Annotated in this window: 191 protein-coding genes, 3 tRNA genes, 1 other RNA gene and 1 riboswitch (2 of these 196 cut by a window edge); of the genes, 85 read left to right on the forward strand and 110 right to left on the reverse strand. The window is 64.5% G+C overall.

Annotated features, from left to right (window positions below):
- The 7 genes in view from ACYVNQ_RS33465 to ACYVNQ_RS33495 are tightly spaced (at most 26 nt apart) and all read right to left on the reverse strand, a layout consistent with a single transcriptional unit that may run on beyond the window.
- Positions 1–219 carry the 5' portion of a ribokinase gene (locus ACYVNQ_RS33465; RefSeq protein WP_460909190.1) on the reverse strand. It extends 747 nt beyond the left edge of the window, so only the first 219 of its 966 coding nucleotides appear in the window; the start codon lies at positions 217–219; its stop codon lies beyond the left edge, outside the window.
- On the reverse strand, positions 216–1,061 hold the full coding sequence (locus ACYVNQ_RS33470) for a BtpA/SgcQ family protein (protein WP_460909193.1): 846 nt from the start codon (positions 1,059–1,061) through the stop codon (positions 216–218). The genes ACYVNQ_RS33465 and ACYVNQ_RS33470 overlap by 4 nt, the downstream gene beginning before the upstream one ends.
- A gap of 22 nt (positions 1,062–1,083) precedes the next feature.
- Positions 1,084–1,740 carry a TenA family protein gene (locus ACYVNQ_RS33475; protein WP_460909195.1) on the reverse strand — a complete coding sequence of 219 codons (657 nt, stop codon included), beginning with the start codon at positions 1,738–1,740 and terminating at the stop codon, positions 1,084–1,086.
- Positions 1,741–1,755: 15 nt separating this feature from the next.
- Entirely contained in the window at positions 1,756–2,754 is a 999-nt protein-coding gene (locus ACYVNQ_RS33480; protein WP_460909197.1) for an ABC transporter permease, read from the reverse strand.
- Entirely contained in the window at positions 2,751–3,536 is a 786-nt protein-coding gene (locus ACYVNQ_RS33485; RefSeq protein ID WP_460909199.1) for an ATP-binding cassette domain-containing protein, read from the reverse strand. Before ACYVNQ_RS33485 ends, ACYVNQ_RS33480 begins: the two co-directional genes overlap by 4 nt.
- A 14-nt stretch (positions 3,537–3,550) precedes the next feature.
- Positions 3,551–4,504, reverse strand: coding sequence for a substrate-binding domain-containing protein (locus ACYVNQ_RS33490; RefSeq protein WP_460909201.1), 954 nt, complete (start codon positions 4,502–4,504; stop codon positions 3,551–3,553).
- A 26-nt stretch (positions 4,505–4,530) separates the two neighbouring features.
- Positions 4,531–5,487 (reverse strand): LacI family DNA-binding transcriptional regulator, encoded by a 957-nt coding sequence (locus tag ACYVNQ_RS33495; RefSeq protein ID WP_460909203.1) that lies wholly within the window; start codon positions 5,485–5,487, stop codon positions 4,531–4,533.
- A gap of 382 nt (positions 5,488–5,869) precedes the next feature.
- On the opposite strand from ACYVNQ_RS33495, the gene ACYVNQ_RS33500 reads away from it, so the two are divergent.
- From ACYVNQ_RS33500 to ACYVNQ_RS33510, 3 genes are all read left to right on the forward strand, one after another.
- Entirely contained in the window at positions 5,870–6,970 is a 1,101-nt protein-coding gene (locus ACYVNQ_RS33500; RefSeq protein WP_460909205.1) for a phosphotriesterase family protein, read from the forward strand.
- A gap of 28 nt (positions 6,971–6,998) precedes the next feature.
- Entirely contained in the window at positions 6,999–7,757 is a 759-nt protein-coding gene (locus ACYVNQ_RS33505; protein WP_460909207.1) for a glutamine amidotransferase, read from the forward strand.
- A 199-nt stretch (positions 7,758–7,956) separates the two neighbouring features.
- Positions 7,957–9,675, forward strand: coding sequence for a tetratricopeptide repeat protein (locus ACYVNQ_RS33510; protein ID WP_460909210.1), 1,719 nt, complete (start codon positions 7,957–7,959; stop codon positions 9,673–9,675).
- 45 nt (positions 9,676–9,720) lie between these two features.
- Here the strand turns inward: ACYVNQ_RS33510 and ACYVNQ_RS33515 are convergent, their stop codons facing one another.
- The 3 genes from ACYVNQ_RS33515 to ACYVNQ_RS33525 form a co-directional block, all read right to left on the reverse strand.
- On the reverse strand, positions 9,721–10,887 hold the full coding sequence (locus ACYVNQ_RS33515; RefSeq protein WP_460909212.1) for a mandelate racemase/muconate lactonizing enzyme family protein: 1,167 nt from the start codon (positions 10,885–10,887) through the stop codon (positions 9,721–9,723).
- 77 nt (positions 10,888–10,964) lie between these two features.
- A complete protein-coding gene (locus ACYVNQ_RS33520; protein WP_460909214.1) occupies positions 10,965–12,257 on the reverse strand; it encodes an MFS transporter in 1,293 nt (430 codons plus the stop codon).
- 101 nt (positions 12,258–12,358) lie between these two features.
- A complete protein-coding gene (locus ACYVNQ_RS33525; RefSeq protein ID WP_460911199.1) occupies positions 12,359–13,654 on the reverse strand; it encodes an MFS transporter in 1,296 nt (431 codons plus the stop codon).
- Between the two features lie 292 nt (positions 13,655–13,946).
- Between ACYVNQ_RS33525 and ACYVNQ_RS33530 the strand changes: the two genes are divergently transcribed.
- Positions 13,947–14,885: an SMP-30/gluconolactonase/LRE family protein gene (locus tag ACYVNQ_RS33530; protein ID WP_460909216.1), complete on the forward strand. Its 939-nt coding sequence runs from the start codon at positions 13,947–13,949 to the stop codon at positions 14,883–14,885.
- Positions 14,886–14,912: 27 nt separating this feature from the next.
- Here ACYVNQ_RS33530 and ACYVNQ_RS33535 read toward each other — a convergent pair whose 3' ends face one another.
- A complete protein-coding gene (locus ACYVNQ_RS33535; protein ID WP_460909218.1) occupies positions 14,913–15,971 on the reverse strand; it encodes a substrate-binding domain-containing protein in 1,059 nt (352 codons plus the stop codon).
- Positions 15,972–16,077: 106 nt separating this feature from the next.
- Between ACYVNQ_RS33535 and ACYVNQ_RS33540 the strand changes: the two genes are divergently transcribed.
- The 3 genes from ACYVNQ_RS33540 (at position 16,078) to ACYVNQ_RS33550 (ending at position 21,046) form a co-directional block, all read left to right on the forward strand.
- The gene (locus tag ACYVNQ_RS33540) at positions 16,078–18,243 is read left to right on the forward strand and encodes a sensor histidine kinase (RefSeq protein ID WP_460909220.1); all 2,166 of its coding nucleotides are present in this window, start codon (positions 16,078–16,080) and stop codon (positions 18,241–18,243) included.
- 183 nt (positions 18,244–18,426) lie between these two features.
- Entirely contained in the window at positions 18,427–20,160 is a 1,734-nt protein-coding gene (poxB, locus tag ACYVNQ_RS33545; protein WP_460909222.1) for a ubiquinone-dependent pyruvate dehydrogenase, read from the forward strand.
- Between the two features lie 316 nt (positions 20,161–20,476).
- Positions 20,477–21,046, forward strand: coding sequence for a cytochrome b (locus tag ACYVNQ_RS33550; protein ID WP_460909224.1), 570 nt, complete (start codon positions 20,477–20,479; stop codon positions 21,044–21,046).
- 89 nt (positions 21,047–21,135) lie between these two features.
- Here the strand turns inward: ACYVNQ_RS33550 and ACYVNQ_RS33555 are convergent, their stop codons facing one another.
- Complete coding sequence (locus ACYVNQ_RS33555; protein ID WP_460909226.1) at positions 21,136–21,615, reverse strand: nuclear transport factor 2 family protein; 480 nt, start codon at positions 21,613–21,615, stop codon at positions 21,136–21,138.
- A 336-nt stretch (positions 21,616–21,951) separates the two neighbouring features.
- Between ACYVNQ_RS33555 and ACYVNQ_RS33560 the strand changes: the two genes are divergently transcribed.
- The 4 genes from ACYVNQ_RS33560 to ACYVNQ_RS33575 all read left to right on the forward strand — a co-directional run bounded on the left by ACYVNQ_RS33560 (position 21,952) and on the right by ACYVNQ_RS33575 (position 26,546).
- Positions 21,952–23,721 (forward strand): cholesterol oxidase substrate-binding domain-containing protein, encoded by a 1,770-nt coding sequence (locus ACYVNQ_RS33560; RefSeq protein WP_460909228.1) that lies wholly within the window; start codon positions 21,952–21,954, stop codon positions 23,719–23,721.
- Between the two features lie 224 nt (positions 23,722–23,945).
- On the forward strand, positions 23,946–24,755 hold the full coding sequence (locus ACYVNQ_RS33565) for a hypothetical protein (protein ID WP_460909230.1): 810 nt from the start codon (positions 23,946–23,948) through the stop codon (positions 24,753–24,755).
- 118 nt (positions 24,756–24,873) lie between these two features.
- Positions 24,874–25,479, forward strand: a complete 606-nt coding sequence (locus ACYVNQ_RS33570; RefSeq protein ID WP_460909232.1) for a hypothetical protein — start codon at positions 24,874–24,876, stop codon at positions 25,477–25,479.
- Between the two features lie 299 nt (positions 25,480–25,778).
- A complete protein-coding gene (locus tag ACYVNQ_RS33575) occupies positions 25,779–26,546 on the forward strand; it encodes a J domain-containing protein (protein WP_460909234.1) in 768 nt (255 codons plus the stop codon).
- 70 nt (positions 26,547–26,616) lie between these two features.
- Here the strand turns inward: ACYVNQ_RS33575 and mdeB are convergent, their stop codons facing one another.
- Complete coding sequence (gene mdeB / locus ACYVNQ_RS33580) at positions 26,617–29,364, reverse strand: alpha-ketoglutarate dehydrogenase (RefSeq protein ID WP_460909236.1); 2,748 nt, start codon at positions 29,362–29,364, stop codon at positions 26,617–26,619.
- A 151-nt stretch (positions 29,365–29,515) separates the two neighbouring features.
- Between mdeB and ACYVNQ_RS33585 the strand changes: the two genes are divergently transcribed.
- Positions 29,516–30,046 carry an Lrp/AsnC family transcriptional regulator gene (locus ACYVNQ_RS33585; protein WP_460909238.1) on the forward strand — a complete coding sequence of 177 codons (531 nt, stop codon included), beginning with the start codon at positions 29,516–29,518 and terminating at the stop codon, positions 30,044–30,046.
- Between the two features lie 124 nt (positions 30,047–30,170).
- Here the strand turns inward: ACYVNQ_RS33585 and ACYVNQ_RS33590 are convergent, their stop codons facing one another.
- Together ACYVNQ_RS33590 and ACYVNQ_RS33595 are read right to left on the reverse strand one after the other, a co-directional pair.
- Positions 30,171–30,629 (reverse strand): MEKHLA domain-containing protein, encoded by a 459-nt coding sequence (locus ACYVNQ_RS33590; RefSeq protein ID WP_460909240.1) that lies wholly within the window; start codon positions 30,627–30,629, stop codon positions 30,171–30,173.
- Between the two features lie 180 nt (positions 30,630–30,809).
- Positions 30,810–32,846 (reverse strand): hybrid sensor histidine kinase/response regulator, encoded by a 2,037-nt coding sequence (locus ACYVNQ_RS33595; RefSeq protein WP_460909242.1) that lies wholly within the window; start codon positions 32,844–32,846, stop codon positions 30,810–30,812.
- A 305-nt stretch (positions 32,847–33,151) separates the two neighbouring features.
- Between ACYVNQ_RS33595 and ACYVNQ_RS33600 the strand changes: the two genes are divergently transcribed.
- A complete protein-coding gene (locus ACYVNQ_RS33600) occupies positions 33,152–34,516 on the forward strand; it encodes a cation:proton antiporter domain-containing protein (RefSeq protein ID WP_460909244.1) in 1,365 nt (454 codons plus the stop codon).
- A gap of 68 nt (positions 34,517–34,584) precedes the next feature.
- On the opposite strand, the gene ACYVNQ_RS33605 is transcribed toward ACYVNQ_RS33600, so the two are convergent.
- Both ACYVNQ_RS33605 and ACYVNQ_RS33610 read right to left on the reverse strand, forming a co-directional pair.
- Positions 34,585–34,866, reverse strand: coding sequence for a DUF6723 family protein (locus ACYVNQ_RS33605; protein ID WP_460909246.1), 282 nt, complete (start codon positions 34,864–34,866; stop codon positions 34,585–34,587).
- 321 nt (positions 34,867–35,187) lie between these two features.
- Positions 35,188–36,141, reverse strand: a complete 954-nt coding sequence (locus tag ACYVNQ_RS33610) for a glycosyltransferase family 2 protein (protein WP_460909248.1) — start codon at positions 36,139–36,141, stop codon at positions 35,188–35,190.
- Positions 36,142–36,341: 200 nt separating this feature from the next.
- On the opposite strand from ACYVNQ_RS33610, the gene ACYVNQ_RS33615 reads away from it, so the two are divergent.
- Positions 36,342–37,058 carry a phosphoribosyltransferase gene (locus ACYVNQ_RS33615; RefSeq protein ID WP_460909250.1) on the forward strand — a complete coding sequence of 239 codons (717 nt, stop codon included), beginning with the start codon at positions 36,342–36,344 and terminating at the stop codon, positions 37,056–37,058.
- 53 nt (positions 37,059–37,111) lie between these two features.
- Here the strand turns inward: ACYVNQ_RS33615 and galU are convergent, their stop codons facing one another.
- A complete protein-coding gene (gene galU, locus ACYVNQ_RS33620; RefSeq protein ID WP_460909251.1) occupies positions 37,112–38,005 on the reverse strand; it encodes a UTP--glucose-1-phosphate uridylyltransferase GalU in 894 nt (297 codons plus the stop codon).
- Between the two features lie 268 nt (positions 38,006–38,273).
- A complete protein-coding gene (locus ACYVNQ_RS33625) occupies positions 38,274–38,432 on the reverse strand; it encodes a hypothetical protein (RefSeq protein WP_460909253.1) in 159 nt (52 codons plus the stop codon).
- 290 nt (positions 38,433–38,722) lie between these two features.
- Between ACYVNQ_RS33625 and ACYVNQ_RS33630 the strand changes: the two genes are divergently transcribed.
- Positions 38,723–39,946: an acyltransferase family protein gene (locus tag ACYVNQ_RS33630; protein ID WP_460909255.1), complete on the forward strand. Its 1,224-nt coding sequence runs from the start codon at positions 38,723–38,725 to the stop codon at positions 39,944–39,946.
- A 121-nt stretch (positions 39,947–40,067) separates the two neighbouring features.
- Here the strand turns inward: ACYVNQ_RS33630 and ACYVNQ_RS33635 are convergent, their stop codons facing one another.
- The 3 genes from ACYVNQ_RS33635 to ACYVNQ_RS33645 all read right to left on the reverse strand — a co-directional run bounded on the left by ACYVNQ_RS33635 (position 40,068) and on the right by ACYVNQ_RS33645 (position 46,373).
- Positions 40,068–42,551 carry a glycosyltransferase family 4 protein gene (locus ACYVNQ_RS33635; protein WP_460909257.1) on the reverse strand — a complete coding sequence of 828 codons (2,484 nt, stop codon included), beginning with the start codon at positions 42,549–42,551 and terminating at the stop codon, positions 40,068–40,070.
- On the reverse strand, positions 42,548–44,017 hold the full coding sequence (locus ACYVNQ_RS33640; RefSeq protein ID WP_460909259.1) for an oligosaccharide flippase family protein: 1,470 nt from the start codon (positions 44,015–44,017) through the stop codon (positions 42,548–42,550). The genes ACYVNQ_RS33635 and ACYVNQ_RS33640 overlap by 4 nt, the downstream gene beginning before the upstream one ends.
- A 202-nt stretch (positions 44,018–44,219) precedes the next feature.
- A complete protein-coding gene (locus ACYVNQ_RS33645; protein ID WP_460911200.1) occupies positions 44,220–46,373 on the reverse strand; it encodes an NHL repeat-containing protein in 2,154 nt (717 codons plus the stop codon).
- A 740-nt stretch (positions 46,374–47,113) separates the two neighbouring features.
- On the opposite strand from ACYVNQ_RS33645, the gene ACYVNQ_RS33650 reads away from it, so the two are divergent.
- From ACYVNQ_RS33650 to gmd, 3 genes are read left to right on the forward strand one after another with little or no spacing between them, the layout of a single operon-like run.
- Positions 47,114–48,238 carry an acyltransferase family protein gene (locus ACYVNQ_RS33650; protein ID WP_460909261.1) on the forward strand — a complete coding sequence of 375 codons (1,125 nt, stop codon included), beginning with the start codon at positions 47,114–47,116 and terminating at the stop codon, positions 48,236–48,238.
- A gap of 22 nt (positions 48,239–48,260) precedes the next feature.
- Entirely contained in the window at positions 48,261–49,073 is an 813-nt protein-coding gene (locus ACYVNQ_RS33655; RefSeq protein ID WP_460909263.1) for an SGNH/GDSL hydrolase family protein, read from the forward strand.
- A 52-nt stretch (positions 49,074–49,125) separates the two neighbouring features.
- On the forward strand, positions 49,126–50,169 hold the full coding sequence (gene gmd, locus ACYVNQ_RS33660) for a GDP-mannose 4,6-dehydratase (protein WP_460909265.1): 1,044 nt from the start codon (positions 49,126–49,128) through the stop codon (positions 50,167–50,169).
- 252 nt (positions 50,170–50,421) lie between these two features.
- Here the strand turns inward: gmd and ACYVNQ_RS33665 are convergent, their stop codons facing one another.
- The 10 genes from ACYVNQ_RS33665 to ACYVNQ_RS33710 all read right to left on the reverse strand — a co-directional run bounded on the left by ACYVNQ_RS33665 (position 50,422) and on the right by ACYVNQ_RS33710 (position 63,833).
- Positions 50,422–51,588, reverse strand: a complete 1,167-nt coding sequence (locus ACYVNQ_RS33665) for a glycosyltransferase family 4 protein (protein WP_460909267.1) — start codon at positions 51,586–51,588, stop codon at positions 50,422–50,424.
- A gap of 119 nt (positions 51,589–51,707) precedes the next feature.
- Positions 51,708–52,922: a glycosyltransferase family 4 protein gene (locus ACYVNQ_RS33670; RefSeq protein WP_460909269.1), complete on the reverse strand. Its 1,215-nt coding sequence runs from the start codon at positions 52,920–52,922 to the stop codon at positions 51,708–51,710.
- Positions 52,919–54,394 (reverse strand): glucose-6-phosphate isomerase, encoded by a 1,476-nt coding sequence (locus ACYVNQ_RS33675; protein ID WP_460909271.1) that lies wholly within the window; start codon positions 54,392–54,394, stop codon positions 52,919–52,921. The genes ACYVNQ_RS33670 and ACYVNQ_RS33675 overlap by 4 nt, the downstream gene beginning before the upstream one ends.
- Positions 54,395–54,396: 2 nt before the next feature.
- A complete protein-coding gene (locus ACYVNQ_RS33680) occupies positions 54,397–55,578 on the reverse strand; it encodes a glycosyltransferase (protein ID WP_460909273.1) in 1,182 nt (393 codons plus the stop codon).
- 147 nt (positions 55,579–55,725) lie between these two features.
- Entirely contained in the window at positions 55,726–56,649 is a 924-nt protein-coding gene (locus ACYVNQ_RS33685; RefSeq protein ID WP_460909275.1) for a glycosyltransferase family 2 protein, read from the reverse strand.
- A 132-nt stretch (positions 56,650–56,781) separates the two neighbouring features.
- Positions 56,782–59,004, reverse strand: a complete 2,223-nt coding sequence (locus ACYVNQ_RS33690; RefSeq protein ID WP_460909277.1) for a polysaccharide biosynthesis tyrosine autokinase — start codon at positions 59,002–59,004, stop codon at positions 56,782–56,784.
- A 159-nt stretch (positions 59,005–59,163) separates the two neighbouring features.
- Positions 59,164–60,348, reverse strand: coding sequence for a polysaccharide biosynthesis/export family protein (locus tag ACYVNQ_RS33695; protein WP_460909279.1), 1,185 nt, complete (start codon positions 60,346–60,348; stop codon positions 59,164–59,166).
- Positions 60,342–60,785 carry a low molecular weight protein-tyrosine-phosphatase gene (locus ACYVNQ_RS33700; RefSeq protein WP_460909281.1) on the reverse strand — a complete coding sequence of 148 codons (444 nt, stop codon included), beginning with the start codon at positions 60,783–60,785 and terminating at the stop codon, positions 60,342–60,344. Before ACYVNQ_RS33700 ends, ACYVNQ_RS33695 begins: the two co-directional genes overlap by 7 nt.
- Positions 60,786–60,844: 59 nt before the next feature.
- Positions 60,845–62,272 carry a UDP-glucose dehydrogenase family protein gene (locus ACYVNQ_RS33705; RefSeq protein WP_460909284.1) on the reverse strand — a complete coding sequence of 476 codons (1,428 nt, stop codon included), beginning with the start codon at positions 62,270–62,272 and terminating at the stop codon, positions 60,845–60,847.
- A 136-nt stretch (positions 62,273–62,408) separates the two neighbouring features.
- Positions 62,409–63,833 carry an undecaprenyl-phosphate glucose phosphotransferase gene (locus tag ACYVNQ_RS33710; RefSeq protein WP_460909286.1) on the reverse strand — a complete coding sequence of 475 codons (1,425 nt, stop codon included), beginning with the start codon at positions 63,831–63,833 and terminating at the stop codon, positions 62,409–62,411.
- 543 nt (positions 63,834–64,376) lie between these two features.
- On the opposite strand from ACYVNQ_RS33710, the gene ACYVNQ_RS33715 reads away from it, so the two are divergent.
- Positions 64,377–65,918 carry a mannose-1-phosphate guanylyltransferase/mannose-6-phosphate isomerase gene (locus tag ACYVNQ_RS33715; protein ID WP_460909288.1) on the forward strand — a complete coding sequence of 514 codons (1,542 nt, stop codon included), beginning with the start codon at positions 64,377–64,379 and terminating at the stop codon, positions 65,916–65,918.
- 512 nt (positions 65,919–66,430) lie between these two features.
- Here the strand turns inward: ACYVNQ_RS33715 and ACYVNQ_RS33720 are convergent.
- A complete protein-coding gene (locus ACYVNQ_RS33720; RefSeq protein WP_460909290.1) occupies positions 66,431–67,831 on the reverse strand; it encodes a transposase in 1,401 nt (466 codons plus the stop codon).
- A 760-nt stretch (positions 67,832–68,591) separates the two neighbouring features.
- On the opposite strand from ACYVNQ_RS33720, the gene ACYVNQ_RS33725 reads away from it, so the two are divergent.
- The 3 genes from ACYVNQ_RS33725 to ACYVNQ_RS33735 all read left to right on the forward strand — a co-directional run bounded on the left by ACYVNQ_RS33725 (position 68,592) and on the right by ACYVNQ_RS33735 (position 70,868).
- Positions 68,592–68,891 carry a PsiF family protein gene (locus tag ACYVNQ_RS33725; protein ID WP_460909292.1) on the forward strand — a complete coding sequence of 100 codons (300 nt, stop codon included), beginning with the start codon at positions 68,592–68,594 and terminating at the stop codon, positions 68,889–68,891.
- 428 nt (positions 68,892–69,319) lie between these two features.
- The gene (locus ACYVNQ_RS33730) at positions 69,320–69,796 is read left to right on the forward strand and encodes a hypothetical protein (protein ID WP_460909294.1); all 477 of its coding nucleotides are present in this window, start codon (positions 69,320–69,322) and stop codon (positions 69,794–69,796) included.
- A gap of 484 nt (positions 69,797–70,280) precedes the next feature.
- Positions 70,281–70,868 carry a BPSL1445 family SYLF domain-containing lipoprotein gene (locus ACYVNQ_RS33735; RefSeq protein ID WP_460909296.1) on the forward strand — a complete coding sequence of 196 codons (588 nt, stop codon included), beginning with the start codon at positions 70,281–70,283 and terminating at the stop codon, positions 70,866–70,868.
- Positions 70,869–71,026: 158 nt separating this feature from the next.
- Here ACYVNQ_RS33735 and ACYVNQ_RS33740 read toward each other — a convergent pair whose 3' ends face one another.
- Positions 71,027–72,097 (reverse strand): glycosyltransferase family 4 protein, encoded by a 1,071-nt coding sequence (locus ACYVNQ_RS33740; RefSeq protein ID WP_460909298.1) that lies wholly within the window; start codon positions 72,095–72,097, stop codon positions 71,027–71,029.
- Between the two features lie 114 nt (positions 72,098–72,211).
- On the opposite strand from ACYVNQ_RS33740, the gene ACYVNQ_RS33745 reads away from it, so the two are divergent.
- Entirely contained in the window at positions 72,212–72,505 is a 294-nt protein-coding gene (locus ACYVNQ_RS33745; protein ID WP_460909300.1) for a hypothetical protein, read from the forward strand.
- Between the two features lie 34 nt (positions 72,506–72,539).
- Here ACYVNQ_RS33745 and ACYVNQ_RS33750 read toward each other — a convergent pair whose 3' ends face one another.
- The 9 genes from ACYVNQ_RS33750 to mltG form a co-directional block, all read right to left on the reverse strand.
- On the reverse strand, positions 72,540–73,703 hold the full coding sequence (locus ACYVNQ_RS33750) for an AAA family ATPase (protein ID WP_460909302.1): 1,164 nt from the start codon (positions 73,701–73,703) through the stop codon (positions 72,540–72,542).
- A gap of 42 nt (positions 73,704–73,745) precedes the next feature.
- Positions 73,746–75,146: an alpha,alpha-trehalose-phosphate synthase (UDP-forming) gene (gene otsA, locus ACYVNQ_RS33755; protein ID WP_460909304.1), complete on the reverse strand. Its 1,401-nt coding sequence runs from the start codon at positions 75,144–75,146 to the stop codon at positions 73,746–73,748.
- Positions 75,147–75,264: 118 nt separating this feature from the next.
- Positions 75,265–75,621 (reverse strand): Rap1a/Tai family immunity protein, encoded by a 357-nt coding sequence (locus ACYVNQ_RS33760; protein ID WP_460909306.1) that lies wholly within the window; start codon positions 75,619–75,621, stop codon positions 75,265–75,267.
- Positions 75,622–75,679: 58 nt separating this feature from the next.
- A complete protein-coding gene (locus ACYVNQ_RS33765) occupies positions 75,680–76,423 on the reverse strand; it encodes an ankyrin repeat domain-containing protein (protein ID WP_460909308.1) in 744 nt (247 codons plus the stop codon).
- A 93-nt stretch (positions 76,424–76,516) separates the two neighbouring features.
- Positions 76,517–77,308, reverse strand: a complete 792-nt coding sequence (locus ACYVNQ_RS33770; protein WP_460909310.1) for a TatD family hydrolase — start codon at positions 77,306–77,308, stop codon at positions 76,517–76,519.
- 121 nt (positions 77,309–77,429) lie between these two features.
- Entirely contained in the window at positions 77,430–78,023 is a 594-nt protein-coding gene (locus ACYVNQ_RS33775) for a GNAT family N-acetyltransferase (RefSeq protein ID WP_460909311.1), read from the reverse strand.
- 72 nt (positions 78,024–78,095) lie between these two features.
- Positions 78,096–79,142, reverse strand: a complete 1,047-nt coding sequence (locus tag ACYVNQ_RS33780; RefSeq protein ID WP_460909313.1) for a DNA polymerase III subunit delta' — start codon at positions 79,140–79,142, stop codon at positions 78,096–78,098.
- 30 nt (positions 79,143–79,172) lie between these two features.
- A complete protein-coding gene (tmk, locus tag ACYVNQ_RS33785; protein ID WP_460909315.1) occupies positions 79,173–79,793 on the reverse strand; it encodes a dTMP kinase in 621 nt (206 codons plus the stop codon).
- Positions 79,793–80,803, reverse strand: coding sequence for an endolytic transglycosylase MltG (mltG, locus tag ACYVNQ_RS33790; protein ID WP_460909318.1), 1,011 nt, complete (start codon positions 80,801–80,803; stop codon positions 79,793–79,795). The genes tmk and mltG overlap by 1 nt, the downstream gene beginning before the upstream one ends.
- Before the next feature lie 80 nt (positions 80,804–80,883).
- Here mltG and ygfZ point away from each other — a divergent pair, with 80 nt between their 5' ends.
- Entirely contained in the window at positions 80,884–81,999 is a 1,116-nt protein-coding gene (gene ygfZ, locus ACYVNQ_RS33795) for a CAF17-like 4Fe-4S cluster assembly/insertion protein YgfZ (protein WP_460909320.1), read from the forward strand.
- Positions 82,000–82,153: 154 nt separating this feature from the next.
- The gene (locus ACYVNQ_RS33800) at positions 82,154–82,969 is read left to right on the forward strand and encodes an NRDE family protein (RefSeq protein ID WP_460909322.1); all 816 of its coding nucleotides are present in this window, start codon (positions 82,154–82,156) and stop codon (positions 82,967–82,969) included.
- A gap of 107 nt (positions 82,970–83,076) precedes the next feature.
- On the opposite strand, the gene ACYVNQ_RS33805 is transcribed toward ACYVNQ_RS33800, so the two are convergent.
- The 9 genes from ACYVNQ_RS33805 to ACYVNQ_RS33845 all read right to left on the reverse strand — a co-directional run bounded on the left by ACYVNQ_RS33805 (position 83,077) and on the right by ACYVNQ_RS33845 (position 91,587).
- Positions 83,077–84,036, reverse strand: a complete 960-nt coding sequence (locus ACYVNQ_RS33805; RefSeq protein ID WP_460911201.1) for an alpha/beta hydrolase — start codon at positions 84,034–84,036, stop codon at positions 83,077–83,079.
- Positions 84,037–84,134: 98 nt separating this feature from the next.
- Positions 84,135–84,998 carry an SDR family oxidoreductase gene (locus tag ACYVNQ_RS33810; RefSeq protein WP_460909324.1) on the reverse strand — a complete coding sequence of 288 codons (864 nt, stop codon included), beginning with the start codon at positions 84,996–84,998 and terminating at the stop codon, positions 84,135–84,137.
- Positions 84,999–85,050: 52 nt separating this feature from the next.
- Complete coding sequence (locus tag ACYVNQ_RS33815; RefSeq protein ID WP_460909326.1) at positions 85,051–86,049, reverse strand: NADP-dependent oxidoreductase; 999 nt, start codon at positions 86,047–86,049, stop codon at positions 85,051–85,053.
- Between the two features lie 92 nt (positions 86,050–86,141).
- Positions 86,142–86,639, reverse strand: coding sequence for a PaaI family thioesterase (locus ACYVNQ_RS33820; RefSeq protein WP_460909328.1), 498 nt, complete (start codon positions 86,637–86,639; stop codon positions 86,142–86,144).
- A gap of 9 nt (positions 86,640–86,648) precedes the next feature.
- Positions 86,649–86,951 carry a Dabb family protein gene (locus tag ACYVNQ_RS33825; RefSeq protein ID WP_460909330.1) on the reverse strand — a complete coding sequence of 101 codons (303 nt, stop codon included), beginning with the start codon at positions 86,949–86,951 and terminating at the stop codon, positions 86,649–86,651.
- A gap of 266 nt (positions 86,952–87,217) precedes the next feature.
- Positions 87,218–87,763, reverse strand: a complete 546-nt coding sequence (locus ACYVNQ_RS33830; protein ID WP_460909332.1) for a 5' nucleotidase, NT5C type — start codon at positions 87,761–87,763, stop codon at positions 87,218–87,220.
- Positions 87,764–87,848: 85 nt separating this feature from the next.
- Entirely contained in the window at positions 87,849–89,423 is a 1,575-nt protein-coding gene (gene fliD, locus ACYVNQ_RS33835; RefSeq protein ID WP_460909334.1) for a flagellar filament capping protein FliD, read from the reverse strand.
- Positions 89,424–89,585: 162 nt separating this feature from the next.
- The gene (locus ACYVNQ_RS33840; RefSeq protein ID WP_460909336.1) at positions 89,586–90,572 is read right to left on the reverse strand and encodes an alpha/beta hydrolase; all 987 of its coding nucleotides are present in this window, start codon (positions 90,570–90,572) and stop codon (positions 89,586–89,588) included.
- Positions 90,573–90,753: 181 nt separating this feature from the next.
- The gene (locus ACYVNQ_RS33845; protein ID WP_460909338.1) at positions 90,754–91,587 is read right to left on the reverse strand and encodes an MBL fold metallo-hydrolase; all 834 of its coding nucleotides are present in this window, start codon (positions 91,585–91,587) and stop codon (positions 90,754–90,756) included.
- Between the two features lie 522 nt (positions 91,588–92,109).
- On the opposite strand from ACYVNQ_RS33845, the gene ACYVNQ_RS33850 reads away from it, so the two are divergent.
- The 6 genes from ACYVNQ_RS33850 (at position 92,110) to ACYVNQ_RS33875 (ending at position 98,064) form a co-directional block, all read left to right on the forward strand.
- Entirely contained in the window at positions 92,110–93,246 is a 1,137-nt protein-coding gene (locus ACYVNQ_RS33850; RefSeq protein ID WP_460909340.1) for an FUSC family protein, read from the forward strand.
- 64 nt (positions 93,247–93,310) lie between these two features.
- A complete protein-coding gene (locus tag ACYVNQ_RS33855) occupies positions 93,311–94,621 on the forward strand; it encodes an MFS transporter (RefSeq protein ID WP_460909342.1) in 1,311 nt (436 codons plus the stop codon).
- Between the two features lie 190 nt (positions 94,622–94,811).
- The gene (locus tag ACYVNQ_RS33860; RefSeq protein ID WP_460909344.1) at positions 94,812–95,711 is read left to right on the forward strand and encodes a LysR family transcriptional regulator; all 900 of its coding nucleotides are present in this window, start codon (positions 94,812–94,814) and stop codon (positions 95,709–95,711) included.
- A 148-nt stretch (positions 95,712–95,859) separates the two neighbouring features.
- A complete protein-coding gene (locus ACYVNQ_RS33865) occupies positions 95,860–96,873 on the forward strand; it encodes a succinylglutamate desuccinylase/aspartoacylase family protein (protein ID WP_460909346.1) in 1,014 nt (337 codons plus the stop codon).
- Between the two features lie 197 nt (positions 96,874–97,070).
- Positions 97,071–97,313 (forward strand): helix-turn-helix domain-containing protein, encoded by a 243-nt coding sequence (locus ACYVNQ_RS33870; RefSeq protein ID WP_460911203.1) that lies wholly within the window; start codon positions 97,071–97,073, stop codon positions 97,311–97,313.
- Between the two features lie 235 nt (positions 97,314–97,548).
- Positions 97,549–98,064 carry an LEA/WHy family protein gene (locus ACYVNQ_RS33875; protein WP_460909349.1) on the forward strand — a complete coding sequence of 172 codons (516 nt, stop codon included), beginning with the start codon at positions 97,549–97,551 and terminating at the stop codon, positions 98,062–98,064.
- Between the two features lie 102 nt (positions 98,065–98,166).
- Here ACYVNQ_RS33875 and ACYVNQ_RS33880 read toward each other — a convergent pair whose 3' ends face one another.
- From ACYVNQ_RS33880 to ACYVNQ_RS33895, 4 genes are all read right to left on the reverse strand, one after another.
- On the reverse strand, positions 98,167–99,063 hold the full coding sequence (locus ACYVNQ_RS33880) for a DMT family transporter (RefSeq protein WP_460909351.1): 897 nt from the start codon (positions 99,061–99,063) through the stop codon (positions 98,167–98,169).
- A 265-nt stretch (positions 99,064–99,328) separates the two neighbouring features.
- Positions 99,329–100,507: an acetyl-CoA C-acyltransferase gene (locus ACYVNQ_RS33885; RefSeq protein WP_460909353.1), complete on the reverse strand. Its 1,179-nt coding sequence runs from the start codon at positions 100,505–100,507 to the stop codon at positions 99,329–99,331.
- 129 nt (positions 100,508–100,636) lie between these two features.
- Positions 100,637–101,263 carry a bifunctional nicotinamidase/pyrazinamidase gene (gene pncA, locus ACYVNQ_RS33890; RefSeq protein WP_460909355.1) on the reverse strand — a complete coding sequence of 209 codons (627 nt, stop codon included), beginning with the start codon at positions 101,261–101,263 and terminating at the stop codon, positions 100,637–100,639.
- A gap of 36 nt (positions 101,264–101,299) precedes the next feature.
- A complete protein-coding gene (locus ACYVNQ_RS33895; protein ID WP_460909357.1) occupies positions 101,300–103,384 on the reverse strand; it encodes a 3-hydroxyacyl-CoA dehydrogenase NAD-binding domain-containing protein in 2,085 nt (694 codons plus the stop codon).
- Positions 103,385–103,806: 422 nt separating this feature from the next.
- Between ACYVNQ_RS33895 and ACYVNQ_RS33900 the strand changes: the two genes are divergently transcribed.
- Positions 103,807–104,736 (forward strand): acyl-CoA desaturase, encoded by a 930-nt coding sequence (locus ACYVNQ_RS33900; protein WP_460909359.1) that lies wholly within the window; start codon positions 103,807–103,809, stop codon positions 104,734–104,736.
- Between the two features lie 58 nt (positions 104,737–104,794).
- Here ACYVNQ_RS33900 and bamA read toward each other — a convergent pair whose 3' ends face one another.
- The 4 genes from bamA to ACYVNQ_RS33920 form a co-directional block, all read right to left on the reverse strand.
- Complete coding sequence (bamA, locus tag ACYVNQ_RS33905; RefSeq protein WP_460909361.1) at positions 104,795–107,113, reverse strand: outer membrane protein assembly factor BamA; 2,319 nt, start codon at positions 107,111–107,113, stop codon at positions 104,795–104,797.
- A 154-nt stretch (positions 107,114–107,267) separates the two neighbouring features.
- Positions 107,268–107,666: a hypothetical protein gene (locus ACYVNQ_RS33910; protein WP_460909363.1), complete on the reverse strand. Its 399-nt coding sequence runs from the start codon at positions 107,664–107,666 to the stop codon at positions 107,268–107,270.
- A gap of 221 nt (positions 107,667–107,887) precedes the next feature.
- Positions 107,888–109,342, reverse strand: a complete 1,455-nt coding sequence (locus ACYVNQ_RS33915; RefSeq protein ID WP_460909365.1) for an FAD-dependent monooxygenase — start codon at positions 109,340–109,342, stop codon at positions 107,888–107,890.
- 187 nt (positions 109,343–109,529) lie between these two features.
- Complete coding sequence (locus ACYVNQ_RS33920; RefSeq protein ID WP_460909367.1) at positions 109,530–110,405, reverse strand: LysR substrate-binding domain-containing protein; 876 nt, start codon at positions 110,403–110,405, stop codon at positions 109,530–109,532.
- Between the two features lie 163 nt (positions 110,406–110,568).
- Between ACYVNQ_RS33920 and ACYVNQ_RS33925 the strand changes: the two genes are divergently transcribed.
- Complete coding sequence (locus ACYVNQ_RS33925) at positions 110,569–111,087, forward strand: lipocalin-like domain-containing protein (protein WP_460909369.1); 519 nt, start codon at positions 110,569–110,571, stop codon at positions 111,085–111,087.
- 146 nt (positions 111,088–111,233) lie between these two features.
- On the opposite strand, the gene ACYVNQ_RS33930 is transcribed toward ACYVNQ_RS33925, so the two are convergent.
- The 3 genes from ACYVNQ_RS33930 to ACYVNQ_RS33940 form a co-directional block, all read right to left on the reverse strand.
- A complete protein-coding gene (locus ACYVNQ_RS33930; RefSeq protein WP_460909371.1) occupies positions 111,234–111,542 on the reverse strand; it encodes a hypothetical protein in 309 nt (102 codons plus the stop codon).
- A gap of 23 nt (positions 111,543–111,565) precedes the next feature.
- Complete coding sequence (locus tag ACYVNQ_RS33935; protein WP_460909374.1) at positions 111,566–111,868, reverse strand: hypothetical protein; 303 nt, start codon at positions 111,866–111,868, stop codon at positions 111,566–111,568.
- A 329-nt stretch (positions 111,869–112,197) separates the two neighbouring features.
- Positions 112,198–113,883, reverse strand: a complete 1,686-nt coding sequence (locus tag ACYVNQ_RS33940) for a 3-(methylthio)propionyl-CoA ligase (protein WP_460909376.1) — start codon at positions 113,881–113,883, stop codon at positions 112,198–112,200.
- A 156-nt stretch (positions 113,884–114,039) separates the two neighbouring features.
- Between ACYVNQ_RS33940 and ACYVNQ_RS33945 the strand changes: the two genes are divergently transcribed.
- From ACYVNQ_RS33945 to ACYVNQ_RS33970, 6 genes are all read left to right on the forward strand, one after another.
- Entirely contained in the window at positions 114,040–115,620 is a 1,581-nt protein-coding gene (locus tag ACYVNQ_RS33945; protein ID WP_460909378.1) for a protein adenylyltransferase SelO, read from the forward strand.
- Positions 115,621–115,691: 71 nt separating this feature from the next.
- Positions 115,692–116,108 (forward strand): peptide-methionine (R)-S-oxide reductase MsrB, encoded by a 417-nt coding sequence (msrB, locus tag ACYVNQ_RS33950; protein WP_460909380.1) that lies wholly within the window; start codon positions 115,692–115,694, stop codon positions 116,106–116,108.
- A gap of 263 nt (positions 116,109–116,371) precedes the next feature.
- A complete protein-coding gene (locus ACYVNQ_RS33955; RefSeq protein ID WP_460909382.1) occupies positions 116,372–116,902 on the forward strand; it encodes a septation protein A in 531 nt (176 codons plus the stop codon).
- 1 nt (position 116,903) lies between these two features.
- Positions 116,904–117,218, forward strand: coding sequence for a BolA family protein (locus ACYVNQ_RS33960; protein WP_460909384.1), 315 nt, complete (start codon positions 116,904–116,906; stop codon positions 117,216–117,218).
- Between the two features lie 10 nt (positions 117,219–117,228).
- A complete protein-coding gene (locus tag ACYVNQ_RS33965) occupies positions 117,229–118,011 on the forward strand; it encodes a peptidylprolyl isomerase (RefSeq protein WP_460909386.1) in 783 nt (260 codons plus the stop codon).
- A 202-nt stretch (positions 118,012–118,213) separates the two neighbouring features.
- Positions 118,214–119,725 carry a Fic family protein gene (locus tag ACYVNQ_RS33970; protein WP_460909388.1) on the forward strand — a complete coding sequence of 504 codons (1,512 nt, stop codon included), beginning with the start codon at positions 118,214–118,216 and terminating at the stop codon, positions 119,723–119,725.
- Positions 119,726–119,934: 209 nt separating this feature from the next.
- Here ACYVNQ_RS33970 and purL read toward each other — a convergent pair whose 3' ends face one another.
- A complete protein-coding gene (purL, locus tag ACYVNQ_RS33975; RefSeq protein WP_460909390.1) occupies positions 119,935–124,047 on the reverse strand; it encodes a phosphoribosylformylglycinamidine synthase in 4,113 nt (1,370 codons plus the stop codon).
- Between the two features lie 384 nt (positions 124,048–124,431).
- On the opposite strand from purL, the gene ACYVNQ_RS33980 reads away from it, so the two are divergent.
- Positions 124,432–125,733, forward strand: coding sequence for an FAD-dependent oxidoreductase (locus ACYVNQ_RS33980; RefSeq protein WP_460909392.1), 1,302 nt, complete (start codon positions 124,432–124,434; stop codon positions 125,731–125,733).
- A gap of 117 nt (positions 125,734–125,850) precedes the next feature.
- Complete coding sequence (locus ACYVNQ_RS33985) at positions 125,851–127,515, forward strand: NAD(P)H-hydrate dehydratase (protein WP_460909394.1); 1,665 nt, start codon at positions 125,851–125,853, stop codon at positions 127,513–127,515.
- A gap of 15 nt (positions 127,516–127,530) precedes the next feature.
- Here ACYVNQ_RS33985 and ACYVNQ_RS33990 read toward each other — a convergent pair whose 3' ends face one another.
- Positions 127,531–128,385: a lysostaphin resistance A-like protein gene (locus ACYVNQ_RS33990; RefSeq protein ID WP_460909396.1), complete on the reverse strand. Its 855-nt coding sequence runs from the start codon at positions 128,383–128,385 to the stop codon at positions 127,531–127,533.
- A 306-nt stretch (positions 128,386–128,691) separates the two neighbouring features.
- Between ACYVNQ_RS33990 and pgi the strand changes: the two genes are divergently transcribed.
- On the forward strand, positions 128,692–130,314 hold the full coding sequence (pgi, locus tag ACYVNQ_RS33995; RefSeq protein ID WP_460909398.1) for a glucose-6-phosphate isomerase: 1,623 nt from the start codon (positions 128,692–128,694) through the stop codon (positions 130,312–130,314).
- A 131-nt stretch (positions 130,315–130,445) separates the two neighbouring features.
- Here the strand turns inward: pgi and ACYVNQ_RS34000 are convergent, their stop codons facing one another.
- Complete coding sequence (locus tag ACYVNQ_RS34000) at positions 130,446–131,132, reverse strand: ABC transporter ATP-binding protein (RefSeq protein WP_460909400.1); 687 nt, start codon at positions 131,130–131,132, stop codon at positions 130,446–130,448.
- Between ACYVNQ_RS34000 and ACYVNQ_RS34005 the strand changes: the two genes are divergently transcribed.
- Together ACYVNQ_RS34005 and ACYVNQ_RS34010 are read left to right on the forward strand one after the other, a co-directional pair.
- Positions 131,131–131,874, forward strand: coding sequence for an arylesterase (locus ACYVNQ_RS34005; RefSeq protein WP_460909402.1), 744 nt, complete (start codon positions 131,131–131,133; stop codon positions 131,872–131,874). The two genes, ACYVNQ_RS34000 and ACYVNQ_RS34005, sit on opposite strands and share 2 nt — an antisense overlap.
- A gap of 121 nt (positions 131,875–131,995) precedes the next feature.
- Positions 131,996–132,340, forward strand: coding sequence for a hypothetical protein (locus tag ACYVNQ_RS34010; RefSeq protein ID WP_460909404.1), 345 nt, complete (start codon positions 131,996–131,998; stop codon positions 132,338–132,340).
- 138 nt (positions 132,341–132,478) lie between these two features.
- Here ACYVNQ_RS34010 and ACYVNQ_RS34015 read toward each other — a convergent pair whose 3' ends face one another.
- The 8 genes from ACYVNQ_RS34015 to tig all read right to left on the reverse strand — a co-directional run bounded on the left by ACYVNQ_RS34015 (position 132,479) and on the right by tig (position 141,773).
- Entirely contained in the window at positions 132,479–134,422 is a 1,944-nt protein-coding gene (locus ACYVNQ_RS34015; protein WP_460909406.1) for a SurA N-terminal domain-containing protein, read from the reverse strand.
- A gap of 120 nt (positions 134,423–134,542) precedes the next feature.
- Positions 134,543–134,619 (reverse strand) — tRNA-Asp (locus tag ACYVNQ_RS34020).
- Positions 134,620–134,648: 29 nt separating this feature from the next.
- A tRNA-Val gene (locus ACYVNQ_RS34025) sits at positions 134,649–134,724 on the reverse strand.
- Positions 134,725–134,838: 114 nt separating this feature from the next.
- Complete coding sequence (locus tag ACYVNQ_RS34030; RefSeq protein ID WP_134191059.1) at positions 134,839–135,111, reverse strand: HU family DNA-binding protein; 273 nt, start codon at positions 135,109–135,111, stop codon at positions 134,839–134,841.
- A 390-nt stretch (positions 135,112–135,501) separates the two neighbouring features.
- Positions 135,502–137,922, reverse strand: coding sequence for an endopeptidase La (gene lon, locus ACYVNQ_RS34035; protein WP_460909410.1), 2,421 nt, complete (start codon positions 137,920–137,922; stop codon positions 135,502–135,504).
- Between the two features lie 185 nt (positions 137,923–138,107).
- Positions 138,108–139,379 (reverse strand): ATP-dependent Clp protease ATP-binding subunit ClpX, encoded by a 1,272-nt coding sequence (clpX, locus tag ACYVNQ_RS34040; protein WP_460909412.1) that lies wholly within the window; start codon positions 139,377–139,379, stop codon positions 138,108–138,110.
- Between the two features lie 214 nt (positions 139,380–139,593).
- Positions 139,594–140,265 (reverse strand): ATP-dependent Clp endopeptidase proteolytic subunit ClpP, encoded by a 672-nt coding sequence (gene clpP, locus ACYVNQ_RS34045; RefSeq protein WP_460909413.1) that lies wholly within the window; start codon positions 140,263–140,265, stop codon positions 139,594–139,596.
- 161 nt (positions 140,266–140,426) lie between these two features.
- Positions 140,427–141,773, reverse strand: a complete 1,347-nt coding sequence (gene tig / locus ACYVNQ_RS34050; RefSeq protein WP_460909415.1) for a trigger factor — start codon at positions 141,771–141,773, stop codon at positions 140,427–140,429.
- A 527-nt stretch (positions 141,774–142,300) separates the two neighbouring features.
- On the opposite strand from tig, the gene ACYVNQ_RS34055 reads away from it, so the two are divergent.
- Both ACYVNQ_RS34055 and ACYVNQ_RS34060 read left to right on the forward strand, forming a co-directional pair.
- Positions 142,301–143,446, forward strand: a complete 1,146-nt coding sequence (locus ACYVNQ_RS34055) for a glycerate kinase (protein ID WP_460909418.1) — start codon at positions 142,301–142,303, stop codon at positions 143,444–143,446.
- A 66-nt stretch (positions 143,447–143,512) separates the two neighbouring features.
- Positions 143,513–143,968: a MarR family winged helix-turn-helix transcriptional regulator gene (locus ACYVNQ_RS34060; RefSeq protein WP_460909420.1), complete on the forward strand. Its 456-nt coding sequence runs from the start codon at positions 143,513–143,515 to the stop codon at positions 143,966–143,968.
- Positions 143,969–144,195: 227 nt separating this feature from the next.
- Here the strand turns inward: ACYVNQ_RS34060 and ACYVNQ_RS34065 are convergent, their stop codons facing one another.
- Positions 144,196–145,182, reverse strand: coding sequence for a 2-dehydropantoate 2-reductase (locus ACYVNQ_RS34065; RefSeq protein WP_460909422.1), 987 nt, complete (start codon positions 145,180–145,182; stop codon positions 144,196–144,198).
- A gap of 7 nt (positions 145,183–145,189) precedes the next feature.
- A complete protein-coding gene (locus ACYVNQ_RS34070; protein WP_460909425.1) occupies positions 145,190–145,963 on the reverse strand; it encodes a class II aldolase/adducin family protein in 774 nt (257 codons plus the stop codon).
- Between the two features lie 271 nt (positions 145,964–146,234).
- On the opposite strand from ACYVNQ_RS34070, the gene ACYVNQ_RS34075 reads away from it, so the two are divergent.
- Positions 146,235–146,372 (forward strand): hypothetical protein, encoded by a 138-nt coding sequence (locus ACYVNQ_RS34075; RefSeq protein WP_460909427.1) that lies wholly within the window; start codon positions 146,235–146,237, stop codon positions 146,370–146,372.
- Between the two features lie 161 nt (positions 146,373–146,533).
- Here ACYVNQ_RS34075 and ACYVNQ_RS34080 read toward each other — a convergent pair.
- Positions 146,534–146,620 (reverse strand) — tRNA-Leu (locus tag ACYVNQ_RS34080).
- Positions 146,621–146,833: 213 nt separating this feature from the next.
- Between ACYVNQ_RS34080 and hpnD the strand changes: the two genes are divergently transcribed.
- Positions 146,834–147,667: a presqualene diphosphate synthase HpnD gene (gene hpnD / locus ACYVNQ_RS34085; RefSeq protein ID WP_460909429.1), complete on the forward strand. Its 834-nt coding sequence runs from the start codon at positions 146,834–146,836 to the stop codon at positions 147,665–147,667.
- Between the two features lie 189 nt (positions 147,668–147,856).
- On the opposite strand, the gene ACYVNQ_RS34090 is transcribed toward hpnD, so the two are convergent.
- Positions 147,857–149,032: a DUF1501 domain-containing protein gene (locus ACYVNQ_RS34090; RefSeq protein WP_460909431.1), complete on the reverse strand. Its 1,176-nt coding sequence runs from the start codon at positions 149,030–149,032 to the stop codon at positions 147,857–147,859.
- 160 nt (positions 149,033–149,192) lie between these two features.
- Positions 149,193–149,528: a hypothetical protein gene (locus tag ACYVNQ_RS34095; protein WP_460909433.1), complete on the reverse strand. Its 336-nt coding sequence runs from the start codon at positions 149,526–149,528 to the stop codon at positions 149,193–149,195.
- 227 nt (positions 149,529–149,755) lie between these two features.
- Here ACYVNQ_RS34095 and ompR point away from each other — a divergent pair, with 227 nt between their 5' ends.
- From ompR to ACYVNQ_RS34115, 4 genes are all read left to right on the forward strand, one after another.
- Positions 149,756–150,490: an osmolarity response regulator transcription factor OmpR gene (ompR, locus tag ACYVNQ_RS34100; RefSeq protein ID WP_409518858.1), complete on the forward strand. Its 735-nt coding sequence runs from the start codon at positions 149,756–149,758 to the stop codon at positions 150,488–150,490.
- A 43-nt stretch (positions 150,491–150,533) separates the two neighbouring features.
- The gene (locus ACYVNQ_RS34105) at positions 150,534–151,883 is read left to right on the forward strand and encodes an ATP-binding protein (RefSeq protein WP_460909435.1); all 1,350 of its coding nucleotides are present in this window, start codon (positions 150,534–150,536) and stop codon (positions 151,881–151,883) included.
- A 286-nt stretch (positions 151,884–152,169) separates the two neighbouring features.
- Positions 152,170–152,718 (forward strand): peroxiredoxin, encoded by a 549-nt coding sequence (locus ACYVNQ_RS34110; RefSeq protein ID WP_460909437.1) that lies wholly within the window; start codon positions 152,170–152,172, stop codon positions 152,716–152,718.
- Positions 152,719–152,793: 75 nt separating this feature from the next.
- Positions 152,794–153,318, forward strand: coding sequence for a carboxymuconolactone decarboxylase family protein (locus ACYVNQ_RS34115; RefSeq protein ID WP_460909439.1), 525 nt, complete (start codon positions 152,794–152,796; stop codon positions 153,316–153,318).
- A 188-nt stretch (positions 153,319–153,506) separates the two neighbouring features.
- On the opposite strand, the gene ispF is transcribed toward ACYVNQ_RS34115, so the two are convergent.
- Both ispF and ispD read right to left on the reverse strand, forming a co-directional pair.
- A complete protein-coding gene (ispF, locus tag ACYVNQ_RS34120; RefSeq protein ID WP_460909441.1) occupies positions 153,507–153,986 on the reverse strand; it encodes a 2-C-methyl-D-erythritol 2,4-cyclodiphosphate synthase in 480 nt (159 codons plus the stop codon).
- 51 nt (positions 153,987–154,037) lie between these two features.
- Positions 154,038–154,769, reverse strand: coding sequence for a 2-C-methyl-D-erythritol 4-phosphate cytidylyltransferase (gene ispD, locus ACYVNQ_RS34125; protein WP_460909443.1), 732 nt, complete (start codon positions 154,767–154,769; stop codon positions 154,038–154,040).
- Between the two features lie 116 nt (positions 154,770–154,885).
- Between ispD and mfd the strand changes: the two genes are divergently transcribed.
- The 5 genes from mfd to mscL all read left to right on the forward strand — a co-directional run bounded on the left by mfd (position 154,886) and on the right by mscL (position 162,798).
- Positions 154,886–158,371 carry a transcription-repair coupling factor gene (gene mfd / locus ACYVNQ_RS34130; protein ID WP_460909445.1) on the forward strand — a complete coding sequence of 1,162 codons (3,486 nt, stop codon included), beginning with the start codon at positions 154,886–154,888 and terminating at the stop codon, positions 158,369–158,371.
- A gap of 40 nt (positions 158,372–158,411) precedes the next feature.
- Complete coding sequence (locus ACYVNQ_RS34135) at positions 158,412–159,677, forward strand: M20 family metallopeptidase (protein WP_460909447.1); 1,266 nt, start codon at positions 158,412–158,414, stop codon at positions 159,675–159,677.
- Between the two features lie 129 nt (positions 159,678–159,806).
- The gene (gene argE / locus ACYVNQ_RS34140) at positions 159,807–161,069 is read left to right on the forward strand and encodes an acetylornithine deacetylase (protein ID WP_460909450.1); all 1,263 of its coding nucleotides are present in this window, start codon (positions 159,807–159,809) and stop codon (positions 161,067–161,069) included.
- 81 nt (positions 161,070–161,150) lie between these two features.
- Complete coding sequence (locus ACYVNQ_RS34145) at positions 161,151–162,173, forward strand: threonine/serine dehydratase (RefSeq protein ID WP_460909452.1); 1,023 nt, start codon at positions 161,151–161,153, stop codon at positions 162,171–162,173.
- Between the two features lie 178 nt (positions 162,174–162,351).
- The gene (gene mscL / locus ACYVNQ_RS34150; protein ID WP_460909454.1) at positions 162,352–162,798 is read left to right on the forward strand and encodes a large conductance mechanosensitive channel protein MscL; all 447 of its coding nucleotides are present in this window, start codon (positions 162,352–162,354) and stop codon (positions 162,796–162,798) included.
- Between the two features lie 171 nt (positions 162,799–162,969).
- Here the strand turns inward: mscL and ACYVNQ_RS34155 are convergent, their stop codons facing one another.
- The 3 genes from ACYVNQ_RS34155 to ACYVNQ_RS34165 all read right to left on the reverse strand — a co-directional run bounded on the left by ACYVNQ_RS34155 (position 162,970) and on the right by ACYVNQ_RS34165 (position 167,365).
- Entirely contained in the window at positions 162,970–164,988 is a 2,019-nt protein-coding gene (locus ACYVNQ_RS34155; RefSeq protein WP_460909456.1) for a hybrid sensor histidine kinase/response regulator, read from the reverse strand.
- A 234-nt stretch (positions 164,989–165,222) separates the two neighbouring features.
- Positions 165,223–165,717 carry a response regulator gene (locus ACYVNQ_RS34160; RefSeq protein WP_460909459.1) on the reverse strand — a complete coding sequence of 165 codons (495 nt, stop codon included), beginning with the start codon at positions 165,715–165,717 and terminating at the stop codon, positions 165,223–165,225.
- Positions 165,718–165,751: 34 nt separating this feature from the next.
- The gene (locus tag ACYVNQ_RS34165; protein ID WP_460909461.1) at positions 165,752–167,365 is read right to left on the reverse strand and encodes a sensor histidine kinase; all 1,614 of its coding nucleotides are present in this window, start codon (positions 167,363–167,365) and stop codon (positions 165,752–165,754) included.
- A gap of 510 nt (positions 167,366–167,875) precedes the next feature.
- On the opposite strand from ACYVNQ_RS34165, the gene ACYVNQ_RS34170 reads away from it, so the two are divergent.
- Entirely contained in the window at positions 167,876–168,373 is a 498-nt protein-coding gene (locus ACYVNQ_RS34170; RefSeq protein ID WP_460909465.1) for a hypothetical protein, read from the forward strand.
- Positions 168,374–168,638: 265 nt separating this feature from the next.
- Here the strand turns inward: ACYVNQ_RS34170 and ACYVNQ_RS34175 are convergent, their stop codons facing one another.
- Positions 168,639–171,176 carry an AsmA family protein gene (locus ACYVNQ_RS34175; protein ID WP_460909467.1) on the reverse strand — a complete coding sequence of 846 codons (2,538 nt, stop codon included), beginning with the start codon at positions 171,174–171,176 and terminating at the stop codon, positions 168,639–168,641.
- Positions 171,177–171,400: 224 nt separating this feature from the next.
- Between ACYVNQ_RS34175 and ACYVNQ_RS34180 the strand changes: the two genes are divergently transcribed.
- A complete protein-coding gene (locus ACYVNQ_RS34180; protein WP_460909469.1) occupies positions 171,401–172,138 on the forward strand; it encodes an ABC transporter ATP-binding protein in 738 nt (245 codons plus the stop codon).
- Positions 172,135–172,947, forward strand: a complete 813-nt coding sequence (locus ACYVNQ_RS34185) for an ABC transporter permease (protein WP_460909471.1) — start codon at positions 172,135–172,137, stop codon at positions 172,945–172,947. The genes ACYVNQ_RS34180 and ACYVNQ_RS34185 overlap by 4 nt, the downstream gene beginning before the upstream one ends.
- On the opposite strand, the gene ACYVNQ_RS34190 is transcribed toward ACYVNQ_RS34185, so the two are convergent.
- Complete coding sequence (locus ACYVNQ_RS34190) at positions 172,944–173,501, reverse strand: DUF6013 family protein (protein ID WP_460909473.1); 558 nt, start codon at positions 173,499–173,501, stop codon at positions 172,944–172,946. The genes ACYVNQ_RS34185 and ACYVNQ_RS34190 overlap by 4 nt on opposite strands.
- 168 nt (positions 173,502–173,669) lie before the next feature.
- Between ACYVNQ_RS34190 and ACYVNQ_RS34195 the strand changes: the two genes are divergently transcribed.
- Complete coding sequence (locus tag ACYVNQ_RS34195) at positions 173,670–173,951, forward strand: hypothetical protein (RefSeq protein WP_460909475.1); 282 nt, start codon at positions 173,670–173,672, stop codon at positions 173,949–173,951.
- Positions 173,951–174,898, forward strand: a complete 948-nt coding sequence (locus ACYVNQ_RS34200; RefSeq protein WP_460909477.1) for a LysR family transcriptional regulator — start codon at positions 173,951–173,953, stop codon at positions 174,896–174,898. Before ACYVNQ_RS34195 ends, ACYVNQ_RS34200 begins: the two co-directional genes overlap by 1 nt.
- Before the next feature lie 54 nt (positions 174,899–174,952).
- On the opposite strand, the gene ACYVNQ_RS34205 is transcribed toward ACYVNQ_RS34200, so the two are convergent.
- From ACYVNQ_RS34205 to ku, 3 genes are all read right to left on the reverse strand, one after another.
- A complete protein-coding gene (locus ACYVNQ_RS34205; protein ID WP_460909479.1) occupies positions 174,953–175,294 on the reverse strand; it encodes a hypothetical protein in 342 nt (113 codons plus the stop codon).
- 102 nt (positions 175,295–175,396) lie between these two features.
- Complete coding sequence (ligD, locus tag ACYVNQ_RS34210) at positions 175,397–178,390, reverse strand: DNA ligase D (RefSeq protein WP_460909481.1); 2,994 nt, start codon at positions 178,388–178,390, stop codon at positions 175,397–175,399.
- 361 nt (positions 178,391–178,751) lie between these two features.
- Positions 178,752–179,777: a non-homologous end joining protein Ku gene (gene ku, locus ACYVNQ_RS34215; RefSeq protein WP_460909483.1), complete on the reverse strand. Its 1,026-nt coding sequence runs from the start codon at positions 179,775–179,777 to the stop codon at positions 178,752–178,754.
- A 663-nt stretch (positions 179,778–180,440) separates the two neighbouring features.
- Between ku and ACYVNQ_RS34220 the strand changes: the two genes are divergently transcribed.
- Both ACYVNQ_RS34220 and ACYVNQ_RS34225 read left to right on the forward strand, forming a co-directional pair.
- Entirely contained in the window at positions 180,441–181,775 is a 1,335-nt protein-coding gene (locus ACYVNQ_RS34220; protein WP_460909485.1) for an MFS transporter, read from the forward strand.
- Between the two features lie 81 nt (positions 181,776–181,856).
- A complete protein-coding gene (locus ACYVNQ_RS34225) occupies positions 181,857–182,645 on the forward strand; it encodes a class II aldolase/adducin family protein (protein WP_460909487.1) in 789 nt (262 codons plus the stop codon).
- A gap of 123 nt (positions 182,646–182,768) precedes the next feature.
- Here the strand turns inward: ACYVNQ_RS34225 and ACYVNQ_RS34230 are convergent, their stop codons facing one another.
- A complete protein-coding gene (locus ACYVNQ_RS34230; protein ID WP_460909489.1) occupies positions 182,769–183,221 on the reverse strand; it encodes a MarR family winged helix-turn-helix transcriptional regulator in 453 nt (150 codons plus the stop codon).
- Positions 183,222–183,460: 239 nt separating this feature from the next.
- Here ACYVNQ_RS34230 and ACYVNQ_RS34235 point away from each other — a divergent pair, with 239 nt between their 5' ends.
- The 3 genes from ACYVNQ_RS34235 to ACYVNQ_RS34245 all read left to right on the forward strand — a co-directional run bounded on the left by ACYVNQ_RS34235 (position 183,461) and on the right by ACYVNQ_RS34245 (position 186,686).
- A complete protein-coding gene (locus ACYVNQ_RS34235) occupies positions 183,461–184,801 on the forward strand; it encodes an MATE family efflux transporter (protein ID WP_460911205.1) in 1,341 nt (446 codons plus the stop codon).
- A gap of 76 nt (positions 184,802–184,877) precedes the next feature.
- Positions 184,878–185,273, forward strand: a complete 396-nt coding sequence (locus ACYVNQ_RS34240; protein ID WP_460909492.1) for a tautomerase family protein — start codon at positions 184,878–184,880, stop codon at positions 185,271–185,273.
- 183 nt (positions 185,274–185,456) lie between these two features.
- The gene (locus ACYVNQ_RS34245; RefSeq protein WP_460909494.1) at positions 185,457–186,686 is read left to right on the forward strand and encodes a multidrug effflux MFS transporter; all 1,230 of its coding nucleotides are present in this window, start codon (positions 185,457–185,459) and stop codon (positions 186,684–186,686) included.
- A gap of 156 nt (positions 186,687–186,842) precedes the next feature.
- On the opposite strand, the gene ACYVNQ_RS34250 is transcribed toward ACYVNQ_RS34245, so the two are convergent.
- From ACYVNQ_RS34250 to apbC, 5 genes are all read right to left on the reverse strand, one after another.
- Complete coding sequence (locus ACYVNQ_RS34250; RefSeq protein ID WP_460909497.1) at positions 186,843–187,568, reverse strand: lysozyme inhibitor LprI family protein; 726 nt, start codon at positions 187,566–187,568, stop codon at positions 186,843–186,845.
- Between the two features lie 2 nt (positions 187,569–187,570).
- The gene (locus ACYVNQ_RS34255) at positions 187,571–189,853 is read right to left on the reverse strand and encodes an Orn/Lys/Arg family decarboxylase (protein ID WP_460909499.1); all 2,283 of its coding nucleotides are present in this window, start codon (positions 189,851–189,853) and stop codon (positions 187,571–187,573) included.
- Between the two features lie 86 nt (positions 189,854–189,939).
- Complete coding sequence (gene dcd, locus ACYVNQ_RS34260) at positions 189,940–190,509, reverse strand: dCTP deaminase (RefSeq protein WP_460909501.1); 570 nt, start codon at positions 190,507–190,509, stop codon at positions 189,940–189,942.
- 315 nt (positions 190,510–190,824) lie between these two features.
- Positions 190,825–191,370 carry a superoxide dismutase family protein gene (locus ACYVNQ_RS34265; protein WP_460909504.1) on the reverse strand — a complete coding sequence of 182 codons (546 nt, stop codon included), beginning with the start codon at positions 191,368–191,370 and terminating at the stop codon, positions 190,825–190,827.
- A gap of 194 nt (positions 191,371–191,564) precedes the next feature.
- Positions 191,565–192,653, reverse strand: a complete 1,089-nt coding sequence (apbC, locus tag ACYVNQ_RS34270; protein WP_460909506.1) for an iron-sulfur cluster carrier protein ApbC — start codon at positions 192,651–192,653, stop codon at positions 191,565–191,567.
- Positions 192,654–192,969: 316 nt separating this feature from the next.
- On the opposite strand from apbC, the gene ACYVNQ_RS34275 reads away from it, so the two are divergent.
- Positions 192,970–193,635, forward strand: a complete 666-nt coding sequence (locus ACYVNQ_RS34275) for an OmpA family protein (RefSeq protein WP_460909508.1) — start codon at positions 192,970–192,972, stop codon at positions 193,633–193,635.
- 596 nt (positions 193,636–194,231) lie between these two features.
- On the opposite strand, the gene ACYVNQ_RS34280 is transcribed toward ACYVNQ_RS34275, so the two are convergent.
- Positions 194,232–195,011, reverse strand: coding sequence for a hypothetical protein (locus tag ACYVNQ_RS34280; protein WP_460909510.1), 780 nt, complete (start codon positions 195,009–195,011; stop codon positions 194,232–194,234).
- Positions 195,012–195,439: 428 nt separating this feature from the next.
- Between ACYVNQ_RS34280 and metG the strand changes: the two genes are divergently transcribed.
- Entirely contained in the window at positions 195,440–197,638 is a 2,199-nt protein-coding gene (metG, locus tag ACYVNQ_RS34285; RefSeq protein WP_460909512.1) for a methionine--tRNA ligase, read from the forward strand.
- Between the two features lie 97 nt (positions 197,639–197,735).
- Here the strand turns inward: metG and ACYVNQ_RS34290 are convergent, their stop codons facing one another.
- Positions 197,736–202,382: a translocation/assembly module TamB domain-containing protein gene (locus tag ACYVNQ_RS34290; protein WP_460909514.1), complete on the reverse strand. Its 4,647-nt coding sequence runs from the start codon at positions 202,380–202,382 to the stop codon at positions 197,736–197,738.
- Between the two features lie 53 nt (positions 202,383–202,435).
- Positions 202,436–204,175, reverse strand: coding sequence for an autotransporter assembly complex protein TamA (locus ACYVNQ_RS34295; protein WP_460911207.1), 1,740 nt, complete (start codon positions 204,173–204,175; stop codon positions 202,436–202,438).
- Positions 204,176–204,821: 646 nt separating this feature from the next.
- On the opposite strand from ACYVNQ_RS34295, the gene ACYVNQ_RS34300 reads away from it, so the two are divergent.
- From ACYVNQ_RS34300 to panD, 4 genes are all read left to right on the forward strand, one after another.
- Entirely contained in the window at positions 204,822–205,007 is a 186-nt protein-coding gene (locus tag ACYVNQ_RS34300; RefSeq protein ID WP_460909516.1) for a DUF3460 family protein, read from the forward strand.
- Between the two features lies 1 nt (position 205,008).
- Positions 205,009–205,881, forward strand: coding sequence for a segregation and condensation protein A (locus tag ACYVNQ_RS34305; protein ID WP_460909519.1), 873 nt, complete (start codon positions 205,009–205,011; stop codon positions 205,879–205,881).
- 262 nt (positions 205,882–206,143) lie between these two features.
- Complete coding sequence (gene panC / locus ACYVNQ_RS34310) at positions 206,144–206,977, forward strand: pantoate--beta-alanine ligase (RefSeq protein WP_460909521.1); 834 nt, start codon at positions 206,144–206,146, stop codon at positions 206,975–206,977.
- 59 nt (positions 206,978–207,036) lie between these two features.
- Entirely contained in the window at positions 207,037–207,423 is a 387-nt protein-coding gene (panD, locus tag ACYVNQ_RS34315) for an aspartate 1-decarboxylase (protein ID WP_460909523.1), read from the forward strand.
- 90 nt (positions 207,424–207,513) lie between these two features.
- On the opposite strand, the gene ACYVNQ_RS34320 is transcribed toward panD, so the two are convergent.
- Positions 207,514–208,143, reverse strand: coding sequence for a ParA family protein (locus ACYVNQ_RS34320; RefSeq protein ID WP_460909525.1), 630 nt, complete (start codon positions 208,141–208,143; stop codon positions 207,514–207,516).
- A gap of 194 nt (positions 208,144–208,337) precedes the next feature.
- Here ACYVNQ_RS34320 and ACYVNQ_RS34325 point away from each other — a divergent pair, with 194 nt between their 5' ends.
- The gene (locus tag ACYVNQ_RS34325; protein WP_460909527.1) at positions 208,338–208,757 is read left to right on the forward strand and encodes a PaaI family thioesterase; all 420 of its coding nucleotides are present in this window, start codon (positions 208,338–208,340) and stop codon (positions 208,755–208,757) included.
- Positions 208,758–208,867: 110 nt separating this feature from the next.
- On the opposite strand, the gene ACYVNQ_RS34330 is transcribed toward ACYVNQ_RS34325, so the two are convergent.
- Together ACYVNQ_RS34330 and ACYVNQ_RS34335 are read right to left on the reverse strand one after the other, a co-directional pair.
- Positions 208,868–209,296, reverse strand: a complete 429-nt coding sequence (locus ACYVNQ_RS34330; protein WP_460909529.1) for a DoxX family protein — start codon at positions 209,294–209,296, stop codon at positions 208,868–208,870.
- 177 nt (positions 209,297–209,473) lie between these two features.
- Positions 209,474–210,940: a cobyric acid synthase gene (locus ACYVNQ_RS34335; RefSeq protein ID WP_460911209.1), complete on the reverse strand. Its 1,467-nt coding sequence runs from the start codon at positions 210,938–210,940 to the stop codon at positions 209,474–209,476.
- Positions 210,941–211,257: 317 nt separating this feature from the next.
- Between ACYVNQ_RS34335 and cobU the strand changes: the two genes are divergently transcribed.
- The 4 genes from cobU (at position 211,258) to ACYVNQ_RS34355 (ending at position 214,836) form a co-directional block, all read left to right on the forward strand.
- Positions 211,258–211,803 (forward strand): bifunctional adenosylcobinamide kinase/adenosylcobinamide-phosphate guanylyltransferase, encoded by a 546-nt coding sequence (cobU, locus tag ACYVNQ_RS34340; protein WP_460909531.1) that lies wholly within the window; start codon positions 211,258–211,260, stop codon positions 211,801–211,803.
- Between the two features lie 2 nt (positions 211,804–211,805).
- The gene (cbiB, locus tag ACYVNQ_RS34345) at positions 211,806–212,741 is read left to right on the forward strand and encodes an adenosylcobinamide-phosphate synthase CbiB (RefSeq protein WP_460909533.1); all 936 of its coding nucleotides are present in this window, start codon (positions 211,806–211,808) and stop codon (positions 212,739–212,741) included.
- A gap of 27 nt (positions 212,742–212,768) precedes the next feature.
- Positions 212,769–213,863 carry a threonine-phosphate decarboxylase CobD gene (gene cobD, locus ACYVNQ_RS34350; RefSeq protein WP_460909535.1) on the forward strand — a complete coding sequence of 365 codons (1,095 nt, stop codon included), beginning with the start codon at positions 212,769–212,771 and terminating at the stop codon, positions 213,861–213,863.
- A 76-nt stretch (positions 213,864–213,939) separates the two neighbouring features.
- Positions 213,940–214,836, forward strand: coding sequence for a cobalamin-binding protein (locus tag ACYVNQ_RS34355; RefSeq protein ID WP_460909538.1), 897 nt, complete (start codon positions 213,940–213,942; stop codon positions 214,834–214,836).
- A 43-nt stretch (positions 214,837–214,879) separates the two neighbouring features.
- On the opposite strand, the gene cobC is transcribed toward ACYVNQ_RS34355, so the two are convergent.
- The 6 genes from cobC to ACYVNQ_RS34385 all read right to left on the reverse strand — a co-directional run bounded on the left by cobC (position 214,880) and on the right by ACYVNQ_RS34385 (position 221,404).
- Positions 214,880–215,470 carry an alpha-ribazole phosphatase gene (gene cobC / locus ACYVNQ_RS34360; protein ID WP_460909541.1) on the reverse strand — a complete coding sequence of 197 codons (591 nt, stop codon included), beginning with the start codon at positions 215,468–215,470 and terminating at the stop codon, positions 214,880–214,882.
- Complete coding sequence (locus ACYVNQ_RS34365) at positions 215,455–216,213, reverse strand: adenosylcobinamide-GDP ribazoletransferase (RefSeq protein ID WP_460909543.1); 759 nt, start codon at positions 216,211–216,213, stop codon at positions 215,455–215,457. The genes cobC and ACYVNQ_RS34365 overlap by 16 nt, the downstream gene beginning before the upstream one ends.
- A 192-nt stretch (positions 216,214–216,405) precedes the next feature.
- A complete protein-coding gene (gene cobT / locus ACYVNQ_RS34370; protein WP_460909546.1) occupies positions 216,406–217,461 on the reverse strand; it encodes a nicotinate-nucleotide--dimethylbenzimidazole phosphoribosyltransferase in 1,056 nt (351 codons plus the stop codon).
- A gap of 11 nt (positions 217,462–217,472) precedes the next feature.
- On the reverse strand, positions 217,473–218,366 hold the full coding sequence (locus tag ACYVNQ_RS34375) for an ABC transporter ATP-binding protein (protein ID WP_460909549.1): 894 nt from the start codon (positions 218,364–218,366) through the stop codon (positions 217,473–217,475).
- Positions 218,366–219,376 (reverse strand): FecCD family ABC transporter permease, encoded by a 1,011-nt coding sequence (locus ACYVNQ_RS34380; RefSeq protein WP_460909551.1) that lies wholly within the window; start codon positions 219,374–219,376, stop codon positions 218,366–218,368. Before ACYVNQ_RS34380 ends, ACYVNQ_RS34375 begins: the two co-directional genes overlap by 1 nt.
- A gap of 66 nt (positions 219,377–219,442) precedes the next feature.
- Positions 219,443–221,404: a TonB-dependent receptor plug domain-containing protein gene (locus ACYVNQ_RS34385; RefSeq protein ID WP_460909554.1), complete on the reverse strand. Its 1,962-nt coding sequence runs from the start codon at positions 221,402–221,404 to the stop codon at positions 219,443–219,445.
- 70 nt (positions 221,405–221,474) lie between these two features.
- Positions 221,475–221,721, reverse strand: a riboswitch (cobalamin riboswitch).
- Between the two features lie 222 nt (positions 221,722–221,943).
- Between ACYVNQ_RS34385 and ACYVNQ_RS34390 the strand changes: the two genes are divergently transcribed.
- The 5 genes from ACYVNQ_RS34390 (at position 221,944) to ACYVNQ_RS34410 (ending at position 224,342) form a co-directional block, all read left to right on the forward strand.
- On the forward strand, positions 221,944–222,306 hold the full coding sequence (locus ACYVNQ_RS34390) for an ATPase (protein WP_460909558.1): 363 nt from the start codon (positions 221,944–221,946) through the stop codon (positions 222,304–222,306).
- Positions 222,303–222,617: a cell division protein ZapA gene (locus ACYVNQ_RS34395; RefSeq protein WP_460909561.1), complete on the forward strand. Its 315-nt coding sequence runs from the start codon at positions 222,303–222,305 to the stop codon at positions 222,615–222,617. The genes ACYVNQ_RS34390 and ACYVNQ_RS34395 overlap by 4 nt, the downstream gene beginning before the upstream one ends.
- A gap of 66 nt (positions 222,618–222,683) precedes the next feature.
- Positions 222,684–222,865: non-coding RNA, 6S RNA (gene ssrS / locus ACYVNQ_RS34400), on the forward strand.
- A 54-nt stretch (positions 222,866–222,919) separates the two neighbouring features.
- The gene (locus tag ACYVNQ_RS34405) at positions 222,920–223,387 is read left to right on the forward strand and encodes an EVE domain-containing protein (protein ID WP_460909563.1); all 468 of its coding nucleotides are present in this window, start codon (positions 222,920–222,922) and stop codon (positions 223,385–223,387) included.
- A gap of 226 nt (positions 223,388–223,613) precedes the next feature.
- On the forward strand, positions 223,614–224,342 hold the full coding sequence (locus ACYVNQ_RS34410) for an SIMPL domain-containing protein (protein WP_460909565.1): 729 nt from the start codon (positions 223,614–223,616) through the stop codon (positions 224,340–224,342).
- Positions 224,343–224,534: 192 nt separating this feature from the next.
- On the opposite strand, the gene lgt is transcribed toward ACYVNQ_RS34410, so the two are convergent.
- Both lgt and ACYVNQ_RS34420 read right to left on the reverse strand, forming a co-directional pair.
- Positions 224,535–225,440 carry a prolipoprotein diacylglyceryl transferase gene (gene lgt, locus ACYVNQ_RS34415; protein WP_460909567.1) on the reverse strand — a complete coding sequence of 302 codons (906 nt, stop codon included), beginning with the start codon at positions 225,438–225,440 and terminating at the stop codon, positions 224,535–224,537.
- Between the two features lie 114 nt (positions 225,441–225,554).
- Positions 225,555–226,679, reverse strand: coding sequence for a LysR substrate-binding domain-containing protein (locus ACYVNQ_RS34420; RefSeq protein ID WP_460909569.1), 1,125 nt, complete (start codon positions 226,677–226,679; stop codon positions 225,555–225,557).
- A gap of 355 nt (positions 226,680–227,034) precedes the next feature.
- Between ACYVNQ_RS34420 and ilvD the strand changes: the two genes are divergently transcribed.
- The gene (gene ilvD, locus ACYVNQ_RS34425) at positions 227,035–228,708 is read left to right on the forward strand and encodes a dihydroxy-acid dehydratase (protein WP_460909571.1); all 1,674 of its coding nucleotides are present in this window, start codon (positions 227,035–227,037) and stop codon (positions 228,706–228,708) included.
- Between the two features lie 112 nt (positions 228,709–228,820).
- Positions 228,821–229,147 (forward strand): c-type cytochrome, encoded by a 327-nt coding sequence (locus ACYVNQ_RS34430; protein ID WP_460911211.1) that lies wholly within the window; start codon positions 228,821–228,823, stop codon positions 229,145–229,147.
- A gap of 72 nt (positions 229,148–229,219) precedes the next feature.
- Here ACYVNQ_RS34430 and ACYVNQ_RS34435 read toward each other — a convergent pair whose 3' ends face one another.
- On the reverse strand, positions 229,220–229,613 hold the 3' portion of the coding sequence (locus ACYVNQ_RS34435) for a DUF2486 family protein (protein ID WP_460909574.1). The gene runs 350 nt beyond the window's last position; 394 of the gene's 744 nt are visible here — the last part of the coding sequence; the start codon falls outside the window, past its right edge; its stop codon occupies positions 229,220–229,222.

Consider the following 229,613-nt stretch of genomic DNA (forward strand, 5'->3'; position numbering starts at 1 on the left):
CCGCTGGCGGATTCCAGCGCCCTCGCTGTCGTTGCCGACGCTCGCGTGGAACACCACCGCCGCACCGGCGCGATGCGCGGCCACCGCCTGGTTCAGCCCCTTGCCGCCGGGCGCGCGCTGCACCGCCACCGCCAGCACGGACTCGCCCGCGCGCGGCGCATGCTCGACGAGGAAGGTCATATCGGCAACCGCGTTGCCGACCACGAACAGCCGCTTCATAAGCGCGCCTTCAAGGCTTCCTTCATGAACACGTCGACCCGTTCGCGGTCGACCGGATTCCACCACACGCCATCGCGCTTCAGAAAACTGGCGATGATCACCGCATCCGCGACAGTGAACAGCTCGCCGATATTCGACGGGTTCACCCCTGAGCCGATCATCACCGGCAGCGAGGTGCCTTTGGCGATCGCCTGCAGTTCATCCATCGTGGCCGAATCGCCGGTGCGCTGGCCGGTGACGATCGCGGCGTCCGCGTCGAAAAACTCGACGTCGCGCGCAAGCTCCGCCAGCGACCGGTCTGCAGTGATCGCGTGCGCGCCATGTTTGACATGCACGTCAGCGATGATCTTGATGTCCGGCGCGCGCAAACGGGCACGATAACGCGTGGCCAGCGCCGCCGGCCCTTCGATAAAGCCCTCGTTGGCCACGTATGCATTGGCCCACTGGTTCACGCGCACGAACGACGCACCCGCCGCCTTCGCCACCGCCAGCGCCTGGATCGCGCCGTTGGCCAGCACGTTGATACCGACCGGCAGCCCGACCTCGCGCCGCACCGCGTCGGCAATCACGGCCATCGCCGCCGCTGTTTCAGGGCCGAGGTCCTCGGGCTTCGAGAACGGAATGTCGCCGTGATTCTCGACGATGATGCCGTCCAGCCCGCCCTGCGCATAGGCTTTCGCTTCGCGCACCGCGTAGTCGACCAGTTCGCCGACCGGCTGGCCTTCGTAGTGCGGCGCGCCCGGCAGCGGCAGACAGTGGATCACGCCGATCACCGCTTTGCGTCTGCCGAACAGGCTCTCGATCGCGTTGGGTTTTTGCTTGAAGACGGGTTGTGTGCTCATCTGATCGTATCCGCAGTAGACGTCAAACTTCGTAGCACGCACGGTGGAAATCGATTTCCAGTGCGAGAACCTTGGAGAAAATCGCGCTGCAGCGCCCGAAATCGAACTGCTGCTCGCTCCAGCCATCCACTTGTGCTCTCAACCATTGCACCTGCGCGCTGAAGGTCGGGTCCGCGTGCAGCGCGACCCATTCGCGTATGTAGCGGTTGTCGTTCGGTGTGCGGTTGGCGCGCGTGCACCAGGTGCCGTACATCCATTCCGCGGTCAGCATCGCGACGATCACGTCTTCATAGCTGCCTTGCTGCGCGATCTCCAGCATGCCGCTATCGAAGGCCGCGACCGCGGCGGGCAACGGCTGGTCGGCGTATGACGCCGGCAAATCCAGCGCCGCGACGGTACGGTCGAAGTACGGCACCTGCTCGGTGGACAATGCGTTCAGCACGCCGATCAGCCAGTGCTTCTGTTCGATCGACGGCGCCTTGATCAGCGCATGGCCGAAAATGCCGATCGCGGTTTCGACAAAGCGCCCCTCATACGACAGGTAGCGGCCAAACGCGTCAGCCGGTAGCCGGTTGCGCTCGATGTCGACCACGAAGCGGTGTTCCTGCATCGTCTGCCAGAGCTCGGTGTTGGCTGCGAGCAGGCGTTCCGAGTGAGTCGGTGAAGTGTGAGTGGTCATCTGCCGGAAGTCCCGTTATTTCTTTGACGATTTGTAGCGACCGAACACGCGCGTGTTCAACCAGATAGCGCCGAGGATGATCACGCCGGTGATGATCTGCGTGAAGAACGGCGAGATATGCATCAGGATCAGCCCGTTGCCGATCACCGCGATGGTCAGCGAGCCGAGGATCGTGCCGGTGATGGTGGCGCGCCCGCCCATCAGCGACGTGCCACCCAGCACCACCGCTGCGATCACATCCAGTTCGAAACCCACCGCCGCATTCGACGAACCGGAGCCGAGGCGCGACGCGAGAATCAGCCCGGCCGCAGCAGCAGCGAGACCCGTGAGCAGAAACACCGACGTCTTGATGCGCAGCGTCGGCATGCCGGCGCGCCGCGCGGCTTCCGCGTTCGCGCCGACCGCAACCACGCGGCGGCCATAGCGGCCCCGGTTCAGGTACACGTAACCGAGCACGCAGACGATCACCGCGATCAGCGCCGGCACAGGCACGCCGAACAGCGAACCCGTACCGATGAAATCGAAGCCCGTGCCCGGTTCGACCGGCACCGAAAAGCCCTTGGTCGAATACAGCGCGATGCCGCGCAGCGTCGACATCGTGGCCAGCGTGACGATGAACGACGGAATCGCCTGGCTGGCCGAGATCCAGCCTTGCAGCCAGCCGATCCCACCGCCGAGCGCGAGCGTCGCGAGCACCGCGGCGGGCCAGGGCACGCCGTGCTGGATCAGGATCGCAACCAGCGCATTGGTCAGCGCGGCCATCGAACCGACCGACAGGTCGATGCCGCCGGTCGTAATCACGAAGGTCATCGCGATCGCCACCACCAGGATCGGCGCGAGCTGACGCAGCACGTTCAGCGCATTGCCGGCGCTGAGAAAAGTATTGCTGCCAAGCGCAAACACCGCACAGCAGCCGACGAAAAAGCCGGCAATCGACAGCACCTGCGCATGATTGCTGAAGTAGTCGCGCGAACGCGAGCCGAGCTCGCGCTCGGTATAGGGCGTGGTGCTCATCCGTGTCTCCTTCCGACGATCAGCTGAACCAGTTCTTCGAGGCTCGTCTCGCCGAGCTGGCGCTCGGCGACCTTGGTGCCTTCGTACATCACCGCGATCCGGTCGCAGACCCGGAACAGGTCCTGCAGCCGGTGCGTGATCAGCACGACCGCCACGCCCTGCGCCTTGACGCGATTGATCAGGTCGAGCACCGCATCGACTTCGGCAACCGCGAGCGCCGACGTAGGCTCGTCCATGATCAGCACGCGCGGCGAAAACGACGCGGCGCGCGCGATCGCAATCGACTGCCGCTGACCGCCTGACAACTGTTCGACGGTACTGGTCAGGCTCGGAATGCGGATCTTCAGCCGGTCCAGCAGCGTGCGCGCTTCGGCCTGCATGCGCTTGCGCTGCAGCATGCCGCCCTTGCATAGTTCGCGGCCGAGAAACAGGTTGCCGACCACATCGACGGTGTCGCACAGGCTCAGGTCCTGATAGACCATTTCGATGTGGCGGGCGCGGGCGTCGGCGGGTCCGCTGAAGTGCACTTCCTCGCCGCCGACGTAGATCGAGCCGGCATCGGGCAAATACGTGCCAGCCATTACCTTGGTCAGCGTCGATTTGCCTGCGGCGTTGTCGCCGATCAGGCCGACACATTCGCCCGGGTAAAGATCGAGATCGATGCCGCGCAACGCGGGAAACGAGCCGAACGATTTGCGAATGCCCTTCATCGCCAGCACGGGAACGCGCGGCTGCGGCGCGGCAGCGGTGGCAAACGCCGACGGGGATGGCTGCATGGTCATGAGCGCCTGCATGGTCATTTCGCCGCAAACAGGCTGCGATAGGCGCCGACGTTGGCCTTCGTCACCCACGTCACCGGCGACACCACCACCTGCTGCACCGGCTTGCCGCGATGCGCGTTGTCGATCTGCGTGATCGCGTCGCGGCCCATCGAGGCCGGATCCTGCTGCAACACGCCGAGCACCGAGCCGCGCTCGATGCCGCGGATCACTTCAGGAGCCAGGTCCCAGCCGATCAGTTTCACCTTGCCGGCCCGCCCTTGCGCCTGCACCGCCGCAATCGCGCCGAGCATCGCCGGCTCGCCGGTTGCATAGATCGCGTCGAGATCGGGATTGGCGGTCAGCAGATTTTCGGCGGCCGACAGCGCGACGTCCTGGGTGTTCTGTCCATCGACCACGCCCGCTACCGTGACCTTGCCGCTCGCCGTCACGGCATCCTGAAAGATCTTCTGGCGCGTGTTCTGGATCACCGAACTCAGCGCGCCGACAATGCCGATATGCGCGGTACCTTGCGGATTCTTCGCGACGTAGTCCAGATAGCGCGTGGCCAGTTCCTTCGAGCCGACCGTGTTGTCCACCGCCACCTGCGACTTCTGCGGTCCGGGCGGCAATACCGCGTCGAGCCCGACCACCGGAATGCCGGCTGCCGTCGCGTTGCGGATTGCGCCGCGCACCGCATTGGCGTCGATCGCGTCGACCACGATGCCGTCGACCTTTTGCTGCACGTAATCGTCGATCGCGTTGACCTGCGCCGACGACGCGTCGTTGGCGTTGAACACCACCAGCTTGACGCCGCGTTTCTTCGCTTCCTCCTCGGCGCCCGCCCGCATCTGGTTGAAGAACGCCGCCTGTTGATTGATCACGATCAACGCGTAAGTCGGCGTGTCTGCCGCAGGCGCAGATGCGCTGAAGCCGGCAAGGCCCAATAGCGCGACTGAACAGCTAAACGCAACACGTAGTGCCTTATTCATAAACCCTCCAGAGTTCGGGCAAGCTGTCAGACGGAGATCGGCGGAGCCACGGAAGCCCGTTTCACGAGCTCCACCGGAAGACGGACTTCGGTTTCTGCGGGGTCGCCTTGCGACGCCGCGAGCATCAGCTCGACGGCACGCGCGCCCAGTTCGGCGATCGGCTGGCGGATCGCGGTCAACGGCGGATCGAACAGATGCAGCGGACCGGCATCGTCGAACACGATCAGCGACAGACGCTCGGGAACCGCCACGCCGGCGCGATGCAGCGCATCGAGCAGGCCGATCATGATTTCGCCGCTCGATACGAATACGGCGCTCGGCGGGCGCGCGAGGCTCAACAGCGCGCGCGCCGCGTCCTCGCCATGCGCGGGCGTGTACGGCCCGTACATTTCGAACGTGACTTCGGCGCCGGCCTGCGCCGCTGCATCGCGCAAGCCGGCAAAGCGGTCGCGCGTGCTGGCGAGTTCCGACGGCCCGCCGATGAAGGCAAGGCGGCGATGTCCCTGTTCGGCCAGATGTTCCCCGGCCAGCCAGCCGCCGCGATAGTTGTCGTACAGCACCTTGGCGCTGCGCACGCCGGGAATGTCTTCGTCGATCAGCACCAGACCGCGCGTGTCGTTCAGCGCCTCGACCAGTTCGGGCGTGTGGTAATGCGCGCTGACGAACAGCAGGCCGCTCACCTGGTTGCGGCGCATCCGCGTTACGTATTGCAGTTCGCGGCTCGCGTTGTTCGACGTCGAACTCAGCAGCACGCCGAGCCCCTGTGCTTCGGCGGCCTCCTCGACGGCCGCCGCGAGCAGCGCGAAGAACGGGTTGGCGATCGTCGGTATCACCAGGCCGATGGTGTCCGAACGCCCGCGGCCAAGGCTGCGCGCATGCAGGTTCGGCACGTAGCCGAGCTGACGGATCGCGGCATCGACGCGCTGCGCGGTGTCGGCGGGCAACACCAGGTTGGCGTTCAGATAGCGCGACACGGTGGTCATCGAGACGCCCGCCGTGCGTGCGACATCTTTCAAACCTGGTATCAAACGGCGTTGCGTCACGCGTGCCTCGCTGGAAGTTCGTCGAACAGGCGGTTGCTGCGCCCTGCTTTTGTAAAACGCTTTACCGGATTGAATGCAGCCATATCTTCGTTGTCAAGCAGATCGTAAAAAGATTTTTAAGGCGACGTGCGGCGTGAGATGCCCAGAGTTTTATCTAAAAGTGCCTTAAAAAAGGCACCAAAATGGTGTGCTCGCGTTTAGTGCATCCGCTGCATTAGCTTGCCTAAGCGTTTTTGACGGGTTGACGGTATTCGACAACTCGGCGTAAGTTCTCGTAAAGCGCTTTACTTGAGAATGCGCATTTACCCCGACGAGGCAAGCGATGACATCGTTTCATGCCGCGCTGCAACCACCCGGTCAAGCGACCATCGGCGTCGACAGCGGATACGTGATGACCGTGCTGGGGCCCGTGCCGGTCGGCGAGATGGGCATCACGTTGATGCACGAACACATCCTGATCGACGCGTCGAACAAGTGGGTGCCGCCCGCGTGTTGTGCAGGGCGTCATATCGGCGACGAGAAAGTTCACATCGGCATCCTCGGCGCGCTGCGGATGAATCCGCTGATGAACCGCGATAACTGCCGGCTCGTCGACGTCGATCTGGCCGTTCAAGAGCTGACGAAATTTCGCGAACTGGGCGGTGCGACGGTGGTGGATCCGACCAATATCGGTATCGGCCGCAATCCGGTCGCATTGCAGGAGGTCTCGCGCCGCACCGGCCTGCGTGTCGTGATGTCGACGGGCTTTTACCTCGAGCCTTCGCATCCGGCCTATGTGCGCGAACGTTCAGTCGACGAACTCGCCGAACAGTTGATGTTCGAAGTCGGTGCACTCGAACGCAAGCCCGAGGTTGCTGCGGGACTGATCGGCGAGATCGGCGTATCGGCCGCGTTTACCGCCGAAGAACAGAAGTCGCTGCGCGCGGCCGCGCGCGCGAGCGCCGCGACGCGCGTGCCGCTATCAGTGCATTTGCCGGGCTGGGTACGGCATGGCCACCGGGTACTCGACATCGTTGAAGCGGAAGGCGCGAATCTGCATCACACGGTGCTGTGCCATATGAATCCGAGCCTGTCCGATGTCGCCTATCAGCACTCGCTCGCGCAGCGCGGCGCGTGGCTCGAATACGACATGATCGGCATGGACTACTACTACGCGGACGAACAGGCCCAGTCGCCATCGGATGAGGAAAACGCGCGTGCGATCCGCGCGCTGATCGATGCGGGCTATGTAGACCGTGTGCTGCTTTCGCAGGACGTGTTTCTGAAGATGATGCTCACCTGCTACGGCGGTTTCGGTTACGGCTACATTCTCGAGCACTTCGTGCCACGCCTCAAACGGCATGGCGTGACCGACGCGCAAATCGAAACGATGCTGATCGCGAACCCGGCACGGGTGTTTTCTAGCCGCGCGAACGCCCGCTAATGACCCACCTCTCCACGAAGGAAATCGCATGAAAAAGAAAGTGCTGCTCGCAGGCGAATCGTGGACGTCCACTGCAACGCATGCCAAAGGCTTCGACCAGTTTGCGTCGATCACGCATCATAGCGGCGCGGATGCGTTTCTGAAGGTGTTCGAGCACGGCGACTACGCGATCACGCATATGCCCAGCCATGAAGCGCAAACGCACTTCCCGGCGACGCTGGAAGCGTTAAAGGCGTGGGACGCGATCATCCTGTCCGACATCGGCGCAAATACCTTGCTGCTGCACCCTGATACATGGATCAACAGCGTGCGCACGCCGAACCGGCTCAAGCTGCTGCGCGATTATGTCAGCGGCGGCGGCGCGCTGATGATGATTGGCGGGTATCTGAGCTTTCAGGGTATCAATGGCAGCGCGCGCTTTCGCAACACGCCGGTGGAGGACGTGTTGCCCGTGCGATGCCTGCCGTACGACGATCGTGTCGAAGTGCCGGAGGGCTTCACGCCGCAGATCGTCGCGGCGCATCCGGTGGTCGAAGGTCTCGGTGCGGATTGGCCACATCTGCTCGGTTATAACGAAGTCGAATTGAAGCCGCACGCGCAACTGATCGCCACAGTGCCCGACACCGGCCATCCGCTGCTCGCCGCGGGACGCTTCGGTGCGGGACGCACGCTGGCGTGGACTAGCGATATGTCGGTGCATTGGCTGCCGCCGGAGTTTTCGGCCTGGGACGGCTATGGACAGCTGTGGCGCAATTGCCTTGCGTGGCTGACTCAGGCGGAAGGCTGACAGGGCTTTTACAATCGGCCTCGGCATTGGACGATTCCAGTCCTATTTCGCGTTGGCAACGATTCGCGACGGCGTGGTGGTCTGGCCGAACGGCGTCGACATCGCGCCTGATGCCATGTATGACGAAGTGAATGGGCAAAATCCCGAGATTGCAAAATGGCACTCCGCGCACTTAAATCGAGCCCTTTAGACCATCACCGTGCCTGATCAATCGATACACGAACCAACCGGCGCGCACTCGCCGCAAAGCCTGCTTGCACTGTGCGCTGCCGGCCGCTTTGCCGAAGCGCTAAGTCTCATCGAAGCGCAGTCGGCTAGCGGCGCGCCACTCGACTCGCAAACTTTCGATCTCGCCGCGCTGTGCGCGCTTAGCCTTGGTCAAACGGCCGCGGCTGAAGCATGGTGGCGGCGCGCCATCGACGCGTGGCCCGAGGCTTCCGACGCTTACAACCACCTGGGAAAACTGCTCAAGGGGCAAGGACGTCTACAGGAGGCAGAAGCGGTCTACCGGCGTCTGCTTGCTATGCGCCCAGCGAGCGCGGAGGCGCTCAGCAACCTCGGCGCGGTATTGTTCGACTTGCAGCGCATCGCCGAGGCGGAAGCGCTCTGGCGCGAGGCGCTGCGCGTTCGGCCCGATTTCCCCGAAGCGCTTCACAATCTTGGCCGCGCGCTGCATGCACAAGGGCGCCTTGGCGAGGCCGAGCAAGCTTATCGCAACGCGTTGCTGCGGCTTCCCGACAGCATCGAAATCCACGTCAATCTCGGCAACGTGCTGCAACAGCAGGGCCGTCTTGCCGATGCAGAAACAGCCTATAGAGCCGCGCTTGCGCTACGCCCGGACATAGCGGCAGTTCACTACAACCTCGGCCATCTGCTAAAGATGCAAGGCCGCCTGACACAGGCAGAAGCCGCCTATCGCGACACGCTCGCGCTGCAACCCGACTATCCGATGGCTGCGTTCTCGCTCGCAGTCGTGCTGCTGCAGACGGGACGCTATGCGCAAGCGTGGCCGCTTTACGAAAGCCGCTTCGAGCAGCCGGGTACGATCTATCATCAAAGCGCGTCGCTGCTTGGCTGCCCGCGTTGGCGCGGCGAGCCGCTAGCCGGCAAAAGGCTGCTGGTATGGCAAGAGGATGGATTGGGCGACATGATCCAGTTCGGCCGTTATCTGCCCTTGCTCAAGGCCCGCGGTGTCGCGCATCTCGCGTTCGCTTGCCAGACGCCATTGCAACGTCTGTTTGACGCAGTGGACGGTGTCGACGAAGTGCTAAGCCACGAGGCGGCGTTCCCGCATGCGTCCGGCTACGATTACTGGCTAAGCCCGATGAGCGCGCCGGCCTTGATGGACACCACGCTCGACACCATTGCGCCACCGCTGCGCCTGCGTCCCGATTCTGCGCTGCTTGAACGATGGGGCGCGCAGCTCGCCGCGCTGCCCCAAGGACGCAAGGTGGGACTGGTCTGGCGCGGCAACTCCCGGCATCACAACGACGCGCATCGCTCGCTACCGTCGCTCGCTTGCCTCGCGCCGCTGTGGCAGGTGCCGGGTCTGAGCTTCGTCAGCCTGCAGAAAGGCGACGGCGAAAGCGAGGCACACCCTCCTCCCGCTGAACAACCGCTTCTGCACCTGGGTTCGGCGGTGACGGATCTGGCGGACACCGCCGCGATCGTCGCGCAACTCGATCTTGTGATCAGCGTGGATACGTCGACCGTGCATCTGGCTGCATCGCTCGGCGTCCCGTGCTGGGTGCTGTTGCCCGCACACGATCCCGACTGGCGCTGGATGAGCGAGCGCACCGACTCGCCGTGGTATCCGGGCGCGCTAAGACTGTTCCGCCGCGCTTCGCACGATGGCGACTGGCACGCCACCATCGCGCGGGTGTGCGACGCCTGTCGCGAAACCGTCAGCGCTTCCTAGCACGGCGCTCATGCACGCCGCGCACGCGCGGCGTGCCGACTCACTTCAGCTCCACGCGTCCACCGCATACTTCTCGAGTGCCGCATCGTCGAAGCCGAATCCCAGCCCCGGCCCGGTCGGCACTTTCAGCATGCCATCCGCGAATTCGAGTTGCCGGTCCACCAGCCTGCGGAAGTTCAGCACCTGGTCGTCCGGGAAAAACTCCACATAACGCGCGTTGGCCGTCGATGCGACCAGGTGCACGTGCAGATCGTGGAACCAGTGCGGACACATGGTCGCGCCCACCGCCGCGGCAGAGGCCGCGATGCGCCGCCATTCGCTGATGCCGCCGCACACTGCCGCGTCCGATTGCAGGATCATCGCCGCGCGCTTGTCGAGCAGTTCCTGATGCCGCCAGCGCCCCGCCTCGATCTCGCCGGTCGCAACCGTCACCGGCGTGCGCCGCGCCAGTTGCGCGTGGCTTTCGATATCGTCCGGGCTGAACGGCTCTTCGATCCAGTACGGATCGTATTTCTCATAGCGCCGCATATATTCGAGCGCGGTCGGCACGTCGGACCATGCATTGTTCGCATCGAGCATCAGCAGCACGTCCGGGCCGATCGCCGCGCGCGCCGCTGCAATGCGCTCTTCTTCGCCACGCGGGTCGAGCCGGCCGACCTTCATTTTCACCGCGCGAAAGCCCATCTCGACGTAGCTCGCCATTTCGTCGCCCAGATGTTGCGCGCTCTTGCCTTCGACGTAATAGCCGCCGCTCGCATAGGCCGGCACCTGCTCGACCGACATGCCGCCCAGATAGCGGCTCAGCGGCAGCCCGGCGGCACGCGCATTGCGATCCCACAGCGCCACGTCGAGAATCGACAGCGCGCGCATCACGCTGCCCGCACGGCCTTGCAGCAGCGATTCGCGATACAGGTCGAGCCATAGCCCTTCGACGTCGATCGCACTGCGCTCCATCAGCACCGGCGCGAACAGTTCGCGTACCGCGTGTGTGACCAGCGAACCGGCGCGGTGGCCGCCATAACAGAAGCCGACGCCCTGATGTCCGTCGGCGGTACGCACGCGCACCAGCGTGTAATCGCGCGCGCTCACCGCGCGCGTCGCAAACGAAGTGACGCGGTCGAGCGGCACGCGCACCGTGCGCGCCTCGACGGCGACGATGCGCGCGGCCGCTTGCCACGATGCCTGCAGATGTTCAGCTTTAGCCTGATTCATGACGTCTCATTTCACGAGTGAGGAAGATACGTATAGCGTCTGCGGTGCGCAGCTCGATGTCACGCTTAGCACGAGGCCTAGTTGGACGAAGCCGCCGCCACGCGCGACGTAACCGGACGACGGCTGTGCACGAACAACACCATCGCCGCCACGCCGGCGAAATCGATCAGCGCGCCGAACAGAAACGCGCTGTGATAGCCGCCGAAGTACTGGATCAGAAAGCCGGTCAAGGCCGGCCCGATAATGCCCGACAGGTTGCTCAGAAAATGAATGAAGCCGCCCACGCCGCCTTGCCGGTGCAGCGGCAGGATCTCGTGCTGCACGGCCCAGATCGACTGGCACGAACCGGTGAGAAACAGCAGCGCCGCGGCGATCAGCGCGACCGCCGACACCAATGAAGTTGCCGACGTGATGCTCAGCACCGCGACGCCCGACAACGCGAGTGGAATCGTCGCGACCAGCTTGCGCGCCTTCACCGGATCGTCCATCCGTTTGTAGATGAAGTCGCCCACGAGGCCACCGCCGAAATAACCGATTGCGCCGCAGATCCACGGAATCGACGTGATGATGCTCATCTGCTTCAGGTCCAGATGCATCACGTTGGTCAGATAACTCGGCAGCCAGGAGATAAACACGTACTGCGTGTAGTTGACCGCGAACAGCCCCGCGCCGAGCGCGAGCGTGCTCGGCCGGCGCAGATACGCGCCGAGCGTCATGCCGTCGTCTTCGACGTTCGCCACTTCGGCCGCGGCACGGCTTTCGTCGATCATCTGCGTTTCGCTCCGGTCGACGCGGCGATTCTGCGCCGGCTTGTCGGTCACGAAGAGGCGCCACACCACGAGCCACAGGAAACCGAGCGCCGCAATCACGATGAACGACGCACGCCAGCCGAAGCCCAGCGCGATCAACCCGACCACCGGCCCGGCAATCGCATTGCCGAGCGTTTGCCCGGAGAACGTGAAGCCGATCATCGTCGCGGTTTCGTGGCGCGGAAACCAGTTCGAGATGGTGCGGTTGGTGTTCGAACTCATCGGCCCTTCGCCGATGCCGAAAAAGACCCGGCACAGCAGCAGCGAAACGAAACCCGTGGCCGCCGCGGTCAGCCCGCAAAACAGCGACCAGATGCCCATCGCCCACGTGAACACGCGCAGCGTGCCCCACTTGTCGGCAAAATAGCCGCCGAGAAACGAGAAGATCGAATAGCCGATAAAGAACACGCTAAAGATGATGCCGAGCTGCGACGGCGACAGATCGAGGGTCTTGCCGACGATCGGCGCGACGATGCCGAGCGCCGCGCGGTCCATATAGTTGATCGCGCCGGCGGCAAACAGCAGGCATGCGACCACATAGCGATATTTACCGGTTTTCATATGTCTCCTGATTCGGGCTGACGGGCCGACGGGCTGACGTGCCTGTGTGCTGACGCGCGTGTCGAACGCGGTGCGCGGCGCGCGTTTGCGTTACCCGATTGCTATTGGTTGACCAGCTTCGCCGGCATTTGCGTAAGGATCAGCAACGCCGAAATACACAGCGAAGCCGCGATCAGATACAGGCTCGAATCCAGCGAATGGGTCAGCGTCTTGAGCCAGCCGACCACCGCCGGGCTGACGAAGCCGGCCAGATTGCCGGTCGAATTGATCAGCGCGATACCGGCCGCCGCGCCCGTGCCGCCGAGAAACGACGTGGGCAGCGCCCAGAACATCGGCAGCGCGGTCACCACGCCGCTCGCGGCAAGCGTCAGGCCGGTCAGCGCAATCCACGGGTTGCTGCCGGCAAACGCGCACAGCACGAAGCCACAGGCGGCGATCAGCTGCGGAATCACCACGTGCCAGCGCCGCTCGCGCGTTTTATCGGCGTGCCGTCCGACCAGGATCATCGAGATCAGCGCGCACAGATACGGCACGATGGTCAACAGGCCGATCGTCAGCGGGTCCGAGATGCCGGAGCTCTTGATGATGGTCGGCTGCCAGAAGCCCACCGCATACGAGCCCATCACGGTGCCGAACAGGATCAGGCAGCACAGCCACACCTTCAGCGAAGAAAACGTCTGGCCAAGCGACGAATGGCTCTTGCCGCGCGCTTCCGCGTCGATTTCGCTCTGGATGTGGGCGCGCTCGTGTTCCGGCAGCCAGCGTGCATCCTTGACACGATCGTCCAGAAAGAAATAAATGACCACGCCGAGCACCAGCGCGGGCAGCGCCTCGATAACGAACAGCCACTGCCAGCCGGCGATGCCGTGATAGCCCGCCATGCGCTGCAGGATCAGCCCCGACACCGGGCCGCCGACAATGCCCGACACCGGATTGCCCGCCATCAGGAACGCGACCATCTTGCCGCGCCGGCGTGCCGGGAACCAGTAGGTCAGGTACAGCACGAGCCCCGGGAAGAAGCCCGCTTCGGCAATGCCGAGCACGAAGCGCAAGACGTAAAACATGGTGGGCGACGTGACCCATGCGGTCAGCGCCGAGATCACCGCCCACGTCACCATGATGCGTGCGATCCAGCGGCGCGCGCCCAGCCGATGCAACAGCAGGTTGCTCGGCACCTCGAAGAAGAAATAGCCGACGAAGAAGATCCCCGCGCCGAAGCCATACATCGCCTCGCTGAAGTGCAGATCGTTGAGCATCTGCAGCTTCGCGAAACCGACGTTTACGCGGTCCAGATAGGCAACCACGTAACAGATGAACAGTAACGGCATGAAGCGCCATGTCACCCGCGCGTAAATCGAATCACTCGACGCGTCGCTGCCGTGCGCCGCTACCGCCATGCCGTTGCTCAAGGTCGTCTCCGTTTTTACGGTGGTCCTGCAATGGGACTGCCTGCTGCCCCGATGGCGAGCCTCTTTGACGGGCCACTCAACGGGCTGCGGGTACGGCAAGTAATCGCTTGCTCAACGTCCGATACGACGCCGCTTCGAGCAGCAGTCGATCTGAATATTTCGGCCACTGTAGAAGAAATCGGTGACGATTTCAAGAGAAAGCGCTTACTCAAATAACGATGCGCTGACTATACTGGCGCACTTGCCGCACCGTCGCGGCGCCCTTTCAGGAGACGAACCCATGTGGCAACAGGCTGAGCGCTACCCCGACCCGCGCGTGATCTCGCTCGATCCGTCGTTCGACCGGTACCGCGTCGCGTTTTCCGCGGTCGAGCGGCTTGCGACCGGTTATCGCTGGACGGAGGGGCCGGTCTGGTTCGGCGACGGCCGCTATCTGCTGTGGAGCGACATTCCGAACAACCAGATGCTGCGCTGGGATGAAGAGACCGGTGCGGTCAGCGTGTTTCGCAAGCCGTCGAACTTCGCGAACGGCAACACGCGCGACCGCCAGGGGCGGCTCGTGACCTGCGAGCACGGCCGGCGCGTGACGCGCACCGAATATGACGGCAGCGTGACCGTGCTGCTCGACCGGTTCGAAGGCAAACGGCTCAATTCGCCGAACGACCTGGTGGTCAAATCGGATGGCTCGATCTGGTTCACCGATCCGCCGATGGGGATCGCGGGCTTCTATGAAGGCAACAAGGCCGAGCAGGAGTTGCCGCATTCGGTGTACCGCATCGACGGCGCGAGCGGTGAAGCCGAGGTCGTCACGCGCGATCTGAAAGGACCGAATGGTTTGTGTTTTTCGCCGGACGAGAAACTGCTGTACATCATCGAATCGCGCGGCGTGCCGAACCGGCTGATCCACGTGTACGAGATGTCGGCCGATGGCCGCCGTATCGGCGCGGGCCGGGTGTTCTTCGATGCCGGCGCCGGCACCATCGACGGCATGCGCGCCGATGTCGACGGCAACCTGTGGTGCGGCTGGGGCATGGGCAGCGACGAGATGGATGGCGTGATGGTGATCTCGCCGGCCGGCAAGATCATCGGCCGCATTGCGCTGCCGGAGCGCTGCGCCAACCTGTGCTTCGGCGGGCGCGCGCGCAACCGGCTCTTTATGGCCTCGTCGCAGTCGATCTATTCGGTGTTCGTCAACACGCAAGGCGCAGTGGGCGGCTGACGGCACACGCGTGCCTGCAATGCAGGCTCAACGTTGATACTGCCGCAACTTCTTTTCAATCGAAGGATCGCCGACATTGGCCGCCGTCAGCACCAGCACCTCGATGCTGATCGACGGCGGCACCCGCTCGCCCGCCTCGGCCTTCAGCAGCGTCTGCATCGCGGTATAGCCCATCTGATACGCGTCCTGCGCGACCACCGCGTGCAGAAAGCCGCTTTGCAGATACTGCTTGAATGCCGGCCGGTAATCGAAGCCGACCAGCTTCGGGCGCGGCGTCATACCGAGTGTGTCGACCGCGCGCAACGCGGCGAGCGTGGTGAAGTCGGTCGGCGTGAAGATCGCGTCGAGCGGATTGGCCGGCGCACGCTCGTGGTATGCCTTGATCGCATCGACGGCGGCGAGTTCGGGCTCGTGAATGCCGTGGCCGATATACGCGTCGACCACCACCTCGAAGCCGAGCTGCTTCGCCGCGTCGACAAAGCCCTTCTCGCGTGCGCTGGTCGACACCACGTCCGGTGCGAGCCTGAGCACGGCGATCTTCGCACCGCGCGACAACACGCCTTGCAGCGTGCGCGCCGCGCTGCGCCCTGCTTCGTAATTGTCGGTGGAAATGGTGGATAGGCCGCGGTAGTCCTTGCTCGGCCGATCGACGAACACGACCGGCACGGGCAATTCGACCGGCGTCGCGATACCGGTAACCGGAATCGGCGCGAGGATGATCGACTTCACGCCCGCGTCGATCATGCGCTGCACCAGCTTGAGTTGCAGATTATCCGACGTGGTGCGCGGGTCGTCGTCCATCGGGCTGCGTACGGTGACCTGCACGCGGCGATCGCCGGCGGCCTGCTCGATGCCCGCTTCCATCGCGCGCCAGAATTCGCTTTGCGCGCCCGCGAGCACCGCGCCGTAGTCGGCTGCATGCGCGATCGACACCACCGGCACCGCGGGCACCATGCCGCCCGCGCCCAGCAGCCCCGCCGCGCACACCGCGCATAGCAGCGTGCCGCGCCGACTTCGCGGTCGGGCCTGCAGCCACCGCCGCAGCCCATCTCGCCACCAAGCTTGCACGGCATGCATGCTGCCCATCGCGTCACCTGTTGCGTATGGCTGTGGCCGGCACCGCATGCCGGCCTTGCATACCGTCACGCACATGCAGCCCAACGCCAATTCCGACCGAAGCTCGAACACTGTTATGCTCAGCCTTGCTTACTATACTAGGAAGCTGGGTTCGAGCGGAGGGTCCGACTTGCTGCGGCGAGGCAAAACCATCCGGCCTGACGCGCCAGAGCCTGATGCCGCGTACGGCCATCCCGAGGTCTCCGGCGCGACCGATGCGGATCGCGCAAGCAGCGCGCTGCGCGCACGGATACCGGCCGCCGGCAACGCCGAAGCCTGGCAGGCGGTCGAGGGCATCCGCCGCAGTATCGGCATACGTCTGCTGATTGGCGTCCTGCTGTTCAGCTCCGCGATCACGCTGATCCTCACCGCCGTGCAGCTTTACCTCGACTTCCGCTACAGCGTCGAGCTGATCGAACGGCGTCTGAACGATATCGGCGAAGGCTACCCCGGCATCATCGGCGAAAGCCTGTGGCATCTGGACCGCGAGCATCTGCGCATCGAACTCGAGGGCATTCTGAAATTGCCGGACGTGCGCGCGGTCACCGTGCGCGAAGTGGGCACCACGCACCCGCTGGTGATTTCGGTCGGCGAGCGGCACGGCGGCCCGGTGCTCACGCGCGAACTGCCGATCAACCGCGAGGTCGAGGGCAAGCAACGCCAGATCGGCACGCTGTATGTCGAAGCGACCTTGAGCGATGCGTATCGGCGGCTGTTCGGCGAGGCGCTCGTCATTCTGATCAGCCAGGGTGCGAAGACCTTTCTGGTTTCGCTGTTCATCATTTTCTTTTTTCACTGGCTGGTCACACGGCATCTGAAAACGGTTGCGCAGTTCATGCGCAGCTACGACTTTCATCGGCCTGTCACGCCGCTGCTGCTCACCCGCCGGGCGCCCGCCGAACCCGATGAACTCGACCAGGTCGTCACGTCGTTCAACGATCTGTGCGGCAGCTTGCAAACCGCCTATCGCAAGCTGAAAACCGCTAACGAAGCGCTTGCGCAGGACGTCGCGGTGCGCATCAGGAAAGAGGAAGCGCTGCGCGAGGCCGAGCAGCGTTACCGGCTGCTGTTTCATCACATGCCGATCGCGCTGATCCAGATGCGCGGCAAGTTCGATGCGTTTGCCGCGCTGCATGCCGCGGGCGTCTGCGATCTGGCCGCGCACCTGAAGGAACACCCCGACGTATTGCGCGATCTGATGTCGACCGTGGTGATCGACGAGGTCAATGCGCGCGCAGTCGAACTGTTTCGTGCCGGCGACGCCGCACAACTGGTCGGACCCGCCGGGCGGCTGTGGAGCGAAAGCCCCGATACGCTGCGCAATGCATTCGTCAGCCGCTTTCGCGGCGACGCGCGCTTTTCCGAAGAGATGCGGGTGGTCGCGCTCGATGGCCGCGTGATCGACGTGCTATGCACGCTGTCGCGGATGCAGCCGATCAGCCCGACCAGCTCGACGCTGATGGCGCTGGTCGACATCACCGAACGCGTACGCGCACGCGACAAGCAACAGCAGCTTGAAAGCGATCTGGCGCATGCCGGACGCATTTCATTGCTCGGCGAGCTGATGGCGTCGATCGCGCATGAGATCAACCAGCCGCTCGGCGCGGTATCGGCGAGCGCGCAGGCGATGCAGAACTGGCTCGACCGGCCGCAGCCCGATATCCATGAGGTGCGCGAACTGGCCGCGCTGACGCTGGCCTCCGCGCGGCGCGCCAGCGACATCATCGTGCGCACGCGCGCGATGGCCGTGAAAGGCCTGCCGCGCCACGAGCGCATGCACCTCGACGACGTGGTCGACGAAGCGCTGCTGCTGCTGCGCCATGAAGCCCAGGTGAAAGGCGTTGAAATCGTGCACCGGCCCGATCGCGCCGCGCCGGCCATTCTCGCGGACCGCACGCAGCTGCAGCAGGTGATCGTCAATCTTGCGATGAATGCGATTCAGGCGCTCACCGCGGCCGGCGCCGGCAAGGGACGAATCCTGATCACGGTGCATGCGGTGGCCGACGTGCCTGAGCCCGGCGCGGTCACGTGCCGGGTCGAAGATAATGGCCGCGGTATCAGACAGGATCATCTGAAACGGCTCTTCAACCGTTTCTTTACGACCAGCGAATCGGGCATGGGCATGGGCCTCGCGATTTGCCGCACCATCATCGACGCGCATGGCGGCCACATCGCAGTCGATAACGAATCGCTGCTAGGCGGCGCGCGTTTTTGCTTCACGCTGCCCGCCGCGCCGGCGTAAAGAATCGCGCAGGTGGCCTGCAGACAGCAGCGATCGCGTACATCGCGACATCACTGCAAACGCGCGGCACGTCAGGCACACTCCCGCATCGGGAATATAAGTGCGACCCGACGTCTCGCCGGTGCTTTCTTTCTTGCCCTTGCATTTTTCCGCGTGCGAATGCCACTCATCAGGAGAACAGCAATGACCCTCGTAGCCGATCAATTCGTCGATGTCCTGCTCGCAGCCGGTGTAAAGCGCGTGTATGGCATCGTCGGCGACAGCCTGAACGGACTGACCGATGTGATCCGCAAGCGCGATGAAATCGAATGGATCCACGTGCGCCACGAAGAGGTGGCCGCGTTCGCGGCCGGCGCCGAAGCGCATCTGACCGGCAGCCTCGCCGTGTGTGCGGGCAGTTGCGGGCCGGGCAACCTGCATCTGATCAACGGGCTGTTCGACTGTCATCGCAACCGCGTGCCGGTGCTGGCGATCGCCGCGCATATTCCATCGCGCGAAATCGGTAGCGGCTACTTTCAGGAGACCCATCCGCAGTCGCTGTTCGCCGAATGCAGCCACTACTGCGAGCTGGTGTCGAGTGCGAACCAGATGCCGCGCACGCTCGAGATCGCCGTGCGCGAAGCGGTGGGCAAGCGCGGCGTATCGGTGATCGTGCTGCCCGGCGACGTCGCGCTGCACGAGGCCGTGCCCGCACCGGCACCGGTGCGCGCGGGCCTGCTGCCGCCGCGCGCCACCGTGACGCCGGCCGCCGCCGATATCGACGCACTCGCGGATCTGATCAATCGCCACGCGCGCGTGACGCTGCTGTGCGGCTCGGGTTGCGCGGGCGCGCAACCTGAACTGCTGGCGCTGGCCGAGGCCGCCAAGGCGCCGATCGTGCATGCGCTGCGCGGCAAGGAGCACGTCGAAGCGAATAACCCGTACGACGTCGGCATGACCGGCCTGATCGGTTTTTCGTCGGGCTACTATGCAATGCTCGATTGCGACATGCTGCTGATGCTCGGCACCGACTTCCCGTATATGCAGTTCTATCCGTCGAAGAAAGGCACGCAGATCGCGCAGGTCGACCTCGAGCCAGGCAATCTCGGGCGGCGCACGCCGATCGATCTGGGCATCGTCGGCGATGTGAAAGCGACGCTCGCGGCGCTGCTGCCGAAGCTCACGCCGAAAGCCGATGCCAGCCATCTGACCAAGGCGCAGGACCATTACCGCGCGGCGCGCAAGGAACTCGATGCGCTTGCATTGGAAAGCTCACGCGGTTCGCTGATTCACCCGCAGCAGATCGCCAAGGCACTCAGCGACCAGGCCGACGACGATGCGATCTTCACCTGCGACGTCGGGCTGCCGACCGTGTGGGGCGCGCGCTACATCGAGATGACCGGCAAGCGCAATCTGCTCGGCTCGTTCTGGCACGGCTCGATGGCCAATGCGATGGCACAGGCGATCGGCGCGCAAGCGGCATTTCCGCAGCGCCAGGTGATCTCGATGTCGGGCGACGGCGGCTTCACGATGCTGATGGGCGACTTCATCAGCCTCGTGCAGCTCGGGCTGCCGGTGAAGGTCTGCGTGTTCAACAACGGTGCACTGGGCTTTATCGAGCTCGAACAGAAATCCACTTCGTTCATTCCGATGGGCACCGAGCTGAAGAACCCGAACTTCGCGGCGATGGCCGAAGCGATCGGTATCAAGGGCATTCGCCTCGAAAAGCCGTCCGAAGTCGAAGCGGGGATCGCGGCCGCGCTGAAACACGACGGGCCGGTGCTGATCGATGCGGTGGTCAACCGGATGGAACTGGCGATTCCGCCCGCGATCAATCTGGAAATGGCTAAGGGCTTTTCGCTTTATATGCTGAAGGCTATCCTCAATGGCAAGACCGACGAGGTGATCAACCTCGCGCAGACCAACCTGTGGCGTTAAAGCGCGTTTAAATGTCGAAGCGGCGTTGCCTGCATCGCGGGCGACGCCGTTTTTCTTACCATCGACACAGCTCGCTTTTCTCTCAAGCGCTTTTCCCTCAAGTTTGTCATGTTCGTCCAACATGCGATGGAAGCCGTCATCCGCGGCCATTCACGCGTGACGTCAAGCCTGCAACACACCAACACATTTCATTACAAAACAGTGCGATAAAACGCGGCCTATGCGGGAATAATCGGCGCGGCAAGTGCGTTCAACCATCGGCATCGCTTAAGAATGCCGACAGACCTCAACGCTTCATACGTACCGATATCAACTCATGCACAACGCTAAAACCACCGCACACGATAAGTCGCACGCAACCAGCTGGTCGCCGCTGTCGATCTTCTTTCATTGGGCTACGGCGCTGTTAGTGCTGCTCGCGCTCTTTGCCATCGAAATACGCGGCCCGAAAGGTTCGGACAGCCGCGCGATGTGGAACGCCGTGCATATCTGGGCCGGCAGCACCGTGTTGTGTCTGTCGGTGCTGCGCGTGCTGTGGACGCTGTGGCGCGGCACACCGCCTGATCTCGAGCACAGCCGCATCCAGCTGTTTCTCGCGCGGCTCGTGCATCTCGCGCTGTATCTGCTGATTTTCGTGCAGCCGCTGCTCGGTATCGCGATGGTGAATACCGGCGGCAATCCGGTGAACCTGGCGGGCACCGGTTATATGCTCCGGCTGCTGCCCACCGATCCGGTGGTGCACACGTTCCTGCACGATGCGCACTTCCTGATCGGCAACGCAGCGTTCTGGCTGATCGGCCTGCATGCGCTCGCCGCGCTCGCGCATCACTTCGTGTTCAAGGATGCGACGCTGATGCGCATGGTGCGGGTCTCGCGCAAAGGCTGAACCGGGAGCGCGAGCCGGACGGCGAGCCGTGCGTCATGCAAGCCGTATAGCGAGCCGGGCGGCGAGCCGTGCAGCATGCGGACCCGAGGTCACGCGTGCTCGCTTTCCCAGATCTCGTGGCAGGTCTCGCGGCAGATCAGTCCGTCGGCGATCTGGAAGGTGCGCAACAGACGCATCCGCACACGTGTGCCGACCGGCATCGGGCAGCGGTCGAACGCGGGGCCGGCGATCCTGAAGCGCAGCATCGAATCGACGAACACGCGCTCGGGGGTAGCGAACTGTTCGAGCGGCGTCACGCTGTAATCGTCGACGTTGCTAAACACGCGCACGAAGTTCGCCTTGATTGCTTCGAGACCGCGACACATCACGTCGCGGGTCGGCGCTTCCCACACCGCGTCGAACGCGAACAGGCGCAGGCTTTCATCGAGGCGCGGCAAACCCTCCTCCGCGAGACGCATGCGCACCAGATCGAGTGCGTACTGGCAGCGCTCTTCATAGCTTTCGACTTCCCTTCGGCGCGACAGGATCGCGTCGATGCGGTTGTCGGTCCACAGCTGTACATCGTCCATCTTCGTTCGGCCTTTGCAACGCCGGGACAGGAACGGGACGCGCCCGATCGCCGGATCGCCGGATCGGGGTTCCTGCCGGCCGTTCATTGGAATGAAGCGTCTCCGTTCGGAGAACACCTCGGTGGTGCCGTCTATTCCACGGCCTGTGGTTGTTGCATTGCCGTCTCGTTAAGCATATCGGGCCGCGTCGCGATGGATAGTCATCACCCCGCACGCGCCGCGCAAACCTAGCATGTGTTCGCGAAACCTGTTGCGCGGTTCGAGCACATTGCGCGAGCCATTGCACGGGTCGGTTACCCATAAACCGATTTGAGACGAGGCAATTTGAACGACACCATGGCCCAACATCAGCACGCCGCATGCGCCGCACCGCGCCGCACCTTCATCGCCGATCTGGCAAAGCTCGCCGCGGCCGGCGTGGCCGGCGGCTGGACGCCGCTCTGCGAACTCGCCGCGCATGCGCAAGGCACAGGGCCGGCCCCCGCAAATTTTCCGGGCGACATCCCACTGTATAAGCAGGCATTTCAGAACTGGAGTGGCGAAATCGCCGTGTCGAACCTGTGGACCGCGGCGCCCGCTACGCCCGCGGCGGTGGTCGCGATCGTCAACTGGGCACGGGCGAATGGCTATCGCGTGCGGCCGCGCGGCTACATGCACAACTGGTCGCCGCTGATTATCGACGCCAATGCGGTGGGGCACGCCAATGCGGCGGGCCCGCAGGTCGTGCTGCTCGATATGACGAAATCGCTGACCGGCGTATGGGTCGACGCGTCGGCGCGCCCGGCGCGCGTGACCGCGCAAGCCGGCGTAGCGATGGAGACGCTGCTTGCCACGCTGGAAACCCACGGTCTGGGCGTCACCGCGTGCCCCGCTCCCGGCGACATCACGCTGGGCGGCGCGCTCGCGATCGGCGCGCATGGCACCGCGATTCCCGCCGCGCGCGAAACCCCGCTGGCGGGTCACACGTATGGTTCGCTGAGCAATCTGGTGCTGTCGCTGACCGCCGTGGTGTTCGATGCTGCCCAGCAGCAGTACGTGCTGCGCAGCTTCACGCGCAACCACCCCGACATCGGTGCGCTGCTCGTGCATCTGGGGCGCGCGCTGGTGGTCGAGGTCACGCTGATGGCGGGCCCGAACCAGCGGCTGCGCTGTCAGAGCTACGTCGATATTCCGGCTAGCGAGCTGTTCGCGCCGGATGCGTCGCGCGGCCGCACGGTCGCATCGTTTCTGCAGCAGGCGGGCCGCATGGAGGCGATCTGGTTTCCGTTTACGAGCTGCCCGTGGCTCAAGGTGTGGACCGTGCAGCCGGTCAAGCCGCTGTTTTCACGCGGCGTGTCGAAGCCCTACAACTATCCGTTCTCAGATTCGATTCCGCAGCCGGTTTCCGAGCTGATCCGGCGCATCGTGGTGAGCGGCGAGCGGCACCTGACCCCGCTGTTCGGCCAGACGCAGATGTCGATCACCGCAGCCGGCCTCGCGCTTACGCTGTCCACCGACCTGTGGGGCTGGTCGCGCAACCTGCTGCAGTACATCCGGCCGTCGACGCTGCGCGTCACCGCCAACGGCTATGCCGTGCTCGCGCGGCGCGCCGACCTGCAGCGCGTGATCGCCGAATTCGTGCAGTTCTACCAGAACCGCGTCGACGTGTACCGGCAGCGCGGCGAGTATCCGATGAACGGGCCGGTCGAAATTCGCGTGACCGGGCTCGATCAGCCCACCGACATCGGCAGCGGTGCGGTCGTGCCGATGCTTTCGCCGTTAAAGCCGCGGCCCGATCGTCCCGACTGGAACATCGCGGTCTACTTCGACATCCTGACAATGCCCGGCACGCCCGGCGCACATCGCTTCTACCGCGAAATCGAGCAATGGATGCTGTCGAACTACGCGGGCTCGTACGCGACAGTGCGCCCCGAATGGTCGAAGGGCTGGGCGTATACGGACGCCGCCGCGTGGCAGGACCCGACCATGATCGGCACGACGATCGCGCAGCTGCATAGCGACGGGCAGCCGGCGGCATGCAACTGGCAGGCGGCACGCGCGACGCTCGATCGCTACGACCCGCAACGGGTGTTTTCGTCGCCGCTGCTCGACCGGCTGTTTGCGTGACGGTCCGCGAGGAGGTTTGCCTGATGGCTGACCGCCGGTTCGACTGTGGGTTTGTCGACTGTGGGTTTATCGCCGTGCGGGTTTGTCGACTGCGGATTTATCGCCGTGCGCTACGCGGTGGCCCGCGCTAGCGCCAGCGGCGCGCCCGCCGGCACTGCGCTGACCCTGCCTGTTTCACCCGGCCAGACGGGCTCTCTGGTATTTGCAACGACGAGGACATCAACATGCTTTCAGCTTCATCGTATTCGAACGACCCTCCGGGCGGCCACAGCGGTGGTTTTTTGAGCGGGCTCGGCAGCAGCATCATCAACGCGGACAACGCGCTCAACAAGGCGCTCAATTCCAGGGCGTTGTCGTCGGTCGGGCAGACCTTCAACAAGATCGGCTTCGGTTTGCCGCTGGTTCATCTGGTGGCGGACTCGCTCGGCTATGGAGCCATGAAATGTATGGAGGGGGTCGGCCGGGCGTTCGGCGGCAAAGGCTCCGTCGATTACCACTTCGACAAGGAATGGCGCGGCGGGCAATCGGCGTCGGCCTGCAAGCCGTCAGGCGCATCAGGCGCCTGTGCCGACCCGCGCGCGGGCGGCTGGAATCATACGCGAAGCGCGTTCGACGGCAGCGCGTCATGGCGTGAGCTCGGCTTTGCCGGCGCCGGCTTCCGCGACGGATGCCACGACGCGCGGTTCGACGTCGGCACGACTGCCATGCGCTGCAACGATGGCGCCCGAGGCGGGTATTACGGCAACAGCACGACGCAAACCCGTTTCGGCGCGGACGGCAGCGTCACGCGCACGGAGACCACCACTCGCATCGCACCGGGCAACCCGGCTGCGCGCAATGGCTGGAACAGCGCCGATTTCTGCGCACCGGCGCTGCGCACGGGCGCATTCGGCACGGCGCACTGCGCCGCCACGCAATTGGCCCGCGACATCGCGGCGCTGCACGCCGCCCAGGCGTGGTCTCGCCACGACCTGATCGCGCCGAGCCTCGCCGCGAATGGCGGCATGTGGCACGTCGAGCTCCGCTACGCGTGAGCGACACAAGGCTGTGCACCGCGCGGCATCGCAGGAATCGACCGGCGGCTGACAGCGCCGCCGGCCCGTACCCGGCCAGACGGGTCATCTGGCAATCACACCGATAAGGAAGACAGCTATGTGTATCAAGGCAATTGCGAGCCTGCTGAGCGGAGACATCGCAGGCGCATGTGCGAAGGAAATGCAGGCGTGGGGGTTCGGCGGCGCTGCCAGCGGCGCGGCAAGCGGTGCCGCAAGCGGCGTTTGCGGCAGCAGCAGCGCACGCGCGTGCGGTTCGAAGTTCGATGCGCATTGTGCGTCGGGCGTATCGGGCGCCTCGCGTGCGTCCGGCGCGTACGACCTGCGTGGTCACCACGGCCAGCAAGGCGGCTTCGAGCGCACCACCACGCAAACGCATTACGGGCCGGACGGCAGCATCACGCAGTCGACCACCCATGAAAGCTCCGGGCGCGCCGGTGGCCACGGCAGCTATGGCGGCTACGGCGGTTACAACAGCTACGGCGGCCATGGCGCGCTACGCGAAGGCGCCTATGGGCTCGGTTCGGCGTCTGGCTTCGGGCATGGCTGCAACCACGGTCTCGATTTCGCAAGCAGCAGCGGCGCGTGGTCCGCGGGCGCGGCGGGCCACTTCAGCGCAGGGATGGTGTCGATCCAGCCGGTCGGCGCGCTCGCATCGATTGGCGCGGTGTTCAAAAATCTGCTGGGTGGCGCACAGGCGGCCTGAACACTAGCCGGCTTGCACTAGCCGCATGATGCCAGGGGTGGTACTGGCTGGCGCGTCCGCGGGCGAGCACGCGCGACGCGCCAGCGTGTAACGCTGGCCACGCCGCGCAACGTTCGCTAACGGTTGCATGGCGGTTGCATGGCGGTTGCACTGCACCCGCACCGTGCGCGAGCGCACCGTGCCGCGCATACTGCGTTGCGCGCGCGCTGCGTTTGCGCGCGACATGTATGCTTACCCACGCGAGCGCGGAATGGTCCATGCTACGATGCCCGAAAACCGTAGCAAGTCCTCCACGCGACATGGCAACCCTCTACAGCAAACTAGGCGTATCCGAAGGCGCGACCCAGGCTGAAATCAAACGGGCGTACCGGAAAGCCGCAATGAAGTGGCATCCGGACCGTAACGCGGGCAACGAAGAAGCCGTGCGCGTGACCTTCCTCGAGATCAAGGATGCGTACGAAATCCTGTCCGACGCAGACAAGCGCCGTGTGTACGACGACGTCTACGCCGCCGAGATGAACCGCTGGCAGAACCAGAGCCAGCGGCACTCGTCCCACCAGCAGCAACATCAACATCAGCAGCACCAACACCAGCAGCACCAACACCAGCAATATCAGCGCCAGCAGCAACAGCAGCGCGACCAGGAGCGCGCGCGCCGCGAAGACGATCGCATGCGCCGCGAACGCGCCGCCCAGGCCGCCGCCGAGGCGAAATACGCGGAGCGTGTGACCCTCGCGATGCGCTTTGCCGAACAGGGACACAACCGCGACGTGATCTTCGGCGTGCTGCTCGGCCGCGATTGTGCGCCGGCCATCGCCGGGCAGATCGCGGATAGCGTGTGGGCGCTCAATCAGGCGCGCCAGTCGGGTGCGGGCACGCAGCAGACGCGCGGAAAAACGCGCCGCCCCGCCAGCGCGCCGCGCGCCGCAACCCCTGCGGCAGCGGCAAGCGCCGCGTCGCCGCGCAAGACTGCGGCCGCGGCTGGCAGTGAAACCCACGGCCGCGGCAAGAAAACCGGCGGCATCTTCGATACGCTGTGGCACAGCTTCTTCGGCGTGCGTTCGTAAGCGTGCTACAGGCACCAGGCGCACCGGGCGCACCAAAAGCACCAACCGCACGCGCCAGCACGCCAGGCCCTCAACGCTGCCACGGCGCAGGCTGGACCTCATCCGCGTCGTGCTCCGGCCGATAGCGGGCCAGCGCTTCGCGCACCAGCGCCCGATCGATTGCGCCATCGTCGGCGAGCGCCTGCAGCGCCGCAATCGCGATCGACGCGCGATCCACCTCGAAGAATTCGCGCAGCGCGCTGCGCGTATCGCTGCGTCCGAAGCCGTCGGTGCCGAGCGTCACGTAACGCCCCGGCACATACGCGCGGATCAGTTCCGGCACTGCACGTACGTAGTCGGTCGCGGCGATCACCGGCCCGGGCGCCGCACCGAGCGCGGCCGTCACATACGCCGCCGCCTCGCCGTGCGCATCGAGCGCCGCGCCGGCAAGGCGCGCCCGCCGTTCCGCCGCAATGCCGTCGCGCTGCAACTCGGTGAAGCTCGTCACACTCCACACGGCCGCGGCGATACCCCAATCGTCGGCCAGCATGCGCTGTGCGGCCAGCGCTTCGCCGAGAATCGCGCCCGAGCCGAGCAACTGCACACGTGACGGTGTGCCCGCGAAGGCCGGCAGCAGATACATGCCCTTCAGGATCGGCTCGCGCAACGCCGCGAAGGTATCCGCCGCAATCGCCGGCTGCGCGTAGTTCTCGTTGGTCACCGTCAGGTAATAGAACACGTCGCGCTGCGCGTCGACCATCTCGCGCATGCCTGCATCGACGATCGCCGCCACTTCATACGCGAATGCGGGATCGAACGCGCGGCAGTTCGGTATCGTCGATGCCGCCAGATGGCTCGAACCGTCCTGATGCTGCAGCCCTTCGCCACCGAGCGTGGTCTTGCCGGCCGTCGCGCCGATCAGAAAACCGCGCGCGCGCTGATCGGCTGCGGCCCAGATCAGGTCGCCGATGCGCTGGAAGCCGAACATCGAGTAGTAGATGTAGAACGGCAGCATCGGCAGATCGTGCACGCTGTACGCAGTGGCCGCCGCAATCCACGACGACACCGCGCCCGCCTCCGAAATGCCCTCTTCGAGAATCTGCCCTTTGGTGTCCTCGCGGTAGTAGAGCATCGAGCCGAGATCCTCCGGCTCGTACAACTGCCCGAGCGGCGAGTAGATGCCGACCTGGCGGAACATGTTTGCCATGCCGAAGGTACGCGCTTCATCGGCGACGATCGGCACCACGCGCGAGCCGAGTTCGCGGTCTTTCAGCAGCGCGGTCAGCATCCGCACCAGCGCCATCGTGGTCGAGATCTCGCGCTCGTTGGTGTCGAGCGCGAACTGCGCCCAGGTGCCGAGCGGCGGCACCGTCAGGCCGCGCGACGCGGTGCCGCGCCGGCGCGGCAGATAACCGCCCAACGCGGTGCGCTGCGCGTGCAGATACTGCATTTCCGGGCTATCCGCGGCGGGTTTGTAGAACTTCAGCTGCTCGACGTCGTCGTCGGAAAGCGGCAGGCGGAAGCGGTCGCGGAACGCCTTCAGGTCGTCGAAGCCGAGCTTCTTCTGCTGGTGCGTCGTCATCCGGCCTTGGCCCCCTACGCCCATGCCGAAGCCCTTCATCGTCTTGGCCAGGATCACGGTCGGCTGGCCACGGTGGGCACGCGCCTTCGCGTATGCCGCGTGCAGCTTGCGCACGTCGTGGCCGCCGCGGCGCAGGCGGTCGATCTCGTCGTCGCTCATCTGCTCGACCAGCGCGGCGAGTTCCGGGTTCTGACCGAAGAAGTGTCGGCGGTTGTATGCGCCGTCGTTGGCGGAGAAGGTCTGGAACTGGCCGTCGACCGTATGCGCGAACGCGCGCAGCAATGCGCCGGTGCGGTCGCGTTCGAACAGCGCGTCCCAGTCCGAGCCCCACAGCACCTTGATCACGTTCCAGCCGGCACCGTTGAACTGCGCTTCGAGTTCGTCGACGATGCGGCCGTTGCTGCGCACCGGCCCGTCGAGGCGCTGCAGGTTGCAATTGATCACGAACACCAGGTTGTCGAGCCCTTCGCGCGCAGCGAGCGACAGTGCGCCGATCGATTCGGGCTCGTCCATCTCGCCGTCGCCGAAAAAGCCCCACACGGTACGCCCTTCCGTGGCTGCGAGGCCGCGGTTTTGCAGATAGCGCATGAAGCGCGCCTGGTAAATCGAGTTGATCGGACCGATGCCCATCGAGCCGGTCGGGAACTGCCAGAAGTCGGGCATCAGCCACGGGTGCGGATACGAACACAGACCAGGACCGGTGATTTCACGCCGATAGTGCTGCAGATGCGCTTCGCTGAGAAAGCCCTCCAGAAATGCGCGCGCGTACACGCCCGGCGACGAGTGCGGCTGGAAGTACACGAGGTCGCCGCCGTCGCCCGGCTCGGCACCCGGCGCCGACGCGCGAAAGAAATGGTTGAAGCCCACTTCGAACAGATCGGCGGCGGACGCATAGCTCGCGATATGTCCGCCGAGTTCGCCGTAGGCCTTGTTCGCGCGCACCACCATCGCGAGCGCATTCCAGCGCAGCGCGGCGGCGAGCTTTTCTTCGAGTTCGGCATTGCCCGGGTAGCGGCCCTGCTGCGCGAGCGGGATGGTGTTCGCATACGGCGTCACGCGGGTGCGCGCCGACTCCATGCCGAGCGCCAGCGCATGCTCGGCCAGCCGGTCGAACAGGAATTGCGCGCGCTCGCGGCCGACGTGTTCAATCACCCCTTCCAGCGCCGTCAGCCACTCGGCGGTTTCCTGCGGGTCCTGGTCGTCGCGGCCTGCTTCGAGCCGTTTGATCTGTTCGTTACCGTTCGACAAGTCTGTCATCGCGCGCTCCACATCCGGTTCCGGAGAAACGTTGAATATGCAGAACATGGTAGTGGCGACGCCGCAAAATGTGCGTCTCATTTGCCTGGCGATCCGGTTGCGCGTAGAGTAATTATTCTTAAAATCGACCTGTTTCCGGAATATTTACACTATGAGCTCCGCTGCCCGTCCGTCTCTCCGGCTCGACCGCATCGACATCGGCATCCTCAACCATCTGCAGCAGGACGCGCGCATCACCAATGCGGAACTGGCGCGCGCGGTGAATCTGTCGCCCACGCCGTGCTTTAACCGCGTGCGCGCGCTCGACAAGATGGGGCTATTCAAGCAGCAGGTCACGCTGCTGAACCCCGAGGTGCTGGGATTGCAGATCAACGTGTTCATTCAGGTGAGTCTGGAAAAGCAGGTCGAAGACGGGCTGCGGCGCTTCGAGGCCGCCATCGACGAGCGGCCCGAGGTGATGGAGTGCTATCTGATGACAGGCGACGCGGATTATCTGCTGCGCGTCGTGATGCCGGATATCCACGCGCTGGAGCGCTTTATCGTCGACCATCTGACGAAAATTCCGGGCGTGTCGAACATCCGTTCGAGCTTTGCGTTGAAGCAGGTGCGCTATAAGACTGCGCTGCCGCTGCCGGCCAAGGGGCTGACGCTGCATGCGCGGGATGAGGAAGAGGACGTGTGACGTGGGTGGCTGCGCGCGGCGAAATTTTCACTGAAATCGCTGCTTTCAGCAAATGCTGAAACCGCAGCAAACAGTGAAAACGACGAACACGCGCGGCTCTGCGCGGCCAAACTTGACGCGCATGTCAAGCGTCAGTCCACTGCGCAAACGTCGCTGCCTGCCCGCGATACACGCCGTCGCGATCGACCAGATTCCATACGATCGCTTTCTCGATCCAGAAACGGCGCCCCGACTTCGCGATACGCTGGCCGCGATAATCCGCCGAAAAGCCTTTGGTCCGCACGTCGTCGAGCAACCGCGCACGCTCTTCGCGGTTGGGCTGCTCGGCCGACAGCCGCGATTGCAGTGTCGTGAATTCGTCCCAGTCGTATTCGAAGCAACGCTGCGCGGCACGGTTCGCGTAGACGAAACGCGGGTCCGCATCGGTATTGTGTGAGAGCACAACAAATGGTGCGTCTTCGTAAAGCCAACGTGCGGCGTCGGCGGCGGGCACCTCGGGCGGCAGCAGCGGCGTGCCGACGAGACGCTCATAAGTATCGGTGAGCAAGGCGGCGAAAGCGGGATCGGTAGCGAGAGAAGTCATGAGCAACACGGCAGATGTGAAGATTCGGGCAGCACGCAGCGTACAGACAGACGCCGCATGCCTGCGGCAATACTAGCCCAGCCTTGCGCGCGTTGCAGCGACGCGAGCGAAATGCCTTCGCACCATGTTTGCCGGCCACGACAAACATGCGGAACTTGCCACCTACCCGCCACCCGCACGCTAAACCTCGCGCGTCGTGCCGATCGTGCACATCAGTTCGATCAGCACGTCCGGGCTCACCGGCTTGACCAGATGATGCGCAAAGCCCGATTCGCGCGAGCGCGCGAAGTCTTCCGGCTGGCTAAAACCGGTCAGCGCGATCAGCACCGGGCACACGCGTTGCGGCCGGGCCGCGAGGCGCCGTGCAATCTGGTGCCCGCTCATACCCGGCAACGCAATATCGAGCAACACCACATCGGGATCGAACTGGTCGGCCAGCACCAGCGCCGCCGGCCCGTCAGCAGCCGTACGCGTGTCGTGCATATCCAGCACCAGCGCCAGCGATTCGGCGGCGTCGCGATTGTCGTCGACGATCATGATGCGCAGGCGCCGCCCGCCCGTGGTCTTGCGCGCGTTCAGCGACGCGTCGCCCGCCAGCGCCGGGAACGGTGTGCTTGCAAGCGGCAGCGTAATCGAAAATTCGCAGCCCCGACCGACCCCATCGCTTGCCACCGAGATCGTGCCGTCGTGCATATCCATCAGCTTGCGCGCGACGAACAGGCCGATGCCGAGCCCGTCGCGCGAGCGGCCCTGCGGCGGTGTCGCCTGCACGAACAGGTCGAACAGCGCCGGCAGATCCGCGGCGGCTACGCCAATGCCGCTGTCCTTCACCGCGACGCGCGCGCGGCCCTGCGTCACCGCCGCGCTGACGTGAATCTCGCCGCCGTCGTCGGTATATTTGATCGCGTTGTCCACCAGATTCGACAACACCTGCGTCAGACGCGTGCGGTCGCCATCCACCGGAATCGGCGTGGCCTGCGTATTCAGGAAGATGCGATGCCGGCGCTGCTCGGCGGCCGGCCCGTTGATCTCCATCGCGCGCCCGATCGCATCGCGCAGGTCGAGCACCTCGCGCTTTAACTTGATGCGGCCGGTGGTGATGCGCGACACGTCGAGCAGATCGTCGATCAGATTCGACAGGTGATGGCTTTGCCGCTCGAGCACCGCCTGCACCCAGCGGATCGTCGGCGGCAGGTTGCTGCTGCTTTGCTTCAACACATGCGCGGCGTTGCGGATCGGCGCGAGCGGATTGCGCAGTTCGTGCGCAAGCGTGGCGAGAAATACGTCCTTGCGGCGGTCCGCTTCCTGCAGCGCTTCCTGCGCGTTGGCGCGCGTGGTGATGTCGGCCAGCGTGCCGACAAACGAATGCGGCGCGCCGTGCGCATCGAAGCGGAAGCGCCCGTGCATTTCGAGCACGCGCAACGCGCGGTCGCCAATCCGGAACACGCGGAACACGCAATGAAACGGCCGGTGTGCGCGCTCGTCGGCGCGATAGCGCTCGATAAAGGCCGGCCCGTCGTCCGGATGCATGAAGTCGCGCATAAACGCTTCGTCGGTGAGCGGTCCGGCGTCGAGCGGCTGGCCGGTGATTTCGTACATGCGCGCGTTTTCCCACACGCCGTCGCGCGTCAACGCATTCCACTCGAAGATGCCGAGGCCCGCGGCGCCGGCCGCGATACGCAGCCGCTCGTCGCTTTCCTGACGCGCCGCGAGCGCGCGGTCGCGTTCGCGCAGCGACGCGCCGATGCGCTGGTTCTGTTCATCGAGCAGTTGACGGATCGCGCCATGGATCGTCGCGCTGAAAAACCGCTCGATGATCTGATGCGCGCCCGCTTGCGCGCTGCGCGGCAGCCACGTGTTGGCGAAGTATTCGCGCACCACCTGCTGCACGCTGACCTGCAGCAGATCGAGCTCGCGGTACAGTTCGTCGAGCTGATAGCCGTGCATCCAGCGGCGCCGCGCATACTGGCGCGCGTCGAAGTCGATCTGGGCGTTCGGCACCGCATCGGGTGCCGCGCACAGCGCGGCGTCGATCTCGCCGTACAGTTGCGGAAGCAGATCGATCAGTTGCCGGTTGGTCAGGCGGTCGGCCTGTTCGATCGATGGATCGGAGCGGACTGCGCGTAGCCAGCGGCGCGTGATGCGCCAGCGCTTGTCGCGCAGATGTGCGGCGAGTTCTGCGTATCGCCCGGCTTCGGGCGCTGTTGTCGTGTTCAAGCGTGTGGAAACGGTAGTGCGTCGGGTGCCCGAACATACCATGCGGCGCGGGTTCCGGCAGGGCGGGATACGAACGCTGTTTCGGTGAAACGACGCAACCGCAGGTGCAACCGGGATGGTGGCCGTGCGGATGCAGCGTACGGCGCGGGCACTGCGTGCGCGGGCGGGCGCGTGCGGCGGTGCGAGTGCGCCGCGGATGCTGCGTGCTGGCGCGGCACACACTTGCCGCATGCAGCCACGCGGCATGCCAATTGCTTGCCCGGCACCATGGAAAGCTCTCTTTTATCCCGCCACGCGGGGCGCGCATGACGGCCGAAGCGACGTGGTATCTGATCATCGGTGGTCTGCTGATTGCGATGGCGCTGGCGCGCCGGCTGATCGCGCATCTGCCGATGACCGGCGCGATGGTCTATCTGGTGGTCGGCTTCGTGCTCGGGCCCACCGTCACCGGCCTCGTGACACCCGATCTGCTGAAGGGCGTGCATGCGCTACGGCTCGTCACCGAAGCCGGCCTCGTGATCTCGCTGTTCGCCATCGGTATGCATCTGCGCGTGCCGCTGCGCAACCGGCTATGGCTGCTGCCACTGCGCCTGGGCCTTGGCGCGATGCTGCTGACGATCGCCGCGATGACCGCCCTCGCCTACTACGGCCTGGGCCTCGCAGCCGGCCTCGCGCTGATCGTCGCGGCTGCGCTGGCGCCGACCGATCCGGTGCTCGCCAACGAATTGCGTCCGCTGCAGGCCGGCGACGACGAGCCGCTACGCTTCGCATTATCCGGCGAAGGCGGCTGTAACGACGGCGCGGCGTGGCCATTCATGCTGCTGGGGCTGGCGCTATGCGGGGTCGATCTGCGCAGCGGCTTGCCGTTCGGTTTGCCATTCGGCTTGCAGGTTCCGGGCGGTGCGGCTGCGACTTTTGTCGCGTCGCTTGCATGGGGCCTGGGCAGCGCGGTCGCGATCGGCTGGCTGTTTGGCGCCGGTGTCGTCGCGCTGGTGACCCGCTTGCGTATGCACACCGAGGTCACGGTCGGCATCGAAGGCTTTCTCGCGCTCGGGCTGATGTCTGCCTGTTACGGCGCGGCGCAGCTGCTGCACGGCTATGCGTTCGTCGCGGTGTTCATCGCGGGGGTCGCGCTGCGCCACGAAGAATTGCGCGCAACCGGCGGCCATGCGGCGCCTACCGAAGTGCTCGACAGGATCGAACACGGCGAGCGCGCCGAAGCGGCGCATACGCCGGAGCTCGCGCATGCGTTCATCGCCGAATCGATGATGGCGTTCGCCGTCGAGATCGAACACACGGTCGAGCTTGTGCTGATGCTGATTATCGGCACTGTGGTGTCGGCGTACTGGCGCGAGATTCTGACGTGGCACGCGCTGTGGCCCGCGCTTGCGTTGCTGTTCGTCGTGCGGCCGGCCTGCACGCTGGTCGCGCTGGCCGGTTCGCAGGCGACGTGGCCGCAGCGGCTGCTGGCGGGCTGGCTGGGCATACGCGGCGTCGGTGCGTTCTACTATCTGCTGTTTGCGATCGAGCAGTTACAGCGCACGGCGCTCGATGCGGCGCTGGCAGTCGTGATGGCCGCTATCGTGGGTTCGGTGTTTCTACATGGCGTCACGGCTACGCTGCTGCTTGAACGTTATTTGCGAGTGCCTGCGCAGCGCGCGCAGAAGTGAATGGCTGCGATGCCCGGTTGAATATCAGCGGTGTCTGCTATTTGCTGCGCTACGAAATGGGGACCCGCTCACGTCTCAGGATTGCTAAGGTCCGATTCGACCACGCGCTCGCCATAGGTTTGCGCCGCGGTACGCGCAACCTCACCGGTATCGAAGGGCCCGATATCAGGCGCACCGGCGAACGGAAACAGCAGGCGCCCATCGGTCTTGCGCACCACCTTCAGCAAACCGATGAAGGCGCCTTCGGTGGTCCGGCGATAGGTCGCATATATCTCGTAGTCCTGCCGCGATTGTGCGCACGACGACGCAGCATCACGCGGTTTCGGGAAGATCATTCGGGGCCTCGTCATGTTGCTGCTCCGCTTGGCATGGCAAAGCCGGCGCTGCGGCCGGAGAAAGGACATGGCAAGGAAAGCGCAAGCGCTGTGCCCGTGGCGGGCGGCGACGAAGCTGGTTTCAGGAATGCGCAGCACGGTAGCTGCAATATGGCGCGGTCCGAGCGTCGCGCATCGCTCGTTTCATTGAAACATCATGAGCGACGATGCGCGATTACATCACGTAGCGAACGATTTTCCGGCGACTATCTGGTCGATGCGCGAGCCGGCCGGACGGGTAGCGACGGAGGTGCTGTAGAAGTCCACGCAACAAGACGGGTGCTATCTGCCGGACCATTAGCCCGCCGCTCGCGCCGGCGTCACCATCGCTCTGAAAATCATCATCAGATGATAGTAAAAGCGCATGCTGAACCCGTAGTTGTACGCAAACAGATGCCCGAGCGCGATACGCAGGCTGCGCCCCGGCGCATTGTTGCGCGAGTACACCGACACCACGATCGGCACCATGCGTCTTAGCGCGACGCGACGCGCCGCTTCGAGCGAGCGCGGCAAATCGAGCCGGTTGACGAAGTCATAGGCGACCACCGTCGATGCGTTCAGCGACGCGCGCGTGGTACTCGTCACCGACACGCCCGTCTTGCGGCTGTACGACACGTACTCCTTCAGGTAGTACACGCCTTTGGCCGCCAGGCACAACTCGCTGCCGAACACGTAGTCGCAGCACACGCCGTACTGCTCCTTGTAGTTCACGCGTTTGACCAGCGCCGCATTCGCCATCCAGCCGTTGTTCGGAAACATCTGGATCAGCCCGGTCTGCCCCGGCAACCGCTGCAGTCCGGCCGCTTCACGCGTGCGGTAATAGACGCTGTTCAGGTGCTCGCTCGCGGCCATGTCGACCTTGCCGTGCGCGTCGGTTTCATACTGGTCGCCGAACACCGCTTCGATTTCCGGATGCGCATCCCATGCGGACAGCAACCGCTCGACGCCGTTTTCCACGAGGAAATCGTCATCGTGAATCAGCAGGATCTTGTCGCCGCTGGCGCGCGCGAACAGACTCGCGACATTGCCCGCCTGGCCCAACGACGGCTCGTTCTTCACATAGCGCACGCGCGGATCGGCGGCGTATTTCGCGGCGATCAGCTCACGCGTGCGATCGTCCTTCGAATCGTCGCCGATCAGCACCTCGAGGTTCGCATGCGTCTGCGCGAGACAGGAATCGAGGCATTGCCCGATCAGTTCCGGACGCTGGTAGGTCGGCAGGCAAATCGAGACCTTCGTTTGTGCCGTCATCGTGGTGCCCCTTTCGATATGCCCCGGGCACGCGCCCTCGGCAGTCCATGTTCCGGATAGCAGAATTGCAGAGATCCGCGCTGCTGTGTCGATTAAAAAATCGTCGAAAATACGCGGCGCAATGCCTGCGCCACGCGTCACGGCGCGTGGCACACTGTGAAGATTCCCGCCTCAAGCCCCAAGGCAGCCGTAGCCGCATCATGCAGCCCGTATTCATCGACCGCGCCGACGCGGGCCGCGCGCTCGCGAAACGCCTCAGCGCCTATGCGAACCGCGATGACGTCGTCGTGCTTGCGTTACCGCGCGGCGGCGTGCCGGTTGCCTACGAAGTCGCTCGCGCACTCGCGGCCACACTCGACATACTGGTGGTGCGCAAGCTCGGCGTGCCATGGCAGCCGGAACTGGCGATGGGCGCGCTCGCATCGGGCGGCGCCCTGTATGTGGACGATGCGCTGGTACGCGAACTTGCGCTGTCGCAACACGACTTCGACAGCGTGCTCGCGCGGGAACGAACCGAACTTGCGCGCCGGCAACAGCTGTACCGCGTAGCATCGGCGGCGACCTCAACAGCAATGCCGGCCGCAGCGATGGCTGCCGCAGCACCCGCCGACCTGACCGGCCGCATCGCCATCGTGGTCGACGACGGCCTCGCCACCGGCGCGTCGCTAAAAGCAGCCGTGCGCGCGCTGCGCACCCGCACTCCGGCAAAAATCGTAGCGGCGCTGCCGGTCGCGCCACCCGGCGCCGCCGCGAAATTCAGCGGCGACGTCGATCAGTTCGTCTGCGTGCTGAGCCCGCCGCATTTCGCCGCGGTGGGCCAGTTCTACGCAGATTTCAGCGAAACGAGCGACGCCGACGTGCGAGCGCTGCTCGCACGCGCGTTTTCCGATGACGGCCGCGCACCACCCGATAACTGACCCGGCCGCTCGCGGCCAGATGAGCACGCAGCAGCGAGACGGTCATCGGCCGCTCACGCGGCCGCGGCCGTGAGGTACTCCGGCAGAAAGCTCTGCAGATACGCTTCGAAATCGGCGCGCACTTCCGGATGGCGCAGCGCGAATTCGACAGTGGCCTTCAGGTAGCCGAGCTTGCTGCCGCAATCGAAACGCGTGCCGAAGTAGCGATACGCCAGCACCTGCTCTTCGGTCAGCAACGACTGCAGCGCGTCGGTCAGCTGCAGTTCGCCGCCCGCACCCGGACGCAGCGCGCGAATGTGCTTGAAGATGGTCGGCATCAACACGTAACGGCCAACCACGCCGAGGTTCGACGGCGCGACGTCCGGCGCCGGCTTCTCGACGATGCCCGACAGCTTGATCACGTCTTCTTCCCACTCGCGGCCGTCGACCACGCCGTACGACCGGCTGTCTTCGCGCTTGATGGTTTCGACGCCCACCACCGAGCTGTGATAGTGGTTGAACACGTTGACGAGCTGCTTCATCACCGGCTTTTCGCTGTGCAGCAGGTCGTCCGCGAGAATCACGGCGAACGGGCTGTCGCCGACCAGCTTCTCGGCGCACAGCACCGCGTGGCCGAGACCGAGCGCTTCAGCCTGGCGCACGTAAAAACAGTCGACATTGGCGGGCTTGATGCTGCGCACCAGTTCGAGCAACTTGTCTTTACCGCGTGCTTCCAGTTCGGATTCGATCTCGTAGGATTTGTCGAAGTGATCTTCGATCGCCCGCTTGCTGCGGCCCGTGACGAAGATCATTTCGGTGATGCCTGCTTCGATCGCTTCTTCGACCGCGTATTGAATCAGCGGCTTGTCGACGATCGGCAGCATTTCCTTCGGGCTCGCCTTCGTCGCGGGCAGGAAACGTGTGCCTAGACCCGCCACGGGAAATACGGCTTTGGTGACTTTCAGCATGTATGCATTCCCACTCGGTTGTTGAATGTCGGCAACCGCCGCCGCGAGCGCAGCGGCAAATCTGTACGTGGGAAAGAGCCTAGCGCAAAATTAATCGATTTTTTTCGATAAGGATGCGCTAAATTCCTTGCCGCGATTTCACGGATTTGCCGAATGAATAAATGAAACGGGAAAATGCCGGATGACTTACCGGTAATGCGGCGCGGAGCGGAGGGATTGACGTAACTCTTGCCGCTCACCCCGGCCCGACCGGAAATTTATAGACCTGTTACAAAACAGCGGATTCTTCGCTTTCTTCCATTTGCGGCAGCTTGCCCGGATTGATCCGGAAACGGCTGATCGGCTCGTTACGCAACGCTTCGCGATAAGCCGAAACGCCCACCAGCACCAGTAGCACCACCACACCCGCTAGCAGATGCACGCTCATGACCACCCCCTCGTCAAGAATTTGCCTGAAACTTCAAGTTAGCACGAAAAAAATAATGGAAAACGCGAATAGTATTAACCCGTGATTTTTAATGTTTCGCTCCTGGCAGTTGGGAGCGCCCGGTGTCATCACAATGACTTTCCAACGCATTTTTTATCGCTTTTATTTCAATCGTGCTGCATTAGGATACAAACGCGCGGGCATGCCTGCGCGGCTGCCGCATGCGTGCGGCATGCCCCTTTCAGCTATCCGTCACTCCATCGCGGGTGCATTGCATTCATGAGGACCGCATGAGCGACTCCGCCCTCGGCGCCAGCGCGCCGCCTCTGTCCTTCTCCACTGCGCCGGCCGGCGCGCACGCTGTCAGTGCCGGCAAGGAACATGTGATCGACGCGATGCGCGGCTTTGCCGCGTTGCTGGTCGCGTATTTCCATTGCCGCCAGGTTGTATGGGTCGGCATTCAGAGCTTTCACCATACAGTCGGCACGTCGTTCAGCCTGGGTTCGCTGGTTGCCTATGCGACTTTCCCGATTGCCTGGGGTTCCGCAGGGGTGCCGATCTTCTTCGTGATCAGCGGTTATTGCATTCACCGCAATGCTGCATTTCGCCTCGCGCAAAACAGCAACTATCGGCTCGACGCGCGCAACTTCTGGATGCGCCGTTTCGCGCGTATCTACCCGGTGCTGCTCGCGGCGCTGCTGCTGACACTCGCGCTGGATTCGGCGAGCCTGCAATTTGCGCCGGTCAGTCACAAGATTCGCGAGATCGGGCTGGTGCCGTTTCTCGTCAATCTGTTCTCGCTGCAAGGCGTCGCGGGCTATACGTACGGCTCGAACGGCGCGCTGTGGACGCTGTCGCTCGAAGTGCAGTTTTATGCGGTCTATCCGCTGCTGTTTGCGCTGCGGCGCAGATTCGGCGTGACGCCGATCCTGCTTGCGGTAGCGGCGATCAATGTGGTGTCGGCGCTGCTGCTCGAGCGGCACGACATCCAGTTCTTCCCGTCGTACTGGTTCTCGTGGACGCTCGGCGTGTGGATCGCCGAAGCGCAGGCGCGCCAGTCTCAACAACAGGCGCACGACACCGGCCCGCGGCGCTCGGCACCGGTCTGGTACGGGCTCGCGGCGCTGTTCACCGCGCTCGGCTGTGTGGTGTTCCACTTCGGCCAGTACGGCGCGTTCCAGATGTGGGCGATCGGCTTTGCGTGCTACCTGTACAAGGCGCTCGATAGCCGGCGCGCCGCGCCCGGCCCTGCGATGCGCGTGCTGTCGCAGTTCGGCGACTTCAGCTTTTCGCTGTATCTGATCCATCTGCCGATCTTCGTGCTGCTGTCTTCCGTGCTGTTCCGCTCGTCGCTGCAGATGTCGATCTGGCCGACGTTCGGCTACATGTGCGTGGCGATTCCGGTGGCTTACGTGTTCTACCGGCTGGTCGAACTGCCGGCGATGAAGTGGTCCGCAAGCCTGAAGCCGAAGACACGCGCCGGTGGCGACGCGCGTCAGGCGGCGCGCGTCTGAGCCGAAAAGCGCTAAAAGCACAACGCGCGGCTGCAAGCAAAACGGCGCGCGGGCTTCATGCCCGCGCGCCGTTAGTCCAGTCAGTCCATCCTGTTCAGCAGCACATCGCTCGCGAGCCGGCTTACTTCCCCGCCGCGACGCTCTTCAAAATCCGCTCGACCCCATCCACATACGCGACCGTGCCGAACGTCTTGATCGCCGTGTGATACCCGTGCATCACCAGTTGATCGCGCAGCACGCGATTGGCGCGCAACTCTGCGAGCGTATCGGCCAGCGCCCGTGCATCGCCCGGTGCGCACAGCATGCCGTTCTCGCCGTCGTGGATGATCTCGGTCACGCCACCCGCACGTGCGGCCACTACCGGCCGGCGCGCCAGCATCCCTTCGACCACCACGCGTCCGAACGGCTCCGGCGTGATCGACGTATGCGCCACCACGTCGACCGCGCACATGCACGCGGCGATGTCATGCTGGAAGCCGAGAAAATGCACGCGCTCAGCCAGCCCATGCTGCTCGACGAACTTGCGCAATTCCGCTTCGTACGCGTCTTCGCCGAACAACGCTGCACCCACCAGCACCGCATGCATCTGCGGATTGAGCACCATCGCCTCGAGCAGCACGTGCTGCCCTTTCCAGCGCGCGAGGCGGCTAAACGAGCCCACCAGGAAGGCGTCTTTCGGCAAGCCGAGCGGCAGGCGCAGCGTGCTTTGCGGCACTTCGCGCAGCGCATCGAACGGCCCGCTCGCAATGCCGTTGAACACCACCTCGACGCGCTTGCGGTCGAACCCGGTCAGCTCGATAAACGCGCGCGCCGACGCCGCCGAATTCGCAATCACGTGCGCAAGACCCGCACGTGCGCACCATTTGATGATCGACAGTTGCCGCTTGCCGAAATGCTCGGCACTGACGATGTCGCGCAGATGCCAGACCACCGGCTTGCCGGACAGCTTGCCGGCCAGCACGCCGATCACCATCGCGCGCTGCGTATTCGCATAGATCACGTCGTTGTTGCGCGCCCGGGCTGCGGTCGCGCGCACCAGCGACCAGACGCTCGCGATCGCCTTGCGCAGCGGCGGCGCGCTGCCCTGCTTGCGCATCTCGCGCGTGGCGCCCGGGTCGAGCACCGTGACCGGTACACCAGCGCGCGCCAGCGCGGCGCGGAACGGGCCATCGTCGAACAGCACGACGTCCATACGCGCGCGCAGCGCCTTCACGACTTCGAGCAGCGACAGTTCGGCGCCGCCGAGCACACCGCTCTGATCGAGCGCGAGCACCCGCAGCGACGAGCTAGGATTGGCGGCCGTGCCCTTCAGCGGCGGCTCGTACGCCGGCAGCGTCGCGCCCTGCATGGCCGGCACGGCGGCCCGCACGTGTTCGAAGAACCGTTCGCGAAACAGCGCGGCGCCAAAGCGTTCGGCATTCGCGCGACAATCGGCGGCGACAAAGCGCTCTGGCTGCGCAGCGAAATTTTCCACTGCGGCGATGATCGATTCCGCCGTCTGCTCCGTGAAAAACAGGCCCGTCGGGCACGGGTCGGACAGGTCGCGCACGGTCTCGAGCGCCCCGCCCTTGCCGAATGCAATCACCGGCGTGCCGCACGCCTGCGCCTCGACCACCGAGATGCCGAAATCTTCTTCGGCGGCAAACACGAAGGCCTTCGCGCGCCGCATCCGGTCGCGCAGCACCGCGAACGGCTGATAACCCATCACCTCGACATTCGGAGTCGCCTTCGCGCGCACCTTGTGCATATCCGGGCCATCGCCGATCACCACCAGCTTGCGCTCAGGCATGCGCGCGAACGCTTCGACGATCAGGTCGATCTTCTTGTACGGCACCAGCCGCGATGCGGTCAGATAGAAATCTTCTTTCTGCTCCTGCAGCGCGAACGCCTCGACGTCGACCGGCGGGAAGATCACTTGCGCATCGCGCTGATAAACCTTCTTGATGCGCCGCGCGATAAAGGCCGAGTTCGACACGAACGAATCGACCGAATTGGATGTACGCACATCCCAGTTGCGGATGTAATGCAGAATCAGCCGCGCCAGCATCGATTTCGGGCCGCGCGTCAGTTTCGATTCGTGCAGATACTGGTGCTGCAGGTCCCACGCATAGCGGATCGGCGAATGCACATAGCTGATATGCACCTGGTCCGGGCCGGTCAGCACGCCTTTGGCCACCGCGTGGCTGCTCGAAATCACCACGTCGTAGGCGGACAGATCGAGCTGCTCGATCGCGAGCGGCATTAGCGGCAGATACGCGCGGTACTTGCTGCGCGCTTTCGGCAGCTTCTGGATAAACGACGTCGTGACCGGCTTGCCGCGAATGAAGCTGCGGTCCTCGAGAAAATCGACGAGGCTGAACAGGTCAGCATCCGGAAAGCACGCGATGATCTGCTCGAGCACGCGCTCGGCGCCTGCGTAGGTGACGAGCCAGTCGTGCACGATCGCCACCCGCACCGCGCTTGCCGCGGCACGCGGCGGACGGCGCGGCGGCGCCTGCGTAACGGGCACCCGAGGCACCCCAGGCGCGGCCGCGGCGGGCGTCGCGCCCGGCAGATCGCGCGTGATGGGTTCCAGCAGCGTGTCTTCAGCGATGTCGTGGTTCATGATGCGCTCTTCCTCGAATTCAGTCTGATCAACACGGAACGCGCCAGATCGCGCAGCGCAGGCGTCATCGTCAGCGACCACGCGAGGTTCGCGCCGACCACCGCAACCAGCGCGGCAGCCGTCATCGGCAGCGTCGTGATGAAACTCGACAGCCATAGCGCGCCGATCAGAAACACCAGGTGCGCGGCCATGTCGAGCAGAATCGGCTTCAGGTGGATGCGCGACAGGCGCAGCAGCGCGAGGTAATCGAACAGGCCGCGCGCGGTCACCACTACGGCCGCGCCGGTCAGCCCGTAGTAATGCACGCCGCACCACATCAGGCCCGCGAAGAACGGCAGCTCGAACAGCCCGAGACGCGCGGCGGTACCCGGATGGACTTGCGCCTGGATCAGGATGCGCGCCAGATTCGCCTGGCCCACCAGCCACACCGAGATGATCAGGATCCGGCCTACCGGGCCGCCCGCGCTGGCCACTTCGTTGCCCACCCACAGATGCAGGAACGGCTCGAGCACGATGATCGCGACCAGCGCGACCGGCGTGAATACGCCGTTCAGGAATTCGAGCGACTGCCGCACGATCACGTCCGCATCCTGGCGGCCGGTCGCGGACAGCCGCGGAAACAACGTGCGCGACAGCGCGGTCGGCACGATGTTCAGGCGCGTGACGAGGTTCTGCGGCACCGAGTAATACGTGACGAAACGCGCGCCAAGGTTCGCGCCGAGCAGCACACGGTCGAGCGACTCGGCGACCATGTTCGACACGCTCGCGATCAGCATCCAGCCGCCGAAGCTGAACAACCCCTTGGCGACGCCGAGCTGCGGCGGCAGCACGCGGCGAATCTCCAGCACGGAGAGCGCCGAGCGCCCCAGCAGCGCAGCGGCCAGCACGCGCGCCACCACCGCGGCGGCCAGCACATTCGGCAGGGTCGGGCCGATCCACCACGCGGCGAACAGCGGCAGCAGCTGGAACAGGAACGTGCCGATGGTCTGGTTCGTGTTGTACGCACCGAAGCGTTCGGCACCGTTGATCGCGCCGGCGAACACCCACGACACGTTGGCGACCGGAATCGCCACCGCCAGCCACGGCAGCGCGTTATACACCTCGTGCTGCAGTTCCGGCGACACGCGCGAGAAATACGCGGTGTACAGAAACGCGCCGAAGTAGATCACCAGACCGCCGATGAGGCCGGTTCCGAGATTGAGCCACGTCGCGCTCCAGAACACACGGGTGCACTCGTCGGCATTCTGCGATGCACGCGCCTTCGAGATGTGGTTCTGCGCGGCCATGCTCATGCCGAGATCGAGAATGCCGAAATAGCCGATCAGCACCCACACGAGGCTCACCACACCAAAACGCTCGACGCCGAGCGCCTTGATGTAGGCCGGCACGGTCGCAAGCGAGACGAAGGTGGGCAGCACCAGCCCGATCAGGTTGATGCCGACGTTCTTCAGAAGGCCTTTGTCCATCCTCTACCTTCGCTCCTATCGTTGCGCGTATGGGCTGCGCGTGTTCGCCTGCGTACGGGTTGCGCCTGCGCTGCCGCACGCGTTGTGCGGCACAGCACAGCCGATCGAGTAAAGCATGTAAAAATTCGCCGCAACGCATTTGTGCGGTGCGAAAAAAATGTCGCCGATGCCGCCGATGGGCTGCGCAGACGCCGCATCGGCATCACGGTTTCCAGCGGTACATCGTCACCTTGCCGCGCGCGTCTTCCTCGACGAACACCAGGTATTCGCCGTTACTGCGCCGCGCCGCGCTCACGCCGTTCGGCACGTCGACCCAGCCCGACGCGCGACCCACTTCCGCGCCCGGCCGCATCACGCCGACTTCGGCGCCGCTGTCCTTGTCGAGCACATGCACCGCGCCGACCGGCTCGACCGCAAAGATGTATTTGCCTTCCACCGTGAGCCCGATCGTGGTCAGCACCGGCTTGGCCTTCGGGTCCCACGGCAGCTTCACTGTGTAGCGCGCCACCGGCTTGCCGCTCGACCACTTGTCGTAACGCACCAGCACGCGGCCCGCTTCTTTCCAGAACGCGCGGTCGTACGGCGCATCCGCGGTGTAACCCGTCAGATACATCGAATCGGTGCTCGCGTCGTAGATCGCGCGCGCCACGTCGTCGAAGGGCTGCGGCACCGGATACGCCGTCATGTCGTCGTACGCGTACTTCGGGTTACCGTGCGCATCGAGACCACCGAAGCGGAAACGGAACACGCCCTTCGAATTCACCGCATGCCAGATGTCACCGTTCGTATCGACCCACCAGCCCCAGCCGCCGACCTGCGGCTGGCCGCTCGAATTCGGCTGGAATTCGTCGTCGTCGAACTTGCCGTTGCCGTTCGCGTCGCGCCAGATCCAGTCGCCGCCTTGCGGCGCGTTCGGAATGTTGGCGACGCCGCGCCCGCGGCCTGCGATATAGCCCGATGGGATCGCCGTCTCGCTGTCGTGCTGCGCGTCGAAGCGGTAGATCTTCAGGTGATCCGCGTACATGTCGGTCAGGAACAGGAACGTATGCCCCTTCATCTGACGCGCGATCGGCAGGCCGGGCCACTTGTCGACCGAGAACACCGGGTCTTGCGGATACTTGAAGCGGTTCGACAGGAAGCCCGCATAGGTCCACTGCTGGCCGGCCGGCTTCGACAGATCGAGTTCGAAGCGCTTGTTACCGGTGTAGACGCTGTCGGGCCGCGCCGGATCGATCCACGCACCGTCGACGAACAGCAGCCCTTCGACCTTCCATTGCCGTTTGCCGTCCGGCGAATAGCTTTCGAGCGTGGCGCCGAGACCCGAGTCGATCGGCTCGTACACCGGGCCGGTGCCGTTGGTCGCGACGTACACGTTGCCGCGTGCATCGACACCCACACCAGTCAGCCCGTTAAAGCGCTGCGGGCCCGGCTTGCCGGCCACGCCCGCGAATATGCCGCCGCGCTCGCCGAGCGTACCGGATGCCGCATACTTGCCGCCCTGCTTGCTGAAAAACAGCACCTGCTGACGCGGCCCGTTGTCGGCGATCAGCACCCGGCCGTCCTTGTCCACCGCGACGTCGGTCGGCACGCTGTCGTCGGCCAGCGGCAGCCGGTCGTCGAGCAGCTTGCCGCTCGCTGCGTAATGCGCGGCTTTCGGCTGCTTGCCGAGCGTATCGGTCAGCACCCACACCGAGCCGTCCGGCGCCAGCGCGAGCTTGCCGGGCTGGTGCGCGCTGAACTGGCCTTTTTTCAGCATCGATTCGGCGTCGTAGATCTCGACGCGGTCTTGCGTTGCGTTCGCGACATACAGCAACGCGTCGCTTGCCGCGAGGCCGCTGACGTCCGCATGCGTACTGGCCGGCACTTCGTTGATCATCAGGAAGCTCGCCGCCAGCCGCGCGCGCGGATCGGTGGCGTTCGCCACCGGCTGGAACGGCACGCTCTGCTTGAGGTCCGCAATCTGGCGGCGCGACACGCCGTACCACTGGCGGCCTTTTTCCGGCCATACGCCACGGCCGATCAGATGGTCGCGCTCGGTGCCCACCGCGACGGCCACATACACATAGCGATGATTGACCGCCACCGCGTTGCCGCCACCGCCGCCCCAGCCATGCGTGCCGCCGGCAAAGCCGAGCATCTTGCCGTTCTGGTAGACGCTCGCCTCCGCGCCGCTCTCATCCCATGGCGCATCGGTATAGACCTTGCCGTCCGCGGAAACCGCGATGCCGGTGATGTTGATCTGCGTCCACGTGCCGTCGCCGAAGCCGAAGGTATTGCCGATCCACGACGTCTGTACGTCGAGCGGCTTGCCCGGCGCCGCAGGCGCTTGCGCGAACGCGCCCGTGGCGGGAAACAGCAACGCGAGCGAACAGCACGCTCCGGCAAGCAGAGATCGGATCAAAGACGCTTCTCCCGCCGGCGCTTCGTGTGAAGCCCGGTCGATTCTCGTTGAATGACGATGCGGCAACGGGTGCCGCGCTTTCACGCGATTTCGGTTAGCCGCTGCGGTGTGCAGCCGGATGCGGCTGCCGGGTCGAGGGCCGCTCCAGACCTCCGCGACGCGATTTTTGTCGAGTGTGGCAAAAAAGCCTCATCGCAAGCCTTGCAACAAGACAACGCGGGCGCGGCAGACAACGTAGAGCGGCACGGCAATCGGAACGGTGCCGGCGCTGCGCGCGCCAGCCTTCACACCCGACAATACGCGTAAACCCGGCGCTAAATAAATTCCAAAAAATTCAAAAATATTCAAATGTGAGCATCTGAAAAAAATGGCGAAACGCGATCGTAAAGTGCGTCGGCGACTGCTGCGAAAACGCATCGCCGGGTCGTTATATTTCCTCAAATTTACCGGCTTCCAAGCCTGATGGCGGCGTCGATCCGCACTTCTTACTGATGGGCAAATCCTCGCTTGCATCGACCCAATAAGATTAATTTTTCATTCCCCCGCTTATTCGTTTTCCTTCAAATTTTTGAAGGCATTTTATTTTTTTAGAATGAATGGCCGCATTGCCCATCATTCGCCTTTCGCCGCAGCGTCCGCGCCGCGGCGCGAATCTCACGACCACCGCCACACCCAACGCGACTACACGAACCCTGATGACAGCCAGTTCACTGCCCGTGCCGCCCTCGCATACGCGGCGCATCGTTCAGCTCGACGGCCTGCGCGCAATCGCCGTGCTGGCGGTGTTTGCGCAGCACGCGCTGAAGGCGCCGCTGTGGATGGGCGTCGACCTGTTTTTCGTGCTCAGCGGCTTTCTGATCACCGGCATCCTGCTCGAGCGCAAGGCGCGCGGGCAGTCGTATTTCGGCTATTTCTATGCACGCCGCGCGCGGCGCATTCTGCCGCCGTATCTGCTGCTGATGGTCGTGTCGTCGCTGCTATTCGGCTTCGGCTGGGCCCAGCACTGGGAGTGGTACGCGTTCTTCGCGACCAATATCGGCGACGCGCTGAACCAGAGCGGCCACGACAGCCTGAACGTGCTGTGGTCGCTGGCCGTCGAAGAGCAGTTCTACATCTTCTGGCCGTTCGTGATCCTGTTGGTGCCGGAGCGCGCGCTCGCGTATGTCGCCGCGCTGCTGATCGTGCTGGTGCCGCTGCTGCGCGCGGTGGCGACGCCGTGGTTCGATTCGTTCTGGCCAATCTACTACCTGACGCCGTTCCGCATGGACCTGCTCGCCGCCGGCGCGCTGCTCGCGTGCGCGGTGCGGCGCAACCCGAACGCGCTCGAGCCGTACAAGCTGCTCGCGGTGCTGGGGCTGGCCGCGGCGCTGGCGGTACTCGCGTGGCTGCACCTGCACTTTCCGCGCTTTCGCGCGGCCAATACGCCGCTGTCGAATGCGGGCCTGTATAGCGTTTCGCTGGTGCTGTGCACGTCGATCGTGGTGATCGCGCTGCAGAGCAAGGGCGTCGTCAAGCGCGTGCTGAGCAATCCGGTGCTGGTGTACATCGGTACCGTCAGCTACACCGTGTACCTGATCCATCTGAGCGTGCTGTACACGCTGTGGCCGCTGCATCTGAACCGCTATCTGACGGCCGCGCTCGCGCTGGCGATCACGATGGTCTATGCGAGCGTGTCGTGGTTCGGGTTCGAGCGGCGGCTGATTCATGGCCGGGCGCAGGGTTCGGCTCATGGTGCGGCTGTTGGCGCGACTCATGCGCACGGTGCCGATGCGCGGCCGGGCGCCGCACGCGGCGAGCCCACGACGCAGACGCAAGCCTGACGCGCCGATGAAACCGCGCCCGATGAAACTCTTGCGCAGCCAGCTGCGCCGTGCGATGGGCACGCACTTCGCAGCGCGCTCGACGGCGCTGTTGATTGCGCTTGCCGGCGCATGCGCACTGCTCTGCGGCGGCGGCCTCGTCGAGGCCACGGCAGCGGCGCCCGCGCCCGCCCCCGCGCCCATTGCAACACTGCGCGCCGCAGCCCCCGCGGGCACCGTACTGATCGAAGCCTACGGCGACTCGACCACGCTCGGCACCTCATGCAGCGACCACCGCTGCGGACCGCTCGCACAAAACGCAGTGACGTGGCTGCAAGACGCGCTGCACGACGACTTCGGCGCGCGCGTCGCGGTCACCAATCTCGGCGTCGGCGGCTCGATGGCGTCGCAGTTGCTCGATGGCATCTGCCACGGCCGCTGCCCGACCTTCGCGGCACGCATGGCGGTATCGTCGGCGCAGATCGTCACGTTCAACTACGGCATCAACGAAGTGATGCAGAACCAGACGCCCGAGCAGTTCTACGCGGCCGAAACCGCACTCGTAAAGGCCGCTCGCGCCGCCGGCAAACAGCCGGTGCTCGAAACCTCGAACCCGATGCCCGACCCGCGCCGCAACGCGAAGCTCGCGGCGATGGTCGAGATGACGCGGCGCGTCGCGGCCGAACAGCACGTGCCGCTCGTCGACCAGTACGCGTACATCAGCGGCATGCCCGACTGGCAAATGCAGATGTCCGACGGCGCTCACCCCAAACCCGAGCTGTACCGGCTGAAGGCCCGCGAGAGCTACGCGGTGCTCGATCCGCTGGTGCGGCGGCTGCTGCATGACGCGTCGTAACGCGCGCGCGGCCTGTACCCGGTTTTCAAGGCAACCATACCAAAGGCATCCGATGACGAACCAACGCAAAGCCATCATTACCGGCGTATCCGGCCAGGACGGCGCCTACCTGACCAAGCTGCTGCTCGGCAAGGGCTACCAGGTCACCGGCACGTACCGGCGCACCAGCTCGGTGAACTTCTGGCGCATGGAAGAGCTCGGCGTGCTCGACCATCCGAACCTGCGTCTGGTCGAGCACGACCTGACCGATCTCGGCTCGACGCTGCGGCTGCTCGAAAACGCGCAGGCCGACGAGCTGTACAACCTCGCGGCGCAAAGCTTCGTCGGCGTGTCGTTCGACCAGCCGGCCACCACCGCGCAGGTCACCGGCATCGGCGCGCTGAACCTGCTGGAAGGGATTCGCATCGTCAATCCGAAGATACGCTTTTACCAGGCGTCGACTTCCGAGATGTTCGGCATGGTGCAGGCGGTGCCGCAGCGCGAGAACACGCCGTTCTATCCGCGCAGCCCGTATGGCGTCGCCAAGCTGTTCGCGCACTGGGCCACCGTCAACTATCGCGAGTCGTACGGCATCTTCGCGACCAGCGGCATTCTGTTCAATCACGAATCGCCGCTGCGCGGCCGCGAGTTCGTCACGCGCAAGATTACCGATACGGTGGCCAAGATCCAGCTCGGCAAGGCCGACGTGCTCGAGCTCGGCAATCTCGATGCGAAACGCGACTGGGGCTTCGCGCTCGAATACGTCGACGGCATGTACCGGATGCTGCAGGTCGACGAGCCCGACACCTTCGTGCTCGCCACCAACCGTACCGAGACCGTGCGCGACTTCGTGCGCATGGCGTTCGCGGCGGCGGGCTATCAGCTCGAATGGTCGGGCAAGAACCAGGGTGAGGTGGGCATCGACGTGGCGACCGGCCGCACGCTGGTACGCGTGAATCCGAAGTTCTACCGGCCCGCCGAAGTGGAATTGCTGATCGGCTGCGCGGACAAGGCGAAGGCCAAGCTCGGCTGGGAACCGCAGACCACGCTCGAGCAACTGTGCCAGATGATGGTCGGCGCGGATATCGCGCGCAACCGGAATCACGAGACGTTCTGAGCGCGGGGGCGGCGGTTCGTACAAGACCTGCCGCCTCTGGTTCGAAGCGGCGGCGGTTCGTACAAGACCTGCCGCCTCTGGTTCGAAACGGCGGCGGTTCGCGCAAGGCCGCCGCTGCTTTTGCGGGCTGGCGCGAGTGGCGCAGTTTCACTCGCTGCGTGCGCCATCGCGGCGCGGCTGGGCGCCACGCACAGCGTGGCTGCCCGCGCGTTGCGCGCAGACACGCTGCGCGCTCCCGCCAGTGCTCCGGTGCTAGTGCGTCGAGCCAGCCGCAATCGCCTCGGCATACACCGCGGCCACGCGCTTCGCGATCACCGGATTATCGAAGTGGTCGCGCGCGTATTTGCGGCAGGCGTCGGCATCCGGCAGCTTCAGCGAACCGTCGAGTGCCTTGCCCAGACCATCGGCAATCGCATTCGCACCGGTAGTCGGCAGCACCAGGTCTTGCGACAGCCCTGCCACCGCCTCCGGCAAACCGCCCACCGGCGTCACCAGCACGGGCGTGCCCGACGCCAGCGATTCCACCGTGATCAACCCAAAGCCTTCGAGCGCCACCGTCGGCACCACGCTGATGGTCGCCGCACGATACAACGCGGCCAGATGCTGGTCCGGCACGAAGCCGAGCAGCCTGACGTTATCGGTCAATCCCGCTTCGTCGATGCGCTGTTGCAATTCGCCTTCGAGGCGCCCTTTGCCTGCGATCAGCAGCAGCACTTCCGGCTCGCGCTTCTTGACCAGCTTGATCGCATCGATCAGATCTTCGAGGCCCATGCGTCGCACCAGACGCCGCACCGCCAGCACGATCGGCCGGCCGAGCGGCAATTGCAGCTTCAGGCGCGCTTCGTTCTGCGTGAGCGGCAGATTGAACTGGTCGACGTTCACGCAGCCCGGCACCACGCGAATCCGTTCCTGCGGAATGCCGTAGCGCGACGTCAGGATCTTGCCGAATGCGTCGGACAGCACGATCAGCTGCGACGAGCGCGCGTACACGGTCTGCTCCAGGTAGCGCTTGGCGCGCTGACCGAACGAATCGGCGCCTTCGACATGGCTCTCGTCGGCCCACGGCCCCTGGAAGTGCGACACCTGCGGAATGCCGCGCATCACGTCGAGCCCCGGGAACGTGTACAGCGCGAAATGCGATGAGATCACATCGGGGCGCTGTGCCTGCACTTCGCGGCGCAGCGCGCGTCGCGCGGCCATCAGCCGCAACGGCAACGATTGCGCGGCCGAGCCGAAGCCCTGGATCGCGCCGTTCGTATCGGCCGCGACGCGCGACGAGCCGGCCACCACGCCGCGCACCTGCACGCCTGCGCCGGGCAACGCGCCGATCAGCGAGTAGTACATGCGGTCGAGACCGCCCGCGCGCTCGGGGAACCAGTGCATGCCGATCTGCAGCGATTTGATTGATTGCGTTGTCATAGCGGTTCCAGTTCCGGTTCTTTTTGGTCCGCGCGCGGCGCCTGCTTTTGCTTCGTTGCGGCGCCGCCGCGCGGTGGTTTGCGTGTGTATCTGCTGCTGCTCCTGGGTGCGTGAAAGCGCTACGCGCCGTCCGCACCCTGCCGCCCTGCCAGCACGTTCGCCGCGATCACGTCGGCGTCGCTCGCGCTGCTGCGGTTCTCGCGCAGGCCGGCAATCTGCCGGTACAGCGCGATGTATTGCGCGGCCATGCGCGCCCAGCCGAAACCGGTTGCCAGTTCCGCGGCGGCCACGCCCATCGCGCGACGCGTATCGTCGTGGTCCGCGAGACGGCCGATCGCGTCGGCCAGCTTGCGCGGATCGTCCGGATCGTCGAGCACGATGCCGCATTCGGGCGTGATGATCTCGGCGCCGCCCGCGGTGCGCGCGGTCACCACCGGCAGGCCGGCGGCCATCGCCTCGAGCAGCGACAGGCTCATCGCTTCATAGCGCGACGGAAACACGAACGCGTCGACCGAATGCATCAGCACGGGCATTTCCTTCACCAGCCCCAGAAAATGCACGCGGTCCGCAATGCCGAGCGCGCGCGCCTGTTCCGGATACGGGCTGCCCGGCAGATAGCCGGCTACCGCGATCTGCACGTGTTTGGGCAACAACGTCAGCGCCTTCAGCACGGTGCCGAGGTTCTTGCGCGGCGTGCGCAGGTCGCCGACGAACAGCAGCAAAAACGCATCGTGCGGCAGCTTGAATTTCGCACGGTCGCCGCTTGCCGCGGCAAAGCCGCGCGTATCGACGCCGTTGTAGATCACGTCGAGCCGGTTGTCGGGCGTGAGGCCGATCGCGCGGATCTCGTCGGCGACCTTGCGCGACACCGCGGCGATCACGCGCGAGCGCCGGTAGGCCCAGCGCTCGAGCAGCGCATTCAGACGCGTATAGACAAACTGGTAGCCGGACCACACCCCTTTCGTGATACCGAACGGGTAGTACTTGCTGTTGGCCCAGCCGGTATGCACGAAGTGCGCGGTGTTCACGTCGGCAGGCGCCCACGTGATGAAGCCGTTCACGTGCAACACGTCGAACTCGCGCCGATGGGTGCGCAGCCAGAGCGCCGTTTTCAGCGCGAACACCTGCTGACGCAGCAGATTGGTCGGCCAGAGCCGGCCGATCTTGACCGGCACCCAGCGCACCAGCGGATGTTCGAGCAGTTCAGGTGCGACATGCGAGGCCACGAGCGTTACCGCAATGCCTTCGTCGAGCGCAGCGCGCGCGATCTCGTGGTTGACGCGGCCCTGTCCGTCGTTATGACGTACGACGTGCGTGACAATGGCGACTCTCAATCGGGTTCTCCGGATAGAACTAAATTCGATCTGCGATGCTGTTTTTGCCAATGCGCTGCGGAGATGATCGAAAAGAGACTCATAAAAAGCAGCAAGCCGCCCGTGCCGACCAGCGAGTTGGTAAACACGAGCATCGCGAAGATAGCGACGCCGAGCGACAGGCACGCGGACACGTACTTGTCGTCTTTCATCTTGAACGACGCGAGCACCGCGCGCGTCATGATCCACAGGATGCCGGACATGTAGAGCAGCGTGCCGGGCCAGCCGAGTACGAACGGAATATTCATCACGCCGCTGTCGAAATTGCCGTATTCGCCGAGCTGGCCGTCGTTGCCGGTCGACAGCTTGGTCGACGTGCCGGTCGCGCCCATCCCTTCGCCGGATACATCCGTGAACGCAGTCTGCGCGAATTGCGCGTAGAACTGGTTGCGCGCGGCGTAGCTCTGGTCGTCGCTGAGGTTCACCAGCGTGTTCAGGCGCGCCTGCATGCGGTCCGCCACCGGGCCGACCGCGAGCAGCGGCACGCACAGCCCGACCAGCAGCACACCGCTGACGATGATGCGGATCCGCACGCGGTTGTCCGACTTGATCAGTTGCACCAGCAGCGCGATCACCCAGCCGCCCCACGTCGAGCGCACCAGCGACAGCGCGAACGAGATAAAGCCGAGCGCGCCGGCGATCCAGCGCACGCGATGCTGCGCGGCGAGCACGTAGACCATCGCGCCCATCATCGCGAATGCGAACGGCCCCGACGAGTTCATCGTGCTGAACACGCGCACGCCGAACGGCACCGGGTCGCCCTGCGAGTTCATCTGCGAGCCGATCATCCACAGCGCGTCCCACTGCGGCATGATGAAAAACTGCACGCAGCCGTATGCGCCCATCACCAGCATGCCCCAGATAAAGGTGCTGACGATAGTCTCGCGAAACACCGGGTATAGCTTGGTGTTCGCCATGATGTGAAAGCCGATCAGGATCGGATAGATCCAGTTCGCCAGATCGTAGATCGCGGCGAGCGGCCCGCTCGACACCACGCCGATCAGGAACGCGTACATCAGCCCGAACAATGTAAGCAGCACCGGCAGGCCGCGCCGCTGCGCGAGCACCGGGTAATAGCGGATCAGCGACAGGCCGCTGATCATCGTCACCGCGAGCGGCGCGACCTGGATCAGGCTGGTCGGCGTGAAGCCGCCCTTCGACCAGTCGGCCAGACGCCGCACCTCGGGGCTCAGAAACCACAGCCACCACATAAAGCCGACGTAGCGCGCCGGGCTTTTGAAGTACAGCCAGAAGCCGTTCATGATCGCCAGCACCGGGAACGCGAGCGTCAGCACGGTGCCCTGGTGCGCGATGATCAACACTGCCGTGATCAGCCACAGCAGCGCGGAAGGAATCCACTCGCTGCGGTCGCGGCCGCTGCCGCCGAGCAGGGCCTTCGCGTTGGTCGCGCCGGCTTGCAGTAGCGTCGCCATCGCTAGACTCCCGTGCCCGCGCCGCGCCGCTCGACCGTATGCGGCTCGACGCTGCTGCGGGCACTGGCGGCAGCCGCCGCCGGTTCGGCGCTGCGTACGCCGTGCGGCGCGCCGCGCCGGCGCAGCAGGTCGCGCGTGATCCGCACGTGCTGCTGCGCGAAGTGCTGCGTGGTCAGGTCGCGTGCCAGCAGTTCGGCCGCGGCGGTGCGCGCCTGGCGCAGTGCGTCGGCGGGTGACGCGACCAGCTTGTCGGCGGCGTCGTGCAGCGCTTGCGCATCGAAGGGCGGCACGTATGAGGCCGCGTCCTTCGAGAAGTAGTCCTGCAACGCGCCGACGTCGGTTACCAGCATCGGCTTGCCGAGCGCGGCGGCCTCCAGCATCACGGTAATGCCCGACGCGTGCGAGTTCGGCCGCAGCGGTACGACGATCACATCGGCCCACGCGTAGAACTCGTGCTGCTTCGCCATCCCCGAGACCGCGGCGATCTCGACGTTAGGCGCGCGCAGCGACGCCGGAATGCGCCGCCGCGTGGCGATCCGCACGGCGTAGCGCGCGTCGTTGCCGAACGCGCGGATCAGCGTGTCCCAGTCGCGGTCGCGGTCGTTGCCGATCGCGGCGATGCGCAGCGGCGTGTGCGGCGTCCATGAGTCCGGCTGCTGCACCGGGAAGTCGCGGGTGTTCAGACCGTACAGCACCTGGGTTGCGTCGCGCTGCAGAAAGCGCTGGCACAGCTGCGCGTTTTCGCTGGCGAGCGTGGTCAGCACGTCGGCGCGCGCCAGCAGCTTGCGGTACAGCCAGCGGCGCACAAAGCCGTAGTGCGGCCATTTGTCGAGCAGCCACACGCTTTGCGCGAGCAACAGCGGCGGCGCGGCGCGCCGGCCTTGCATCAGCAGCACCAGCGAGACGGCCAGGTGTTCCTGTTCGGTATGCGTCCAGATCACGTCCGAGCGCATGATTTCGGCGCGATTGCGCCACGTGTGGATCGCATCGAAGCCGAGCAGCGCTTTCAGCGCGCGGCGTGCGAGGCGCACCGGTTTGCTTTCCGGTGCGTCTTCCGAGTACGTCAGATGGAACTCGTCCGACTCGGCGTGGTGATAGCCGTACAGACAGCCGATGTTCTCGCCTTTGCGATAGTTGCGCGGATCCGCGCCGTAAAACAGATGAACGTGGACATTGATGCTCATGCAGGGCACTCCGGTCTGCCGGTTCAAAAACATGTCGCCGTGCGCGCGGCGTGCGTAGGGCACTCGTGGCGCCCCTTTCGCGCCGCGCGCGGACGGCTGGCGGGTTTTGCGCGGTAGCGCAAGCCAGCCCGTCCGCCCAAGGCGGCGTTACAGCGCGGCGCGGCGCGCTTGCTGTGCGCCGGCGCGCACCGCACGCCAGCGCGAGAGCCGCATGCGGCCCCGCTTCGAGGTCAGCGCAAGCAACGCGTGCACGATGCCCGGATAGACCCGCGTGCCGACCAGCGTGTACCACCACCACGCGGTTTCGCGGTGCAGCGGCTTCAGTTGCGCACGCAGGATCAGATGCAGGTTGTAGGCGGCGTTGGTCACGGCGTTGAGCGTCTGTGCGTCGCGCCGGTCGTCGTCGTGACGCTCGGCCGGGAAATGGTCGACCGCCACGCGCGGGTCGTAGACCAGCTTCCAGCCGGCGTTCTTCACGCTCATGCTGAACGCCATGTCGTTGTGCACCTGGGCGCCCGCGCCGCGCAGCCGCGTGTCGAAGCGGATGCGCTGGATCGCCGCGCGCCGGTAGCTCATGTTCGCGCCTTTGAGCATGTCTACTTCGCGCGCTTCGCCGACGCCCAGGTGGTGATTGCCGATGATCTTGCCCGACGGCGTCAGCTTGCCGACCAGCGGCCGCGAGTCGGTCAGCACGGTGCCTTTCTCGTGCACCCAGTCGCGTCCGCCGACCGCGCCCAGTTGCGGGTCGCCGGCGAAATGCGCTTCGATGCGCTGCACCCAGTCGACGTGCGGTGCGGCGTCATCGTCGGTGATCGCGATCACGTCGCCGGTCGCCGCATCGAGGCCGCGGTTCAGCGCCGCCACCTGGCCCGCCACCTCGACCGGTGCGATCGCCAGCGGCAGCCGGCCGGCGGCCAGATGCTCGCGCAGGCAGGCGTGGGTCGCGGCGTCGTCGGGACGCGCGACCACCACGATTTCGTCCGGCACGCGCTGCTGACGCTCGAGCGCGGCAAGGCAGCGCGTCAGGTCGTCCGGACGTCGAAAAGTCGGAACCAGTACGGTTATCTTCATCGTTGCAAACTCTCCGGGCTTCGCGCTCAGATATCCAGTCTCAGTCATTCGGGCCGCAGCCGGCCCCCGCGCGCAGCGCCGCGCTTGCAGCGCTCGCCACGCACGTCAGCGGGCATCGGCCGCGCCGTTCAGTTAGGTGCTCAGGTATTCCTGCACCGCCGCATAGCTGCGGTCGTAACCGCCGCGGGCGCGAGTCGGCATCGCATTGAAGATCGCGCCTTGCACGTGCACACCGGCCGCGCTCAGACGTTTCAACGAATCGCTGATCTCGCTCTCGGTATGCATGCCCGAGCGCACCACGAAATACGTCGAGCCTGCATAGCCGCCGATGATCGACGCATCGGTCACCGCCAACACCGGCGGCGTGTCGATCAGCACCACGTCGAAGCGCTTTTGCAGCGCGTCGAGGTACTGCGGCAGGCGCGGCGACATCAGCAGTTCCGACGGGTTCGGCGGACGCACGCCGCACGAGATGAACGACAGATGCGGCGTATCGGTCGGGCGGATCGCTTCTTCCAGCGCGATCTGCCCGGACAGCAGTTCCGACAGCCCGTTCGACTGCGAACCGCCAAGGTGCCGCTCGAGCGAGCCGCGCCGCATGTCGCCGTCGATCATCAGCACGCGCTTGCCCGAGTGCGCCAGCAGCACCGCGAGGTTGACCGTCAGGAAGCTCTTGCCGACCGCCGGCATCGGGCCCGTAAGCATGATCACGCGGTTGCGCGCGTCGATCAGCGAGAACTGGATCGACGTGCGCAGGCTACGCAGCGCTTCGATACAGACGTCCTTCGGCCGCGCGTTGGCGAGCACCGTGCGCTCGCGCGCGCCGCCCCGCTCCACCTGGTTTTCCAGCACCGCCTGCTCGGCCGACAGCGGCACGAGGCCGTACACCGGCAGATGGAAGATACGTTCGACGTGTTCCGGATCGTCGATGCCCTTGAACATGTTGCGGCGAACCAGCACGAAGCCGGTGCCGGCGATCAGCCCGAGAATCGCCGCAGCCGACAGGATCAGCACTTTCTTCGGCTTGGTCGGCTCGCCCGGACGCAGCGCGGCATCGACGATGTGCACGTTGCCGCCGGTGCCGGCGCGCTGCACCGACAGTTCCTGCACGCGGTTGAGCAGCAGCACGTAGATGTCTTCGGCCACCTTCGCATCGCGCTGCAACTGTACTGCGCGCACTTCGGTTGCCGGCAGATCGCGGAAGCGCGCCGCGTACATCGCCTGCTGCGCCTGCAGTTCGCTCATCTGCTCGCGGGCCGCCTTCAGGATCGGGTGGTTGTCCGCGTAGGTCTGCTGCAGCGACGCCACCTGCATCTTCAGCGCGGCAATCTGCTTCTGATATTCGACACTGCCGTCAAGATAGACCTTCGCTTCGTCGGACGCGTTGATCGAACCGGACTTGCTCTGATACGCGGTCAGCGCCGCTTCGGCGTGGCCGAGGTCGGCTTTCAGACGCGGCTCTTCGCTCTTCAGGAAGTCCAGCATCTTGTTCGCGTCGGCCTGCTTGGTCAGCACGTGCTCGTGCAGGTACGACTGCGCGACCGCGTTGGCGATCGCCGCGGCGCGGTCCGGATCGCCGTTTTCCAGCGAGATCTGGATCACGCCGGTCGACTTGCCCTGCTCGCTCACCTTGATCGCCGACTGGAAGCCGGTGATCGCGTCGAGATCGTTCGCGCGCATCACGATGAACTGCGTGCCCGGGCGCGCCACCAGCTTGTTGACCAGCATCGTCACGCCACCGCCCTGCGCGGTCTGGCCGACCGCGCCGCGCAGCAGCAGCGAGCCGTCCGGCGCGTGCAGTTCGTACTGGTTGTCCGGCAGCGCGACCATCGTCAGCTGCTTGCCTTCGAGCGCCGGCGTCACCTCGATCGAATCGACGTCCGCGGCCTCGCCGCCCCATGCGTACGACGTGAGCCCGAGCCACGGCTTGGCGAGGCCCCCCGACTTGTGCAGGCGGCCGGCAAGGCTGCCGAGAATCGGCAAGGTCTTCGGCGACACGAAGAAGTTCAGCTTCTCGTCCTGCACCACCGGCCCGAGCACGCCGCGGCTCTTGATGATTTCCATCTCCGCGTCGGTGGGCAACGCGCTCGAACCGCTGGTGATCGCCGCGCCGCTCTGGTTCTGCGTAAGCGCCTGCGACGTGTTGTCCTGCGGCTCGACCCGCACGTGCGCATCGGCCGAATACACCGGCTTGGCGATGTAGCAGTAGAAGCCGGCAATCGCGACGATCGTCACGGCAATGCCGATCAGCCACCAGATGTCGTCGAAGATCGCCTGGATCAGCTGGCCGAGGACCACGTCCTCTTCTTCGGTGCGGCCCTGGATGGCCAGATGGGTGTTGACTTGTGTGCTCACGGTTCGTTTCCCGTTCGGGTGCCGCTGGGCGGGCGCCTGGATAAAGCGCCCGCCCGTAGGCGTTGTCAGGCTTGCTGCACGTCGGTTGCTACGGTGCGTGCGATCCGCGCGCACCGTAGCGTGTCAGTCGGACTGCTGGACCATCGGATCAGGCGGTCATCAGTTCACCAGTTCCTTCACGAAGAACACGGACTGCAGCGTCGGCAGCACCTGCTGGATCAGACGGTTGAACGTCGTCGAAGCGGCGGTGCCCACATACACGACATCGAGTGGCTGCAGCTGGAATTGCGAAGTCAGCATCACCGAATCCGGTTGCGTCAGGTCGAGCCGGAAAATTTCAGGCGAGGTCGGGTTGTCGCGCATGCCGCGCATCACGAAGATCTGGCGCGCGTTCGCATCGGTGTCGAGGATGCCGCCGGCGGTGGTCAGCGCGTCGGCAATCGTCAGGCGCCCCTTCAGCATCGGCACCGCCGCCGGCGACTTCACCTCGCCCATCACGAAGATGCGGCTATCGGTGCGGTCCGGTACGTTCAGCACGTCGCCCGGCTGCAACAGGATGTCCTGGCTGGTTTCGCCGCGATCGAGCATCGCGTAGGCGTTCAGCACGTAAAGCTTGTGGTCGCGCGTCAGGCGCACGCGCTGCAGGTCGGCCTCCGAAGTCGTGCCGCCCGAACGCGTGATCGCATCGACCAGCTTCAGCGGCACGTCGCTGATCGCAAGCGGGCCTGGCGTCTTCACTTCGCCGGTCACTTCGACGCGCTGGCTACGGTATGCGAGCACCCGCACGTCGACTTGCGGATCCTTGATGAACGGAATCAGCGCGGTGGCGAGCTGCTCGCGGATCTGCGACGTGGTGCGGCCGGCTGCGCGCACGCGGCCGACGAACGGAAAGTAGATCGTGCCGTCGGCCGTGACGGTTTGCCCATACGGGTCGGCCTGGCCCGGCAGCGCGGTCGTGTACGGCTGCTGCAGCACGCTGGAGAGCGTCTGCGTGGTGTTGCCGCCGGTCGACAGCGTGGTGCCGGTCTGGGTGGTCAGCTCCGGGTGGTTCCACACGGTGATGCCGAGAATGTCCTGCGGCTCGATGTGATAGATGTAATGCGACAGGTCGCTGCCGTACTGCGACGGCGGCAACGCGGCCGGCGCCTGCGCGGCGACGAACTTCGCCTGCGCGACGATCAGCTGCGCGTCGATGGTCTTCACGTCATAGTTCGGCTGCGGATTGGTCGGACCCGGATCGTTCAGGCGCGACGTGTTGAGCTGGTAACCCGGCGCGGTGGCACACGCTGACAAAAACGAAGCCAGCACAAGAAGAACAACAGCAGTGATATTTCGATTCAGCATATTTTGTTGAGCCATCCCATGACCAGATGTTCGATTAGCACGAGGCTCTCGCGGTATTCGCTTTCTTCGCCGCCGTGCGGGTCGCTCACGTCCGACCCCTCCCATTTGCCGAGCGCGTGGACCTTGCCGCGAGCGGTCTGGTCCAGCGCTTCGACGTCTTTCACCTGTCTGCGCTCGGTCACGAGCACCAGATCGGCGTCGCGCACCATATGCCGGTTGAGCCGCCGCGCGTGATGCTCGCCGGCCACGATGCCGCGCTCGCCGAGCAGGCGGCGCATCACCGGGTCCATCGTGTCGCCGTCCACCGCGCGAATGCCGGCCGAGTGAAACGCAATCTGCGTGCCCGCGTGCTCGCGCAGCTTCGCCTTGAACAGGTTCTCGGCGGCCGGCGAGCGGCACACGTTGGCATGACAGACGATCAGGACATTGGCAAACATGGCGGTATCCGTGGTTATGCGTTAAGAGTGCGAACCCGAACCCTGGCTAGCCAGCGTGCTCAAGCCGAAGCCGCGGCGGCAGCCGTCGCGCCGCTCTGCTCCGTGCCGCGTGCGCCCTGCTGCTGCGCATGCTGACGGCCGATCGCGTGATACTCGATGCCCTGCTCGCTCATCGATTCCGGCTCGTACAGGTTGCGGCCGTCGAAGATCACCGGCGCTTTCAGCAGCGATTTCAGGCTGTCGAAGTCGGGGCTCTTGAACACTTTCCATTCGGTGACGATCACCAGCGCATCGGCGCCGGCGGCGGCTTCCATTTCCTCGCTGACAAACGTCAGGTTGTCGAGCAGTTGCGGCCGGTCCGCGAGGTCGAGCGCGAGCACGCGCTTCGCTTCGTCGATCGCGACCGGGTCGTAGGCCTTGACCTTCGCGCCGCGCGACAGCAGCTCGGCGATCAGCGGACGGCTCGGCGCTTCGCGCATGTCGTCGGTATTCGGCTTGAATGCGAGGCCCCACATCGCGAAGGTGCGGTCCGACAGGTCTTCGCCGAGACGCTCGACGATCTTGTTGGCGAGAATCTTCTTCTGCGCGTCGTTGACTGCTTCGACCGCTTCGAGAATCCGCAGGCCTTCGCCGCGTTCCTGCGCGGTGCGGATCAGCGCCTGCACGTCTTTCGGAAAGCACGAGCCGCCGTAGCCGCAGCCGGCATACAGGAAGTCGTAGCCGATACGCGGATCAGAACCGATGCCACGGCGCACCGCTTCGATGTCGGCGCCGACGCGATCGGCCAGGTTCGCCAGTTCGTTCATGAACGAGATACGCGTGGCCAGCATCGCGTTGGCCGCGTACTTGGTGAATTCGGCCGAGCCGACGTCCATGTACAGCGTGCGCTCGCGGTTGCGGTTGAACGGGGCATACAGGCGCTTCATCATCTCGCGCGCCTTTTCGCCGGGCACGTCGTCGTCGCAGCCGATCACGATGCGGTCCGGACGCGTGAAGTCTTCCACGGCCGCGCCTTCCTTCAGGAACTCGGGGTTCGAGACCACCGAGAACATCTGCTTCGAGCCGCGCGCGGCAAGCTCCTGCGCAACCACCGCGGCGACCCGGCGCGCCGTGCCGACCGGCACCGTCGACTTATCGACGATCACCTTGAAGCCTTCCATGTACTTGCCGATATTGCGCGCGGCGGCCAGCACGTATTGCAGGTCGGCCGAGCCGTCTTCGTCGGGCGGCGTGCCGACCGCGACGAACTGGATGTCGCCGTGCGCGACCGCGGCCTTGATGTCGGTCGAGAACGTGAGGCGCTTCGCCTTGCGGTTACGCGCGATGATCTCCAGCAGGCCTGGTTCGTGGATCGGCACGCCGCCGTTGTTCAGCACGTCGATCTTGCGTTGATCGACGTCGAGACAGAACACGTCGTTGCCGATATCGGCAAGACACGCACCCGTCACGAGGCCTACGTAGCCGGTTCCAACGATCGTCACGTTCATGAATCACACCTCGGAAATTAAATGGGTTGGTGATCTAAATGGATGGGCTGGCGTAGCGCTGCGTGGCATGGCGTCATCTCACGCTGTGCCGCGCCTCGCCGTGCCGCGTGGTGGCGGTGCCAGCCACGCTGCGCGCTCAATACGCGTTGCTGCCCACGAAGCCTTTCCAGAACGTCAGCACGACGATCTTCATGTCGAGCCAGAACGTCCAGTGCTGCATGTAGTACAGATCGAGCTTCACGCGGCCCATCATCTTTTCGATGCGGTCGGTTTCGCCGCGGTAGCCGTTGATCTGTGCCCAGCCGGTAATGCCCGGCTTGATCCGGTAGCGGTGCATATAGCCGCGCACCAGGTCCTTGTAGATGTCGTCGTGTTCGAGCGCATGCGGGCGCGGACCGACCACCGACATCTCGCCCTTCAGCACGTTGATGAACTGCGGCAGTTCATCGAGGCTGGTCCGTCTCAGGAACGCGCCGACCGCGGTAATGCGCGGATCGCGGCGCGTGGCCTGGGTGATCTTGCCGTGCTCTTCCTTGTGCACGCGCATCGAGCGGAACTTGTAGATCTCGAACTGGTGGCCGTCGATGCCCTTGCGCTTTTGCCGGAAAAATACCGGCCCCGGCGACGACAGCTTGACCAGCAGCGCGATCACCAGCATCAGCGGCGACAACGCGGTCAGCGCACCGAGCGCGAACAGCCGGTCGAATACGCGCTTGGGCAACACGCGCAGATCGGTGATCGGCGAGGCCGCGAGGTTGATCGCCGGCACGCCGAGCAGATCGACCATCGGCTGGCTGAACAGCGTCAGGCTGCGCACGTCCGGGATAAACCGGATGTTGACGAAATCGTTGCGGAATTCCGTGACGAAACGATGGATCGTGCGCTCTTTCGACATCGGCAGCGCCATCCACAATTCGCGCACCGCATTTGCGCGCATGGTCTGCACGAGATTCGCGTAATCGCGCTCGACCGGCACGCCATCCAGCTCCACCGGCGGTTGCTCGTGCAGCGCCGGGTCGTCGGCCGGATCGTCGCGGCGGCGGTTGTGCGCGCCGTCTTCGGTGTACACGACGAGCGGCATGAAGCCCGCTTCCGGCCGCGCGCGAATCTGTTCGATCAGAAACTTGCCGTACGGCACGCTGCCGACGATCGCCACCGCCTTCTGGTTGAAGCCCTCGCGGCGCAGGCCCTTCAGCACCATATGCACGATCGCCTTGCTGACGATCAGCAGCACGATCGTCGCGAACGCCCAATAACCGAGCCACAAACGCGACAGAAGTTCCGCACGGTGCAGGCTGAAACTCATCAGGATGCCGGTCAGTTCGACCATCAACCAGCCGCACGACACGCGCCACAGCAGGTCGTACAGCGATTTGCCGCGCCACGACTGATAAATGCCGAGCGCCGGAAAAAACACGATCACCAGCAGACAATCGAAGGTGAGCGAAATGCTTTGCATGTCGTCAAGCCATGCGAGGTGCCCGCCGTGGATCGCCGCGGCGATCATGGCGCCCAGGGCGACCATCGCAATGTCGATGATTCTCGATAGAACGCTCAGCATGCTGCTACACCTCGTTAATCAATCAGGTTCGTGCCGCGACACTTCAGATAAAACAATTCGCGGCAACCGGTTGGCGGCCGGTCGGCATTGGCGCTTTGATGCGCTGGAGATTAGGTGATAACCCTCGTACTGGTATGAATAAAGCTGCATTAAAATTCGCGCCGCAAGGGCCGAAAAAAAACAAATTGTATCGGTAATCAGTGCCCATTTTTTTGCGAATTTATTCGGCAATATTTACCTGTTTTATTCGTTTTGGCAGGGCTTCCAAGGGTTACCCAGTGGGTTTCTGGCCGATTTCTTACGTTTCTTTCGATTCTCCCCGGATAAGCATGTTGCATACGCGCATCGAATTTTTTTCCTGTACGTCTCATGTCAGACCCGATGCTCAATTTAATTTGAATTTTTTAATTCGCGATGACTTAAATTTAACGCATCGGAGTTCGAAAAATTTGATTAAAAATTTGCGGCGAATTACGCAGTCTTTTATTGCTCAATTACTACGTGTTAAAACTTGAAGCACTCATCCAGCTCCAGGAGTCAACCATGAGTGCTCTCGGTACGGCATCCGCCGTCCAATCGCGGTCCGCATCCGCTACCTCGCTCAACGTCAAGCTCAAGATCCAGCCCGTGATTCTTGCCGGCGGCTCCGGCACGCGCCTTTGGCCGATGTCACGAGAGCAGCACCCGAAGCAGCTGATCGGGCTGCTCGGCGAAGATTCGCTGCTGCAATCGACCACGCGCCGCCTCGACGCGCTCGACGCCGGCTATCCGGTCGCCGACCAGCTGGTGGTGGTGTGCAATGAAGAACATCGCTTCACCACCGCCGAGCAATTGCGCGTGGCCGGCAAGACCGCCCGCCTGATGCTCGAGCCGATCGGCCGCGATACCGCGCCGGCGCTCACCTGTGCCGCACTCGCGGTGGCCGGCCACGATGAAGACGGCATCATGGTCGTGATGCCCGCCGACCATGCGGTAGCCGACATCGACGGCTTCCATGCCGCGGTCGCAGCCGGTGTGCAGCACGCGGCCGCGGGCCACATCGTGACGATGGGCATCGTGCCGCTGCGCGCGGAAACCGGTTACGGCTACATCCGCGTCGGCGCGCCGGTGAACGGCACCGACACCCCCGCCGACAACGACAGCCCGCTGCTCGCGCGCCGCCTCGACCGCTTCGTCGAAAAGCCGCACCTCGAGCTCGCGCAACGCTACGTCGAATCGAAAGAATACTGGTGGAACAGCGGGATCTTCATCACGCGCGCGTCGACGTGGCTGAAGGCGATCAAGCACTTCCATCCGGCCATGTACGACGCGTGCGTGGCCGCGTACACGAACGGCCTGGCCGACGGCGACTTCTTCCGGCTGCAGCGCGAAGCGTTCGAACAGTGCCCGTCGAATTCGATCGACTATGCGGTGATGGAACAGCTCGGCAGCGACACCAGCGTGGCGACCGGCGTGGTCGTGCCGCTCGAGGCCGGCTGGTCCGACGTCGGTTCGTGGGACGCGATCTGGCAGATCTCGCCGAAGGACAAGGACAACAACGTCGGCCGCGGCCGCGTGATGTTCGAAGGCGCGGAATCGACCTTCGCGCATTCGGAAGGCCGGTTGATCGCGTGCGTGGGTACGCAGGATCTCGTCGTGGTCGAAACCGACGATGCGATCCTGGTGGCCGACAAGTCGCGCGTGCAGGACGTCAAGAAAGTGGTCGGGCGGATTCGTAGCGAGCGCGGCAGCGAAGCGTCGATCCATCGCAAGGTGCATCGGCCGTGGGGGCACTACGATTCGGTCGACACCGGTGAGCGTTTCCAGGTGAAGCGGATCGTCGTGAAGCCGGGCGCGCAGTTGTCGCTGCAGATGCATCATCATCGTGCCGAACACTGGATCGTCGTGCGCGGTACGGCGCTCGTCACGCGCGGTGAAGAGCGCTTTATCGTGTCGGAAAACGAGTCGGCTTATATCCCGCTTGGCGTCAAGCATCGGCTTGAGAATCCGGGCAAGATGCCGCTCGAAATCATCGAGGTGCAATCGGGCTCGTATCTCGGCGAAGACGATATCGTGCGCTTCGACGATACGTACGGGCGGCGTTAGGACGATGGGGGGAGGCGTCGGTCTGGTGTTTGGGTGTTTGGGCCGGCGCGGTACACCCCGCATGACGTGTAGCACGCGTAGCTAAAGACGCGCTGTATGCCCTTGCGGGTATGCGGCGCGTTTTGCTTGGTGCGCTTGGTGCGCTTGGTGCGCTTGGTGCGCTTGGTGCGCTTGGTGCGCTTGGTGCGCTTGGTGCGCTTGGTGCGCGTGGGTGAAGGGTAAAGCGATTGGCCTGCGGGCGCGCTTTGTTACGCGGGCGCGTATTGTTTTGCCGGCCCAGCGCAGCGCGCGCAAACGCACGCGCGTATGCATGCGATGCGATGCGATGCGGCTCGGGCCACGCGGCATCCGGCTAACGTTCGAAAGACGTAAAACGGGCACAGCACGCATCCATACGACGCACGTGCAATGGCCGGCGCGCATCGCGCGCGCCTTGCGTCACTCCCTGCTGCTAATACTCTTCGAGCCGCGCAAAGCGCCGCACCGCCCATGGCGGCCGGCAGCCCCGCGTGTCAACGAGCATGCGACAACAGCTTGCGCAGCGCCGGAAAACGCTCGGCAGGCTTGCCGTTATCCGTGCTGTCGCTCGGATAACGGCGCAACTGCACCCGGTGCGAATTGGCATGCTGCGGGTACGACGCAGCGGCTGTCGTCGGGCCCACAGCGCCCTGCGCGCCGGCTGCCATACCGGCCGTCGCGCTCGCGCGGCTGCCCGCCGGCAAACTGCTCTTCGCCGCAGCCGATTCCGGCATCGGCCTCGACACCGGCGGTGCCGGCGGCAACGGCCACGTTGCTTCCGGTGCAGCACCGTCAGCGGCCGTGCCCGAAGCATCCGCATCCGCCGCCGCTGCATCCGCTTCGTCCGCGTAGCCATGGTCCGCACTGCACAGGCTGTCGATCCACTCGACCGCCCATTGCAGCGCATAACGGCGCGCGGCTTCCTCATCGTCGAAACGCGGACCGATCAGTCCCGAACGCTCGAGCCGCCGGCCATCCTTCATGATCTCCGCCCACGCGCGATAACACCCGCTCGGCACCGGTTCGGCCATCACGTAGATCATGAAGCCGCGCGCGTCGTCGAACTGCGCGCCGCCGGGCGCCGCGAGGTTCATCCACAGCGGCGCATGCTGCTCTTCATGCGCGCGTTGTTCGTCGGACGTCGGATCGGGCGACGCGGCGTCGGGCTGTGACCCGAACCCGGCATCGGCGTTGCCATCGGCATCGTGCGGTGCTGCGGCGCGTGCGCCATCGAGCGCACCGTCCGGCTCGCCTGATGTTGCCTTGCCGCCCAGTTCGCCGTTGGCGTGCTGCGTGTGCCCTTCGAACGTATCGGGCGCATTGCGCGGCTCGCGCACGTCGTGCACGACAAAGGTGTCGTCGTGTACGCCATGCGTGCGCGGCGCTTCATGCGAAACCGATTCGCTGTCGACCATGCCGGCCAGCTGCCGCGTGATGTCGGCCATCGCCCCGAGCGGGCGCCAGCCATTCGACATGGCGGCTCCGCCGGGCGTGGACTGCCACGACTCCGGGCTCTTCCAGAACACGCCGCGCATCGTGTCGTCGCGCGGCTTGGGCGGCTCGACTTCGGGTGCCGGCTTGCTCGCGACGGGCGGCGCAGGTTCCGGGATATACGCGAACGTGCGCCCCGTCTCGGACAGCAGACGGACCATCTCGACCAGCGTGCCGTTGGCTTGCCATTCCTCGAAACGGCGACGGCAGGTAGGCCCGGACGGATATCGTCCAGGCAATTTGGACCACGGCTCGCCAGTAGTCAGAATCCACAGTACCGCATTGGCGACGACGCGAGGTTCAGCGCGGGGCCGACCGCGTCGATTTAGCCGGACGGCTGGCTCATCGGAAACGAGCGCGATTAGCCGTGCCCATTCGTCATTGCTTAGCTCATCGAAAAACATGCATTTCTCCACGCGGGCCAGGCCAGGCCGCGGCTTGGGCGTCGTGAACTTCGTTGTGGTTCACGTAGAGGCCCCAGGTTGCACAATATGTTTTACGTTCCGTGCCCTTATCTCGAAAAGCGCACAGCGCTAGTGCGCGTTTTCCCTATCGGGACGCACAAAACGTGGTCTCACTCATGCATGGGAGAATTTGTGCACGAAGCATACCATTACCAGGGTTTGCTTGAATATGACAGGCACAAGGTGTTACGGAAAGACACAAACTTGTCCGGAATACCGGGTTGTTTCAAACACGTTTGTCACGTAAACGTCGCGTATTCAAGGCACTACATGACGCCTGCCAATATGCTTATGCGCATTCCGCGCAAACTGCGTGTTGCGATGCTCGCGGCATATGCAAAGCGATGCTTTGTGGTGGTTCAAATACGTTGAAACGGTTCTAGCAGGCTAAAGCCAGGTTAAAGCAACGCGATGCAAAGATGTAAAGCCCGGTTGCGCGCCATTAATGGACCGGCGCCGCGGCATGCGCGCGGGCCACCGTGGTCCACTGTCGCAGCTTCGCCAGCGGACCTCCCGGACACCAGGGAAAGACCTCCCCCAGAGACGAGGATTACGGTCAACCAGTTCCCCCACTGGCCCGTTCTGACATTTACCATTCGGTACGATGGTGACGCAGAACGCCCGGAGGCATCACGCCCGGTAGCGAAATAACAACGAGCAACAACGACTAATAACGCAGACCAACCTGATGGAGTGTCCCATGAAGATCCAATCCGCTATCGCCGCGCTCGTGATGGGCGGCCTGCTCGCCACGGCACCCGCTTTCGCCCAGAACAGCCAGCAGACCAAAATGAAAACCTGTAATACCCAGGCCGGCGACAAGAAGGGCGATGATCGCAAGGCATTCATGAAGAGCTGTCTGTCGGCGGCGGCACCGGCTGCCGCGTCGGCACCGATGACCCAGCAGGAGAAGATGAAGGCGTGCAACGTGCAGGCCTCCGACAAGAAGGGCGACGATCGCAAGGCCTTCATGAAAACCTGCCTGAGCAACAAGGGTTAAGGGACGCGGCGGCTCAACCCTTCAGGCGTGCCCGGCGCGCGTCCTGAAGCGGGCCGCAGCGATCTCTCGCGGAAAGCCGCGCTGTGTGAACGGCGCGGCTTTTTCATGGGTGGGGCGATTCGTCGTGCATCTGTGCGTGCGGATACATACGCATCAGGACGATTCGCGCGCCGCCACGTGCTTGCGCCTCTGCCTGCTTCCACGTCCTCCTTTCTACCTCATTCGCGCCCCGCTCCCGCTCTCTTCGCGCCGTTCGCCGCACATTCGCGGTAGCACCGCTGCGGTGCCGCCCTGCACTGTTCGATCACACCCGTTGCGTCCGCATCGTTTTCTTCTATGATGGCGGCACGGCCCATGCGAAGCGACACAATCACAATGGAGGGCCGCCGGCTTGTCGTTGATGCCAAAGAGCATGCACGGAGGCAAGGATGGTTGGGAGACACAAGAATCGCTGGCTGCGCCGTTGGCTGGTCGCCATTATTTTCTGGGCGGTGCCGGTGGCGATCGTCGCGGTGCGCGAGATTCAGGAAGAGATGGCCTATAACCGGGTCGACTTGAACAACGCGCTGACGACCTGGCAGTTCACCGATGCGCAACGCGCCGCCGGCGCCCCCGCGCACTGCCGCGGCACGCCTGACGATGCGCGCGCCGCCGGTTGTCCGGCCAACGTGCTCGCCGCCAACGCGCCGCGCCAGCACGAAGCCATCGACGAATACGCGCTGCGCCGCAGCACCCTCGCCGCCTATCTGTGGCACGCGTTCGTCGGCTATTGGGTGGTGCCGGCCGCAACCCTCTTTGTGATCGGCGTGCTGATCGGCGGACTCCGGCGTGCGTTGCGGCGGCCGCCGGCAAAGAGTGCGGTGGAAAACGCAGCGGTCGAAGCGCGCGGCAAGCCCCTGCACTGAGGAGCCCGCGGACGGTGTGTGCCTGATTGTGTTGCGCCTGGTTGTGCATGCGCAGTGGCGACGCTCCATCGCCAGCCCAGTGCGTGCCGGGCATGCGCTGCAAGGTCGGGCATCACGTGCCGGTGACGCGCCGCCGCAACACCTGCTGCGATCCATCGCGTACGCGCGTGCGTGGCGCCAGCGAGTAAAAATAACCGGCTCGGGCGTGCGCTGCGTCCGCCCAAACTTTGGACGAAAAGCATGTTCGTCAGCAACTGTGAACGATGCGAATCGGCACACAAACCCGCTCAAACAGCATTCGCAGACGCCGGTCAGAATTACCTGAAGCGCCTTCACCAACCCTGCGCGACCGCTGGAAACGCCCATCACACAAGGCGCGGGGCTTGGTGTCAAATGGCGCCCTTTGCTTTGCCGTGTGTTATAACTAAACACGCAACCCGCGTGAACTGAGGCTGCATCCCCGGAACCACGATGGAGAAAAACGATGCAAAGACGAAACTTCATACTAACGAGTACCGCCGCGCTCGCTTTCGGAGGCCTTTCATTGGCGGGCTGCACCACCACCAAGAATTCGGGAGAATCAGCCGCGACCGACATGTCGAAGCGGCAATCGATCGACGCCAGCGTCGACGGCACGATGTCGCGGCTTTACACGACGGTCAACGGCTCACGCGAACTGGTGTCGAAGGCGCGCGGCGTATTGGTCTTTCCGTCGGTACTGCAAGTGGGCTTTGTGATCGGCGGCCAGTACGGTGAAGGTTCGCTGCGGGTGGGCGGCAGCACGGTCGGCTACTACAGCACCGTATCGGGCTCGTTCGGTTTGCAGGCCGGCGCGCAATCGAAGGCCATCATTTTCCTGTTCATGACGCAGGATGCGCTCGACAAATTCCGCAGCGCGGACGGCTGGTCCGCAGGCGCCGACGCTTCGGTCGCGCTGGTGAAGATGGGCGCGAACGGCGTAGTGGATACCACCACCGCGACGGCGCCGGTCGAGGTGTTCGTGCTGACCAATGCCGGCCTGATGGCCGACGTGTCGCTGGCAGGCACCAAGGTATCGCGGCTGAAAATCTGACGCCGCCCGCTTCGTCGGCGACGCGCACGGAGCCGGCACCGCGGTGTGCATACCGCGGAGGGTGCCGCTCCAACGAATAACCCCACGCTGCTGTTGAGCCACGCGTGGGGTTTTTGTTTGTGCCGCTACCAGGCCGCTACTGTGCCGCTTTTGGGCCGCTACGAACTGGTCGACGTATCGATCACCTTGAAGCGCGAGCGCTTCTGCGCGCGAATCACCGACTGATACGCGTCGACGTATTGCTGCGCCATCCGGTGCGACGTGAAGCGCTCCTCGAAGCGGCGCCGCACGGTCTCGCGCGGCAGCTTGTGCAAGCGGTTGACCGCTGCGACCGCGCCGATTTCGTCTTCGACGATAAAGCCGGACACGCCGTCGTCGAGCACCTCCGGTACCGCACCGCGATTGAACGCGATCACCGGCGTGCCACAGGCCATCGCTTCGATCATCACAAGGCCGAACGGCTCCGGCCAGTCGATCGGGAACAGCAGCGCATGCGCACCGGACAGAAACTCGGCCTTCTGATCGTCGGCGATTTCGCCGATGTATTCGACGTGCGGCAGTTCGAACAGCGGCCGGATATCGCGCTCGAAGTACTCGCGGTCGGCGCTGTCGACCTTGGCGGCGATGCGGATCGGCAAGCCGCAGCGCGCGGCGATGCGAATCGCCGTGTCGACGCGTTTCTCCGGCGAGATGCGGCCGAGAAACGCCAGATACCGCTGCTCGACCGGCTGCGGCGTGTACAGCGCTTCGGGCAAGCCGTGATAAACCGTCGACAGCCAGCGCGCTTGCGGCAGCGGCTGGCGCTGCGCATTCGAAATGGAAATCACCGGCGCGGTGCTGAACGTATCGAACACCGGCTGCTGCTCGGGCAGATCGAGCCGGCCGTGCAGTGTCGTGACGAACGGCGTCGCCTGACGCTTGAACACCGAAAACGAGTAGTAATCCATATGGAAATGCAGCACGTCGAACTCGTCCGCGCGACGGCGCACCAGTTCCATCAGCAGCATATGGGGCGCCACGCGGTCGCGAATGCCCGGGTCCAGACGCAGCGCGCGCGGCCATACCGCTTCGAGCTTCGCGCGCGTGACCGAATCGCCGCTCGCGAACAGCGTCACATCGTGGCCGAGTTCGACGAGCGCTTCGGTGATGTACGACACCACGCGCTCCGTGCCGCCGTATAGCTTGGGCGGCACCGATTCGGTCAGGGGGGCGATCTGCGCAATTCTCATCGGCGTCTCCGTCTGGTGGCGAACGAGTATGACAGTGCACCGGGCAGCGATCAAATCGCCGCGGTGCGCACTGCATGAGCGGGCAACCTGAGCGCCCGCGCGCGCTCGCCTGTTTTGTCGAACTACGTGCGCCATTATTGCCTGGAAGCCTTCCGAAAGCTGCGCTACTTGCAATTGCTGGGCGCTGTTACAGACGCGAAACATTCGGTGGATGGGTCGTCAGGCGGCATGAAGGCGGCACAAAGGCGGCACGCGGTGGCGCAGCGCGCGCAGTTTGTGCAACGGATGCGCGCTGCATTTGCTGCGCAACTGCGGTGCCTGCATGGCGCAGGTTGGACGGGCAACACGCCGGACGTGGCGCACAACGTGGCGAGAAACGTGGCGCAAAACGGCGAGCGCCTGGGTTAGCCGTGGCCAACCCGACTGACCGAAGCCCCGCGCCTCAGCGCGCCGGCCACTTCCACGCGGGAACGTCGAATTCGTCGCCGCCGGCGACGCGGGTCGCCCCCAGTTCCTTCTCCAGCACCAGCGACTGGCTCGCGCTGTCGCGCTCCAACGCCGCGATCAGCCGTGCCGCATGCGACACCACCAGCACCTGCGAATGCTGCGAGGCCTGCGCGATCAGCCGCGCCAGCGCCGGCAGCAAGTCGGGATGCAGGCTCGTCTCCGGTTCGTTCAGCACCAGCAGCGCGGGCGGACGCGGCGTCAGCAGCGCGGCGACCAGCAGCAGATAGCGCAGCGTGCCGTCCGACAGTTCGGCCGCCTTCAGCGGCCGCAGCAGGCCATGCTGGCGCATCGTCACCTCGAAGCGGCCTTCCAGATTCGCGATGTCGATATGCGAGCCGGGAAAGGCATCCGCGATCGCATCGTCGAGCGCCTGCGGCGCGCCGATCTCGCGGATCGTCTGCAACGCGGCGGGCAGGTCCGCACCGTCGTCGGCGAGTACCGGCGTGTGCGTGCCGATCTGCGGGATGCGCGCGGGCGCGTCGGCGTCGGTGCGGAAGTGGTCGTAGAAGCGCCACGAACGGATCTGCTCGCGCACCGCGATCATCTCCGGCGCGCCGCGCGGGTCGGAGAACTCGGTCATCATGCTGTCGAAACTCGCCACCGGATGCGGCACGGTTTGCCAGTCGCCCTGCTCGTCGCGCGTGCGCAGCGCCGCGCCGTGGCGGTCGACCAGCAGCGCCGACGGCCGCAGCACGGGCCCGCTCCAGATGCACTCGCGCTTGATCACCGGATCGAGGCCGAACTGCGTCGGCCCCGGTATCGGCAAGCCGAGATCGATCGCATAGCCAAAGGTGTCGCCGGCAAAGCCGAGCTTCAGATTCACCGCATCGCGCCGCACCAGCGGCTCGACCGGCTGCTCGCCGGCGCGCATCGCGCGCGAGAAGCGCTCGGGGCCGGCCCACAGTGTGGACTGAAGACCGCCTTCGCGGGCCAGCGACGGAATCACGTTGCCGCGCGCGGTGGCCGCCAGCAGGCGCAGCGCGCGATAGAGGTTCGATTTGCCGCTACCGTTCGCGCCGGTCACCACGTTCAGGCGGCCGAGCGGCACGATCAGCTCGCGCAGCGACCGGTAATTGGCGACGGCCAGCGCAGTCAGCATCGGACTCGCGTGCATGGGTCGCGGCACGGGTCGTGGTCTGCCTCAGGCCTGCGCCGCGCCGGCCAGCGGCACGCTGCGCAGATCGCTCAGGAAGGTATCGCGCCACACGCCCAGATCGTTCTTGCGCAGCGCAGCCATGTTGATTTCATGGCGGCGCTTGCGTTCTTCGAGCGGCATCGCGAGCGCGCGCTGCAGCGCCTCGCACATGCCGAGCGAATCGTGCGGATTGACGATCAGCGAGCCGGACAGTTCGGCTGCCGCGCCGGCGAACATCGACAGCACCAGCACGCCCGGATCGTCCGGATTCTGCGCAGCGACGTATTCCTTCGCGACGAGGTTCATGCCGTCGTGCAGCGGCGTGACGAAACCGATCTGCGATTCGCGAAACAGCGACATCAGTTTCCAGCGGTCGTAGCGCTGGTTCAGATAGCGGATCGGCGTGTAATCGAGGCCGGAATAGCGGCCGTTGATCCGCCCTGCTTCGTATTCGAGATCCTGGCGGATCTGCTGGTAGGTCGACACATCGGAGCGCGTGGGCGGCGCGATCTGCACCAGCGTGACGTTGCCGCGCCATTCGGGCGAGCGCTCGAGCAGGTGCTCGAACGCGCGAAACCGTTCGACGAGACCCTTCGAATAGTCGAGCCGGTCGACGCTCATGATCAGCTTGCGACCCTCGAGGCTTTGCTTCAGGTCGAGCACATGCTGACGGCTTTCGTAGCGCTTCGCCTGTTCGGCGATCTCGTCGGGGAACACGCCGATCCGGTACACGCCGGTGCGCAGTGTGCGGCCGAACGCCTCGACATGGCCGCCCTTTCGCACGGTGCCGCGCGCGTGGCGTTCGATGTAGTCGTGAAACGCGAGCTGGTCGGTGTCGGTCTGGAAGCCGATCAGGTCATAGCAGCACAGCGACTTCACCAGCTCTTCGTGCGGCGGAATGTTGATCAGGATTTGCGGCGACGGAAACGGAATATGCAGGAAGAAACCCATCCGGTTGGTCACGCCCTCGGCGCGCAGCGCCTCGGCGAACGGGATCATATGGTAGTCGTGCACCCAGATGATGTCGTCGGGCTCCAGCAGCTTGATCAGCTTGTGCGCAAGCCACGCGTTGACGCGCCGATAGCCGGCATAGTCTTCGCGCTCGTAGCGCGCGAGGTCGTTGCGGTAGTGGAACACCGGCCACAACGTGGCATTCGAAAAGCCGCGGTAGTACTGGTCGTAGTCCTTGCGCGTCAGCCCGACGGTGGCGAACGTGACGGCACCGTCCTCGTCGAGCGTCGGGCCCGCGTTCGCGACGGTTTCGCTGACCACGTCGCCGCTCCAGCCGAACCATACGCCGCCAGCGTCCCTCAATGCGCCGAATACGCCGACCGCGAGGCCGCCGGCCGAGCCCTTGGTTTCGGTGGGTGTTGCCACGCGATTCGATACGACGATTAGTCGGGCCATGCGGGTTCCTCCGTATGCGGTGTCAGGCACAGCAAAACGGCAGCGCTGTGCGGCGCACTGCTCGCACCGGCTGGCACCGTCGACGCTGGCTGGTGCTTAGCCCGCGTCGCTCATTTCGTTAGTTCGTCCCCCGGCACGGGAACGCCTTGCCGAGCCCGAGCGACACCGCGGTGCTCGCATTGAAGCTGGCCGCGTTCGGATTCTCCGCGATGTACTTGCGGACCGCGTCGGTCAATTGCTGGGAGCGCGCTTCCGGCGGCAAGCAGAAATACTGCCCGACGCGCGGCCCGGTCGTGCCGCCGATCGCATCGATCGTATTGAAGACGCCGTCCGCCGCGCCTTCGATATACGCACCGCACGCACTACGCGACGCGACGTCGGTCTTCGTGCACAGCCTGTTGAGGTCGCCCCCCGTAAACGCGGCCGCCGACAGCGGTACGGCAAGCGCGCTGGCGCAAATCAAAACCCGCAGCATGGTTATCCTTCGACGTATTGGCGATGCAAATTTTACCCGGCGTCTGTGGGCCGGTGTGCTATTTTGCACTGTTTTGTGGCGCTTTCGCAGAGTTGCCCGCCGGCGCCTGGTTCTGCATCTGCTGCAGCCGCGCCGTCAGCCCTTCGACGACGTCCGGCTCCTTGTACTGCTTGGCGAAATCGAGCGCGGTCAGGCCGATCTGGTTCTTCACGGTCAGGTCCGCGCCGTTGTCGAGCAACAGCTTGACCGTCGATACATGGCCGCCGCGCGCCGCCATCATCAGCGGCGTGGTGCCGTTCGGCGAACCAGCGTCGATGTACGCGCTGTTATCGAGCAGCAGTTGCACGACATCGTCGTGGCCGTTGGTGGCCGCGTAATGCAGCGGCGCCCAGCCCTTCTTGTTCACTTCCGCATCTTTCGAGATCAGCAGCTTGACGAGGTCGACGTCGTCGTTCAGCGCGGCCATCATCATCGCGTTTTCGCCGGCCTTGTCCTCGATCTCGAGGTTGATCTTCGGCGTGCTGGCGAGCAGCGCCGCGACCTGATCCGACTTTTCGCGGGCCGCCAGTACGATCAAAGGGATGCCCTGGCTGTCGGTCATGTTCGGATCCATGCCGTTGCCGAGTTGCTTCTTCACTTCTTTCACGTCGTCGAACTTGACCGCCTTGACCATCGTGTCGGCGGGCGCGGCGTGCGCCGGCAAGCCGGCCAGCGCAACACAGGCGATGCTTGCGCACAGGGCTGCACGCGCAAGGCCGCGACGCAGGTCGAAGGAACGGAATTCAGTGAGATGGCTTTGCATGCCTGCCTTTAAAAATATGGTCTATCTAATTGATAGTTTTGAATTTAATGATTCCGGCGCTGGGCTCGCGCAGCGCATATCTGGGCGCCGCATTCACGAGGCGCTGGGCGCGGGAATGGCGAACAGCCGGAAAAAGTTCTGCGTCGTGGCGGCTGCCAGCGCCGCTTCCGGCATCTCGCGTTGTTGCGCGATGAAGCGTCCGACATAACTTACGTACGCAGGTTCATTAGGCTTACCACGATACGGCACGGGCGCCAGGTACGGCGAATCGGTTTCGATCAGCAGACGCTCGAGCGGCACGCGCCGCGCGACGTCCTGCACGTCGGTCGCGCTCTTGAACGTGACGATGCCCGACAGCGAAATGTAAAAATTCTGCTCGAGGGCGCGCTCGGCGATCGCCCACGGTTCGGTAAAGCAATGCATCACGCCGCCCGGCACGCCCGCGCGTTCTTCGGCCATCAGGCGCAGCGTGTCTTCGGAAGCCGCGCGCGTGTGGATGATTAGCGGCTTGCCGGTCTGGTGCGCGGCGCGGATGTGCGTGCGAAAGCGCTCGCGTTGCCATTCCATATCGGCGATCGTGCGGCCTTCGAGGCGGTAGTAGTCGAGCCCGGTCTCACCGATCGCCACCACTTTCGGGTGCGCGGCCAGTTCGACCAGTTCCGCGACGCTCGGCTCGCGCGCATCTTCGTGGTCCGGATGCACGCCGACCGACGCGTAGATGTTGTCGTGCTGCGCGGCAATCTCGAGCACCGCGGGCAGCGTCTCGAAGTCGACCGACACGCACAGCGCATGCGTGACCGAATGCGTGCGCATATTGTCGAGCACCTGCGGCAGGCGGTCGGCGAGTCCTTCGAAGTTGATGTGGCAGTGCGAATCGACAAACATGATGGCTTCCGTTGCGGTTTGAAACGACGACGATGCAGGCGCGGCGCCCGGGAGACGCCCAGACGCCGGGGCAACACTCTGGTGACTCTCGCGTGACCTTCAGGCGGCGCTCGGGCCGCCCTCAGGCCGCGCCGAGACGACGCCCGACGATCACCAGATCGCGCTCGACGCCATCGAGCACCGCGACGCGCGGCAGCACTCCCCAATCTGCAAAGCCGAAGCCGTGAAACAGGCGCAGGCTCGGCTCATTGTGACCGAACACGAAACCGAGCAGCGTATCGATACCCAGACGCGGCGCCACGCCGAGCGCCTCGGCCAGCAGCGCCTTGCCGAGCCCCTTGCCGCGCGCGGCTTCGTCCAGATAGACGCTGACTTCAGCGGTGCGCCCGTAGGCCGGCCGGCCGTAAAAGTCGGAAAAGCTGAGCCACGCAATCACCCTGCCGCCTGCTTTGCCCACTTCATCTGCTTTGCCAGCCTTGCCTGCTTCGCCCGCCTTGCCTGCTTCGCCGGCTTCGCCCACTTCGTCTGCTTGACCCGCGTCGACGACCCACATCGGCCGCCGCTGCGGACTGTGCGCGTCGAACCACGCCCGGCGGCTGTCGATGCTGACCGGTTCGAGGTCGGCGGTCACGACGCGCGACGCCACCGTGGAGTTGTAGATGGCGACGATCGCGGGCAGATCGTCGGGCGTGGCATCGCGGTACGAAAGCGGCATGGCGTTACGTCGGATCGATATTGTAAGGGCACGCGGCACCCCAAAGCGGCGCCCGGCTGCAGGCACGCACGGCTACGCGAACACGTCGCGGTAGCCGAGAAACAGTTCTTCGAACACGAGCCGAGCGTTCAGCGGATGGTTCTCCACCGCGCGCTGCCGCGTCACGCTCTTCAGGAAGCGCGCGAACGCGGCCGCATCGGCCTCTTTCGCGCAGCGCGCGAGGGCCGCGGCGGCGTCCGGAAAGTAGCGCGGCGCGCCCGCGGCGCGTTGTGCGAGCAGATCGTACAGCCAGCGCTGCAGCCAGCCGAGCACCAGCGGCACCGGCAGCTTCTGCAGCGTCTCGCCGCACGCGAACGCATCGCAGTTGCGGCCGGCGGCCAGTTGCTGCAGCGTCCAGTCGCGCAGCGCGCGGTTTTCGTCGCGCGCGAGCGCCAGCGCCGCGAGCGGCGCGCCGCCGGCTTCGGCGAGCAGCGCGGGCGCATCGTCGACGCCTTGCGCGGCAAGCCACGCGGCAGCCACCGCCGGCGCGGGGGTCGGCATCGGCCACTGGCGGCAGCGGCTGATGATGGTCGGCAGCAGGCGGTCGATGCGCGCCGTCCCCAGCAGAAACACGACGCCGGCAGGCGGTTCTTCGAGCGTTTTCAGCAGCGCGTTGGCCGCCGCGACGTTCAGCGCCTCGGCCGGATACAGCACGACCACCCGCAGGCCGCCGCGGTGCGAACCGACGCCGCAGAAATCGAGCAGCGCGCGCACCTGCTCGATCTTGATTTCCTTGCTCGGCGCGCGGGTTTTCTTGCCGTCGTCGGCATCGGCCTTGTCGGCCTTGCTGTCGGCCTTTTCGTCGGCCGGCGCCGCGAAACCCGATTCGGCGGCCAGCGCCTCGGGCAGCACGATCCGGTAGTCGGGGTGGTTGCCCTGCACGAACCACTTGCAGGCCACGCACGCGCCGCACGGCTGGCCGTCAGGCTGCGGCGCCTCGCACAGCAGGCCTTGCGCGAGGTGCTGCGCGAAATGCAGTTTGCCGATGCCGGCCTGGCCGTGCAGCAGCAGCGCGTGCGGCCAGGCGGCGCGCAGCTGTTGCAGCCGGGTCCATTCGTCGGATTGCCACGGGTAGATCATGGGGTTCGATGGGTTCGGTCTTTTTTGAAATCAGAAGCGCGCGATCAGATCTTCCAGCTGCTTCTGGATCGAGATGATGCTGAGCGTCGAATCGATGATAGCGAAACGGTATGGCGCTTCTTCCGCGCGACGCAGGTACTCGGCCCGCGTGCGCGCAAAGAACGCATCGGATTCGCCTTCGAAGCGGTCCGGCGCGCGCACCGCGCCGCGCCGCGCGCTGGCGGTATCGGGCGGCACGTCGAACAGCACCGTCAGGTCCGGCTGGAAGCCGCCCTGCACCCAGCGCTCGAGCGTTTCCAGCTTGTCGCGCGGCAGCCCGCGGCCGCCGCCCTGGTAGGCGAAGGTCGCGTCGGTGAAGCGGTCGGACAACACCCAGTCGCCGCGTGCGACCGCCGGCTCGATGACCTGCGCCAGATGCTCGCGGCGCGCCGCGAACATCAGCAGCGCTTCGGTTTCGAGGTCCATGCCCTGATGCAGGAGAATCTCGCGCAGCGACTCGCCGAGCGCCGTGCCGCCCGGCTCGCGCGTGACGACGACGGTGCGGCCGGCCTGCGCAAGCTTCGCTTCGAGCCGCTCGCGGAACCACGCAAGATGCGTGGTCTTGCCGGCGCCGTCTATGCCCTCGAATGTGATGAATTTGCCACGCGCCATTATTGCCCTCGAATATATTTGTCGACGGCCTTGTTGTGATCGCCGAGCGTGTCAGAAAAGATGCTGCTGCCGTCGCCGCGCGACACGAAGTAGAGTGCGCTGGTCTGTGCCGGGTTCAGCGCCGCTTGCAGCGACGCGACGCCCGGCAGCGAGATCGGCGTCGGCGGCAGACCCATCCGCGTGTAGGTATTGTAAGGAGTGTCGGCAAGCAGGTCGCGCTTCTTCAAATGGCCGGTGTAGCTGTCACCCATCCCGTAAATGACGGTCGGGTCGGTTTGCAGCGGCATGTTCGCACGCAACCGGTTCGCGAACACGCCCGCCACCATCGGGCGGTCCGACGCCCGGCCGGTTTCCTTCTCGATGATCGACGCCATCGTCAGCGCCTCGTACGGCGTGCGGTACGGCAGACCCGGCGCGCGCGCAGCCCACGCTTCGTCGATGCGCAACTGCATCAGCCGGTAGGCGCGGCGATAAACCTCGAGATCGCTGGCGTTTTTGTCGAATAGATAGGTGTCCGGGAAAAACAGCCCTTCGGCGCTGCCGCTCGCGGTGGCCGGCGCACCGATCGCCTTCAGCAGGTCGGCGTCGGACAGCGAGGCCGCATCATGCCGCAACGCGGGGTTCGCGTCGAGTTCGGCGCGCATATGCTTCAGGGTCCAGCCTTCGATCACGGTGGCCACGTACTCGTTGACGTCGCCGCGCGCGATCTTCTGCAGCACTTCATACGGCGTCACACCGCTCTTGAACTCGTAGTTGCCCGATTTCAGTGCCGACTGCAGCCCGAGCGCGCGCGCCATCAGCACGAACAGCTCCGGCTCGACCGGCACGCCGCCGCGGTTCAATTGCGTGGTCACGCTGCGCAGACTGCTGTGCGGCTTGATCGTGACGTCCAGTTGGGATGCTGCGAGGTTGATCGGTTGGGTGGCCCAGTGGTAAGCGCCGGCGGCCGCCGCCGCAGCCAGCACGACGAGCGCCATGCCGGCAAGCAAACATTTCTTCAGAAGGGACATGCGGGACAAGGCTGGGGTTAAGACTCATATAATACCTGGTTGCTTTGCCGAAAGTCACAACCGACTTCTCTCTCGCATTTATGAACGCACCGCTCGCTTCCGCTTCTGTCTCCGCCGCGGCTAACGCTTCGGGCGCCACGGCCGGCGCCAGTGCGGTCGCGCCGGCCGCTGCCGCGGCTGCTCCGCTACCGCCGCTACCGCCGCTACCGCGCCCCGCCCGCGAAGAATTCGACGCCGCGCTCACGCGCGGCGCATATATGCCGCTCACGCAATTCGGCATTATCGACGTCAACGGCGACGATGCCGCAGCCTTTCTGCACACCCAGCTCACCAACGACACCCAGCACCTCGACGCGGCCAGCGCACGCCTCGCCGGCTATTGCACGGCCAAAGGCCGGCTGCTTGCGTCGTTTCTCGCGTGGCGCACCGGCGGCGCGATCCGCCTGCTGGTCGCAGAGGACGTGCGGGCCGCCGTGCAAAAACGCCTGTCGATGTTCGTGCTGCGCGCCAAGGCAAAATTGACCGATGCGAGCAGCGAACTCGTCGCGGTCGGCCTCGCCGGCGACGTGCGCAAGGCTTTGTCCGGCGTGTTCGACGCGCTGCCGGACGGCGTGCACGTGAAGGTCGACGGCCCGGCCGGCGCACTGATCCGCGTGCCCGATGCAGCCGGGCGGCCGCGCTATCTATGGGTTGGGCCGCAAGCCGAAGTCGCCGCGCGCCTGCCGCTGCTGGAGGCGCAGCTCACACGCGCGTCGGCCGCGGTGTGGGACTGGCTCGACATCCGCGCGGGCGAACCGCGCATCACGCAACGGGTGGTCGAGCAGTTCGTGCCGCAGATGGTCAACTTCGACGTGCTCGGCGGCGTCAATTTCCGCAAGGGCTGCTACCCGGGCCAGGAAGTGGTCGCGCGCAGCCAGTATCGCGGCACGATCAAGCGGCGTACCGCGCTGGCGAACGTGGCCGGCGAGACCGATACCGTGCTGCCGGGCCTCGAGCTGTTTCACTCGGACGATGCGGGCCAGCCGTGCGGGATGGTGGTCAACGCGGCGTCGGCGGCGGATGGCGGCGTCGATATGCTGGTCGAGATCAAACTGGCGGCGCTCGCCGGCGGCAGCGTGCATCTGGGCGCGGGCGACGGGCCTGCGCTCACGTTCCTGACGCTGCCCTACGCGCTGCCCGGCGACGAAGAAAGCTGATTGGCGCGCGATCGGCGGCGCGAGCGCCGCCGATGCGTTGCGTACCCTTTGCGCACCACCTGCTTTGCGCACCACCTGCTTTGCGTACGACCTGCTTCGAGCCCCCATCTAAACGCCGGCGCCGTAGACCGGCCGCAGGAGACCCCTCCCCACGATGTGCCTGATCGTCTTCGACTGGCAGCCCGCCGCTACCGACGGCCCGCTCTTCACGCTCGCCGCGAACCGCGACGAATTCCTGCGCCGCACGGCCGAACCGATGCACTGGTGGGACGATGCGTCCGGACTGCTGGCCGGGCGCGACCTGGTCGGCGGCGGCACCTGGCTCGGCATGACCCGCGATGGCCGCTTCGCCGCGCTGACCAACTATCGCGGGCCGCACGAGATGCGGCCCGATGCGCCGACGCGCGGCACGCTGGTGAGCCGCTGGCTGAGCGAACCCGAACGCCGCGCACCGCTCGACTATCTGAATGAAGTGGCGCAAAGCGGCGATCTTTATAACGGCTTCAACCTGCTGGTCGGCGACTGGACGCGGCGCGAGCTCGGCTGGTATTGCAACCGCTCGCCGAAGGCACCGGCGCTGCTGGCGGCCGGCGCGCACGGCATTTCGAATGCGGTGCTCGACACGCCGTGGCCGAAGCTCGTGAAGAAGCGCGCGGAACTGGCGGCGCAGGTCGCCGGCGATCCACTGACGCCGCTCGAACGGCTGATCGACCTGATGCGCGACACCCGCGAGGCGCGCGACGACGAACTGCCGGCCACCGGTGTATCGCTGGAACGCGAGCGGCAGTTGTCGGCGGCTTTTATCGAGACGCCCGGGTACGGCACGCGCGGCACCACCGCACTGCGCGTGCTTGCACATGCAGACCATCTGAGCGTGCAGGCAGCAGAACGCAGCGATGACAACGGCGCGCACGTGATCAGGCGGCCTGGAGATTTCGAGCGCAGTTTTGCGTTCGAGATTGCGCGGTAAGGAGGGCGCGTGGCCCTTAGTCCGTCGCCGCGCGCAGCGTCACGCGTGCGCGTCGCGAACGAGGCCGGTCACGCCAGGCACTCGAACCCGCACAGCGCGGCGACCGCTCAATCCACTCCAAACGCCGCGCGCAGCGCCGCGGCCGCATCGGCATGCGCTTGCGCAACATCGGGCACGAAGCCGCCCATCTTGAAGAACTCGTGAATCATCCCTTCGTAGCAGCGATGTGTGACGACATTGCCCGCCGCGTGCAGTTTCCCGGCGTACGCGGCACCCTCGTCGCTGAGCGGATCGTACTCGGCAGTCGCGATCCACGCGGGCGCCACGCCGCGAAAATCCGGCGCGCCGCGCGGGCCGTCGAGCGGCGCGAAGCGCCAGTCCGCGCGATCGTCGGAATTGCGCAGATATTGCGAGAAAAACCACTGGATCGTCTCACCCGACAGCAGATAGCCATTCGCGAGCCGCGCATGCGATGCCGTCTGCTGATGGCCGGTTGCACCCGGATAGATCAGCAGCTGCAGCGCGAGCGCAAGGCCCGCGTCGCGCGCCAGCACCGCGCAGACCGTGGCAAGCGTGCCGCCCGCGCTGTCGCCGCCCACCGCGACACGCGTCGAGTCGATGCCGTATAGCGCGGCGTTCGTGTGCAGCCATATAAGCGCATCGAAGGCATCGTCGACGGCGGTCGGAAACTTGTGCTCGGGCGCGAGCCGGTAGTCGACCGATAACACCGCGCACTGCGCATCGCGCGCGAACATCCGGCATAGCGCGTCGTGCGTCGCAACGCTGCCCACTGTGAAACCACCGCCGTGGTAGTACACCAGCGCCGGCGCGGGCTGCGCCCACTGCGGCTCGACCGGCTGATAAAGACGCGCGCGGATCGCGCTGCCGTCGCGCACCGGCACCTCGAGGTCTTCTACCGAGTACATCGGCGCGCGGGCAATTTCGAGGATCGGCGCACTCTTTTCGTACGCTGCGCGCGCCGCCTGTGGGCTCAGTTCGTGATACGGCGGGCGCTTCATGCGCGCGATCATGTCGAGCACCTGCTCGATCTTCGGGTTCAACGGCATCGTGCATCGGGCGGCGCGCGGGCGCCAGGCGGTGGACAGAGCGGCCATCATGCCATGGGCGCCGGCGCGGCGCGCATCAGCTCGCGGCCCCTCTCAAGTTACAGCGCGTGCTTCGACTCCAGCTTGACCGGCACGCCTGGCGCGCGCCCCTCTTCGATATCGGCGTGGCGCTGTTTAACCGAATCCATGATTGCCGGATGTGTGAGCACGTAGAAGCGCCCTTCGCGCACCGCCTCGAAGGTCAGCTCCGCGATATCCGCCGCGCTCTTCTTGCCGGACTGCACCGCGCGCTGCAGTTGCAACCCCGCGGCCTGCTGCGAGCGCGTCGGCGCGCCTTCGTTGCGCAGTCCGGCGGGCCGCGTGCGCTCCGCATCGGCGATACCGGTCGGCACGAACGCCGGGCACAGCAGCGAGCAGCCGATCGGCGCGCCTGCGTTGCGCAGATCGTGATGAAGCGTCTCGGACAGCGCCACCACCGCATGCTTCGACGCGTTGTACACGCCGATCCCCGGCGCCGTCACCAGCCCCGCGACCGACGACGTGTTGACGATATGCGCCGGCTCGTCCTGGCGCAGCATGATCGGCGTGAACACGCGCACCCCGTTGGCGACACCCATCACGTTGACGCCGAACACCCACGACCAGTCGTGCGCCGAGCTTTCCCAGATGAAGCCCACCGTCGCCACACCCGCGTTGTTGAACAGCAGGTGCACCTTGCCGAATGCATCGAGCGCAGCCTGCGCGAGCGCGGCGACGTCGGCTTCGCGCGACACGTCGGTGCGCACGCCGATCACCTGCGCACCAGCGCTGCGCAGCGCGTCGACGGCGCGCGCGAGCGCTGCTTCGTCGACGTCGGCGAGCACCAGCTTCATGCCGAGCGCGGCGCCCTTGTCCGCGAACGCGCGGCCAAAACCGCTGGCCGCGCCAGTGATCACCGCAACCTTGCCTGCAAAGTCAAACATCGTGGTCCCCGTCGTGTGGTTAGCGCGTCCCGTGCGCGCGAACCTCATTAGATCAAATCAGTTTGACGATCTGTTTGCCGAAGTTCTGCCCTTTCAGCATGCCGAGGAAAGCCTGCGGCGCCGCGTCGAGGCCTTGCGCAATGCTTTCGCGGAAATGCAGCTTCTTTTGCGCGACGAGCCCGCCCAGTTCCTGCAGCGCCTGCGGCCATACGTCCATATGCTCGTTGACGATAAACCCTTCGATCATCAGCCGTTGCGTCAGGATCAGCTCCGGATGCTTGAGCGGTACCGCATCGCCGTCGTAGCGCGCGATCATCCCGCATAGCGCGATACGGCCGAACGCGTTCATCCGCGCGAGCGTCGCATCGAGCCCCGCGCCGCCGACGTTTTCGAAACAGCCGTCGACACCGTCCGGCGTCGCGTCCTTCAAATCCTGATAGAGATTGCCCGCCTTGTAATCGACGCAGGCATCGAAGCCGAGCGTCTCGACCACGTAACGGCATTTCTCGGCGCCGCCGGCAATGCCGACCACACGGCAGCCGCTCTGCTTCGCCAGTTGCCCGACCACACTGCCCACCGCGCCGCTTGCCGCGCTGACCACCACGGTCTGGCCGGCCTTCGGCGCGATGATGCGCTTGAGCCCGTACCAGCCAGTCACGCCGGGCATGCCGACCGCGCCGAGATACGCGGACAGCGGCACGTGCGTCGCGTCGACCTTGCCGATGCCCTTGCCGCTGGACGTGCCGTATTCCTGCCAGCCGAGCATGCCGACCACCTTGTCGCCGACCGCGAACGATGGGTGCTTCGACTCGACCACCTCGCCTACCGTGCCGCCGATCATCACTTCGTTGAGCGCCTGCGGCGCCGCGTACGACTTGCTGTCGTTCATCCGGCCGCGCATATACGGGTCGAGCGACAGATAGTGGTTGCGCACGCGGAACTGGCCGTCCGCGAGGGGTTCGAGCGGGGTTTCGACCAGCTTGAAATTGTCCGGCGTCGCCGCGCCCTGCGGACGCGACACGAGCAGCACCTGACGATTGATTTCGGCCATCTCTGTCTCCTTTCGTTCTGGTTCGCTTTCGATCTGCGGGGTTGCGGCTGTGACTGGGTTTAGCCGTCCTTTAGCCGTCCTTTAGCCGTCCTTTAGCCGTCGCTTGGTCCGGGCTTCGCGGACGGATCGCTGCGCAGGCGCTGCTGCGTCACGTCGCGGCCCACCGCGAGGCGCCGCATGTACTTGAAGGTGCCGAGCGCCTTCGCGACGAAGTGGCCTTCGCTGTCGCGGATTTCTCCTTCGCAGTAGGCCATCGTCGTCGAGCGGTGCAGCACGCGGCCACTGGCGCGCAGCTCGCCGCGGCCGGGCTGCATGAAGTTCACCTTCAACTCGACGGTGACCACGCCGACGCCATCCGCCGCGAGGCTGCGTGCGGCCATCGCGAGCGCGACGTCGGCGAGCGTCATCGTTACGCCGCCGTGTGCGACGTTCCACGTGTTCAGATGTTCGGTGGCGAGCGGCAGCACGACGTCGCTCGTGCCGTCGGCAGCGGCGACGACGCGCACGCCCAGGTGGTCGACGAACGGGCTTTCGATGGCCGGCGCGGTAATAGGCGACGCTGCGTCGCCTGCGTTATGCGAATCCGTCATCGCAGGCGCTCAGACTTCGAAATCGATCGCCGCGCGCGACTCGCGCACCGCGGCGACGAAGGCTTTCAGCGCTTCATGCTGCGGGTGAACCTGGTAAGCGTCGAGCGCGGCCTTGTCGGCGAAATCGGATTCGAGAATCACATCGTGCGTCGATTCGAGGCCCGGCTGCGCGAGGCCCACCTCGAGGCGCAGGATGCCCGGCACAATGCCGCGGCAGGCTTCGAGCTTCTGTTTCAGTTTCAATGCGTTTTCGGCGCGCGACGCGCCCTCGGCCTGTTCGTGCAGCTTCCACAGCACAATGTGACGGATCATGGTGTTCGGTACCTGTTCGCGGTGTTCGAGAGAATCCTGCCTTTCCTTGTCTGACCCGCGTGAGCGCCATCCCCGGCGCGCAACCGTTCGTCTTTAGATCCGACGAAAAAGCGGAGATGGGAATCGATGCGATCAGACAGGCAACGCAGATGGTAAGCCGCTCGAGCTAACCGATGCAAACAGTCTCTAACAGAAGGCGGAACCGGACGGCCGCCGCCGCGCCATATTCGACAAGCTGTGCGGCCACACTGCACCGCCAGAAGGTATTACGCCCTCTGCTCAAGCAAGGCAATGACCTCGGCCCAGCTGTCGACACGCGGCGTCCATGGAATCATGCGATTGTGAGGAGCGGAAAAAAGGACGCCCTGCCCTCTGAAGCGGGAAAAATGACGAACATTGTCGTCGATAAGAAAATCCGCATCCAGAATACTTTTGTCGCCGCAAAACACGATGTTTTGCGGCGAGACAAACGAAAAATGTTCTTCCAGCCATGCAAATTTTGCTGCGCAGGAGGCGGGGTACTCCATGGCTGCGGTGGCGATGAAGATCTCAAACTTCTTCGAAAGGTGTTTCAGCGCGTCTTGTGCGCCCGGCATAACAGATAGACCGCGAAAAAAAGAACCCTCATGCAAGAGCTCCTGCAACTTCTCGTAGTGATGGGGTTCCACGAGCTGTCTGATATTTCGCCCCACCCCGTCTTCATCGTTCCAGCTATGGCTGTAGGTGCGCTGAAGCCAGTCTCGCTGAGCGGTGAAGGAGTCGGCGATGACCTCGTCCATATCGATGGCTACGCGAACTGGATAGCGATACATAACGCCCATCTTGAAGAGTTGGAATTCGAAAAAATTATACCGTCACACCTTGTGAGTGCCCGACACCTTCACCCGTTTTCACCCGTTACTTGTTGGCGGACAGCGCGCCCTGATTGTTCTCGCCACCAAACAGTGCCGTCAGATACCGCGCGTTGTTGTTCATCTCCGTCATCAGGTTGTTCAGCGCGGTGAACTGCGCTGAGTACTGGGTGGTCAGCTGTGCCTTGTAGGCCGTCAGCGCAGCCTGCTCAGTCGGCACGCTGTTCGGGCCGCTGCCGGTCAGATCCGACTTCAACGCATTGACGCGCGTCGTAATCGCACCGGTGGTCGACAGCTGGGCGGAGATCATATTGTTCAACTGCGCCGCAATGCCGTTAGTCGGGTTCAACACCTGCGCGACGCCCGCCTGATTGTTCTTCAGCGCCGTGCTGAGTGCGTTGCTATCCACCGTCAGCGTACCGTCCGCGTTCAGCGAGATGCCGAGCACAGCCAGGCCCACAGCACGCTGGCCCGTGCCGACTGCGCTGGCGACGATCGACGACAGACTGTTGTTCAACTGGTTGACCGTCGGGTCGCCGAGCAGCACGCCAGTGGTGGCGCCCGTGCTGTCGAACGCGGTGGCTGTGCCGCGCACCGAGACGTAGCTGTTGTAGGCGGTCACGAAGCTGTTGATCGCCGTCGTTTGCGCATCCGTGTCCGCCGCGATCGTCAGCGTTTGCGGCGTGTCGCCGATGGCCGCTGCCGTCAGATTCAGCGTGACGCCGGTGAGGGCCTTCGAATCCGAATTGGTCGGGCTGGTGACCGGCGTGCCGTCGACCGTGAAATAGGCGTACTGCGCCGCGCTGGACTGCGTCCAGCTGCTGCCGGGATCGATGGTCGACGCGTTGCTGTTAAACGTGGTCGTACCGTCGCTGTTGTTGCTGACGGTCGAAGGCACAGCCGCCGTCGACGTCACCGCCAGCGTGGACAGTGTCGAGCCGCCGTCGGTCTCGTCGACAGCCACGCTGATCGCACTGGCGGCACCGCCGCTGGTCGCGTGCAGCACGAGGTGGGCGCCATCGGCGCCGTTCACGACAGTCGCGGAGACGCCCGGGTTGTTGCTTGCCGAATTGATTGCCGCGGCGATATCGCCAACCGTGTTGTGCGCGCTGCCGATACCAACCTGCATCGACTTGCCGTTCACCGAAATCGTCAGCGTACCGGTGCCGAGCGCGGCGTTCGTGTCATATGCCTTCGACGTGAGCACCTGATCGGTGGCAATCCGTTTGACGCCGATCGAATATGAGCCCGCTGTCGCGCCCGGGGTCGTCGCCGTGCCCGCAAGCGCCGTCGCGGTCAGGCCGTCGCCGCTCGCAACGGCTTTGAACGCATTCACCGTCGAGCCGTTCGACAGCGACGCAAGCGCGATCTGCAGCGCGGAAAGCGCGCCCTGCACGGCCCCCCAGCTGGTGATCTGAGTGGTGTCGGCACTGGCCTGAGCGCGCATTCTGTCGGCCTGTCCAGCGGTCTTTGCGGCGACGAGCGCATTGACGAGTGCGCTCGTATCGAGCGTCGTGTTGCCGGTCGAACCGGCGATGATCGACTGCGCCGCCGCCTGCAGCAGCGATTGCGCATCCGCGGCGGCTGAGCCGCCGGCTGTGCTGGAAGATAGGGTGGACATGGACTCACTCGGTACGTGTTCTTTTCGGTTGTAATTGATCGTCGCCACCCTGACCGGGCAGGGATACGTCGCTTCGATCAAGCTTGACCCGGGCAGCAAACCAGCCAGATGGCCCCCTCTGGACATCGACTGTCAAAGGGTCCGTTGCCGCCCGCGGTTACGTCATTGCTTCAGCGCATCGCGAATGGCGTCGCTCGCCTGCCTGATCGCCGCCTGCGTTCCGGGTGCGTCATGGATTCCATTGAGCAGCACAAAGTCGTGAATCATGCCGTTGTAGCGAGTTGCCGTAACCGGTACGCCCGCTTCCTTGAGCTTGCGCGCGTATGCTTCGCCCTCGTCGCGTAGCGGGTCGTTCTCCGCAGTGATCACCAGCGCTTGCGGGAGGCCGCGAAGCTGCTCGGGCGTCGCGCGCATCGGCACGGCGTATGGGTTGTTGCGCGTCTTGTCATCCGGCGCGTAGATGCTCCAGCCGAACTGCATGAAAGCGCGCGACAGGAAGCGGCCTGTGTCGAAATCGCGATACGACTGCGTATCGAAGTTCGTATCGGTAGCGGGAATCAGCAGCACCTGCAGGCGGATCCTGGGGCCGCCGCGGTCCTTGGCCATCAGCGCCAGTGCCGCGGTCATGTCGCCCCCGACCGAGTTGCCCGCAACCGCCATACGGGTCCCGTCGACCCCGATTTCCGCACCATGCTCAGCGACCCACTTCGCGGCCGCGTAGCTTTGCTCGATCTGCGTTGGGAACACCGCGTCCGGAATCGGCGTGTATTCGACGAACACCGCAGCCGCGCCTGAACCCACCACCAGATCGCGCACGAGCCGCTTGTGATTTTCGAAATCGCCGGCAATCCAGACGCCACCGTGAATAAAGATCAGCACCGGGGGCTTACCCTTCACGTGCTCGGGCTTCATCACATACAGCTTCACGTTCTGGCCGTTTTCGGCAATCGTCTTTTCCGAAATGACCACACCGGAAAGATCGACAGGGGTCCTGGCCTGCAGCCCCGTCAGGACCGCGCGAACCTGCGGCCCGGGCAAGGTCCAGAACGGGCTGCTGTCCTTGTTCACGTCGGCGAGAAACGAACGCACCTGCGGGTCGATTTTCGGGTCGGTTGCTGCGTCCGGTGCGGCCGATGCAGTGTGACTCATAGCGAGGGTAGCTCCTGCGAATAGGGCGATTTGACTAAGACGGTTCATGACATTTCTCTGCGGCGAAGGGTTGCTTGGACCTGCGATATTTCTGTTGTGGTACGCCGACACGACCTCAACTCGTGAAGGCGTTTTTGGGCAAGAATTGCGCAACTCACGACGAATGCCAGCACGCAGCGGGCTATAAGAAGGTCCAGCGAAATCCGTCGGCATCCGCCTGAACGGTTCCCGCCGAGCTGCCCGCGAAGTGCGGCGTAAAGACCGTCGCGCCCGTCCTCGCGGCACGCTCCAATACCCAGCGGCGCGAGACGTTCGCGCGCTCCTTGTCGGCACAGAACACCGAACTCCAGCCAGGCTGGTAGACCTGCAACGGGTGGTGCCAGACGTCGCCCGTGAACAGCGCCGTTTCGCCCGCCGATGTCACTTCAATCGACATATGCCCGACGCAATGGCCGGGTGTCGGGTGGAACACGATCCCCGGCAGATATTCGCCGCCCCCGACACCGATCTCGTCGACCAGACCGGCGTTGATCACCGGCAGCACGCTGTCCTCGAAGACCATCAGGCGCTTTTCGCCTGCCGGAGTGTCGAAGAACTCGCGTTCGGCCGTCGGCAGGACATAGCGCGCGTTGGGAAAGGTCGGGACCCAGCGGCCCTCTTCGAGCCGGGTGTTCCAGCCCACGTGATCGACGTGAAGATGCGTAAGAAGGACGAGGTCGACCTCTTCGGGCCGCACGCCCGCTGCTTCGAGCCGCGCCAGATAAGGCGTGTCGAGCTGGTGAAACAGCGCACTGAACGGGCGATTCTTGTGATTGCCGCTGGCCGTATCGACGAGAATCGTGCGTCCCTCGTGACGGACGACCCATGTATGAATGCTGAGCAGAAAGTTCTCTTCACTTGCATCGATATGGTCTGCGTCGAGCCAGCAACGATGCTCTCCCAACACCGACGGGCGGAAGTCGCTGAACAGCACGTCCGTTTTCAAGCTAAAGATCTGTTCAGTGACCTTGGTCACGGTTGCGTCGCCGACGCGATGTATTGCTGGTTGCCCGTTCATGATCCTGCTCGCAATGAGTTCATGCCGCGTACCACACGGCCTGAAACGACAGGAAAACTATGGTTGATCTGCAGGCGGCATGCCAATGCCGTTTGAGTTCGCACCTGATGCCCGGCAGGCATCGGATGGTGCGGATGTCGCTTGAGCGAGTGGACCAGATACGGGGGGCACTGCGGAAGTCACGAAACAGGAGAACGGCGATGCCCTTAAAGCATCAGTCTCCCCACACAACGGCATTGGCGTGCTGAGCGTCAATTACCGATACTCGACAGGCAGGGACATCGGGATTTCGCCACATGCACGGTGCAACGCGCTACGTAATGAGCAAAACCAAAGCGAGCAAAGCCAAAGCGAGCAAAGCCAAAGCCGCCTGAGCCTTTAAGACCTTTCGACGACTATGACCTCTTCCCATTTCTGCCCGATGCGCGGCCGCGGCTCGCCCTGGTTGCTTTGCGCGGCGCGTCGGGCCGGATCAAGGCAATGCAGAATCTCGCGCTGACTGCGTTTTCAGACACGCTAGGTGCGCTGCGCGGCGAACTCTCTCTGGCCAGAATCACTGAACGCACACCCCAATGCATCACCGCGGTGACGGCCACCGTTCTGGCGACCTACCTGGCACACTGGTTCGGCTTGCATGAGATCTGGTGGTCCGCGGTTTGTGCATTCGCCATCACGGGTCAGGATGCGAAAACATCCTTGAACCAGGGAATCCAGCAGATTCTCGGAACCATTGGCGGCACCGCGTTCGGCTTGATCCTGTCGAACTACGTGGACGGTGAGGCTGGTCTGTTTGTCTTTTCGGTTACGTGCATCGCGGCTGCGGGCCTTTATCTGGCCACCAGTCGCGCCGCAAGCTACATGTGGATCCTGTCCACGTCACTGGCCATCTATGTACTCACCGCCGCCCGCACAAGCCCGAACACGAGCACCATCGCGATCGCCGAAGCGCTGGGCGCGAACGCGCTGGTCGGCTCGATGACTTACTGGGCGGTTAATCGCGTCTTCGGCAGCGTGATGTCCGCAACCGGGTTCGGGTCGCGCAAAGCCGCTGTCGTCACGGCATCGCCTGCCCTCGCCACGGCACCATTCAATGTCGCGTTTGTTCGGGCGCGTAACGTGTTCGCCGGCGCACTCACCACCTGCATATTGGCGTATTTCGCCTATCGTCATCCGGTCGACGGATTCGTTCAGGCAATGACCACGGCGCTCGTCATCCTCGTGGTTCCGCTGCACATCCATCAGGACCGGTCGACGTACATGGTTGTGTTGCGGATGCTGCATCGCCTGCTCGGATGTCTTCTAGGCAGCGTCATCGCATGCGTCGTCCTGCCGATCGCTACGGGTAACGCGCTCTACTGCACGCTTGCGTTGTGTGTTGCGATCTGGTTCTCCTGTCATCTGCGCTTTGGCGATTCCAGCATCGCATACGCCGGCACGCAATGCGGCGCCGTGATCATCCTTGCGTTCGTGCATGACGAGGTGTGGTTCAGCGACACGGTCGGCATCGCTTATGGACGCCTGACCGGCATCGTCTTCGGAACCGTTGCGCTGGCGCTTGTGCTGGCCGTGGTCAGTAGCGTGCTTGCGTGCTCACGATTTTCGCGCGGTTCCGGCTAGGGCTTGCGTATCGAATCGGGGAAATGGCCTTGTTCGCGATGCTCAGGAATTCAGGACGATAACGATGGAATCAACGGGGCGCTCGCCGCGCATCCGGCAAGTTGCGGCCGCTGTCATTGGCAATGCGCTGGAGTGGTACGACTTTATCGTGTTCGGCTTTATGACCGACATCATTTCGTCAGTGTTCTTTCCCGCGCAGCACGCCTATGCGTCGCTGCTGCTCACCACAGCAAGCTTCGGCGTGGGCTTTGTGATGCGCCCGATCGGCGGCATTCTCATCGGTATCTATGCGGACCGGAAGGGCCGCAAGGCCGCGCTGCAACTGATCATCGCGGTGATGACGGTCGCGACAGCGCTGCTGGCGTTCGCGCCTCCGTACACAACGATCGGCGTCGCGAGCTCGCTTGTCGTCGTGATCGCCCGCATGCTGCAAGGCCTTGCCACGGGCGGCGAATTCGCCAGTTCGACAGCGTTACTGATCGAACTGGCGCCGGCAGGCCGGCGCGGACTGTTCGGTTCCTGGCAGATGGTTGGCCAGGGTTTGTCGCTGCTTGCCGGCGCGATGATCGGCGCGGCGATCACTCACTCCCTCTCTCATGACCAGCTTTATGCGTGGGGGTGGCGCATTCCGTTTGCGATTGGGCTACTGATCGCGCCCGTGGGGGTATGGATCCGCATTCACCTGCACGAACCCACCCCGACCTCCGCCGCGGCGCACGCTGCGCAGCAGACGCTTTCGATGACGCAGGCCTTGCGGCAACACGGCAAAGCCTTGCTGTCGAGCGCGCTACTCACGGCGTCGGGCACGATTGCGTTCTATGTGCTCGTCATCTATATGCCGATCTTCGCGAATCGTAGTCTCGGCATCGCGCTCGACACGGCGTTTGGCTCGCAGTGCGTCGCGATCGTCGCAATGACGCTCATCATTCCGTTCTCGGGTGCGCTATCCGACCGGATCGGCCAGCGCCCGCTAATTCTTGCGTCCCTGATCTGCTATTTTTTGCTGCTGCTGCCGCTCTTCGAATGGCTGCTTTCCGCACCTGGCACTGCGCGCCTGATGGTGACGCAGATTGTCTTGTGCAGCGTACTCGGCGTGCTGCTGGGGCCGTACGCCCCGGCAATCGCGGAACAGTTTTCCGTCGGGATCCGTTCGACCGGCCTCGCGATCAGCTACAACACCGCCGTCATGCTGTTCGGCGGGTTCGCGCAATTTTTCCTGACGATCCTGCTTCACACGACCGGTTCGCTGTTGACCCCGGCCTTCTATCTGCTGTTCGGCGCGGCACTGGGTATCGCCGGGAGCCTGCTGCTCGTCAAACAGGCCGAACCTGCGACAACCGAGGCCAGCGTCGCGGAGCCGGCGGCGCGCAGCTAGCCTCGCGGCATTTCGCGCACCGTGGTGGCGCCCCTGCTTTTCACCAGGCTGCTCTGGTAAGCTGACTTCGCTGTGGCGCGGCGCGTAGTGCGCGACCCGGCAGCGCAGAGGCCGGTTCTCCCGCGCGACGCGGATCTCGTCGAGACAACATGCAGCGTTGTTAAGCCCACTTCATCATCACGGATCCAGCATGGAACTACGTCACCTGCGCTACTTCAGTGCTGTGGCCGAGAATCAGAGTTTTCGCGTGGCGGCCGAACGAATTCACGTCACGCAGCCCGCTATCACGCGGCAGATTCAGGACCTCGAGGCCGAAGTGGGCGTTGCGCTGTTTCAGCGCACCAACGTCGGCGTCGTGCTGACACCCGCCGGCGAGTTATTCCTGCGCGAAGTGCGCGTGGTGCTTTCCACGCTCGCCGCCGCGACCCGCGCCGCGAGGCGAGTCGCGGCCGGTCTCGAAGGCAGCCTGCGGATCGGCTTTGTAGAGAACAGTAGCTGGGAGGGTCTCGTACCCGACGTGTTCGCGCGTTACCAGGCGCAGGCGCCGGATATCCACCTCGCGCTGTTGCCGATGAACACGCCGGAGCAGATTGAATCGCTGGTGGCCGATCGCATGGACGGCGGATTCATCTACACGTTCGACGCACTGCCCGCCGAAATCAGTACGATCCCGCTGATGCGCAGAGGCCCACTCCTTGCGGTCCCGAGGCAATGGGGCTGGCCGGACGGTCAAACCATCCGTGCGAGTGAACTCAACGACAAACCGATCATTGCGTTTCCCCGTCACACGTACCCCGCCTATCACGACTATTTCATCCAGACCTGCCGCGAAGCCGGGCTCAAACTGACGGTCGTCCAGGAAGTCACCACCGAAGCCGCGATCCTGTCGCTCGTGTCGGCCGGCATTGGCGCAGCCATCGTGAACGCGGGCAATCGCGGCCGTCAGCCGGCACGTGTGCAGTTTCTGGAATTGTCCGACCTGCCTCTCGAGATTCCGCTCGCGTTCGCGTACCCGAGGCAAAACCAGAACCCGGCACTCGCGCGTTTCATCGTGATGCTGAAATCCCTGCACGCGGAGATGGTCAGCTGATCAGGTTCACTGGTTCATGGGGCGATACCTCGTGGACATCACCCAGCGCAGCAAACGGCATTGGAACGGATCGTTCGGATTCACCATCATTTGATGGCACGGTGACGACACTGCTCACCTTTTCCATTCGACGATCAGGTTGTGCCTCATGGACGCGCAAAAGACCCGCATCACCACCGATATCCAGTTCGATCGGGATGGCTTCCAGACCGGGACGCTTCGCGTACCGCATTCGGTGGACCGTTCGGCCTACGGTCATATCCCCATTCCAGTCGCCGTGTTGAAAAATGGCAAAGGCCCCACCTTGCTCTTGACCGGCGGCAACCATGGCGACGAGGTCGAAGGTCCGGTCGCATTGATGAAACTGCTGCAACGCCTGCCACACATCGCGATCAACGGACGCATCATCGTCGTGCCGGGGCTGAACTTCCCGGCGTTTCTGGCCGGAAAGCGCACGTCGCCGATCGACCACGCGAACCTGAACCGGGTCTTTCCCGGCAAGCGCGATGGCACGATCACCGAACTTATCGCGCACTATGTCGACACTGAGCTGTTTCCGCGCGCCGACGTCATCTTCGATATGCACGCGGGTGGCCAGTCGTTCAACCATATGCCGACGCTGTTGATCTACGCACCGGGCGACGCGGCAAGGCGGGCCGAATACCTGCGCCTCGTCAGATCATTCGCAGCCCCCCATGCGATGGTGATGGATCTGCTCGGCGAAGATCGTACCTATGGCGCTGCGGTGGAGCGTCACGGGAAGCTCTTCCTGTGTGGTGAGTTCGGTGGCTACGGCACCTGCAATCCCGACGGTCTGGCGATCGTCGAGGAAGGGCTTGCGCGGCTGCTCAAGGCACTCGACATCGTTCGCGATGAAGCGGTGCCGGCTCCACGTTTCGACACCCGGTATCTGCAGGTCGAAGGGCAAAGGCATTATGTCTTCTCACCCGCCACGGGCGTATTCGAACCCGCGGTCCGGCTCGGCGAGCGCGTCGTCGAAGGCCAGCTCGCCGGTCGGGTATTCAACCCGCACGCACCGTGGGCCGCGCCGCTCGAACTGACATTGGCCGGGGACGGCGTAGTGATGTGCGTCCGGTCGTTCGCAAACGTCGAGCCCGGCGACTGTGTGATGCTGCTCGCGTCCGAAACGACGTTTGACTGAAGCGGGAGAAAGCGGTGTCGGCGTCGATTTGGCGGGTCTGTAGCAACCGCTTGACGGGGCGTCGTGCGGGCGTCGAAGCAAGGCAGGGCTGCGCGAGGCCCACTTCAAGTCGCAGGATGCCCGACACGGTGTCGCGGCAGGCTTCGAGCGTCTGATTCAGAACGTATTCGGCGCCGCGAGGCGCCCTTGGCTTGTTCGTGCAGTTTCCACGTCACCGCAAGTTCGACGAACTGTGCATCGCCGAGACGCCTGACTTCGACGCGAAAGCCGTCGTAAGCATTCGCAAGGCGGCGAAGGTCAGTCAACCGGTGTTCGCGCGATATCTCAACACAAGTGTGTCAACAGTCCAAAAATGGGAAACGGGAGCCAAGCACCCGAGCGGCATGGCGGCGAAGCTGCTCCAGGTCGTACAGAAGTACGGACTGGAAGTACTCGCATAACGCCGAGTGAACCTGTCCGCATTCACCACGACCTTTTCGTTCTGTTCAGCACACACACCAGCCCAAAGGCTGCGCTTCTGGCATGGGAGCTGATAGCAGCATCTATGTCGTTCACGACGCGGAAGACATGTCCAGTACGTCCCCCGCCGCACACTCTCCCTCGCGCCGACCGCCCGAAGCCCCCACACACCAGTACAATGGCCTGCACATCCCCGCTCTCGTCGAGGTGTCGGCCATGTCTTCGGATCGCGCGCTAAAGCTGTTCCGCTTTTTTGTCGTCGTGTTCGCCGTGGCCGCCATCGTGGCCCCGCTTGGCGGCTGCGCCGGGTGGTTCAACCATGACGCGCTGCGCGTCAATGTCGCCGGTATCGATCCACTTCCCAGCGAAGGCATGGAAGTGCGCTTCAGCGTGAAACTGCGCATCCAGAATCCCAACGACACGCAAATCGACTTCAACGGTATCTCGATCGAGCTCGAGCTGAACGGCCAGTCGTTTGCGGCCGGCGTGACCGGCGAATCGGGTAGCGTGCCGCGCTTCGGCGAAACGGTTGTCAGTGTGCCGGTGACGGTGCCCGCGCTGTCCGCGCTGCGTCAGGTGTTTGCGTTCGCAGAACGCGCGCAGTCGGGGCAGATTCCGTACATCTTGCGCGGGCGCCTGTCGGGCGTCGGCATTAGCGGCAGTTCGCGTTTTATCGATCAGGGCACATTGTCGCTGCCGCTGGCATTGCCGCAGTTTGGTGTCGATTCCTGATGGTTGTCGCGGGTTGTGCGAGTTGTGCCGCTTGTCGCGAATTTTGCGGGCCAGCCAGTAAGCCCTGGTTCGCCGCGCGCAACCCGTTTGCAACATCGCCGCTTAAACGTGCGGCCCGTCTGCCTGCTTGCCGCGCAGCGCCACCGCAATCGAACTGCCGATCACCAGCGCAATACCCGCCAGCGACACCAGCCCGATCGTCTCGCCCCACGCGACATAACCAAACAGCGTCGCCCACACGATGCTCGTGTAGTTGTACGGCGCGAGCGCACTCGCATTCGCATCGCGATACGCCATCGTCATCAGCAACTGCCCGGTGCTCGCCAGCACGCCGACTGCCGCCAGCACCGCGAGCGCATCGAGCGTCGGCGTGCGCCACAGGAACGGCAGCGACAGGCCGCTCACCAGCGTGCCAAGCAGCGTGAAGTACAGCACCGCCGCGCTTGAATCGTCGCTCGGCTTGAAGCGCTTGATCTGGATGATCGACAGGGCGCCGAACACCGCGCTGAGGATCAGCAGCAGCGGGCCGAGCCAGTTCGCATGAGCGCCGGTCGGCCGCAGGATCAGCAGCACACCGGCGAAACCGACGGCCGCGGCCGCGGCGTCGCGGCCGCGCAAAGCCTCTTTCAGCAGGAGCGGCGCGAGCACGAGTACGATCAGCGTCTCCGAGTAGACGATCGCCACGGCCACGCTCAATTGCACATACGGCAAGCCGGCGAAGAACAGCGCGAGCGTGACGAGCAGCGTCAGCGCGCGCAGCGTTTGCGCGCGCAAGTCGAGCGTTTTGAGGCGCTCGCGTAGTGGCCGGCCGCGCACGCACATTGCGAAGGCCGGTGCGAGACCGAACAGCATGCGGAAGAACGTGACTTCGTTGGCCGGATAGCGCAGCGCCACCGATTTCGCGAGCGCATCGACCAGCGCGAAACAGAACATCGCGAGCAGGATCTGCACGATGCTGCGCGACGTCAAGGCATGCGAACGGGCGACAGGAACGGACACGGATAAGGATGCGGCGAAGCGCGCAAATGGGAGCGATAGATGATGCGTTAGCGCACGCGCAGCGTCAAGGAAGGCCCGGCGGCGTGGTGCCGTGGTGCCGTGGTGCCGTGGTGCCGTGGTGCCGTGGTGCCGTGGTGCCGTGGTGCCGTAGTGCCGTAGTGCCGTGGTGCCGTGGTGAGCGCGGCGCGGCCCAATGCGGCATCACGTTTCCCGTGCGAACGATGTGCGCGGAGCGCAGGCACCGCGGCGCGCCGCGCGCAGCCTATCAAACGATTTCGAACAGCCCCGCCGCGCCCTGCCCGCCGCCGATACACATCGTCACCACCACGTACTTCACGCCACGCCGCTTCCCTTCCAGCAGCGCATGCCCCGTCAGCCGCGCACCCGACACGCCGTACGGATGCCCCACCGCAATCGCGCCGCCATTTACATTGAGCCGCTCGTCGGGAATCCCCAGCTTGTCGCGGCAGTACAGCACCTGCACCGCGAAGGCTTCGTTCAGTTCCCACAAGCCGATGTCATCGACACCAAGGCCTGCTCGCTGCAGCAGCTTCGGCACGGCGAACACCGGCCCGATGCCCATTTCATCGGGTTCGCAACCGGCCACCGCAAAGCCGCGGAAAATACCGAGCGGTGTGAGCCCCTCGCGCTCGGCGAGCGTCGCATTCATCACTACGCAGGCCGACGCACCATCCGAAAACTGGCTCGCATTGCCTGCGGTAATCACGCCGCCCGGCAGCGCAGTGCGAATCTTCGAGACACCTTCGAGCGTCGTGTCCGCGCGAATGCCTTCGTCCGCGGCGAGCGTCACTTCTTTCGTATAGAGCCGCCCGCTCGCCTTGTCTGCCACGCCGGCAAGAACCGTGATAGGCACGATTTCATCGGCAAAGCGCCCAGCCTCCTGCGCCGCCGCTGCACGCAACTGCGAGCGCACGCCATACTCGTCCTGACGATCCTTCGAAATCGAATAACGCTTCGCGACGGTCTCAGCAGTCTGCAGCATCGGCCAGTAAATCTCCGGCTTATGCTGCTCCAGCCAGTTCTCGCGCAGCATGTGCACGTTCATCTCGTTCTGCACGCACGAAATCGATTCGACACCGCCCGCGACGTACACGTCGCCCTCACCCGCGATCACGCGCTGCGCGGCGAGCGCGATGGTCTGCAAGCCTGACGAGCAGAAGCGGTTCACCGTCATGCCCGGCACGCTGACCGGCAGCCCGGCGCGCAAGCCGATCTGGCGCGCGATGTTCGAGCCAGTGGCGCCCTCCGGGTTCGCGCAGCCGATGATCACATCGTCGACGCGCGCCGGATCGAGCCGCGCACGCTGCACCGCGGCCTCGACCACGTGGCCGCCGAGCGTCGCGCCGTGCGTCATGTTGAATGCTCCGCGCCACGATTTGGCCAGGCCCGTGCGGGCCGTCGAGACGATTACGGCATCGGTCATTGAAGTCTCCTTGTGTTCGGGTTGCCTGCAATTGCCTGCGGTTGCCTGCCCATTGCTCCACGACGGTTGCGGGCGCAACCATGCGCTTCGATGCAGCACCAGCACGCACGGCAGCGCGTGCCAATCCGTTCAGCGCAGCAGTTCGTCGGCGCGCGCGCGCCGGATGCCCGCCGCGTCCATCTCGCGCCATGCCGCAGCGAGCGAGCCGTTCAGATCGATTGCGCGCGTCGCGTCTTCGATCACCGTCACGTCGAAACCGGCCGCGCGCGCATCGAGCGCGCTCCATCCGACGCAATAATCGGTTGCAAGGCCGCAGCACCAGACGTGCTTGACACCGGTATCGCGCAGATAGCCGGTGAGACCCGTCGGCGTCGTGCGGTCCGCTTCGAGAAACGCCGAGTAACTGTCCACGTGCTCATGGTGCCCCTTGCGGATCACCGCGCGCGCATGCGCAATATCGAGCTCGCGATGCAACGCCGCGCCGGGCGTGTCCTGCACGCAGTGCACCGGCCACAGCACCTGTTCGCCGTACGGCAGCGTGATGAACTCGAACGGCTGGCGGCCCGCGTGATTCGCAGCAAACGACACATGCGAACGCGGATGCCAGTCTTGCGTCAGCACCACATGGCTGAACCGGCGCGCGAGTCGATTGACGAGCGGCACCACTTCGTCGCCGTGCGCCACCGCGAGCGCGCCGCCCGGCATGAAATCGTTCTGCAGGTCGATGACCAGCAGCACATCGTCGGCATTTCTCATCGCCGCTCCCGGATAAACATGCGCGCTACGGCGCGGCTAATGATTGAAGCGCCGCCCTTGCGCGGCGCGTTCGACGAGGCCCGGTGCAATCTCCCACGCATCGCCGTTGCGCGCCTGCGCATAACGGCGGATCGCGCGCTCGACGTTGAACAGCCCGACGGTATCCGCATACAGCATCGGGCCGCCGCGCCACAGCGGAAAACCGTAGCCGGTCAGATAGACCATATCAATGTCCGATGCTTTGGCGGCAATGCCTTCGTCGAGAATCTTCGCACCTTCGTTGACAAGCGCATACACGAGCCGCTCGACGATTTCTTCATCGGTGATCGTGCGCCGCTCGCTGCCCGCCTCGCGCAGATGCGCGGCAATCATGTCGGCCGTCACCTTCGACGGATAGGCGGTGCGGTCGCCCGGCTTGTAGTCGTACCAGCCGCCGCCGGTCTTCTGGCCAAAGCGACCCAGTTCGCACAGGCGGTCCGCAATCGTCGGATAGCGGAATTCCGGATGTTCCGCGCGGCGCCGTTTGCGGATCGCCCAGCCGATGTCGTTGCCGGCGAGGTCGCTCATACGGAACGGCCCCATCGCAAAGCCGAAGGCTTCGATCGCCTTGTCGATCTGCGCGGGCAGCGCACCTTCCTCGACCATGAACAGCGACTGACGAATGTACTGCTCGATCATCCGGTTGCCGATAAAGCCATCGCAGACGCCCGCGACTACCGCCGTCTTTTTGATCTTCTTCGCGAGCTTCATCACGGTGGCGAGCACGTCTTTCGCGGTGTGCGTGCCGCGCACCACTTCGAGCAGCTTCATCACGTTCGCCGGGCTGAAGAAGTGCAGGCCGACCACGTCCTGCGGCCGCTGCGTGAAGCCGGCGATGCGGTTCAGATCGAGCGTCGACGTGTTCGACGCGAGAATCGCGCCGGGTTTCGCGATGCCGTCGAGGCGGCGAAATACCTGCTCTTTTACGCCGATCTCTTCGAATACGGCTTCGACGATCAGATCGGCTTCACGCACATCGTCGTACGACAAACTCGGTTTGATCAGCGCGATACGTTCATCGACGGCTTGCGCAGTCAGCTTGCCTTTTTTGACACTCGTGTCGTAATTCTTGCGGATTGTCGCGAGGCCGCGGTCCAGCGCCTGCTGGCTGGTCTCGACCAGCGTGACGGGCAGCCCCGCGTTGATGAAGTTCATCGCGATGCCGCCACCCATCGTGCCCGCGCCGATCACGGCCACCTCGCGAATCTCCCGCAGCGGCGTATCGGCCGGCACGTCGGCGATCTTGCTGGCCGCACGTTCGCCGAAGAATGCGTGGCGCAGCGCACGGCTTTCCGGCGTTTGCACCAGCGCGACAAAACATTCGCGCTCGACGGCGAGACCGCGGTCGAAGCCCTTCAGTACGGCCGCCTCGATCGCATCGATGCATTTATGCGGTGCAGGGAAATGCTTCGCGACGGCCGCGACGCTGTTGCGCGCGAACTGCAGGAAACCGGCTGCATTCGGATGCTCGATGCTGCGCTCGCGCACCTTCGGGTGCGGGCCGGGCTGTGCCGCGACGCGATGCGCAAAAGCCAGCGCCGCGCGCATCAGGTCGCCATCCACGACTTCATCGAACAGGCCTGTGCCGGCCAGCTTGTCGGATAGCACCGGCGCGCCCGACACGATCATGTTCAGCGCGGCTTCGAGACCAATCGCGCGCGGCAGGCGCTGTGTACCGCCGGCACCCGGCAGCAGGCCGAGCTTCACTTCCGGCAGTGCGATCTGTGCGCCGCGTGCGGCAATCCGGTAATGCGCGCCGAGCGCGAGTTCGAGTCCGCCGCCCATCGCCACGCTGTGCACCGCTGCGATCACCGGCTTTGCGCTGCCTTCGAGCAGCTTGATCACCGTGCCGAGCGTCGGCTCCTGGGTCGCTTTCGGTGTGTTGAATTCGGTGATGTCCGCGCCGCCGCAGAACGCCGTGCCGGCGCCGGTCAGCACGATCGCGCGAAGCGCCGGATCGCTTTGGGCGCGCTCGAGCCCGGCGACGATGCCAGCGCGCGTGTCGAGCCCAAGGCCGTTGACCGGCGGATTGTTCAGCGTGATGACGGCGATGCCGTCATCAGTTGTGTAATCGACTGCCATCTGCGTGTCTCCCTGCGATGAGCCGCGCATTGCGCGCGCCTGGCCGGACTGCGATCGAACCACGTTCTAATGGGTTGTTATTGTCCGTCATTCGTTCGGTGAACACGCAGCATACACAGAAAAGAACGAGCGTTCAATTCAAGAGAGGCGCTACGGGCGTAGTCCACAGTATGCGCATCGGATCACGTTTTAAATTCCGGCGCGAAAAACTTGACATCAATACCTTGTTCTCTCGATGATCCGAGATCAATCGCGATCGCGTCGCCAAGGTCATGTCGGAATTGGCATTTTGTCCGTCGACCTCAGCGCGGAGTCGCCCAATAGCGTGAAAATTACAATGAGTTCAAAAGGGGAATTCGGGGTGAAGTTCGACCAAACCATCGCGGCAAAAATACAGTGCCTTGGCTCGAGGGCCTGACGTCATGAAAACGACCGGGATTCAGCAGGCCGAGAGTCTTTCCGTAGTCAGGTTTCGCATCTATCTGGTGCATATTGCGTCGCTGGCCGTGTTTATCGTGCCGTTCACGTGGCCGCTCCTTATTGCCGCGATCGTGAGTTTCTTTATCCGCGTGTTCTCGTGGGAAGCCGGCTCACATCGTTATTTCTCCCATCACGCTTTTCGGACTTCGCGCGTGTTCCAGTTCGTGCTTGCCGCGATGGCCGCAGCGGCCGCCCAGCGCGGGCCGATCTGGTGGGCGGCCAATCACCGCAAACACCATCGCCACTCCGATCAGCCCGGCGATCCGCACTCCCCGGTGCAGCGCGGCTCGATGTACGCGTATATGGGCTGGCTGATGGATCAGGACAACCTCAATACCGATCTCGATGCCGTAAAAGATCTCGCGCGTTTTCCGGAACTGGTGTGGATCAACAAATACCACTATCTGTTTCCGTATCTGCTGCTCGCGGGTATTTACGTGGTCGGTCAATACACCGCTTTATTGGGTCGAACGGGTTTGGGCATCAGTGCGGTGGTGTGGGTTTTCTTCCTGAGCACGCTGCTGTCGCTGCACTCGACCTTCGTGGTGAATACGTTTGCGCATGCCCGCAAGCCAAGCTGGTTGAATAACCGGCGTTTTGATACGCCCGATACCACCACCAATCTGACGTGGTTGATGTCGATCCCTACGATGGGCGCGTCGTTTCACAATAACCACCATCGCTATATGAACGCGGCCCGGGCTGGTTTTTATTGGTGGGAACTGGATTTGACGTATTACGTGCTGCGCGTGCTGGCGATGCTGGGCATTGTCTGGGATCTGCATCCGGTGCCGGCGAAGGTGCTCGAGGAAGGGGCGGCTGGAGGCGTGAGCGGAACGGTCGCGGAGACCGCTACGGATGAAGTGAAGTGAAGTGGTGAGGTTGATGGGCCGGGTTGGCCCATCACCGACTACCCCGGGAGACGGCTCATCAGAATGCCGTCCCGATCTGGAACTGGAACTTCTGATACTGATCCCCCGTATGCTTCTGCAGCGGGAAACCCAGGCTCAGCTTCAACGGCCCAATCGGCGAGATCCACGCAAGGCCCGCACCGTACCCGTACCGCAGGCCATTCGACCCGGTGGTCGTCCCGCCCTGCGCCGGATCACCCCACACGTTGCCGGCATCGAAGAACGTGAACACGCGCAATGTCCGGTCATACCCGGTGCCCGGCAACGGGAACGTCAACTCGATATTCCCCACCGCCATCCGCGAGCCGCCGATCGGGTCGCCGGTGCTCGCATCGCGCGGTCCGAGCGAGCTCGGCTCGTAGCCGCGCACCGATCCGATACCGCCCGCGAAGTAGTTCTTGAAGATCGGGAACGCCTGGCCGTCGAGCCCCTTGCCATAACCGCCCTGCAGGTTAAAGCCCAGCACGAAGCCGCGCGCAAACGAGTAGTAATACTGCGCCTGCGCATCGAACTTCACATACGTCGTGTTACCCGCCGGCGTGCCGTATTCGGCGTTCGTCTGCGTGAAGTAACCGCGGCTCGGCACGAGGGCGCTGTCGCGATTGTCGCGTGACCAGCCGACCGTAACGGGCACGTTGTTGACGACATGGCCGAACTCCTTCACATAGTCGAGGTACGCAGTCGGTGTCTGCCCATCGACGTCGAGCCGGTTCTGCTCGACACCCAGGCCGAAGAATACCGTGTCCGCTTCCGAAAACGGAATGCCGAACTTCGTATCCGCACCGACCGTGATAATGCGGAAGCTCGAATCGGTCGAGAAAATCAGCGGCTGCACGGTGCGGTAGTACGCGTCCGTAATGCGCTTGATGCCGTCCACCGTGAAGTACGGGTCGACCTGCGTGACCGTCAGCGTACGGAACGTTTTTGCGGTGTTCACGTTCACCGACAAGCTCGTCCCGGAGCCAAACACGTTGTCCTGCGAAACGCCCGCGGACAACACCACCTTGTCGGTCGACGAAAAGCCCGCGCCGAGCGTGATCGCGCCAGTCGGCTTTTCGGTCACGTCGACGTTCACATCCACCTGGTCGTCGGTGCCTTCGACCGGCACCGTCGTCACATCGACGTTCGTGAAATAGCCGAGACGGTTCACGCGGTCTTTGGACAACGCAAGACGGCTCGAATCGAACCACGAACTTTCCAGCTGCCGCATTTCACGGCGCACCACTTCATCGCGTGTGCGCACGTTCCCGGTTACGTTGACCCGCCGCACATAGACGCGCCGGCTCGGGTCGACCTGCAGCGTCAGGTCCACCTTGTGCGTCAGCTGATCGATCTGCGGCACCGCGTTGACGCTGGCAAACGCATAGCCGTATTCGCCGAGCTTGTCGACGATCGCCTTGGTGGTGGCCTGCAGCTTTGCCGCCGAGAAGCGGTCGCCGGCTTTCACGGTAACCAGCTTCTGCAACTCGGGCTGCCGGTCGAGCAGATTGCCGGACAGCTTGATGCTCGAGATCGTGTACGGTTCGCCTTCGTGCAGCGTGACCGTCAGGTACATATCCTTCTTGTCCGGCGTGATCGACACCTGGGTCGACTCGATGTTGAATTCGAGGTAGCCGCGATCCAGATAGTACGAGCGAATATGTTCGAGGTCGCCGGTCAGCTTCTCTTTCGCGTACAGGTCGTCCTTCGTGTACCAGGAGAACCAGCTCGGCGTCGACAGCTGCATCTCGTCGCGCAGCGTACTGGTGCTGAACGTCTTGTTGCCGATGAAGTTGATCTGCCTGATCTTCGCGCTCGGCCCTTCGATCACCGAAAAAAGCAGACCGACGCGATTGCGGTCGATCGGCGAGATCGTGGTCGACACTTCGGCTGCGTAGAAACCACGCGTCAGATACTGGCGTTTCAACTCCTGCTCGGCACGATCGACCAGTGCCTTGTCGTAATAGCGGCCCAGCGACAGGCCGACCGCGTTCAGCGCCTTCAGCAGATTGTCTTTCTCGAACTCGTGGATGCCGGCGAAATCGATCGTGCCGATGGCGGGCCGCTCGGCCACGGTCACGATCACTACGTCGCCTTCGGCCGAGACTTTCACGTCGTTGAAAAAGCCGGTCGCGTATAGCGCGCGAATCGCGTCGGAGGCCTTGTCGTCGCTAAAGGTGTCGCCTTTCTTGATCGGCAGGTACGAGAACACCGTGCCGGGTTCGACGCGTTGCAGGCCATCGATGCGAATGTCGCGAACCACGAATGAATCGGCAGCGTGCGCCGATAGTGCCGCTACGCTCAAGCTAACCCACGTGAATGACTGCGCGCAGCGCGATAGTAGTATTCGTGACTTCATGCAGGGTAAGCGTAAAGAAATCCGGTCGGACGTGATAATCGTGGCCGCATCGCATGATCACGACGGCAGTGTGCGTGCCAAAGCGAAGACGGGTGGCGCGCTGCAGTGGTCTGCTGCAGCGGTCTGTTACGGTGCTCTATTGCCTTTGTCGCATCTATTGCAGCCGCAATTTCGAACGATCGCCGCCTTTCGCGAGACCTGTGGCCAGCGCAAGCACCTCGGTCATATGCGCCGCCTGCGAGCGGTGCAACTGGAACGACAGCTCCGCGCCGCCGGGCAAGCGGAACGTAAAGATCAGGTAGGGCTTGCCGTCTGCGTCCTTGCCGAGCGCCCAGGCTTCGCAAGGCATCGCGAACTTGACGCTCTTCTTCTTGTGGCGAATGCGCTCGGACGAACCGATCGCGTTCGACAATGCCGCCAGTAGCTCGTGCATCACCGAACAATGCAATGCGATCCGGTCGGGCTGGTTGCTGTTCAGGATCAGGTATTGCCCGTCCTCGGTCAGCTCGAAGCCTTTGAAAGAATCGATCGCAACGGCGGAGGGCGGGACCATACATTCACTCCATGACGATGCAAGTCACGGAGCTTAGGCCAGATTGGGCCGCGCCAAGTTACCTTCGGGTTACTGCGTATTTCTTGCGGATGGCTGTTAGAAGCGCGAGCGTGCGCGTGGTCAATTTCAAGTTCATCGCAATCTGTACGCAATGCACGGCGCTTCGCATTACGGTTCGAAACCTGCCGCAAGGAAGCGCTTTTCTGGTGCTTATCTGGTGCTTATCTGGGCCTTGGGCGGACGTGCGATACGTAGCCGTCGGGTCGCACCAGCAGTGCGGCCAGATCCGGATAGAAATCGTCGCCGCCGTGTACGGAGTGGACGGTTCGGATCGTGCGCGGGTCATCGAGCGGAATCGTGTCGGATGTGAGCTGCAGACAGATCCAGTGTCCCTGCTTCAACAGGTCGCACGCGAATGTCACTGTCCCGTCCTGCAGCGTGACCGGCAAATCGCGAAGACGATGGCCGCTTACGCCGTCGACGTGTTTCCAGCCTTCAGGGGCGGTGTCGAGCGGGTCGGGGTAGTTCACACCGAAGCCTGTAATGTCCTGTGCGAGGCGCCGGTTGACGTCGGGGAATCGCAGCACTTCGTCGAGTACTTGCCGCAGCCGCAGCGTCGGCGGATCGAAGTGCGAGAACAGCGCGAGTTGCGCAAGCGTGTTGTCCTGGAACGCGGACGCTACGGCGAGACGCTCGCGCTCGTAGGTGTCGAGCAGGCTTTCGGGCGCAGTGCCGCGCACGACACTGGCAAGCTTCCAGCCGAGGTTCATCGCGTCTTGCAGACCTACGTTCAGGCCCTGCCCGCCCATCGGCGCCTGAATATGCGCCGCATCGCCCGCCAGCAGAATGCGGCCCTTGCGAAATTGCCGGGCAAGGCGAGTTTCGTCGGTGAAACGCGACAGCCACAACGGGTCGTGCGGCTGGAAATCGCGGCCGCCCACCCGCGCCATCGACGCGGCGAGTTCCGGCAGCAACAGCGGCTCGGCCGGGGATACGCTGCTGCGCGACGCGTCGAGCATGCCGACGCGATAATAAGCGCCGTCGCCACGCGGCAAGACGATCATCGCGCCGGCTTCGTTGGCTGTCAGCAGCGCGTTGTTGTCGGGTGGAGCATGCAACGCGACGTCGGCCACCATCATTGTGTTGCACGCCGGATAGCCGTCGAATGCGATATCCGCGCAACGACGCACGACGCTGCGCGCGCCGTCTGCGCCGACGGCATAGCGTGCGGAACATGTGAATGCGCCTGCTGTGCAGTGTCCTTCGACGCGTACTTCGTCTGCGTGTTGTGTGACCGATTCCACCTGATGGCCGCGACGTAGGTCCACACCGAGTTCTATCGCACGCTCTTCGAGCAGCCGTTCGGTGGTGGCTTGAGGCAGAAGCTGCGTGAAGGGATAGCGCGTTTCGAAGACTGTCAGGTCGAGCTGGGTGTTCAACGCGGCGTAGTGCATGCGCGGCATGCTGCGGCCGAGCGCGAGAAACCGGTCGGCGAGTCCGCGCGAGGCGAACATTTCGAGCGACCGGCCGTGTAGCGTCAGCGCGCGAGATTCGACGACCCGTTGCGGGCGCCGCTCGAATACGACCACTTTTGTTCCGGCGAGCGCAAGTTCGCAGGCCAGCCACAGCCCGACCGGACCACCGCCCAACACCGCTACTTCTGCTGCTTCGACCATGGGTCGCTCCTCCTGGAAGATGGCCTATTCGGGAAATGGCATTTCCAAAATAGGGAAAAAATTTTGCCCGACGATGGGGCATCCGGTGACAGATGGACGGAGAGGGAAAGAAAGGACGTCTCCTCACAGCGATAACGCGCGAGGTTTACGTTTATTCCCAGGTGGGACAACCGGCGGGTTTCGCAGCTTACAAGCTGAGGTTCGCTGTCGCATTCTCGATCACGACACGCTTGAGTTGTGCGAGCGCGGGTGGAATGTCCCGGTGTCCGGCGTGCAGACAGAGCTCGACCGACGGGAGTGGCGGAAGCCCCTCTTTCGCCCCGAGCCGTTTGAGTGACGAGGGGATTCCGGCCGACGTTCTCAACGTAATGCCGAGACCTGCTGCGACCCCTGACCAAAGGCTTTGAAGACTAGCCGTCGTATAGGCCAATCTCCACGAGATATTCGCGCTATCAAGCGCATCGATACCGGCGCGACGGAAGAAGCACGGTGAATTGTATAAAGCCAGATCCAACGGAAAACCAGAGCCCAGGTCGATTTCGATTTCAACGGGTCCGATCCATGTCATTGGCAACGTCGCAAGGTGTTCTGCGTCGGGGCGGCTTTCATAGCCCATCACGAGCACGAGATCGAGTTCGCCGCGGTCTAGCCGTTCGAGCAGCATGCCGTTTCGTTCGACAGCAACCTCTACGCGAACTGCAGGATGGGTCTTCTTGAATTGTCCGAGCGCAGATGGCAACCAGGTCTCGGCGAAATCCCCCGGCAGGCCAAAGCGCACCACACCTTCTACGGAAGCGCCGCGTACTGCCCGAACGGCTTCGTCGTTGAGATCGAGAATACGGCGCGCGTAGGAAAGGATCAGATCGCCGGATTCGGTCAATACCAGGCCTCGTCCTCGGCGGCGAAATAGAGGGTGGCCGACCTGTTCCTCCAGCTTGCGCATCTGCTGACTGACTGCCGATTGCGAGCGGCCTACCCGCTCCGCTGCGCGATTCAGACTGCCCAATTGCTGAGTCGTAAGGAGCGTCCGCAACGCGTCCATATCGAGGTTAGGCAGCGGCATGGTTCAGTTTTTCTGAAGAAATGACGTCGGATTATCGCATTCATTACACGCTCGTCTGGCTATTATCAGTGGCACGTTTGATCGCCGATGCGCATGCCACGGATGTCTCGATCAAGCCTTGAGACGAACCGTATTTAAACGAGGTCATGGAGAAATTCACGGTATGAATGGCGAGATGATTTTCAAACGCGGCATGCTGGGTGCGGTCGCGTCAGCATGCATGTTGTTGGCGACTGTCGCGCGCGCCGATGCGAACAGCGCCGCGCCTTCGCTAGCGGGGACGTGGACTTTGGTGGCGGCCGATGTCCAGCATCCCGATGGCTCGCGAGCACGTGACTACGGTGCCGCGCCCAAGGGGCTGCTACTTATCGATGCGCAAGGCCACTACTCGCTGCAGATTTTCAAGGCGGAACGTGCTCCATTCGCGTCGGCGGACAAGAGTGCTGCGACGCCAGACGAGTACAAAGCGGCTGTCATGGGTTCCAGCACGCACTTCGGCACGGTAAGCGTCGACCCAGTTGACGGAACGCTGACGTTTCACATTCAGAATGCCTCATTTCCTAACTGGGAAGGGCAACAGCAGAAACGCAATTACGAGCTTAAAGGCGATGAGCTAAGCTATCGCGTCACGCCACGGCCAAATGGCGATGTGCCGATTTCGATCTGGCGACGTTTGAACTAGATGAACAATCAACCTACACCTTACGCGCTCGTGTCACGATCGGCGAGGTGACAGCTTCGCGAGTCCAGACATCAAAAGGCCACCAGCCCTTTCTTACCAACGGCTGATGGCCTGTTTGTCCATTTCATTTCCAGATACCAACCCCGCTACTTGCCTTTCTTAAACGCTTTCCATCGCGACGTATGCCTCATCTGCGCGATGCTCATATGCTCCATATCCATGCGAGCCTCCGAAGCATAGTGTCGTGCAAGGGTTTCAAGCCCTTTGAACACCACCTTCCGTTCAGCGGAAAGCCGCTCATCGTGAACGACCGTGCTGAGCAGCTCGCTGATCTGCGCCATTTGCTCGCTAGCGCGTACCGCATGATCAAGTGCGGTGAGACTGAAGCGCTCCAGATGCTCGTAGCGCATCTTGTGCTGTTTGGCGGACGTCGATTGTCCCGTGTGCTTGCTCATGACTTCTACCTCACAATGCTTTATCAATGCAGCGCGTGCGTGCGCGCGGCAGGTGCCACACATTCGCCGATCCCATAGCCACGCAACAGATTGGCTACGATCATGACGATCTCTCCATCAACCTCAAGCGTGGCAGCATCCACCGCATCGTTGAGTGCGCCAATCAACTGCGCCCGGTCAGGTTCGAACACATCCATGCGTCCGATCGAGCGTGCAAGCGCAGCGATCTTCTTCAGGTTCGACTGATAGCGGTTGACTGTCTCGAGCGCGCGCCTTCCGGCGTCGTGCAGTGACTCGTTGCGAAGCTTCAACTCTTCGAACGACATGGCTGGGGTGTTACTGCTCAATTTGCGTCCTCCGCTGTCAAGGGGAAGCCCGCATCACACACAGGTGGTGAGCGGGCACGATGACAGGGTTAGCAGACCGGAACTTACCACCATATAACCGGCAGACCCCGAAAGGTCTCCCTGCCACGGCCCGCCCATTGACATAGACGTGCAGAGGCAAAACGCGACACTGCATGGCACAGTGCGCGCGTGGTGGGTAAGATTTTCAGGCTGCTAAACCCGACCCGCCGATGTGTTGGCGGCATCGAAAGTATAGGGTGCCGTGTAGGTATCCCGATCAACCACGCGCGCCAAGTTTTTATCTTGAGTTACTTCAGAGTTCTATCTATGTCTAGCGGACACTCATCGTCGGCCAACACCGATGGCAGCACATGCTCGCGAAACAGTTCGCGCAGCTTCAGCTTCTGCAACTTGCCCGTCGCCGTATGCGGCAGTTCGTCGACGAATGCAACATCGTCAGGAATCCACCACTTCACGACCTTGCCGTCGTAAAACGCGAGCAGTTCATCGCGCGAGACCTCCATACCCGCGCGCTTCACCACCACCAGCAACGGCCGCTCATTCCAGCGTGGATGCCCCACCGCAATACAAGCCGCCTCCGCCACCGCCGGATGCGCAACCGCGATGTTCTCCAGATCGATCGAACTGATCCATTCGCCGCCGGACTTGATCACGTCCTTACTACGGTCGGTAATGTGCAGAAAGCCGTCCGGATCGATCGTCGCGACATCACCAGTCGGAAACCAGCCATCGACCAGCGGCGACTCTTCGCGACGGAAATAACGCTTGATCACCCACGGCCCGCGCACGTGCAGATCGCCGAACGCCACACCATCCCACGGCAGCTCGCGACCATCGTCGCCGACGATCTTCATGTCGACGCCATACATCGCGCGCCCCTGCTTTTCGCGCAGCTTGCGCTGCTCGTCAGGCGCACGTCGCGATTCTTCCCACGACAGTTTTGCCAGCGTGCCGAGCGGCGACATCTCCGTCATACCCCACGCGTGAATCACCTCGACGCCGTAGTCGTCCTCGAAGGTACGCAGCATCGCCGGCGGACACGCGGAGCCACCAATCACCGTGCGCTGCAGCGTCGTGAATTTCGCGCCCGCCTGCTTCAGGTATGCGAGCAGACCCAGCCACACAGTCGGCACGCCCGCCGAATAAGTCACGCCCTCCGCTTCCATCAACTCATACAGAGACTTGCCGTCCAGATCCTTGCCCGGCAGCACCAGCTTCGCACCGGTCAGCGGCCCGGCATGCGGTATGCCCCATGCGTTGACATGAAACATCGGCACCACCGGCAACACCGAATCGCGCGACGACAAACCCATCGCATCCGGCAGCGAAGCCGCGAACGCGTGCAACACCGTCGAACGATGCGTGTACAACGCGCCTTTCGGATGGCCAGTCGTGCCGGACGTATAGCAGAGATACGATGCGTTTTGCTCATCGAAAGTCGGCCAGTCGAATGCGCCGTCGTGCGGTGCGAGCAGCGCTTCATAGCTCGTCACCGGCGTGCGCATATCGGGCAAATGTGCGTCGTCGGTCAGCACGATCCAGCCGCGCACATTCGGACACTGCGGCGCAAGTTGATCGACCAGCGGCGCGAACGTGATATCAAACAGCACGTAGCGGTCATCCGCATGGTTGATGATGAACGCGATCTGCTCAGGAAAGAGCCGCGGATTGATCGTATGACACACCGCGCCGAAGCCCGTCGTGCCGTAATAGGTCTCCAGATGCCGATAGCCGTTCCACGCCAGCGTCGCGACCCGCTCGCCGGGTGCGATGCCCAGCGCCATCAGCCCTTGCGCGAGCCGCTTCGCGCGGGTCTCGCAATCGCGGTACGTGTAGCGATGCAGATCGCCTTCGATACGCCGCGACACGATTTCCGCCGCGCCAAAATATCGCGCTGCGTGCGCGATCAGCGAAGACACCAGCAACGGCACGTCCATCATCCGTCCTTGCAACGGCGGCGTCGTCATCGTCATGGGCCTGTCTCCCTCGATTTGTTTTCGTGGCGCTGGTTGTTGCGCGTGCCCTTGCGGCGCGCGCCGGCAGCGGCTGCAACTTATGCGAAGCAAGTAGGTGGCCAGCAGCGCATTTGACGCGGATTTACAATATCGACAATTAAAGAGGCGCTCAATATGTCGTTTTCCCGATACGTCGCAGATCTCCCCGAATCCGCCGAGTCCGGCTCGCTGGCAACGCCCGGCGATATCGAGTCTGCGCTTGCCCGTCCGCGCACGGGCGGATTCGCGCAACTTGGCTCCACGTTTTTCACCCGCCTGCCGGCAGCGCCGCTGCCCGCGCCTTATCTGGTCGGTTTTTCGGCCGACACCGCGGCGCTGCTCGGCCTGCCCGCCACGCTGGCGGCCGAGCCCGGCTTCACCGAATTGTTCGCCGGCAACACCACGCGCGACTGGCCCGCTGAGACCCTGCCCTACGCAGCGGTGTATTCGGGGCATCAGTTCGGCGTCTGGGCCGGCCAGTTGGGCGACGGGCGCGCGCTGACGCTCGGCGAGCTCGAGCATGCGGGCGGGCGCTACGAAGTGCAGCTCAAAGGCGCTGGCCGCACGCCGTATTCGCGCATGGGCGATGGCCGCGCGGTGCTGCGCTCGTCGATTCGCGAGTTCCTGTGCTCGGAAGCGATGCACCATCTCGGCATTCCGACCACGCGCGCGTTGTGCGTAATCGGCTCCGATCAGCCGATCCGGCGCGAAGAACTGGAAACCGCGGCGGTCGTCACGCGCGTAGCGCCGAGCTTCGTACGCTTCGGCCATTTCGAGCACTTCTATTCGAACGACAAGATCGACGCGCTGCGCGCGCTCGCCGATCACGTAATCGAGCGCTTCTACCCGGCCTGCAAGGAAGCCGACGATCCGTATCTCGCGCTCGTCAATGAAGCGGTGCTGTCCACCGCCGATCTGATGGCGCAATGGCAGGCAGTCGGCTTCTGCCACGGCGTGATGAACACCGACAACATGTCGATTCTCGGCCTGACGATCGACTATGGCCCGTTTGGCTTCATCGACGGTTTCGACGCGAACCACATCTGCAATCACACCGACTCCGGCGGCCGTTACGCGTACCGGATGCAGCCGCAGGTCGCTTACTGGAACCTGTTCTGCCTCGCGCAAGGGCTGCTGCCGCTAATCGGCGCGCAACATGAAGAGAGCGTGCGCGGCGAACGCGCAATCGAAGACGCACAGCGCGTGCTGGAAGGCTTTCGCGCGCGCTTTGCGCCGGCGCTCGAAGGCCGCATGCGCGCGAAGCTCGGCCTCGAAACCGAGCGCCCCGGCGACGATGCGCTGGCCAACCAGCTGTTCGACATCATGCATGCGAACCGCGCGGACTTCACGCTGACGTTCCGCCATCTCGCGCAGATCAGCAAGCACGACGCCAGCGGCGACACCGCCGCGCGCGACCTGTTTCTCGACCGCGCGGCCTTCGACGCATGGGCGAACCAATACCGCAAGCGTCTGTCGGACGAAGCACGCGACGATGCGTCCCGCGCCATTGCAATGAACCGTGTGAACCCCAAATTCATCCTTCGCAATCACCTCGCGGAAACGGCGATTCGCCACGCGAAGGAAAAAGACTTCACCGAAGTGGAACGGCTCGCAGCGGTGCTGCGCCGCCCGTTCGACGAACAGCCGGAACATGCCGCATATGCGGCGCTGCCGCCGGATTGGGCGACTTCGCTGGAAGTCAGTTGCTCGTCGTAATGCGAGCGACGAGCGACGAACGGCATCTGCCTGCTCCGTATTCCGCCATCCTTGATCTTCAGGACGAAACCATGAACGACGATTCCCCCTCCGTGCCCTACCCGGTCGAAAAAGACGATGCGCAATGGCGCGAGCAGCTGTCCGATATGGAATACCAGGTCACGCGCAATGCCGCCACCGAGCGTCCGTTCACCGGCCGCTACTGGGACCACTGGGACCGCGGCATTTACGACTGCGTCGCGTGCGGCACGCAGCTGTTCGAGTCCGACACGAAGTTCGATGCGGGCTGCGGCTGGCCGAGCTACTTCAAGCCGATCAACGGCGAAGTGATCGAAGAGCGCACCGACCGCACGCACGGCATGCTGCGCATCGAAGTGCGCTGCAAGAACTGCGGCTCGCATCTGGGCCACGTGTTCGAAGACGGCCCGGCGCCGACCGGCCTGCGCTACTGCATTAACTCGGCTGCGCTACAATTCGACCCCAAGTAATACCCTGGATGCGCTGCGCATGATGCAGCGCGGCGGGTTCGGCCGGTCCGGTGTCTGGGCCGGCCGCTTGCGTTTGCTGGGGCGTACGCTGGGCGGTGCGCGTTAGCTGGCCGAGGTCAGGCCAAAACCACGGCGGAACCCGACCGACTACACCCGACACCCCGTATCGCCGCAATCGTCGCGCAAGTACGGCACTCGCTTGCGCGAACCCTGCCGCGCGGGCACCATGCGGCCCTCACCCTTTCCGGATTCCCGAGCCGACAATGAAATTCCTGTTCGATCTGTTCCCGATCATCCTGTTCTTCGTCGCGTTCAAGATCTGGGGCATCTTCACCGCAACCGCGGTGGCGATCGGTGCGACGCTGGTGCAGATCGCGTGGGTCGCCTTCCGTCATCGCAAGGTCGATACGATGCTGTGGATCAGCCTGGGCGTCGTGACCGTGTTCGGCGGCGCCACGCTCGTGCTGCACAACGACACCTTCATCAAGTGGAAACCGACCGTGTTGTACTGGGCGTTCTCGGTGGCGCTGGTGGTGTCGCAACTGGTGTTCAACAAGAACCTGATCGAAGCGATGATGGGCAAGCAGATCACGCTGCCGCATCGCATCTGGGGCCAACTGAATATTGTGTGGGCGGTGTTCTTCGTGCTGCTCGGCATCGTGAACCTGTTCGTCGCGTTCAACTTCTCGACCGACGCGTGGGTCAACTTCAAGCTGTTCGGCGCGACGGGCTGCCTGATCGTGTTCGTCGTCGCGCAGAGCCTGTGGCTCGCGAAATATATGAAGGAAGAGTGACATGAGCGCAGATATATTCCTGCACGCCGCCCCTGCCGAGCGCCTCGCACTGATTGAAACGCGTCTTTCGGCGGCGCTGGCGCCGGTCCAATCGATCGACGTTCGCGACGACAGCGCGCAACACGCGGGGCACGCCGGCGCCACGGCCGGCGGCCATTACAGCGTAACCATCGTGGCCGCCGCATTTGCCGGCAAGGCACGCGTAGCACGGCATCGGCTAGTGTATGATGCGCTGGCCGACGCCATGCAGCGCGGCATCCACGCCCTCGCCATCACGGCTTACACGCCAGAAGAATTCGCTTTGCTGCCCCGTTAGGAAACTTCCGATGACCTTGAAAACCACCCGCTACTGGGTCCTGCTGGCTGCGTGCGCAGCCGCGCCTGCCTTTGCACAGAACATCGCCGTGGTGAACGGCACGCCGATTCCGAAAGCACGCGCCGACGCGCTGGTCCAGCAGCTCGTGCAACAGGGTCAACAAGATTCGCCGAAGCTGCAGCAAGCGGTGCGCGAAGAGCTGATCAACCGCGAAATCCTGATGCAGGAAGCAGTGCGCCGCGGCCTGCCGGCACGGCCGGACATCAAGGCGCAAGTCACGGTGGCCCAGCAAACTGTGGTGCTGCGTGCGCTGATCGAAGACGTCGTGAAGAACAACCAGCCGAGCGATGCCGATGTCAAAGCGCGTTACGACCAGCTGATCAAGGAAGCGGGCGGCGGCAAGGAATATCACCTGCATCACATCCTCGTCGACAACGAGCAGCAGGCCAAAGACCTGATCGCGAAGATCAAGGGCGGCGCGAGCTTCGAAGACCTCGCGAAGCAATACTCGAAAGATCCGGGATCGGGCAAGAACGGCGGCGATCTCGACTGGTCCGACCCGCACGCGTTCGTGCCGGAATTCGCGGCAGCGGCCGAGAAACTGCAAAAAGGCCAGATGACCGATACGCCGGTGCATACGCAGTTCGGCTGGCACATCATCCGCGTCGACGACACGCGCGAAACCCCGCCGCCGCCGCTCGATCAGGTCAAGCCGCAGATCGTGCAGCAGATGCAGCAGGAGAAGCTGCAGGCGTTTGAAGAGAATCTGCGCAAGGGCGCGAAGATTCAGTAAGCGGCAGATCGGGCGGGGCCGTTCGCTCCATCGCGCTGAAACGGCCCTCCGGTTCGAGAATGTAGCCCCTGTTGTCAATGACTGCAGGGGCTTTTTCATGCCTGCGTCCCAATGCTCACGTGAGTAGATTTCGATAAATTTCGCCTGCTGAGCCAATTTGTTAGTATATTTCGAGTCAAATTAGCGGATTTCGAGTCATCTCATGGCGGCGATCGGATACGACCACCTGATCAGGCACTTTTCGCTGGACGTCCGACGTCTTCAGACACCAGCTGCCACAAGCGCATCCGTGAATCGGCGCGTCGATGCGCCCAATCAGGTGCTGTTTCCAAAGAATGTCGCGCTCGAGGATTCTCCTGTCGGGCATCTTGAATTCGCGCTTCGACATGAAGGGGTCAACCTTGAAGTTATCGACGCAGTGTTCGAGCACGTCTCGGCCGACGAGCTCATCCGCGCGGTAGATTCGGCGCCCAATCGGGCCACGATCCGCAGAGCCTGCTTCCTCTGGGAATGGCTTACTGGAAAAATGCTTTCATGTGCTGCGACACCGACCGCGAGCTACGTCGACCTGTTCCCCGCGAAGATGTATGTCACGGCGACAAAGCCGACAAACAACCAGAAGTTTCGTGTTCGCAATAACGCATTGGGCAACGCGGATTTCTGTCCTGTGGTTCGGCGCTCTGCGGTATCCGCGTCGCCGAATCTCGCGGAACTGATGGAACAGGCGAAGCGCACCCTCGAGACGGTAACGGATCCGGTTCTTTTCGAGCGAGCGGTCAACTATCTGTATCTATCGGAAACCCGAAGTAGCTACGCTATCGAGCAAGAAACGCCCAGCTCCGATAAACAGGAGCGGTTTGTGCAGTTGCTTCGGCGGGTCGGCGAAACGGCAACCGTCAGTGAAGAATGGCTTGTTAGTCTGCAAAACGCGATCGTGCGGGACGTCTATAGCCAGGAGGTCTCGTACAGAACCACGCAAAACTGGCTTGAAGATGGCGTCGGCCGCGTCACCTTTTTCCCGCCGCCGCCGAAGGACTTGGGCCGCGCGATGAATGGATGGGAAGCGTTCGTGAACGATGCGACTCGATGTGAGCATGCGCTCGTGAAAGCCGCCTGCGCCGCGTTTGGCTTTGTATACCTGCATCCGTTTCTCGACGGTAATGGCCGCTTGCACCGCTTTCTTATCCAGCACGTGCTGGCCCCCTCGTCGCCGCTGACTGGCGGCGCGTTGGTGCCCGTCTCGGCCGTCATCCTGAAGAACATTCCCGAGTATCTGCAGGTGTTGAGTGGCTTCTCCCGACCAGTCACGCAACTTTGGCAATATCGGCGTGGGGACGTGACGCCCGTCGTAGTCCACTCGCCCGGCGGCCGTGCGTACCGATTTTTTGACGCGACGGCAGAGGTCTCATTTCTTCACAGGATGATTCAACGGGCGGTTGAAGACGAGATACCGAGAGAGCTGGCGTGGCTAAGTGGTTACGACAAGGCATACCAACAGCTGGACGATGAGCTCGACCTTCCCAACAAGGATTTATCGGCTCTCATCCGGATGATCCACTCGAACAAGGGAATTCTGTCGGAGAACAGGCGCAAGCAATATAGCCACCTGCCAAAGCGGATTCTCGACCGTATCGAACAAATTGTTGGAGACGCATTCAGTCAGGGCAGCACTGTGCAGGAGGCTCCCGAGACACCACCCAGCGGCGGGAAATAACTAGATTTCGAGTTTTACCACCATACAGCGTTAAAAATGAGTCATTTTCGAGTGCCTCAATAGCTATTTCGAGGTCGCTCGCCCGTTTTGACCGTTTTTCGAGTTCGTATGGCAGATCTGCCCCCCCAGAATCAAAAAGCCCCTGTTAGTCAACAGGGGCCCTTCTCTACAAACCAGAATATCGCCGCAACAACGGCAGCGCGAAACGCCTACCCCAACCAGCGCCGCGCGTTCTGAAACACCCGCATCCACGGGCTACCGTCCGTGCCGCTCGCGCCCCACGCCGCCGGCGCCCAGCTCATCTGCACCGTGCGATGCACGCGCTCGGTGTGCGGCATCACCACCGTGAAGCGGCCATCGGGCGTCGTCACCGACGTGATGCCGTGCGGCGAGCCATTCGGGTTGAACGGATACTGTTCCGTCGCCTCACCGCGATGATCGACGAAGCGCATCGCCACCGCGACGCGCGCCGCGTCGCCCTGCTGCGAGAAGTCGGCAAAGCCTTCGCCATGCGCGACTGCCACCGGAATCCGCGAGCCTTCCATGCCGGCAAAGAAAATCGACGGCGACGACTGCACTTCGACCAGCGAGAAGCGCGCTTCGAATTTCTCCGACTTGTTGCGCGTGAACTTCGGCCATGCATCGGCGCCCGGGATCATCGACGCGAGACTGCTCATCATCTGGCAGCCGTTGCAGATGCCGAGCGCGAACGTGTCCTTGCGGCCGAAGAACTCGGCGAACATGTCGGCCAGCTGCGCGTTGAAGCGGATCGTCTTCGCCCAGCCTTCGCCGGCGCCGAGCACGTCGCCGTACGAGAAGCCGCCACACGCAATCGCACCGGCGAAGTCCGCCAGCGATGCGCGGCCCGCGAGCAGGTCGCTCATGTGCACGTCGTGCGCATCGAAGCCGGCGCGATCGAATGCGTATGCGGTTTCGAGGTGCGAGTTGACGCCCTGCTCGCGCAGGATCGCGACGCGCGGCCGCGCTCCCTTGCCGATGAACGGCGCAGCGACGTCTTCAGCCGGATTGAAGCTCAGTTGCGGCGCGATGCCCGGGTCGGACGCGTCGAGCAGTGCGTCGTATTCGGCGTCCGCGCAGGCCGGGTTGTCGCGCAGCCGCGAAATGCGCCAGCTCACTTCGCTCCACGCGCGCTGCAGTTCGACGCGCGGTGCTTCGTAGATCTTCTTCGCGTCGCGGTAGATTTCGAGCGCGTCGCGCTCGTTGGGCTTGCCGATCACATGCGAGCACTGCGACAGGCCGTGCTCGCGCAGCGTGCCAAGCACCGCGTCGCGTTCGCTCGCGCGCACCTGGATCACCGCGCCCAGCTCTTCGCTGAACAGCGCGCGCAGCGTGCGGTCGTCGCGACGGCCGCTGGTCTGTTTCGCCCAGTCCTTCGCGTCGCCGAAGTCGGATTCGTGGTTCGGATCGAGCGTCAGCATGTCGACATTCAGCGATACGCCGACGTGGCCCGCGAACGCCATTTCGCATACCGTCGCCCACAAACCGCCGTCCGAGCGATCGTGATACGCGAGCAGCTTGCCGGCGCCGTTCAGCGCCTGGATCGCCGCGAAAAAGCGCTTCAGATCTTGCGCATCGTCGACGTCCGGCACCGTATCGCCGACCTGCTGCGTGACCTGCGCCAGAATGCTGCCGCCCATGCGGTTCTTGCCGCGGCCGAGATCGAGCGCGATCAGTACCGTGTCGAGTGCCTGGCCGGCATCGTCGCTCGCGCGCAGTTGCGGCGTCAGATGGCGGCGCACGTCGTCGACCGGTGCAAAGGCCGAGATGATCAGCGACACCGGCGCGACCACTTCCTTCGCGACGCCCTGGTCGTCCCACTTCGTGCGCATCGACAGCGAATCCTTGCCGACCGGAATGCCGATGCCGAGCGCCGGGCACAGCTCCATGCCGATCGCTTTCACGGTGTCGTACAGCGCGGCGTCTTCACCGGGGCTGCCGCAGGCAGCCATCCAGTTCGCCGACAGCTTCAGCTTGTCGAGCGATGCGATCGGCGCCGCCGCGATGTTCGTGATCGCCTCGCCCACCGCCATGCGGCCCGATGCCGGCGCGTCGATCACCGCCAGCGGCGTGCGTTCGGCCATCGTCATCGCTTCGCCGTGAAAGCCCGCGTAGTCCATCGTCGTGATCGCGCAGTCGGCCACCGGCACCTGCCACGGGCCGACCATCTGGTCGCGCACCGTCGAGCCGCCCACCGAGCGGTCGCCGATCGTGATCAGGAATGACTTGCTCGCCACCGTCGGATGACGCAGCACGCTGGTCGCGGCTTCGGCCAGCGACACGTGCGTCAGATCGACCGGCGGCAGCGTCTGCGCGACGCGCTGCACGTCGCGATGCATGCGCGGCGCCTTGCCGAGCAGCACTTCCATCGGCATATCGACCGGTTGATGCGCGCCGGCCTCGGGCAGATCGGCGTCGGTCAGTTTCAGTTGACGTTCGGCGGTGGCCTTGCCGACTACCGCGAACGGGCAGCGCTCGCGCTCGCAGATGGCTTCGAACATCGCGAGGTCGCCCGGTGCAATCGCCAGCACGTAGCGCTCTTGCGCTTCGTTCGACCAGATCTCGCGCGGCGACAGGCCGCTTTCTTCCAGCTGTACGCTGCGCAGCTCGAAATGCGCGCCCTTGTCGGCGCCGTCGACCAGTTCCGGGAACGCGTTCGACAGGCCACCCGCGCCGACGTCGTGAATGCTCAGAATCGGATTGCCCGCGCCGAGTTGCCAGCACGCGTTGATCACTTCCTGTGCGCGCCGCTCGATTTCCGGGTTGCCGCGTTGCACCGAGTCGAAATCGAGCTCGGCGGTGTTGGTGCCGGTGGCCATCGAACTGGCCGCGCCACCGCCCATGCCGATGCGCATGCCGGGGCCGCCGATCTGGATCAGCAGCGAGCCTTCCGGCAAATCGTGCTTGTGCGTATGCGCATCCGAAATGTTGCCGATGCCGCCCGCGATCATGATCGGCTTGTGATAGCCGCGCACGCGGCCCGCGACGTTCTGCTCGTACGCGCGGAAGTAGCCGCCGAGGTTCGGCCGGCCGAATTCGTTGTTGAACGCGGCACCGCCGAGCGGCCCGTCGATCATGATCTGCAGCGGCGACGCGATGCGGTCCGGACGGCCATATACACCGTGCTGTTCCGCACTGTTGCGATGGTCCACCAGTTGAGCCGAGTCGCGAGCGTTTTCCCATGCTTCGCGTGCGTCCGGCAGATCGAGGTTCGATACCGTGAAGCCGGCGAGGCCCGCCTTCGGCCGCGCGCCGCGGCCCGTCGCGCCTTCGTCGCGGATCTCGCCGCCCGCGCCGGTCGCCGCACCCGGGAACGGCGAAATGGCCGTCGGGTGGTTGTGGGTCTCGACCTTCATCAGCGTGTGCGTGAGCTCGACGTGGCGGCCGTAGCGCTCGGCCGGCGCGCCGTCTTGCACGGTCGCGCCGCGTGGGAACCAGCGTTCCGCCTGCGCGCCCTGCATGATCGCCGAGTTGTCCGAATACGCGACGATCGTGCCTTGCGGATTCAGCTTCTCGGTATTGCGGATCATGTTGAACAGCGAGATGTCCTGCGCCTCGCCGTCGATGGTCCACTGTGCGTTGAAGATCTTGTGCCGGCAGTGTTCGCTGTTGGCCTGCGCGAACATCATCAGTTCGACGTCGGTCGGATTGCGGCCGAGCTTCGTGAATGCGTCGACCAGATAGTCGATTTCGTCTTCGGCGAGCGCGAGGCCCAGTTCTGCGTTAGCCGCCTCAAGTGCCTTGCGGCCCGCTTCACGCCCCTGCGTGAGCACGTCGACGGTTTGCAGCGGCTTGGCCGGCAGTTCGTCGAACAGGTGCATCGCCATGTCGCGCGAATCGGCAAGGCTTTCGGTCATGCGGTCGTGCAGTGCCGCCGCGACCGCCGCGCGCGCTTCGTCCGACAGCGCCTTCTTGCCGCCCAGCAGGCCGGCGAGGCCGCTTTTCAGCGTCACCGTGTATTCGATGCCGCGCTCGATGCGACGCACCTGCGTCAGGCCGCAGTGATGCGCGATGTCAGTGGCCTTGCTCGCCCACGGCGACACGGTGCCGAAACGCGGTACGACAAGGAACGTGTCCTGGCTGCCGCGCTCGCTGCCTGCATCGAACGGATCGCCGTAATGCATCAGCGCTTCGATCCTTGCGCTGTCTTGCGCGCTGAGCGGCGTTTGCGCATTGACGAAATGCAGGAACTGGCCGCGCACCCCGGTGATGTTCGGGTCGATGCGCGTGAGCGTCTCGAGCAGGCGGGTTTGACGGAAATCAGAGAGGGCCGAAGCGCCGGGAAAACACGAGAAGTGGGCCATGGACTTGACGTTGCGTCGCTCGCTTGAAGCGTCGTGGATCGCGCAATGCAGGCGACGTAGAGCGATGGGAAGTCGGGGATTATAACCCGGATGGTCCGTCGAACCGGACGCTTGTCGCGTTTGTGCAAGCTGGGCAGCAGGCGATGGAAAGGCGCGGTCTCATGTGGCCTGAGCTTCGCCCGCCGCCTGGTGCGTCCGGCGGCACTCTGCTTCGAACCGGCCCGACGGCGCGCCGCGCGTGGCCCTCTGCCCCGTTTGGCTGCTATCATTCGGCGTTTCCTCAGACCGGTGCGGCATTTTCAGCCAGTCCGCACCGCACGTCACGCAGTCAAGCAACGGGGAGCGCCACGCAGTCGCGCGTTCCACGGGCAATACGAACTCAACATGGATGTCATAGTCATCGGCGGCGGGATCGTCGGCGTCGCCACCGCTTACCAGCTGCGCGCGGCCGGCCACCGCGTATGCGTGATCGAACGGCACGCCACGGTCGCCCAGGGCGCCACTTACGGGCACGGCGGCACGGTGCTGCCTACCCCGCTCGACGTCTGGTTCGGTCCGACCTTCATGCAGCACCGGCAGGCGGCGAAGTGCGGCGTGATCCGCAAGACCGGCTTTAGCGGCGCCGCGCGCGACTTCGTCAAGCGGATCGGCACATTGCAGGCGCCTGACGCGTTCGCACAGCAATATGCGCGGCTGCGGCCGCTGATCGAATCGGCACGCGATGAGCTCGCCGAGCTCGAATCGCGCTTCAACCTGGATTTCGAACAGCTCAGCGGCCAGTTGTATCTGGTGCGCACCGAGCAGGAATGGGAGCAGCTAAAGCCGGCGCTGGAGTTGCTGCGGCAGTTCGAAGTGCCGCACCACGTGCTGTCGCCCGCTGAGTGCGTCGCGATCGAACACTCGGTGCCGGCCGATCCGCCGTTTGCCGGCGGCGTGCTGTTTCGCGACGAACGCACGGCCAATTGCCCGCTGTTCGCCAAGCTCGTCAAGCAGACGCTCGATGCGCAAGGCGGCGTGCAGTTTCAATGCGGGCGTGAAGTCACCGCGCTGCGGCTCGATAACCAGCGCGCGGCGGTCGAACTGGCGCCGCGCGTCGGCGAGCCGGTGCGCTCGCGCGAAGTGGATGTGATCGGCGCAGACGCGGTGGTGGTCGCGGCGGGCGCAGGCAGCTTGCCACTGCTTGCCAAAGTCGGGCTGCAACTTCCGCTGCATCCGCTGAGGCTGCATAACCTCGTTGCGCCGATCGCGCGCGAGGAATTCGCGCCGCATATGGCGGTGATCGATGCGATCAAGCGCATCACCGTCACGCGCAGCAACCATCGGCTGCGGATCGCGGGTGGAGCGGTGCTGCAAAGCCTGAAGGAAACCGACAAGCCGTTGCCCGAGCCGCTCACCAAGGAAGCCCTTGCGCTGCTCGGCCAGGCGACGCACGACTGGGTGCCGGGCGCGGCGCGGATCTCGGCGGCGCTGCCGTGGGAAGGCGTCAAGCTGCTGTCGCCGGACGGGCTGCCGGCGGTCGGCAATGCGCTGCATCCGCGGCTGTTTGTCGCTGCAGGGCACGGACCGGTCGGCTGGGGGCTCGCGTGCGGGTCCGGCAAGCTGATCGCCGATCTGATTACCGGGCGCGCACCGGAATTGCCGGCCGATACGTTGGCGGCGCTGCGGCCGGAGCGGTTTTTGGGGTGATGACGCGGCAGGTTGATGGCACGCGCGGCCGGCATGCTGGCCTCGGCACGCGCATTGCCACTACCATGAACGTCGCCCCAGCCGCCCTTTCCCTCCAGACCGTCGCCGAGCGCCACCATGACCGCTGCCCCGTCTTCCGCTGCGTCGTCCTCCTCTTCCGCTACCGCCACGCTCGTCAGTCCGCACGACCGGCCGCTCGTGCTGTGCACGGTCGCCGAACTGCGCGCGCTCGAAACCCAGGCCGCCGCGGGCTTGCCGCCGCATACGCTGATGGCGCGCGCCGGCGCCGCTGCCGCGCGCTTTCTGCTCGAACAGATCGCGCACGACGGTCCAGCGGATGCCACGCGCCCGGTGCTGCTGATCGCAGGTCCGGGCAATAACGGCGGCGACGCGCTGGTCGTCGCTGCCGAGTTGCGGCGCGCCGGGATCACGCTCGAGGTATGCATGCCGGTTGAAGTCACACCGGACGACGCGCGCTGGGCGCTCGGCGAAGCGCGCGCGGCGGGCGTCGCGATTTCGGCGCAAGCGCCTGCGTCGTTCGAGCGTTACGGCTGGATCGTCGACGGGATGTTCGGTATCGGGCTCGCGCGGCCGCTGGAAGGCGTGTTCGCGGAGCTTGCGCAGCGCCTCGCGGAGCGGGCCCGCGTGCCCGGCTACACGTTGCCGTCGCGAACGGGCGCATCCGCCGCTGATGCGGCACCCCACGCGCCCGCTGCGCACGGCCGCGTGCTCGCACTCGATGTGCCGAGCGGCCTCGACAGCGATACCGGCAACGTGATCGAGGGCGGCGTGGCCGTACGGGCGACGCATACGGTCACCTTCATCGGTGCGAAGCCTGGGCTCTTCATGGGCGAGGGCCGTGACCTCGCCGGTGCGGTCATCGTCGCGCCGCTCGAGATCGAAAGCAGCGCGCCCGGCAGCGCCGTGCTGAACGCGCCCGCACTCTTCTGTACGCATTTCCCGGCGCGCGACTCCGCGACGCACAAAGGCACGTTCGGCAGCCTCGCGGTGGTGGGCGGCGACACCGGCATGTGCGGCGCGCCGATTCTGGCCGCGCGCGCGGCGCTCTTCAGCGGAGCGGGCAAGGTGCACGTCGCGCTGCTCGGCGATGGCGGCCCGGCCTACGACCCGCCGCATCCCGAATTGATGCTGCACAAGCTCGACGACTTGCCGCTCGATACGATGGACGCGCTGTCGGTCGGCTGCGGCATGGGCCATCGCAAACGCGCGGCGCGCACGCTGCACGATGTGCTCGCGCTCGATGTGCCGAAACTGTTCGACGCCGATGCGCTGAACCTGTTTTCACGCGACCCCGCGCTCGCCGCGCAACTGCGCGCGCGCGGCGCGAGCGCCGGCGACACCTGCATCCTGACGCCGCACCCGCTCGAAGCCGCGCGGCTGCTCGGCAGCGACGCGAAGACGGTGCAGCGCGACCGGCTCGCCGCCGCGCGCGAACTCGCGCAGCGTTTTGCAAGCATCGTCGTGCTGAAAGGCGCCGGCACCGTGATTGCGGCACCGGACGGCCGCCTCGCGGTCAATCCAACCGGCAACGCGGCGCTCGCGACGGGCGGCAGCGGCGATGTGCTCGGCGGCATCATCGGCGCACTGCTTGCACAAGGCTTACCGCGCTATGAAGCCGCGCTCGCCGGCGTGTATCTGCACGGTCTCGCCGCCGACGCGTTGACCGCGCGCGGCGACGGCCCCGCCGGCTGCACGGCGGGCGAACTGGCGCCGATGGTGCGCAGGCTGATCAACCGGCTGTTTTATCCGGCGACGCTGTAAGCGGCGGCTGCGCCGTCACATGCGGCCGCCCGCCTGCAGCATCGGATAGGTGAACAGCAAAAAGTGCGTCGCGTTCAGGCCGAAATGCGCGAGCACGGCCGCCGACAGCCCGCCATAACGGTACGCAAGACCGTAACCGATCCCCGCGATCCCCCCGAACACGACCCACGGCAGGCCGCCCGGCAGATGCATCAGCGCGAACGCGAGATCCGCGAGGACCAGCGCGAGCACCTGTGCATACGGCCGGCCGTCCAGCAGCCGCGCGATGCCGCCTTGCAGATAGCCGCGGAAAAAACTTTCCTCAACCACCGTCACCAGCAGCAGGTTGTCGGCGAGGAACAGCCACGCCTGCGGCGGCCACTTCGGCGCCCATGCAATGAGATGCAGCGCGAGCGCCGCGCCGATGCACACTACCGCCGTAAGCAGCCAGCCGCCGATGCCGGCCGCGAGCGCCAGACTGCACCCGCGCTCCGCGCGCACCCAGCGGAACGTCAGCAGCAGCCAGAAGGCCACCAGCGGCTTGTCGAGATTCAGGTACATCCTGAACGGCAGCGCGTCCGGCGTGAAGCGCACGTTGTCGATCACGCGCGGATTGTGGAAGCCCGGCACCCAATGCATGATCAACGCGACCGCGAGCACGATAAACAGCGCGTGCGCCACCGCGCGCACGGCCGGCGGCCGCGGCGGCCGCACCGCGTAGCCGAGCACCAGCAGCACGGCGATGGCCGCCAGCGCCGGCGCGCCGAGCCAGCCGAGCGCACACGCCGCGCCGTAACCCACCACCAGCAAGGCCACGCCGAACCAGCGCAGCGCGCGCCAGTACGTCGCCGGCACCGCGAGAAAAATCGCTATCCAAGGCAAACCGCCCATCCCCACTCCGCACAAGTTGGCCCGCCGTGGCGGACATTTCATCTGAACAAAACCAGCGAGCGAAGATACCGGAATGCGCGGCCTGCCGTGCGCAGGCCGGCAGGCGCGCAGCGCGGCCCGTGCGCCGGGACGCTTGTGCCGCACAAGGTCCCGCTATCTGGGGTTGTCGGGGCTGCCTGCCAGTGCCGGGCGCACGCCGCTATACTGACTGCCTGCGTCGCCCGATGGCGCCTCGCATGCCGGCGCCCGCCAATGCACTTCGGGTACGCACCCCTCCCTTCGTGCCTCTTCGTTTGACGGACGGTTATGACTCAGATCACTTACCCAGCCTGGGCCTCGCTGCAAGCGCATTACGAACAGATTGGCGATGCGCGCCTGCGCGACTGGTTCAAACCCGAGAACGACCCTGCCCCGACCCGTGCCGAACGCTTCACGTACACAGGCGGCGGCCTTGCGGCCGATTTTTCGAAGAACCGCATTACCGACGAAACCCTGAAGCTGCTGGTGCAGCTCGCCCGCGAAGCGGGTGTCGAGAAACGCCGCGACGCGATGTTCGCCGGCGAGATCGTCAATCCCACCGAACACCGCGCGGTGCTGCACACCGCGCTGCGCGCCACCGATCCGAAGGCGCCTTTCAATGCGCAGGTCATGGCCGAGAAAGCCAAGATGGCCGCGTTCGCGACGCAAGTGCGCGATGGCAAATGGACCGGCTACACCGGCAAGCGGATCCGCCACATCGTCAATATCGGCATCGGCGGTTCGGACCTCGGGCCGAAGATGGTCGCGCATGCGTTGAAGCATCTGTCGTCGCCGGATATCTCCGCGCATTTCGTGTCGAACGTCGACGGCGCCGATATGTACCGCGTGCTGTCGCAGATCGATCCGGAAGAGACGCTCGCGATCGTCGTGTCGAAGACCTTCACGACGCTCGAAACGATGACCAACGCGCACTCGATGCGCGACTGGTTTATCAACGGCGGTTGCCCGGAAAACCAGCTCGCGAAGCATTTTGTCGGCGTGTCGGCGAACCCGGCCGAGGTCGTCAAGTTCGGCATCGACAAAGACAACGTGTTCGAGATGTGGGACTGGGTCGGCGGACGCTATTCGTTATGGTCGGCAGTCGGCCTGTCGATCATGATCGCGATCGGGCCGCAGCATTTCGACGAGCTGCTCGCCGGCGCCAACGACATGGACCGCCACTTCCGCGAGACGCCGCTCGAGCGCAACCTGCCGGTGCTGCTGGGCATGATCGGCATCTGGTATCGCAACTTCTTCGGCACGCAGAGCTATCTGGTGGCGCCGTATTCGGAAGCGCTGCACTTCCTGCCGGCGTATCTGCAGCAGCTCGAGATGGAGAGTAACGGCAAGCAGGCGCGGCTCGACGGCACGATGGTCGACTATGCGACCTCTGCTGTGACGTGGGGCGAGCCCGGCACCAACGGACAGCATGCGTTCTTCCAGATGCTGCATCAGGGGCCGACGATCGTGCCGATCGACTTTATCGCGCTGCTGACGCCCGAGCATCCGCTCGCCGATCATCATCCGAAGCTGCTCGCCAACTGCTTTGCGCAAAGCGAAGCGCTGATGCTTGGACGTACGGTCGAGGAAGCGCAGAAGGTGGCCGGGCCGGATAAGCCTGAGCTCGTGCCGCACATCGTGTTCCCCGGCAACCGGCCGACTACGACGATTCTCGTCGACGCGCTGACCGCGCGCTCGCTTGGCGCATTGATCGCGCTTTACGAGCACAAGGTGCTGGTGCAAGGCACGGTGTGGAACATCAACTCGTTCGATCAGTGGGGCGTTGAGCTCGGCAAGATTCTCGGCAAGGTGGTCGAGGCCGATCTGACCGCGGCCAAGACCGATGCGGGCAAGCACGATTCGTCGACGTCGGCGTTGATCGCGCGGGCGCGGGCGGCGTTGAAGAAGTAGTGAGTGGGTGGTTGGGTGGTTTGTTCGGCCGCGGTGTCGGGTTTAGCCGCGGCCTGAGTGGTGCGGGCCGCGCAGGTATGTCGATGCGCGGCCCTTTGCGTTGGTGTTGGCTTTCGCGTGTTAACGTCGCTTCAGATCAACCGCCCTGCTTCGATCGTCACCGTCGTATCGCAGCGGCGCGCCAGTTCGATATCGTGTGTCACGAGCACCAGCGTCGCGCCGTTCGCGCGATTCATCTCGAACATCAGATCGATCACCGCGTGGCCGGTTGCCGCATCGAGGCTGCCGGTCGGCTCGTCGGCGAACAGGATCGCCGGGTGGGTGACGAACGCGCGCGCCAACGCCACGCGCTGCTGCTCGCCGCCCGACAGCAGCTTCGGGTAATGGCGCATCCGCTCGCCGAGCCCGACCTGCGTAAGCAGCGTGCGGCCACGCGCGACAATGTCGCGCGACGCCATCCCGCCTTGCAGTTCGAGCGGCAGCGTGACGTTTTCGAGCGCCGTCAAATGCGGCATCAGTTGAAACGACTGGAACACGAAGCCGACTGAACCGCTGCGCAAGGCCGCGCGGCCGTCTTCGTCGAGTTCGGACAACTCGCGGCCGAGTAGCCGAACCGACCCCGAACTCGCGCTGTCCAACCCCGCTAGCAAGCCCAGCAGCGTCGATTTACCGGACCCGGAAGCACCGACGATCGCTACCCGGCTGCTTGCTTCGATAGACAGGTCGATGTTGTCGAGTATCGTCAACTCGCCGGTCGCGTCCTTAACCTTCTTCGACAAACCCCGCACTTCGATGACTGGATCGGATTTCTTTTGCATGGTGAAGCGTAGCTTGAATGTGCGCCCGATGATGCGGACCGCGATGCTCGCCGCGGCGTTCGCTCCTGCAGTGTTCACTGCGCTGCTGCCCGCCTCCGCCAATGCCGCTAGCGCTGCGTCTACCGCTGCTTCTGCTTCTGCCACTGTTGCCGCTACGGCTGTCGCGGCCGTTGCCGCCAAACCGGTGATCGTCGTGCTCGGCGACAGCATCTCGGCCGAATACGGGCTGCCGCGCGACACCGGCTGGGTGGCGCTGATGCGCCGGCGTCTTGCCGATGAGCGGCTCGATTATAGCGTTGCCAATGCCAGCATCAGCGGCGACACCACCAGTGGCGGCCGCGCTCGGTTGCCCACGCTGCTCGAGCGTCTAAAGCCGTCAATCGTGATTGTCGAACTCGGTGCCAACGACGCGCTGCGCGGCGTGCCGCTCTCCACGACCGAAGACAATCTGCGAACGATTATCGAACAGGCGCAGCAGAAACATGCGCAGGTCGTGCTGGTCGGTATGTACGTACCGCCTAATTACGGCCCGGATTATTCACAAAAGTTCCACGGCGTGTATATCGATCTGTCGAAGCAATTACACGTGCCGCTCGTGCCGTTTCTTCTCGCGGGTATCGAGAATAAACCCGATATGTTTCAAGCAGATCAGATACATCCGACCCAGCAGGCACAACCCGTGCTGCTCAACAACGTGTGGCCAGCATTGCAACCGCTGCTTCGCACAGGTTCGCCGCGTTGAACAGCACGCTAACAACTTGTTTCCTAATATGGGGAACGTGCCTGGATGACATCTACCTGACACTTTCGCGTGACCCTGAAACCGGCTCTCTTTGTGAGCGACCTCAAGAAGGAGATGACGCGTGAAACTCTCACCTCTAATCGCTTTGACCGTGGCGGTGTCCGCCTGCGCAGCACAACCGCCTGCCGGCGTGCAGTCCGTCGGAACCAGCCAGCAACCGCCTGCCGCAGTCGGCAAGTGCATCGCTCAGAAATGGGCTGACAAGTCGCAACAACAGGTCGTGTCGCAAGACACGTTGGCGTTCGACCGTGCAATGGATGTCTATGTGCCGGGTCAACAACCGCCTAATGGCGCAGCGGCTGTAGTACGGCCGTCGTATCAAGGCTCGGGAACGTGGGTGGGGTTCCGCCCGGGTAGTGGCGGCGGTGGCGGCGATGCCACCGGCGATATCAACGGCTGCCTGTAATTGCGTTTGCAATTGATTGCAATTTGTTGGCAGGACGAGGTATTCGTATTGCCACACAACGGAACGGAAAAAGCCCCGCTTATGCGGGGCTTTTCCGTTTCTGCTTTGTTCAACTGCTATGTATCGGCGTTACCGGCATTACTCGCCATCGCCACCCGTTGCCGGAGCGCTGTCGAGCGAACCACCATATAGCTTGACCTTCGAACGCGCGCGCAGCGAATCCAGATAGGCCTGCATCTGCGCCTGTGCATCGACCTGCGCAACCTGCTGTTGCGCTGCCTCGAGACGCTTCGGATCGATCGGCGCACCAGGCACAATCGCGTTCACGCGATAGATTGCGTAGCCGCCCACGCCCAGATCGACACCGACGTAGGCCGGCAACTTCTGCGCGTCGACCTTGTAAATTGCACTCAACGCGGCAGGCGGAACGCCTTGCGGATCGTTACGCGATACCTTCAACGCCGACGAGAAACCGGTGGTCGCTTTCGACTTCTGCAACTCCGCGAGCTTCGCTTCGCCATCCTTGCGCGCCATATCGGCCGATTGTTGCGCGATCACCTTTTGACGCACCGCGTCTTTCACCGCGTCGAGCGGCGGCACCGCAGCCGGTTTGAAATCCGTGACGCGTGCCGCAACCAGCGTACTGTTGCCGACGTCGATTGCCTGCGTGTTGTTGTGATCCTTCACCGAATCACTCGCGAAGATCGCGGCGAGCAACTTCGGGTTGTTCAGCGGGCTATCGGGCGGCAGTGCAGGATTCGGCTTGTCGGTGACGGTGGCCGTCTGGATCTGCAGCTTGTACTTGTCGGCCGCGGGCTGCAGCGTCTTTGCCTGTTCGTAGACGATCGACGTGAACCCTTCCGAATCGTCCGTGAATGCCTTCGCGGCCTGTTGCGTCTGCAGGTCTTTCAGGATGGCCTGCTTCACGTCGTCGAACGGCTTGGTCACCGACGGCTTCACGTCGGTCGCCTTGATGATGTGATAGCCGAAATCGGTCTGCACGACGCCGCTGATTTCGTCTTTCTTCAGGCCGAACACCGCGTCGTCGAATGCCTTGCCGCCCGCGATCATGCCGCGTGTGAAGTAGCCGAGATCGCCACCCTTCGATGCCGAACCCGGGTCTTGCGAATCCTGTTGCGCAAGCTGTGCGAATTGATCCGGATGCGCCTTCAGCTGCGTGAGGATGCCATCGGCCTTCTGCTTTGCCTTGTCCTTGTCTGCGGCGCTGGCGTCTTTCGGTGCCGCGATCAGGATGTGGCTCGCACGCACTTCGCCTTCGGTGCGGTAATGCGCGAGGTTGTCGTCGTAGTACTTCTTCAGCTCCGCGTCGGTCGGCTGCGCAGCGGCCGCGAGCGTGGCCGGCGACATCGCGAGGTATTGGATCGTCGCGGTGGCCGGCGTGGCAAAGTCGCCGCGGTGCGCGTCGTAATACGCCTGCAGTTGCGCATCGGTAGGCTGCACTTTCGCGGCGAAGTCCTGCGCGCGGAATGCCAGACCCTGCACTTCGCGCTGTTGCTCGGCGAGTTCGGTCAGACGCTGCGCGAGTGCCTTCGGCGTGAACGACGAGCTTTGAATTGCTTCGGGCAACTGTTGCATCGCGAGGCTGTAGCGGATCTGTTCCTGATACTGGTCAGGCGTCATACCCTGCATCGCGAGCAGTTCCTTGTAGCGGTCCAGATCGATCGTGCCGTCGGGCTTCTTCAACGACGCGATTACCGGGTCGTTCATCAGCGCGCGGCGCAACGCGTCGTCCGACACCGTCAGGTGCAGGCGCTGCGTTTCATCGGCCAGTACGCGCTGCTGAATGATGCCGTCGAGTATCTGGCGGCGACGCTCGGGCGTGTCGAACGCCTTGCTGTCGAACTGGGCGCCGAGCATTTGCCGTGCGCGATCCAGTTGCTGGCGCATGGAATTGTCGTACTCAGCACGGGGAATCTTGCGGCCATTGACGCTCGCGACGTTCGCGTTCTCGTCAAAGAAGCCCCGGAAACCCTGAATGCCCACGAAGCCCAAGCCTGGCAGAATGACCAGGATGAGCATCATCATCATGAGACGTTGGTGATTGCGGAAGAAATCGAGCATGCTTACTAGCGTAAATGCGAGCCAAAAAAGGGGTGCCCAGAAACGAACGCCCGATAGTACATCAGCGCACAACAAAAAAGGCGAACTGGAGTTAGCTCGCAGTTCGCCTTCCTAGGATGCTGGCGGAGTGGACGGGACTCGAACCCGCGACCCCCGGCGTGACAGGCCGGTATTCTAACCGACTGAACTACCACTCCTTTGTTGCTCTATCCAGCCGAACCGGAACTGGTGGGTGCTGAGAGGCTCGAACTCCCGACCTACGCCTTGTAAGGGCGCCGCTCTACCAACTGAGCTAAGCACCCGCTCCTGATTCGACCTGCTGATTGATGAGTAAAGCGCCGAAAAAACCGACAGCTAACGTTCGAAAGAGTAACCGCCCGATCTCCCCCGAAACACCTTCTCAACCAGCGAGCCCGCTAGTTTAGCGCATCCTTCAGAGCTTTGCCAGGCCTAAATTTAGGCACCTTGGCTGCCTTGATCTTGATCGCGGCGCCCGTGCGCGGATTGCGGCCGGTGCGGGCGGTACGCTTGCCGACCGCGAACGTGCCGAAACCGACCAGCGTGACCGAGCCACCCTTTTTCAACGTGCCTTTGACACCACCGATCACCGCATCCAATGCGCGCCCTGCCGCCGCTTTCGAAATATCGGCTTGTTCCGCTATGTGGTCGATCAATTCCGTTTTATTCATTCCAGCCCCCGAGAATGTTGTTGGGCAATCGTGAAACGCTTAGAAGCGTCTGGTTTTTTAAAGCGGCGCGGCAGGTGGATATGCCGGGCAACTCATTAGAATGGGTCGAAACTACCCTGTCAACCGGGGTTGCGCCCGATTCCAGGGCGTTTTTTACAGGGATTTCATGACAAAAGTTTGCATTTTGAATAGATGCGAGCGCAACTAATCTGATATGAATGCCGTGCCGCAGTAACCGCGACAGTCATTGCTGCAGTAACCGTATTGGCTATTGGCATTGAACAACGGCTCAACGCTATCGCTCGCGCGGGCAATAAAAAACCCGCGGCTAGCGAACTAGCAGCGGGTTTTGATTCGGACCGGTCAGTGCGACCGGCCGACATGCACTTCCTAGTGCTTCACGACCTCGGACGCCGTACCGGAATCCTTCGCCGCTTCACCTACCGGGGCAGGCTTCGGTTCTTCTTCCGGCAGCGGCGACGGCACACGTTCCAGCGCCAGCTCGAGCACCTTGTCGATCCAGCGGACCGGCACGATCTCGATTGCGTTCTTCACGTTATCCGGAATTTCAGTCAGATCCTTGACGTTCTCTTCCGGAATCAGCACCAGCTTGATACCGCCGCGATGCGCCGCCAGCAGTTTCTCTTTCAGGCCGCCGATCGGCAGCACTTCGCCGCGCAACGTGATTTCGCCCGTCATCGCGACATCTGCACGCACCGGGATACCCGTGAGCACCGACACCAGCGCTGTGGTCATCGCCACACCGGCGGACGGACCGTCCTTCGGCGTCGCGCCTTCCGGCACGTGGATGTGGATATCCTGCTTCTCGAACGCTTCGTCCTTGATACCGAGACGGCGCGAACGCGAGCGCACCACCGAACGTGCCGCTTCGACCGATTCCTTCATCACGTCGCCAAGCGAACCGGTGCGGATCACATTGCCCTTACCCGGCATCACCGCAGCTTCGATCGTCAGCAGATCGCCGCCGACTTCGGTCCACGCGAGACCCGTCACCTGGCCGATCTGGTTTTCCTTCGCGGCCAGACCGAAGTCGTACTTGCGCACGCCAAGGAACGTGTCGATGTTGCTGCCGTCGACCACGACCGCGCCATCCGCCTTCTTCAGCAGAAGCATCTTCACGACCTTGCGGCAGATCTTCGACACTTCACGCTCGAGCGAACGCACGCCCGCTTCACGCGTGTAGTAGCGAATGATGTCGCGGATCGCTGCTTCCGCAACCTCGATCTCGCCGGTACGCAGACCGTTGTTCTTCTTCTGCTTCGGCAGCAGGTAGCGCTGCGCGATGCTGACCTTCTCGTCTTCCGTGTAGCCCGACAGACGGATCACTTCCATCCGGTCGAGCAGCGGCGGCGGGATGTTCAGCGAGTTCGACGTCGCCACGAACATCACGTCGGACAGGTCGAAATCCACCTCGACGTAGTGATCCGCGAACGTATGGTTCTGCTCCGGATCAAGTACTTCCAGCAACGCCGACGACGGATCGCCGCGGAAGTCCATACCCATCTTGTCGACTTCATCGAGCAGGAACAGCGGGTTGCGCACACCGACCTTGGTCAGGCTCTGCAAAATCTTGCCTGGCATCGAACCGATGTACGTGCGACGGTGGCCGCGAATCTCGGCCTCGTCGCGCACGCCGCCCAGCGCCATGCGCACGAACTTGCGATTCGTTGCGCGCGCAATCGACTGACCGAGCGACGTCTTGCCAACGCCCGGAGGCCCAACCAGGCACAGGATCGGCGCCTTCACCTTTTCCACACGCTGTTGCACAGCGAGGTACTCGAGGATCCGTTCCTTGACCTTCTCAAGACCGAAGTGGTCTTCGTCGAGCACGCGCTCCGCATTGGTCAGGTCGTTGTTGACCTTGCTCTTCTTGCGCCACGGCAAGCCGATCAGCGTGTCGATGTAGTTGCGCACGACCGTTGCTTCAGCCGACATCGGCGACATCAGCTTCAACTTCTTCAGTTCGGCGTCGGCCTTCTTCTTGGCTTCCTTCGGCATACGCGCGGCGGTGATGCGCTTCTCGAGTTCTTCGAGATCGGCACCTTCTTCGCCTTCGCCCAGTTCCTTCTGGATCGCCTTGACCTGCTCGTTCAGGTAGTACTCGCGCTGGCTCTTTTCCATCTGCCGCTTCACGCGGCCACGGATGCGCTTTTCAACCTGCAGGATGTCGATCTCGGCTTCGAGTTGCGCGAGCAGATGCTCGAGGCGCTCGATGACCGGGAACATCTCGAGGATGTGCTGCTTCTGGTCGAGCTTCAACGGCAGATGCGCAGCGATCGTGTCAGCCAGACGGCCAGCCTCGTCGATGCCTGACAGCGATGTCAAAATTTCCGGCGGGATCTTCTTGTTCAGTTTGACGTACTGGTCAAACTGCGAAACGATCGCACGGCGCAGTGCTTCGGTTTCCGCGCTATCCGCATGGTCCGGCTCAAGCGGCATCACATCGCACGAAAACTGCGTTTCCTGCTCTTCGATCGACAAGGTCTTGGCGCGCTGCAAGCCTTCGACCAGAACCTTAACGGTACCGTCGGGCAGCTTGAGCATCTGCAGGATGTTCGCGATACATCCCACTTCGTACATGTCTTTTTCGGTCGGCTCGTCTTTCGCCGCCGTCTTTTGCGCGACAAGCATGATGTGCTTGCCGCCTTCCATCGCCGCTTCGAGCGCCTTGATCGACTTTGGCCGCCCCACGAAGAGCGGAATCACCATGTGCGGGAAAACGACTACGTCGCGCAGCGGGAGCAGCGGCAGCGTAACGCGTTCCGGCGGAAGGAGTTGGGTTCCTGACATTTCATTTCCCCATGAGTGGAATCAGTTCGTTCGGTAATTGAGGCCGCATAAAACGATTGCAAGCCTGCGCGTGTGGAGAAAAGTTCAGTGACACCAAGAAACAACCCATCGTGACCACAAGATAAACGAAAAAAGCCGTTCACGTCGCCATGAACGGCTATTTCTCAAAAATACGGAAGCGCCGATCAATTCGAACCCGCAACCTTCGGTGCATCTTCGTATATCAACAGTGGCTTGCCGTCGCCATCGATTACGTTGTCGTCAATAATGACCTTGCCGACGCCTTTCATTGTTGGCAATTCGTACATTACATCGAGCAACGCCTGTTCCAATATCGAACGCAAACCGCGCGCGCCTGTTTTGCGCCGGATGGCCTTGCGTGCGACTGCCTGCAACGCTGCCGGCCGGATTTCCAGTTCGACGCGTTCCATGCTGAACAGCTTATGGTATTGCTTGACCAGCGCGTTCTTCGGTTCGACCAGAATTTTCATCAATGCCGGTTCATCGAGCTTGCCCAACGTCGCCACCACCGGCAGACGGCCGATCAATTCGGGAATCAAGCCGAATTTGATCAGGTCTTCCGGTTCGACCTCGCGCAATACCTCGCCGGCATCCCGGTCCTGCTTGCTTTTTACGCTTGCACCGAAGCCAATTCCGGTCTTTTCCGTACGATCGACGATCACTTTTTCAAGGCCGTCGAACGCGCCGCCGCAGATGAACAGAATGTTCGTCGTGTCGACCTGGATGAAGTCCTGATTCGGATGCTTACGACCGCCTTGCGGCGGCACCGACGCCATCGTGCCCTCGACCAGCTTCAGCAACGCCTGCTGCACGCCTTCGCCGGACACGTCGCGGGTGATCGACGGGTTATCCGACTTGCGGCTAATCTTGTCGATTTCGTCGATATACACGATACCGCGCTGCGCCTTGTCGACCTCATAGTTGCAGTTCTGCAGCAACTTCTGGATGATATTTTCGACGTCTTCGCCGACATAGCCGGCTTCGGTCAGCGTGGTCGCATCGGCGATCACGAACGGCACGTTCAGAAGGCGCGCGAGCGTCTGTGCAAGCAGCGTCTTGCCTGAGCCCGTCGGGCCGATCAGCAAAATGTTGCTCTTCGACAGCTCGATTTCGTCCTTCTTGTCGAGGTGCTTCAGACGCTTGTAGTGGTTGTACACCGCGACCGCGAGAATTTTTTTCGCGCGTTCCTGGCCGATCACATATTGATCGAGGATTTCGCGAATTTCCTGCGGGCTGGGCAGATCGGACTTTGACGTGCCTGTGTCAAGCCCTGCACCCGCCGCTTCGTCACGAATGATCTCGTTGCACAGGTCGATACATTCATCGCAGATGAATACCGACGGGCCAGCGATCAGCTTCTTGACCTCATGCTGACTCTTGCCGCAGAACGAGCAATACAACAGCTTCTCGCTGTTCGAACCTTTTTTGTCCGCCATAGATGTGTGAGCCTCCGGACACTCGAATGACATGATACGCCGTTTGCCCTACCCCCACAGTTCGGAGGCAGACGATGCAAATGCTGTAACGGCGTTTGCCGCAGGCGTTCGACGGGTCTTATTATTTCACAAGGTTTTTTCCGGCACTCTTTCCCCAATTTAGGAAAAGTGCACCGGATCAACGACGCCTCAGCGGCAATTTCTCATGAACGTCTTACGGACGCTTATGCAGCACCTGGTCGACGAGGCCGTACGCCTGTGCATCGTCGCTGGACATGAAATTGTCGCGGTCCGTGTCACGCGCAATGCGATCGACGGGTTGGCCGGTGTGATGGGACAGTAGTTGATTCAGGCGATCCTTCAAATACAGGATTTCACGGGCCTGAATTTCGATGTCCGACGCCTGACCACGTGCGCCACCGAGCGGTTGGTGAATCATCACACGCGCATTGGGCAATGCAAAACGCTTGCCTTTCGCGCCCGCAGCCAGCAGGAACGCACCCATGCTAGCCGCGAGACCCATGCACAGCGTCGACACATCCGGCTTGATGAACTGCATCGTGTCGTAAATCGCCATGCCGGCCGACACCGATCCGCCCGGGCTGTTGATGTAGAAACTGATGTCCTTGTCAGGGTTTTCACTTTCAAGGAACAGCAACTGTGCGATCACCAGGTTCGCTGTCTGATCGTTCACTTCGCCAACCAGGAACACCACGCGCTCTTTAAGAAGACGCGAGTAGATGTCGTACGAGCGCTCACCGCGGCCGCTCGTTTCGACGACGATCGGCACGAGGCCGAGCGCTTGCGCTTCGAGATCCCGGTCCATCGACTGGGGAGCCGACGTTTGGGAGGTCAACGTGTCCAGCATTTGAGCGCGAAAGGTCATGCGATGGATCCTTGTCTGGAAAATTAATACTGGACAGGTAAGCCCGGCGACGCGTTATTCAAGTGCCCGAACAGCACGACGACCCCGACACCCGCGCAGTGCACATGCAAAAACGGCGTGCGGCCGTCGTTCCGACAGCCGGCACGCCGTTGCGCGGACACTTACCCTTGCGCCGTGGCGCTGGCCAGCTCTTCAAAGCTCACTTCTTTGTCCGTCACCTTCGCCTTGGCGAGCACGAAATCGACGACGTTGGCTTCCACGACGTACGCTTCCATTTCGCCGAGGCGATCCTTGTTGGAATAATACCAGCGGACGACTTCCTTCGGGTCTTCGTAGCTCTTCGCGAACTCGTCTACCTCCGCGCGAATCTGTTCCGGCTTCGCCTGCAGGTTGTTTTCCTTGACGAGTTCAGCCACCACGAGGCCCAGCTTCACGCGGCGCTCGGCCTGTTCCTTGAACATCTCACCAGGAATCGGCGCATTCGCTGCGTTGGGCACGCCACGCTGCACCAGGTCCTGGCGCGCCATTTCGACGAGGCGCTGCTGGTCTTGTTCGATCAGCGCCTTCGGCACATCCAGTTCGGTGATCTTCAGCAGCGCGTCCATCACCTGGTTCTTGACCACCGCTTGCGTGCGACGCTTCGCTTCACGCTCGAGGTTGTCCTTGATCTCGCCGCGCATCTTGGTCAGATCGCCGTCTTCGATGCCGAGCGACTTCGCGAAGTCTGCATCGATTTCCGGCAGGTGCGGCCACTCGATCTTCTTCATCGTGATCGTGAATTGCGCGGTTTTGCCGGCTACATCCTTGCCGTGATAGTCCTCGGGGAACTGCAGGTCGAATTCGCGTGCTTCGCCGACCTTCAGGCCGAGCGATGCCTTTTCGAATTCCGGCAGCATGCGGCCTTCACCGAGCACGAATGCGAAATCGTCGGCGCTGCCGCCCTGGAATACTTCGCCTTCGATCTTGCCGATGAAGTCGACCGTCACGCGGTCGCCGTCCTTCGCTGCCGTATCGGCACCGCCGTCGCCATGCTCGCCGCCTTCGCCGCGCGCGTGAAAGTGCACGCGCTGCTTGCGCAGGATGTCGAGCGTGCGGTCGATTTCCGCATCGCTGATGGTAGTTTTGGTGCGCTCGATTTCAGCCGCGGCGACGTCGCCCAGCTTGACGTCCGGATAGACTTCAAAAGTTGCGTCGAACGCGTAGGCTTCTTCGGCCGCATCGACCTTCGGGGCGAAGCTCGGCTGGCCGGCGACGCGCAGGTTCTCGGCACGGCTGATGTCGAAGAATTCCTTGCCGACCTTGTCGCTCAACACCTCGGCTTCCACCTGGCCCGAATACTGTTGCGTGACCATCTTGAGCGGCACCTTGCCCGGGCGGAAACCCGGCATGCGCACATTCTTGGCCAGTTGACGGATGCGTGACTCTACTTCTTTCTGCACGGCATCCTTCGGCAGGGAAATCGTCACGCGGCGTTCGAGCTTACCGAGGTTCTCAACAACGTTAGCCATGGCTTCAATCGTCCTAAAATTATTCGAGCGAATTGGTTATCTTCTCTGCGCCTTCCGCCGATGACCTGCCGGATCTGAATCCGCAGATCCTGTTGCGCTGATGGTCGCATCGGCCGGGGCCACTTCGATGGCTGCCTCTCGCTGCGGGCGCAGTTTGGGTCAGAGAGCCGAATATTTTAGCAAACTATTCGAGCGGCCAGCCGGGAATCGGCGTTTGGCCTGGTTTTCATGAGATTCTGGCCGTTTGCAGGCGGTTTCGGCATGCGCAGCGATATTTTTTGCGTGCGACTTTGCGGGCGTGTTTACTTAGGCTTGCCGGCGCATATCGACATGCCACCCCTGGCCAATCGGCTGACCGCACCGCTGCCTGCGCCAGCAACGCCGCCCTCTGCGCCGATGCGCACTATGCCGTTCGGCCTATTCAGTCGGCTGCGCCATGCTGATAAGCTAGCGAACGCGGTTGGGCGAGTGTCTTCGCGTCATCCCGCAAGAGCCGTCCGGCAACAACTCCAATCAACAGAGACACCATGCCTAATCCGTCGTCCGCGCCCGTCGTCGTCATTGCTCCTGATTCGTTCAAAGGCTCCCTTAGCGCGGAGCAAGTCGCGCAAGCCATCGCCAGCGGCATTGCCCGCGCGCGCCCCGACGCGAGCGTGCGCATCTGCCCGATGGCCGACGGCGGCGAAGGCACGCTCGACGCGTTGCTGTCGCACGGCGGTGAGCGCCGCACGCTGACCGTGCGCGGCGCCGCAGGCCCCGCGCGCGACGCCGCCACGGGTCTGCTCGCCGATGGCAGCGCAGTGATCGAAACGGCCGAAGTGGTCGGCATCACCGATCCGGTGGGCATGGGCGTGGCCGTCGAAGAGCGCGATACGCGCGGCATGGGCGAAGCGATCCGCGCGCTCCTCGACAAGGGTGTGCGCCGCTTCTATATCGCGCTCGGCGGCAGCAGCACCAACGATGGCGGCGCGGGTCTGCTGGTCGGTCTCGGCCTGAAAATTCTCGATGCGCAAGGGCGCGAACTCGCACCCACTCCGGAACAACTGCCGCGCGCAACGCGCATCGATGCATCGCAACTCGATCCGCGGCTTGCCGAAGCGTCGTTCGTCGGCATGTCCGATGTAGACAATCCGCTAACCGGCGATCACGGCGCCACCGCCGTGTTCGGTCCACAAAAAGGCGTCAAGCCCAATCAGCTCATCGCGATCGATGCCGCTCTCGCGCACTTCGCCGATCTGCTCGAACCGCAACTGCAACGGGTCGCGCGCAATCTGCCCGGCGCGGGCGCAGCAGGCGGCCTTGGCTTCGCACTGCATATGCTGGGAGCGCAGTTCGAACCGGGCGCGGAGGTCGTCGCGCGCCAGATCGGCCTCGATGCCGCGCTGCAAGGCGCTGACTGGTTGATCACCGGTGAGGGCCGCTCCGATGTGCAGACGCTGCACGGCAAGGCACCATTCATCGCCTGCCGGCATGCACAGGCGGCCGGCGTGCCGGCCACGCTGCTGTCCGGCGCAGTCGACCCTGCGGCGTTGCCGCGCCTTGCCGAACACTTCAGCGGCTGCTTCTCGCCGGCACCGGGGCCGATCACGCTCGAGACCGCGATTCGCGATGCCGCGCAACTGCTTGCCAACGAAGCCGAGCAACTGACGCGTCTGCGATACGGCATGCGTTGACCCCGGCAGCGGATGCGGCAACAATCACAAGCGCCAGGACTGCATCCACTCGACAACAGGAAGACCATGAAGGCCTCCGATAAAGCCGGACTTGAACAGTTTCTGACGTATCGTCTGCACATACTGAACAAGCTCTCCGAGCGCGGCATCAGCGAAAGATATCTGGAGAAGCTCGGCGTGACCTTGCCTGAAGCGCGAGTGATTGCATCGGTGGGATCGTTTGGACCTTTTTCGATCATGGACCTCGCGCGCCATGCAAACCTCGACAAGAGTCAGGCCAGCCGCGCGGCCGAGGCGCTCATCAAGCAAGGCTTTGTGCAACGCGAAGCAAGCGACGCAGATGGCCGTGTGGTGCTGGTATCGCTGACCACCGACGGGCGCGCGCTCTATCGCAAAGTGATGCCGGTCGCGCGCAAGTGGAACAGCGATCTGTTCGAGTGTCTCGACGACCGCGAGAAGGCCGCGCTTGGTGCGACGCTGGACAAGGTGATCAACGCCGCGTTCGAACGCGACGCGGGCTGAACCTGCGCGGTAGCGATGCGGCTGCCAAGGTTGCGCTTGCAACCACCGCTTTGGACCACCGCTCGGACCACCGCTCGGACCACCGCTTCCGTCGCGGTCGCGCAACTTGCCGTGATGCCTTTGCATTCGGCACGGTGCCATGCCTCAAGCGTTTGTCGAGCACCACAACGCCCCATCGCTCGCCGGCTGGCCTCGCGCACTTAACCACACGCCGTTAACCCGTGCCCTCAGATTCCGCTGTTTGCCGCCCGCTGCCGCAACAAACCAAGCACCGCATCGCAATACGGCGTCGGCACATTCAGCTTGCGCCCGAGCTCCGGAAACACGCCGAGGATCGGTTCCACCTCCAGCGGCCGACCCGCTTCGAAGTCCTGCAGCATCGATGTCTTGAATGCGCCAAGCTTGCGCGTCACGGCAACCCGCTGCGGCGCGCTGATGCCCGTCGACAACCCGAGGCACGCGCCGATCGCATCGGCCTCCTCCATCATCCGCAGCACCAGCGCATGCGTCAGCGGATCGTCGAGCAGGCGATCCGCCGTCGAGCCGGTCAATGCGCTCAGCGGATTCATGTTCATGTTGCCCCACAGCTTCGCCCAGATTTCAGTGCGAATGTCGTCTGACAGCGTGACGTCGAAGCCGCCGTCCCGCATCGCCGCAGCGAATGCGCCGGCTGGCGCGTCGAGTTCCTCATGCGGCGCGCCGACGATCAGATGATTGCCACGACCGCGCCGCACCACACCCGGCGCATCGGTCGACGAAGACAGATGCACGACACAACCGATCGCGCGTGCGGGCGGCAACGCCGACGAAACAGCGCCGCCCGGATCCACCGCATCGATATGCCGGTCTGCGAGCGGCCCGGCGAAGCGATGCAGGAACCACCACGGCAAGCCGTTCATCGCGGCGACGATCACCGTGTGCGGCCCGATCAACGGCCGCAGGCTCGCGGCGAGCGGCGGCAAGGTCTGCGCTTTCAACGCGACCACCACAAAGTCCTGCACGCCGAAGGCCGCCGGTTCGTCGCCTGCATTCACCGGCACGCGTGATTCGGATTGACCGTCGATCACGCGCAGCCCTTCTGCACGCAACGCGTCGAGCGTCTTGCCGCGCGCCAGCACCTGCACCGCATGCCCTGCGCGAACCGCCGCCGCCGCGATCAAGCCGCCGATCGCGCCCGCCCCGATCACGGCTGTACGTAATTGCCCGCTGCTCATCTGCTGGCTACTCCCTGTATGACGGATCGAGTCGATCGACCTGGCGCAGCAGCGCGCACAGTACGTCGGCGCCCGCGCCATGGCGCGGATCGAACTGCAATGCGGCGCGCGTGCTGCGCCCGGCAATCGCGTCGGAGATCATGCGCGGCGCACCGAGCGCGGCCGTCGCCAGTTGCACTTCGCACGCGCGGTTGAGCGTCCATAGTCGCACGAACGCCTCGGCAATCGTCGAGCCCAACGACAACAAGCCATGATTGCGCAGAATCATCAAGCGCTTGTCGCCGAGGTCGGCGACGAGGCGTGGCCCCTCGTCCGCGTGAACGGTGACGCCTTCGAAGTCGTGATACGCAATCATGCCGTGCAGCTGCGCCGAATAGAAGTTGCTGTTTTCGAGTCCGGTCTGCGAGCAGGCCACGGCGAGACCCGCGGTCGTGTGCGTGTGCATCACGCAATGCGCATCGGGCAATGCACGATGCAGCGCCGCATGCACCACGAACCCGGCGGGATTCACCGGATGTCGCGATCCATCCACGACCTTGCCGTCGACATCGATCTTCACCAGATTCGATGCGGTCACTTCCGTGTAATGGAGTCCAAACGGATTGATCAGAAAATGCGTTTGCGCGCCGGGCACACGAACCGTGATGTGGTTGTAGATCAGTTCGGTCCAGCCAAGCATCGCGAAGACGCGATACGTGCCAGCCAGCTCGACGCGCAACGCGCGCTCCGTGCCGACGGGTCCACGAGGCGTTGCACGCTCTTCAAGATCGACAGCTGGCATGACGGTCTCCGTGCACGACGTTGGCGCCGATGTGGCGCGCCTGCTGCACTGCGCCCTGCGAATGTCAGCGCAGCATAGGACAAACTAGTTGCACGCGCAACCAAAGCCCACCGGCCTCCTGCCCGGCCAGCCCGTACTACGCATTTACCGCGACACGGCTCGCGAGCGACGCCATGCATTGCCCCGCCCACGATCCGGGTTTCAGCAAATCGTAATACTGCCCTGCTACGATGGCGCCCCGTCCGTTTTAACAAACCGAAAGGATTGATACATGAAGAAGGTTTTTCTGGCGTTGGTCGCCGCTGCAGCAGGATTTGGCAGCATGTCGTCGGCATTTGCATATGACCACCACCATCCGGTGTGCCACAAGGTGCGCGTTCATCACCATTGGGAAAAGCGCTGCCACTGATCGCCCCGGCGAGCACGGCACCGAACACCCCGCAGCACGCGGGGTTTTTTTATGCACACGTGCCTGCATGGCGACGCGTAACGGCGCAAGGTACACGCACGGGCGCATAAAAAAACCCCGCGAGGCGCAGGCCTGCGGGGCTTTGAATTGCATCACTTCGATGGTGCGAGGAGGGGGACTCGAACCCCCACACCCTTGCGGGCGTCAGGACCTAAACCTGGTGCGTCTACCAATTTCGCCATCCTCGCCGCCAGGCGCATGCGCCCGATGTCTTGCCGCTTGCAGCGCTTGCAGCGTGCACGCCGCCAGTAAAATTGTGGCAGCACAGCCCAAAGTGCGTGAGGGCGAGATTCTACCCGAACCGCATGCGCTTGTCTGCAATTCGTCCGCGCACCGATGCTACAATTTTCGACTCGCCGCTCAAGGCGCGCCTTGCTCCCCCTCACCCTCCACGCCAACCAGTGAATTTCGACGAATACTGCCAGCAGAAAGCAGCACCTCCCGGGTCGAGCATCTACTACGCGCTTCGGCAAGCACCGGCTGCACGTCAGCCGCTGCTCACGGCGCTCTTCGCGCTGCGTCGTGAGTTCGAGGAAACCGTGAAGGAAACCAGCGACCCGACGGTCGGCCGCACCAAGCTCGCATGGTGGCAAAAGGAAGCGGCAGCGCTCGCCGCGGGGCAAGCGTCGCATCCGGTATCGAAAGCACTCGCCGCGCATCTGCCCGACGTCGAGGCTGAGTACCCCGCGCTGCAAGCGTTGCTCGCCGGCTTCGAAATGGACCTCGACCAGGCACGCTACCTCGACTTTCCGAATCTGCGTCGCTATATCGACAGCGTCGGCGGCACCTTCGCGGCGATGGTCGCGCGCGCGACCGCCAAAGAGCCGGCCCACGCCGCCGCGTGGGCTGCGCCGCTCGGGCAGGCGCTGATGCTGGCGCAATTCGTCGTCGAGTTGGGCAACGACGCGCGACACGGCCGCATCTATATTCCGATCGACGAGATGCAACGCTTCAACGTGACGGCAGCCGACCTGATCAACCGCCGCTACAGCGATGCGTTCACCGACCTGATGCGGTTTCAGACCACGCGTGCGCGCGCTTCGCTCGATACCGCGCTCGCTGCGTTGCCGGCGGCCGAACGCCGCACGCAGCGCACGCTGCGCGCGCTCGCGGCGCTGGCACTGGCGCTGCTCGATGAAATCGAGCGCGATGGCTATCATGTGCTGCATCAGCGCATCGCGCTGACGCCGATCCGCAAGCTGTGGGTGGCGTGGCGCGCGGCGCGCAGCGCGTAAGTACGCGAGCGCGTGCGGCACCACTCGCGCTTCAGCCATGGTTGAGTTCGCGTGCACTCAGGCAGAGAGGCGGCCTGAACGCCGCGCCGCGCCGCGCCGCCTTGACGGCACCAAACACGCAAGCGGGGCAAGCGCCTTCGCGCGACGGGCTGCCCAATGCACCAGGTCTGAAGCGTTAGTCAGTCGGCCTCACACCTTCAACAATGGCAACGGCTCGAAACGCCGTTCGAGCACGCTACCCGGCTCAATACCCCACCATGCGCCAAGCAGCGTGGCGTACAGCCGCCTGAAATCGACTGCGACCGGCAGATTGCCATTGCCGTCCAGTCTCGACAGCGCGGGCGGCGCACCGTACAACCCGCCACGCACGCGATCGCCCATCACGAAGTGCGGCGCACTACTACCGTGCCCGGTGCCGCCGGCGTCGTTTTCGCGCGCCTCACGGCCGAACTCCGAGTAAGTAACGATCAGCGCATCGCGCCACCAGCCAAGTTCAAGCAGCGCTGCACGCAACGCCGCGCAACCGCCCGCGAGTTGCGCCAGCAAGGCGGCGTGCCGCACGCGTTGGTTGGCATGCGTATCGAAGCCGTTCAACGTTAGTTTGACGACAAGCTGCGAAGCGCCGCCGGACGTGTGCGTCTGCATGAACGGCGTCGCTGCGATGTGCTCCAGCGCCGTCCTGATCGATGCGCCGAAACGATCGGTCGGCAAGGTCATCGCGGCCACGCGCGACGCCACACTTAGCTCAGGCAACGCGCGCTGCTGAGCCGGTCTTGCGATCGTTGCAAGCGACACCGGCAGCAGCGCCGCTCGAGTCATTCCACCAAGCGGCCCCAGCTCCGCGCCATCGACCACGCAACTTGCGGCCCGCTCGTCGCATGCCATCCCACGTCCCGCTGCGAACGCGCGCGTGAGCCACCCATCGCGAAGATAACGCTGCGCATCCGACGCGGTATGCCAGATTTCCGACGATCGGAAGTGCGAGAAATTGGTTTGCGCGTAACCGAGCCCTTGCACGATAGCGAGTTCGCCGTTTTGCCAGATCGGCAGCAACGGCTGCAGTGACGGGTGCAACGCAGTACGCTCATCCAGCTGCAGTACAGCATCGCGCGGCACCGCCAGTTGCGGGCGCAACTGGCGATACGCCGGATCGGCAAACGGAATCACGGTGTTCAAGCCGTCATTGCCGCCTTTGAGTTCGATCAGGATCAACACGCGGCGCGCATCGAGTGCAGGCGTAACCCACGCACGTTGTGTCTCTGAGCGGCTCAGCGCGGGCCTCTGCGCCGCACCGGACGACACGCGCGGCACCCACCACGCCGCGCTCGCCGCCGCGGCCGACGACAGGAACTCGCGTCGTTTCATCCTGAGCCTCGCATGAGGATGGTTGCAGGTGAATCGCTGAAGATGATTGAAGAACACCGCGTCGATCGCAAGTTGCGCATGCAACCACATGCGCCGCGGTACGAACGACGTGCAACGGCACGCGCATCAGCATCGACGATGCGTCGCGCATCCTTGCGCACTAGCGCTTGTACAACTCGCGCACCGCGTCTTCGATGTGCTGCCGCAACAGCCGCCGTTCTTCCGGCGTCATGTGCCCGTCGCGGCGGCGCTCATCGAGATCGGGCGGCACGGCAGTGCGCATGATCGTATCGGATGCCGGCGCATCGACTTTCGGAGTGTGCTGCGAACGGGACGCGCGGTTACGGGGATGCGAAGAGGAATGAGGAGGTGCGACGCGATCGGCTTGCGGCGGCGGGTCGGCCAGCGCGGGCGGACTCAGTGCTGCCGCGAACATACTCGCCACTGCCAGCGCGATTACGCTCAGCCGCAAGTTCGGCCAGACCCCTCCCTTCATCTTTTTCCCTTCGTGACGCTGCAACCGGCTACCTCAAATGCGTATGGTGACTCCGGCAATAACCGGGTGCGAGAGATTGGTCTTGTGAAGTATCTACCGAACTGGCGCAGACAGTAAAGGAGTGTAAGCGCGCCCGCTTTACGCCGTGCCACAGGCCGGGTAAATTTTGTAACTGACTGTTACTCAATAATTGCCGTAACCGCGTTCTTCTTTCTAATCGCGCTAAGATGCCATCCATGGAAACCAAAAACCCTTCGAAAATACTTGTCGTCGACGACGACCCGCGCCTGCGCGACCTTTTGCGCCGCTATCTCGGCGAACAGGGCTTCAACGTTTATGTCGCAGAGAACGCGCCGTCGATGAACAAGCTCTGGGTTCGCGAACGCTTCGACCTGCTGGTGCTCGATCTGATGCTGCCGGGCGAAGACGGGCTCTCCATCTGCCGGCGCCTGCGCGGCAGCAACGATCGCACGCCGATCATCATGCTGACGGCCAAGGGCGAAGACGTCGATCGCATCGTCGGCCTCGAGATGGGCGCCGACGACTATCTGCCCAAGCCGTTCAACCCACGGGAACTGGTCGCGCGCATTCATGCGGTGCTGCGTCGTCAGTCGCCGTCGGAACTGCCGGGCGCGCCGTCCGAAACCTCGGAGGTGTTCGAGTTCGGCGAGTTCGCACTGAATCTCGCCACGCGCACGCTGACCAAAGCCGGCCAGGAGATTCCGCTCACGACCGGCGAGTTCTCGGTGCTCAAGGTGTTCGCCCGCCATCCGCGCCAGCCGCTGTCGCGCGAAAAGCTGATGGAACTGGCGCGCGGCCGCGAGTACGAAGTGTTCGACCGCAGCCTCGACGTGCAGATCTCGCGTCTGCGCAAGCTGATCGAACCCGACCCGGGCAGCCCCCGCTTCATTCAAACCGTCTGGGGTCTCGGTTACGTGTTCATCCCCGACGGCGCGGCCTGAATTTGCTCGCAGCGCGTTGTCTGCTCCTCGACAAGAAGGCCGCATGCGGATCGACCGGCGCCTCCTGACGCTCGCGTTCGGCGGCCTCTTCTGGCGGACCTTTCTGCTGATCGCGCTGCTGATCGCGGTCAGTCTCGCCGCGTGGTTCCAGAGCTTTCGCGTGATCGAGCGCGAGCCGCGCGCGCAGCGCGTGGCGCTGCAGCTGGTCGCAATCGTCAAGCTCACGCGCACCGCTCTGCTCTACTCCGATCCCGACTTGCGGCGCGCGCTGCTGCAGGATCTCGAGAGCAATGAAGGCGTGCGCGTATACCCGCGCGAGACCACCGACAAATACAAGCTGCAGCCCGATGAATCGCTGAACCGGCTGATCGAGCATGACATCCGCGGGCGTTTGGGCGACGACACGATCATCGCGCAATCGGTCAACGATATCCCGGGTGTGTGGATCAGCTTCAAGATCGACGACGACGATTACTGGGTCGCGCTAGACCGCGATCAGCTCGACAACGTCACGGGTCTGCAATGGGCCGGCTGGGGCGTGTTTGCGCTGGCGCTGTCGCTGTTCGGCGCGGCGTTCATCACGAGTCTGGTGAACCGGCCGTTCGCGCGCCTCGCAATGGCCGCGCGCAAGGTGGGCTCCGGGCAGTCGCCCGAGCAGTTGCCGGAACGTGGACTGGGCGTCGCGGCGGAAACCAACCGAAGCTTCAACCAGATGGTGCGCGACCTCGAGCAGCTCGAGGCGGACCGCGCGCTGATGCTCGCCGGCATCTCGCACGACCTGCGTACACCGCTGGCGCGGCTGAGACTCGAGACGGAAATGAGCCCGTCCGACCAGGCCACCAAAGATGCGATGGCCGACGACATCGAACAGATGGACATGATCATCGGCCGCTTCCTCGACTACGCGCGCCCGGTGCAGCGCATGCCGGAGCCGGTCGATCTGTCGATCATCGCGGGCGAACTCGCGGCGCGCATGCAGGGCGAAGACGACATCCGGCTGATCACGCGGCTCGCGCCATCGGCGGTGATCGAAGCGGACGAGACCGACATCCGGCGCGTGGTCGGCAACCTGATCGAGAACGCGCGCAAGTATGGTTTGAGCGAAGCGGACGGCATTCCGCACGTGATGCTGGAGACACGCGTGTCGCATTCGCGGGTCGAATTGTCGGTGGTCGACGAAGGCCCGGGCATCCCGGAGGATCAGCTCGCGCTCGTCACACGGCCGTTCTATCGCGTCAACTCGGCGCGTACCCAGGCTAACGGCACCGGCCTCGGCATGGCGATCGTGCTGCGCCTCGTGGGCCGCTACCGGGGTGCCTTGCGCCTGCGCAATCGCACACCGGGCCCGGGGCTCGAAGTGACGATCGAGTTTCCTCTGGCGAAAAGCAGTTAAGCGGCTGATCTGTCGAAAGGCAGCCGCACGGTTTCGGAACAGCGCTTGCTGCCCCGCCTCCCGCCATCAAAACGAAACAATCGTGTGACACCACACTATCGAGGCGTTGAAGAAAATCTATCCGGTTCGTTAGTGAAAAACTATTGCTCGAATTTAGCAATAGAGTTATAGTAGCGGCTGTGTAACGCACTCGTTACAGCGGTCAGGTAGCTTGACCACATCTGCCCGAATCCAGTTTGCCACCCCGTTTGCCAACTTTTAGCCACTTTTACTAAGGAGTGTCTGCATGAAAACCGTCGGCGATAAACTCGAAGCTTTCACCGTCACCGCTGCAAAGCCGGGCTTTAACCACCACGAAGAGAACGGCGTGTCGGCGTTCGAAGAAATCACCGAACAGTCGTTCCCGGGCAAGTGGAAAATCATCTATTTCTATCCGAAGGACTTCACGTTCGTGTGCCCGACGGAAATCGTCGAGTTCGGCAAGCTGCAGAAAGATTTCGAAGAGCGTGACGCCGTGCTGCTCGGCGGCAGCGTCGACAACGAATTCGTCAAGCTCGCATGGCGCCGTGAGCACAAGGACCTGGACAAGCTGAACCACTACGCGTTCGGCGACGTCAAGGGCGAGCTGATCGACCAGCTCGGCGTGCGCGACAAGGAAGCTGGCGTGGCACTGCGCGCTACCTTCATCGTCGATCCGGACAACACGATCCAGCACGTTTCGGTGAACAACCTGAACGTCGGCCGTAATCCGGACGAAGTGCTGCGGATTCTGGACGGTCTGCAAACGGACGAACTGTGCCCGTGCAACCGTGCAGTCGGCGGCTCGACGCTGTAAGTTCTCGCAGTGAAAAGCCCGCTAAGCTTGAAAGAGCCGCGGGCTTTTTTGTCGGCAACTCGATAGGAGATATCAATGGAATTCTTGTCTGCGATTAAAGCACTTGTTCCCGACTACGCGAAAGACATTCGCCTGAATCTGGACGGCACGATCGCGCGCTCGTCGCTGGAAGGCAACGACGCGGTCGGCGTCGCGCTGGCTGCCGCATTCGCGGCGAAAAGCCCGAAGCTGGTCGAAGCGATCCGCAACGCCGGTGTGCTGTCGCCCGAAGAAACCAACGGCGCGCTGACGGCTTCGGCGCTGATGGGCATGAACAACGTCTGGTATCCGTACATCGAAATGGCCGGCAATGCAGACCTGAAGTCGCAGCCGGCCGGCCTGCGGATGAACGCGTATGCGTCGCATGGTGGGGTCGACAAGCGCCGCTTCGAGATGTATGCGCTGGCTGCGTCGATCATCGGCAAGTGCCACTTCTGCGTGAAGTCGCACTTCGAGACGCTGCTGCAGGAAGGCATGAGCTCGACGCAATTGCGCGACGTCGGCCGCATCGCGGCGGTGATCAATGCCGCGGCGCTGGTGATCGCGGCTGAAGGCAAGTAAATAGCACGCGCGCGGCGCGGCGGCGGTGTCGCTGCTGTGCCGCTGCGGCGGCGGCCGCGCTTATGTGAGCGCCGCAAAAAACAAAACGCCACGCACTACATGCGTGGCGTTTTTGTTTGTGCGAGCGGCGTGATGTGATGCTGCGCCACTGCTTTACGCTTGCAGCAGCGGCATGTGCTCCGTGTGCCTCAGGCGCGCACCAGCAACGCCGCAGCCTGCGCTTCGATCCCCTCGCCTCGCCCGAGATACCCCAGCTTCTCGTTGGTCTTCGCCTTCACATTGACGCGCTCGAGCGGCAGCTGCAGATCCGCGGCGATATTCGCGCGCATCGCGTCGATATGCGGCGCGAGCTTCGGCGCCTGCGCGATCACGGTGCTATCCACATTGGCGATCGAGAACCCGGCGCGCGCGATGCGCGCCGCGCATTCGCGCAACAGCACGCGGCTGTCGGCACCGGCAAACTCAGTCGCCGTATCCGGAAAATGACGGCCGATATCACCGAGCGCGGCAGCACCGAACAGCGCATCGGTAATCGCATGCAGCAGCACGTCCGCATCCGAATGGCCAAGCAGGCCGCGCTCGTAGGGAATCGTCACCCCGCCGATGATCAGCGGCCGCCCGGGCACCAGCGCGTGCACGTCATAGCCTTGTCCGATTCTGAAATCCATAGTTGTGAGGTCCGTTGTTATGTTTGAGGCAATCTCGTAGAAACCGCAAGCTCACGACGACGACGCCGCATTCCACGTCGTCTCCGGCCGGCTCAGAATCGCCTCGGCCAGATCGAAATCTTCCGGATAGGTGACCTTGAAGTTGCGCAGGCTGCCCTGCACGAGGCGCGGCGCGTGGCCGAGCCATTCGATCGCGCTCGCCTCGTCGGTCAGATCGTGACCATCCTGCTGCGCGCGCAGAATCGCCTCGCGCAACATGCCGATGCGAAACATCTGCGGCGTCTGCGCCTGCCACAGGCCATCGCGGCTCTCGGTGCGCGCGATCCGCGTATCGGTATCAGGCGCGATGCGCTTTAGCGTATCGGCCACCGGCAGCGCCATGATGCCGCCCACCGCATCGTCCTTCAGCGCGTCGACCAGCGTGCGGATCAGCGCCGGCGTAATGCCCGGCCGCGCCGCGTCGTGCACCAGCACCCAGTCGTCGTCGCGCGCGCCGAACTCGGCCAGCGCGATCAGCCCGTTCAGCACCGACGCCTGGCGCGACGCACCGCCGCAGCGCCGCACCGCGAAGCGCAGCCCGGTGAAGCGACGCGAGTCGAAATGCGGATCGTTCGGCGCGATCACGACGAGCGTCTGCGCAAATTCGCTGCACGCATCGAACGCGGCCAGCGAGTAATGCAGCATCGCGCGCCCGGCGACGCTGCGGTACTGTTTCGGCATCGGCGCGCCGGCGCGGCTGCCGGTACCGGCGCTCGGGATCAGGGCAAAAAGACGGAATGTCACAGAACGGGGACGCAACCAGGTCAAAGTGAAGGTCGGATTTTATAATAGGTCCTTCGCTCGCACTGCCCGATACGCGTAAACTTGCCGTTTCTGTGAAACACGGCCGGTCCTCCTTTATGTCAGACACCGCTCCCTTGCAGTCCAACCCGCCTGTCGCGCTCGTCAAAGCCGGCCAGCGTTTCGCTTTCGAAGGCTCGCACGGCTCGGCCGACGCGCTGGTGATAGCCCGCTATCACCTCGCTTACAGGCAGCAGGTGCCGCTGCTGGCGGTGATGTGCGCCAGTGCCGTGGACGCTCAACGGCTTGCTCAGGAGATCGGCTACTTCGCGCCCGAGGCGCGGGTACGCCTGCTGCCGGACTGGGAAACCCTGCCCTACGACACCTTCTCGCCGCACCAGGACCTCGTGTCCGAGCGTCTCGCCACACTGCACGATCTGGGCGAAGGCCGCTGCGACATCCTGCTGGTGCCGGCCACGACCGCGCTCTACCGGATGCCGCCGGCGTCGTTTCTGGCCGCTTATACGTTCTCCTTCAAGCAGGGCGAACGGCTCAACGAAGCGAAGCTGAAGTCGCAGCTCACGCTTGCCGGCTACGAGCACGTCAGCCAGGTAGTGCGCCCCGGCGAGTACTGCGTGCGCGGCTCGCTGATCGACCTGTTCCCGATGGGCTCGCCGTTGCCGTACCGGCTCGACCTGTTCGACGATCAGGTCGATTCGATCCGTGCGTTCGACCCGGACACACAGCGCAGCCTGTATCCGGTGCGCGACGTGCGCCTGCTGCCCGGCCGCGAATTTCCGTTCGACGAAGCCGCGCGCACCGCGTTTCGCAGCCGCTGGCGCGAGGTCTTCGAAGGCGACCCGAGCCGCGCGTCGATCTACAAGGACATCGGCAATGGCGTGCCGTCGGCGGGGATCGAGTATTACCTGCCATTGTTCTTCGAAGAAACCGCGACGCTGTTTCACTATCTGCCTGAGCAAACACAATTGGCGTTCGTCGGCGACCTCGACGCCGCCATCAAACGCTTCACCGCGGATACCCGGCAGCGCTACAGCTTCCTGTCGCACGATCGCGACCGGCCGATTCTCGAGCCGCAGCGGCTGTTTCTGTCCGACCAGGATTTCTTCACGCTGGCCAAGCCGTTCGCGCGCCTCGCGCTGCCCGCCAAAGCGGAAGGCGGCTGGGCCGTGCCGCTGCCGAACCTCGCGCTCGACCGCCACGCCGACGACCCGGTCACCGCGTTGCGCGCGTGGCTCGACGCGACGCCGAACCGCGTGCTGTTCGCGATCGAATCCGCGGGCCGGCGCGAAACGATCATGCAGCTACTCGCCGAAAACGGGCTGCGCGCCGGCTCGGTCGACAATTATCAGGCGTGGCTCACCTCGGACGCGCGCTTCGCGCTCGGCGTCGCGCCGCTCGCGAACGGCTTTGCGATTCCGTCCGAAGGCATCGCGCTGATCACCGAGACGGAGCTGTACGGGCCGCTCGCGCGCAAGACCGGACGGCGCCGCCAGGAACAGGCGAGCAACGTCGATTCGATGGTGCGCGACCTGTCCGAGCTGAAGGTAGGCGACCCGGTGGTGCATTCGCAGCACGGCATCGGCCGCTACATGGGCCTCGTCACAATGGATCTCGGCGAAGGCGAGACTGAGTTCCTGCACCTCGAATACTCAGGCGAAAGCAAGCTGTACGTGCCAGTCGCGCAATTGCACGTGATCTCGCGCTATAGCGGCGCCGACCCCGAAAGCGCGCCGCTGCATTCGCTCGGCTCCGGCCAGTGGGACAAAGCCAAGCGCAAGGCTGCGCAGCAGATTCGCGATACGGCAGCCGAGCTGCTCAACCTGTACGCGCGCCGCGCCGCCCGCCAGGGCCACGCATTCGCGCTCGAGCCGCGCGACTACGTGAAGTTCGCCGAGAGCTTCGGCTTCGAGGAAACGCCGGACCAGGCCGCGGCGATCGCCGCGGTGATCGGCGACATGACCGCCGGCCAGCCGATGGACCGCCTCGTGTGCGGCGACGTCGGCTTCGGCAAGACGGAAGTGGCGCTGCGCGCCGCGTTTATCGCGGTGATGGGCGGCAAGCAGGTCGCGCTGCTGTCGCCCACCACGCTGCTCGCGGAACAGCACACGCAGACCTTCACCGACCGCTTCTCCGACTGGCCGGTGCGGATCGCCGAACTGTCGCGCTTCAAGAGCTCGAAGGAAGTCAGCGCCGCGATCCAGCAGATCAACGAAGGCACCGTCGACATCGTGATCGGCACGCACAAGCTGCTGTCGTCGGAAGTGCAGTTCAAGCGCCTCGGCCTCGTGATCATCGACGAAGAGCACCGCTTCGGTGTGCGCCAGAAAGAAGCGCTGAAAGCGCTGCGCGCCGAAGTCGACGTACTGACGCTGACCGCCACGCCGATTCCACGCACGCTCGGCATGGCACTCGAAGGCCTGCGCGATTTCTCGGTGATCGCTACCGCGCCGCAAAAGCGTCTTGCGATCAAGACCTTCGTGCGCCGCGAGGAAGACAGCGTGATCCGCGAGGCGATGCTGCGCGAGCTGAAGCGCGGCGGCCAGGTGTACTTCCTGCACAACGAAGTGGAAACCATCGAGAATCGCCGCGCGATGCTCGAAGCGCTGGTGCCTGAAGCGCGCATCGCGGTTGCGCACGGGCAGATGCACGAGCGCGAACTCGAACGCGTAATGCGCGATTTCGTCGCGCAGCGCGCCAACGTGCTGCTGTGCACGACCATCATCGAAACCGGCATCGACGTGCCGAGCGCGAACACGATCCTGATTCACCGCTCGGACAAGTTCGGCCTCGCGCAATTGCATCAGTTGCGCGGGCGGGTCGGCCGCTCGCATCACCAGGCGTATGCGTATCTGCTGGTGCACGATCCGCAAGGTCTGACCAAACAGGCGCAGCGCCGCCTCGAAGCGATCCAGCAGATGGAAGAGCTCGGCGCCGGCTTCTATCTGGCGATGCACGACCTCGAAATCCGCGGCACCGGCGAGGTGCTCGGCGACAAGCAGTCCGGCGAGATTCACGAGATCGGCTTCCAGCTGTACACCGATATGCTGAACGACGCCGTGAAGGCGTTGAAGGACGGCAAGGAACCGGACCTGACGTCGCCGCTCGCGGCCACCACCGAAATCAACCTGCATGCGCCGGCGATTCTGCCCGCCGACTACTGCGGCGACGTTCAGGAACGGCTGTCGTTGTACAAGCGGCTCGCCAATTGCGAACACAACGATTCGATCGACGGCATCCAGGAAGAGCTGATCGACCGCTTCGGCAAGCTGCCGCCGCAGGCGCAGGCGCTGGTCGAAACGCACCGGCTGCGGCTCGCTGCGCGGCCGCTCGGCATCTCGAAGATCGATGCGGGAGAAGCGGTGATCGCGCTGCAGTTCATTCCGAACCCGCCGGTCGACGCGATGCGCATCATCGAGATGGTGCAGAAGCACAAGCACATCAAGCTGGCCGGCCAGGACAAGCTGCGCATCGAAACGCGCAGTCCGGACCTCGCGGTGCGCGTGTCGACGGTCAAGGAAACGCTGCGCGCGCTCGGCACGCCGTCGAAGGGCACCGTGGGCGGACAGCGTGCGGCCGCGCGGTGACCGTGCGGTGACCGTGCGGTGACCGTGCGGTGAGCGTGCGATGAGCGATCCCGGCGAGCCCACTTCATCGTCGATCGTCGACTTGCTCGTGCGGCTCGTGCGGATTCCGAGCCGCGGCGGCATCGATGCGAACTTGCCGGTGCTCGAATGCATCGAGCAGTGGTTCGATGCGCACGCCGGCGCGGTGCCGCGCACGCGCATCGTGTCGTCGGGCGGGGCGCCGCTCGGGCTGTATGCGGAGATCGCGGGACGCGCAGTGCGGAACCCATCCGCAGTTGCAGGTGCCCCCGCCACGCCCTATTACGTACTGAACGCCACACTCGATACCGCCGGCTTCGGCGACCCACAAAACTGGACCCATCCGCCGTTGTCCGCGCAGATCGTCGACGGCTGGCTATACGGCCGCGGCGCCGCGGACAGCAAGGCCGGCGTCGCGCTATTCGCGCATCTGCTGGCGGCTCTCGCGCAGCGCACCGACGAATTCGCAGGCCGACTCGGCGTGCTGTTCGATCTCGACGAGCACACCGGCCGCTTCGGCGGCGCCCGCGCGTTTTTCGACAGCGCTGACAAAAATCACTCACCTCCCGCGCAGATCGGCGCACCCCGCCCCGATGGCGTTCTGATTGGCTACCCGGGCTGCGAGCGCGTGATGGTCGGCGCGCGCGGGTTCCTGCGCGCGAGGCTAGTGGTGCATGGCATCGCAGCGCATTCCGGTGCAAGCAGCACACGCGGTCTGAATGCCGCCGTGCGCGGCGCCGCATTGGCCAACGCACTGCACGACCTCGCGCTACCGGCAAGCGACGACGTCACTTTCAACCGTCCATCACAAATGACCGTCACCGGCATCCAGGCGGGCGATGGCGGCTTCACCGCGGTGCCCGATCGCTGCGAACTGACGCTCGATATCCGCCTCACGCCGCGCTTCGATGCCGCGCACGCAAAGCGCCTGATCGAAGGCATCGTGCACGAGCACGACCTCGCCTATACCCGCAGTCCTGCAAATAATCTATTGACGGACATCGAATGGATCCCCGGCTGGCCCGCCTATCGGGTGCCCGATACGCATCCGCTGGTCAGCGTTTTGTGCGCAGCCGCACGGCACGAACAGGGCACCGAACCCCCGCGCGAAGTGGCCGGGCCTTCTAATATCGGCAACTATCTCGCCGCGCTCGGCGTCCCTGCGCTGTGCGGCTTCGGCCCGCGCGGCGAAGCAATCCACGCAAACGACGAGCGCGTCGAGCTCGCCAGCCTCGCCCCCGTCTATCGAATCTACGAACGCACGCTGCTGCAACTGCTGCGCAACTAAGCTGAACTGATTCGCATATTTCGCATGCAATGCTGCATTGCGCAACGAAATGTGGCACAACATGCAGGTTTTTGGCTTTATTAGGGTTTTTGGGTATGATCGAACACACAATCAAGCTGGAGTTCTGACATGTCCCACGTCGCTGATACTGTTCAGCCTGCAAGCACGACTGCCGTTCAAAACACTGCTTCCGACGTTTCCTCCAGCTCCGCTTCTGCTCCTGCTTCCCTTCCGTGGGTCGAACGCCTCGTTTCAATCGATACGGTCAGCCGCAATCCGAATCTCGGCCTGATCGAAATGGTGCGCGACGCGCTGCGCGAACGCGGCATCGAAGCCACGCTCACGCACGGCAAAGGCGGCGCCTGGGCCAACCTGTTCGCGACGATTCCCGCACACGACGGCCAGACCAACGGCGGCATCGTGCTATCGGGTCATACGGACGTGGTGCCGGTCGACGGCCAGCAATGGGATAGCGATCCGTTCAAGCCCGAAGTGCGCGACGGCCTGCTATACGGGCGCGGCACCTGCGACATGAAAGGCTTTATCGGCGCGGCGTTGACGCTCGTGCCGCAGATGCAGCAAACGCGCCTCGCCAAACCGGTTCATCTGGCGCTGTCGTTCGACGAGGAAGTGGGCTGCGTCGGTGCACCGCTGATGCTCGAAGACCTGGTGAAGCGCGGCATCAAACCGGAAGGCTGCATCGTCGGCGAGCCGACCAGCATGCGGCCGATCATCGCCCACAAGGGCATCAACGTGTATCAATGCTGCGTGCGCGGCCACGCCGCCCATTCGTCGCTGACGCCGAAGGGCTTGAACGCGATCGAATATGCAGCGCGCCTGATCTGCTACATCCGCGACATGGCCGACGAGTTCCGCGCGCAAGGTCCGTTCGACGACTGCTACGACGTGCCGTTCACCACCGCGCAAACCAGCACGATCCAGGGCGGCAACGCGGTCAACACGGTGCCGGCCGAATGCCGCTTCGCGTTTGAATTCCGCAATCTGCCCACGCTCGCGCCCGAACCGATCTTCGCGCGCGTCGAACAATACGCGCGCGAAACGTTGCTGCCGAAGATGCAGCGCGAACACGCGGCGGCCGCGATCGAATTCACCAAGGTCGCTGCGGCGCCCGGCCTCGACGCGACCGAACAGGCCGCGATCACGCAACTGGTACGCGCGCTGACCGGCCAGCACGACAAACGCAAGGTCGCGTACGGCACCGAAGCGGGTCTGTTCTCGCTGGCCGGCATTCCGAGCATCGTATGCGGCCCCGGCGACATCCAGCAGGCGCACAAGGCCAACGAATTCGTCGCGCTCGAGCAGCTCGCGCAATGCGAGCGCTTCCTGGGCAAATTCATCCACAGCATGTCGGTCGATGCGCGCGCGCCGTAATCCGCGCAGCCGACGCTGACCGACATCGATACATACAACCGTTCTCTCCCCCCAACGAACGTACCCAAGCAAGCTCACGCCATGTCCACCGCCCTCAAGCAGCACACCGACCACACGATCGACGGCGAACCGATCCCGACGCTCGATGCGATCGCCGCGCAGCACTTCACGCTGACGCCGTGGGTCGTGCGAACACCGGTATTCGACCGGATGGATTTTCCGACGCTCGAGGGCACGCTGGTCAATTTCAAGTTCGAGCTGCTGCAGGCCGGCGGCAGTTTCAAGGCACGTGGCGCGTTCACCAATATGCTGGCGCTCGACGAACCGCAGCGCAGCGCCGGCGTGACCTGCGTATCGGGCGGCAATCATGCGGTCGCGGTCGCGTATGCGGCAATGCGGCTTGGCATCAGCGCGAAGGCGGTGGTGTTCCGCTCGGCGAATCCGGCGCGCATCGCGTTGTGTCGCCAGTACCGCGCCGAAGTGGTGGTGGCCGAAAATGCGGTGGAAGCCTTCGAGATCGTGCGACGCATCGAAGCGGAAGAAGGCCGCTACTTCGTGCACCCGTTCAACGGTTATCGCACGGTGCTCGGCACCGCGACGCTAGGCTACGAATGGGCGACCCAAACGCCGGACCTCGATGCGGTGATCGTGCCGATCGGCGGCGGCGGCCTCGCGGCCGGCGTATCGACCGCTTTGCGCCTCGCGAATCCGCGCGTGCACGTGTATGGCGTCGAGCCCGAAGGCTCCGATGCGATGAGCCGCAGCTTCGCGGCGAACCATACGATCAAGATGGGCCAGATGCATTCGATCGCCGATTCGCTGATGGCGCCGCATACCGAGCAATACAGCTACGAGCTATGCCGCCGCCATATCGACCGTCTGGTGACGGTGTCCGACGATCAGTTGCGCGCTGCAATGCTGACCTTGTTCTCGCAACTGAAGCTGGCGGTCGAGCCGGCCGGCGCTGCCGCCACTGCCGCGCTGCTCGGGCCGCTGCGCGAAACGCTGCAAGGCAAGCGGGTCGGCGTGCTGCTGTGCGGCACCAACACCGATACGCTGACCTTCGCCGCGCATATCGAACGGGCGCGTACCGCTCAGGCCTGAAGCGGCGTTCGTGTCAGCGAAGTGGGCGGGGGCTTGCAGGCTTTGGTCGCGCTGGTGCGCCGCTGTACTCCCGCTTGTTCTTCGCTTATACCCCGCTTGTGCCCTATTCCCTCGCCCGATGGCGTGATCATTCGCTATCATTCGTGCATTGACACTGACCACCAGGGAGAAATGCCTTATGAGCATGATCAAGGAATTCAAGGAATTTGCCGTCAAGGGCAACGTGATGGATCTCGCGGTCGGCGTCATCATCGGCGGCGCGTTTTCCACCATCGTCAATTCGATCGTGAAAGACCTGATCATGCCGATCGTCGGCGTCGCGACCGGCGGGCTCGATTTCTCGAACAAGTTCATCCTGCTCGGGCACATCCCCGACAACTACAAAGGCAACCCGGATTCGTTCAAGGATCTGCAGACGGCCGGCGTAGCGGTGTTCGGCTACGGTTCGTTCATCACGGTCTGCATCAACTTCCTGATTCTCGCGTTCATCATCTTTCTGATGGTGAAGTTCATCAACAACCTGCGCAAGCCGACCGAGGCCGAGGCGGCCGCACCGGCTGCGCCGGCCGAAGATACGCTGCTGTTGCGCGAGATCCGCGATTCGCTGAAGAACTCACCGCGCTGAAGCGGGACAGCGCCGCGCTGCCGCGCGCCTCCGGTGCGCACGGTTGCGCGGTCAGCTCGACGCGCATGACCGGCGTAGGTGGTTGCGCGCTATCGCGCCGCTTATCGCATGTTTGTTCGCATGTTTGTTCGCATGTTTATTCGCGCGCTTATCGCACGTCACCGCGCGTCGCTACGTGGCACTCGCCGCCCCCGCCGCACTGCCCGCGTCTGCTGCACCCGCGACCTTGTGCACCTTCGCATGGCCCGCGTCCTCGATCGCCTTTTCGAGCTGCACGAAATTGACCGGCTTGGTCAGGTGCGCGTTGAACCCGGCCGCAACGCAGCGCCGGATATCCTCGTCGGTACCGAAGCCGGTCAGCGCAATGGCCGGCGAGTCGCAGCGTTCGCGAAACGCGCGGATGAAATCGAGCCCCGTGCCGTCCGGCAAGCCGATGTCGCTGATGATCAGATCGAACTGCGCCGCGCGCGTCGCGGCCAGCGCATCGGCCACGCAGCCGGCCGTCGTCACGTCGTGACCCAGCATGCGGATCAGCTGCGACATCACCTCAGCCGTATCGACGTGATCTTCGATCAGCAGGATGCGTAGCGCGCCGGCCGGATGCGCGATCGATGCATCCGCAACCACCGGCTTGTCGGCGGGACGCTCGGCGGTCGGCAGCGTGAACGTGAAGGTCGCGCCGCAATGCGCGCCCGGGCTATACGCGCTGACCGTACCGCCATGCGCATCGGTCAGCGCCTTCGTGATCGCAAGGCCGAGCCCCAGGCCGCCGAATTGCCGCGACATGTTCTCGCTGCCCTGCTCGAACGCGTTGAACAGTTTGCCGATCTGCGCGGGCTCGATGCCGACGCCGGTATCTTCGATCGAAATCTGCACGTGCATCCGTTCGTCGCGCGTGCGGATGTAGATATGGCCGCCATCCGGCGTGAACTTCGCCGCGTTGCGGATCACGTTCCACAGCATCTGCTGCAGCCGCGCGCGGTCGCCGAGCACATAGTGATGCTGCGCGGCCTTGTCGACATGCACGTCCTGCTGCTTGACCTGGATCTCGCTGCGAAACAGTTCGAGCACGCTGTCGATCACTTCGTGCACGTCGACCGTTTCGTGCGACAGCCGCAGCTTGCCGTTCGCCACCCGCGTCAGGTCGAGCAGATCGTCGATCAGCCGCGCTTCGAGTTCGACGTTGCGGCGCATCATCGCAATGCCCGAGCGCGCCGCTTCCGGCAATCCCGCAATGGTTTCGAGCATCCGCGCGCCGGCCAGCACCGGCGTCAGCGGCGTGCGCAGCTCGTGCGACAGCATCGCGAGGAAGCGGTCTTTCGCGCGGTTCGCTTCTTCGGCCGCCTGGCGCGCGGCCTGTTCCGACGCAAGCAGCCGTTCGCGCTCGTCGATCGCCTCGCGCTGCGAATGGATGTCCGTGCAGCTGCCGAACCATTTGCTCACCGCGCCATTGGCATCGCGCATCGCGACAATGCGCGTATCGAACCAGCGATACTCGCCGTCATGGCGGCGCATGCGCAACTCCTGCCGATACTCGGCCGCGCCGCTGCGCACGGTTTTCAGCCACGCGCGCCGTACTTCGTCGCGATCGTCCGGATGGACCGCATCGAGCCATGCGAGACCTTGCGAAGCGGCGCCGTCGAGCCCCGTATAGTCGACCCACGGCTTCGATACGAAATCGCAATCGCCATGCGCATCGCAGGTCAATACGAGGTGCGGCAGCGCTTCGGACAGCGTGCGGTAATGCTCTTCGCGATCGCGCAGCATCAGCGCTTCGGCCGACGCGCGCTGCAGACGCACCTGCGACAACACGCGTTCGACCGCTTCGGGCAGATAGTCCAGATAGTCGCCCGCCTTCGGCACCACGTCCGACACGCCTGAACGCAACGCTTCGATCACGCGCGATTCGTCGGTGAAACCGGTGACGAGAATCGCCGGCACACGCACCCCTTCGCTGCGCAGGCGGCGGAAAAAATCGAGGCCGGTTTCCGCACCGGTCAACTGATAGTCGAGCACGAGCAGGTCCGGCTCGCTCTCGGCAATGCGCGCCCGCGCCGCGCCGACGCCCGCACATAGCGCGACCTTGCAGCCGGCGCGTTCGAGCGACTTGCGCGCTAGCCGCAGAATGCCCTCGTCGTCATCGACGACGAGCACATAGGCCGCGGGCAACGTTGGTGCGTGTTGAGTCATGCTGATTCTTCGTTGTCTATGCGTAGCTGACCGCTGTCGGGTCGTAGCGTGTCTGGATGTTTACGTCGGCGCGGGTGCGGGGTGGCGTACCGGATGCGGCTGCCTGGGCTCATCGCGGGTTGCGTCTTGAGCTTCACACCGCGCTGCGGCGGCATCCCGGCCAATGCTCCCTTACCCGCAAACCTGGCACCCGCCGCGCGCCTTACCGGCGTCGCCGCATGCAATGCGCGCGGCTCATGTCATCACAAGCCGATGCCCCGGCGGCAGCTTGACCACCTGCAGAAAGAACCCGAGCCGCCGCACCGCTTCGATGAACGCATCGTATTCGACCGGCTTCGTGACGTAGACATTGCAGCCGAGTTCATAGCAGCGTTCGATCTCGCGCGGATCGTCGGTGGTGGTCAATACGATTACCGGAATCGCGGCCGTGGCAGGCGATTCCTTCAGGCGCCGCAGCACCTCGAAGCCGTCGACGCGCGGCATCTTCAGATCGAGCAGCACCACATAGTTGGCCAGATCGTCGCGCGACGGGTACTTGCTGCTCAACTCGTCAGACAGCGGCCGGTCGCCGAAAAAATAGTCGAGCGCCTGTTGCCCGTCGGCAAAGCGGATAAAGCCATTCGAAATACCGGCCCGGCGCAGATTGCGTTCGACGAGCGTGGCATGCCCATCGTCGTCTTCAATGAGTACGATGCCCACCGTCCTGCCGATTGCGTCCAAACCTGTCATGTCTGCTTCCTCGCGAATTTCATTGCACGCCGGCTTATGCGGAGCGTACCGGCTGGTCCGGCAACACGACAAAGAAGGTCGACCCCGAGCCTTCCGCCGATTCGACCCAGATTCGCCCGCCATGCCGCTCGACGGTGCGCCGCACCAGTGCGAGGCCGATGCCGTCGCCCTTGGCCACGTCGCCGTGCAGACGCTGGAACGCGCGGAACATCTTCGGCAGGTACGCGGCCGGAATGCCGAGGCCATTGTCGCGCACATAGAAGGTACGCGTCTTCGGTTCGAGCGGATGGGCTTCGTCATCGGGGTCGGCCGCGAGCGCGCCGACTTCGATGCGCCCGGGCCGGCCCGGATCGAGAAAATTCAGCGCGTTGCTGAGCAGATTGCCGAACACCTGCTCGATCGCGCCCGGATCGCCCCACGCGGACGGCAGATCGCGCACCGTGACGGTTACCGCACGCTCGCGGATCGCCGTCTGCAGTGCATCGACCACGCGCGCGACCACGCGGCTCACCGGCACGCGCTGCCACTGGTATTCGAGCCGGCCGGCGCGCGAAATGCGCAACAGCGCATCGATGATCGCCGCGGCGCGCGTGACCGACGAGCGCAAGAACTGCAGCGATTCGCGCATATCGCCATCGAGCACGCGCGCGAGGCGCCGCTGCTCGACCTCGGGCAGCGGCGCGCTGTCGATGGTGGCGCGCACGTCGTCACAGGACACCTGCAGTTCCTTCGAAAAACCTTGCAGATTGACGAGTGGCGAACGCAAGTCGTGCGACACGCTGTAGATGAACATCTCGTTGTCCTGGGTCTCCTGGCGCAACGCTTCGTTGACGCCGGCCAGTTCGGCCGCGCGCGCCTGCAAGCGCTTTTGCAGCGTGACCTGCTCGCGCTCGGCAAGCTTCAGGCGGGCACTTGTCTGGTGCAGCGCGTGATCGAGTGCGCCGATCTCGTCGTTGCCGGCCAGCGGGGCGGACAACGGCTGACCGTTGCCGAGGCGCGCGGCGTTATCGGTCAGCACCTCGAGCCGGCGGCCCACGCTGCGCGCGAATACCAGCGCGGTGACTGCCCAGATCAGCATCGAACCGACCACCGCGGCGATCAATGCATATTGTTGACGCATGCGTGTCTGCATCACCGAATCGCGGCGCTGCGCGTCGAGCCGCGACGCTTCGTCGATGAACGCATCGAGCTGCGCGCGCACGGCTTCGACCTGCGCCGGCAGCGCCTCGCCTTCGAGCGCCGCGTACGGCTTCACGCTGCGCCCGTCGCGCAACGCCTGCGCCACGGCCAGCGCCTGCGTGTGATAACTGCCGATCGCATCGCGCATCGCGTTGACGCGCGCGGCCTGCTGCGGCGTATCGCCCACCAGTTGCTCGAGATGCGCGAGCCGATCGGACAGATCGACCCACACCGCATGACGATCGATAAACGCTGCGTCGCCGACGATCAGGCCGGTGCGCACCCGCGCAGCCTGGCGTAATAACGGATCGGCAAGCGACGACGCCTGATACAGAATCTGTCTGCTGTTCGCGGCGGATTGCACCGCCTGCGCAGTCTGTTCCTGCGTGTCGAACACGACGCCGAGCAAAGCAAGCTCGACGACGCTCGGCAACGCGATCAGCAGCAGACCCTTTGTGAATAATTTCATATTCGCCTGGCAAACTTTCCGGCCGCGGCGACGTGACGAATGCACGCACGGGCACTGCGCGGATCATGCGGTGCAACCTACGGGGTACAGCCGGGGTATAGCCGAAATACGCGGCCGGAGTACAGTCTTCAATCGCCTTGAAACCTGAAAGGCCGCGCACCTTGCACAGCCTTTACGGCGCCGCGCGATTGAGCGGCGCGGCTGGGATCAGGCAATTATCGACGCGAATCAACGATATTTCAACGAACGTGCAGCGTGTTGGGCCAGTACATCGACATAAGTGCTGGCGCACACAAAAATGTCTTTTTTATCGGTGACGGAATCATTCGCGCGGCACGTGCGTCTATGATGGAGTCAGATGCACAGAATGCGAAAGCGCACGGCGACGCGATTCGGCATGAGGCCGCACGAGCCGGTGTTTGACGGACACATTGTCGAATCACCGTGAATCCGGCATTTTCGTATGCTATAAAAGATCGACGTGCGGCGCGCGAAGCCGGGAGTGGTCGCATGAGGACGCTGCGTTTCTTGCAATTCTTTTTCAGGCGAATTTTTATGTCCTTCCCGAAAAAGCGTAGGCGCGCGAAGGTGGACGGCGACGAGTCGTTCCTCGCGGTACTACGTCATTTCAAGGCATTCGGTCAGCTCGACACCAAGATTGCACGCGCTCGCGCACAGGACGAACCCGTGCTGTATGCCCATGTACTGCCGGGGCTCGACGTGCTGTTATGCAGCGTGCGTGGCGCGCAACCGCCCTACCCGGCTACCGCGGAACTGCGTCGCCGTTGCATCGAATCGATTGCGAACGCGTTGGAACAACCGCTCGATGGGCTCGAGAACGGCGGCTACTGGTACGAGGCGGATGGGTTCGGTTTCCTGGTGTTCGCAAGCCGCGCCCGTGCGCGCATCCTGCCGGAGTTCGGCGCCGCGCGCACCGCAGCGGGTGTGCGGCGCGGCGTGCGGCGTCAGGATGCGGCGGGCGACGCCACGCCGCGTTCGCTGCGCTAGGCACGACCTCGCTGGCGACACCAGGTGTCGCAGCAGCAAAAAAACCGCGCACATGCGCGGTTTTCTGTTTTCCGGATGCTCATTAATGAATGAGCTTTGCTATACCCGCCTTTTCATGCAATACATCCGGCGCCAATGCGACGCGGTGCAATGCAAAGCGAAACGACTCGAATCGTCGTTCGTACAAGACCCCAAACGACGCTCGCCACGCATGCGCACGCAGGCGTGAAGTTCGTCTAGCCGCAGCAAGCCATCGAACCCGTCGTCAGCTTCCCTTGTATTCGGCCGGATTGGCAGGCAGCTTGCTGCCGCCGGTAGCCGGCGTCTTCGGCGTCTTCGGCGATTTGTCAGCGGCAGCACCCGACACCGCGCTGGCCGGCTGATTATCCGGCGTCAGCAGCGGCGCCCTGGCCTTCTGTTTCTGGCCGGGCGGCGGCGCGCTCGGCTGTGTGCGCACGCTCGCGAGCAATTCATTGCAGGGCAGCGGCTTGTTGTTGCTCGGTGCGATCAACGGGATCAGCGCGGCAAACGGATTGATCAGCCCGAGCCCGACCATCGCACCGCCGCGCAACGCGAGCGCCGCCGCATTCACACCGACGTGCGGATCCTTGAAGGTGCCCTTCGCGTAAAGCGGCGAGCGCAACGTGAAGATCCGAAAACCTTTCGTATGCGGATGTACGCCAAGGTTCAGCGTCTCGTCGCGCAGGCTGACCTGGCCGTCGATGTCGATCACCGCATCGTCGGTGTCGAGTGCGAACACGCGCGAATCGAGCACGCCATCGGTCACCACGAAGTCTGCGGCCGCACAGTTGATCTTCACGTCGCGATTGCCGAACAGCTTTTCGTACACCACGTTGGCCACGTTCAGGCCGGCCGCTTCCATCAGCAGGCGGCTCACGGTGCCGTCGGTGACGAGCGCCTTGATCTCGCCGTTCGAGCTCGCCGCGAGCGCCGCCGGAGAGTTGCCGGTGGCCGACAACGCCGCATCGCCGTTGACCTCGCCGAGCGCGTTCTGCATCGTCTGCGCCTTCGGGAACAGTTGCTTGAGCTTGATGTGCCGCGCCGAGCTCGAGAAGCGCCCCTTCAGCGGCACGCCGCTGCCGTCGAGCACGATGTTCGACGCGAGCGAGCCGCCCGCCACGCCGAACTTCAGCGGCTCGAGCGTCAATACGCCGTCCTTCATCACGACGTGCGTATACAGGTCGGTGATCGGCAGACTCGGATCCTTGACGATGCGCCGGCCGGTGAACTTGACGTCCGCGTCGATCGCCTTCCAGCGCTCGGTGTGGAACTGCTCGGTCGGCAGCGCCTTGTTCGACGGCTGGCGCTCGGTGTCGCCGCGTTTGGCCTTGCTGGCGTTGCTGTCCGCGCCGACGATCGGCGCGAGATCGGAGAAGCGCAGCAGGTTCGACACCAGTTCGCCCGTCAATGATGGACGCGGCTCGCGGCTCGCATAGGTCAGCGTACCGTTCACGTCGCTGCCGCCGAACCGGCCTGTAAAATTTTCATAGGTGAACACATTGCCATCGGACCTGAAGCGGCCGATCAGATGGCCTTCGGTCGCATAGGGCGGCGTTTCCGGCAGCGTGATGCCGGTCAGCCCATAGAGATGGTCGAGGCTGGTTCCTTGCAGCCACAGACGCAGATCAACCGCCGCCAGATGGGCGGGATCGGTCAGCGTGCCGACCAGCGCGACATGCAGGTCGCCCGCTTTTACGTCGGCCTGCACCGGGAACGGCCGGTCCGGGTCCTGCAGCGCGAGCACGCCGCCGAGCTTGCCGCTGCCGGTCACCGGCTGGCGGTTGTAGGTGCCTTTGACGGTCCAACCGATCGCGTACGGCGCGATCACCTGACGGCGCGGGCCCGCCGGCGCGCTCGCACTGGCGCCGCTTGCCACCAGCGCGCCGCTTGCTTCGCTCGCGGTCGCGACGGTGCTGCCCGAGGCGGCGCCGCTGTTCGCACCGCTATCGGCAATCGCAGTACTGCTAGCCGCGGCCGGCGCCTCGACCACCGTCGACGCATCCGAAGCCGCCACCGCCGAGCCGGGCTGCAGCGCGGCCGTGGTGCCCGGCGCCGCAGCCGCCTCCGACGCCTCCGTCTGGTTCGCCTGCTTTGCGAACTGCCGCGCGCCCTGTTTGCCGATCGCCTGCGCCGAGTCGCTGCGCGATTTCGCCTCCTGCTGCTTCATCGCCTCGCCAATCGGAATCGGCTGCCCGAGCGTATCGACGACGATCTCCATCTCGACCTTCTTCTGCTGGTCGCTGACACTGATGTGTCCTTTCTCGAACGCGATGTCGTGCAGATCGAGTTTCCACTCGGAGGGCCCCGCCGACGACTTGAACTTGAATGCCCAGTTGTTACGCCCGTCGATCAGCCGTTCGACATCGACGCTCGGGTTCACCAGATTGATCGCCGGAATCACGATGTCATGCGCGATCAGCGGCAGCACCTTCACCTGGAAGTCGATTTCGTCGAGCGTCGCGAAGTGCGGCTGTTTAGTCCAGTCCGGATTGGCGATCGTGATGTTCGCCGCCGAAAAGCGCGGCCACGGCACCCACGCGCGCCAGCCGGTCTCGCCCACCGGATGGCGCCAGCCGACCCTCAGATCGCCTTCGATCGCAAACTGCCGCCCGATCGCCTCGCTGACCTTTTCATTGACCCACGGCCGTGCGCGATTCCAGTCGAAGGTCAGGATGAAGATCACCACGGCAGCAATCAGGATCACGAGGCCGGCCACGATCCAGGCGAGGATCCTGGCGATCCGCTTGCCGGCTGACGTGGGGTGCTTCTGCGAGACGTTCATGCGTGCTCCAGTCTTTTATTCCCTGCGCAGGTCTGGGCAGCAGGTGCCGTGCCTGGTTTGCCTCGCCGCCGGGCAGGCCTTACCATGGCAGCCTTGCCGCAGTGCGATGCGTTTTGATGGGTCGGCGCATCATGCGCAGCGGTAAGAACGCACAGCCTTTGCCGCACCACGCGGCGCCGCGCGGCAGGCTGGCGCGGCACCTCGCCCCCACAATACGGACCTTCATGACGCCCACTCCCATCGTGCAAACCGACGGCATGGCGCGGCGCGACATGCTGCGCGGCACCATGCTGCTGCAGCCGACCGATTTCGCGCTGAACGGCGGCGACCGCGTGTCGATCACCGGGCCCTCAGGCGCCGGCAAGAGCGTGTTCCTGCGCGCGCTCGCGCTGCTCGATCCGCTGTCGGCCGGCAGCGTGCGCTGGCGCGGCAAGCCGGTCGCACGCGCGGCGATCCCGCTTTATCGGCGCGCGATTGCCTACGTACGCCAGCGGCCCGCGATCCTCGACGGCACTGTCGAAGATAACCTGCGCTATCCGTTCTCGCTGCGCGTCTACCGCGATCTGCGCTTCGATCGCGCGGCGGCTGCCGCGCTCGCTGCCCATGCGGGCCGCGGCGCGCGCTTTCTCGATCAGCAGGCTAGCGAATTATCGGGCGGCGAGGCGCAACTGGTCGCGCTGATTCGCGTGCTGCAATTGCAGCCGCAAGCGCTGCTGCTCGATGAACCCACCGCGTCGCTCGACCCGGAATCGGCACTCGCCAGCGAAGCATTGATCCGCGCGTGGTTCGACGGCGGCAGCGCGCCGCACGCATGGGTCTGGGTCTCGCACGATGCGGCGCAAGCGGCGCGGGTCGGCTCACGGCCACTGACGATGCGTGCCGGCGTGCTCAGCGAAGCGGCGCCGCTCACCGCCGCCACGACACTCGCACACGATGCCGACCGCAAGGAGTCCGCGCCATGACACTGCAGAACCTGAGCCTGTGGGACGTCGCGATCGCCGCACTGCTGATCGTCGTGAACGGTGCGCTGTCGGTGGCGCTGAAACTCGATCTCGAACGCAAGCTCGCGTGGGCCGCGGTGCGCACGATCGTCCAGTTGCTCGCGATCGGCTACGTGCTCGGCTGGGTGTTCAGCCATCCGCGCTGGTTTATCGTGCTGCCGCTGATGATCGCGATGACGCTGATCGCCGGCTTTTCGGGCGCCCAGCGCGGCGCGCGCACCTACGCGGGGCAGCGCGTCGACAGCATCCTGTCGATCTGGGCCGGCTCGTGGCTGGTCGCCGCGGTCGGGCTGTTCGCGGTGATCCGCATTCACCCGTGGTACGAGCCGCAGTATGCGATTCCGATTCTCGGCATGATCCTCGGCAATACGCTGACCGGCGTGTCGCTCGGCATCGAGCGCATGACCGAGGAACTCACCGCGCGGCGCGACCGCGTCGAGATGGCGCTCGCGCTTGGTGCGACACGCTGGGAAGCCGCGCAGGGTGCGGCACGCGAAGCGGTGCGCGCCGGCATGATTCCCACCCTCAACCAGATGACGGTGGTCGGCGTGGTGAGCCTGCCGGGCATGATGACCGGCCAGGTGCTCGCCGGCCAGTCGCCGCTGCAGGCGGTGCGCTATCAGATCGTCATCATGTTTCTGATCGCGGCGTCGAGCGCGCTCGGCACGGTCGGCGCGGTGCTGCTGACTTATCGCAGGCTGTTTTCGCCCGAGCACCGCTTTCTGGCGGCACGGCTCGTTGAACGGGCGCGCGCCGCGCGGCACGCCTAGCGCTTGGCCGAAATGGCGACCTGCGAGCCGTCGGTCAGCGTCAGCGTCTTCGTGCTGCCGTTGGTCGGCATCGTGAAACGCAGCACCTGGCTCACGGCTGCATAGTCCGGGCACTTGAGCGTCTTGCCACCGCTTGTCACGTCCTTCGTGCCGCGTGGCGTCTGCGCATGAAAGTGCAGTTGAACGGTCGCCGTGCCGTCTTTCGCGACCACCGGTGCAAAGCGGATCTGGGTCTGCCGGATCATCGCGCCGTTGGTATCGACCGGCAACGACACGTAGTCGGGGCAGTCGCTCGCTGCCGGCACCGGGCCGCCCGGCGGTATCGTCTTCCATGTGAAATCGTCGGATTCGCCGGAGCGGATCGTGCGCGTCTCCTGCGCATTGCCAAACTGTTTCGACGTGACTTTCAACGTGTAGCGGATCGGGCCATCGGTCGCCGCTTGCGACGTGATCGTGATCGGCGTGGCGGCGTGCGCGGGAACAGACACTGCGGCGAGCGCGCAAGCGCAGGAAGCAACAACAGAAACGGCTAAGCGTTCAAGGCTCTGGCTCATGGTGTCACCTCGTTGTTGTGCTGCGGAGAGCTGGCGGGGCTGCGGCCGTGCGCATGCACCGTGCCCGTCCAGTCTAACGCGCCGCCGCCCGCATGAGCGTGCCTGGCAGATCGGGGTTTCCCCGCTTTACGGCAAGGCGCCGGCAAGAGCGCCGCAGGTTTGCTGGCAATGTCTATCGATCGAAGCGGCACGTATGCGAACCGCCGCGTCCCCGCGCATCGCTCATTTCGCAGCAAGCGCCGCGCCTGCGCGAGCATCAACAACCAAACAATAACCACGCAACGGCCAGGCAACAGCTACGCAAAGGGCGCTTTAAAACCGGTCCGCACGATCGAGCGCGTGAACATCAACTCCCAAGCAGTGCCGCACGCTTTGACTTCAGCAATTCGACCGGCACTGGGGGTGAAAAACGCCATAATGGCTGAAACATTCTCTGGATTTTCCGAATAATGACTTCAACCTCGTCGCTTCCCGATCAGCGCGAGCGGCTCGATCTGCTCGACGTCGCGCTGTTCGTGCGCGCCGCGCTGCTGTCGAACGTGTCGGCCGCCGGGCGCGAGTTCGGTTTGTCGCCGGCGGTTGCCAGTGCGCGCATCGCAAACCTCGAGCGCGAACTCGGCGCGCGTCTGTTGCATCGCACGACGCGGCGCATCAGCCTGACGCAAGAAGGCGAAGTGTTCATGAGCCGCGCGCAGACGCTGCTCGAAGCCGCAGCCGCTGCGCGCGCGTCGGTCGGGCGGGCGCGCACTGAACCGCAAGGGCGGCTGCGCGTATCGATGACGTCGTCGTTCGGGCGGCAACACGTGTCGCCGGCGATTGCGGAGTTCCTGCGCCGTTATCCGGGCGTGAGCGTCGACCTGCTGCTGACCGACCGGGTGGTCGATCTGGTCGATGCGGGCGTCGACGTGGCGCTGCGGATCGGCGCGCTGAAGGATTCGTCGCTGGTGGCACGGCGGCTCGCGGTGAACCGGCGCGTAATCTGCTGCGCGCCCGCGTATCTGGCCGCGCACGGCACGCCGCATCATCCGTCGGACCTCGCGCAGCACGAATGCATCGTACTGTCGGGGCAGCGCGACTGGTCGTTCGTGACGCCGGCGGGGCCGATCTCGGTGCGTGTCGATGGGCGGCTCGCCACCGACAACGGCGAAGTTATCCGCGATGCGCTGCTGGCCGGTTTCGGCATCGCGTTGAAATCGACGTGGGACGTCGCGCCTCACTTGCGCAGCGGCGAGCTGGTGACGGTGCTCGACAGTTATCCGCTCGCGCAGACCGTCGCGATCTGGGCGATCTACCCGAGCCGCGCGTTCGTGCCGCCGAAGACGCTGGCCTTTATCGATTTTCTGGTCGAGCGCTTCGGCGATCCGCCGTATTGGGATGTCGAGCCGCGCGTCGGGTAAGGCGCTGCGTGAGCCGTCGCGCACGCGGCGTCAACACGTGCCGGCACGCTGGCGTCAATGGCGCCTCGCCGGCCGCGTCGTGCCGCCGCCCTTGCCCTGCGAATTGCGGTTCGCATGTGTGTCGTTCTGCGTGCGCTCCTGATACTCGTCGCCGCCGCGCCGGTCGGTATCCTGCAAGCCGCGTTCGAGATCGCGATGCGCCTGCTTGCCGACGCCGCGCGGATCATCCTCGTGCTGCGATTCGGGCGTCTGATCCGCTTCGTGCGGCAGCGGCGCCGACTCTTCGTCGCGTGAGCGGCTCGGCTCCTGCGATGCAGGCTTGTCGCCGGGGTGCTGCGACGGCTTCTGGGTACCGCTGTTCTGGTCCCCGGTTGCTTGCTGAGTCGAAGTCTTCATGGTCGTATCTCCATCGGTTTGCAGACGCGGCTTGCAGATACGCTCGTGAGCTCGCGACATCGCGCGATGCTTTCGAGCGCCGCCTATACGCCGGCAGGTTCATCAGCGAGCCCCAGCGAGCCGCTGCCTCATCGCTGCGGTAATGCGCTGCCGCGTCTTCGTATAGCCGGCCCACGGGTCGTCGCGCAGCGCGTCGAGCCGCTCGTGCAGGTTGCTGATGTTCCATTGATCGCCGGCCGTCGTGCCGGCCACCTCGTCCCACGCGAGCGGCACCGATACGCCGAGCCCCGGCCGCGCGCGCACCGAAAATGCCGCCACCGTGCTCGAGCCGCGGTTGTTGCGCAGGTAGTCGACGAAAATCTTGCCCTTGCGGTTTTGCGCGCCCATCTTTGCGGCGAAGTGCTTCGGCAGCGTCGCGGCCATGTGCTGCGCGAGCGCTTCCGAGAAGTCCTTCACGTCGTCCCAGCCGGCCTGCTTCGCGAGCGGCACGACGACATGCAGGCCTTTGCCGCCGCTGGTCTTGCAGAACGACACGAGGCCCAGTTCGTCGAGTAGCGAGCGCGTCAGCTGTGCGGCTTCGATCATGCGGTCCCAGCCGAGCGCGTCACCCGGGTCGAGATCGAACACGACGCGATCGGGCTTCTCGATGTTCGACGCGACCGCGTTCCACGTGTGCAATTCGATCGTGCCCATTTGTGCGGCGCCGACCAGCGCCTGCGCGGAGTCGATCGTGAGCAGCGGCTGGTGGCCGGGGTCGAGCCCGGCGTGCTGCGCGATGTGCGGGATCGACAGCTTCTGCGCATGCTTCTGGAAGAACAGTTCGCCGCCGATGTCTTCGGGCGCACGGACCAGCGACACGGGGCGGTCTTTCAGGAACGGCAATATCCAGTCGGCAACCGACTCGTAATAGCGCACCACGTCGATCTTGCGGGCGCCGCTGTGTTTGTCGATTACGCGCTCGGGGTGCGTGATGCGCACGCCCGCGACGCTTTCCTGGGCGGCGGCCTTGCGTTTCGCGGCGGGCGGTTGTGCGGTCTTTTGCGCTGCGGTCTTTTGTGCTGCGGTCTTTTGCGCTTCGGTCTTTTGTGCTGCGGTCTTTTGTGCTGCGGTCTTTTGTGCTGCGGTCTTTTGCGCTGCGGTCTTTTGCGCTGCGGTCTTTTGCGCGGCCGTCTTTCGAGCTGCGGTCTTTCGAGCGGGCGCCTCAGCCGCTTCGCGCGACTCGTCACGCGCGGCGCCGCGGCTCGTGCGCCGCTTCGCGGCTGGCGCGTTGCCGGCCACTTCGTCGTCGGTCATCTGTTGCACGTCCGCTCCTTTGCGCGGTGTCTCCACCACGATCTGCCGCGCGGGTTTGTCGCGGCGCAGGCTGATAAACGATGCCTGCCGCACGATCCGTTCCTCGGTCCATTCCGCGAAATTGCATTCGGCGACCAGTTGCGGTTTCACCCAGTGCACCGGCGTGCGGCTACGTTCGCCCGGCGCGCTGGCGAACGGCATCCGCGTGGTCTCGCGCGCATCGAGCTCCTTCTTCAGCGAACGCAGCAGCGCGGCGTCGAAACCGGTGCCGACCCGCCCCGCGTACTGCAGCTTGCCGTGCCCATCGTAGACACCGAGCAGCAGCGCACCGAACGACGCACGGCTGCCCGCCGGCTCGGTGTAGCCGCCGATCACAAACTCCTGGCGACGCCGGCACTTGAGCTTGATCCACGCCGCCGAACGCCCTGCCGTATAGCGGCTGCCGCGGCGCTTGCCGATGATCCCTTCGAGCGCCATGTCGCAGGCGCTTTTCAGCAGCGCGTCGGCATCGAAGCCGAAGTCCGCCGAAAAGCGCAGCGTGTCGTCACGCACCGGCTCGACCAGTGCGCGCAGCAACGCGCGCCGCTGTTCGAGCGGCACCTCGCGCAGGTCGTAGCCGTTCAGAAAAGGCACATCGAACAGATACAGCGTGATGTCGCGCTCGCGGTGCGTATCGAAAGCGTTCTGCAGCGCCTGGAAGCTCGGCACGCCGTGCGCGTCGAGCACGACCGCCTCGCCGTCGAGCCAGCCGCTGTCGATCCCGAGCTTCGCGAGCGCCTGTGCCTGCTTCGCGAATTTTTCGGTCCAGTCGTTGCCGGCCCGCGTGAAGATGCGCACCGGCTCCTTTTTTGCGCGACGTTCGATGCGAGCCAGCACGCGGTAACCGTCGAACTTGATTTCGTAGAGCCAGTCGGCGCCGGTGGGGGCTGCGTCGACCAACGTGGCCAGTTGCGGTTTGCAGCTGGCGGGCAAGCTCGATGGGGCCGCTCCTTCGATCGCCGGTGCTGCTGCGAGCTCGCGCAGCGACGCGTCGTTGCGTGTCGCGACGATGTCGGGATGGTCGCCGCGTGTGGCGCGTCGCGCGGTGCCGCCGGCGCGTGTCTTCTGGTTGCTGGCAGCCGCCGTACGCTTCGCTCCTGCGCCAGATGCGTCGCCCGCGGCGGATGGGCTGCGCGCCTTGCGGGACACGCCGGCAGACTTCGCGCGCGCCGCGCCCACGCGCACGCCGGGTGCATCCGACAGCACGCTGCCCGGCCGCGCGTCGAGCACGTCGAACTCGCTTTCGCTGTGGGCTTCTGCGTCGCGCTCCTTGATCAACAGCCACTGTTCCTTGTCGCCGCTGCCGCGCATGTGGCTGCGCACCAGCGTCCAGCCGCCATGCAGCTTGTCGCCGTGCAGATGAAACTTCAGCTTGCCCGCCTGATACGCGGCATGCGCTTCCTGCTCGCTGCCGAGCGGCTCCCACGTGCCCCGGTCCCAGACGATCACCGAGCCCGCGCCGTAGTTGCCTTGTGGAATCGTGCCCTCGAACGAGCCGTAATCGAGCGGATGATCTTCGACGTGGACGGCGAGGCGCTTCACCGATGGATCGAGGCTTGGCCCCTTCGGCACCGCCCACGACTTCAGCGTGCCGTCCAGTTCGAGCCGGAAATCGTAGTGCAGGTGACGCGCGTCGTGCTGCTGGATCACGAAGGCGAGCGGATGGCGCCCGGCGCGAGCCGACGCGCGTTTTGCCAGGCCTTGCGGTTCAGGCGTATCGCTGAAGCGGCGCTTGCGCTGATAGTGTTCGAGTTTGTCGGCCATGATCGATCGTCGTCGGTTACGGATGATCCGTGTGCGGCGGCGCGCGGGTACGTGCGGGCGTTGCGGAGTTCATGCCGCGCTGCGCCGATGCTGCGCGGCTGTGTTCACGCCTCGTTGCGCTCACGCCGCTGTGTTCATGCCACCTCGTCGTGCTGATGCCGCGCCGCTGTGTTCACGCCACCTCGTTGCGCTGATGCCGCGCCGCTGTGTTCATGCCACCTCGATGCGCTGATGCCGCGCCGCTGTTTTCATGCCACCTCGTTGCGCTCACGCCGCGCCGCTGTGTTCATGCCACCTCGTTGCGCTGATGCCGCGCCGCTGTGTTCACGCCACCTCGTCGTGCTTATACTGCCCTGCAGGCTCAGGCGGCACGCCGCTTCCGCGAGGCCGTGCTACTTGCCGCACGCCGCGCAGGCGTCCTGCTTTTCGCGCGCTGCGGCGTTGCGCGCGCAGCGGTGGCACCCGGTGCGGCCTCACCCTTTGCGCCGCGCCTGGCATCCTTTACTGCGTCGGCGCCTTCAGTTTTGGCGCCTTCAGTCGTTTCGGCATCGTCGCCCGCATTGCCGCGCTTGCGCGACGCGCCCGAGCGGGTGTTACCGCGGCCGAGGCTGCGTTTCAACAGCTCCGACAGGTCCAGAATATCCGCACTGCGACGCGTCTCGCGCGGCGCGTCGATCTCGTCGATCTCTTCAGTCTTGCCCTCGCGCACCTTGCGCTCGACCAGCGCGATGATGTCGTCATGAAACGTATCGTGATAGGCGGCCGGGTCCCACGTATCGCTCATGTCTTCGATCAGCTTCTTCGCCATTTGCAATTCGCGCGCGCTGACGCCGCTTTTCTTGTGCACGGCCGGTAACTTTAGTTCGTCATACGATCTAACCTCGGCGGCCCAGCGCAGCGTATTGAGCGCCAGCACCGGCCCGAGCGGCACCAGCGCGGCCAGATGCTGCCTGTTGTGCAGCACGACGTTCGCAATGCCGATCTTGCCCGAGTCCTGCAAGGCGTCGCGCAGCAATGCATAGACCTTTTCGCCTTTGCGATCCGGCGCGAGGTAATACGGCGTATCGAGATATAAAAACGAAATCTGCGGCGCCTCGACGAACGCGAGGATGTCGACCGTTTGCGTCGATTCGGGATTCGCCGAGCGGATCTCCGCATCGGACATCACGACGTATTTGCCCTTCTCGTATTCGAAGCCGCGCACGATGTTTTCCTGCGTCACTTCCTTGCCGGTGCGCTTATTGACCTGCTTGTGCCCGATCGGATCGATCGAGCGCTTATCGAGCAGATTGAAGCCGACCCGTTCGGTTTGCGTGGCCGGATACAGTTGCACCGGCACGTGCACCAGACCGAAGCTGATCGCGCCTTTCCAGATCATGTGTGCCATCGAGCGCTCCCGAAGTTCAGGCTAGCGAAGAAGCAGCAAGCGTGCCACGGCTTGGCCGCCAACCCTGCGGAGCTTGCAGGTGCGCGGCGCGTGCCGCGCGCATGGACAGTGCGGCCGACGCGTTGTGGGCACGCTGTAAGTCTTGCGTAACAGCGGCAAAAGATACGGGCGCAGCGGGCCATCCGGCATCCGCGTGATGGGCTCACGGGAGGCAAGGTCGCGTCGTATCGCCACGTCGTTATGTCGATCGGATCGTCAAGCGTGAGCACCGCTTGCGGCATCGTATCGGCGCGGGCGCGGGCGACGCGAGCCTCGAGGGTACGGCGCTGCAACATGGCGAGCGTTATCCAGATGGAAACGGTGCGTTCACCAAAAGTATCAGCACGCGCACGGCAGGCGGCCAGAATGGAATGGTCGCGCCGGGGGTTTTCCCGAACGAGATAGCCGCACCCACCGGCGACGGCAAACATAACGACGACATCATTCAAACAAGACGCTCGAGTACCGCTGGCACGCCGCGCGGGCACTGTTGCCGCATTTTCGCGGCGATACGGTGATCGCGCGGGCGCGGCGTCACGCATCGGAGTTCAGGCAGCGACGTTCAGGCGCAGCGCCATATACGGGCCGGCGTGCGCCATCGCACCAGCAAAAAAGGAGACACGCATGAGCGATTCCTCCGCCGCCGCCGCGGCGGCCGCGGCCGCCGGTGAATTCGAAGGCGCCGCAGCACACGTGCGCCGCCGCGGCGCGGCCAGGTCGATCGTCGGTGGCTCGATCGGCAATCTGATCGAGTGGTACGACTTTCATGTGTACACCACCTTCTCGATCTACTTTGCCGCGTCGTTCTTTCCACGCGAAAACCACACGATCCAGTTGCTCAGCGCGGCGGCCATCTTCGCACTCGGCTTCCTGCTACGGCCCGTGGGCAGCTGGCTGATCGGTCTCTATGCCGACCGCCGCGGACGCCGCGCGGGCCTCACGCTATCGGTGGCGCTGATGTGTGCGGGCTCACTCGCCATCGGCCTATGCCCGACCTATCCGCAAATCGGCTTCGCCGCGCCGCTCGTGCTGCTGCTTGCGCGCCTCGTACAGGGCTTTTCACTCGGCGGCGAGTATGGCGCGAGCTCGGTATATCTGAGCGAGATTGCGAGGCCAGGGCATCGCGGCTTCTATAGCAGCTTCCATTACGTGACGCTGATTCTCGGCCAGCTGCTCGCGACGCTCGTGCAGGTCGTGCTGCAAGGCCTCGTGTTCTCGCATGCGCAACTGGTCGACTGGGGTTGGCGCGTGCCGTTCGTGACGGGCGCGGCGCTCGCCCTCGTCGCGTGGTGGGTGCGCCGCAATATCGACGAAACACCGGATTTTCGCGCGCTGTCCGAAACTGCGAAACGCGGTCTGCGGCTCGCCGAGTTGCGCAAGCATTGGCGACCCGTGCTGCTGGTATTCGGGCTCACCACCGGCGGCACGCTGGCGTTCTTCACCTATACGGTCTACATGCACAACTATCTGGTGAACACCGTGGGCCTGAGCGCGCAGCAAAGCGCATGGGTGTCGCTGTCGACGCTCACGCTGTTCATGCTCGTGCAGCCGCTGTTCGGCGCACTGTCCGATCGCGTCGGCCGGCGCGCGCTACTGCTGTGGTTCGGGATCGCCGGCACCTTCGGCACCTGGCCGCTGCTCGCCGCGCTCGCGCATACCCGCAGCGAAACCGCCGCGTTTTTGCTGCTCGCGTTCGCGCTGATGATCGTGTCCGGCTATACGTCGGTGTGTTCGGTCGTCAAGGCGGAGATCTTTCCGGCGCGGCTGCGCGCGCTCGGCGTCGGTGTGCCGTATTCGATTGCAACGGCCCTGTTCGGCGGCACCGCCGGCTATGCGGGGCTCTGGTTCAAGAGCATCGGCCACGAGAGCGGCTTTTACGTGTATGCGTCCGCCTGCATCGGCTGCACGCTGATCGCCACATTGTGTCTGCGCCGCAGCGACGTGCAGATGCAGCCGTGATGCTGCGTGACCAACCTGTTTCCCCTTATAGCGGGTGTACGGCCCGCCGCTTACGCTGTTGATCAGCAGGAGTTTTTTTCGATGACGAAGCAACTGGAATTTTCGATCCCGTCGATGCGCGAACACTGCTCGCCAGTCGAATGGCAAATGCGCGTCGATCTGGCCGCATGCTACCGGCTGATCGCGCTATACGGCATGTCGGACATGGTCGCCAATCATATTTCCGCGCGCGTGCCCGGTGAACACGATGCGTTTCTGATCAACGCCTATGGAATGCTGTACGAAGAAGTCACCGCGTCGAGCCTGATCAAGATCGATAGCGAAGGCAACATTCTCAGCAAGCCCGTGTTTGTCGGCGCGGATTATGGCGTCAATCGTGCGGGATATGTGATTCACGGTGCGATTCACGATGCGAAGCCGGAGCTTACCTGCGTGATCCACACGCATAGCTGGCCCGGCATGGCGGTGTCGTCGCTGAAATGCGGGCTGTTGCCGCTCACGCAAACTTCGATGCGCTTCTACAAGATCGGCTATCACGATTACTGCGGCGTCGTGCTGGATATGTCCGAACGCGAATCGCTGGTGCGCGATCTCGGCGACAACAATGCGCTGATTCTGCGCAACCACGGCCTGCTGACGGTCGGCAAGACGATTCCCGAAGCGTTCAATGCGATGCACCGGCTCGAACTGTCGTGCCGCACGCAGCTCGCGGCGATGGCATGCAATGTCGAGTTAAACCCCGTGCCGCAGAAGGTGCTGGAAGAGACGTATATGAACTACCAGCCGCAGACGCGCCGGCCGTATGGGGTGATGGAATGGCCGGCGCTGCTGCGCAAACTCGATCGGATCGATGCTTCGTATCGCGATTGATCGGGATTGATCGCGCTTGATGCGCGGCGGGCCGCGCACGGGCACAGGCCACGCCTGTGTTGTGCCGCCTGTGTTGTGCCGCTTGTGTCGTGCGTTACCGCGCGACGTTAAACATTGGCCTCGTCAAGGCTGCCCGAACGATTCGGCAAACTCCTCCGAATAGATCTCGGCGAGCGTCGCCCGCAGCGCCGCCGCGCGCTCCTCGCCGTACACCTGCTCGAAGCGGTTCTGCGCGCGGCGCCATAGCCGGTTCGATTCAGTGAGCTTCGCACGGCCCAAGGCCGTCAGCTCGACCCGGCGGCTGCGTCCGTCTTCGTCGTCGGGCCGCTGCTCCAGATACCCGTCGCGTTCCAGCGGCCGGATGTTGCGCGCGAGCGCCGAGCGGTCGAGCACCATCGACATAGCGAGTTCGGTCATGGTCGGCGCGCCCGCCCGCTCGATGTGAGTCAGGATCGAGCGCTGCGCGCTGCTGAGGCCGCACGGCGCCAGTGTCGTGTCGTACAACTGCGACAAGCGGCGCGCCGCCTTGCGCAGCGCGGCGTTATTACAGACCAGCGGATCTTTTGCATTCGGCACGCGACACCTCGCGCAAATTTCAGGTAGGCAGGAAGCCCGGACAGCTTCGGGCCGGGCACGCGCACAAGTGTAAATCATCTTGACCTGTGTTTGCATATGCAATTAGATTTGCCTTCAATCTATTTGTATATGCAAACATATCGATCCGCTTTTCCGGACGCGCCACGATGGATACAAGCCCTGCCCAGCTAGCCGATTCACCCCGCCCTGCTGCAGCCGGCCACGCGCGCCTGCATGCGATGCTCGAAGCGCCAATTGCACCGCTGCTGGCCCGCATGGGCTGGTCGAACATGCTGATGATGCTGGCGCAGTCGTCCACCGGCCTCGTCGAAACCTGGTTTCTCGCCAGGCTCGGCACCAACGTGCTGGCGGGTGTCGCGGTGGTCGTGCCGGTGTTGATGCTGATGCAGAACATGTCGCAAGGCGCGATGGGCGGCGGGATCTCGTCGTCGGTGGCGCGCGCGCTCGGCGCCGGCGATACCGCGCTGGTCGAACGGCTTGCGCGGCATGCCGTGACCTTCAATGCGCTGATCGGCGCGCTCTTTTCGATCGTGCTGCTTGCGATCACGCGGCCGCTGTTCAGCATGCTCGGTGCGCATGGCGCGGCACTCGACGCCGCAGTCACTTACGGACATGTGCTGTTCGCCGGCCTGCCGTTGCTGTGGGCAATGAACGCACTGGCCAGTGTGATCCGCGGTACAGGCAACATGATGGTGCCCGGCGCGGTGATCTGCGCCGGCGCGGCGTTGTTGATCCCGTTGTCGCCGTGCCTGATTTTCGGCGTCGGTCCGCTGCCGCAACTGGGCGTCGCGGGCGGCGCGTGGGCACTGATCGCGTACTACGCGGCGGGCACCGCAATCCTCGGCTGGTATTGCGCGAGCGGCCGCAACCCCGCCCCGCTGCGGCGCGGAAAGCTGCATTGGGCGCCGATGCGCAGCATTCTTACCGTCGGCGGACTCGCGTGCGTGAATCCGCTGTTGACCAATGCGCTGATCGCGCTGACCTCGGCAACGGTCGGCGCGCACGGCGGCACCGCTGCGCTAGCCGGCTACGCCACTGCCGCACGGCTCGAGTACCTGCTGATGCCGATCGCCTTCGGCCTGGGCGCACCAATGGTCGCGCTGGTCGGCGCCAATGTCGGCGCGGGACAAAGCGAACGTGCCCGGCATATCGCCATCACGGGCGGCGCGATGGCCTTCGTATTGTGCGAACTGGTCGGCATCGCGGCCGCCTGCTGGCCGCATGCGTGGCTGCTGCTGTTCGGCGCAAACGAGCAATTGCTCGACACGGGCTCGACCTATCTGCGCATCGTCGGTCCGTTCTATGGGTGCTTCGGCGTAGGCTTCTCGCTGTATTTCGCGGCGCAGGGCGCAGGCCGGCTCAAGTGGCCGCTTTGCGCCGGCGCGTTGCGTTTGCTCGTGTATGCAGGGTGCGGCGCGCTGGCATTGCGGCTCACCGGGTCGCTGCCGCTGTTTTTCGCGTTCGGTTCAGCGGCGATGCTCGGCTATGGCGCGATCATCCTGTGGTCGGCTGCATCGGGGCGCTGGTTCGTCGCGCCACAGCCACGCACCATCCGCTGAGCCGCTGGGTCGCCAGCGGCTCACGCATGAACAATGCGCACGGACAACACGCACGCACAACTTCGGAGCTCGATTCATGCCTTACCTTCAACTCGATGTGAATGCGCATTACACCGTCGCGCAGAAAAAGCTGCTCGCGCAGACCATGAGCGAAACCTATGCACGCATGATGTCGGTGGACATTCGCCGCATCAGCGTGGCGATACGCGAGTTGGGCGACGGCGGCGTGTGGCGTATCGCCGAGGCGGGCAGCGAACCTGAACCTGTTTCAGTGATGATGCTCGATATCCGCCAGGGTCGGCCGCCCGGGTTGCGCATGGAGGTGGCCAAGGCGCTGTGCGCGCATTGCGTCGAAATTCTGGGCTTGCGCGAAGACCGTCTGAATGTGGAGTTCACGCAGCACGCCGGCGACGAAATGTACCATCCGGCGCTCGGCGGCTATAGCCCGGAATGGCAGCCCGGCGAGCAATAAACGCGCGCAGGATCGGGCGCCGGCAGGCCTGCATCAATCCACGTACAATGCAAGGCCAAGTTGACCCAGCACGACATCCAGGCACCACACACGCCGCCCGCGATCTGCGTGGCGCCACGCCTCGCGTTCGTCACATCGAACCCGTCAAAGCCTCGTCAGCGCTTCCCCTTCTGTCACGTTGTCATGAATCACGACCTTTCCGATCGCGCCGCCCTTGCGGCGCGTGCTTCGAATTCTCCGCGTTTCCTGCTGGTCATGATGTGTCTGTTCGCGTCTGCGGGGCAGTTCGCGATCGACATCTACGTGCCCGCGCTGCCCGCGATGGCGCGCTATTTCGCCACCTCGCCGCAGGCGATTCAATCGAGCGTTTCCGGTTATATGGCCGCCTATGCATTCGGCCAGCTTGTGTTCGGCCCGATCGCCGATGCGTACGGACGCAAACCGGTGCTGGCGTTCGGCCTCGTTATCTTCACGCTCGGCTGTCTGCTGTCGCTCGCCGCGCCGAATCTCGAAACCTTTCTGCTGGCGCGCGCGCTGCAGGGCTTCGGTATTGCCACTACGAACCTGCTGACCAAAGCCATCATCACCGATTCGTTTACCGGTCACGCGTTGATGCATGCGTTCACCTACATGTCGATTGCGTGGGGGCTCGCGCCGATCATCGCGCCAGTGATCGGCGCGCATCTGCAGACCTGGTTCAACTGGCAGGCTTGCCTCGTGTTTCTGCTGGTTCACTCGGTCGTGATGTGGTGCGTGTTGTGGCGTTACCGAGAGACCTTGCGGCACCCCGTGCCGCTCGCGCCGCGCACGCTGATCGCGAATGCCGGCAAGGTGCTGGCAAGCCCGGTGTTTCGCAGCTGCTTTCTCGCGCAGGGCCTGTGCTACAGCGTGATTCTGGTGTTCAACATCGTCGGGCCGTTCATGGTGCAGAACACGCTGCATGAAGCGCCGACCTTCTTCGGCTATCTCGCGCTCGGCATCGGCCTCGCGTATCTGATAGGCGGCCTGTCGAACCGCATACACGGCCCACGTCTGCCGAGCCCTGAGCGGCGCCTGCGCATCGGCGCGCTGATGATGGCGGCGACGTCGATCGCGATGTTACTGCTGGCGTTGACAGTTGGCCTGCGCGTCTGGACGCTTGCGGTGCCGGTGCTGGTGATGGGTGTCTGCGCAGGCGCGATGTATCCGACGCTGATGGCCAAAGGCAACTCGCTGTTCCCGCACATTGCCGGGCTGACGAGCGCGATTCTCGGCTGCGCACTGTTGCTCGTGTCGGCCGCGATGATGGCGCTGGCCGGCTTCGTGTCGATCAAAAGTTTGCTGCCGCTGGCGGCGTTTTTCGTGCTGCTCGCGCTGACGGTGGTTCTGATGGTGAGCAAGCTGCTTCAGCATCTGGCGCAGCAAGAGGTGTAAGTGGGCTGCGAGGCGGCGGGTTGATGCCCCGGCTTGGGCACCTGCCTCGTTGCCTCATTGCCGTGCCCTGCCGCCTGCCCGCTGCACTGCCGTCCGGCAGCGACTACTCGACCGCGGTTCAACCGCAGTTCACTCGCGGTTCATTCCACTCGCCGTCTAATCGTTCCCCGCCGTATCCGCCAGCTTCTTCAGCGTCGCAATCCGCGCGCCGATCAGATCGACGCGCCCGCGCGCATCGCCCACCAGCGGCGCGGTGGCGTCGCGATACGCGACCCACGCCTGCTGCGCGCGCCACAGCGTCACGCGCGAACGAGCCGGCATCTTGCTGACGAGCCGCCGGTAGTAGCGGTTCACGTCGAACATCGCGTGCTCGCATTGCGCATCCTGCGAGCACGGCTTGAGCCGCGCCGGCGCATCCGGCCCGCCGGTCTGCGCCGCCGCGCTGCGCAGCAGCAGCGCGCGATCTCTTACCGCCTGCAGACGCGCATCGCCCTCCGACAACTGATAACGCGTACCCCGCGTGGTGGCCGTTACCGCCGACAGCATCTTCGAATCCGCTTCGCGCCACGCCTTCCACTTCTGCTCGCTGTCTTGCCACTTCTTGCGCTGGGTGGCCGGCACTTTGGTGAGCACCTGCCCAAAGGTCTGGTCGATCGAGGTCTGCCAGGCAAGCCGCGCGGTATCCATACACTGCAGTTGCCCGGCAGTCGACGACATATCGGCGCGCGCCAGACACGCACGCATTGCCGCGTCGATCGGATCGGCGGCGGCCACTTCGGCGTGCGCAGACGGCGCCGCCGCGCCAAGCCACAGCATCGCGACTGCGAACGCCGTAGCGAACCCGAATGTGCGGAACCCAGCCGCCGCCGACCAGCACTTCATCGTCAAGCGCGCACGCAATCGACGAAGTACTCGATGCGCCCGTTGATCACTTCGCCCACCAGCCCGTGAATGTCCGTATGGAACCCCGGGAAGCGCTCGTTGAACTCCCGCGCAAAGCGCAGATAGTTGACGATCATGCGGTTAAAGCGCTCGCCCGGAATCAGCAACGGAATACCCGGCGGATAAGGCGTGAGCAGAATCGACGTCACGCGGCCCTCGAGCTCGTCGATCGGTACCCGGTCCACCTCGCGGTGAGCCAGCTTCGCGAACGCGTCGGACGGCTTCATCGCCGGCTCCATGTTCGACAGATACATCTCGGTGGTGAGCCGCGCGATGTCGTTCGCGCGATACACGCTGTGAATCTGCTCGCACAGATCGCGCAAGCCGATCCGCTCGTACGCCGGATGCTGCGCGACGAACTCCGGCAGCACACGCCACAGCGGCTGGTTGGTGTCGTAATCGTCCTTGAACTGCTGCAGCTCGGTGACCATCGAGTTCCAGCGGCCCTTGGTGATGCCGATCGTGAACATGATGAAGAACGAGTACAGCCCGGTCTTCTCGACGATGATGCCGTGCTCGGCCAGATACTTGGTGACGATCGCCGCCGGAATGCCGGTGTCGCCGAAGCTGCCGTCCACGTCGAGCCCCGGCGTGATGATGGTCGCCTTGATCGGGTCGAGCATGTTGAAGCCTTCGGCCAGCGCGCCGAAGCCATGCCAATGATCGTTCGGGCGCAGCATCCAGTCTTCGCGCGAGCCGATGCCCTCTTCGGCCAGCTCGTCCGGGCCCCACACCTTGAAGAACCAGTCGGCGCCGAATTCGTCGTCGACCTTGCGCATCGCGCGGCGGAAATCCAGCGCTTCGGCAATCGATTCCTCGACCAGCGCGGTGCCGCCGGGCGGCTCCATCATCGCCGCGGCCACGTCGCACGACGCGATGATCGCGTATTGCGGGCTGGTGGACGTATGCATCAGATACGCCTCGTTGAAGCGATGGCGGTCGAACGTGCTGTTCTCCGAATCCTGCACGACGATCTGCGACGCCTGCGAAATGCCGGCCAGCAGCTTGTGCGTGGAGTGCGTGGCGAACACCAGCGCGCCGGTGCGCGGGCGGCCCGCGCCGATCGCGTGCATGTCCTGGTAGAACTCGTGGAACTCCGCGTGCGGCAGCCACGCTTCGTCGAAGTGCAGCGTGTCGAGCAGGTCGCCGAGCAGGTCCTTGATCATCTCGACGTTGTAGATCACGCCGTCGTACGTGCTTTGCGTGATCGTCAGGATGCGCGGCTTCATGTTCGGATTTTTCGCCAGCGCTTCGCGTGCGAACGGGTTCGCTTCGATCTTCTTGCGAATGTTCTCCGGCTTGAATTCGTCGCGCGGAATCGGGCCGATGATGCCGAAGTGATTGCGCGTGGGTGTGAGGAACACCGGAATCGCGCCGGTCATCGTGATCGCGTGCAGGATCGACTTGTGGCAATTGCGGTCCACCAGCACGATATCGCCGGGCGCGACCGTTGCGTGCCAGACGATCTTGTTCGACGTCGACGTGCCGTTGGTCACGAAGAACAGGTGGTCCGCGCTGAAAATGCGCGCCGCGTTGCGCTCCGAAGCCGCCACCGGGCCGGTGTGGTCGAGCAGCTGGCCGAGTTCGTCGACCGCATTGCAGACGTCCGCGCGCAGCATGTTCTCGCCGAAGAACTGGTGGAACATCTGGCCGAGCGGGTTCTTCAGGAACGCCACGCCGCCCGAGTGCCCCGGGCAGTGCCACGAATACGAACCTTCTTCCGCGTACTGCACCAGTTCCTTGAAGAACGGCGGCGCGAGCGAATCGAGATACACCTTCGCTTCACGGATGATGTGCCGCGCGACGAACTCCGGCGTGTCCTCGAACATGTGGATGAAGCCGTGCAGCTCGCGCAGGATGTCGTTGGGCAAGTGGCGCGACGTGCGCGTTTCGCCGTACAGGAAAATCGGAATGTCGGCATTGCGCTTGCGCACCGCGGTAACGAACGCGCGCAGGTTGATGATCGCCGCCGCCAGTTCGGGCGTGTCGCCGTCCGCCGAGCTCTCGACGTACGGCAACAGCTCGTCGTCGTCGATCGACAGGATGAAGCACGACGCGCGGCTCGACTGCTGCGCAAATGACGTGAGGTCGCCATAGCTCGTCAACCCGAGCACTTCCGCGCCTTCTTTCTCGATTGCTTCGGCAAGCGCCCGGATGCCGGAACCCGAGATGTTCTCGGAGCGGAAATCTTCGTCGATGATGACGACCGGGAAACGAAACTTCATGTGGCGATTCTCCAAAAAGAACGACCGCTGCTTTCCAGAGCGCAGCGGTCACCTTATGTGTGCAGTGAGGCCCGGCGCGGGGAACGTCAGGTTTTCGGCAACGTTACGCCATGCTGGCCTTGATACTTGCCGCCGCGGTCCGCGTACGACACGTCGCAAATCTCGTCGCTTTCAAAGAACAGCACTTGCGCGACGCCTTCGTTCGCATAGATTTTGGCAGGCAAAGGTGTCGTATTCGAGAATTCGAGCGTCACGTGCCCTTCCCACTCCGGCTCGAACGGCGTCACGTTGACGATGATGCCGCAACGCGCGTAGGTCGATTTACCGAGGCAGACCGTCAGCACGCTGCGCGGAATGCGGAAATATTCGACGGTGCGCGCCAGCGCGAACGAGTTCGGCGGAATGATGCAGACGTCGCCCTTGAAATCGACAAACGACTTTTCGTCGAAGTTCTTCGGGTCGACGATGGTCGAATTGATGTTCGTGAAGATCTTGAATTCGTCCGCGCAGCGGATGTCGTAGCCGTAGCTCGACGTGCCGTAGCTGACGATCTTGCGGCCATCCTCGGACATGCGGACCTGCGACGGCTCGAACGGCTCGATCATCTTCTGCGCGGCGGCCATGCGCCGGATCCACTTGTCGGATTTGATGCTCATAGGGTGAACGCTGCTGACGGTGTAAGACGGTGGAGGTCAAGCCGGGCGCCGTTGGACAACGCTTAGCCAATTTTCAGGCAACTTCGACGCGGCTGCGGACTGACGAAAGGCGCTTATTTTACGCGAAGGCCGCGCCGGTGCGAGTGAGTTGGCCGAATGGCCTAAAAAAGTGGACCTGCAACGCACCTGCAGGCCGGCGCCGAGCGTTATTGGATTGCAAGCGGGTGCGATCGCATCAACCGGCACACACGCTTGACCGGGACCGGCCGAGGCCGCGGCTACACGGCTACACGGCTGCCGTCGCCGCGCTCCCGCTCACTGCGACCGGATCAGCCCGCATGCAATCGCCGGGCCGGGGCCATGCTGCGGATACGCATAAGGATCGGTCGCATCGCGATGCAACAGCACCGAGCGTTGCAGCACCGAGCGCACGCCGTCGAGCGACACGTCCGGCGCGACGATAAAGCCGGCCGCGACGCCACCCGCATCTGCGCGGATATTGCCCAGATCGCCCTCGACGCGCGCGCCGGTCTTCAAACGCTCAGCGGCCGGCGAGAACACCGCGCCAGCGCTCGAGCCGTCGGCGGCATTGCAGTCGCCGCGCTCATGCACCTGCAATGCATGGTCGGTATTCGGCGGCAGGCCGACGAAATTGTAGGTAACCTGTACGCCGTCCGAACGCTCGATGAAGGTAACGGTGCCGCGCGTCTGGCTGCCGAGCGTCGGCAACAACTGCGCAACAGCGTGCTTTTCCTGCGGTTTCAGAAACGACGTGCAGCCGGACAGCGGCACGACGCTGGCAGCCGTGACGATGAGCGCCATGAAGGCTTGCATCGCACGGCCGTCGATTCGTTTTCTCATGCGATCCTCTTGTCGAGCGCCGGCCGCCCCTGCGGCCGCTTTGCCGGACCTGATGAAGTCGACATGATACCGCGACAGGCATCGCGCAAACGCAGTCGCTACGATGCGATAGAGGCGCGCCGCACGCAGCGCGCGGCGCTTGCGGCGCGAGGCCGCACGGGCAACCGCACGCTGGGTGCGCGGCACGGGGCCGCTCAAGTGTTCTGCACGACAATCGAAGGAAACTTCGAGGTCATGTCGCGCGCCCGTTCGGCAATGTGAATCGCCACCTTGCGCGCGATGCTGCGGTAGATCTCCGCGATCGGCCCATGCGGGTCGGCAACCACGGTCGGCTTGCCGGTATCGGTCTGCTCGCGGATCGCGATATCGAGCGGCAGGCTGCCCAGCACGTCGACGCCGTATTCCTTCGCCATCCGCTCGCCGCCGCCCGAGCCGAAAATATGCTCGGCATGACCGCAGCTCGAGCAGATGTGGATCGCCATGTTCTCGACGATGCCGAGAATCGGAATCCCCACCTTCTCGAACATCTTGAGGCCCTTCTTCGCGTCGAGCAGCGCGATGTCCTGCGGCGTCGTGACGATCACCGCGCCGGTTACCGGCACCCGCTGCGACAGCGTCAGCTGGATGTCGCCGGTGCCGGGCGGCATGTCGACGATCAGATAATCGAGGTCGCGCCAGTTGGTCTGGCGCAGCAGCTGTTCGAGCGCCGAGGTGGCCATCGGGCCGCGCCACACCATCGGGTTATCCTGCTCGATCAGAAAGCCGATCGAATTGGCCTGCATGCCGTGGCCGGTCAGCGGATGCATCGACTGGCCGTCCGGCGATTCGGGCCGGCCTTCGATGCCGAGCATCATCGGCAGCGACGGGCCGTAGATGTCGGCGTCGAGGATGCCGACCGAAGCGCCTTCGGCCGCCAGCGCCAGCGCGAGGTTCACCGCGGTCGTGCTCTTGCCGACGCCGCCCTTGCCCGACGCAACGGCGACGATGTTCTTCACGTTCGGCAACAGCTTCACGCCGCGCTGCACGGTATGCGCGGCGATGTCCTGCGATACCTGAACCTGCGCAGTGGCAACGCCCGGCACCGCGGCGAGCGCGCCGGCCACCAATGCACGAAACGCGTCGAACTGGCTACTGGCCGGATAGCCGAGTACCAGATCCACGCTGACCGTGGCACCATCGACTTTGACGTTTTTGAAGTTCTTCGCAGCCGCGAACGGCCGGCCGGTGTTGGGGTCGGTTACGGCCGCGAGAGCGGCGTCCACCTGGGCCCGATCGATTGTCATTGATACTCCGTGGGAACGCTTGCGGCGCAGCGGAATCGAAATTCCGCCTGAGGCCGGAAATTGAAAGAAATTGTTATCCAGGATTGCGTAAAACCGGGGCCACAGGCACGCTTGCCCGCAGCCAGCATTAGGGCCGAATCGCTGGTGCTTCTATCGTCATTGTAGTGGCTGGTGTCGAGGCTTGTGGGAAGACCCTTTCAGGTGTCGGCCGAAGCCGCCGTGGCGGTCGCGGCCGCCCGCATGACTCGCGCGAGGCCGGCGCACACCAGCCAGTCGTACTTGCCGGTATGTTTGGACTCAAGGAAAGGATCTGAAAATGAACGCAAAAATCATCACTCGCCTCTCGGTATTCGCGGTGGCCGGCGCGCTGCTGGCCGGTTGCGCCACCCAGCAGGGCACCAACACCGCGGTCGGCACCGGTGTCGGCGCGGGCACGGGCGCCGCACTCGGCGCGATCTTCGGCGGCGGCAAGGGCGCGGCGATCGGCGCGGGTGTCGGTGCGGCGGTTGGCGGCGTCACCGGCTACAACTGGTCACGGATCCACGACAAGCTGACGGGCGCCACCAAGGGCACCGGCACGCAGATCACCGAGCAGCCGGACGGCTCGCTGAAGCTGAATATCCCGAGCTCGGTCACGTTCGATACGAACAGCTATGCGATCAAGCCGTCGTTCCAGCCGGTGCTGGCGCAGGTTGCGCAAACGCTGAACCAGAATCCGGAAGTGATCGCGCAGGTGGTCGGCCATACGGATAGCACGGGCCAGCCGGCCTACAACCAGACGCTGTCGGTGAATCGTGCCGAAAGCGTGACCAGCATGCTGGCGCAGCAAGGCGTCGCCGCTCAGCGTCTGTCGGCTACCGGCATGGGCGCGAACCAGCCGATCGCCGATAACAACACCGAAGCCGGCCGCGCGCAGAATCGGCGCGTCGAGATTTACCTGCGCGCCACCGCGCAACCGGGCCAGCCGCCGCGCTACCAGTAATCGGCAGGAGCGCCGGGCAGCGTCCGGCGCACGCCGACTGACGGCTCGCGAGGCACTGCCCGTTAGCCTTTGCGTGAAAGTTCGGAAATATGCTGAAGGGTTCGTCCAAGGCGAACGAAAAATTTTCGAACTCTTGCCGAACTCTTCCGTACGGGCGCGGTCTTTATATACGGTACGTGTGCGGTTCGTCCGCCGCGTCACCATTCTCCTCTTGTCGTTGTTGCTCCGGGGCCCTATTAGCCCCGGTTTTTTTTGCCCGTAGAGTTTCCATCGCTTGCCCGCTAGCGCCCGCCAGATAAGGCTTTTGGGTCGCGCCGACGCGAGCGCCGCGGCGGCCTCGCGCGACACGCGCTCGCATAGTGGGACGACGAAAAGTTGCCCGCGATCGGGTGCAAACTCGGGCACCCGCTCAGGTACCCAAACAACACAGCGCACGCAGCGAAACGCTGCCGCCACTGCCGCTACCCGCAAGGCATCAGAAAAGCGCGGCGGGCACATGCCGCCGCGCGCATCGGGCCAGACCCGAGCTCCGAACTGGCCACCAACAGATCGAACGACCGATCGATCTGCCAATCAACCGACCAAACCAGCCGAACCTATTTCGCCAACCGCCGCAAGCTGGCGCGCGCCCGCGCCTGGCTCAGCCGCTTGAGCATGCTGTTCTCGTGCGGATCGCCGAAGTGGAACAGCGCGGTGCTGCGCACGCTGGTCGGCAGGCATGCCTCGTTCGCGTGCAGCGAGCGCATACCCCAGAAGAAGTAGATATTGCCGGGCTCGAGCGGCACGGCCTTGCCGCCCAGCCAGCGCTGCACGGTGGGCGAGCGCCACAGCCGGCAGGCCACCGAGCTTTCCACGACCGCCTTCTCCAGAATATTGACGAGCGCCGGCCCGCGCACGTTGCGCATGTTCGGGTACATCACGAGGTTGCCGCGCGGCTCATTCGGACGGTTCGGAATCAGGATCGGCACCAGTGCCGTCACCACGTACGAATCGTAGTGGAAGCGGTTTGCGTGGCGCAGCCCGTGCGTGCCGGACAGCACGCGCAATACCGGCAGCACCCGCTGGCTCGGCGGCTCGCCGCCATCCATGCCGCGCTGGTACAGACCGCTCATCACCATCCGGAAACCGCGCGCGCGGAAAATCGAGGCCAGCGGGCTTTCGCCGATCCACTCCTGGCCGCCCAACCCGAAGTACTGGTTATCGTGCTTTTCCAGCTCGACGCCGATGTACTCGCGCATCGGCCCGAGCACCGACTCCGGCACCACGTTGTACAGGACGCCGAAACCGGTCTGGTTCATCGCCGCGTAAAGGGTTTCCACATCCGACATGTCGACGGATTCCAGCAGCTCGTGACTGAGCGCATCGTTGGCCTGCATGGTCCACTCCTTGATATTCGTTCGATGCGACGCACGCGGCGCCTGGCGCGCGCTGATGCGGTTTGCGATTGAGGTTGGTGCGGTTTGCGTATTGCTGCGTAAGCAAGGTAAGGTCGCGCACCGCGGCCGCTCTGTGCGCTGCCCAACCAAGCCACCGTCACAGCGGCGCGTGCGACGGAATAACGCGGGGTGGCGCACGTTGCAGCCGCGCACTGTCCGATCCGGACAGACGCGCAGCCCTCCATTCGGAGACACGCTGGTAAAATCGGCAGACTCAAGCATTCAAGCCGGTTTCGTTTGCGACGGAACCTTGTTCATAGACCCGGCTGCAGGCGGCGCACCACCGCTGTCGCAGCTCGCGGGGTCTGCGTTGCAGCGCCACGCATGCGCTGCGGCGGCCCGCCTCCCGCAAGCCAGAAGAATCCCTTATGTCAGCACCCGCTACCGACCTCAACGCCGCCGGCGCCACGCCGGGCCGCCGCCAGATTCTCGTCACGTCCGCGCTGCCTTATGCGAACGGCCAGATCCATATCGGCCACCTGGTCGAATACATCCAGACGGACGTCTGGGTGCGCGCGCATCGCATGCACGGGCACGAGATCTACTACGTCGGCGCCGACGACACGCATGGCACGCCGATCATGCTGAAGGCGGAGCAGGAAGGGATTACGCCGAAGCAGCTGATCGAGCGCGTGTGGAAAGAGCACAAGCGCGACTTCGACAACTTCGGCATCTCGTTCGACCACTACTACACGACCGATTCGGAAGAGAACCGCGTGCTGTCCGAGTCGATCTACGTGGCGCTGCGCGAAGCCGGGCTGATCGAGGCGCGCGATATCGAGCAGGCCTACGACCCGGTCAAGGAAATGTTCCTGCCGGACCGCTTCATCAAGGGCGAGTGTCCGAAGTGCCATTCGAAAGACCAGTACGGCGACAGCTGCGAGGTGTGCGGCTCGACCTATGCGCCGACCGATCTGATCAATCCGTATTCGGTGGTGTCGGGTGCGACGCCGGTGCGCAAGACCTCGACGCACTACTTCTTCCGCTTGTCCGATCCGCGCTGCGAGGACTTCCTGCGCGGCTGGGTCGGCGGTCTGGCGCAGCCGGAGGCGACCAACAAGATGCGCGAGTGGCTTGGCGCGAGCGGTGAAGCGAAGCTGGCCGACTGGGATATCTCGCGCGATGCGCCGTACTTCGGCTTCGAGATTCCGGATGCGCCCGGCAAGTACTTCTACGTGTGGCTGGACGCGCCGGTCGGTTACTACGCGAGCTTCAAGAACCTGTGCGACCTGCGCGGCATCGATTTCGACGCGTGGGTCCGCAAGGGCTCGAGCGCCGAGCAGTACCACTTCATCGGCAAGGACATCCTGTATTTCCACACGCTGTTCTGGCCGGCGATGCTCGAGTTTTCGGGCCACCGCACGCCGACCAACGTGTTCGCGCACGGCTTCCTGACGGTGGACGGCTCGAAAATGTCGAAGTCGCGCGGCACCTTCATCACCGCGAACAGCTATATCGAAACGGGCATGAACCCGGAGTGGCTGCGTTACTACTTCGCCGCCAAGCTGAACGGCACGATGGAAGATATCGACCTGAGCCTCGACGATTTCCAGGCGCGCGTGAACAGCGATCTGGTCGGCAAGTACGTGAACATCGCGAGCCGCACGGCGGGCTTCCTGATCAAGCGTTTCGACGGCCGCGTGCAGGACAGCGCGCTGCATCATCCGCTGCTCGGCACGCTGCGCGCGGCGCTGCCGCAGATCGCCGGGCACTACGAGGCACGCGACTACGGCCGCGCGCTGCGCCAGACGATGGAGCTGGCCGATGCGGTCAACGCGTATGTCGATGCGGCGAAACCGTGGGATCAGGCCAAGGACCCGGCCAATGCGGTCGCGCTGCACGAGACCTGCAGTGTCAGCGTCGAGGCGTTCCGGCTGCTGTCGATCGCACTGAAGCCGGTGCTGCCGCAGCTCGCAGAAGCGGTCGAGGCGTTCCTCGGGGTCGAGCCGCTGGTATGGGCGGACGCCGGGCGGCCGCTGTCGTCGGACCGGCCGATCAATGCGTACAAGCATCTGATGACGCGGGTCGACCCGAAGCAGGTCGCAGCGCTGCTGGCGGCGAATCGCGAGTCGTTGCAGCCGACGGTTGACGGTGCGGCGGCTGGCGATGCAGCGGCGGCGAACGGCACAAACGGCACAAAGGGCAAGGCAGCCGCCGCCGCTGCTGCAAACGGCACGGCAAAGGCCAAAGCAACAGGCAAGGAAGCCGGCCAGGATGCCGACTCCTCCACCATCTCGATCGACGATTTCGCGAAGATCGACCTGCGCATCGCGAAGATTGTCGATTGCAAGGCGGTCGAGGGTTCGGACAAGCTGCTGCAGTTGACGCTCGACGTCGGCGAGGAGAAGACTCGCAACGTGTTCTCCGGCATCAAGTCCGCGTATCAGCCGGAGCAGCTGGTCGGCAAGCTGACGGTGATGGTCGCGAATCTCGCGCCGCGCAAGATGAAGTTCGGGCTGTCCGAAGGGATGGTGCTGGCGGCATCGGCAGCCGACGAGAAGGCCGAACCGGGCATCTACGTGCTCGAACCGGATAGCGGCGCGAAGCCGGGCATGCGGGTGAAGTAACGCGGCAACGGATAAGGCCGGCGCGATGCGCCGGCCTTACGAATCGCGACAAGGGAAAAGTACGCTGAACGCGTGCTTTTTCATTTTGGAGCGTCCGTCACCACCGCAACCGGTCAAACCGTCGCGTATAAAGCAGATCCAGCCCCTGGAACGTGCCGCCATACGCCGCCACCGACCAGTACCGCGACAGGTTCAGCGTCGCCTTGAACGCATTGCTGGCCGATTGCAGCCCCTGCTCGTAACCGAGCACGAGCCGCTCGTTGATCGCCTTCGATACCATCACCACCTGCGGATCGGTCAAACCGACCTCGCTGCGTCCCACCGAGAACTCGTCGAGCCCGATCGACTGTGCGATGCGCTTGCCGCTTGCGCTGCCCAGCAGCGCCAGCGCGGTCGTCATCGTGCTTTGCTGGCCCAGGTTGTTGCCCTGATCGGTGCCGTGCCCGAACAGCAGCCACGACAATTTTTCGTTGTCCGGCACAGTCGGCTCCGACACCAGCTTGGCGACCGGCGCCTGGATCGTGCCGGTCACCTGCACGCCCGCCTCCACCTCCTGGTTGCGGCGCATCGCCAGGATATTGATGCCCGGATTCGCCACCGGCCCGTTGAACGTAAAGAAGCCGTTCTCGATGCTCAGCTTGCGGCCGAACGCGGTATAGGTCGACCCTTCGCTCACGCGCACGTTACCCACCGCGCGCAGCGGCGAATTCGGCGCCGACAGCGCGGTGATCGTGCCGCGCAAACCGACGTCGGCACCCTGGCCGCGGAAGCGGAAGTCGTTGCCCAAATCGATGTCGATGCTCGCGCGCGGCGCGAAGCGGCCCACCGGCTGGTTCGAGTTGCCGACCGGCGGCGGCTTGCCGCCCGACGCCGAGCCGTCCGCGCGCACGATCACGACGTCGTCGCCGAGGCTAGGCGCGGCCTGCTCGGGCATGTCGAACAGCGCGTGCTCGATGTTGAACTTGCCGTTGATCGCCATGCCGCCCTCGACACCCGCATTCGCGACGCTCGCGCTGCCCGACAGCGTCAACTGCCGGTCGGGCGACGCGAACAGTTCGAGATGGTCGGCCACGATGCTGGCGGCCAGGTCGGGCTCGTCGTTATCGAGGCGCACGCGTCCGGTCGCGCGCAGCGTGCCGGAGCCGCCGTGGAATTCGACCTGCTGGAAGTCGACGAGGTTTTCGGACAGGCCGATGCGCACCACGCCGTCCTTCAGCTGCACGCCGAGGTCGACCGCCGTCACCGACAGCCCATCGCCGATCAGCGAACCCGACAGGTTCGGCTTGGCCACCGTGCCGCCGAGCGCGAGCTTCAGCGCGAGATGGCCGTCGAGCAGATAGGTCGGCCCGAACAGGCCGCCGGTGGTTTTCAGCGACGGCACGTTCGCGTCGATGTTGCCGGTGAGCGGCGCGTCGTCGTCGATGGTCAGCGTGCCGTCGCGCATCGCGAGGGCGGTGTGCGCGTCGGCATCGAACACGCCGAGGCGGCTCGCCGCGGCGTGCACGGTAGCGTTCACGCGGTTGCCGGGCGCGAAGTCGGCGCGCGCCGCGATGTCGGTCACGCCGAGCGACGAGAAACCGCGCCCGACCTCGACGGTTATATCGCCGCCGCGGCGCTTCAGCTGAATGTGGCCACTCGACGTGTCGCCGAGCGCGAAATCCCAGTCGCCATCGAATACGAGGTCGGTCTTCAGCGCCGGCGGCGCGCCGGTCAGCTGCTGCCGCAACTCCTGCAGACGCGCGATCGACACGCCGGTCAGGTTGCCGGCCGAGCGGATGCGCCCGTGATCGAGCGCAAACGACTTCAGTTCGAGCACCGCGCCTTCGAGCGTGATGCGCGTGGCGCCGAGCGTCACGCGATCGGGGCTGGCGCTGACGGCGAGCGGTGACTCCATCGTCATTGCCGGTGTGCCGCGGTTTTGCAGGCGCGTGACCGTGCCGTCCCAGTGAGTGCCGTCGCGTGCATCGGTCAGGTGGCCGTTCGCGGCGAGCGTCAGGTCGAGCGGCTGCGCATGCAGCGTGCCGGTGGCGGCCGCTTCGAGCGTGTGGTTCGCGCGCGTGCCGTTCAGGCGCGCGGTCAGCTTCGACAGTTCGACGCCGGCGGTGGTCAGGTTGCGCGCGTCGGTGGTGAAGACCAGCGCGCCGTTTGCGCCGTCGCGCAGCTCCGCGTGCCCTTCCGCATGGCCGAGGCGGTTGCTGGCGAACACGACGTTATCGGCCTTGTAGTCGAGCGTCACGTCCGGATGCGCGAAGGTGCCGGTCACGTCGCCGTCCGCCGCGACGAGGCCGGCAAGGCCAAAGCCGAGCCGCTCGAGCTCGGGCGCGTCGATGTGAAAGCGCAGGCGGTCGCCGCGGCCGCCGAAGCTGCCTTGCAGATCGACCTGGTTACCGGCCACCGACAGGCTCGCGCGGCTCGGCAGAATTCGCGAGCCGGCCAGCTGGATGGTGCCCTCGCCGGTCATCGGCAGGTTGTCGTAGACGCTTTCGCCGAGCTTGAATTCGGCTTTGGTGGTGAAGGTGGGCGCCAGCACGCCGGCCGCGGTGATCGTGCCGTTGACGCGGGCTTCGATGTGGCGGGCTGGGGCGGGCGCGGCGCGTGTCGCCGGGTGAGACGCAGCGGTTTTGCCGGTGCGGGCGGTCGTGGGTGCGGCCCTGGCGGTGGTGGTGCTGTCGGCGTGAGTCGGCGTTGCAGCGGCCTCGCTCGCCGCGTTGCGCTTCGATGCTTTGCCGGTTGATGCGTTGTTGCCCGATGCGGCGTCGTTCGATGCAGCTCCGCTCGCCGCAGCAAGGTTCGCCGCACGGCCATTCGCGTCGCTGCCGCTAGCGTCCGCACGGGCAGCCGCGCCGCCCTCCCCGTTCGCGCCGTTCGCACCACCGGCACCGCCATTCGCCGTCGTGCGAGTCGAACTACCGCGCTTCGCGTTGCTGCCGCCCGCGCTGCCGCCACTCACCGCGTTACCGGCACGCCCCGCCCCGCCCGCCCGCGAGCCGCCGGCCGGCGGCGTTTTCGCCGGCATCATCAGCGCAGTCAGCGACAGCGGATCGAAATCGGTCAGCGTCGCCTTCAGGTTGTACGTCGAATTCGCGTCGTTCTTCAGCGCGCCGGCCAGATCGATGCGGCCCTTGCCCGACGTGAGCCGCACATCGTTGAAACTGGTGCGCGCCGGGTCCAGCGTGACCTTGCCCTGCACACGCAACGCCGCCTGCGGATCGGCGAGATCGAGCGTCACGGTGCGGATGTCGTCGTTCAGACGGATCGCGATCGGGCCGGCGAACTGGGTCGGCCGCACGCTCGGCTCGAGTGCGTTCAGATCGAGCTTCGCGACCTTCAGATCGAAGCGGCCGCGCTTGCCGGCCAACATGCCGTCGCCGGTCACGCTCGCGTCCTTGAGGAGGCGCACCGCGAGATTGGAGATGCGCTGCGCCTGCGCGTCGAGCAGCACGTCGGCATGCGCGTCGATCAGCGGCAGCAGGTGCTGGTCGATCGAGCCAGGTGTGGCGTTGACGATCGATACCGAACCGGTAACGGCGAAGCCGCGCGGACGCGCGGCGGGGTTCGCCGGTGTGGCGCCGGATGCGCCTGATGCCGCGCCGGCGGACGGTCCGGGCACAGCCCCCGAACTTGCCGCACTGGCAGCCTTCGCCGCACTCGCCGCTCGGCGCGACTTCACCTTGGGCCCACTTGCCGGCTTCGCCGCAGACGCCGCCTGCGCACCGCTCGCCGCAGCCGCGCTCCCCGCCATGTCACCCAGTTCCGCTGCCGAAGGCGCCTCCCCCGCCGGCCGCAAATCCGCCCGCAGCGCCAGGTCCGCCGCTGGCGCACCCGGCGCAAAAGCCTGCGGATTCACGTGATCGAAGCTCAGCATCGCACGCTGCAACGGCACATCGGCAAACGGCGTCGCTTCGACGCGCGCATGGCCGTCGAGCTTCATGCCGCTCGCATCCAGTTCGGCAACCATCGTCTCGAGCGTGCCCGACACGTGCCCGCTAACCTGCACGGCCTCGTCGTTGACCTTGCCCGAATAGGCCGCCTCGCCGGTCAGCGGAAACGGCCGCACGCCGTCGAGTCGGGCCGTCGCATTGACTGCGCCGAACGGCGTATCGAGCCGCTCGACCGATGCCTCGTGATGCCGCCCATCGCTGCGCCCATGAAACATGAAGTGCGAATACTCGCTGGTACTCGTGCCCTCATGTAGCAACAGCTTGTCCACCCGCAAATCGCGCACCTCGAGCGCCAGCGGCAGTTGCAGATCCGTCGGCAGTTGCAGCGGTTCAGAAGAGGACGTAGAAGGCGCGATCCGCGCGTCGATCGTGCCGACGCGCAGATAGTCGACCACGAACTTCCACGGCCGGTCGGACAGCGCCCACCTGGCCGCCACATGATCGACGCGAATCTCGGTGCCGCTGCCGTCGAGGCTGCGCCAGTGCACGTCGGCAAGCTTCACGCCGTTCGCGAGCGTGCCGCCTTCCAGCTTGCCGGCCAGCCGCCCGCCGAGCATCTTCACCGCCGCCTGCCACGCATACGCGGTGCCGCGCTCGGTCACCACCACGCCATACAGCGCGCTCGCCGTCAGCGCGACCAGCAGCATCGGCGCGAAGATCGCCCACGCGAGCGCGCGCCACCACCGGTGCCGCTTGCGGGGCGGCGGCGGTGGCGGCGCGGCGCTGTCCGGGCCGTCCGGCGCGCCGGGCGGAACATCGCCGTGGCGCACTTCGGAAGGCGGGTCGTGACGGTCCGTGGTCATGCGGTGTGCGTGCTCAGATGCAAGTTAGAAAGTGAAAAGTTGAAAGTCGCCACTCAGAACGCAATCCCGAGCGTCAGATACGGACGCACGCTGCGATTGCGAATCCCATATGCAAGATCGAGGTTCACCGGCCCGACCGGGCTGCGCCAGCGCGCCCCGAAACCGACGCCGGGGAAGAACTCCTTGTCGCCCCAGGTATCGGTTGCCGTGCCGACGTCGAAGAACACCGCCGCGCCCCAGTCGTGGCTAAACCAGCGCTGATATTCGGTACTCGCCGTCACCAGATACTTGGTCGGCAACACCGAGCCGCCGACATTGTTGCCGAGGCTCTGAAACCCGTAGCCGCGCACCGAGTTCGAGCCCCCCGCGCGAAACAGCAGCGAGGCCGGTATGCCGCTCGACGGGCCGCTGGTAAACACACCGCCCAGTTCCGCCCGCAACACCACGAGGTCGCGCTGCCCGACCGGAAAATACTGCTGGCCGCGCGCATAGCCGCGCACGAAGGTCTGATCGGTCAGCACGCCCTTCACCGCGAAGCCCGCCTCGACGTGAATCAGGTTGCCGGAGCGCGGAAACAGGGGGTCGTCGGTATTGCGGCGCGTCCACGACCATCCGGGCACCAGCGCGCGGCTGGTGGTCGGCTCGGCGGTGTTCTGGTCGAGGCGGTCCTGGTAGAACAGCACCGACCACGTCCGGTCGATGAATTGCGAAGTGCTCGCGCGTTGCACGCCGGTGCGCAGGCTGTAGATGCGCGTGTCGGACACGTCGGTGGTGGTGTAGGACGCGAGCACGCTGTTGGTCCAGCCGTACTTGCCGGGCCGCATCGACAACTGGACCTGCCCGTACTGCTGGATCTGGTCGAGCCGGCCGCTCACCGTGAACGGATAGGCGGCGCCGAACGTGTCCAGATACGTATAAGAGCCCTGCACGTGCGCGGCGGTGTCGGTCGAATAGCCGACGCCGCCGCGCACGCTGTTATACGGATACTCGCTGACCTTCACGTGCACGGGCGTGTCGTTGGGTTTGGCCGGATCGTTGTCGACGTCGATCGCGACGCTTGCGTAGTACGGCGTGTTCTGCAACTGACGCTGCAGCTCGGTGACACGCTCGACGTCGTAGATTTCGCCTTCGTAGATCGGGTTGACGTTGCCGATGATGCTCGCCGGGTAGCGCCGCGTGCCCGATACATCGAGCTTGCCGAGCGTGAAGGTCGGGCCGCTGTCGTAGGTGACCGAAAGGGTTGCCTCGTGCGTGCGCGGATCGATGCGCGCCTCCGAGTGGTAGATCTTCGCGCCCAGATAGCGGCGCGCCTGCAGCGCCCGCAGCGACGCGTTCTTCGCGTCGTCCCAGCCCGATTGCGTGAACGGGTCGCCGTCGTGCAGCGAGAAGGCAAAGCGCGTGGCGTTTTCCTGGGCCGGGTCTTCGGTGCTGACCGGCCCGCGGAATGTCAGTGCGATCGACGCGATCTTCGTCTGCGGGCCGGAGTCGACCTGCACTGCCACCTGCTTGCGGCCCTCGCTGTCGGTACGCACGTCGGTGCGCACCACCGGCGAAAAATAGCCTTGCGTCGCAGCGAGGTCGCGCACCTGCTGCGGCGTCGCGGTGACGAGGAAGTCGAACTGCTCGCTGCTGATGTCGTCGCGTTTGGCGAAGCGCGACAGGTCGAGGTGATCTTCGAGCAGCTTGCGCAGCGTTCGCGGGGTCGCCTCGATATCGACGTCGTAGTTGGCGCGCTTCTTCGCCGCCTGCGCGAGCGGCGCGCCGAACAGCGCGACGAACAACAGGACGACCATCACGCAGACAACCGAAGCGCGCGGCGACGCACACGACACACGGATGCCGGACGCAGCCCGGCATGCGCGGCGCGGTGCGGCGGCTTGGTGCCACGTTCGCCCCGTTCGCCACGTTCGTAGCCTTTGCCACGTTCGTTGCGCTCGTTGCGCTAGCCGCGCTTGCCACGGTTCGATTGACCATCCCGCCAAACACGACCTCCGGCGATTTTTGTTGATAAACGGAACTGGATTATGACGAACGGCCAGTCCACGGCGGGACCGAAGGCTGTTATTTGACCACATCGGCATGCCGGCGCATCCCGAATAAATGGCCGCAGCCAAACCGGCGGCTCCCGATGCGACGCAATGCGGCCCGAAGCCGGCGCCGCTTGGACGCGGCAGGCGCGTCGTTGTTCCGGAGCGTGCGCTATCGCGGTGACCCGCGGCAGGCTTGCCGCCGGACCGGTGCCGCAAGCGCCGGCACGCCAGTGCCAGGCCCACACGCGGCTCGCCGGGCGCGCCGCCATATCCGCCGCCATATCCGCCGCCGCGCCCCACAGGCACGCCTCGACAGAGTTTCTCTTCGCGGCCGCCCGCTTGCGCTAAAATTACGTCCGACCGAGCCGCGCCCCGCGCGCGCCGCCTCTTCTCTCACGGACGTCTAGCCATGTACCAGTCGGACATCACGCAATTCCTGAATCAGCTGAAAGCACAAAAGCCGCAACTCGAAGCCGAACAGCGCAGCGGCCGCTCGCTGCTGTGGGACAAGCAGCCGATCGATCTCGACGAACGCGCACAACAGCAATCGTCGCGCGTCCAGCAAACGTCGTACGTCTATTACCAGAACTTCTAACGTGCCGTCCGCCGACGAGGCCCGCGCCGGCAAGTCCCCGGCCGACGCCGCGCTCGCCGCTCCCAAGACCGATTCGACGCCCGATGTGGTGGATGGCGTCGCGTTCGCGCGTCTGTACGGCGAGCCGCTGTTCAAGCTGCCGCAAGATCTGTACATCCCGCCGGATGCGCTCGAAGTGTTCCTCGAAACCTTCGAAGGCCCGCTCGACCTGCTGCTGTACCTGATCCGCAAGCAGAACTTCAACGTCCTCGACATTCCGATGGCCGACGTCACGGCCCAGTATCTGGGCTACGTCGAGCAGTTGCGCAAGACCAACCTCGAGCTCGCGGCCGAGTATCTGCTGATGGCGGCGATGCTGATCGAGATCAAGTCGCGCATGCTGCTGCCGGTCAAGAAGGCCGACACCGGCGAAGAAGCCGAAGACCCGCGTGCCGAACTGGTGCGGCGCCTGCTCGAATACGAGCAGATGAAGCTCGCCGCGCAGCGCCTCGATCATCTGCCGCAGCTTGGCCGCGACTTCCTGCGTGCCGAAGTCTTTATCGAGCAGAGCATTACACCGCGCTTTCCGGACGTGAACACCGACGACCTGCGCGCCGCGTGGGCCGACGTGATCAAGCGCGCGAAGCTGGTCCAGCATCACAAGATTTCGCGCGAGGAACTGTCGGTGCGCGAACACATGAGCGCGATCCTGCGCAAGCTGCAGAACACGCGCTTCATGGAGTTCTCCGAGCTGTTCGACACGTCGCGCGGCGTGCCGGTGGTGGTAGTCAACTTCATCGCGATGCTCGAGCTGTCGCGCGAATCGCTGCTCGAGATCACGCAGGCCGAGCCGTTTGCGCCGATCTACGTGCGGCTCGCGTATCTGCCCGCCTGACGTGAAGCCACGACGCGCGCAACCCTGCACTGGACAACCCGCCTCGAGCGGGTGCGCGGCGCGGCCAAATCCACTACAATCCGGCGTTTCCGGGGCCGGCCGCGCGCACGATCAGCGCGCCTTGCAAACCGCATAACGGCACAGGCATGACCGGCACCTCGTTTGCGCACACGATGCGCGAGCACCCGAGACGAACCAGCGCACCGCCCGCCATCGTTCACCGCCCTGCGGGATGCACCCGCACGAGGACACACACCCGATCATGAAAGTCATCAGTTCGATCCAGGAATTGCGCGACCAGTTGCGCGGCCAGAACCGCACCGCGTTCGTGCCGACCATGGGCAACCTGCACGAAGGCCACCTGTCGCTGATGCGTCTTGCGCGCCAGCACGGCGACCCGGTGGTCGCCAGCATCTTCGTGAACCGGCTGCAGTTCGGCCCGAACGAAGACTTCGACAAATATCCGCGCACACTCGAAGCGGACATCGACAAGCTGCAGAAAGAAAACGTCTACGTACTGTTCGCGCCGACCGAGCGCGACATGTACCCGCAGCCGCAGGAATACGGCGTGCACCCGCCGCACGATCTGGGCGACATCCTCGAAGGCGAGTTCCGCCCCGGCTTTTTCACCGGCGTGTGCACGGTGGTGATGAAGCTGATGTCGTGCGTGCAGCCGCGCGTCGCGGTATTCGGCAAGAAGGACTACCAGCAGCTGATGATCGTGCGCGCAATGTGCGAACAGTTCGCGCTGCCGACCGACATCATCGCAGCCGAAACCGTGCGCGATGCCGACGGTCTTGCGCTCAGCTCGCGCAACCGCTATCTGCAGCCGGCGCAGCGCGCCGAAGCGCCGCTGCTGGCCGCCACGCTGCAACGCGTGCGCGAAGCGGTGCTGGCCGGCGACCACGATTTCGCGAAGCTCGAACGCGCGGCGGTCGCGTCGCTGGCCGCGCGCGGCTGGCAGCCGGACTACATCGCGGTGCGCAAGCGCGTGAACCTGCTGCCGCCTACCCCTGGTGACACCACCACGCCGCTGGTCGTGCTGGCGGCCGCGAAGCTCGGCGCGACGCGCCTGATCGACAATCTGGAAATCTGACGCGCGGCGCGGGTCCGGCCCGCGTGCTTCACAGAAACAAGGAAAGCAAGGGAATCGCCATGCAACGCCACATGCTCAAATCGAAGATCCATCGCGCCGCGGTCACGCACTGCGAGCTGCATTACGAAGGCTCGTGCGCCATCGACGAGAATCTGCTTGAAGCAGCGAATATCGTCGAGAACGAGCGGATCGACATCTGGAACATCAACAACGGCGAGCGTTTTTCGACCTATGCGATCAAGGGCGAGCGCGGCAGCGGCATGATTTCGCTGAACGGCTCGGCCGCGCGGCGCGCGCAGCTGGGCGACCTGGTGATCATCGCGGCCTTCGCGATGATCGACGAAGCAGAACTGCAGGCGGGCTGGAAGCCGGATCTGGTGTTCGTCGACGAGCAGAACCGCATCAAGGGCAGCCGCGATCACGTGCCGACGCAAAGCTGGAGCTGAGCGCGGCGTAGCCGGAAACAGACGGGCCGCGGGAAAACCCGCGGCCCGCAAGTATTTTCAGGCCTGGGCCTCAGGCTTCAAGCCTAACCTTCAAGCCTTGCCGTTCGTCCACTTCAGAATCGGCTCCCACTGGTCCAGATCCTTCTCGACACGGCTCTTTGCGACGTCCCATAGCGTCAGCCCGTGCGCCGCGAGCTGCACGTAGTTCTGCGTATCGCGCAAAAACCCGAGCACCGGCAGCTTCAAGCCTTCGACGAAACGATGCAGCTGGTCGGCCGACTTGGTACGCGCATCTACGCGCATCCCCACCACGCCGATCTCGATCGAGCCTTTCCTGACGGCCTTTTCTTTCGCGAGCCGTTCAAGAAATTCCTGGGTCGCCAGAATATCGAAAATGGACGGCTGCAGCGGCACGATTACCTTGTCGGCAAGGCTGAGCGCGACGTTCATCCGGTTGCCGTGCAGGCCGGCGGGCGTGTCGATCACGGCCCGCTCGAGGCCCTTGGGCGGCTTGGCCGGCGCCTCCGGATCGACCTCCCAGGTCTCGATCGCCGGCAGCCCGCCCGGGCGTAGCTCGAGCCACGCGTGCGCCGACTGCTGCTTGTCGAGGTCGGCGAGCGCGACCCATTCGCCTTGGGCCGCAAAATAACCGGCCAGATTGGTGGAGAGCGTGCTCTTGCCCACGCCGCCCTTAGGATTCGCCACCACGATTACCGTCATGAATTCTCCCGGGAAGAAGGCTGGCTGCGCCAGCCGGTTTGCCGTGCCCGCCCGCTCGGGCCTGCAGGAACCGGCGCCGCTGCCGCTGAGGCAGGCTGTCCGGTCACGGCGTTGATAATATCGGCAAACGCAGTTGCGTCGAAAGCCCTTATGCGGGGCGAACCTTCAACTCTTCCAATTCCAGGAGCCATACGATGAGCAAACTGCGCACCGACCGTCCGCTTGAATCGCTGGTAAAACTGCAGCCCGGCACGCTGCCGGATCTGCTCGGCTTCCGTGCGCTGACGCTGGAACAGGGCAAGCTGACGGCGGAACTGAAGGTGCGGCCCGACTTGCTGGCGCCGAACGGCTTTCTGCACGCAGCCACCGTAGTCGCACTGGCCGACACCGCATGCGGCTATGCGTGCCTCGCGCATCTGCCGGACACGGCCAAGAGCTTCACGACGATCGAACTGAAGAGCAATTTTCTCGGTACCGCGACCGAGGGGACGCTGCGGGCGGTGGCAAGCGGCGCGCATCTCGGACGCAGCACGCAGGTGTGGGACGCGACGGTGTTCGCGCCGGATGGGAAGACCATTGCGCTGTTCCGGTGTACGCAGATGGTTTTGTATTGAGTGTGAGGCCCAGCTGTGAGGCCCAGCTGTGAGGCCCCGCTGTGCGCCCCCGCAGTAACGACGCGGGCGCGATGCCGCGACCGGGAATCCCCGGCCGCGGCCACTTCCCGTCAGATCGCTTCGTTCGCACGCCGCAATGCCAGCGGCGCACGCGCCCGGCTCACGGCCAGCAGACCGTTACCGAGCAACGCCTGCACGACGAGCGTGGCAGCCCAGAACGCCGGAAACTCCCAACCGCCCTTCGGCGAAGCGAAGCCCCAGCCGTTCGGCAGATGCACCGACAGCGCGCCCAGCATGAACGGCAGCAGCACCAGCGCGGCCCAGCGCACCTGGATGCCGAGCAGCAACGCGATGCCGCCGAACAGTTCGACAAAGGCGGTCAGATAGCCGAGCCAGCCCGGGAAACCGATCGACACGAAGTACTGGGCAGTGCCCGGCAGCGTGAACACGAAAATCTTCGTCAGCGCGTGGGCGAGATACAGCACGCCTAGCGACACACGCAGAAATAGCGCGGCGAGATCGGGATATGGCTGGTTCATGACGGTTCCTTTTCGATTGGGAGAGACGACGCACACGCGAGGCGCCAAGCGCCTTCCGACACGCGCCGTCGATGGAACCGACTTTATTCGAACCCATGGAGCGGAAAAACCGCGCCACAGGCTTTGATTATTTCCCAATAAGAACGAATCAGAAGACTATCGGGCGGCGCACCGCGGTCAGCCGATCGCGCCAAACAGGCGCGTCAGATCAACGTGTTCCGCAAGCGTGTCGGCAAGCCGCTCGAGCGACGCTTCGCGCAGCGCCGGGTAATCGAGCGGTGACGCGCCGGCAAGTCCAGCCCAGGCGAGCAACGCCGCACACGCGGCCGGCGTGTCGAACAGGCCATGCACGTAGGTCGCGAGAATCTGGCCGTCCGCCGAGCGCGCGCCGTCCGGACGCAGGCCGCCACCGGGCTCCGACAGCTGCAGCGCCGGCGACGCCAGCGCGGGCCCTTCGGTCTCGCCCATGTGAATCTCGTAACCCGCCACCGTGGGCGCGTCCGGCAGCGTCAGGTGCCCGGTGACGTTCTTCAGCGTCTTGTCGCGCGTCAGCGTGGTCGCAAAGTCGAGCCAGCCGAGCCCCGCCACCGAGCCCGGCGCACCCTCGACGCCATGCGGGTCCGCCACTTCCCGCCCGAGCATCTGCATGCCGCCGCATACGCCCAGCACGCGTCCGGCGTAGCGCAGGTGCCGTTGCAGCGCGAGGTCCCAGCCCTGCGCGCGCAGGAAAGCGAGGTCGCCCTGCACGTTCTTCGAACCCGGCAGGATGATCAGATCGGCGGCCGGCGGCGTCGCCCCAGCGCGCACATAGTGGAAATCGACCTGCGGGTGCGCCCGCAGCGCGTCGAAATCGGTGTGATTGCTGATGTGCGGCAGCGCCGGCACGACCACCCGCAGCGTGTGCTGTGCCGCGCCGCTGTCAGCCCCGGCGCGCAGCTCGCGCGGCAGCATGTCCTCCGCGTCGAGCGTCAAGCCGTGCAGATACGGCACCACGCCCAGCACCGGCTTGCCGGTGCGCGCCTCGAGCCAGTCGAGCCCCGGCTTCAGCAAGCCGATATCGCCGCGAAAGCGATTGATGATGAAGCCGCACACACGCGCCTGCTCGCTGGCCGACAGGCACGCAAGCGTGCCGGTCAGATGCGCGAATACGCCGCCGCGGTCGATGTCCGCCACCAGCACGACCGGGCAATCGACCGCCTCGGCAAACCCCATGTTCGCGATATCGCGCTCACGCAGATTTACCTCGGCCGGACTGCCGGCGCCTTCGACGAACACCGTGTCGTACTGAGCTTGCAGGCGCCGGTACGACTCGAGCACCGCCTCGAACGCCACCGGCTTGTACTCGTGATAAGCGCGTGCATCGAGATTCATGCGCGCCTTGCCGTGGATGATCACCTGCGCGCCGCGGTCGCTGGTGGGCTTGAGCAGCACCGGGTTCAGGTCGGTGTGGGCGGCGATGCCGGCGGCCAGCGCCTGCAGTGCCTGGGCGCGGCCGATCTCGCCGCCGTCGACGGTGACCGCGCTGTTCAACGCCATGTTCTGCGGCTTGAACGGCGCGACGCGCGCGCCGGCGCGCCGGGCCAGCCGGCACAGCCCCGCGACCAGCGTGCTCTTGCCGGCATCGGACGTGGTGCCCTGGATCATCAGCGTGCCGCGCGGCACGGGGAAAGCATCGGGATGGGGGCGAAGCGGATTCGGTTTGGTCACGAAGCGCGAGGCACCGCGGCGACGCGGCGCGTAGTGATGACAGGAATCGGATGACGACAGGCGAACGACGGCAACGTACGACGGCAAGCGGAAAGCGGAAAGCGACCAACGATGAACGACGGGCGATGCACGCAACGCGATCGACGCAAGTCAACGCAAACCCACGCAACCCGCGCAAACCCACGCAACCCGCGCAAACCCACGCAACATAAACCGAAGGCCGCATTATCCCATCGCGCCGGTACAATCACGCGATGATTTCTCCCGACGTCACCCTGATCCTCGGCGGCGCCCGCTCCGGCAAGAGCGCGTACGCCGAACGGCTCGCCAGCGACAGCGCGCGCCCGGTCACCTACATCGCCACCGCACGCGTGGCGGATGCCGAATTCGCGGAGCGCGTCGAGTTGCATCGTGCGCGGCGGCCGGCGCACTGGCGGCTGGTCGAAGCGCCACTCGATCTGGCCGGCGCGCTAGGCGCAGCCGACGCGCCCGACCAGTGCGTACTGATCGACTGCCTGACGCTGTGGCTCGCCAATCTGCTGTGTCCGCCCGATGGCGGCCCGCCGCGCGCCGATTTCGCCGCGCACGTCGATGCGTTCGACGCCGCGCTTGCTGCATCAACAGGCAAGGTAATCGTCGTCAGCAACGAGATCGGCCTTGGCGTGGTGCCGCTCGGCGCGGTCACGCGCCTCTACGTCGACGAACTCGGCCGTCTGAACCAGCGCTTTGCCGCGCGCGCCGCCAACGTGACGATGACGGTCGCGGGCCTGCCGCTCGCGCTCAAAACCGCGAGCCGCTGACGATGCTGACGCTACCCCTGATCGCCGCGTGTGCGACCGCCGGCATGATCGTCGACCGCTGGTTCGGCGAGCCGCGCCGCCATCATCCGCTCGAAGCGTTCGGGCGCGCCGCGCTGCGGCTCGAAGCGCGCTACAACATCGGCCGCCGCGGCCGGCCGCTGGGGCTGCTCGCGTGGCTGCTGGCCGTCGCACCGCCGGTTCTGCTGGCGTGGCTGCTGGTTTCTCTGCTGCCGCTCACGCTGGCGTGCGTGGTGCACGTCGCGCTGCTGTGGTTCGCGCTCGGCTCGCGCAGCCTGCGCGAGCATATCGAGCCAATCGCAAAAGCGCTCGCGCAGCGCGACCTCGCGCAGGCGCGCGAGTTGACCTCGCGCATCGTGTCGCGTGAAACCGCCGACGCGGACGAAGCCGCGCTGTCGCGTGCGGCGGTCGAATCGGCGCTGGAAAACGGCAACGACGCGATTTTCGGCGCGCTGTTCTGGTTTGCGATTTTCGGCGGGCCGGGTGCGCTGGCGTTTCGCCTTGCGAATACGCTCGATGCGATGTGGGGTTACCGCACGCCGCGCTATCTGCGCTTCGGCTGGGCGGCGGCGCGCATCGACGATGTGCTGAACTGGGTGCCCGCGCGGCTCACTGCGGCCAGCTACGCGCTGCTCGGCGATACACGCACCGCATGGCGCTGCTGGCGCGAGCAGGCGCCGCGCTGGGATAGCCCGAATGCCGGGCCGGTCATGGCGGCGGGCGCGGGCAGTTTGAACGTGCTGATCGGCGGGCCGGCGGTGTACCACGGCAGCGTCGAGCGGCGTCCGACGCTCGGCGCGGGTCAGCCGGCGAAAGCGTCGCACGTGACGGCGGCGTTGATTCTGGTCGAGCGCACCGAGATTTTGTGGCTCGCCGTGCTGATTGCGCTGGCGCTGCTGAGTGTGCCGTTTCAGACGTGATGGCGCCGCAATCAACCACCCTCATCCATGACTGAATCCCACGCACCGGCCATCACGCACGGCGGCAATCTGCACGAAGCCGCGCGCCGCTACGGCATTCCGTACGAGCAATGGCTCGATCTTTCGACGGGTATCAATCCGCACGGCTACCCGGTGCCGCCGGTGCCCGCCGATGCATGGCGCCGTCTGCCCGACGAAGGCGACGATTTCGCCGCGCGCGCCGCGCGCTACTACGGCGCGCCGGATGCCGCACACGTGCTGCCGGTGGCCGGCAGCCAGGCGGCCATCCGCGCGCTGCCGATGCTGCTGCCGCGCGCGACAGTGGGCATCGCACCGCTCACCTACAGCGAATATGCGCCCGCGTTTGCCCGTGCCGGGCATCGCGTGATGCCGCTCGACGTACCGCGTGGAGCGTCGCCTGATATGTCGCAGACACTGCTGCCGCCAGACATCGTGCATGTGGTGCTCGTCAATCCGAACAACCCGACCGCCGACTACCTGAGCGCACCAACGCTGCTGCACTGGCACGAGCAACTGGCTGCACGCGGCGGTACGTTGCTCGTCGACGAAGCATTCGCCGATGCGATGCCGGCACCGTCTGCATCGCTTGCCGGTTACACGGCGCGTGCCGGTCTCGTCGTGCTGCGTTCGCCGGGCAAGTTCTTTGGGCTGGCCGGCGTGCGCTCGGGCTTTGTGCTCGGCGCACCGGCGCTGCTCGGCGCATTGCGCGACATGCTCGGCGCGTGGACGGTCAGCGGCCCGGCGCGGCACGCGGTAGGGGCGGCGTTAGCCGATACCGGCTGGCAACGGCACATGCACGGGCAACTCGCTGCGCAAGGCGCGCGGTTGGCCGAGCTGTTGCGCGCACAACGTTTCGCCGTCCATGCGACGCCGCTCTTCGCATGGACTGACGATAAGCGCGCCGCGGCTTTGCATCGCGCGTTGGCCGAGCGCGGCATCTGGACGCGTTTCTTCGTGCAGCAGCCGAGTGTTCGCATCGGCTTGCCCGCATCGGAAAGCGACTGGGCGCGTTTCGAACTCGCGTTGCACGAAAGCGTGCTCGCCATCGATGCCGATGCCGATGCCGATGCCGATGCCGATGCCGACAAGCAGGCACGCTAAGCCAATGCGGACCGCACGCGTCGCTTCGCCGGCGGCTTCACTGAAGGTTTCAACGGCAACTGCGCTGGCCACTTCATTGGCGACGGCCGCCCTGATCGCATGGGCCTGCCACCCCACCGCAGCGCATGCCGCACCAGTCACCGTCATCGACGATACCGGCGCAAGCGTCACGCTAAACGCTCCGGCTCAACGCGTGATCAGCCTGGCACCGCATGTCACCGAGCTTCTCTACGCAGCAGGCGCAGGCGCGCAGATCGTCGGCGCGGTCGCGTATAGCGACTATCCGCCCGACGCGCGCCAGTTGCCGCGCGTCGGCGACAACAAGGCGCTCGATCTCGAACGCATCGTCGCGTTGCATCCGGACCTGATCGTCGTCTGGCGGCATGGCAATGCCCAGCGACAGATCGAGCGTCTGCGCGAACTGCATGTGCCGTTGTTCTTCAGCGAGCCGCATCGGCTCGACGATATCCCGGCAACGCTGACCAGGCTCGGCCAGATGCTCGGCACGTCAGCAATAGCGGATCGTGCAGCGAACCAGTACCGCCGCGACATCGCGCAACTTCGTACGCGTTACGCTGCGCGGCCGCCGGTCGACGTGTTCTATCAGGTATGGGATCAGCCGCTGATGACGCTCAACGGCACGCACATGATCAGCGACGTGATCGCGCTATGCGGCGGCCGCAATGTGTTCGGCAAGCTCGAGCCGCTGGTGCCGACCGTTTCGACCGAAGCCGTGCTCGCCGCGAATCCGGAGGCGATCGTCACAGCCGCGCCGGGCGCGACCGCGCCCGATACGACGCTGCCGCAACTCGACAAATGGCGCGCGTGGCCAGCGGTCACCGCCGTCGCGCGCGACAACCTGTTCACCATCGACGGCGATCTGATCAACCGTCCGGCACCGCGTATCGTGCAGGGTGCAACTCAACTATGCGAAGACCTCGAGCTGGCGCGCTCGCGCAGACCGAAGCCATAGCCGAAGCCGTAGCGCTAGCCGCCGCAGCCACTGCATCTACCACTCAGGCATTCCACCGCACGATCACCCACTTCAACGTCGCATCGTCGCGCCGCAGACGCACCACGCCACCCAGATCGAGCGACCAGCGCAAACAGCCCTCCATCGGCACGCCCAGCGCCAACCCCGCGATCACCCGTATCACGCCTGCATGCGTGACCACATACGCCGGGCTCAGCTCGCGCGTCTGCACGAACACATCGAACCACACCTTCACCCGCGCGACGAATTGCGCGACGCTCTCGCCACCATGCGCACGCGCGTCTTCGAAATCCTCGGCCCACGCATCGAGCAGCGCGCGATCGATATCGTCCCAGCGCTGCAATTCCCACGAGCCGAAATCCATCTCCTTCAAGCTGTCATCGGTGCTCGTCGTGCAGCCGAAATTGCTCGCGAGCGCGGCGGCCACCGTCGCGCAGCGCGTCAGCGGACTCGACAGCACCACCCGCGGCGCCGGCACCTGTAGCATGGCGAGCCGCACCGCCAGCGCTTCGGCCGACACCTCAGGCCCATCGGCAAGCGGCACGTCACTGTGCCCGTAACAGACGCCCGCTTCCACAGTAACAGCCGGGTGACGAATCAGGACGACATCCATGCAGCCCCCGTCAGATAGATAGCCAGTTCGCCGATCTGTTGCGCCATACCGAGACAATCGCCGGTGTAGCCGCCGATGCGGCGCACGAAATAGCGGCCGAGCAGCACACGCAACACAATCAGCACAACGGTGCAGAAGCAACCTTCACGCCAATCGGGCCAGAAAAGCCACGGCAAACCGAATACCAGCGCGCACGCGAATGCGCCGCGCGTCATGCGCTGTGCAACGGGTTTGGCCTTGCCTTCGGTACGCGCGTAATCGAGTGTCACGAGGTAACTGATCGCGCACACGCGGCTGGCCGCATGCGCGGCGATCATCAGCCACGCCGCGCGCGCCGGCGGCATTGCTGCGAGCGTCTGCCACTTCAACGCCAGAGCGATCACCAGCGCGATGGCGCCGAAGGCGCCGATCCGCGAGTCTTGCATGATGCGTAACGCATCATCACGCGTATAGGCACCACCGAACGCATCCGCGCAATCGGCCAGACCGTCTTCGTGGAACGCGCCGGTGACGGCGAGCGTCGCCGCCATCGACAGCAGCACGGCAATCCCGGCCGGAAAGAAATGCAATGCAACGAGATATATCAGTGCGCCGACGCCACCGACCAGCACACCGATCAACGGAAAATAGCGCGCCGCGTGGCTCAGATACGCGGGCTCGTAGCCGACCCAGCGCGGCACCGGCACGCGCGTGAAATAGCCGAGCGCAGTGAAGAAGTAGCGCAGTTCAGCGAGCGGGCTCATGGTCGATGCGGTGCGTACAGTGCGTGATGCGCGTGCGGTGCGTGCGGTACGTGCAGTGCGTGCAGTGCGTGCGGTACGTGCGGTACGTGCGGTACGTGCGGCGCGTGCGGTGCGTGCGGTGCGTGCGGTGCGCAATGCACGTGCGTCGTGCAATCGGCAGACGATGGACGGCGGTGGTTCGTCATCGCCGCGTCACGCATCGTCGCGATTGGCCACGCCCGCTGCCTCGAAGCTTGCCATCTGGTTGATGAAGGCAACCGCCGCGCGCACCAGCGGCACCGCAAGCGCCGCGCCGGTCCCTTCGCCCAGACGCAGGTCGAGCGCGAGCAGCGGCTCGGCCTGCAAGTGCGCGAGCATCGCGCGATGCCCGGCTTCGTTCGATGCATGGGCGAACACACAATAGTCACGCACCGCCGGCGCGAAGGCCGCCGCGACGAGCAGCGCAGCGGTGGCGATAAAGCCGTCGATCAGAATCGTCATGCGCGCTTGCGCAGCAGCGAGGCACGCGCCCGCGATCATCGCGATCTCGAAGCCACCGAAGGTTGCGAGCACGTCGAGCGGATCGTCGACATGCGGATGGCGTGCCAGTGCCGCTGCGAGGATGGCGCGCTTTTTCGCGAGCCCCGCGTCGTCGAGACCGGTGCCGCGGCCGACGCATGCGTCGATCGGCACGCCGCACAGCCGGCTCATCAGGCACGCGGCCGCCGACGTGTTCGCAATGCCCATTTCGCCGAAGCCGATCAGGTTCGTGCCAAGCGCCGCGTGATGACGTACCCGCGCGGCGCCTGCTTGCAGCGCGGCGAGCGCCTCTTCGCGCGTCATTGCGGGCTCATGCGCGAAGTTGCGCGTGCCGGGCGCGATCGCCAGATCGATCAGTTGTTCGTGCGTCGGCAACGGTGTGGCGACACCCGCGTTCACCACTTCGAGCGTGACACCTGCGACGCCGCTAAAGGCGTTGATCGCCGCGCCACCGGCGAGGAAATTCAACACCATCTGCGCGGTCACCGCCTGCGGATAGGGGCTCACGCCCTCCTCCGCGATGCCGTGGTCCGCGGCAAACACGATCATCATCGGGCGTTGCAGCGTCGGACGCGTGCTGCGCTGGATCAGACCGATCTGCAGCGCAAGCGCTTCGAGCCGGCCGAGGCTGCCCGGCGGCTTTGTCTTGGTATCGATGATGTGCTGCAGTTCGGCGCGCAGCGCCGTATCCAGCGGTTCGACAGTGGGCAGGGAAAGCACGGTGGTCATGGAGAGAGTCGTCAGGAAGATGAGTTTGAAGAGTTTGGGGGCGTGCCGCGGCTTGCTGGCGGTTGATGTGAAGCACCGCGCGAAGTTGCGCGCAGCGCGGGCACCAGCGCTTCGTCGTCGCCGTCGCGAATCAGCGTGAGCGGATAGCCGAATGCGCGGCTCGCGCGGGCCGGTGTCAGCACATCGCGCACCGGGCCCGCGTACGCACCGCCTGCGCCATCGAGCAGCAGCGCGTGCGTCGCAAAGCGGCGCGCGAGGTTCAGGTCGTGACACGAAAATAGTAGCGTGCGCAGCGACGTGCGTAGCGGCGTGCGGTCCGCTTCGCGCGACCACGCGGCCAGCGCTTCGAGGCAGCCGATCTGATGATGCAGGTCGAGGTGTGTCAGCGGTTCGTCGAGCAGCATCAGCGGCGCCTGCTGGCACAGGGTTGCCGCCAGCGCGACGCGCTGCCGCTCCCCTCCGGACAGCGACAGCACGTCGCGAGCGGCGAATTCGGCAAGACCGAGCTGGGCGAGCGCCTCATGTGCCGCGGCGCGATCTTCGGCGCGCTCCCAGCCCCAGCCGGACAGATGCGGGAAGCGATTCAACAGCACGACGTCGAGCACGCTGGCGCTGAACGCGTCATGCGCGGTTTGCGGCAGCAACGCGCGGCGCTGCGCGAGACGCACCGGCGGCCAGTCGTGCACCGGCATGCCGTCGATTTCGACCTGCCCGGCAGCGGGCCGCCGCAAGCCGGCGAGCGTCGCGAGCAATGTCGTCTTGCCGGCGCCGTTCGGGCCGGCAATACACCAGCTCTCGCCGGGATAGAACGTGTGCGTGAAGTCCGCGAGCAGCGTGCGTGCGCCCGCGCGCAACGTGATGCGTTGCGCCGACAACATGCCAGTGGACGATGCGTGCCCGCTCATCAGCGCCGCCTGTGCAACAGCATCCACAGGAACACCGGCACACCGGCGAGCGCAGTGATCACGCCGACCGGCAGTTGCGCGGGCGCGATCACCGTGCGCGCGACCAGGTCCGCGCCCATCACCGCCGCGCCGCCGGCCAGCGCCGCGGCCGGCAGCAGCATCCGTTGATCGTTGCCCAATGCGAGGCGCAGCATATGCGGCACCACCAGACCGATAAAACCGATCGTGCCGCCAGTCGTGACGGCCGCAGCGGTCGCCAGCGATGCGACCAGATAGATACGCAAGCGCAGCCGTGTCACCGGCACACCCAGCGCACGCGCGGCCGCATCGCCGCGCAACAGCACGTTCAGTTGCGGCGCGGCCGGCATCATCACGGCCAGCGCCAGCAGCAGCGCCGCCAGCGCGCTCCATGGCACGGTGCCGCCGTTCAGGTCGCCGGTCAGCCAGAACAGCATGCCGCGCAGACGTCCTTCGGGTGCAACCGTCAACAGCAGCGTGATCACCGCGCCCCAGCCGGCAGCGATCACGGCGCCGGTCAGCAGCAAGCGCGGCGAGGCATCCTGCGGCTCGCCGCGCCATAGTTCGCCGCGCGCCAGCCCGAGCACCAGCAGGATCGATGCGAACGCGCCGGCACAGGCGCTCGCATCGACCAGCCACGCGGCGCAACCGGCCATCATCGCGAACAGCGCGAAGGTGGCTGCGCCGCCCGACACGCCGAGCACGTACGGTTCGGCAAGCGGATTGCGCAACAGCACCTGCAATAACGCACCGGCCAGAGCCAGCAGCGCGCCACACGAGAAGCCCGCCAGCGCACGCGGCAGCCGCAGCGTACGCACGATTTCGCCAGCGAGGTCGGCAGGCGTGCCGGCCGCGTGTTGCATGGGGAACAGCGCGGCCAGCACCCGCGCGGGTGCAACCGGCACGCTACCGAGTGCCAGCGAAGCGGCCAGCACCGCCAGCGCAAGCGCACCGAGTGCCGCCCAGATAGCGGCCGCACGCCGCGCGCTCATCGCGGACGCAGGTTTTGCTGCGCGCCGCGCGCGAGTCGACGCGAGTCCCGTCACGGCGATGCAGGCTTATTGCTGCTGCCAGCCGAGCGTGACATACGCGCCGCGCCGTGGAGTGTTGTACGTATAGGCAAGCTCATAGTCTTTATCGAATAGATTCTGGATCTGCGCCGCGACATGCCATGCTTTCGTAATCTGATACCGCGCCGACAGGTTCACGACGCCGTAGCCGGCAAGTTCGGTGCCGCTGTCGTTGCGCGCGCCGCTGACGAGCCACTCGCCGCCGACGCGCCAGCTGCCGATCGAGCGGTTCGCGCTAAACGACGCGAAGTGCCGCGCGCGCCGGTTCAGGTCAGACTGCGTGTCTTCATCGACCGGATTCTGCAGCGTCAGCGCCGCGCGCACGTCGGTGTTGCCGACCCGCCCCGCCCACGAGCCCTCGATGCCCTGCACCTTCGCGCGCCCGACGTTCTGCGCGACGAACACGCCCGGCACCGTCTGCACATAGTCGATCAGATTCGAATAACGCGTTTCGAACGCGGTAAGCCGCAACACACCGAGTGCATCCGACGCATACTGCAGCGCGGCTTCGAGCGAATGGCTCCGTTCAGGTTGAATCGCAGGATTGCCGCTGAACGGAAAGAACAGATCGTTGAAGCCCGGCGCGCGAAACGCATCGGACCAGCTTGCAGTCGCCTTCCAGTGTTCGCTGAAGTTATAGCCGTAGCCGAGATAGTAACTGTTTGCCCCGCCGAAATCGGAGTACTGGTCGCGCCGCAGGTTGGCCTGCCACTGGCTGGCGCCAAGCCGTCCGCTGTAGCCGGCGAACAGCGAGTTCACGTGGCGCCCGGGCGCCGTGTACTGGTTCGAGTCGAGGCTCTGGTCCAGATGTTCGTAGCCAAGCTGCAGCTTCTGTTCGGGGGCGAGCGCGAAATCGTTTTGCCACGTGTACTGGCGGTTGTCGGTGTCGTAGCGGTACTGGTATGCGCCGTTCAACGCCGTGTCGTTGCGGTCGCTGCTGCGCGCGGCGACGAAACGGCTCGTCCACCAGTCGGTCAGCTTGCCGTTCGCGAACGCCGACACCGCCTGCACGCGGCTGTGAAGATTGTTGAGATCGCCAGGTAGCCCGAATGGATCGTCGAAGCTGTCGTTGCCGTTCGACTGGAAAAAGCGCACGCCCGCGTCCCAGCGCTCGCTGAACCTGTGCCGCAGCGACGCCGATACGCTCTGGTTCAGATAGCCGTTAGCGTTCGGGTTGACCGGCGCCAGCGCCGGGTCGATCGACGAGAAGCCGTCGTCCTTCGCGCGCGCCAGCTCGATGCTGAAGGTGGTGCGGCCGTCGCGATCGAGCGCTCCGTCGACACCCGCCGCCTGGCGCTGGGCGTGATAGCTGCCGAGCTCGGTCTCGAAGTGAAAGCGCGGCGGATGGTTGCCGCCATCCTTTGTGAACACCTGCACGACCCCGCCGATCGCGCCCGAACCGTATAGCGCGGACACGTTGCCGTTCACCACTTCGACGTGATCGATCTGGTCGAGCGGGATCTGTTCGAGCTGCGCGCTGCCCTGGCTCACCGAGTCGATCCGTACGCCGTCGACCAACACCAGCGATTGCGCCGGCGAAGCGCCGCGCAGGAACAGGCTCGCGGTCGAGCCCGGGCCGCCGTTGCGCACGATCTGCGCGCCCGGCGCGAGCGCCAGCAGGCCGGACAGATCGCGGGCGGTCGTGTCGGCGATGTCCTGTGCGTCGAAGCGCACGGTCTGCGGCAACGCATCGGCAAGCGGCTGCGCATCGCGCCGGGCGGTGACGACGAGCGGCGCAAGCGTGGCGACAGATGGGCCGGCAGGCTCTGCGCCGCTGAGCGTCGCGCTCTCAACGTTGCCGTTATGTGTGCTGCGATCTTGCGTGCCGTTTTGCGATGTGTGCAGTGTGTTGTCGGGATCGGCTTGCACGACGTGAACAGCTTGCACGGGCACGCCAAACGGCAGGCTCGCGCACGCACATAGCGCCGCGCGGGCGGTGGGTATGAGCATCGGAAAACGTTCCTGTGGACAGGGCGCGCGGCCTGTCCCTCGCAAGCCGATGCATGACAGGGCGCGTCATCGCGCACCCTCCTCTCTGGCCGGTATCCGGGCTGGCGACATCTCGGCCCGCCTTCCCGCGCAAGCTGCGCAGTGGCATGTGGCGCGTTCGTCGAACGCGCGCGGGGCCGACCTGCATCACGATGCGGTCGCTTACCGTTGCGAGGACAGCGCAGGTTGGCTCGTCCTGGCGGACTGCGCTCCCTGCTTCCCGTTTAACTGCGTGCGATACGAAAATCGCCCGCGGGCACCAAAGTGCGGCAAGTGTAGGAGCGCGCGCCGGGAGCGTCAAGAAAGCAGCAATATCGAAATGGGCCTGCGTGATCGGGCGCCGCGAATCTGCAAAAAACACGTATACGTCATGCGTTTTGCGCGGCATGCACGTGCCGCGTCGTGCAAAATATGCGTTGTTGTTACGTCTCGAAACGAGACAAATGCCCGAACGTCCGGTATTCCGCGCTAAAATGCAGCGTCTTTAGAGGACGCAGCTCATGCTCACCGAACTCGAAACCTTATCCAAAAATATCGGCCGGTTGATTGAAATCAACCAACGCCATCAAGAAGCACGTAGCGCGCTCGAAGAGCAGCTTGCGCACGCACGTACCGAATGCGAGGCCACTCGCGCGGAACTCGAGCAAACTCGCGAAGAGCGCAATGCGTTGCAAGCGGAGCGCGATACGTTGTCGGCGAAAATCGACGACGCACAGGTGCGCCTGAACGCCATCCTCGAAAAACTGCCGCGCGCACGTTCGCATGCCGAGCCCGACAGCCAGCTCGACCTGCTCGCGCCCGACGCGCACGAACCGCACGACAGCGCGCATAGCGACGTGACCCGTCACGGAGAAAACGCATGACCACGAAGCAGATCGAAGTGTCGATTATCGGTCAGTCCTATCGCCTCGCCTGCTCGCCGGAAACCGAAGGCGCGCTGCTCGAAGCGGTGGCTCGCGTCGATGCCGAAATGACGAAGATCCGCACGAGCAGCAGCGTGCGCGGCGTCGATCGCATCGCGGTGATGGCGGCCCTGTCGCTGGCATCGGAACTGCTTCAGCTACAAAGCAGCGTGCGTCACGGAGAATCTTTTCCTGCCGAGGAAATCCGGCGTACAATGGCGCAAATGAATGAGCAGCTCGGTGCAGTGATCGGGCAATACAGTGCTCAGTAAGCATCTTTGAACTGCAAGGTGCAGCAAGATTTCAGCAGTAGCGTTTTACGAGTTTGTTAAGGTTTAGCTTCCCTGCCTGGTTCGCCAAGGTCATATATTCCTTGAACCAATGCCATGTGCACGGTTGCGGAAATTTGTAGCACGGGTGTGCGCGTCACTCTGTCTGATGTACCCGAAGTGCTGCTAACTGCGACCAATTCTGAACCTCCGGTTCAGGATGCCGGCCTAGCGGCTAAGGCGGGGACCTATCTCAACGGCATCGGACATTCGTCCGGTGCCGTTTTTCTTTGTCCATTCGAATCATGCGCTATTGGCTAATGAAGTCCGAACCGGACGAGGCAAGCATCGACGACCTCGCGAATGCATCGCAGCGCACGTTGCCATGGACGGGCGTGCGCAACTATCAGGCACGCAACTTCATGCGCGACATCATGAAGATCGGCGACGGCGTGCTGTTCTATCACTCGAGCTGCCCGGAGCCCGGCATCGCCGGTCTGGCCGAGGTGTCGTCGACGCCCTACCCCGACCCGACACAGTTCGATCCGAAGAGCCCGTACTACGACGCGAAGTCGTCGCAGGAAACGCCGCGCTGGACCTTGGTCGACGTGGTGTTCAAGAAGAAGCTTCAGCTGATTCCGCTCGCCGCATTGCGCGAGCATCCCGAACTCGCGGACATGCGCGTGCTCGCGAAGGGCAACCGGCTGTCGATCACGCCAGTGACCGATACCGAATGGGCGTTCATTACGAAGCAGCTGGCCAGGAAAGCGTGATGCGCATTGCGTGAGCCTGCATGCTGCGCGCGACCCTTGCTTTCGTCCGATGGCGTTTCGGCATTGGCGCACGTCAGCGCTTCGGGAACCAGAACGTATTGTCGTGCGACTAAGGGGTCGCAAGGGAGTTGCAAGCTCGCGAGTCTGACTGCATCGCGTCACGTCAAGTCACGTCGCCCGATCTGCTGCCGCGCGCCGCTCTCTCGCCTAACCAAGGAGTCGACCTATGACGAGAAAAATTACGCTTGCGCTGGCCTTCGCCGGCACCTGTGCCGTTCCTCTGCTGATGGCGCTTGCGCCGGTCGCCGCGCGCGCACAGACCGTCGTGCCGTATCAGCCTGCCGGCGTGCTGTCGCTGAATGCCCAGGCAAGCAGCGAAGTACCGCAGGACGTCGTAAACATCACGCTGTTTTATGAGCAGCAAGCGCAAGACCCGTCGTCGCTGACCAAAACGCTCAACGAACGCGCGGACGCCGCGCTGCGCAAGGCCAAAGGTGTCAGCGGCATCACCGCGCGCACCGGCTCGTTCTCGATCTATCCGTCCACCGACCGCGACGGCCGCATCTCCGCCTGGCGCGGCCGCACCGAAGTGATCATCGAATCGCGCGACTTCGCGAGCGCATCGAAGCTCGCGGGCGACCTCGCTACGACGATGCAGATCGGCAACGTGCAGTTCTCGCTGTCGCCGGAAACGCAGCGTGCCGCCGAACAAAAGTTGACCGGTGACGCGATTGCGTCGTTCCGTCAGCAGGCGGCGGCTTCGGCACAGGCGTTCGGCTATAGCGGATACTCGATCCGCGAAGTGAACATCGGCCAGGGCGGCGTGATGCCACGCCCGATGATGATGATGAGCGCGCGCGCGCTGGGCGCCGACGCAAAAGCCGCGCCGCCGCCGCTCGAAGGCGGTACGTCGACGGTGACGGTCAATGTGTCCGGGTCGGTGCAGATGAAATGATGCGGTGAGCCTCGCGACAGTGCAATGCCGCTGCGCCGCGCGGCGTACTGCGTGACATTGCATGGAAGCGAAAACGCCACGGCATGCCGTGGCGTTTTTCTTTCTGATGCGTTGTGTGGCGAGGCTCGCGCAAGCACCAAGCCCGCAAACGATCGAGCGCTCTTCAGTAGCGCCCAGGCCTCACCATCACCCTCACCCCGCGTTCGCTGTCTGCTGCGCCTGCCGCCCGCCGCGGCGATACGCCCACACGAGCATCGCGATGCCGGCGAGAATCATCGGCAGCGACAGCCATTGGCCCATCGAAAAGCCGAACGCCAGCAAGCCGAGAAAATCGTCCGGTTCGCGCGCGAACTCCACCGTGAAGCGTGCCAGCCCGTAGCCGATCAGGAACACCGCCGACACCGCGCCAACCGGCCGCGGCTTGCGCGAGAACAGGATCATCACGAAGAACAGCGCGACGCCTTCGAGCGCGATTTCATAGAGCTCGGACGGATGGCGCGGCAGCAGGTGATATTGCGCGAACACCTCGTTCAGATGCCATTGCGCGGCCTGGGCCGGATGCGCGGCGAGCCACGCGGCGTCGTCGTTGGCGGCGCCCGGGAACAGCATGGCCCACGGCGCGGACGGATCGGTCACGCGGCCCCACAGTTCGCCGTTGATGAAGTTGCCAAGACGCCCTGCCGCGAGGCCGGTGGGCACCATCGGCGCGATGAAGTCGGTGACCTGCATCCACGTGCGCTTGCGCTGCCACGCGAACAGCATCATCGAAAACAGCACGCCGAGAAAGCCGCCGTGGAACGACATGCCGCCTTCCCACACCTTGAAGATGTCGAGCGGATGCGCGAAATAGAAACTCGCCTTGTAGAACAGCACGTAGCCGAGACGGCCGCCGAGGATGGTGCCGAGCACGCCGTAGAACAGCATGTCGTCGATGTCGCGCGCGGTCCAGCCTTGCGCCGCGACGTGCGGCAAACGCAGCCGCAACCGGCCGACGACGATCGCCGCGACGAATGCGACGAGATACATCAAACCGTACCAGCGCACGGCGAGCGGACCCAGATGGATCGCGACGGGGTCGAAATTCGGGTGAATGAGCATCGTGTTGTTGTCGGAGTGCTATGAGATTCAGATTCTGACGGTGGGTCGAAGGCTTCGGATGTTGTTGGAACGGTGGCAAGCGCGGGCGTTCAATCGGTGCGCGTGGGCTGCTCGTCAGGTTGCGGCGTCATCTGCATGTGCTGCCGCAGTTGTTGTCGCGCCTGTTGCAGCATCGGCCGCGGAATCTGCCGCCACCCTGGCCGCATGCTCGCGCGCAATCTCGATGAACCCGGCAAGCACCGGGCTCACCGCCCGCGTACGCCACACCAGCCCCGTCTCGACCGCCGGCACCGCATCGCGCAACGGCCGGTACACGACACCGGTGCGCCGCAGGTTACGCAGCGATTGCGGCACCAGTGCGACGCCGATGCCTGCCGACACGAGGCTGACGATCGTCTGCATCTGGATCGCCTGCTGGCCGATGCGCGGCGTGAGGCCGGCCGCGCCGTAGCAATCCATAATGATGTCATAAAAGCCCGGCGCCAGACGCCGAGGGAAGATCACGAGCGGCGCGTCGGCCGCGTCGCGCAGGCTGATCGGAGCATCATGCCCTTCGTCTCCTTCGCGCGATTCGGCGATGGAGTCCGCTTGCGCCGCGGATTGCGCGACCGCGGGCTGCAAACCTGCGTTGCGCTGCTGGCCTGGTGCAGCGGAGTGTCCGTCCCGCCCTTCGTCCCGCGCCTCCAGAAGCGCCGCCATCTGCGCGGACATCGCAATCACGAGCGGCTCGCGCACGATCGGCAGCCACGACAGCTGCGCCGCGTAGCGCGACGGCAGCGGCCCGATCACGAGGCCTGCGTCGATGCGGCCGGCCACCAGTTCCTCGAGCTGCACGTCGCTGGTTGCCTCCGCGAGCTGCAGCCGCACGTGCGGATGGCGCACGCCGAAATCGCGCAGCAGCGGCGGCAGCAAGCCGTAATCGGCGGTCGAGACGAACGACAGCGACAGCCCGCCCGCCTCGCCGCGCGCGAGGCTTTGCGCGAGCGGCCGCAGCGCCTCGGCGCTGGCCAGCAGGCGCCGCACTTCCGGCAGCAGCTCGAAGCCGACCGGCGTCAATTCAACCGAGCGTTTGGTGCGCGCGAACAGCTCGACGCCGAGCGTTTCCTCGAGCGCGCGGATTGCCTGCGACAGCGGCGGCTGCGTCATGGCCAGACGCGCGGCCGCCCGCCCGAAGTGCCTTTCTTCGGCGACGGCGATGAAGTAGCGCAACGCGCGCAGATCGGGCGTGAGCGGAATCATGAGTAATACATTTTACGACCTAATAGGCGTCGAATAATATATTGGACATTCGTTTCGAGAAACCTCATTGTTGCGCGACGGGTCGGCCTAAACTTGCCGGAACAGGCGTAAACGACCTCGGCGAAGCGGCCAAAGAGGTTGCTAGACGCGGCCGCAGCCAGCACGAAGCGCGGCGCGAGGCGGCCCGAACCACGGGCGTCGAAACACGAAGCCCGGACAAATCGGTGCGAAGCGATGCCCCACCCAGGCACGCGTCGCCCGAAACCGCCCCGCCGCAGCGGCCCCCACGCCGCCACATCCTGCCGCACCGCCGCCCGCGGCGCGCAGACCAAAAACAGACTGGATGGAGTCCCCCATGCCATACAACCGTCGCTCGCAACACATCACACAAGGCGTCGCACGTTCGCCGAACCGCTCGATGTATTACGCCATCGGCTATAAGAAAGACGACTTCGACAAGCCGATGATCGGCGTCGCCAACGGCCACTCCACCATCACGCCGTGCAACGCCGGCCTGCAGCGCCTGTCCGACGCGGCGGTCGCCGCGATCAAGGCCGCCGATGCGAATCCGCAGATCTTCGGCACGCCGACCATCTCGGACGGCATGTCGATGGGCACCGAAGGCATGAAGTACTCGCTGGTGTCGCGCGAAGTGATCGCCGATTGCATCGAGACCTGCGTGCAGGGCCAGTGGATGGACGGCGTGGTGGTCGTCGGCGGCTGCGACAAGAACATGCCGGGCGGCATGATCGGCCTCGCGCGGATCAACGTGCCGGGCATTTACGTCTACGGCGGAACGATCATGCCAGGCAACTGGAAGGGCAAGGCGTTGACCATCGTGTCGTCGTTCGAGGCAGTCGGCGAGTTCACCGCGGGCCGCATGTCCGAGGCCGATTTCGAAGGCATCGAACAGAACTCCTGCCCGACTACCGGCTCGTGCGGCGGCATGTACACCGCGAACACGATGAGCTCGTCGTTCGAGGCGCTCGGCATGTCGCTGCTGTATTCGTCGACGATGGCGAACCCCGATCAGGAAAAAGTCGACTCGGCCGCCGAATCGGCACGCGTGCTGGTCGAAGCGGTGAAGCGGGACCTCAAGCCGCGCGACATCATCACGAAACAGTCGATCGAGAACGCGGTGTCGCTGATCATGGCGACCGGCGGCTCGACCAACGCGGTGCTGCACTATCTGGCGATCGCACACGCCGCCGAAGTGGAATGGACGATCGACGACTTCGAGCGCATCCGCAAGCGCGTGCCAGTGATCTGCGACCTGAAGCCGTCGGGCCAGTACGTCGCGACCGATCTGCACCAGGCAGGCGGCATTCCTCAGGTGCTGAAGATCCTGCTGGACGCGGGCCTCTTGCACGGCGACTGCATCACGATCACCGGCCGCACGCTGGCCGAAGAACTGAAGGGCGTGCCCAGCAAACCGCGCGCCGACCAGAAGGTGATCTTTCCGATCGCGCAGGCGCTGTACAAGCAAGGCCACCTCGCGATCCTGCGCGGCAACCTGGCTGAAGAAGGCGCGGTCGCGAAGATCACCGGCCTGAAGAATCCGGTGATCACCGGCCCGGCGCGCGTGTTCGACGACGAGCAAAGCGCAATGGACGCGATTCTGAACGACAGCATCAAGGCCGGCGACGTGCTGGTGCTGCGCTATCTCGGCCCGCAAGGCGGCCCGGGCATGCCGGAGATGCTCGCGCCGACTTCGGCGATCATCGGCAAGGGGCTCGGCGAATCGGTCGGCCTGATTACCGACGGCCGCTTTTCGGGTGGCACGTGGGGCATGGTGGTCGGACACGTGTCGCCGGAAGCGTTCGTCGGCGGCACGATCGGGCTGGTGCAGGAAGGCGACTCGATCACCATCGACGCGCTCCAGCTGGTGCTGCAGCTAAACGTCGACGACGCCGAACTGCAGCGCCGCCGCGCCGCATGGCAGCAGCCGAAGCCGCGCTACACGCGCGGCGTGCTGGCGAAGTACGCGGCGCTTGCGTTACCGGCGCACAAGGGCGGCGTGACCGGATAGTCCGTCGATCGACACACCGCGCGAAGCAAATGGGGCACACGGCAAATGCCGTGTGCCCCTTTGCTTTTATAATGCGGGACGATAAGCCGGGCTCGACCCGGCGGAGACCATGATGAACACGAAGTCGTATGCGGCATTGGGGTTGGCTGGCGCATTGGCGATCGTCGCACCGGCGTACGCGCAGTCTTCGCCTGGACTTGTGCTTGCGCAGCAGCAAAACTGCATGAGCTGCCATTCGGTGAGCCGGCGCTTCATGGGGCCTTCGATGCACGACATCGCGGATCGCTACGCGTCGCGTGCCGACGCAGAGGTCTACCTGGCGCGCAAGATTCTGGAAGGCAGCGTCGGCGTGTGGGGTACCGTGCCGATGCCGGCCAATACGCAGCTCACGCCCGATCAGGCGGCGACGCTCGCTGCGTGGATTCTGACGTTGAAGTAAAGCGGCGCGGCGGCCTGCGGCCGATGGCCGCGCGTCGTTGCTTTTGCTTTTGCCTTTGCTTTCGCGGCGGCCTCAACCGCCGCGGTGCTTCAGCTCTTCGCGGATCGCCTCGCGCACCCAGCCTGTCAGTTCCATCTCCAGCGCCATCGACACCTCCCGCGTGATCTGGCTGACCAGACGCGACGTGTGCTCCTGGAACGCATCGCGGCAACGGGCCTCGATCAGGCTGCGGCCTTCGCCGGTCAGATAGCTGGCGAAGCGGCCGCGCAGGCGTTCGGCGATCAGGTTGGCGTCGTAATCGGTGATGCCGGGGCTGGCGGCGGGCGGCGGCGTCGGATGCGCTGCGGTGGGCGCGGCAGGTACGGCGGACGCAGTGGGCACAGCAGGTGCGCTCACGTGCGGCGGCACGTCGGCCGGCCGTGAAGGCTCCGGGGCGACATGCGTCTGGGCAGCGGGCGCGGCCGAA

The sequence above is a fragment of the Paraburkholderia jirisanensis genome (assembly GCF_054782355.1).

Bases quoted from the DNA above. Each gene is read 5' to 3' on its own strand.
- ACYVNQ_RS33470 (WP_460909193.1), bottom strand. From the start codon at position 1,061: ATGAGCACACAACCCGTCTTCAAGCAAAAACCCAACGCGATCGAGAGC.
- ACYVNQ_RS33475 (WP_460909195.1), bottom strand. From the start codon at position 1,740: ATGACCACTCACACTTCACCGACTCACTCGGAACGCCTGCTCGCAGCC.
- ACYVNQ_RS33480 (WP_460909197.1), bottom strand. From the start codon at position 2,754: ATGAGCACCACGCCCTATACCGAGCGCGAGCTCGGCTCGCGTTCGCGC.
- ACYVNQ_RS33485 (WP_460909199.1), bottom strand. From the start codon at position 3,536: ATGACCATGCAGCCATCCCCGTCGGCGTTTGCCACCGCTGCCGCGCCG.
- ACYVNQ_RS33490 (WP_460909201.1), bottom strand. From the start codon at position 4,504: ATGAATAAGGCACTACGTGTTGCGTTTAGCTGTTCAGTCGCGCTATTG.
- ACYVNQ_RS33495 (WP_460909203.1), bottom strand. From the start codon at position 5,487: ATGACCACCGTGTCGCGCTATCTGAACGCCAACCTGGTGTTGCCCGCC.
- ACYVNQ_RS33500 (WP_460909205.1), top strand. From the start codon at position 5,870: ATGACATCGTTTCATGCCGCGCTGCAACCACCCGGTCAAGCGACCATC.
- ACYVNQ_RS33505 (WP_460909207.1), top strand. From the start codon at position 6,999: ATGAAAAAGAAAGTGCTGCTCGCAGGCGAATCGTGGACGTCCACTGCA.
- ACYVNQ_RS33515 (WP_460909212.1), bottom strand. From the start codon at position 10,887: ATGAATCAGGCTAAAGCTGAACATCTGCAGGCATCGTGGCAAGCGGCC.
- ACYVNQ_RS33520 (WP_460909214.1), bottom strand. From the start codon at position 12,257: ATGAAAACCGGTAAATATCGCTATGTGGTCGCATGCCTGCTGTTTGCC.
- ACYVNQ_RS33525 (WP_460911199.1), bottom strand. From the start codon at position 13,654: ATGGCGGTAGCGGCGCACGGCAGCGACGCGTCGAGTGATTCGATTTAC.
- ACYVNQ_RS33530 (WP_460909216.1), top strand. From the start codon at position 13,947: ATGTGGCAACAGGCTGAGCGCTACCCCGACCCGCGCGTGATCTCGCTC.
- ACYVNQ_RS33535 (WP_460909218.1), bottom strand. From the start codon at position 15,971: ATGGGCAGCATGCATGCCGTGCAAGCTTGGTGGCGAGATGGGCTGCGG.
- ACYVNQ_RS33540 (WP_460909220.1), top strand. From the start codon at position 16,078: ATGCTCAGCCTTGCTTACTATACTAGGAAGCTGGGTTCGAGCGGAGGG.
- poxB (WP_460909222.1), top strand. From the start codon at position 18,427: ATGACCCTCGTAGCCGATCAATTCGTCGATGTCCTGCTCGCAGCCGGT.
- ACYVNQ_RS33550 (WP_460909224.1), top strand. From the start codon at position 20,477: ATGCACAACGCTAAAACCACCGCACACGATAAGTCGCACGCAACCAGC.
- ACYVNQ_RS33555 (WP_460909226.1), bottom strand. From the start codon at position 21,615: ATGGACGATGTACAGCTGTGGACCGACAACCGCATCGACGCGATCCTG.
- ACYVNQ_RS33560 (WP_460909228.1), top strand. From the start codon at position 21,952: ATGGCCCAACATCAGCACGCCGCATGCGCCGCACCGCGCCGCACCTTC.
- ACYVNQ_RS33565 (WP_460909230.1), top strand. From the start codon at position 23,946: ATGCTTTCAGCTTCATCGTATTCGAACGACCCTCCGGGCGGCCACAGC.
- ACYVNQ_RS33570 (WP_460909232.1), top strand. From the start codon at position 24,874: ATGTGTATCAAGGCAATTGCGAGCCTGCTGAGCGGAGACATCGCAGGC.
- ACYVNQ_RS33575 (WP_460909234.1), top strand. From the start codon at position 25,779: ATGGCAACCCTCTACAGCAAACTAGGCGTATCCGAAGGCGCGACCCAG.
- mdeB (WP_460909236.1), bottom strand. From the start codon at position 29,364: ATGACAGACTTGTCGAACGGTAACGAACAGATCAAACGGCTCGAAGCA.
- ACYVNQ_RS33585 (WP_460909238.1), top strand. From the start codon at position 29,516: ATGAGCTCCGCTGCCCGTCCGTCTCTCCGGCTCGACCGCATCGACATC.
- ACYVNQ_RS33590 (WP_460909240.1), bottom strand. From the start codon at position 30,629: ATGACTTCTCTCGCTACCGATCCCGCTTTCGCCGCCTTGCTCACCGAT.
- ACYVNQ_RS33600 (WP_460909244.1), top strand. From the start codon at position 33,152: ATGACGGCCGAAGCGACGTGGTATCTGATCATCGGTGGTCTGCTGATT.
- ACYVNQ_RS33605 (WP_460909246.1), bottom strand. From the start codon at position 34,866: ATGACGAGGCCCCGAATGATCTTCCCGAAACCGCGTGATGCTGCGTCG.
- ACYVNQ_RS33610 (WP_460909248.1), bottom strand. From the start codon at position 36,141: ATGACGGCACAAACGAAGGTCTCGATTTGCCTGCCGACCTACCAGCGT.
- ACYVNQ_RS33615 (WP_460909250.1), top strand. From the start codon at position 36,342: ATGCAGCCCGTATTCATCGACCGCGCCGACGCGGGCCGCGCGCTCGCG.
- galU (WP_460909251.1), bottom strand. From the start codon at position 38,005: ATGCTGAAAGTCACCAAAGCCGTATTTCCCGTGGCGGGTCTAGGCACA.
- ACYVNQ_RS33625 (WP_460909253.1), bottom strand. From the start codon at position 38,432: ATGAGCGTGCATCTGCTAGCGGGTGTGGTGGTGCTACTGGTGCTGGTG.
- ACYVNQ_RS33630 (WP_460909255.1), top strand. From the start codon at position 38,723: ATGAGCGACTCCGCCCTCGGCGCCAGCGCGCCGCCTCTGTCCTTCTCC.
- ACYVNQ_RS33635 (WP_460909257.1), bottom strand. From the start codon at position 42,551: ATGAACCACGACATCGCTGAAGACACGCTGCTGGAACCCATCACGCGC.
- ACYVNQ_RS33640 (WP_460909259.1), bottom strand. From the start codon at position 44,017: ATGGACAAAGGCCTTCTGAAGAACGTCGGCATCAACCTGATCGGGCTG.
- ACYVNQ_RS33650 (WP_460909261.1), top strand. From the start codon at position 47,114: ATGACAGCCAGTTCACTGCCCGTGCCGCCCTCGCATACGCGGCGCATC.
- ACYVNQ_RS33655 (WP_460909263.1), top strand. From the start codon at position 48,261: ATGAAACTCTTGCGCAGCCAGCTGCGCCGTGCGATGGGCACGCACTTC.
- gmd (WP_460909265.1), top strand. From the start codon at position 49,126: ATGACGAACCAACGCAAAGCCATCATTACCGGCGTATCCGGCCAGGAC.
- ACYVNQ_RS33665 (WP_460909267.1), bottom strand. From the start codon at position 51,588: ATGACAACGCAATCAATCAAATCGCTGCAGATCGGCATGCACTGGTTC.
- ACYVNQ_RS33675 (WP_460909271.1), bottom strand. From the start codon at position 54,394: ATGGCGACGCTACTGCAAGCCGGCGCGACCAACGCGAAGGCCCTGCTC.
- ACYVNQ_RS33680 (WP_460909273.1), bottom strand. From the start codon at position 55,578: ATGAGCATCAATGTCCACGTTCATCTGTTTTACGGCGCGGATCCGCGC.
- ACYVNQ_RS33685 (WP_460909275.1), bottom strand. From the start codon at position 56,649: ATGAAGATAACCGTACTGGTTCCGACTTTTCGACGTCCGGACGACCTG.
- ACYVNQ_RS33695 (WP_460909279.1), bottom strand. From the start codon at position 60,348: ATGCTGAATCGAAATATCACTGCTGTTGTTCTTCTTGTGCTGGCTTCG.
- ACYVNQ_RS33700 (WP_460909281.1), bottom strand. From the start codon at position 60,785: ATGTTTGCCAATGTCCTGATCGTCTGTCATGCCAACGTGTGCCGCTCG.
- ACYVNQ_RS33705 (WP_460909284.1), bottom strand. From the start codon at position 62,272: ATGAACGTGACGATCGTTGGAACCGGCTACGTAGGCCTCGTGACGGGT.
- ACYVNQ_RS33710 (WP_460909286.1), bottom strand. From the start codon at position 63,833: ATGCTGAGCGTTCTATCGAGAATCATCGACATTGCGATGGTCGCCCTG.
- ACYVNQ_RS33715 (WP_460909288.1), top strand. From the start codon at position 64,377: ATGAGTGCTCTCGGTACGGCATCCGCCGTCCAATCGCGGTCCGCATCC.
- ACYVNQ_RS33720 (WP_460909290.1), bottom strand. From the start codon at position 67,831: ATGTTTTTCGATGAGCTAAGCAATGACGAATGGGCACGGCTAATCGCG.
- ACYVNQ_RS33725 (WP_460909292.1), top strand. From the start codon at position 68,592: ATGAAGATCCAATCCGCTATCGCCGCGCTCGTGATGGGCGGCCTGCTC.
- ACYVNQ_RS33730 (WP_460909294.1), top strand. From the start codon at position 69,320: ATGGTTGGGAGACACAAGAATCGCTGGCTGCGCCGTTGGCTGGTCGCC.
- ACYVNQ_RS33735 (WP_460909296.1), top strand. From the start codon at position 70,281: ATGCAAAGACGAAACTTCATACTAACGAGTACCGCCGCGCTCGCTTTC.
- ACYVNQ_RS33740 (WP_460909298.1), bottom strand. From the start codon at position 72,097: ATGAGAATTGCGCAGATCGCCCCCCTGACCGAATCGGTGCCGCCCAAG.
- ACYVNQ_RS33750 (WP_460909302.1), bottom strand. From the start codon at position 73,703: ATGCTGACTGCGCTGGCCGTCGCCAATTACCGGTCGCTGCGCGAGCTG.
- otsA (WP_460909304.1), bottom strand. From the start codon at position 75,146: ATGGCCCGACTAATCGTCGTATCGAATCGCGTGGCAACACCCACCGAA.
- ACYVNQ_RS33760 (WP_460909306.1), bottom strand. From the start codon at position 75,621: ATGCTGCGGGTTTTGATTTGCGCCAGCGCGCTTGCCGTACCGCTGTCG.
- ACYVNQ_RS33765 (WP_460909308.1), bottom strand. From the start codon at position 76,423: ATGCAAAGCCATCTCACTGAATTCCGTTCCTTCGACCTGCGTCGCGGC.
- ACYVNQ_RS33770 (WP_460909310.1), bottom strand. From the start codon at position 77,308: ATGTTTGTCGATTCGCACTGCCACATCAACTTCGAAGGACTCGCCGAC.
- ACYVNQ_RS33775 (WP_460909311.1), bottom strand. From the start codon at position 78,023: ATGCCGCTTTCGTACCGCGATGCCACGCCCGACGATCTGCCCGCGATC.
- ACYVNQ_RS33780 (WP_460909313.1), bottom strand. From the start codon at position 79,142: ATGATCTACCCGTGGCAATCCGACGAATGGACCCGGCTGCAACAGCTG.
- tmk (WP_460909315.1), bottom strand. From the start codon at position 79,793: ATGGCGCGTGGCAAATTCATCACATTCGAGGGCATAGACGGCGCCGGC.
- mltG (WP_460909318.1), bottom strand. From the start codon at position 80,803: ATGTCCCTTCTGAAGAAATGTTTGCTTGCCGGCATGGCGCTCGTCGTG.
- ygfZ (WP_460909320.1), top strand. From the start codon at position 80,884: ATGAACGCACCGCTCGCTTCCGCTTCTGTCTCCGCCGCGGCTAACGCT.
- ACYVNQ_RS33800 (WP_460909322.1), top strand. From the start codon at position 82,154: ATGTGCCTGATCGTCTTCGACTGGCAGCCCGCCGCTACCGACGGCCCG.
- ACYVNQ_RS33805 (WP_460911201.1), bottom strand. From the start codon at position 84,036: ATGCCGTTGAACCCGAAGATCGAGCAGGTGCTCGACATGATCGCGCGC.
- ACYVNQ_RS33810 (WP_460909324.1), bottom strand. From the start codon at position 84,998: ATGTTTGACTTTGCAGGCAAGGTTGCGGTGATCACTGGCGCGGCCAGC.
- ACYVNQ_RS33815 (WP_460909326.1), bottom strand. From the start codon at position 86,049: ATGGCCGAAATCAATCGTCAGGTGCTGCTCGTGTCGCGTCCGCAGGGC.
- ACYVNQ_RS33820 (WP_460909328.1), bottom strand. From the start codon at position 86,639: ATGACGGATTCGCATAACGCAGGCGACGCAGCGTCGCCTATTACCGCG.
- ACYVNQ_RS33825 (WP_460909330.1), bottom strand. From the start codon at position 86,951: ATGATCCGTCACATTGTGCTGTGGAAGCTGCACGAACAGGCCGAGGGC.
- ACYVNQ_RS33830 (WP_460909332.1), bottom strand. From the start codon at position 87,763: ATGTATCGCTATCCAGTTCGCGTAGCCATCGATATGGACGAGGTCATC.
- fliD (WP_460909334.1), bottom strand. From the start codon at position 89,423: ATGTCCACCCTATCTTCCAGCACAGCCGGCGGCTCAGCCGCCGCGGAT.
- ACYVNQ_RS33840 (WP_460909336.1), bottom strand. From the start codon at position 90,572: ATGAGTCACACTGCATCGGCCGCACCGGACGCAGCAACCGACCCGAAA.
- ACYVNQ_RS33850 (WP_460909340.1), top strand. From the start codon at position 92,110: ATGCAGAATCTCGCGCTGACTGCGTTTTCAGACACGCTAGGTGCGCTG.
- ACYVNQ_RS33855 (WP_460909342.1), top strand. From the start codon at position 93,311: ATGGAATCAACGGGGCGCTCGCCGCGCATCCGGCAAGTTGCGGCCGCT.
- ACYVNQ_RS33860 (WP_460909344.1), top strand. From the start codon at position 94,812: ATGGAACTACGTCACCTGCGCTACTTCAGTGCTGTGGCCGAGAATCAG.
- ACYVNQ_RS33865 (WP_460909346.1), top strand. From the start codon at position 95,860: ATGGACGCGCAAAAGACCCGCATCACCACCGATATCCAGTTCGATCGG.
- ACYVNQ_RS33875 (WP_460909349.1), top strand. From the start codon at position 97,549: ATGTCTTCGGATCGCGCGCTAAAGCTGTTCCGCTTTTTTGTCGTCGTG.
- ACYVNQ_RS33885 (WP_460909353.1), bottom strand. From the start codon at position 100,507: ATGACCGATGCCGTAATCGTCTCGACGGCCCGCACGGGCCTGGCCAAA.
- pncA (WP_460909355.1), bottom strand. From the start codon at position 101,263: ATGAGAAATGCCGACGATGTGCTGCTGGTCATCGACCTGCAGAACGAT.
- ACYVNQ_RS33895 (WP_460909357.1), bottom strand. From the start codon at position 103,384: ATGGCAGTCGATTACACAACTGATGACGGCATCGCCGTCATCACGCTG.
- ACYVNQ_RS33900 (WP_460909359.1), top strand. From the start codon at position 103,807: ATGAAAACGACCGGGATTCAGCAGGCCGAGAGTCTTTCCGTAGTCAGG.
- bamA (WP_460909361.1), bottom strand. From the start codon at position 107,113: ATGAAGTCACGAATACTACTATCGCGCTGCGCGCAGTCATTCACGTGG.
- ACYVNQ_RS33910 (WP_460909363.1), bottom strand. From the start codon at position 107,666: ATGGTCCCGCCCTCCGCCGTTGCGATCGATTCTTTCAAAGGCTTCGAG.
- ACYVNQ_RS33915 (WP_460909365.1), bottom strand. From the start codon at position 109,342: ATGGTCGAAGCAGCAGAAGTAGCGGTGTTGGGCGGTGGTCCGGTCGGG.
- ACYVNQ_RS33920 (WP_460909367.1), bottom strand. From the start codon at position 110,405: ATGCCGCTGCCTAACCTCGATATGGACGCGTTGCGGACGCTCCTTACG.
- ACYVNQ_RS33925 (WP_460909369.1), top strand. From the start codon at position 110,569: ATGAATGGCGAGATGATTTTCAAACGCGGCATGCTGGGTGCGGTCGCG.
- ACYVNQ_RS33930 (WP_460909371.1), bottom strand. From the start codon at position 111,542: ATGAGCAAGCACACGGGACAATCGACGTCCGCCAAACAGCACAAGATG.
- ACYVNQ_RS33935 (WP_460909374.1), bottom strand. From the start codon at position 111,868: ATGTCGTTCGAAGAGTTGAAGCTTCGCAACGAGTCACTGCACGACGCC.
- ACYVNQ_RS33940 (WP_460909376.1), bottom strand. From the start codon at position 113,883: ATGACGATGACGACGCCGCCGTTGCAAGGACGGATGATGGACGTGCCG.
- ACYVNQ_RS33945 (WP_460909378.1), top strand. From the start codon at position 114,040: ATGTCGTTTTCCCGATACGTCGCAGATCTCCCCGAATCCGCCGAGTCC.
- msrB (WP_460909380.1), top strand. From the start codon at position 115,692: ATGAACGACGATTCCCCCTCCGTGCCCTACCCGGTCGAAAAAGACGAT.
- ACYVNQ_RS33955 (WP_460909382.1), top strand. From the start codon at position 116,372: ATGAAATTCCTGTTCGATCTGTTCCCGATCATCCTGTTCTTCGTCGCG.
- ACYVNQ_RS33960 (WP_460909384.1), top strand. From the start codon at position 116,904: ATGAGCGCAGATATATTCCTGCACGCCGCCCCTGCCGAGCGCCTCGCA.
- ACYVNQ_RS33965 (WP_460909386.1), top strand. From the start codon at position 117,229: ATGACCTTGAAAACCACCCGCTACTGGGTCCTGCTGGCTGCGTGCGCA.
- ACYVNQ_RS33970 (WP_460909388.1), top strand. From the start codon at position 118,214: ATGGCGGCGATCGGATACGACCACCTGATCAGGCACTTTTCGCTGGAC.
- purL (WP_460909390.1), bottom strand. From the start codon at position 124,047: ATGGCCCACTTCTCGTGTTTTCCCGGCGCTTCGGCCCTCTCTGATTTC.
- ACYVNQ_RS33980 (WP_460909392.1), top strand. From the start codon at position 124,432: ATGGATGTCATAGTCATCGGCGGCGGGATCGTCGGCGTCGCCACCGCT.
- ACYVNQ_RS33985 (WP_460909394.1), top strand. From the start codon at position 125,851: ATGACCGCTGCCCCGTCTTCCGCTGCGTCGTCCTCCTCTTCCGCTACC.
- ACYVNQ_RS33990 (WP_460909396.1), bottom strand. From the start codon at position 128,385: ATGGGCGGTTTGCCTTGGATAGCGATTTTTCTCGCGGTGCCGGCGACG.
- pgi (WP_460909398.1), top strand. From the start codon at position 128,692: ATGACTCAGATCACTTACCCAGCCTGGGCCTCGCTGCAAGCGCATTAC.
- ACYVNQ_RS34005 (WP_460909402.1), top strand. From the start codon at position 131,131: ATGGTGAAGCGTAGCTTGAATGTGCGCCCGATGATGCGGACCGCGATG.
- ACYVNQ_RS34000 (WP_460909400.1), bottom strand. From the start codon at position 131,132: ATGCAAAAGAAATCCGATCCAGTCATCGAAGTGCGGGGTTTGTCGAAG.
- ACYVNQ_RS34015 (WP_460909406.1), bottom strand. From the start codon at position 134,422: ATGCTCGATTTCTTCCGCAATCACCAACGTCTCATGATGATGATGCTC.
- ACYVNQ_RS34030 (WP_134191059.1), bottom strand. From the start codon at position 135,111: ATGAATAAAACGGAATTGATCGACCACATAGCGGAACAAGCCGATATT.
- lon (WP_460909410.1), bottom strand. From the start codon at position 137,922: ATGTCAGGAACCCAACTCCTTCCGCCGGAACGCGTTACGCTGCCGCTG.
- clpX (WP_460909412.1), bottom strand. From the start codon at position 139,379: ATGGCGGACAAAAAAGGTTCGAACAGCGAGAAGCTGTTGTATTGCTCG.
- clpP (WP_460909413.1), bottom strand. From the start codon at position 140,265: ATGACCTTTCGCGCTCAAATGCTGGACACGTTGACCTCCCAAACGTCG.
- tig (WP_460909415.1), bottom strand. From the start codon at position 141,773: ATGGCTAACGTTGTTGAGAACCTCGGTAAGCTCGAACGCCGCGTGACG.
- ACYVNQ_RS34055 (WP_460909418.1), top strand. From the start codon at position 142,301: ATGCCTAATCCGTCGTCCGCGCCCGTCGTCGTCATTGCTCCTGATTCG.
- ACYVNQ_RS34060 (WP_460909420.1), top strand. From the start codon at position 143,513: ATGAAGGCCTCCGATAAAGCCGGACTTGAACAGTTTCTGACGTATCGT.
- ACYVNQ_RS34065 (WP_460909422.1), bottom strand. From the start codon at position 145,182: ATGAGCAGCGGGCAATTACGTACAGCCGTGATCGGGGCGGGCGCGATC.
- ACYVNQ_RS34070 (WP_460909425.1), bottom strand. From the start codon at position 145,963: ATGCCAGCTGTCGATCTTGAAGAGCGTGCAACGCCTCGTGGACCCGTC.
- ACYVNQ_RS34075 (WP_460909427.1), top strand. From the start codon at position 146,235: ATGAAGAAGGTTTTTCTGGCGTTGGTCGCCGCTGCAGCAGGATTTGGC.
- ACYVNQ_RS34090 (WP_460909431.1), bottom strand. From the start codon at position 149,032: ATGAAACGACGCGAGTTCCTGTCGTCGGCCGCGGCGGCGAGCGCGGCG.
- ACYVNQ_RS34095 (WP_460909433.1), bottom strand. From the start codon at position 149,528: ATGAAGGGAGGGGTCTGGCCGAACTTGCGGCTGAGCGTAATCGCGCTG.
- ompR (WP_409518858.1), top strand. From the start codon at position 149,756: ATGCCATCCATGGAAACCAAAAACCCTTCGAAAATACTTGTCGTCGAC.
- ACYVNQ_RS34105 (WP_460909435.1), top strand. From the start codon at position 150,534: ATGCGGATCGACCGGCGCCTCCTGACGCTCGCGTTCGGCGGCCTCTTC.
- ACYVNQ_RS34110 (WP_460909437.1), top strand. From the start codon at position 152,170: ATGAAAACCGTCGGCGATAAACTCGAAGCTTTCACCGTCACCGCTGCA.
- ACYVNQ_RS34115 (WP_460909439.1), top strand. From the start codon at position 152,794: ATGGAATTCTTGTCTGCGATTAAAGCACTTGTTCCCGACTACGCGAAA.
- ispF (WP_460909441.1), bottom strand. From the start codon at position 153,986: ATGGATTTCAGAATCGGACAAGGCTATGACGTGCACGCGCTGGTGCCC.
- mfd (WP_460909445.1), top strand. From the start codon at position 154,886: ATGTCAGACACCGCTCCCTTGCAGTCCAACCCGCCTGTCGCGCTCGTC.
- ACYVNQ_RS34135 (WP_460909447.1), top strand. From the start codon at position 158,412: ATGAGCGATCCCGGCGAGCCCACTTCATCGTCGATCGTCGACTTGCTC.
- argE (WP_460909450.1), top strand. From the start codon at position 159,807: ATGTCCCACGTCGCTGATACTGTTCAGCCTGCAAGCACGACTGCCGTT.
- ACYVNQ_RS34145 (WP_460909452.1), top strand. From the start codon at position 161,151: ATGTCCACCGCCCTCAAGCAGCACACCGACCACACGATCGACGGCGAA.
- mscL (WP_460909454.1), top strand. From the start codon at position 162,352: ATGAGCATGATCAAGGAATTCAAGGAATTTGCCGTCAAGGGCAACGTG.
- ACYVNQ_RS34155 (WP_460909456.1), bottom strand. From the start codon at position 164,988: ATGACTCAACACGCACCAACGTTGCCCGCGGCCTATGTGCTCGTCGTC.
- ACYVNQ_RS34160 (WP_460909459.1), bottom strand. From the start codon at position 165,717: ATGACAGGTTTGGACGCAATCGGCAGGACGGTGGGCATCGTACTCATT.
- ACYVNQ_RS34165 (WP_460909461.1), bottom strand. From the start codon at position 167,365: ATGAAATTATTCACAAAGGGTCTGCTGCTGATCGCGTTGCCGAGCGTC.
- ACYVNQ_RS34170 (WP_460909465.1), top strand. From the start codon at position 167,876: ATGAGGACGCTGCGTTTCTTGCAATTCTTTTTCAGGCGAATTTTTATG.
- ACYVNQ_RS34175 (WP_460909467.1), bottom strand. From the start codon at position 171,176: ATGAACGTCTCGCAGAAGCACCCCACGTCAGCCGGCAAGCGGATCGCC.
- ACYVNQ_RS34180 (WP_460909469.1), top strand. From the start codon at position 171,401: ATGACGCCCACTCCCATCGTGCAAACCGACGGCATGGCGCGGCGCGAC.
- ACYVNQ_RS34185 (WP_460909471.1), top strand. From the start codon at position 172,135: ATGACACTGCAGAACCTGAGCCTGTGGGACGTCGCGATCGCCGCACTG.
- ACYVNQ_RS34190 (WP_460909473.1), bottom strand. From the start codon at position 173,501: ATGAGCCAGAGCCTTGAACGCTTAGCCGTTTCTGTTGTTGCTTCCTGC.
- ACYVNQ_RS34195 (WP_460909475.1), top strand. From the start codon at position 173,670: ATGTCTATCGATCGAAGCGGCACGTATGCGAACCGCCGCGTCCCCGCG.
- ACYVNQ_RS34200 (WP_460909477.1), top strand. From the start codon at position 173,951: ATGACTTCAACCTCGTCGCTTCCCGATCAGCGCGAGCGGCTCGATCTG.
- ACYVNQ_RS34205 (WP_460909479.1), bottom strand. From the start codon at position 175,294: ATGAAGACTTCGACTCAGCAAGCAACCGGGGACCAGAACAGCGGTACC.
- ligD (WP_460909481.1), bottom strand. From the start codon at position 178,390: ATGGCCGACAAACTCGAACACTATCAGCGCAAGCGCCGCTTCAGCGAT.
- ku (WP_460909483.1), bottom strand. From the start codon at position 179,777: ATGGCACACATGATCTGGAAAGGCGCGATCAGCTTCGGTCTGGTGCAC.
- ACYVNQ_RS34220 (WP_460909485.1), top strand. From the start codon at position 180,441: ATGAGCGATTCCTCCGCCGCCGCCGCGGCGGCCGCGGCCGCCGGTGAA.
- ACYVNQ_RS34225 (WP_460909487.1), top strand. From the start codon at position 181,857: ATGACGAAGCAACTGGAATTTTCGATCCCGTCGATGCGCGAACACTGC.
- ACYVNQ_RS34235 (WP_460911205.1), top strand. From the start codon at position 183,461: ATGCTCGAAGCGCCAATTGCACCGCTGCTGGCCCGCATGGGCTGGTCG.
- ACYVNQ_RS34240 (WP_460909492.1), top strand. From the start codon at position 184,878: ATGCCTTACCTTCAACTCGATGTGAATGCGCATTACACCGTCGCGCAG.
- ACYVNQ_RS34245 (WP_460909494.1), top strand. From the start codon at position 185,457: ATGAATCACGACCTTTCCGATCGCGCCGCCCTTGCGGCGCGTGCTTCG.
- ACYVNQ_RS34250 (WP_460909497.1), bottom strand. From the start codon at position 187,568: ATGAAGTGCTGGTCGGCGGCGGCTGGGTTCCGCACATTCGGGTTCGCT.
- ACYVNQ_RS34255 (WP_460909499.1), bottom strand. From the start codon at position 189,853: ATGAAGTTTCGTTTCCCGGTCGTCATCATCGACGAAGATTTCCGCTCC.
- dcd (WP_460909501.1), bottom strand. From the start codon at position 190,509: ATGAGCATCAAATCCGACAAGTGGATCCGGCGCATGGCCGCCGCGCAG.
- ACYVNQ_RS34265 (WP_460909504.1), bottom strand. From the start codon at position 191,370: ATGAGAAAACGAATCGACGGCCGTGCGATGCAAGCCTTCATGGCGCTC.
- apbC (WP_460909506.1), bottom strand. From the start codon at position 192,653: ATGACAATCGATCGGGCCCAGGTGGACGCCGCTCTCGCGGCCGTAACC.
- ACYVNQ_RS34275 (WP_460909508.1), top strand. From the start codon at position 192,970: ATGAACGCAAAAATCATCACTCGCCTCTCGGTATTCGCGGTGGCCGGC.
- ACYVNQ_RS34280 (WP_460909510.1), bottom strand. From the start codon at position 195,011: ATGCAGGCCAACGATGCGCTCAGTCACGAGCTGCTGGAATCCGTCGAC.
- metG (WP_460909512.1), top strand. From the start codon at position 195,440: ATGTCAGCACCCGCTACCGACCTCAACGCCGCCGGCGCCACGCCGGGC.
- ACYVNQ_RS34290 (WP_460909514.1), bottom strand. From the start codon at position 202,382: ATGACCACGGACCGTCACGACCCGCCTTCCGAAGTGCGCCACGGCGAT.
- ACYVNQ_RS34295 (WP_460911207.1), bottom strand. From the start codon at position 204,175: ATGGTCGTCCTGTTGTTCGTCGCGCTGTTCGGCGCGCCGCTCGCGCAG.
- ACYVNQ_RS34300 (WP_460909516.1), top strand. From the start codon at position 204,822: ATGTACCAGTCGGACATCACGCAATTCCTGAATCAGCTGAAAGCACAA.
- panC (WP_460909521.1), top strand. From the start codon at position 206,144: ATGAAAGTCATCAGTTCGATCCAGGAATTGCGCGACCAGTTGCGCGGC.
- panD (WP_460909523.1), top strand. From the start codon at position 207,037: ATGCAACGCCACATGCTCAAATCGAAGATCCATCGCGCCGCGGTCACG.
- ACYVNQ_RS34320 (WP_460909525.1), bottom strand. From the start codon at position 208,143: ATGACGGTAATCGTGGTGGCGAATCCTAAGGGCGGCGTGGGCAAGAGC.
- ACYVNQ_RS34325 (WP_460909527.1), top strand. From the start codon at position 208,338: ATGAGCAAACTGCGCACCGACCGTCCGCTTGAATCGCTGGTAAAACTG.
- ACYVNQ_RS34330 (WP_460909529.1), bottom strand. From the start codon at position 209,296: ATGAACCAGCCATATCCCGATCTCGCCGCGCTATTTCTGCGTGTGTCG.
- ACYVNQ_RS34335 (WP_460911209.1), bottom strand. From the start codon at position 210,940: ATGATCCAGGGCACCACGTCCGATGCCGGCAAGAGCACGCTGGTCGCG.
- cobU (WP_460909531.1), top strand. From the start codon at position 211,258: ATGATTTCTCCCGACGTCACCCTGATCCTCGGCGGCGCCCGCTCCGGC.
- cbiB (WP_460909533.1), top strand. From the start codon at position 211,806: ATGCTGACGCTACCCCTGATCGCCGCGTGTGCGACCGCCGGCATGATC.
- cobD (WP_460909535.1), top strand. From the start codon at position 212,769: ATGACTGAATCCCACGCACCGGCCATCACGCACGGCGGCAATCTGCAC.
- cobC (WP_460909541.1), bottom strand. From the start codon at position 215,470: ATGGATGTCGTCCTGATTCGTCACCCGGCTGTTACTGTGGAAGCGGGC.
- ACYVNQ_RS34365 (WP_460909543.1), bottom strand. From the start codon at position 216,213: ATGAGCCCGCTCGCTGAACTGCGCTACTTCTTCACTGCGCTCGGCTAT.
- cobT (WP_460909546.1), bottom strand. From the start codon at position 217,461: ATGACCACCGTGCTTTCCCTGCCCACTGTCGAACCGCTGGATACGGCG.
- ACYVNQ_RS34375 (WP_460909549.1), bottom strand. From the start codon at position 218,366: ATGAGCGGGCACGCATCGTCCACTGGCATGTTGTCGGCGCAACGCATC.
- ACYVNQ_RS34380 (WP_460909551.1), bottom strand. From the start codon at position 219,376: ATGAGCGCGCGGCGTGCGGCCGCTATCTGGGCGGCACTCGGTGCGCTT.
- ACYVNQ_RS34385 (WP_460909554.1), bottom strand. From the start codon at position 221,404: ATGCTCATACCCACCGCCCGCGCGGCGCTATGTGCGTGCGCGAGCCTG.
- ACYVNQ_RS34390 (WP_460909558.1), top strand. From the start codon at position 221,944: ATGCTCACCGAACTCGAAACCTTATCCAAAAATATCGGCCGGTTGATT.
- ACYVNQ_RS34395 (WP_460909561.1), top strand. From the start codon at position 222,303: ATGACCACGAAGCAGATCGAAGTGTCGATTATCGGTCAGTCCTATCGC.
- ACYVNQ_RS34405 (WP_460909563.1), top strand. From the start codon at position 222,920: ATGCGCTATTGGCTAATGAAGTCCGAACCGGACGAGGCAAGCATCGAC.
- ACYVNQ_RS34410 (WP_460909565.1), top strand. From the start codon at position 223,614: ATGACGAGAAAAATTACGCTTGCGCTGGCCTTCGCCGGCACCTGTGCC.
- lgt (WP_460909567.1), bottom strand. From the start codon at position 225,440: ATGCTCATTCACCCGAATTTCGACCCCGTCGCGATCCATCTGGGTCCG.
- ACYVNQ_RS34420 (WP_460909569.1), bottom strand. From the start codon at position 226,679: ATGATTCCGCTCACGCCCGATCTGCGCGCGTTGCGCTACTTCATCGCC.
- ilvD (WP_460909571.1), top strand. From the start codon at position 227,035: ATGCCATACAACCGTCGCTCGCAACACATCACACAAGGCGTCGCACGT.
- ACYVNQ_RS34430 (WP_460911211.1), top strand. From the start codon at position 228,821: ATGAACACGAAGTCGTATGCGGCATTGGGGTTGGCTGGCGCATTGGCG.